The 230,686-nt window shown below is 43.3% G+C and carries 229 protein-coding genes, 3 tRNA genes, 5 pseudogenes and 2 riboswitches (1 of these 239 cut by a window edge); of the genes and pseudogenes, 50 read left to right on the top strand and 187 right to left on the bottom strand.

Going from position 1 to position 230,686, the window contains the following annotated elements; all coding sequences use genetic code 11:
- From K1I94_RS01175 to yycF, 4 genes are all read right to left on the bottom strand, one after another.
- On the bottom strand, window positions 1-165 hold the 5' portion of the coding sequence (locus K1I94_RS01175) for a YbaN family protein (RefSeq protein ID WP_002906095.1). Its footprint begins 195 nt before the window's first position; the window shows 165 of its 360 coding nt (coding positions 1-165); it begins with the start codon at window positions 163-165; its stop codon lies off the left edge, out of view.
- A gap of 91 nt (window positions 166-256) precedes the next feature.
- Window positions 257-1,057, bottom strand: coding sequence for an MBL fold metallo-hydrolase (locus K1I94_RS01170; protein WP_223314161.1), 801 nt, complete (start codon window positions 1,055-1,057; stop codon window positions 257-259).
- 9 nt (window positions 1,058-1,066) lie between these two features.
- A complete protein-coding gene (gene vicK / locus K1I94_RS01165; RefSeq protein WP_223314160.1) occupies window positions 1,067-2,416 on the bottom strand; it encodes a cell wall metabolism sensor histidine kinase VicK in 1,350 nt (449 codons plus the stop codon).
- A complete protein-coding gene (yycF, locus tag K1I94_RS01160; RefSeq protein WP_002894937.1) occupies window positions 2,409-3,110 on the bottom strand; it encodes a response regulator YycF in 702 nt (233 codons plus the stop codon). The genes vicK and yycF overlap by 8 nt, the downstream gene beginning before the upstream one ends.
- Window positions 3,111-3,452: 342 nt before the next feature.
- Between yycF and K1I94_RS01155 the strand changes: the two genes are divergently transcribed.
- From K1I94_RS01155 to K1I94_RS01135, 5 genes are all read left to right on the top strand, one after another.
- Window positions 3,453-4,214 carry an amino acid ABC transporter ATP-binding protein gene (locus tag K1I94_RS01155; RefSeq protein WP_002913381.1) on the top strand — a complete coding sequence of 254 codons (762 nt, stop codon included), beginning with the start codon at window positions 3,453-3,455 and terminating at the stop codon, window positions 4,212-4,214.
- A 14-nt stretch (window positions 4,215-4,228) separates the two neighbouring features.
- Window positions 4,229-5,041, top strand: a complete 813-nt coding sequence (locus tag K1I94_RS01150) for a transporter substrate-binding domain-containing protein (RefSeq protein ID WP_049547962.1) — start codon at window positions 4,229-4,231, stop codon at window positions 5,039-5,041.
- 12 nt (window positions 5,042-5,053) lie between these two features.
- Complete coding sequence (locus tag K1I94_RS01145) at window positions 5,054-5,734, top strand: amino acid ABC transporter permease (protein ID WP_060975756.1); 681 nt, start codon at window positions 5,054-5,056, stop codon at window positions 5,732-5,734.
- A gap of 10 nt (window positions 5,735-5,744) precedes the next feature.
- Entirely contained in the window at window positions 5,745-6,404 is a 660-nt protein-coding gene (locus K1I94_RS01140; RefSeq protein ID WP_002899933.1) for an amino acid ABC transporter permease, read from the top strand.
- Between the two features lie 108 nt (window positions 6,405-6,512).
- Window positions 6,513-6,911 (top strand): hypothetical protein, encoded by a 399-nt coding sequence (locus K1I94_RS01135; protein WP_002899932.1) that lies wholly within the window; start codon window positions 6,513-6,515, stop codon window positions 6,909-6,911.
- 103 nt (window positions 6,912-7,014) lie between these two features.
- Here K1I94_RS01135 and thrS read toward each other — a convergent pair whose 3' ends face one another.
- From thrS to ccpA, 6 genes are all read right to left on the bottom strand, one after another.
- Window positions 7,015-8,958, bottom strand: a complete 1,944-nt coding sequence (gene thrS, locus K1I94_RS01130; RefSeq protein ID WP_223314159.1) for a threonine--tRNA ligase — start codon at window positions 8,956-8,958, stop codon at window positions 7,015-7,017.
- Between the two features lie 10 nt (window positions 8,959-8,968).
- Window positions 8,969-9,592 (bottom strand): adenylate kinase family protein, encoded by a 624-nt coding sequence (locus K1I94_RS01125; protein ID WP_223314158.1) that lies wholly within the window; start codon window positions 9,590-9,592, stop codon window positions 8,969-8,971.
- 266 nt (window positions 9,593-9,858) lie between these two features.
- Window positions 9,859-10,341, bottom strand: coding sequence for a hypothetical protein (locus K1I94_RS01120; RefSeq protein WP_223314157.1), 483 nt, complete (start codon window positions 10,339-10,341; stop codon window positions 9,859-9,861).
- A gap of 71 nt (window positions 10,342-10,412) precedes the next feature.
- On the bottom strand, window positions 10,413-11,735 hold the full coding sequence (locus K1I94_RS01115; protein WP_002894916.1) for a glycosyltransferase family 4 protein: 1,323 nt from the start codon (window positions 11,733-11,735) through the stop codon (window positions 10,413-10,415).
- 1 nt (window position 11,736) lies between these two features.
- A complete protein-coding gene (locus tag K1I94_RS01110) occupies window positions 11,737-12,735 on the bottom strand; it encodes a glycosyltransferase family 4 protein (RefSeq protein ID WP_032915825.1) in 999 nt (332 codons plus the stop codon).
- A 245-nt stretch (window positions 12,736-12,980) separates the two neighbouring features.
- A complete protein-coding gene (gene ccpA, locus K1I94_RS01105; RefSeq protein WP_002894913.1) occupies window positions 12,981-13,985 on the bottom strand; it encodes a catabolite control protein A in 1,005 nt (334 codons plus the stop codon).
- Window positions 13,986-14,147: 162 nt separating this feature from the next.
- On the opposite strand from ccpA, the gene K1I94_RS01100 reads away from it, so the two are divergent.
- The 5 genes from K1I94_RS01100 (at window position 14,148) to K1I94_RS01080 (ending at window position 19,217) form a co-directional block, all read left to right on the top strand.
- Window positions 14,148-15,230 carry a M24 family metallopeptidase gene (locus tag K1I94_RS01100; protein WP_223314156.1) on the top strand — a complete coding sequence of 361 codons (1,083 nt, stop codon included), beginning with the start codon at window positions 14,148-14,150 and terminating at the stop codon, window positions 15,228-15,230.
- A gap of 426 nt (window positions 15,231-15,656) precedes the next feature.
- A complete protein-coding gene (locus K1I94_RS01095) occupies window positions 15,657-16,703 on the top strand; it encodes a FecCD family ABC transporter permease (RefSeq protein ID WP_223314155.1) in 1,047 nt (348 codons plus the stop codon).
- Between the two features lies 1 nt (window position 16,704).
- Entirely contained in the window at window positions 16,705-17,460 is a 756-nt protein-coding gene (locus tag K1I94_RS01090) for an ABC transporter ATP-binding protein (RefSeq protein WP_223314154.1), read from the top strand.
- A 55-nt stretch (window positions 17,461-17,515) separates the two neighbouring features.
- Window positions 17,516-18,544 carry an ABC transporter substrate-binding protein gene (locus tag K1I94_RS01085; protein ID WP_223314153.1) on the top strand — a complete coding sequence of 343 codons (1,029 nt, stop codon included), beginning with the start codon at window positions 17,516-17,518 and terminating at the stop codon, window positions 18,542-18,544.
- Window positions 18,525-19,217, top strand: coding sequence for an alpha/beta hydrolase-fold protein (locus K1I94_RS01080; RefSeq protein ID WP_223314152.1), 693 nt, complete (start codon window positions 18,525-18,527; stop codon window positions 19,215-19,217). The genes K1I94_RS01085 and K1I94_RS01080 overlap by 20 nt, the downstream gene beginning before the upstream one ends.
- Before the next feature lie 109 nt (window positions 19,218-19,326).
- On the opposite strand, the gene K1I94_RS01075 is transcribed toward K1I94_RS01080, so the two are convergent.
- The 6 genes from K1I94_RS01075 to K1I94_RS01050 form a co-directional block, all read right to left on the bottom strand.
- Window positions 19,327-19,830 carry a methylated-DNA--[protein]-cysteine S-methyltransferase gene (locus K1I94_RS01075; protein WP_223314151.1) on the bottom strand — a complete coding sequence of 168 codons (504 nt, stop codon included), beginning with the start codon at window positions 19,828-19,830 and terminating at the stop codon, window positions 19,327-19,329.
- A gap of 35 nt (window positions 19,831-19,865) precedes the next feature.
- Window positions 19,866-20,723, bottom strand: coding sequence for a VOC family protein (locus K1I94_RS01070; RefSeq protein ID WP_223314150.1), 858 nt, complete (start codon window positions 20,721-20,723; stop codon window positions 19,866-19,868).
- 227 nt (window positions 20,724-20,950) lie between these two features.
- The gene (locus tag K1I94_RS01065; RefSeq protein ID WP_223311693.1) at window positions 20,951-21,400 is read right to left on the bottom strand and encodes an Rrf2 family transcriptional regulator; all 450 of its coding nucleotides are present in this window, start codon (window positions 21,398-21,400) and stop codon (window positions 20,951-20,953) included.
- A gap of 55 nt (window positions 21,401-21,455) precedes the next feature.
- Window positions 21,456-22,304, bottom strand: coding sequence for a metallophosphoesterase family protein (locus K1I94_RS01060; RefSeq protein WP_002897180.1), 849 nt, complete (start codon window positions 22,302-22,304; stop codon window positions 21,456-21,458).
- A 93-nt stretch (window positions 22,305-22,397) separates the two neighbouring features.
- Window positions 22,398-25,121: an FtsX-like permease family protein gene (locus K1I94_RS01055; RefSeq protein WP_223314149.1), complete on the bottom strand. Its 2,724-nt coding sequence runs from the start codon at window positions 25,119-25,121 to the stop codon at window positions 22,398-22,400.
- A 1-nt stretch (window position 25,122) separates the two neighbouring features.
- Window positions 25,123-25,824 carry an ABC transporter ATP-binding protein gene (locus tag K1I94_RS01050; RefSeq protein ID WP_125340958.1) on the bottom strand — a complete coding sequence of 234 codons (702 nt, stop codon included), beginning with the start codon at window positions 25,822-25,824 and terminating at the stop codon, window positions 25,123-25,125.
- A 142-nt stretch (window positions 25,825-25,966) separates the two neighbouring features.
- Between K1I94_RS01050 and K1I94_RS01045 the strand changes: the two genes are divergently transcribed.
- Window positions 25,967-26,527 carry a TetR/AcrR family transcriptional regulator gene (locus K1I94_RS01045; RefSeq protein WP_223314148.1) on the top strand — a complete coding sequence of 187 codons (561 nt, stop codon included), beginning with the start codon at window positions 25,967-25,969 and terminating at the stop codon, window positions 26,525-26,527.
- A gap of 90 nt (window positions 26,528-26,617) precedes the next feature.
- Here the strand turns inward: K1I94_RS01045 and K1I94_RS01040 are convergent, their stop codons facing one another.
- The 21 genes from K1I94_RS01040 to K1I94_RS00940 form a co-directional block, all read right to left on the bottom strand.
- Complete coding sequence (locus tag K1I94_RS01040; RefSeq protein ID WP_223314147.1) at window positions 26,618-28,669, bottom strand: C69 family dipeptidase; 2,052 nt, start codon at window positions 28,667-28,669, stop codon at window positions 26,618-26,620.
- Between the two features lie 320 nt (window positions 28,670-28,989).
- On the bottom strand, window positions 28,990-31,005 hold the full coding sequence (locus K1I94_RS01035; protein ID WP_223314146.1) for a M13-type metalloendopeptidase: 2,016 nt from the start codon (window positions 31,003-31,005) through the stop codon (window positions 28,990-28,992).
- A gap of 480 nt (window positions 31,006-31,485) precedes the next feature.
- Complete coding sequence (gene tehB / locus K1I94_RS01030; RefSeq protein WP_049541418.1) at window positions 31,486-32,349, bottom strand: SAM-dependent methyltransferase TehB; 864 nt, start codon at window positions 32,347-32,349, stop codon at window positions 31,486-31,488.
- A 249-nt stretch (window positions 32,350-32,598) separates the two neighbouring features.
- Window positions 32,599-33,435 carry an alpha/beta fold hydrolase gene (locus K1I94_RS01025; RefSeq protein ID WP_223314145.1) on the bottom strand — a complete coding sequence of 279 codons (837 nt, stop codon included), beginning with the start codon at window positions 33,433-33,435 and terminating at the stop codon, window positions 32,599-32,601.
- Between the two features lie 14 nt (window positions 33,436-33,449).
- Window positions 33,450-34,451 (bottom strand): NADP-dependent oxidoreductase, encoded by a 1,002-nt coding sequence (locus tag K1I94_RS01020; RefSeq protein ID WP_223314144.1) that lies wholly within the window; start codon window positions 34,449-34,451, stop codon window positions 33,450-33,452.
- An 81-nt stretch (window positions 34,452-34,532) separates the two neighbouring features.
- Window positions 34,533-34,964, bottom strand: coding sequence for an Rrf2 family transcriptional regulator (locus K1I94_RS01015; protein WP_223314143.1), 432 nt, complete (start codon window positions 34,962-34,964; stop codon window positions 34,533-34,535).
- 175 nt (window positions 34,965-35,139) lie between these two features.
- Window positions 35,140-35,607 (bottom strand): SsrA-binding protein SmpB, encoded by a 468-nt coding sequence (gene smpB, locus K1I94_RS01010; RefSeq protein ID WP_002894882.1) that lies wholly within the window; start codon window positions 35,605-35,607, stop codon window positions 35,140-35,142.
- Window positions 35,570-37,918 (bottom strand): ribonuclease R, encoded by a 2,349-nt coding sequence (gene rnr / locus K1I94_RS01005; RefSeq protein WP_223314142.1) that lies wholly within the window; start codon window positions 37,916-37,918, stop codon window positions 35,570-35,572. Before rnr ends, smpB begins: the two co-directional genes overlap by 38 nt.
- Before the next feature lie 40 nt (window positions 37,919-37,958).
- Window positions 37,959-38,582: a hypothetical protein gene (locus tag K1I94_RS01000; protein WP_223314141.1), complete on the bottom strand. Its 624-nt coding sequence runs from the start codon at window positions 38,580-38,582 to the stop codon at window positions 37,959-37,961.
- Between the two features lie 163 nt (window positions 38,583-38,745).
- Window positions 38,746-38,979 carry a preprotein translocase subunit SecG gene (gene secG / locus K1I94_RS00995; protein WP_002894878.1) on the bottom strand — a complete coding sequence of 78 codons (234 nt, stop codon included), beginning with the start codon at window positions 38,977-38,979 and terminating at the stop codon, window positions 38,746-38,748.
- Window positions 38,980-39,021: 42 nt separating this feature from the next.
- Window positions 39,022-39,171: a 50S ribosomal protein L33 gene (gene rpmG, locus K1I94_RS00990; RefSeq protein WP_072074309.1), complete on the bottom strand. Its 150-nt coding sequence runs from the start codon at window positions 39,169-39,171 to the stop codon at window positions 39,022-39,024.
- A complete protein-coding gene (locus K1I94_RS00985; protein ID WP_317627928.1) occupies window positions 39,171-40,373 on the bottom strand; it encodes a multidrug efflux MFS transporter in 1,203 nt (400 codons plus the stop codon). Before K1I94_RS00985 ends, rpmG begins: the two co-directional genes overlap by 1 nt.
- Before the next feature lie 3 nt (window positions 40,374-40,376).
- Window positions 40,377-40,973 carry a dephospho-CoA kinase gene (coaE, locus tag K1I94_RS00980; RefSeq protein ID WP_223314140.1) on the bottom strand — a complete coding sequence of 199 codons (597 nt, stop codon included), beginning with the start codon at window positions 40,971-40,973 and terminating at the stop codon, window positions 40,377-40,379.
- 5 nt (window positions 40,974-40,978) lie between these two features.
- On the bottom strand, window positions 40,979-41,803 hold the full coding sequence (gene mutM, locus K1I94_RS00975) for a DNA-formamidopyrimidine glycosylase (RefSeq protein WP_223314139.1): 825 nt from the start codon (window positions 41,801-41,803) through the stop codon (window positions 40,979-40,981).
- A gap of 27 nt (window positions 41,804-41,830) precedes the next feature.
- Window positions 41,831-42,301: an NUDIX hydrolase gene (locus tag K1I94_RS00970; protein ID WP_223314138.1), complete on the bottom strand. Its 471-nt coding sequence runs from the start codon at window positions 42,299-42,301 to the stop codon at window positions 41,831-41,833.
- 1 nt (window position 42,302) lies between these two features.
- Window positions 42,303-43,085, bottom strand: coding sequence for an alpha/beta fold hydrolase (locus tag K1I94_RS00965; protein WP_223314137.1), 783 nt, complete (start codon window positions 43,083-43,085; stop codon window positions 42,303-42,305).
- Window positions 43,086-43,111: 26 nt separating this feature from the next.
- Window positions 43,112-44,011: a GTPase Era gene (era, locus tag K1I94_RS00960; RefSeq protein ID WP_002894867.1), complete on the bottom strand. Its 900-nt coding sequence runs from the start codon at window positions 44,009-44,011 to the stop codon at window positions 43,112-43,114.
- Between the two features lie 66 nt (window positions 44,012-44,077).
- The gene (locus K1I94_RS00955; protein WP_124765166.1) at window positions 44,078-44,476 is read right to left on the bottom strand and encodes a diacylglycerol kinase family protein; all 399 of its coding nucleotides are present in this window, start codon (window positions 44,474-44,476) and stop codon (window positions 44,078-44,080) included.
- Window positions 44,457-44,954: an rRNA maturation RNase YbeY gene (gene ybeY, locus K1I94_RS00950; protein WP_002916974.1), complete on the bottom strand. Its 498-nt coding sequence runs from the start codon at window positions 44,952-44,954 to the stop codon at window positions 44,457-44,459. Before ybeY ends, K1I94_RS00955 begins: the two co-directional genes overlap by 20 nt.
- A 224-nt stretch (window positions 44,955-45,178) precedes the next feature.
- Window positions 45,179-45,251 (bottom strand) — tRNA-Thr (locus K1I94_RS00945).
- Window positions 45,252-45,299: 48 nt separating this feature from the next.
- A complete protein-coding gene (locus K1I94_RS00940) occupies window positions 45,300-45,869 on the bottom strand; it encodes a GNAT family N-acetyltransferase (RefSeq protein ID WP_223314136.1) in 570 nt (189 codons plus the stop codon).
- Between the two features lie 130 nt (window positions 45,870-45,999).
- On the opposite strand from K1I94_RS00940, the gene ald reads away from it, so the two are divergent.
- Window positions 46,000-47,112, top strand: a complete 1,113-nt coding sequence (gene ald, locus K1I94_RS00935) for an alanine dehydrogenase (RefSeq protein WP_223314135.1) — start codon at window positions 46,000-46,002, stop codon at window positions 47,110-47,112.
- 67 nt (window positions 47,113-47,179) lie between these two features.
- On the opposite strand, the gene K1I94_RS00930 is transcribed toward ald, so the two are convergent.
- The 8 genes from K1I94_RS00930 to rplK form a co-directional block, all read right to left on the bottom strand.
- Window positions 47,180-48,169, bottom strand: coding sequence for a PhoH family protein (locus tag K1I94_RS00930; RefSeq protein WP_223314134.1), 990 nt, complete (start codon window positions 48,167-48,169; stop codon window positions 47,180-47,182).
- A gap of 90 nt (window positions 48,170-48,259) precedes the next feature.
- On the bottom strand, window positions 48,260-48,475 hold the full coding sequence (locus tag K1I94_RS00925; RefSeq protein WP_002906027.1) for a YozE family protein: 216 nt from the start codon (window positions 48,473-48,475) through the stop codon (window positions 48,260-48,262).
- Window positions 48,476-48,543: 68 nt separating this feature from the next.
- Window positions 48,544-49,398, bottom strand: a complete 855-nt coding sequence (cvfB, locus tag K1I94_RS00920) for an RNA-binding virulence regulatory protein CvfB (RefSeq protein WP_223314133.1) — start codon at window positions 49,396-49,398, stop codon at window positions 48,544-48,546.
- A 104-nt stretch (window positions 49,399-49,502) separates the two neighbouring features.
- The gene (gene frr / locus K1I94_RS00915; RefSeq protein WP_223314132.1) at window positions 49,503-50,060 is read right to left on the bottom strand and encodes a ribosome recycling factor; all 558 of its coding nucleotides are present in this window, start codon (window positions 50,058-50,060) and stop codon (window positions 49,503-49,505) included.
- Window positions 50,061-50,079: 19 nt separating this feature from the next.
- Window positions 50,080-50,805: a UMP kinase gene (gene pyrH / locus K1I94_RS00910; RefSeq protein WP_002894857.1), complete on the bottom strand. Its 726-nt coding sequence runs from the start codon at window positions 50,803-50,805 to the stop codon at window positions 50,080-50,082.
- A gap of 190 nt (window positions 50,806-50,995) precedes the next feature.
- Window positions 50,996-52,447: an APC family permease gene (locus K1I94_RS00905; protein WP_223314131.1), complete on the bottom strand. Its 1,452-nt coding sequence runs from the start codon at window positions 52,445-52,447 to the stop codon at window positions 50,996-50,998.
- Window positions 52,448-52,576: 129 nt separating this feature from the next.
- Entirely contained in the window at window positions 52,577-53,266 is a 690-nt protein-coding gene (gene rplA, locus K1I94_RS00900) for a 50S ribosomal protein L1 (protein WP_002894855.1), read from the bottom strand.
- Window positions 53,267-53,367: 101 nt separating this feature from the next.
- Window positions 53,368-53,793 carry a 50S ribosomal protein L11 gene (rplK, locus tag K1I94_RS00895; protein ID WP_002894851.1) on the bottom strand — a complete coding sequence of 142 codons (426 nt, stop codon included), beginning with the start codon at window positions 53,791-53,793 and terminating at the stop codon, window positions 53,368-53,370.
- Between the two features lie 151 nt (window positions 53,794-53,944).
- Here rplK and K1I94_RS00890 point away from each other — a divergent pair, with 151 nt between their 5' ends.
- On the top strand, window positions 53,945-54,292 hold the full coding sequence (locus K1I94_RS00890) for a DUF3397 domain-containing protein (protein WP_002897148.1): 348 nt from the start codon (window positions 53,945-53,947) through the stop codon (window positions 54,290-54,292).
- Between the two features lie 110 nt (window positions 54,293-54,402).
- Here the strand turns inward: K1I94_RS00890 and gloA2 are convergent, their stop codons facing one another.
- The 3 genes from gloA2 to K1I94_RS00875 form a co-directional block, all read right to left on the bottom strand.
- Window positions 54,403-54,789, bottom strand: a complete 387-nt coding sequence (gloA2, locus tag K1I94_RS00885; protein ID WP_223314130.1) for an SMU1112c/YaeR family gloxylase I-like metalloprotein — start codon at window positions 54,787-54,789, stop codon at window positions 54,403-54,405.
- Between the two features lie 107 nt (window positions 54,790-54,896).
- Complete coding sequence (locus tag K1I94_RS00880; protein WP_223314129.1) at window positions 54,897-57,203, bottom strand: DNA translocase FtsK; 2,307 nt, start codon at window positions 57,201-57,203, stop codon at window positions 54,897-54,899.
- A gap of 130 nt (window positions 57,204-57,333) precedes the next feature.
- Window positions 57,334-57,516 (bottom strand): PspC domain-containing protein, encoded by a 183-nt coding sequence (locus K1I94_RS00875; RefSeq protein WP_002894843.1) that lies wholly within the window; start codon window positions 57,514-57,516, stop codon window positions 57,334-57,336.
- A 227-nt stretch (window positions 57,517-57,743) separates the two neighbouring features.
- On the opposite strand from K1I94_RS00875, the gene K1I94_RS00870 reads away from it, so the two are divergent.
- The 3 genes from K1I94_RS00870 to K1I94_RS00860 are packed head-to-tail and all read left to right on the top strand — an operon-like array spanning window position 57,744 to window position 59,308.
- On the top strand, window positions 57,744-58,163 hold the full coding sequence (locus K1I94_RS00870) for an NUDIX hydrolase (RefSeq protein WP_223314128.1): 420 nt from the start codon (window positions 57,744-57,746) through the stop codon (window positions 58,161-58,163).
- Window positions 58,164-58,217: 54 nt separating this feature from the next.
- Window positions 58,218-59,036 (top strand): peptidylprolyl isomerase, encoded by an 819-nt coding sequence (locus K1I94_RS00865; protein WP_223314127.1) that lies wholly within the window; start codon window positions 58,218-58,220, stop codon window positions 59,034-59,036.
- A gap of 35 nt (window positions 59,037-59,071) precedes the next feature.
- On the top strand, window positions 59,072-59,308 hold the full coding sequence (locus K1I94_RS00860; RefSeq protein WP_223311718.1) for a zinc-ribbon domain-containing protein: 237 nt from the start codon (window positions 59,072-59,074) through the stop codon (window positions 59,306-59,308).
- Between the two features lie 172 nt (window positions 59,309-59,480).
- On the opposite strand, the gene K1I94_RS00855 is transcribed toward K1I94_RS00860, so the two are convergent.
- The 16 genes and pseudogenes from K1I94_RS00855 to K1I94_RS00785 form a co-directional block, all read right to left on the bottom strand.
- A complete protein-coding gene (locus K1I94_RS00855; RefSeq protein ID WP_223314126.1) occupies window positions 59,481-60,368 on the bottom strand; it encodes a class C sortase in 888 nt (295 codons plus the stop codon).
- Window positions 60,369-60,440: 72 nt separating this feature from the next.
- A complete protein-coding gene (locus K1I94_RS00850; protein ID WP_223314125.1) occupies window positions 60,441-61,883 on the bottom strand; it encodes an isopeptide-forming domain-containing fimbrial protein in 1,443 nt (480 codons plus the stop codon).
- Between the two features lie 60 nt (window positions 61,884-61,943).
- Complete coding sequence (locus K1I94_RS00845) at window positions 61,944-63,410, bottom strand: isopeptide-forming domain-containing fimbrial protein (RefSeq protein ID WP_223314124.1); 1,467 nt, start codon at window positions 63,408-63,410, stop codon at window positions 61,944-61,946.
- A 56-nt stretch (window positions 63,411-63,466) separates the two neighbouring features.
- On the bottom strand, window positions 63,467-64,927 hold the full coding sequence (locus tag K1I94_RS00840) for a SpaA isopeptide-forming pilin-related protein (protein ID WP_223314123.1): 1,461 nt from the start codon (window positions 64,925-64,927) through the stop codon (window positions 63,467-63,469).
- Window positions 64,928-65,016: 89 nt separating this feature from the next.
- Window positions 65,017-67,062 carry an Sgo0707 family adhesin gene (locus tag K1I94_RS00835; RefSeq protein WP_223314122.1) on the bottom strand — a complete coding sequence of 682 codons (2,046 nt, stop codon included), beginning with the start codon at window positions 67,060-67,062 and terminating at the stop codon, window positions 65,017-65,019.
- 166 nt (window positions 67,063-67,228) lie between these two features.
- Window positions 67,229-68,770, bottom strand: a complete 1,542-nt coding sequence (locus tag K1I94_RS00830) for an ABC-F family ATP-binding cassette domain-containing protein (RefSeq protein WP_002894827.1) — start codon at window positions 68,768-68,770, stop codon at window positions 67,229-67,231.
- Window positions 68,771-68,881: 111 nt separating this feature from the next.
- Window positions 68,882-69,190, bottom strand: coding sequence for a DUF898 family protein (locus tag K1I94_RS00825; RefSeq protein WP_002894826.1), 309 nt, complete (start codon window positions 69,188-69,190; stop codon window positions 68,882-68,884).
- Between the two features lie 13 nt (window positions 69,191-69,203).
- Window positions 69,204-69,896: a 5'-methylthioadenosine/adenosylhomocysteine nucleosidase gene (locus tag K1I94_RS00820; protein ID WP_002897135.1), complete on the bottom strand. Its 693-nt coding sequence runs from the start codon at window positions 69,894-69,896 to the stop codon at window positions 69,204-69,206.
- 76 nt (window positions 69,897-69,972) lie between these two features.
- Window positions 69,973-70,395, bottom strand: a complete 423-nt coding sequence (gene macP / locus K1I94_RS00815; RefSeq protein ID WP_002897134.1) for a cell wall synthase accessory phosphoprotein MacP — start codon at window positions 70,393-70,395, stop codon at window positions 69,973-69,975.
- A 12-nt stretch (window positions 70,396-70,407) separates the two neighbouring features.
- Window positions 70,408-70,959 carry an NUDIX hydrolase gene (locus K1I94_RS00810; RefSeq protein WP_002894822.1) on the bottom strand — a complete coding sequence of 184 codons (552 nt, stop codon included), beginning with the start codon at window positions 70,957-70,959 and terminating at the stop codon, window positions 70,408-70,410.
- A gap of 8 nt (window positions 70,960-70,967) precedes the next feature.
- The gene (glmU, locus tag K1I94_RS00805; RefSeq protein ID WP_223314121.1) at window positions 70,968-72,347 is read right to left on the bottom strand and encodes a bifunctional UDP-N-acetylglucosamine diphosphorylase/glucosamine-1-phosphate N-acetyltransferase GlmU; all 1,380 of its coding nucleotides are present in this window, start codon (window positions 72,345-72,347) and stop codon (window positions 70,968-70,970) included.
- A 127-nt stretch (window positions 72,348-72,474) separates the two neighbouring features.
- Complete coding sequence (locus tag K1I94_RS00800; protein WP_223314120.1) at window positions 72,475-73,269, bottom strand: hypothetical protein; 795 nt, start codon at window positions 73,267-73,269, stop codon at window positions 72,475-72,477.
- Window positions 73,270-73,479: 210 nt separating this feature from the next.
- A complete protein-coding gene (locus tag K1I94_RS11390; protein WP_398578208.1) occupies window positions 73,480-73,551 on the bottom strand; it encodes a hypothetical protein in 72 nt (23 codons plus the stop codon).
- 114 nt (window positions 73,552-73,665) lie between these two features.
- A complete protein-coding gene (locus K1I94_RS00795) occupies window positions 73,666-74,292 on the bottom strand; it encodes a PadR family transcriptional regulator (protein ID WP_009659349.1) in 627 nt (208 codons plus the stop codon).
- Window positions 74,293-74,386: 94 nt separating this feature from the next.
- On the bottom strand, window positions 74,387-74,836 hold the full coding sequence (locus K1I94_RS00790; protein ID WP_009659308.1) for an ASCH domain-containing protein: 450 nt from the start codon (window positions 74,834-74,836) through the stop codon (window positions 74,387-74,389).
- 49 nt (window positions 74,837-74,885) lie between these two features.
- A pseudogene (locus K1I94_RS00785) lies at window positions 74,886-75,062 on the bottom strand (DUF7716 domain-containing protein); the annotation flags it as partial.
- Here K1I94_RS00785 and K1I94_RS00780 point away from each other — a divergent pair.
- Window positions 75,062-75,325: pseudogene (locus K1I94_RS00780) on the top strand (transposase); the annotation flags it as partial. The pseudogenes K1I94_RS00785 and K1I94_RS00780 overlap by 1 nt on opposite strands.
- A 186-nt stretch (window positions 75,326-75,511) precedes the next feature.
- Window positions 75,512-76,201: a DUF6796 family protein gene (locus K1I94_RS00775; RefSeq protein WP_009659303.1), complete on the top strand. Its 690-nt coding sequence runs from the start codon at window positions 75,512-75,514 to the stop codon at window positions 76,199-76,201.
- A gap of 81 nt (window positions 76,202-76,282) precedes the next feature.
- Here K1I94_RS00775 and K1I94_RS00770 read toward each other — a convergent pair whose 3' ends face one another.
- The 22 genes from K1I94_RS00770 to K1I94_RS00670 all read right to left on the bottom strand — a co-directional run bounded on the left by K1I94_RS00770 (window position 76,283) and on the right by K1I94_RS00670 (window position 98,493).
- Window positions 76,283-77,026, bottom strand: a complete 744-nt coding sequence (locus K1I94_RS00770) for a GNAT family N-acetyltransferase (protein WP_009659245.1) — start codon at window positions 77,024-77,026, stop codon at window positions 76,283-76,285.
- Window positions 77,023-78,003, bottom strand: a complete 981-nt coding sequence (locus tag K1I94_RS00765) for a glycerophosphodiester phosphodiesterase family protein (protein WP_009659332.1) — start codon at window positions 78,001-78,003, stop codon at window positions 77,023-77,025. Before K1I94_RS00765 ends, K1I94_RS00770 begins: the two co-directional genes overlap by 4 nt.
- A 9-nt stretch (window positions 78,004-78,012) precedes the next feature.
- On the bottom strand, window positions 78,013-78,711 hold the full coding sequence (locus tag K1I94_RS00760) for a 3-oxoacyl-ACP reductase (protein ID WP_223314119.1): 699 nt from the start codon (window positions 78,709-78,711) through the stop codon (window positions 78,013-78,015).
- Window positions 78,704-78,940 carry a DUF2829 domain-containing protein gene (locus K1I94_RS00755; RefSeq protein ID WP_223314118.1) on the bottom strand — a complete coding sequence of 79 codons (237 nt, stop codon included), beginning with the start codon at window positions 78,938-78,940 and terminating at the stop codon, window positions 78,704-78,706. The genes K1I94_RS00760 and K1I94_RS00755 overlap by 8 nt, the downstream gene beginning before the upstream one ends.
- Before the next feature lie 130 nt (window positions 78,941-79,070).
- Window positions 79,071-79,529, bottom strand: a complete 459-nt coding sequence (locus tag K1I94_RS00750) for a GNAT family N-acetyltransferase (RefSeq protein WP_223314117.1) — start codon at window positions 79,527-79,529, stop codon at window positions 79,071-79,073.
- Window positions 79,530-79,544: 15 nt separating this feature from the next.
- The gene (locus K1I94_RS00745) at window positions 79,545-79,970 is read right to left on the bottom strand and encodes a GNAT family N-acetyltransferase (protein ID WP_223314116.1); all 426 of its coding nucleotides are present in this window, start codon (window positions 79,968-79,970) and stop codon (window positions 79,545-79,547) included.
- Window positions 79,971-80,033: 63 nt separating this feature from the next.
- Window positions 80,034-81,044 carry a S41 family peptidase gene (locus K1I94_RS00740; RefSeq protein ID WP_223314115.1) on the bottom strand — a complete coding sequence of 337 codons (1,011 nt, stop codon included), beginning with the start codon at window positions 81,042-81,044 and terminating at the stop codon, window positions 80,034-80,036.
- Between the two features lie 71 nt (window positions 81,045-81,115).
- Window positions 81,116-81,385, bottom strand: a complete 270-nt coding sequence (locus K1I94_RS00735) for a hypothetical protein (protein ID WP_223314114.1) — start codon at window positions 81,383-81,385, stop codon at window positions 81,116-81,118.
- Window positions 81,372-81,578: a hypothetical protein gene (locus tag K1I94_RS00730; RefSeq protein ID WP_223314113.1), complete on the bottom strand. Its 207-nt coding sequence runs from the start codon at window positions 81,576-81,578 to the stop codon at window positions 81,372-81,374. Before K1I94_RS00730 ends, K1I94_RS00735 begins: the two co-directional genes overlap by 14 nt.
- Window positions 81,579-82,085 carry a hypothetical protein gene (locus K1I94_RS00725; RefSeq protein ID WP_223314112.1) on the bottom strand — a complete coding sequence of 169 codons (507 nt, stop codon included), beginning with the start codon at window positions 82,083-82,085 and terminating at the stop codon, window positions 81,579-81,581.
- A gap of 69 nt (window positions 82,086-82,154) precedes the next feature.
- On the bottom strand, window positions 82,155-83,555 hold the full coding sequence (locus K1I94_RS00720) for an amino acid permease (protein ID WP_223314111.1): 1,401 nt from the start codon (window positions 83,553-83,555) through the stop codon (window positions 82,155-82,157).
- Window positions 83,556-83,713: 158 nt separating this feature from the next.
- On the bottom strand, window positions 83,714-85,708 hold the full coding sequence (locus tag K1I94_RS00715; protein WP_223314110.1) for an ABC transporter permease: 1,995 nt from the start codon (window positions 85,706-85,708) through the stop codon (window positions 83,714-83,716).
- Window positions 85,689-86,468, bottom strand: coding sequence for an ABC transporter ATP-binding protein (locus K1I94_RS00710; RefSeq protein ID WP_002899832.1), 780 nt, complete (start codon window positions 86,466-86,468; stop codon window positions 85,689-85,691). Before K1I94_RS00710 ends, K1I94_RS00715 begins: the two co-directional genes overlap by 20 nt.
- 178 nt (window positions 86,469-86,646) lie before the next feature.
- Window positions 86,647-86,778, bottom strand: a complete 132-nt coding sequence (locus tag K1I94_RS11345) for a hypothetical protein (RefSeq protein WP_009659231.1) — start codon at window positions 86,776-86,778, stop codon at window positions 86,647-86,649.
- Window positions 86,779-87,123: 345 nt separating this feature from the next.
- Window positions 87,124-88,311, bottom strand: a complete 1,188-nt coding sequence (locus tag K1I94_RS00705) for an NADH-dependent flavin oxidoreductase (RefSeq protein WP_223314109.1) — start codon at window positions 88,309-88,311, stop codon at window positions 87,124-87,126.
- Window positions 88,312-88,475: 164 nt separating this feature from the next.
- Window positions 88,476-93,353, bottom strand: coding sequence for a SpaA isopeptide-forming pilin-related protein (locus K1I94_RS00700; protein WP_223314108.1), 4,878 nt, complete (start codon window positions 93,351-93,353; stop codon window positions 88,476-88,478).
- A gap of 327 nt (window positions 93,354-93,680) precedes the next feature.
- Window positions 93,681-94,421, bottom strand: coding sequence for a class I SAM-dependent methyltransferase (locus K1I94_RS00695; protein WP_223314107.1), 741 nt, complete (start codon window positions 94,419-94,421; stop codon window positions 93,681-93,683).
- A gap of 184 nt (window positions 94,422-94,605) precedes the next feature.
- Window positions 94,606-96,459 carry a SpaA isopeptide-forming pilin-related protein gene (locus tag K1I94_RS00690; RefSeq protein WP_223314106.1) on the bottom strand — a complete coding sequence of 618 codons (1,854 nt, stop codon included), beginning with the start codon at window positions 96,457-96,459 and terminating at the stop codon, window positions 94,606-94,608.
- 290 nt (window positions 96,460-96,749) lie between these two features.
- Window positions 96,750-96,935 (bottom strand): hypothetical protein, encoded by a 186-nt coding sequence (locus tag K1I94_RS00685; protein ID WP_223314105.1) that lies wholly within the window; start codon window positions 96,933-96,935, stop codon window positions 96,750-96,752.
- A 33-nt stretch (window positions 96,936-96,968) separates the two neighbouring features.
- Complete coding sequence (locus tag K1I94_RS00680; protein ID WP_223314104.1) at window positions 96,969-97,325, bottom strand: class Ib ribonucleoside-diphosphate reductase assembly flavoprotein NrdI; 357 nt, start codon at window positions 97,323-97,325, stop codon at window positions 96,969-96,971.
- Window positions 97,326-97,673 carry a hypothetical protein gene (locus K1I94_RS00675; protein ID WP_223314103.1) on the bottom strand — a complete coding sequence of 116 codons (348 nt, stop codon included), beginning with the start codon at window positions 97,671-97,673 and terminating at the stop codon, window positions 97,326-97,328.
- Between the two features lie 208 nt (window positions 97,674-97,881).
- Complete coding sequence (locus K1I94_RS00670; protein ID WP_223314102.1) at window positions 97,882-98,493, bottom strand: TetR/AcrR family transcriptional regulator; 612 nt, start codon at window positions 98,491-98,493, stop codon at window positions 97,882-97,884.
- A 105-nt stretch (window positions 98,494-98,598) separates the two neighbouring features.
- On the opposite strand from K1I94_RS00670, the gene K1I94_RS00665 reads away from it, so the two are divergent.
- The gene (locus tag K1I94_RS00665) at window positions 98,599-99,552 is read left to right on the top strand and encodes a hypothetical protein (RefSeq protein WP_125338425.1); all 954 of its coding nucleotides are present in this window, start codon (window positions 98,599-98,601) and stop codon (window positions 99,550-99,552) included.
- A 121-nt stretch (window positions 99,553-99,673) separates the two neighbouring features.
- Here the strand turns inward: K1I94_RS00665 and K1I94_RS00660 are convergent, their stop codons facing one another.
- From K1I94_RS00660 to K1I94_RS00615, 10 genes are all read right to left on the bottom strand, one after another.
- On the bottom strand, window positions 99,674-100,090 hold the full coding sequence (locus K1I94_RS00660; RefSeq protein WP_002894774.1) for a DUF3021 domain-containing protein: 417 nt from the start codon (window positions 100,088-100,090) through the stop codon (window positions 99,674-99,676).
- 10 nt (window positions 100,091-100,100) lie between these two features.
- The gene (locus K1I94_RS00655) at window positions 100,101-100,556 is read right to left on the bottom strand and encodes a LytTR family DNA-binding domain-containing protein (RefSeq protein ID WP_223314101.1); all 456 of its coding nucleotides are present in this window, start codon (window positions 100,554-100,556) and stop codon (window positions 100,101-100,103) included.
- 22 nt (window positions 100,557-100,578) lie between these two features.
- A complete protein-coding gene (locus tag K1I94_RS00650; protein ID WP_223314100.1) occupies window positions 100,579-101,424 on the bottom strand; it encodes an ABC transporter permease in 846 nt (281 codons plus the stop codon).
- A 1-nt stretch (window position 101,425) separates the two neighbouring features.
- A complete protein-coding gene (locus K1I94_RS00645; protein WP_223314099.1) occupies window positions 101,426-102,292 on the bottom strand; it encodes an ABC transporter ATP-binding protein in 867 nt (288 codons plus the stop codon).
- Between the two features lie 149 nt (window positions 102,293-102,441).
- On the bottom strand, window positions 102,442-104,442 hold the full coding sequence (locus tag K1I94_RS00640; RefSeq protein ID WP_223314098.1) for an ABC transporter permease: 2,001 nt from the start codon (window positions 104,440-104,442) through the stop codon (window positions 102,442-102,444).
- Entirely contained in the window at window positions 104,423-105,202 is a 780-nt protein-coding gene (locus K1I94_RS00635; RefSeq protein WP_002899832.1) for an ABC transporter ATP-binding protein, read from the bottom strand. The genes K1I94_RS00640 and K1I94_RS00635 overlap by 20 nt, the downstream gene beginning before the upstream one ends.
- Before the next feature lie 169 nt (window positions 105,203-105,371).
- Complete coding sequence (locus K1I94_RS00630) at window positions 105,372-106,127, bottom strand: TraX family protein (protein ID WP_223314097.1); 756 nt, start codon at window positions 106,125-106,127, stop codon at window positions 105,372-105,374.
- A gap of 149 nt (window positions 106,128-106,276) precedes the next feature.
- The gene (locus K1I94_RS00625; RefSeq protein WP_223314096.1) at window positions 106,277-106,657 is read right to left on the bottom strand and encodes a class Ib ribonucleoside-diphosphate reductase assembly flavoprotein NrdI; all 381 of its coding nucleotides are present in this window, start codon (window positions 106,655-106,657) and stop codon (window positions 106,277-106,279) included.
- A gap of 11 nt (window positions 106,658-106,668) precedes the next feature.
- Window positions 106,669-107,649: a sensor histidine kinase gene (locus K1I94_RS00620; RefSeq protein ID WP_223314095.1), complete on the bottom strand. Its 981-nt coding sequence runs from the start codon at window positions 107,647-107,649 to the stop codon at window positions 106,669-106,671.
- Entirely contained in the window at window positions 107,633-108,319 is a 687-nt protein-coding gene (locus tag K1I94_RS00615; protein WP_125434824.1) for a response regulator transcription factor, read from the bottom strand. The genes K1I94_RS00620 and K1I94_RS00615 overlap by 17 nt, the downstream gene beginning before the upstream one ends.
- A gap of 149 nt (window positions 108,320-108,468) precedes the next feature.
- Between K1I94_RS00615 and K1I94_RS00610 the strand changes: the two genes are divergently transcribed.
- Together K1I94_RS00610 and K1I94_RS00605 are read left to right on the top strand one after the other, a co-directional pair.
- Window positions 108,469-109,683, top strand: coding sequence for a DUF2974 domain-containing protein (locus K1I94_RS00610; protein ID WP_223314094.1), 1,215 nt, complete (start codon window positions 108,469-108,471; stop codon window positions 109,681-109,683).
- Between the two features lie 158 nt (window positions 109,684-109,841).
- On the top strand, window positions 109,842-111,038 hold the full coding sequence (locus K1I94_RS00605) for a ferredoxin reductase family protein (RefSeq protein ID WP_223314093.1): 1,197 nt from the start codon (window positions 109,842-109,844) through the stop codon (window positions 111,036-111,038).
- A 109-nt stretch (window positions 111,039-111,147) separates the two neighbouring features.
- On the opposite strand, the gene K1I94_RS00600 is transcribed toward K1I94_RS00605, so the two are convergent.
- Window positions 111,148-111,645, bottom strand: a complete 498-nt coding sequence (locus K1I94_RS00600) for a DUF3592 domain-containing protein (RefSeq protein WP_185773121.1) — start codon at window positions 111,643-111,645, stop codon at window positions 111,148-111,150.
- A gap of 217 nt (window positions 111,646-111,862) precedes the next feature.
- Here K1I94_RS00600 and K1I94_RS00595 point away from each other — a divergent pair, with 217 nt between their 5' ends.
- Window positions 111,863-112,390, top strand: coding sequence for a DUF2975 domain-containing protein (locus K1I94_RS00595; protein WP_125347144.1), 528 nt, complete (start codon window positions 111,863-111,865; stop codon window positions 112,388-112,390).
- 12 nt (window positions 112,391-112,402) lie between these two features.
- Window positions 112,403-112,609, top strand: a complete 207-nt coding sequence (locus K1I94_RS00590) for a helix-turn-helix domain-containing protein (protein ID WP_002897095.1) — start codon at window positions 112,403-112,405, stop codon at window positions 112,607-112,609.
- A 423-nt stretch (window positions 112,610-113,032) separates the two neighbouring features.
- On the opposite strand, the gene K1I94_RS00585 is transcribed toward K1I94_RS00590, so the two are convergent.
- The 4 genes from K1I94_RS00585 to K1I94_RS00570 all read right to left on the bottom strand — a co-directional run bounded on the left by K1I94_RS00585 (window position 113,033) and on the right by K1I94_RS00570 (window position 117,410).
- Complete coding sequence (locus tag K1I94_RS00585; RefSeq protein WP_223314703.1) at window positions 113,033-113,794, bottom strand: EcsC family protein; 762 nt, start codon at window positions 113,792-113,794, stop codon at window positions 113,033-113,035.
- 400 nt (window positions 113,795-114,194) lie between these two features.
- A complete protein-coding gene (metG, locus tag K1I94_RS00580) occupies window positions 114,195-116,198 on the bottom strand; it encodes a methionine--tRNA ligase (RefSeq protein WP_223314092.1) in 2,004 nt (667 codons plus the stop codon).
- A gap of 127 nt (window positions 116,199-116,325) precedes the next feature.
- The gene (locus K1I94_RS00575) at window positions 116,326-116,958 is read right to left on the bottom strand and encodes a DUF421 domain-containing protein (RefSeq protein WP_002909170.1); all 633 of its coding nucleotides are present in this window, start codon (window positions 116,956-116,958) and stop codon (window positions 116,326-116,328) included.
- On the bottom strand, window positions 116,955-117,410 hold the full coding sequence (locus K1I94_RS00570; protein WP_002897090.1) for a DUF3290 family protein: 456 nt from the start codon (window positions 117,408-117,410) through the stop codon (window positions 116,955-116,957). Before K1I94_RS00570 ends, K1I94_RS00575 begins: the two co-directional genes overlap by 4 nt.
- 140 nt (window positions 117,411-117,550) lie before the next feature.
- Between K1I94_RS00570 and K1I94_RS00565 the strand changes: the two genes are divergently transcribed.
- The 3 genes from K1I94_RS00565 to K1I94_RS00555 all read left to right on the top strand — a co-directional run bounded on the left by K1I94_RS00565 (window position 117,551) and on the right by K1I94_RS00555 (window position 119,539).
- Window positions 117,551-118,378 carry an exodeoxyribonuclease III gene (locus K1I94_RS00565; RefSeq protein WP_033179197.1) on the top strand — a complete coding sequence of 276 codons (828 nt, stop codon included), beginning with the start codon at window positions 117,551-117,553 and terminating at the stop codon, window positions 118,376-118,378.
- Between the two features lie 11 nt (window positions 118,379-118,389).
- Window positions 118,390-118,776 (top strand): bleomycin resistance protein, encoded by a 387-nt coding sequence (locus tag K1I94_RS00560; RefSeq protein WP_223314091.1) that lies wholly within the window; start codon window positions 118,390-118,392, stop codon window positions 118,774-118,776.
- A 169-nt stretch (window positions 118,777-118,945) separates the two neighbouring features.
- The gene (locus tag K1I94_RS00555; RefSeq protein WP_223314090.1) at window positions 118,946-119,539 is read left to right on the top strand and encodes a helix-turn-helix domain-containing protein; all 594 of its coding nucleotides are present in this window, start codon (window positions 118,946-118,948) and stop codon (window positions 119,537-119,539) included.
- Between the two features lie 25 nt (window positions 119,540-119,564).
- Here the strand turns inward: K1I94_RS00555 and nth are convergent, their stop codons facing one another.
- The 9 genes from nth to tmk form a co-directional block, all read right to left on the bottom strand.
- Complete coding sequence (gene nth, locus K1I94_RS00550; RefSeq protein WP_223314089.1) at window positions 119,565-120,194, bottom strand: endonuclease III; 630 nt, start codon at window positions 120,192-120,194, stop codon at window positions 119,565-119,567.
- Between the two features lie 94 nt (window positions 120,195-120,288).
- On the bottom strand, window positions 120,289-120,642 hold the full coding sequence (locus K1I94_RS00545) for an arsenate reductase family protein (protein ID WP_125356706.1): 354 nt from the start codon (window positions 120,640-120,642) through the stop codon (window positions 120,289-120,291).
- A gap of 134 nt (window positions 120,643-120,776) precedes the next feature.
- Window positions 120,777-121,952: a 3-phosphoglycerate dehydrogenase family protein gene (locus tag K1I94_RS00540; protein WP_223314088.1), complete on the bottom strand. Its 1,176-nt coding sequence runs from the start codon at window positions 121,950-121,952 to the stop codon at window positions 120,777-120,779.
- Between the two features lie 12 nt (window positions 121,953-121,964).
- Window positions 121,965-123,056, bottom strand: coding sequence for a 3-phosphoserine/phosphohydroxythreonine transaminase (gene serC / locus K1I94_RS00535; protein ID WP_223314087.1), 1,092 nt, complete (start codon window positions 123,054-123,056; stop codon window positions 121,965-121,967).
- Between the two features lie 237 nt (window positions 123,057-123,293).
- Window positions 123,294-124,058: a DpnI domain-containing protein gene (locus K1I94_RS00530; RefSeq protein ID WP_223314086.1), complete on the bottom strand. Its 765-nt coding sequence runs from the start codon at window positions 124,056-124,058 to the stop codon at window positions 123,294-123,296.
- Window positions 124,059-124,143: 85 nt separating this feature from the next.
- Entirely contained in the window at window positions 124,144-125,013 is an 870-nt protein-coding gene (gene rsmI, locus K1I94_RS00525; protein ID WP_223314085.1) for a 16S rRNA (cytidine(1402)-2'-O)-methyltransferase, read from the bottom strand.
- A gap of 2 nt (window positions 125,014-125,015) precedes the next feature.
- Window positions 125,016-125,333, bottom strand: a complete 318-nt coding sequence (gene yabA / locus K1I94_RS00520) for a DNA replication initiation control protein YabA (protein WP_002909165.1) — start codon at window positions 125,331-125,333, stop codon at window positions 125,016-125,018.
- Window positions 125,334-125,357: 24 nt separating this feature from the next.
- Window positions 125,358-126,248, bottom strand: a complete 891-nt coding sequence (locus tag K1I94_RS00515; protein ID WP_223314084.1) for a DNA polymerase III subunit delta' — start codon at window positions 126,246-126,248, stop codon at window positions 125,358-125,360.
- A complete protein-coding gene (gene tmk / locus K1I94_RS00510; protein ID WP_223314083.1) occupies window positions 126,245-126,883 on the bottom strand; it encodes a dTMP kinase in 639 nt (212 codons plus the stop codon). Before tmk ends, K1I94_RS00515 begins: the two co-directional genes overlap by 4 nt.
- Before the next feature lie 311 nt (window positions 126,884-127,194).
- On the opposite strand from tmk, the gene K1I94_RS00505 reads away from it, so the two are divergent.
- Window positions 127,195-128,082 carry a YitT family protein gene (locus K1I94_RS00505; RefSeq protein WP_223314082.1) on the top strand — a complete coding sequence of 296 codons (888 nt, stop codon included), beginning with the start codon at window positions 127,195-127,197 and terminating at the stop codon, window positions 128,080-128,082.
- 33 nt (window positions 128,083-128,115) lie between these two features.
- On the opposite strand, the gene K1I94_RS00500 is transcribed toward K1I94_RS00505, so the two are convergent.
- The 14 genes and pseudogenes from K1I94_RS00500 to K1I94_RS00435 all read right to left on the bottom strand — a co-directional run bounded on the left by K1I94_RS00500 (window position 128,116) and on the right by K1I94_RS00435 (window position 143,722).
- On the bottom strand, window positions 128,116-128,772 hold the full coding sequence (locus tag K1I94_RS00500; protein ID WP_061592002.1) for a CBS domain-containing protein: 657 nt from the start codon (window positions 128,770-128,772) through the stop codon (window positions 128,116-128,118).
- A gap of 438 nt (window positions 128,773-129,210) precedes the next feature.
- Entirely contained in the window at window positions 129,211-129,921 is a 711-nt protein-coding gene (locus K1I94_RS00495; RefSeq protein ID WP_002894681.1) for an ABC transporter ATP-binding protein, read from the bottom strand.
- Window positions 129,921-130,685, bottom strand: a complete 765-nt coding sequence (locus tag K1I94_RS00490) for an ABC transporter ATP-binding protein (protein ID WP_223314081.1) — start codon at window positions 130,683-130,685, stop codon at window positions 129,921-129,923. Before K1I94_RS00490 ends, K1I94_RS00495 begins: the two co-directional genes overlap by 1 nt.
- A complete protein-coding gene (locus K1I94_RS00485; protein ID WP_223314080.1) occupies window positions 130,685-131,638 on the bottom strand; it encodes a branched-chain amino acid ABC transporter permease in 954 nt (317 codons plus the stop codon). The genes K1I94_RS00490 and K1I94_RS00485 overlap by 1 nt, the downstream gene beginning before the upstream one ends.
- Window positions 131,639-131,641: 3 nt before the next feature.
- Complete coding sequence (locus K1I94_RS00480) at window positions 131,642-132,511, bottom strand: branched-chain amino acid ABC transporter permease (RefSeq protein WP_002897070.1); 870 nt, start codon at window positions 132,509-132,511, stop codon at window positions 131,642-131,644.
- A 245-nt stretch (window positions 132,512-132,756) separates the two neighbouring features.
- Entirely contained in the window at window positions 132,757-133,917 is a 1,161-nt protein-coding gene (locus tag K1I94_RS00475; protein WP_223314079.1) for an ABC transporter substrate-binding protein, read from the bottom strand.
- An 88-nt stretch (window positions 133,918-134,005) separates the two neighbouring features.
- Window positions 134,006-134,275 (bottom strand): YlbG family protein, encoded by a 270-nt coding sequence (locus tag K1I94_RS00470; RefSeq protein ID WP_002894676.1) that lies wholly within the window; start codon window positions 134,273-134,275, stop codon window positions 134,006-134,008.
- A 160-nt stretch (window positions 134,276-134,435) separates the two neighbouring features.
- A pseudogene (locus K1I94_RS00465) lies at window positions 134,436-135,035 on the bottom strand (ATP-dependent Clp protease proteolytic subunit); the annotation flags it as partial.
- A gap of 98 nt (window positions 135,036-135,133) precedes the next feature.
- Window positions 135,134-135,763, bottom strand: coding sequence for a uracil phosphoribosyltransferase (gene upp, locus K1I94_RS00460; protein ID WP_002894672.1), 630 nt, complete (start codon window positions 135,761-135,763; stop codon window positions 135,134-135,136).
- A 97-nt stretch (window positions 135,764-135,860) separates the two neighbouring features.
- Window positions 135,861-138,521 (bottom strand): magnesium-translocating P-type ATPase, encoded by a 2,661-nt coding sequence (gene mgtA, locus K1I94_RS00455; protein ID WP_223314078.1) that lies wholly within the window; start codon window positions 138,519-138,521, stop codon window positions 135,861-135,863.
- Window positions 138,522-138,678: 157 nt separating this feature from the next.
- Window positions 138,679-139,290 carry a glutathione S-transferase family protein gene (locus K1I94_RS00450; RefSeq protein WP_032913640.1) on the bottom strand — a complete coding sequence of 204 codons (612 nt, stop codon included), beginning with the start codon at window positions 139,288-139,290 and terminating at the stop codon, window positions 138,679-138,681.
- A gap of 150 nt (window positions 139,291-139,440) precedes the next feature.
- Window positions 139,441-139,597: riboswitch (M-box (ykoK) riboswitch) on the bottom strand.
- A 74-nt stretch (window positions 139,598-139,671) separates the two neighbouring features.
- The gene (locus K1I94_RS00445; protein ID WP_223314077.1) at window positions 139,672-140,838 is read right to left on the bottom strand and encodes a MalY/PatB family protein; all 1,167 of its coding nucleotides are present in this window, start codon (window positions 140,836-140,838) and stop codon (window positions 139,672-139,674) included.
- A gap of 1 nt (window position 140,839) precedes the next feature.
- Complete coding sequence (locus K1I94_RS00440; protein WP_223314076.1) at window positions 140,840-141,997, bottom strand: cystathionine gamma-synthase; 1,158 nt, start codon at window positions 141,995-141,997, stop codon at window positions 140,840-140,842.
- 96 nt (window positions 141,998-142,093) lie between these two features.
- A complete protein-coding gene (locus tag K1I94_RS00435; RefSeq protein ID WP_223314075.1) occupies window positions 142,094-143,722 on the bottom strand; it encodes a putative polysaccharide biosynthesis protein in 1,629 nt (542 codons plus the stop codon).
- An 86-nt stretch (window positions 143,723-143,808) separates the two neighbouring features.
- On the opposite strand from K1I94_RS00435, the gene K1I94_RS00430 reads away from it, so the two are divergent.
- Window positions 143,809-145,254 (top strand): UDP-N-acetylmuramoyl-L-alanyl-D-glutamate--L-lysine ligase, encoded by a 1,446-nt coding sequence (locus K1I94_RS00430; RefSeq protein WP_223314074.1) that lies wholly within the window; start codon window positions 143,809-143,811, stop codon window positions 145,252-145,254.
- Between the two features lie 45 nt (window positions 145,255-145,299).
- Here the strand turns inward: K1I94_RS00430 and K1I94_RS00425 are convergent, their stop codons facing one another.
- Complete coding sequence (locus K1I94_RS00425; protein WP_223314702.1) at window positions 145,300-146,055, bottom strand: CPBP family intramembrane glutamic endopeptidase; 756 nt, start codon at window positions 146,053-146,055, stop codon at window positions 145,300-145,302.
- Between the two features lie 220 nt (window positions 146,056-146,275).
- On the opposite strand from K1I94_RS00425, the gene K1I94_RS00420 reads away from it, so the two are divergent.
- From K1I94_RS00420 to K1I94_RS00405, 4 genes are all read left to right on the top strand, one after another.
- Window positions 146,276-147,061, top strand: coding sequence for an ABC transporter ATP-binding protein (locus tag K1I94_RS00420; protein WP_223314073.1), 786 nt, complete (start codon window positions 146,276-146,278; stop codon window positions 147,059-147,061).
- Between the two features lie 79 nt (window positions 147,062-147,140).
- Window positions 147,141-148,076 carry an iron-hydroxamate ABC transporter substrate-binding protein gene (locus tag K1I94_RS00415; protein WP_223314072.1) on the top strand — a complete coding sequence of 312 codons (936 nt, stop codon included), beginning with the start codon at window positions 147,141-147,143 and terminating at the stop codon, window positions 148,074-148,076.
- Between the two features lie 99 nt (window positions 148,077-148,175).
- On the top strand, window positions 148,176-149,195 hold the full coding sequence (locus K1I94_RS00410) for a FecCD family ABC transporter permease (protein WP_223314071.1): 1,020 nt from the start codon (window positions 148,176-148,178) through the stop codon (window positions 149,193-149,195).
- Window positions 149,185-150,189 (top strand): FecCD family ABC transporter permease, encoded by a 1,005-nt coding sequence (locus K1I94_RS00405; protein WP_223314070.1) that lies wholly within the window; start codon window positions 149,185-149,187, stop codon window positions 150,187-150,189. The genes K1I94_RS00410 and K1I94_RS00405 overlap by 11 nt, the downstream gene beginning before the upstream one ends.
- Before the next feature lie 27 nt (window positions 150,190-150,216).
- On the opposite strand, the gene K1I94_RS00400 is transcribed toward K1I94_RS00405, so the two are convergent.
- From K1I94_RS00400 to treP, 8 genes are all read right to left on the bottom strand, one after another.
- Window positions 150,217-150,411: a CsbD family protein gene (locus tag K1I94_RS00400; RefSeq protein ID WP_002894655.1), complete on the bottom strand. Its 195-nt coding sequence runs from the start codon at window positions 150,409-150,411 to the stop codon at window positions 150,217-150,219.
- 100 nt (window positions 150,412-150,511) lie between these two features.
- The gene (locus tag K1I94_RS00395; RefSeq protein WP_223314069.1) at window positions 150,512-151,165 is read right to left on the bottom strand and encodes a DUF1803 domain-containing protein; all 654 of its coding nucleotides are present in this window, start codon (window positions 151,163-151,165) and stop codon (window positions 150,512-150,514) included.
- The gene (locus K1I94_RS00390) at window positions 151,158-151,670 is read right to left on the bottom strand and encodes a YiiX/YebB-like N1pC/P60 family cysteine hydrolase (RefSeq protein ID WP_002913117.1); all 513 of its coding nucleotides are present in this window, start codon (window positions 151,668-151,670) and stop codon (window positions 151,158-151,160) included. Before K1I94_RS00390 ends, K1I94_RS00395 begins: the two co-directional genes overlap by 8 nt.
- Window positions 151,671-151,762: 92 nt before the next feature.
- Window positions 151,763-152,698, bottom strand: a complete 936-nt coding sequence (locus K1I94_RS00385; RefSeq protein WP_223314068.1) for a manganese-dependent inorganic pyrophosphatase — start codon at window positions 152,696-152,698, stop codon at window positions 151,763-151,765.
- A 139-nt stretch (window positions 152,699-152,837) separates the two neighbouring features.
- Complete coding sequence (gene pflA, locus K1I94_RS00380; protein WP_002899778.1) at window positions 152,838-153,647, bottom strand: pyruvate formate-lyase-activating protein; 810 nt, start codon at window positions 153,645-153,647, stop codon at window positions 152,838-152,840.
- 222 nt (window positions 153,648-153,869) lie between these two features.
- Entirely contained in the window at window positions 153,870-156,119 is a 2,250-nt protein-coding gene (locus tag K1I94_RS00375) for an endonuclease/exonuclease/phosphatase family protein (protein ID WP_002905906.1), read from the bottom strand.
- A gap of 187 nt (window positions 156,120-156,306) precedes the next feature.
- A complete protein-coding gene (gene treC / locus K1I94_RS00370) occupies window positions 156,307-157,938 on the bottom strand; it encodes an alpha,alpha-phosphotrehalase (RefSeq protein WP_223314067.1) in 1,632 nt (543 codons plus the stop codon).
- A gap of 72 nt (window positions 157,939-158,010) precedes the next feature.
- The gene (gene treP, locus K1I94_RS00365) at window positions 158,011-160,056 is read right to left on the bottom strand and encodes a PTS system trehalose-specific EIIBC component (protein WP_223314066.1); all 2,046 of its coding nucleotides are present in this window, start codon (window positions 160,054-160,056) and stop codon (window positions 158,011-158,013) included.
- A 187-nt stretch (window positions 160,057-160,243) separates the two neighbouring features.
- Here treP and treR point away from each other — a divergent pair, with 187 nt between their 5' ends.
- Window positions 160,244-160,957, top strand: a complete 714-nt coding sequence (gene treR / locus K1I94_RS00360; RefSeq protein WP_317627917.1) for a trehalose operon repressor — start codon at window positions 160,244-160,246, stop codon at window positions 160,955-160,957.
- Window positions 160,958-161,321: 364 nt separating this feature from the next.
- Here treR and K1I94_RS00355 read toward each other — a convergent pair whose 3' ends face one another.
- Both K1I94_RS00355 and K1I94_RS00350 read right to left on the bottom strand, forming a co-directional pair.
- The gene (locus K1I94_RS00355; RefSeq protein ID WP_223314064.1) at window positions 161,322-162,662 is read right to left on the bottom strand and encodes a hemolysin family protein; all 1,341 of its coding nucleotides are present in this window, start codon (window positions 162,660-162,662) and stop codon (window positions 161,322-161,324) included.
- 151 nt (window positions 162,663-162,813) lie between these two features.
- Entirely contained in the window at window positions 162,814-163,938 is a 1,125-nt protein-coding gene (locus K1I94_RS00350; protein ID WP_002897049.1) for an AI-2E family transporter, read from the bottom strand.
- 74 nt (window positions 163,939-164,012) lie between these two features.
- Here K1I94_RS00350 and K1I94_RS00345 point away from each other — a divergent pair, with 74 nt between their 5' ends.
- The 5 genes from K1I94_RS00345 (at window position 164,013) to K1I94_RS00325 (ending at window position 168,923) form a co-directional block, all read left to right on the top strand.
- Entirely contained in the window at window positions 164,013-164,807 is a 795-nt protein-coding gene (locus tag K1I94_RS00345) for an ABC transporter ATP-binding protein (RefSeq protein ID WP_125382876.1), read from the top strand.
- Entirely contained in the window at window positions 164,804-166,366 is a 1,563-nt protein-coding gene (locus K1I94_RS00340) for a beta-carotene 15,15'-monooxygenase (RefSeq protein WP_223314063.1), read from the top strand. The genes K1I94_RS00345 and K1I94_RS00340 overlap by 4 nt, the downstream gene beginning before the upstream one ends.
- A gap of 111 nt (window positions 166,367-166,477) precedes the next feature.
- The gene (locus tag K1I94_RS00335) at window positions 166,478-166,852 is read left to right on the top strand and encodes a hypothetical protein (protein WP_002905118.1); all 375 of its coding nucleotides are present in this window, start codon (window positions 166,478-166,480) and stop codon (window positions 166,850-166,852) included.
- Between the two features lie 70 nt (window positions 166,853-166,922).
- Window positions 166,923-167,978 carry a DMT family transporter gene (locus K1I94_RS00330; protein WP_223314062.1) on the top strand — a complete coding sequence of 352 codons (1,056 nt, stop codon included), beginning with the start codon at window positions 166,923-166,925 and terminating at the stop codon, window positions 167,976-167,978.
- 180 nt (window positions 167,979-168,158) lie between these two features.
- On the top strand, window positions 168,159-168,923 hold the full coding sequence (locus tag K1I94_RS00325) for a class I SAM-dependent methyltransferase (RefSeq protein WP_223314061.1): 765 nt from the start codon (window positions 168,159-168,161) through the stop codon (window positions 168,921-168,923).
- Between the two features lie 317 nt (window positions 168,924-169,240).
- Here K1I94_RS00325 and K1I94_RS00320 read toward each other — a convergent pair.
- The 10 genes and pseudogenes from K1I94_RS00320 to K1I94_RS00275 form a co-directional block, all read right to left on the bottom strand.
- A pseudogene (locus K1I94_RS00320) lies at window positions 169,241-169,357 on the bottom strand (IS200/IS605 family transposase); the annotation flags it as partial.
- Between the two features lie 103 nt (window positions 169,358-169,460).
- The gene (locus K1I94_RS00315; RefSeq protein WP_223314060.1) at window positions 169,461-170,237 is read right to left on the bottom strand and encodes an ABC transporter permease; all 777 of its coding nucleotides are present in this window, start codon (window positions 170,235-170,237) and stop codon (window positions 169,461-169,463) included.
- A complete protein-coding gene (locus tag K1I94_RS00310; RefSeq protein WP_223314059.1) occupies window positions 170,224-171,177 on the bottom strand; it encodes an ABC transporter ATP-binding protein in 954 nt (317 codons plus the stop codon). The genes K1I94_RS00315 and K1I94_RS00310 overlap by 14 nt, the downstream gene beginning before the upstream one ends.
- A complete protein-coding gene (locus K1I94_RS00305; RefSeq protein WP_398578205.1) occupies window positions 171,177-171,773 on the bottom strand; it encodes a TetR/AcrR family transcriptional regulator in 597 nt (198 codons plus the stop codon). Before K1I94_RS00305 ends, K1I94_RS00310 begins: the two co-directional genes overlap by 1 nt.
- 237 nt (window positions 171,774-172,010) lie before the next feature.
- Complete coding sequence (locus K1I94_RS00300) at window positions 172,011-172,562, bottom strand: tRNA (mnm(5)s(2)U34)-methyltransferase (RefSeq protein ID WP_223314058.1); 552 nt, start codon at window positions 172,560-172,562, stop codon at window positions 172,011-172,013.
- Complete coding sequence (locus K1I94_RS00295; protein ID WP_223314057.1) at window positions 172,556-173,503, bottom strand: TIGR01212 family radical SAM protein; 948 nt, start codon at window positions 173,501-173,503, stop codon at window positions 172,556-172,558. Before K1I94_RS00295 ends, K1I94_RS00300 begins: the two co-directional genes overlap by 7 nt.
- Window positions 173,504-173,562: 59 nt before the next feature.
- The gene (locus K1I94_RS00290; RefSeq protein WP_223314056.1) at window positions 173,563-173,871 is read right to left on the bottom strand and encodes an MGMT family protein; all 309 of its coding nucleotides are present in this window, start codon (window positions 173,869-173,871) and stop codon (window positions 173,563-173,565) included.
- 95 nt (window positions 173,872-173,966) lie between these two features.
- Window positions 173,967-174,617, bottom strand: a complete 651-nt coding sequence (locus K1I94_RS00285; protein ID WP_223314055.1) for a phosphatase PAP2 family protein — start codon at window positions 174,615-174,617, stop codon at window positions 173,967-173,969.
- The gene (locus K1I94_RS00280; protein ID WP_223314701.1) at window positions 174,607-175,164 is read right to left on the bottom strand and encodes an ECF transporter S component; all 558 of its coding nucleotides are present in this window, start codon (window positions 175,162-175,164) and stop codon (window positions 174,607-174,609) included. Before K1I94_RS00280 ends, K1I94_RS00285 begins: the two co-directional genes overlap by 11 nt.
- Before the next feature lie 132 nt (window positions 175,165-175,296).
- Window positions 175,297-175,446: riboswitch (FMN riboswitch) on the bottom strand.
- A 116-nt stretch (window positions 175,447-175,562) separates the two neighbouring features.
- Window positions 175,563-176,066, bottom strand: coding sequence for a tRNA (cytidine(34)-2'-O)-methyltransferase (locus K1I94_RS00275; RefSeq protein WP_223314054.1), 504 nt, complete (start codon window positions 176,064-176,066; stop codon window positions 175,563-175,565).
- A gap of 341 nt (window positions 176,067-176,407) precedes the next feature.
- Here K1I94_RS00275 and trkA point away from each other — a divergent pair, with 341 nt between their 5' ends.
- Both trkA and K1I94_RS00265 read left to right on the top strand, forming a co-directional pair.
- On the top strand, window positions 176,408-177,757 hold the full coding sequence (gene trkA, locus K1I94_RS00270; protein WP_223314053.1) for a Trk system potassium transporter TrkA: 1,350 nt from the start codon (window positions 176,408-176,410) through the stop codon (window positions 177,755-177,757).
- 4 nt (window positions 177,758-177,761) lie between these two features.
- Window positions 177,762-179,201 carry a TrkH family potassium uptake protein gene (locus tag K1I94_RS00265; protein WP_032908091.1) on the top strand — a complete coding sequence of 480 codons (1,440 nt, stop codon included), beginning with the start codon at window positions 177,762-177,764 and terminating at the stop codon, window positions 179,199-179,201.
- A gap of 47 nt (window positions 179,202-179,248) precedes the next feature.
- Here the strand turns inward: K1I94_RS00265 and yidD are convergent, their stop codons facing one another.
- The 14 genes from yidD to K1I94_RS00195 all read right to left on the bottom strand — a co-directional run bounded on the left by yidD (window position 179,249) and on the right by K1I94_RS00195 (window position 188,715).
- Complete coding sequence (yidD, locus tag K1I94_RS00260; protein WP_223314052.1) at window positions 179,249-179,503, bottom strand: membrane protein insertion efficiency factor YidD; 255 nt, start codon at window positions 179,501-179,503, stop codon at window positions 179,249-179,251.
- Entirely contained in the window at window positions 179,500-180,228 is a 729-nt protein-coding gene (locus K1I94_RS00255; RefSeq protein WP_223314051.1) for a pseudouridine synthase, read from the bottom strand. Before K1I94_RS00255 ends, yidD begins: the two co-directional genes overlap by 4 nt.
- The gene (gene scpB / locus K1I94_RS00250) at window positions 180,215-180,784 is read right to left on the bottom strand and encodes an SMC-Scp complex subunit ScpB (RefSeq protein ID WP_223314050.1); all 570 of its coding nucleotides are present in this window, start codon (window positions 180,782-180,784) and stop codon (window positions 180,215-180,217) included. The genes K1I94_RS00255 and scpB overlap by 14 nt, the downstream gene beginning before the upstream one ends.
- Complete coding sequence (locus tag K1I94_RS00245) at window positions 180,777-181,487, bottom strand: segregation/condensation protein A (protein WP_223314049.1); 711 nt, start codon at window positions 181,485-181,487, stop codon at window positions 180,777-180,779. The genes scpB and K1I94_RS00245 overlap by 8 nt, the downstream gene beginning before the upstream one ends.
- 2 nt (window positions 181,488-181,489) lie before the next feature.
- Window positions 181,490-182,221: a site-specific tyrosine recombinase XerD gene (gene xerD, locus K1I94_RS00240; protein ID WP_223314048.1), complete on the bottom strand. Its 732-nt coding sequence runs from the start codon at window positions 182,219-182,221 to the stop codon at window positions 181,490-181,492.
- Window positions 182,218-182,679, bottom strand: a complete 462-nt coding sequence (gene cbpB, locus K1I94_RS00235; protein WP_002897025.1) for a cyclic-di-AMP-binding protein CbpB — start codon at window positions 182,677-182,679, stop codon at window positions 182,218-182,220. Before cbpB ends, xerD begins: the two co-directional genes overlap by 4 nt.
- Window positions 182,676-183,197 carry a metallophosphoesterase gene (locus K1I94_RS00230; RefSeq protein ID WP_223314047.1) on the bottom strand — a complete coding sequence of 174 codons (522 nt, stop codon included), beginning with the start codon at window positions 183,195-183,197 and terminating at the stop codon, window positions 182,676-182,678. Before K1I94_RS00230 ends, cbpB begins: the two co-directional genes overlap by 4 nt.
- Window positions 183,176-184,180: a nucleoside-triphosphate diphosphatase gene (locus tag K1I94_RS00225; RefSeq protein ID WP_223314046.1), complete on the bottom strand. Its 1,005-nt coding sequence runs from the start codon at window positions 184,178-184,180 to the stop codon at window positions 183,176-183,178. Before K1I94_RS00225 ends, K1I94_RS00230 begins: the two co-directional genes overlap by 22 nt.
- Complete coding sequence (gene racE / locus K1I94_RS00220; RefSeq protein ID WP_002897022.1) at window positions 184,177-184,971, bottom strand: glutamate racemase; 795 nt, start codon at window positions 184,969-184,971, stop codon at window positions 184,177-184,179. The genes K1I94_RS00225 and racE overlap by 4 nt, the downstream gene beginning before the upstream one ends.
- Before the next feature lie 98 nt (window positions 184,972-185,069).
- A complete protein-coding gene (locus K1I94_RS00215) occupies window positions 185,070-185,318 on the bottom strand; it encodes a YneF family protein (RefSeq protein WP_002894600.1) in 249 nt (82 codons plus the stop codon).
- A gap of 56 nt (window positions 185,319-185,374) precedes the next feature.
- Complete coding sequence (locus K1I94_RS00210) at window positions 185,375-186,625, bottom strand: diaminopimelate decarboxylase (protein ID WP_223314045.1); 1,251 nt, start codon at window positions 186,623-186,625, stop codon at window positions 185,375-185,377.
- A gap of 104 nt (window positions 186,626-186,729) precedes the next feature.
- A complete protein-coding gene (locus K1I94_RS00205; protein WP_002913238.1) occupies window positions 186,730-187,413 on the bottom strand; it encodes a Bax inhibitor-1/YccA family protein in 684 nt (227 codons plus the stop codon).
- Between the two features lie 25 nt (window positions 187,414-187,438).
- The gene (locus tag K1I94_RS00200; RefSeq protein WP_125380073.1) at window positions 187,439-187,930 is read right to left on the bottom strand and encodes an HD domain-containing protein; all 492 of its coding nucleotides are present in this window, start codon (window positions 187,928-187,930) and stop codon (window positions 187,439-187,441) included.
- A 44-nt stretch (window positions 187,931-187,974) separates the two neighbouring features.
- A complete protein-coding gene (locus K1I94_RS00195; RefSeq protein WP_223314044.1) occupies window positions 187,975-188,715 on the bottom strand; it encodes a TrmH family RNA methyltransferase in 741 nt (246 codons plus the stop codon).
- Window positions 188,716-188,799: 84 nt separating this feature from the next.
- Here K1I94_RS00195 and K1I94_RS00190 point away from each other — a divergent pair, with 84 nt between their 5' ends.
- Both K1I94_RS00190 and yidC read left to right on the top strand, forming a co-directional pair.
- Window positions 188,800-189,078, top strand: a complete 279-nt coding sequence (locus K1I94_RS00190) for an acylphosphatase (protein ID WP_002897016.1) — start codon at window positions 188,800-188,802, stop codon at window positions 189,076-189,078.
- A gap of 81 nt (window positions 189,079-189,159) precedes the next feature.
- On the top strand, window positions 189,160-190,083 hold the full coding sequence (gene yidC / locus K1I94_RS00185; protein WP_002905872.1) for a membrane protein insertase YidC: 924 nt from the start codon (window positions 189,160-189,162) through the stop codon (window positions 190,081-190,083).
- A gap of 116 nt (window positions 190,084-190,199) precedes the next feature.
- On the opposite strand, the gene K1I94_RS00180 is transcribed toward yidC, so the two are convergent.
- The 25 genes from K1I94_RS00180 to K1I94_RS00060 form a co-directional block, all read right to left on the bottom strand.
- Window positions 190,200-191,435 (bottom strand): sensor histidine kinase, encoded by a 1,236-nt coding sequence (locus tag K1I94_RS00180; RefSeq protein ID WP_002913140.1) that lies wholly within the window; start codon window positions 191,433-191,435, stop codon window positions 190,200-190,202.
- Window positions 191,419-192,120 carry a response regulator transcription factor gene (locus K1I94_RS00175; protein WP_032912578.1) on the bottom strand — a complete coding sequence of 234 codons (702 nt, stop codon included), beginning with the start codon at window positions 192,118-192,120 and terminating at the stop codon, window positions 191,419-191,421. Before K1I94_RS00175 ends, K1I94_RS00180 begins: the two co-directional genes overlap by 17 nt.
- Before the next feature lie 4 nt (window positions 192,121-192,124).
- Window positions 192,125-192,745 (bottom strand): GTP pyrophosphokinase, encoded by a 621-nt coding sequence (locus tag K1I94_RS00170; RefSeq protein ID WP_002913145.1) that lies wholly within the window; start codon window positions 192,743-192,745, stop codon window positions 192,125-192,127.
- A gap of 153 nt (window positions 192,746-192,898) precedes the next feature.
- Window positions 192,899-193,381: a transcription elongation factor GreA gene (greA, locus tag K1I94_RS00165; RefSeq protein ID WP_002894584.1), complete on the bottom strand. Its 483-nt coding sequence runs from the start codon at window positions 193,379-193,381 to the stop codon at window positions 192,899-192,901.
- Between the two features lie 145 nt (window positions 193,382-193,526).
- Window positions 193,527-195,026: an endolytic transglycosylase MltG gene (gene mltG, locus K1I94_RS00160; RefSeq protein ID WP_223314043.1), complete on the bottom strand. Its 1,500-nt coding sequence runs from the start codon at window positions 195,024-195,026 to the stop codon at window positions 193,527-193,529.
- A gap of 50 nt (window positions 195,027-195,076) precedes the next feature.
- The gene (locus K1I94_RS00155) at window positions 195,077-195,592 is read right to left on the bottom strand and encodes a GNAT family N-acetyltransferase (protein WP_011837370.1); all 516 of its coding nucleotides are present in this window, start codon (window positions 195,590-195,592) and stop codon (window positions 195,077-195,079) included.
- The gene (locus K1I94_RS00150; RefSeq protein WP_011837371.1) at window positions 195,592-196,104 is read right to left on the bottom strand and encodes a GNAT family N-acetyltransferase; all 513 of its coding nucleotides are present in this window, start codon (window positions 196,102-196,104) and stop codon (window positions 195,592-195,594) included. Before K1I94_RS00150 ends, K1I94_RS00155 begins: the two co-directional genes overlap by 1 nt.
- Before the next feature lie 11 nt (window positions 196,105-196,115).
- Window positions 196,116-197,450, bottom strand: a complete 1,335-nt coding sequence (gene murC, locus K1I94_RS00145) for a UDP-N-acetylmuramate--L-alanine ligase (RefSeq protein ID WP_223314042.1) — start codon at window positions 197,448-197,450, stop codon at window positions 196,116-196,118.
- Window positions 197,451-197,730: 280 nt separating this feature from the next.
- Window positions 197,731-198,390: a cystathionine gamma-synthase gene (locus K1I94_RS00140; RefSeq protein WP_223314041.1), complete on the bottom strand. Its 660-nt coding sequence runs from the start codon at window positions 198,388-198,390 to the stop codon at window positions 197,731-197,733.
- A 54-nt stretch (window positions 198,391-198,444) separates the two neighbouring features.
- Complete coding sequence (locus K1I94_RS00135; protein WP_002913157.1) at window positions 198,445-201,546, bottom strand: DEAD/DEAH box helicase; 3,102 nt, start codon at window positions 201,544-201,546, stop codon at window positions 198,445-198,447.
- A gap of 127 nt (window positions 201,547-201,673) precedes the next feature.
- Window positions 201,674-202,984, bottom strand: a complete 1,311-nt coding sequence (gene der, locus K1I94_RS00130; RefSeq protein WP_161542796.1) for a ribosome biogenesis GTPase Der — start codon at window positions 202,982-202,984, stop codon at window positions 201,674-201,676.
- A 42-nt stretch (window positions 202,985-203,026) separates the two neighbouring features.
- Entirely contained in the window at window positions 203,027-203,743 is a 717-nt protein-coding gene (locus tag K1I94_RS00125; RefSeq protein WP_223314040.1) for an NADPH-dependent oxidoreductase, read from the bottom strand.
- Complete coding sequence (gene dnaI, locus K1I94_RS00120) at window positions 203,740-204,639, bottom strand: primosomal protein DnaI (protein WP_168955838.1); 900 nt, start codon at window positions 204,637-204,639, stop codon at window positions 203,740-203,742. Before dnaI ends, K1I94_RS00125 begins: the two co-directional genes overlap by 4 nt.
- Window positions 204,640-205,794 (bottom strand): DnaD domain protein, encoded by a 1,155-nt coding sequence (locus K1I94_RS00115; RefSeq protein WP_002913164.1) that lies wholly within the window; start codon window positions 205,792-205,794, stop codon window positions 204,640-204,642.
- A complete protein-coding gene (gene nrdR / locus K1I94_RS00110; protein WP_002894570.1) occupies window positions 205,795-206,268 on the bottom strand; it encodes a transcriptional regulator NrdR in 474 nt (157 codons plus the stop codon). It lies immediately after the preceding gene.
- Between the two features lie 170 nt (window positions 206,269-206,438).
- Window positions 206,439-207,254 carry an endonuclease/exonuclease/phosphatase family protein gene (locus K1I94_RS00105; protein ID WP_223314039.1) on the bottom strand — a complete coding sequence of 272 codons (816 nt, stop codon included), beginning with the start codon at window positions 207,252-207,254 and terminating at the stop codon, window positions 206,439-206,441.
- Between the two features lie 17 nt (window positions 207,255-207,271).
- Window positions 207,272-209,539 (bottom strand): PTS transporter subunit IIBC, encoded by a 2,268-nt coding sequence (locus K1I94_RS00100; protein WP_223314038.1) that lies wholly within the window; start codon window positions 209,537-209,539, stop codon window positions 207,272-207,274.
- Between the two features lie 290 nt (window positions 209,540-209,829).
- The gene (locus tag K1I94_RS00095) at window positions 209,830-210,516 is read right to left on the bottom strand and encodes a response regulator transcription factor (RefSeq protein ID WP_223314037.1); all 687 of its coding nucleotides are present in this window, start codon (window positions 210,514-210,516) and stop codon (window positions 209,830-209,832) included.
- A gap of 9 nt (window positions 210,517-210,525) precedes the next feature.
- A complete protein-coding gene (gene gndA / locus K1I94_RS00090) occupies window positions 210,526-211,950 on the bottom strand; it encodes an NADP-dependent phosphogluconate dehydrogenase (RefSeq protein ID WP_125341047.1) in 1,425 nt (474 codons plus the stop codon).
- A gap of 523 nt (window positions 211,951-212,473) precedes the next feature.
- Window positions 212,474-213,922, bottom strand: a complete 1,449-nt coding sequence (locus tag K1I94_RS00085) for a deoxyguanosinetriphosphate triphosphohydrolase family protein (RefSeq protein ID WP_223314036.1) — start codon at window positions 213,920-213,922, stop codon at window positions 212,474-212,476.
- Window positions 213,923-213,941: 19 nt separating this feature from the next.
- On the bottom strand, window positions 213,942-216,992 hold the full coding sequence (locus tag K1I94_RS00080; protein WP_223314035.1) for a valine--tRNA ligase: 3,051 nt from the start codon (window positions 216,990-216,992) through the stop codon (window positions 213,942-213,944).
- 188 nt (window positions 216,993-217,180) lie between these two features.
- Entirely contained in the window at window positions 217,181-217,750 is a 570-nt protein-coding gene (locus K1I94_RS00075) for a GNAT family N-acetyltransferase (RefSeq protein ID WP_223314034.1), read from the bottom strand.
- 258 nt (window positions 217,751-218,008) lie between these two features.
- The gene (locus tag K1I94_RS00070) at window positions 218,009-218,263 is read right to left on the bottom strand and encodes a DUF1912 family protein (protein WP_061911354.1); all 255 of its coding nucleotides are present in this window, start codon (window positions 218,261-218,263) and stop codon (window positions 218,009-218,011) included.
- 26 nt (window positions 218,264-218,289) lie between these two features.
- Complete coding sequence (locus K1I94_RS00065) at window positions 218,290-219,651, bottom strand: DUF438 domain-containing protein (RefSeq protein ID WP_223314033.1); 1,362 nt, start codon at window positions 219,649-219,651, stop codon at window positions 218,290-218,292.
- 2 nt (window positions 219,652-219,653) lie between these two features.
- A complete protein-coding gene (locus tag K1I94_RS00060; RefSeq protein ID WP_002913176.1) occupies window positions 219,654-219,884 on the bottom strand; it encodes a DUF1858 domain-containing protein in 231 nt (76 codons plus the stop codon).
- Window positions 219,885-220,135: 251 nt separating this feature from the next.
- Here K1I94_RS00060 and K1I94_RS00055 point away from each other — a divergent pair, with 251 nt between their 5' ends.
- From K1I94_RS00055 to K1I94_RS00040, 4 genes are all read left to right on the top strand, one after another.
- On the top strand, window positions 220,136-221,563 hold the full coding sequence (locus tag K1I94_RS00055) for a helix-turn-helix domain-containing protein (protein ID WP_223314032.1): 1,428 nt from the start codon (window positions 220,136-220,138) through the stop codon (window positions 221,561-221,563).
- Between the two features lie 157 nt (window positions 221,564-221,720).
- Window positions 221,721-223,229, top strand: a complete 1,509-nt coding sequence (gene glpK, locus K1I94_RS00050; RefSeq protein WP_223314031.1) for a glycerol kinase GlpK — start codon at window positions 221,721-221,723, stop codon at window positions 223,227-223,229.
- 56 nt (window positions 223,230-223,285) lie between these two features.
- Window positions 223,286-225,112: a type 1 glycerol-3-phosphate oxidase gene (gene glpO, locus K1I94_RS00045; RefSeq protein ID WP_223314030.1), complete on the top strand. Its 1,827-nt coding sequence runs from the start codon at window positions 223,286-223,288 to the stop codon at window positions 225,110-225,112.
- A 67-nt stretch (window positions 225,113-225,179) separates the two neighbouring features.
- Window positions 225,180-225,884, top strand: a complete 705-nt coding sequence (locus K1I94_RS00040; protein WP_002932621.1) for an MIP/aquaporin family protein — start codon at window positions 225,180-225,182, stop codon at window positions 225,882-225,884.
- 197 nt (window positions 225,885-226,081) lie between these two features.
- On the opposite strand, the gene rlmD is transcribed toward K1I94_RS00040, so the two are convergent.
- Window positions 226,082-227,452, bottom strand: coding sequence for a 23S rRNA (uracil(1939)-C(5))-methyltransferase RlmD (rlmD, locus tag K1I94_RS00035; protein ID WP_011837396.1), 1,371 nt, complete (start codon window positions 227,450-227,452; stop codon window positions 226,082-226,084).
- Between the two features lie 55 nt (window positions 227,453-227,507).
- Here rlmD and K1I94_RS00030 point away from each other — a divergent pair.
- The 4 genes and pseudogenes from K1I94_RS00030 to K1I94_RS00015 all read left to right on the top strand — a co-directional run bounded on the left by K1I94_RS00030 (window position 227,508) and on the right by K1I94_RS00015 (window position 230,152).
- A pseudogene (locus tag K1I94_RS00030) lies at window positions 227,508-228,284 on the top strand (aminoglycoside 3'-phosphotransferase).
- Window positions 228,285-228,310: 26 nt separating this feature from the next.
- Window positions 228,311-229,087 carry a recombination regulator RecX gene (gene recX, locus K1I94_RS00025; RefSeq protein ID WP_002896979.1) on the top strand — a complete coding sequence of 259 codons (777 nt, stop codon included), beginning with the start codon at window positions 228,311-228,313 and terminating at the stop codon, window positions 229,085-229,087.
- A gap of 86 nt (window positions 229,088-229,173) precedes the next feature.
- Complete coding sequence (ntdP, locus tag K1I94_RS00020) at window positions 229,174-229,707, top strand: nucleoside tri-diphosphate phosphatase (RefSeq protein WP_002896978.1); 534 nt, start codon at window positions 229,174-229,176, stop codon at window positions 229,705-229,707.
- 127 nt (window positions 229,708-229,834) lie between these two features.
- On the top strand, window positions 229,835-230,152 hold the full coding sequence (locus K1I94_RS00015) for a DUF960 domain-containing protein (protein WP_002905830.1): 318 nt from the start codon (window positions 229,835-229,837) through the stop codon (window positions 230,150-230,152).
- 339 nt (window positions 230,153-230,491) lie between these two features.
- Here the strand turns inward: K1I94_RS00015 and K1I94_RS00010 are convergent.
- Window positions 230,492-230,565, bottom strand: a tRNA-Pro gene (locus K1I94_RS00010).
- A 46-nt stretch (window positions 230,566-230,611) separates the two neighbouring features.
- Window positions 230,612-230,685: transfer RNA gene (locus tag K1I94_RS00005), tRNA-Arg, on the bottom strand.
- Between the last annotated feature and the right edge of the window lies 1 nt (window position 230,686).

Genomic DNA, 230,686 nt, shown 5'->3' with positions numbered 1-230,686 from the left:
ATACATCTTTGTATGATAGAGCCAATTCTCAAAACGCTTTGAACTGCGCGAAAAGCAGGCAATGGACAATAGAAGAAATGGTGTCGTAGGCAGGAGAGGCAGAAAAATCCCCAAAACTCCTAACCCTAAAGATAAGAGACCTACCACAAAGTAAATTGGTCGCATACAAGCTCCTTTGCAAAATAAAACCGTTACTTTTTAAATATATAATGGATACCGCACTAGAGCAAGAAAACCAAACCTTTCGGTCTGGCGTTTAAATACTCGTCAAAGGCGTTGCGGTATCAGGCGAGGTATCATAGACTTGGAAGTCGTGACCGACTGCCATATCAGCTTGAGCCAGTTGATTGACCATGGTCATGTGAGCTAATTCCTTGATATTATTTTCCTTACTGAGATGTCCCAGATAGATTCGCTTGGTGCGATTGCCTAGAGTCCGAATCATGGTCTCCGCACCGTCTTCATTGGACAGGTGACCCATATCCGAAAGAATCCGCTGCTTGAGACTCCAAGGATAGGCGCCGCTGCGGAGAATTTCAATATCATGGTTGCTCTCAATCAGATAGCCGTCGGCATTTTCGATAATCCCAGCCATCCGGTCACTGACATAGCCCGTATCCGTCAGCATGACAAAGCTTTTGTCATCCTTCATGAAGCGGTAAAATTGTGGACAGGCTGCGTCATGACTGACACCAAAGCTCTCCACATCCAAGTCTCCAAAGGTCTTGGTCTTGCCCAATTCAAAGATATGCTTTTGACTAGCATTCAGCTTGCCCAGGTCCTTTTCCATAGCCTTCCAAGTGGCCTCATTAGCATAAATATCCAGATGATACTTGCGAGCCAATACACCAACACCATGAATGTGATCCTTGTGCTCATGGGTCACTAAAATAGCATCCAAATCCTCAGGCTTGCGGTCAATTTCGCCCAGCAAGCTCGTAATTTTCTTGCCTGATAAGCCAGCGTCAACCAGAATCCGCTTTTGGTCTGTTTCCAGATAGAAACAATTACCGCTTGATCCTGACGCCAGAATACTGTATTGAAATCCTTTAGTCATGTTTACTTTCTATATATCATCTTCATTATCCCAGTCGTCATCCCGAACACCATCATTCTCATAAGGCAAGACAATGGTAAAGGTCGAGCCCACACCATACTCACTCTTAGCCCAGATAAAGCCCTGATGCTGCTTGACAATTTCCTTGGCAATAGCCAGTCCTAGACCCGTTCCGCCTTGGGCACGGCTGCGTGCCTTGTCCACTCGATAAAAGCGATCAAAAATCTTAGGCAGGTCCTGCTTGGGAATCCCCAGACCTTCATCCGCAATCGAGAGAATCAACTGCTCATCCGTTGTCTTGATGGAAACAGTAATGGTTCCACCATCCGGCGAATACTTGATAGCATTGTTCATGATATTATCAATCACCTGGGTCAGCTTATCTGTATCAATCTCTACCCAAATCGGTGTTATAGGATAATCACGGATAATCTCATATTTCTTAGTTTCGTCTTGATTTTTTATCTTGTCAAAGCGATTGAGGATAAAGGTGATAAAGGCCGTGAAATTCGTCAGCTCCACTTCCAGATGACTGGTCTCATTGTCAATACGGGACAGACTAAGCAAGTCCGTTACCATCCGCATCATGCGGTTGGTTTCATTGAGCGATACCTTGACAAAGTCTGGCGCTACTGGCTCAGACAAGGCTCCCTCATCCAGGGCTTCCAGATAGGACTTAACACTGGTCAGCGGAGTCCGCAACTCATGGCTGACGTTAGAGACAAAGAGACGACGCTCCCGCTCCTCCTTGTCCTGCTCTGTCGTATCGTGCAAGACAGCTACCAAACCAGAAATGAAGCCCGACTCCCGCCTTACCAAGGCAAAGCGAACCCGTAAGCTCAAATACTCACCATTTTCATCCTGAGAATCTATCGTCAGCTCAGGTACATTGGTAATCAGGTCCCTCAAATCATACTCGTCTGAAATCGAAAGCAGATCCAAAATACTCATATTTTGGACCTCATCTCTCTTAACTCCCAACTGCTTGGTTGCCATATCGTTGATAGTGATAATCTGCCCCCGACGGTTGGTCGCAAGCACGCCATCTGTCATATAGGACAGGATACTGGAAAGGCGTTTGGTTTCTTGCTCAAGGTTTTCATGTGTCAGTCGAATGACCTCTGAAAGATCATTGATACTGTTGGTCATATCTGTGATTTCCGGACTGCCCTGCATGTCCAGCACTTCAGAATAGTCCCCTGCAATCAAATCTTTAACCTTCTGATTAAGCTGTACAAGCTTTTGGTTATCGCGGCGATTTTCCAATAAAAGCAAGGCAACAACTACAATGAAGCCGATAATAATGATTGCAAAGACAAAATCCGCAGAAATCACAAATTGTTTAATTGCTTCAATCATTATTTCTCATATAATAGCCAACTCCGCGGCGAGTCAAGATATACTCAGGTCGGCTTGGCGTATCTTCAATCTTTTCACGCAGGCGGCGGATCGTCACATCCACTGTACGGACATCGCCAAAATAGTCATAGCCCCATACTGTTTCCAGCAAGTGCTCACGTGTCATCACCTGGCCAATATGTGTCGCCAAATGGTGAAGCAACTCAAACTCACGGTGGGTCAGCTCCAGCTCCTTGCCATGCTTCTTAGCAACAAAAGCATCTGGCAAAATCTGCAGTTCTCCAATGGTCAACTCGTTCGGGCCACTTTCTTCTACTTGGTTTTCCACAACAAGGTCTGCCCGACGAAGAAGTGCCTTGACACGCGCCTGCAGCTCACGATTTGAGAAAGGCTTGGTCACATAGTCATCAGCACCAATTTCAAGGCCGATAACCTTGTCAAACTCACTGTCCTTAGCAGACAATACAATAATCGGAACATTGCTGGTCTTGCGAATAGTCCTAGCAACTTCCAGTCCGTCCACTTCTGGCAACATCAAGTCCAGAATCAAGATGTCTGGCTGTTCTGCCTCAAACATTTCCAAGGCTTCCTTACCATCAAAAGCAGTCAAAACCTCATAGCCTTCCTTGGCCATATTAAACTTAATAATATCTGAGATTGGTTTCTCATCATCTACAACTAATATTTTCTTCATATGTTCACCTTAACATAAGATTGGGATTCAATCAACTCCATGATAGAAAAGTTGTGACATAGTCAGCTAAGTCGTCCTGCATCAAAACGTGCAAAAGGCAATCTAGTTTGCCTAGCTAGACTCCCAATCCAATTTTATTTATTTATATAGTCTTATTATACCAAAGTTTTCTTAAAAAACACTAATTCAAGCCATTTTTATTCCACATTTGTAGAAAATGGACAATTCTCATCCCAAAAAAAATTTTTCTCTGAATGAAAATACTCATTTTTATTCAATTTGACAGTTTATTTATTCTATGGTAAAATCTATGTCATATTATCTAACATAAAGGAGAAAGATATGGCTTTAGTTGAATTTAAAAATGTCGAAAAGTATTACGGAGATTACCATGCTCTGCGCAATATCAATCTCAGTTTTGAAAAAGGGCAAGTAGTTGTACTACTGGGACCATCCGGCTCAGGAAAATCTACTCTTATCCGTACAATCAACGCTTTAGAAGGCATTGATCAGGGGAGCTTGATCGTCAATGGCCACGAGGTCGCAAACACTGCTGCCAAAGATCTGGTCAACTTACGCAAAGAAGTCGGAATGGTCTTTCAACACTTTAATCTTTACCCCCACAAAACGGTGTTAGAAAATGTCACTTTGGCGCCTATTAAAGTTCTAGGAATGGATAAACAAGAAGCTAAAAAAATCGCTCAAAAATATCTAGAATTTGTCAACATGTGGGACAAGAAAGACTCTTACCCAGGCATGCTGTCCGGTGGACAAAAGCAAAGGATTGCCATTGCCCGTGGATTAGCCATGCACCCTGAGCTCCTGCTCTTTGATGAACCGACTTCTGCCCTGGACCCTGAAACAATCGGGGATGTTCTGGCTGTTATGCAAAAATTAGCCAAAGACGGCATGAACATGATTGTGGTCACACACGAAATGGGCTTTGCCCGTGAGGTAGCTGACCGCATTATCTTCATGGCAGACGGTGAAGTGCTGGTGGATACTACTGATGTTGATGCTTTCTTTGACAATCCTACCGAACCTCGTGCTAAGCAGTTTCTCAGTAAAATTATCAACCATGAGAGTGATAACGTTCTTTCTTAAAAAGGAGAAGACCTATGAAACTTAAAAAAATACTCATCAGCCTACTCTTACTCCTTCTGACTCTAGGCTTTATTAATGCTGTTCCTGCACAAGCTGATTCCAGTACCAGCCAACAGGTCAAGGCCATCCAAAAACGCGGTGTCCTCAATGTCGGTGTCAAGCAGGATGTACCTAACTTTGGTTACCTCAATCCAGATAGCAATACTTACAGCGGTCTAGAAATCGATATTGCAAAGAAGATTGCTAAGGAACTAGGCGTCAAAATCAACTACGTTCCAGTTACCGCACAAACCCGCGGACCACTTCTGGACAACGGACAAGTTGACATGGTCATTGCGACCTTTACCATCACAGATGAGCGTAAGGAAATCTATAATTTTACAACCCCTTACTACACAGATGCTTCTGGTTTTCTAGTTAATAAATCCAGCAAAATTACAGACGTCAAGGACTTGAATAACAAGACTATCGGCGTCGTCCAAGGCTCTATTACTCAGACCTTGCTGGAAGAAATCGCTCAAGAGAAAAAGCTCAACTTCAAATATGTGGAGTTAGGCTCCTACCCGGAACTTGCTGTTTCCTTGCGGGCTCACCGTATTGATGCCATTTCTGTTGATAAGTCCATCCTGACCGGCTATGTAAGTTCCAAGTCAAACATTCTGGATTACAGCTTCAAAAAAGCCGATTATGGTGTGGTAACAAAAAAATCCAATACTCAATTGAATGACTATGTAGATGGCCTAATCTCTAAATGGAAGGAAGACGGCAGTCTACAGAAAATTTATGACAAATATGATTTAAAACCATCTGCTTCAACAGATGATTAGAAAGGAGACCCCATGAGTTTTAGTATTTCTTCTTGGCAGGCCTACTTTGCGGACTTTGGCAAGTTTTTCCAAGGATTCCTCTTTACCTTAGCTATTTCTATCGGTGCCCTGACCTTGGCTCTTCTACTAGGGATTTTCTTTGGAGCTATCAGCACAGGTAAGCGCAAAGTTCTACGTGGTCTAGCTCGTGTTTTTGTTGAGTTTTATCAGAATACACCACTCTTAGTGCAATTTGTAATTGTCTTTTACGGTCTTCCGCTAGTCAGCAATTACACCATCATGCCCTCAATCTATTGGACTGCTGTCCTTTGTGTAGGACTGTATCACGGTGCTTATATCGCCGAAGTCATCCGCTCAGGTATCCAGTCCATTCCTCGCGGGCAGACCGAAGCTGCACTATCTCAGGGCTTTACCTATGTAGAAACTATGCGATATATCATCCTGCCCCAAGCTTTTCGGATTATCCTGCCACCGTTAATCAATCAGGTCGTCAATCTGATAAAAAACACTTCTACCGTCGCTATTATCTCTGGTATGGATCTGATGTTCGTGACCAAGTCTTGGTCTGCTCTGAACTCCAACTACATCCCAGCATTTGCTGGAGCAGCTCTGCTCTACTTCCTCCTTTGCTTCCCAATCGCTAGCTGGGGACGAAAGGTAGAGGAAGCCAATAAACAAGCTTACAGCATCTAAGGAGGTCTCTATGGAAAATATTTTAAAAGTCTTAACCGCAACCAACCTCCTCTTTATCCTTAAGGGGCTCTGGCTGACGCTGCAAATTTCTTTCATTTCCATTGTCCTATCCACGATTTTTGGAACTATTCTAGCCGTCATGCGAAATGGAAAAAATAAACTGCTCAAACTGATTGCCAGCATTTATATCGAATTTGTCCGTAATGTACCCAATCTGCTCTGGATCTTCACCATCTTTTTAGTCTTTCAGATTAAGTCAACGCCAGCCGGTATCATCAGTTTCACTGTCTTTACTTCTGCTGCTTTGGCAGAAATTATCCGAGGCGGCCTTAATGCCATTGACCCAGGTCAGACTGAAGCTGGCTTATCTCAAGGATTTACCCAGTTTCAGATACTGCGTTATATCATCCTACCTCAGGCTATTCGGAAAATGCTGCCAGCCATCATTTCTCAGTTTGTCACAGTGATTAAGGATACCAGCCTGCTCTATTCTGTTATTGCGCTCCAAGAACTCTTTGGTTCTGCTCAAATTCTAATGGGGCGCTATTTTGAAGCTGAACAGGTCTTCGCGCTCTATCTGTTAGTAGCAGCCATCTATTTCCTGATTAACTTCGCCATTTCCAGCTTCTCGCGCAAGCTATCCCAACGCTGGGCCCAAGCTGCGGAATAGATAGCTCAAATACAGAACTACTTTCTAAAAGTTGAGTTTACCAACTCAGCTTTTTTATTTTTAATATTTGTGGTAGAATAATATCAAAGGATAGACAAGGAGAACGATATGAAAAAACTAACATGGCTTTTCATCACTTTCTTATCACTAATCTTTCTCAGCGCCTGCGGTCAGCACGCTAGCTTTCAAGGAAAATGGAAAGCTCAGAAAGCAAACGGCGAGGACATTGACATTGTCTTTAATGGCAAAACAGGCAAGCTAGGCGATAAAGAATTTCACTATAAGATAGATAAGTCAGGCTATCAAGACAACACCAAATATTACAGTATTACTGTCAGCGATACCTATCACTACACCATCCTTTTCCCAGATGATGATATGAAAATAGCTACTCTTCTAGAACCTGATGACCCGTCTAGCGACCCTCTCTATGGGGAAATGCTCTATGCTATGAACCGAAATGAGTATCCTGATTTTGATGATTATGTGGATAAATACTTGAATTAAGATAAAACTTGCTAACATAATTAGTTAAAGAAGTTTCTACCTACAGATAGAAAACAATTAAACCCGAGCTAATTGCTCGGGTTTAATTGTTTTCTAATGAGTTCTACTTTTCAAGGCGGGATTTGCTGGCAATGTCTGCTAAGATTTGCTCTACAAATTCGTCTACTGGTATTGTATGTGTTTCTTTTTGACCGTAGCGGCGGACATTAACAGTACCATCTTCTACTTCCTTGTCACCAACGATGAGCTGATAAGGAATCTTGCTAGTTTGTGAAGCACGAATCTTGTACTGCATCTTTTCATTGCGCTCATCCACATCAGCACGTACACCCTTGTCGCGCAGCTTTTTAGCCACTTGCCAAGCATAGTCAATATGGGCTTCGTTAGAAACAGGAATCAAAGTCACTTGATGCGGAGCCAGCCAGGTCGGGAAGGCACCCTTGTAATTTTCAATCAAGATGGCTGTGAAGCGCTCCATGGTTGAGATAACTCCACGGTGAATCATAACTGGGCGATGCTCTTCACCGTCAGCTCCGACATACTTGAGGTCAAAACGCTCTGGCAAGAGGAAGTCCAGCTGGATAGTTGACAGAGTTTCTTCATTCCCTAGGGCTGTTTTGACCTGGATATCGAGTTTGGGACCGTAGAAGGCTGCTTCTCCTTCTGCTTCAAAGTAGTCCACACCCATTTCGTCCAAGGCTGATCGCAGCATGGTTTGGGCATTTTCCCACATCTCATCGTTATCAAAATACTTATGCGTATCCTGAGGGTCACGAAGAGAGAGACGGAAACGATATTCTGTCAAGTTGAAGTCAGCGTAAACGTCGATAATCAACTGCAGCGCACGCTGGAATTCTTCTTGAATCTGTTCTGGCGTTACAAACAAGTGGCCATCGTTCAAGGACATTTCACGTACACGTTGAAGACCAGTCAGGGCACCAGATTTTTCGTAGCGGTGCATCATGCCAATCTCAGCAATACGGATTGGAAGCTCACGGTAAGAATGAACGTGGTGTTTGTAGACTTGGATGTGGTGAGGACAGTTCATCGGACGAAGAACAAACTCTTCTCCATCACCCATATCCATGGTTGGGAACATATCCTCCTGGTAGTGCTCCCAGTGACCAGAAGTCTTATAAAGCTCCACAGAGGCCAAAGGCGGAGTGTAGACGTGTTGGTAGCCTGAAGCCAACTCTTTATCAACGATGTAGCGCTCCAACTCGCGACGGACAGTCGCACCGTTTGGCAGCCAGAATGGCAAACCTTGACCCACTTCTTGTGAAATCATGAAGAGATCCAGCTCTTTACCTAACTTACGGTGGTCACGTTCTTTGGCTTCTTCACGCATTTGCAGATATTTCTTCAGGTCTTTCTTGTCAAACCAAGCAGTACCATAGACCCGCTGCATCATAGCATTGTCGCTGTTCCCGCGCCAGTATGCACCGGCCACGTTCAAGAGGTGGAAGATTTGGATCCGACCTGTAGATGGAACGTGAGGCCCACGGCAGAGATCCACATATTCACCCTGACGGTAGATGGTCAAACCGCCCTCATCTTCTGAATGCTCTTCAATCAATTCCAACTTGTATGGGTCATTTTTGAAAATTTCACGCGCCTCATCCTTGGTCACTTCCTCACGGATGGATGGGAAGTTTTCTTTGACAATTTTCTTCATTTCCTCTTCAATACGAGGAAGATCTTCGTTGGAAATTTGCCCTGCTTCATTGTCCGTATCGTAGTAGAAACCATCCTGAATGGCAGGACCAACGCCCAAGTGAATATCTGGGAAAAGACGGCGAGCTGCTTGTGCAAACAGGTGGGCTGCTGAGTGACGCAAGATATCTAAAGCAGCTTCGTGGTCAGGTGTCACGATTTCAATGGCACCATCTTCAGTGATGGCACGAGTCGTATCAATCAATTTGCCGTTGAATTTACCAGCCAAAGCTTTTTTAGCTAAGGAATTGCTGATAGATTGGGCAATTTCAAAAGTTGTAACGCCAGATTCGAATTCACGAACAGCGCCATCTGGGAAAGTAATCTTAATCATGGTTTTCTCCTTAAATATTTATTCTATTTTTGTTGGACAATTTTAAGAGCCGAGCAACTTCTTCCGCAGTCTGATTCTCTGATTGACTACCATCTGTTACGAGGCTAGGATAGCCTAATCTCACCGCTTCCTTCCGAACCATTTGAGCAAAAAGAATGTCTCGTTGCATCCAGTTTTCAAAAGCTTGATCAGGGTTGGTTGTACCCTCTAAGACATAAGGAACCCATTCTCTCTGTATATAATGCTTTTTTTGAAAATCAGCTGTCGGAGTCAAGCATAGATAGGATGATACTTGACATTCAAGCTCCTTTACCAAGTGAGGCAAAAGTCCTGCTCCCTCCACCAAGAGAGGTCTGTTTTGATTTTTTATCAAGTAAGATTTTACATAAGGAAAAATCTCTTCATAAAAGCACCATTCTTCATCTGCCATCTCTTCTGGCTTTCTCATCCAGATTTGTTCCGGATTTCTGTCCTGTCTAAGAAGGCAAATCGGCTGTGAATCTGCACTTGCTTGATTCATCATCTCTTCTACCAAATCATCCAGTTTGATATGAAGTAGTTGATACTGTCTAGCAAGAAGTGAGGCAATTGTTGACTTTCCACTACAAGGCGATCCGCCAATCATATAAAGCATCGTTCTTCCTCCTTCTGACAAAAGAAAAACGACATCCTAAAAGGACGTCGCAACGTGGTTCCACCTTCATTTATGTTCCTCAAAAAAGAGGGACACCTCTGATTGGCTTTAACGTGGCCACCGTTTTATGTTTTCATAAAATCCAGTAGAGTAGTCCCAACTGCATCCTCTACGCGATTTCCAGCTCCACGCGCTCTCTACAAGATTTCCTGCAGGTGATATGTCTCTAGAAAACATTATAGCACGATTGGAAAAATTTGCAAGAGCTATTGACCATCAAAACCAGAAAAACGATTTAGAGCCTCTTGACTCAAAGTCGCAGCTTGACGTTTTTTACGATGTTGCTCTGCCAACAGCATTCCTCCCAAAGAAAGGAATAACAAGACATGAATATCTCTAGCATTATAAAGCGTGGAAGTGATTGGATTATAAATCTTGTCTCCTGAGTAAAAAAGTCCGTCAAAAAAGTTTTTGAATAGGTAATAATAATGAACCCCCGGAATCAAAAGAAGAAAGGGCAGTGAAAAACCTTGCATCCGAGTATTTATATAAACAATCACTGCACCAATCAAAGGAAGCAGCAAAGCATAATAAAATAAATTAAGATTAGAAAGCCAGTTCAAATCGCTTCCCATACTTTCTGTATTGTCTATGAGATATCTCCAAAGCTCTTGCCAAATCCAATCTGAAGCAATGAAAATGCCATAGAACAAAAGCAGCCACGGCAGCTGTTTGAGATATTTTTTCATAAGATTTCTCCTCTATTTCTAAATAAAACCTTGCATAAATAGCTATTGCCGCAATGATGCAAGGCATGTTTCTATTCTAATAATTTAGTAATATTCCTGATTTTTTTCACTTGCTTACTCGAAGCTTTGAGGATACGAACGGAGCCATTGATTGGAAGAGAAATGACTTTTCCAGGCAGATAGGCCACTGTCTTGGCCAGACGCTTGGCAGCACTTTCCTCTGGGCTGAGCTCGTTATGGAAGTCCTTGGAAATAGTCAAATCTAGATAAAACTCATAGACTCTGCGGCCAAAGTTCTCCGCTGAAATCTCGTAGAGCTTGTCTGCTAACTTCTGCTCATCCATATCAGGCGTCGCAATAATTGCCTCTAAAATAGCGCCTGATAAATCCCGCTCTTGGTAATAAAGGGTCCCAAAAATCTTGTCACTGATAACATTATCCAGATAAGGATTACCATGGGCAATAATCGGCGTGCCGCTGGCTAAGCTTTCCAGATAAGTCAGACCTTGGGTCTCACTGGTTGAGGCAGAGATAAAGAAATCCGCAGCTTTATAGTAAAGGGCCGTATCACTAGGAGCAATCATCCCCGTAAATATGACAGCTTCTTCAATCTGAAGCTTAGCAACCAATTCTTTCAAGTCTTCCGCATAGGGGCCGTCGCCGACAATGACTAGCTTGACTTTGTCATTTTCTTCAAGGACGGCAGGCATCGCCTCAACGATAGCCTGGATATTCTTTTCATAAGAAATTCGCGACAGACTGAGCAGCATAATCTCATCTTCAGCCAATCCTAGCTTGAAACGGAGCTTCTTGATATCCTCACGTGAAATTTCCGGCCGTTCAAACTTCGCCAGCTCAATCCCTGTCGGAATCACCCGTTTTTCTGCTTCGATTTTATAATCAACCAAAAGGTCATAAACAATCTCGCTAGGGCAGATAACCCCATCCAAGTCACTCATGAAGCCACGGACGATATATTTGACCATGCTAGGACGGATGACCATCCCCTTGGCAATATAGTGCACATAATCCTCATACTGGGTATGATAGGTATGTACTACCGGAATCCGTAGCTCTTTAGCAATCCAAATCCCCAGCAGCCCTAGTGAAAACTCAGTCTGGGTATGGATAATATCCAGCTGGTACTGACGGGCAATTTCTAAGGCATGAGAAAAGCCTCGGTAAGCCACTCTTCGGTCCTTAAAGGCAAAGAAAGGTACGCTGGGAATCCGAATAATCTGCCAATCCTCATAACGATTGACATCCTTGTCCGTCGTTGTAAAAATAAATACCGTGTGACCTAATTTTTCCAGCTCCGTCTTCAAAGTCCGAATACTGGTAGCAACCCCAGAGACCTGAGGAAAATAGGTATCTGTAAAAAGACCAATACGCATCTTACATCTCCAAAACTGTTTGATAAGCCTTAACTAACTGATCTGCAACATCGTCAATAGAGCGACTTTTAGCCACCTGATAGCCTGCTTCGCACTTGTCCACCTTTTTATCCAAGATATTTCTCAGAGACTGGACAAACTCGTCTACGTTATGACAGAGCTCGGCTGAATGCTCATCTACCCAGCCATGATAGACCGGGATATCACGCAGCACAACATTCTGCTCACTGGCCAAGGCTTCCAGGACAACAATTCCTTCTGTTTCCTCATAGGACGGGAAAAAGAAGGCATCTGCTCCTGACATGGCTCCCTGGAAAACAGCTCCCTTAAAATAGCCAGGGAATTCGACATTATCAGGGTGGTCAAAGAGAACCAAACGGCGAATCTTGCGCGGAATCAACCAGAGATTAATAGAGCCCAGCCAGATAAAGCGTACATCAGGCATCCTGCGGGCAACCTCTACAAAATCCTCAATCCCCTTGCGGCGGAAATAAAGACCAGCACAAACGACCACCTTCTGCCCTTCTTCAATCTTAAAATACTTTTTAAAAACTTCTTCCTTGCGAGCATCTTTCTTATACTTAGGCAGGTCAATACCGTTTGACACAGCCACCATAGGCGTAGTGACCCCATAAGACTGGATCAGCTGCTTGGAATACTCCGAAGGTGTGATAATGAAATCCGCCTTTTTATACATGTGAGTCAGATATTTACCAAAAAGCGGAGCAAAGAGATTGGATCCAATAAAGGAATTTTCAAAGTCCTCCTTGGTCGAATGCCCATGCATAATCACTTTTTTATTGCCCCTCTTGGCAGCATGCAGAAGAAGCAAGCTACGGGGACCATAGGTATTGATGTGGACCACATCATAATCTCCTAAAACGTCCGTTGTATAAGGAATCCCAGCCAAATCCAAGGCGTGCATCTGGTGCTGGAGGGCTCGGCCGATTCCTGATTTCTCCAAAACGGACTTTCCTTCAAGGTACAGTAATACTTTCATACTTCCTATTATACCGAAAATCAAATAAAAAGGAAAACCACAAGGGCAAATGAGGTAAAAAATCCATCCAAAGCCTGATAGCATATAGAAAACGCTCTAGCTGAACGGAAACACAAAAAAGCTGAGGTACTACACCTCAGCCTCGCTTCATAATCATGAAACTCTCTTAAAGCAGTCATTGACTTAGTCTCTTCAGTCGCTTTTCAAGCTCAGAAGACTTGATAATCAAGCTTCTATCTCACCGCTTATTTCCGAGTTGATTTACGCTCGCTAATGCTGTGAGCTAGGAGAACTTCGCGTTCTTCCAATTCTTCCTTATGCATAATCTTAGTCAGCATGCGCATACTGATTGCGCCGATGTCATAGAGAGGCTGACCGATTGTGGAAAGGTTAGGACGAGTGAAACGAGCTACTTGCGAATCATCACTGGTAATGATTTCAAAATCTTCTGGAACCTTGATGCCTTGATCAGACAGACCATTTAAGAGGCCTGCAGCCAGTTCATCTCCTGTGACAAAAGCAGCTGTTGCTTTGGAAGCAATGACACGCTCTGCCAAGTGGTAGCCATCATCATAAGAATATTTAGATTCAAAAACCAAGCCTTCGCTATATGAAAGTTTCTTGTTCTTCAAGCCATCTTTATAGCCTGATAGACGGATTTTCCCGTTGATATCATCTACAAGCGGTCCGCTAACAAAGGCAATTTTCTTATTGCGCTTAGCCAGTAATTCTACAGCATCAACAGTTGCTTGCTTGTAGTCAATATTGACGCTCGGAAGCTGATGCTCCACATCGACAGTACCCGCCAAAACGACCGGTGTGCGCGAACGTGAAAACTCTGAGCGAATTTTCTCTGTCAGATGATAGCCCATGAAAATAATCCCATCCACCTGTTTAGAAAATAGAGTATTGACAACGGAGACTTCCTTATCATCGTCCTCATCACTGTTAGCCAAGACAATATTGTATTTATACATTTCAGCAATATCATCAATCCCTTTTGCCAGAGTTGAGAAATAGCTATTGGTAATATTTGGAATGACAACGCCGACGGTTGTAGTCTTCTTGCTGGCTAGTCCACGTGCTACTGCGTTTGGACGATAGTCAAGACGATCAATGACCTCTAAAACTTTTTTACGTGTGTTTTCTTTGACGTTCTTGTTTCCATTCACTACTCGACTGACTGTCGCCATCGAAACTCCCGCTTCACGGGCGACATCATAAATCGTTACTGTGTCGTCTGTGTTCATATAGTTTCCTTTCTTCTATTGAAAATATCGTTTTCACTTTCCTACATTCACCATTTTATCACTTCTTGTAAACACTTTCAAGTATTTTGATAAGTTTTTGAAAAGTCTTGCTTTTTTTGACATTTTTTGCCAAAATAGAGGCATAGAAAGAAGGTTGTGACCATGACAAAAATTCAACAAATCACCAACTATCTCGAGAATGAGAAGCTAGATGCCGCTGTGCTGTCTGATCCAGTCACTATCAATTATCTGACTGGTTTCTACAGTGACCCGCATGAGCGGCAGATGTTTTTGTTTGTCTATCCTGACCATGAGCCCCTGCTCTTCGTTCCTGCTCTAGAAATTGAGCGGGCTTCAGGAGCTGTTCCCTTTTCAGTCCTTGGCTATATGGACTCTGAAAATCCTTGGCAGAAGATTAAAGCAGCCCTTCCGGCTCACTCCTTCAAGACTGTCGCTCTTGAGTTTGATAACTTGATTTTGACCAAATATCATGGATTGAAAACTGTTTTTGATAGCGCAGAATTTGCCAACCTGACTCCTTACGTCAACCGCTTGCGCCTGATTAAGTCTGCCGATGAAATCCAGAAAATGCTAGTAGCTGGGCAATATGCTGACAAGGCTGTCAATATTGGTTTTGACAATATTTCACTGGAAAATACCGAAACGGATATCATTGCTCAGATTGACTTTGCTATCAAACGCGAAGGCTATGAAATGAGCTTTGAAACTATGGTATTGACGGGAAATAATGCAGCTAATCCGCACGGTATTCCCGGAGCAAATAAGGTCGAAAATAACGCCCTCCTGCTCTTTGACCTTGGCTGCATGGTCAATGGCTATGCCAGCGATATGACGCGGACCGTTGCTGTCGGCCAGCCGGATCAGTTCAAAAAGGATATCTATCATCTGACCTTAGAAGCCCAGCAAGCTGCTCTTGATTTTATCAAGCCAGGCGTCACAGCTCATGAAGTAGACCGCGCAGCACGGCAGATCATCGAAAAAGCTGGCTACGGTGAGTATTTCAATCACCGACTCGGCCATGGTATCGGTATGGATGTTCACGAATTCCCATCTATCATGGAGGGCAACGACATGGTCATCGAAGAAGGCATGTGCTTCTCCGTTGAGCCTGGTATTTACATCCCAGGCAAGGTCGGTGTCCGCATCGAGGACTGCGGCTATGTCACTAAGAATGGTTTTGAACTCTTCACCGAGACTAGCAAGGACTTGTTGTATTTTGAATAGAATTTTATCAGCCTATATTATGTCTTGAATGATTATTGGGTTTGGCAAAGGACTTCTGGTTCTTTGAGCTATCATTGTTAAACATCGTTATAGCTAACTTAGTCCTTAAACATTTATAATTTCAAAAAACGATAGAAAAGTTTCTGTCGTTTTTTCTTGTTTCCTAATAATTATACCAAGTCATTTAGGTTCACCTGCTTTTCCTCCAATGAAGTCGTCTCTCGAGACGTTCCGAAAAACTCAATGGCTCCTCACTAAACAGTTTTTACACTAGCAAGATGATTTCATCATTGAGAAGAGAAAGCGTTACAAATCCTTATCATATCAGAGGTTTTTAGTCCTTCTTGCCCTTCTGATTTAAAAATGTTATAATTTTTTATGAAAAATTGTCTAAAAATTCTAATCTTTGCTGTTAAGGAGGTCTGGATGCTCTTTAAAAAGTCAGAAAATCACGGATTTTCTCGCTATATCTGCCTGCTCTTGCTTCTCATCATTTTTCTGGCTTGTTCTCTCTTTTTAGCTGTCTCCTTGGGATCGGTCACTATTGATATACAAGACACTTACCAGATTATTTTCAGCAAGCTCGGTTTTCCCCTTGGCACAGGCAAACTATCTCCGTCCACAATCGCTATTGTTTGGAACATGCGGGTTCCAAGAGTGCTCTTGGGAATCCTGGCTGGTGCTGGCCTTTCTGTCTGTGGTAGCGTCATGCAATCTACTGTCAATAATCCTATCGCAGAGTCTTATATCCTGGGAATTTCAGCAGGTGCAACCTTCGGAGCCACACTGAGCATTATCTTAGGGCTCAAATCCATTACTGGCGCAGGTGCCTTTATAGGAGCTATTCTGGCATCGGCTGTGGTCCTTTTTATCGCATCCATGCAGGGAAAGATGACGACAAGCAGTCTGATTTTATCAGGAACAGTTGTAAATGCCCTCTTTATCGCCTTTTCCAACTTTATCATTTCCGTCGGTGCCAATGCTGACAGCCTTATGACAATCAAGTTCTGGACTATGGGCTCACTGGCTGGAACTTCTTGGTCTGACCTTACCTTGCCGGTTCTTGTTGTTGGTCTCTCCTTTTTATTTTTCTGTTCCCAGTATCGTATTTTCAATACTATGATGATGGGGGACGAAGCAGCTTTGACACTGGGAGTCCCTCTGCGTTTTTACTGGTTCCTCTATATCACAGTTGTCGCAATAATGACTGCTGTGCTGGTTGCCTGCTGCGGCATTATCGGCTTCGTCGGACTAATCACTCCGCACATTGCTCGCAGATTAGTCGGTACTAACTACAAAAGGCTCTTCCCTATCGCTACTCTGCTCGGCTCTCTCTTTCTTGTCTGGGCAGATGTTTTGGCTCGAATTTTGGTTAAAAACGCCGAACTGCCGATTGGAATCTTCACCGCTTTAGTCGGCGCACCCTTCTTTATCTACATTGTAGCCAAAAGCCGAAAGGAGGTCAGCAGCTGATATGGATCTAACTTGCCAAAATATCCACTATTCTATTGGCCCAAAAGAGATTTTAAAAGGAATTTCGCTCAAGGTCGAGGGAAATCAGTTTCACACCATTTTAGGGCCCAACGGAAGCGGCAAAACTAGTCTGCTCAAAACCATCTACCGCCAAATCAAAGCTGACAGTGGGAACATTTATCTAAATGGAAGGCCACTTGAACAGGTCAGCATAAAAAAAGCAGCCCAGAAAATAGCCGTTGTAACTCAGTTTAACCATCTTCAGTTTGACTGCACCGTCCAAGAAATCGTCATGCTGGGCAGGACGCCGCATCTGTCCCTTTTTCAAAAAGAGAGCGAAAAAGACTATGCCCTCGTTCGTCATGCCTTGAGTCAGGTGGACATGCTAGATAAGGGAGAGCGAACCTATCTATCCCTGTCTGGCGGTGAGAAGCAAAGAGTCCTGCTGGCACGTGCTTTGGCCCAGCAGCCAAGCCTACTGCTCCTAGACGAGCCGACCAATCATCTGGATATCAAATACCAGCTGGATATGCTGCGTATCGTGAAAGACCTGAACATCAATGTTTTAGCTGTTTTACACGATATCCAACTGGCTTGTCGGTATTCAGATTATTTGTACCTCATGAAGGGAGGTGAGATTGCATACCAAGGCGCTCCAAAGGAGGCCATCACCCATGATTCACTGCAAGCCGTTTACGGTATTCAGAGCAAAGTGATCTGGACCAAGGATCGACAGGCCATGATTCAGTATCTATGAGAGTCTGTTTTCAGCTTTATCTATACAAGCTCCAAGCCCAAGAAAGGAAGGCAATATGAAAAAAACACTCAGTATCTTACTCGTCGCAACTGCTGCACTGACAATGGCAGCCTGCAATTCTTCATCTAAGGAAAGTACGAAAGAAAGCTCAACTTCGCAATCTTCCTCCAAAACAGAAAGCGCGAAAAAGAGCACAGCAGAAACAAAATATCCAGTGACAATCAAAACTTACGATGCCGAAGGCAAAGAGATTGATCAGGTCTTTGAAAAGGCACCGGAAAAGGTCATCACCAACAACCTTTCGACGACCGAAGTCCTGATTGAACTAGGATTGAAGGACAAGATCGCTGGTATGCTCAATCCAGACAACGATGTCACAGATAAATACAAGGCTGATATTGCTTCCATTCCGCAAGTCGGCGACAAGAAAACCGTATCACAGGAAACTGTGCTATCCTATGAGCCAGATGCTCTTCTTGGCCGAAACATGATGTTTTCCGAGAAGTCTCTGGGGACAGTCAGTGCCTGGAATGAAAACAAAATCCCTGTCTACACACAGAAGGCTTCCCTGTCCAATACCAAGCAAGACCTAGGCAATATTGTTGAAGATGTCAAGAATATAGGAACCATTTTTAATGTCCAAGACAAGGCCAATCAGTATGCTGACCAGCTGCAAGCAAGAATTGACACTGTCAAGAAAGCCAATAAGGCTAGCCAAGGCGAAAAGAAAAAAGCGCTCATCATGTGTGCCTACAACGATGAGACTTTCGGTGCCTATAAATCTGCCCTGCAGGAGAGCCTGCTCAACCAGCTCGGCTATACCAATGTAGCGACCGGAACCTCTGACTTGACCTTGGAAAATCTGGTCTCTATGGATCCAGAAGTCATCATCTACGTAACCAGCGACCGCAACAAGGCCATGGATGAGCAAGCAGTTGATCTAATGAAAGCCAATCCCGTTCTGGAAGATGTCCCAGCGGTCAAAAATCAGAAGATCATGACCATCTCCTATGATGAGTTCATGGATTATGGTCCCGCTGTAATCGACTCACTCGAGAAAATCAATGACTTTGTCAATAAATAAAACCTTTGTCTGGGAGGGTATCACTGTCAATATTGCCCTGCCTCAGGATTATGACAAATCACGACCTTATCCAGCAATCTTACTAAATGATGGAAAGATAAACTACCTGAGCAGGCTTTCTTCATCGGTAATCTTGATCGGACTGATATCAAACAACAGGCTGGACGATTATACACCCTGGAAAGCCAATGCTCTAAAGCCTGGCAATCCTGATTTTGGCGGCGAAGCGGATAGCTACCATCAGAAACTCTTCAACGGTATATTAACCGAAATCAGACAGCACTACCTACTGGATGACAAGAGAATTGCCTATGGTGGCTACTCTCTCGGTGGACTAGCGTCTGTTTACAGTCTCTATAGCGACTGCAAGATCCCCTGCGTCTTTTCTATCTGCGGTTCCTTTTGGTACCCTGGTTTTACCGACTATTGCCGAACCCAGGACTTGAAAAATAAGGACTGTCTAGTCTATTTGCAGAATGGAAAGACAGAAGGCGCGAATCACTCGAACCGACTTTCCAAAGCTCCTTTTTATGCTGAAGAAATTCATCGCTTGATTCAGAAAGAAATCCTTACCACCTGCTCCATCTTTGACCCTTATGGGCATCATGAAGCCCTCAAAGAGCGCTATGTTGCCTTTGCCGACTGGCTGGCCACACAATGGCATATTGACTAATGAAAAACCCCTTTGTCACTTACAGCAGCTGACAAAGGGGTTTTTTAGTTTATTAATGCAAGCAAAAGACTTTTACCAGTAAAATGGTAAAAGTCTTGAGTGGAAAGATTTATTCTATTTTCTCCCCTGCCTCTAGTTTCAACAAAAAGGCTTTTTTATCAAGGCCGCCAGCATAGCCGGTCAGTTTGCCGTCGCTTCCGACAATCCGGTGACAGGGAATCAGAAGGGAAATCGGATTATGACCGATAGCGCCACCGACTGCTCTAGCCGAGCCAATCTTTCCATACTCAGCCTGCAACTCCCGCAAAATGTCTGAATAGGTAGACGTTTGTCCATAAGGAATCTTCTGCAGCACTGTCAGAACCTTGCTTCTGAATTCAGTTACTTGAGGTGCCAATGGAATTTCATTTATTGCGGGATTTTCTCCCTTAAAATAAGCATCCAGCCAAGCAGAGACGCGTCGGCTGACTTCTGTCTCTTCCTCCTGTGCTTGCTCCAAATCATAGCCTGCCCCAAAATATTTCTGTCCCTCAAGCCAAAGTCCCAACAAGGCATTTGCGTCCGTCAAGATGAGAATCCGGCCAATCGGCGAAGTATAATAAGTCTTGTACATATTTTTTCTTTCTTCGATCCTCTTGATATGCCTTATTATACCACTCTTGTCTTAATCTTTACCACAATCCCATCTGGGTCTGTGACTTCTAGCTCTTGGGAGCTAATCCATCGGACTGGCGCCTGCAAGTCCAGAGCATTTTCAAAAATAGCTACTAAGTCTTCTTTTCCTTCTACTTGCGCCTCAAAATAGGCTAGTCCCATTTGCTTCGGTTGACGATGATTCAAGTGAGAACCACCCCATTCATTAACAGCTAAATGATGATGGTAGTTTCCGGATGCCAGCCAGCTAGCAGAAGGTACAGAAAATTTATCCTCCAAGCCTAGAAGTTTTTGGTAAAAATGACTGGCAGCTCTGCTATTTTTCACAGACAGGTGGACATGACCCATACGAGTGCCTTCAGCAATACTAAACGGCTGGATTTCCTGACCGAGTTCATAGATTTCTTGAGCCGCTAGCGCTTCCGTCACTCCGATAATGCGGCCATCTTCTCGGATATCCCAATCAGCCTGAGGCTTGTCCCGATAAAGTTCAATGCCGTTGCCTTCTGGGTCCTCCAGATAAATGGCTTCACTATAGCCGTGGTCCGCTCCTCCGATCATAGGAACTTTATTTTCTGATAAATGCTTCAGGATATCTGCTAAAGCTTGACGGCTGGGAAGCAAAAGCGCCAGATGATAAAGACCGTAAGCCGACTTGACGGGCTGTCGGTCACTGGTTGCTAAGAGCCTCACCAGCACTTGTTCGTCCCTGCCCAAAGCCACCTGTCCGTCCTGCTCTTCCAAAAGTTCCAAGCCTAAAACACGCTGATAAAAATCCCTTTGTCTTGCTAGGTCAGCCACATAAAGTGCTACCTCTCCTAGATAAATCTTGCTTTGATATTCAAAAGTCATGTTCTTTCTCCTCTCTTTAATTTTAAATGTCAGGAGTGCTCCTGCTCCATCTTTTTTTATTTCTCCAAAACAGAGATAGGTTCCTTGATATGGTTTTCCACATCTCTATTTGCTCCGAAGGATTATTCAGATTGTAATTGTTTTTATTACAACTATTAGTATAGCACAGTCTAATGTAATGTCAACAATTACATCTTAGAAAATTCTTAACAAAAAAAATCTGCTCACTAGGAAACAGATTGTTCTTTAATTTCTTTTTCGGTTGCTGCGACAACTTCGTCAAGGCTGGTCTGAGCCAATTCAGCTTCCATAGCTGCCTGAATAGCTGCCAAGCGGTCATCTAAGACATTGTGAATGTTCTTGCCGATAGGACAGTCTGGATTGGGCTTGTCATGAAAGCTAAAGAGCTGGCCGCTCTTGCCCAGACATTCAACCGCGCTATAGACATCTAAAAGGCTAATGTCTTTCAAATCTTTGGCAATCTCTGCTCCTCCTGTCCCACGAGCAACGGTAATCATCCCGGCATTCTTGAGCTGAGACAGGGTCTTGCGAATAATAACTGGATTGACGCCAACACTGCTGGCAAGGATATCACTTGTCAGTTTTTGTTTTTTTCCCTCCAAAGCCAGAACAATCAGCATATGAGTGGCAATGGTAAAACGGCTAGAAATCTGCATTTTTTCTCCTCCCTCATCATTTCTCTCACTATTATATCTCAAAAATGGTGTAACTTCAAGAGTTACGACTGAACTTTAAGAAAGCTGCAATCTCATCCGCGTAGCCTTCCCGCTCACTGATTTCCCGCAGCAGGTCGTGGTTATGGGTATGGTGGATACCATTGACCAAACTCTCCCGATAAATCTCATAGTAAGGCAAGTGGAGCTCCCGAGCCAATCTCAGCTCCTGCTCCACGTCATAGGCCACGCGTCGCAGGTCAACATCAGCCAGACCAGTCTCATCAATCTCTAAAATGGCATACTGGGCTCGCAAGTCCTGACGCAAAGCCGAATCTAGAAAGAATGGCTGACCAATAGAACCAGGATTGATAATCAGCTGTCCCTTAGTCGCGTAGCGGAGAAACTGCTGGTGAATATGACCATAAACAGCAACAGCACAGTCATTCCCCTCAAAAAGTCGGTCGAAATCGCTCTGCTCGCCAATATGAATCAACTCCCGCCCCCAATTCTTATCTGGCAGATGGTGGCTGACCGCAATCTTCAATCCCTCTACTTCTGTCAAGATTTGCAGAGGAAGTTCTTGCATGTGGTCAATCTCTTTTGGACGGATTTCCTCTAGTACAAAATGACAGAGCCTGGTCAGGTAGAGATGGCTAGGACGATCCAAATCCAGTTTTTGATGCAGGGCATGCCAGAGGCTGTCTTCCCAATTCCCCCTGACCTGGACGCTGATGTTCAGCTGCTCCATCCTGTCTAAAATATTTCTGCGACCGGTTCCTGGCAGGAGCAAGTCTCCCAAAAACCAATAATCTGTCACCTGCTGGCTTTCCGCATCCGCCAGTACTGCTTCCAAGGCTGTGCTATTTCCATGCACATCGGATAATAAGGCAATTTTTCGTGTCATCGTATGTCTTTCTCTTTCTTTACAAGGAATATTATATCAAAGTTCAAAAAAACTTCCACCTCACAAGTGAGGGAAAGTTTTGAAGTATTTTTATTAATCAACAGACTTGAGCGCTTCCAGCATATCCACCCTTCTGAGGCGGTAGTTGACAAAGAAGCCAAGCAAGGTCAGAATAAGAGTCACTGCTGTTAGAGGAAACAGATAGACTGAGGGACTTACTTGAGGGGTTAAGCTGATAATGCTAGGCGCAACCTTCTCAATCAAAAAACGATGCAGGAAGAAACCGCCTAGAAGCCCAACTGCCATGCCAATCACTGAAAGAATAATGGTCTCTCGATAGATATAGAGGGTCACTTCCTTATTATGAAAGCCCAAAACCTTGATGGTGGACAGCTCGCGAATCCGCTCAGCTACATTGATATTGGTCAGATTGTAGAGAATGACGACTGCTAAAAGAATAGAAATCAGGACCAAAATTAGCATTGTATTATTAAGAGAATCAGCTAGAACGTTGAACTGCTTCACCATGCTTGCATTTTGGGAAACACTCTTGACAGACTTGAGACTCATAAATTCATTGGCCTTGTCCACAATATTCTTACTAGAAGAGTCCTTGAGCCGCACTAGATAAGCATTTTTCTCGGGCTTCTTCCCATAAATCTTCTGGTAGTCAGTCGCCTTCATAAAGGCAAAATGCCCAAAATGATTCTCATTGACTGCTGCTAGCTTGACAGACTTGCCACCCAGCCCTATACTGCCACCGGGGCTAACTCCAGCTATGCGGGCCAATTTATCCGAAACAACTACACCGTCTTTGAGACTCAGCTTTTGCTGGTTGTCAGGACTTTCCATAGAAATAAAAGGTTCAAAATTTTCCTTGTCCGTAACCATTAAAGTGACTGATTCTGTCTCTTTTTTTCCTTTGTATTTCTCTGTTAGGGTTTCACTATAGATTTCCTGATAGTCAGCAATCGAGTCATCTGCCAACATCTTTTTCAGCTTGTCTTGTTCCGCTTGATTCTCCCCAGGATTGACAGCGACAATCAAGTCGTATCGCAGAATCTCTTCAAACTGACGTTTTGGAATACCACCAATAGAAGACTGAAGTCCTAGGCCGGCAAAGAGCAGTGCAACAGAACCCGCCACACCAAAGATAGTCATGAACATCCGCTGCTTATAGCGAAAGATATTGCGAGCTGTGACCTTCTGAGTAAAGCTAAGACGTCGCCAGATAAGGGGAAGTCTTTCCAAGAAAATCTTGGAGCCCTTGACTGGTGGCTTGGGCAAAAGCAAGTGAGCTGCTTCTTCCGTCAGCTCCCGTCTTGCCACCAAATAGGCAGGGAGAACGCTGGAAAGAAGGGAAAGCCAAAGGGCCAGTAAACTATAGGAAATATAAAAATATGCATGCGGGGCAGAGAGCACCATCCCTCTGGTAATAATAGAAGAAATCACCCCCGACAAGAAATAATGTCCCAGCAGAATCCCTATGAGGGTACCCAAACTACCCGCCACCAAACCGTAAAGAGCAAACTTGCGAATGATATCTCGGCTATGGTAGCCTAGAGCCTTGAAGACACCTGCATTTGTTCGCTCCTCATCGACAAAGCGAGTCATGGTGGTAAAGGTCACTATAGCTGCCACCAAATAGAGCACCACCGGGAAGATATTACCAATCAACGCAATACTATTCATGGAGTTTTTATACATATGATAGCCATTCCCACCTGGCAGAGACTTGCGGTCATAGCTATGATAGGCCGGCTCTTTCAAACGATTCAGGTCTGCCTTAGCGTCAGCTAGCTTGTTCTTGCTAGCTGATAAGTCTTTCTCTGCCTTTGCGAGGTCTGCTTTTTTCTGATTGAGTTGGGACTCAGCATCCTGAATCTGCTGCTGGCTCTGACTGAGCTGAGCAGGAGGGAGGATAGAAGCGGCTTGAGTTGCTGCTAGCTGGTTTTTTTGCTGGTCCAGCTGACTCTGAGCTTGCTCTAATTGTTTTTTACCTTGGGTCAGTTCGCTCTCAGCCTGAGCAATCTTATCTTCACCCTTCTGAATGGTGCTTTTGGCATCTGCCTCTAATCGCTTAAACCGGGCCACTCCGTTATCTTCCAGGCTCTTGTCTAAAGCTGTCTGGTGCTGCTCCAAACGCTCCTGATAGCTTTCAGAGAAGGGAGCCAGCTTTTCTAAATCATGATAGCGCAGGCGGGCAATACTGTAAACATCTGTATCAAAGGCCTTAGGGCTGACTACAGCATAGGCTGATAAAGCACCGCTTCCACTAGTCGCATTGCCCAGATTTCTATCAGACCATAGCTCCGCCGAGTTGACAAAACCCACAATCTTATAGGTCTTGTTTTTCAGAACTGACCGACTGCCTGCTTTTTCAGTCAGATCAATCTCCTGACCAAGCTTATATTTTTTAGACCAAAAGCTAGCCAGGGCAATTTCTTGCTCTTTCTTAGGAAGACGACCGGAGGTCACTTGAAAGTTTGAAATATCCTTGGTATCTGAGAATACTCGGAGAGCCTCCTCGTTTACGGTGACATCTGTCAGATAGCCAAACTCGACATCAGCTCCCTTGATAGCTTCCAGCTCTTTCTGATCCGCTTTATCCAAACCATAATCCGCCATAACAGCCAAGTCCATAGTTCGCTGCTCTTTCAAATAATCTGTTGCTGTTCTGCGCATATTGGGTGGAGCGACCTTGAGCCCCACGAGAGCTAAAGAGCCTAGCATCATAAGGATTAAAATAGATAGGAAACGTCCTTTAGAGCTAGTGAAGGAGCGCAGAATATCTTTCCAATAAATCTTTCTCTTCATATCAATACTCCAATGTACTTATATCCTGAGGTTCTTCATTGACTGTAACACTCTTGACTCTCGCGTCGTGCATGCGGATAACCCGGTCAGCAATGGGAGCCAAGGCAGCATTGTGGGTTACGATAATCACCGTCGCCCCTTGATTGCGGGACATGTCCTGTAAGATTTGCAGCACTTGCTTGCCAGTATTGTAGTCCAGAGCCCCTGTCGGCTCATCGCAGAGCAAAATCTTGGGATTTTTTGCCACAGCCCTAGCGATAGACACCCGCTGCTGCTCCCCACCTGACAACTGCGCTGGAAAATTATTGAGGCGATTTTCCATACCAACCGCAGTTAGAACGGCCACTGGATCTTGAGCATCCTTGACAATCTCCGAAGCCAATTCGACATTTTCCTTAGCCGTCAGGTTGGGCACTAAATTGTAAAACTGAAAGACGAAGCCCACATCATTGCGACGATAGTCCGTCAGCTGGTGGGAATTGTAGTCAGCAATATTCTGGCCGTCTATCAGGATATCTCCCTCATCATTGGTATCCATACCGCCGAGAATATTAAGCACCGTTGACTTACCAGCTCCAGAAGCACCCAGGATAATGACCAGTTCCCCCTTTTCAATCTCAAAAGAAATATCATGATTGGCGACAATCTCCGTGTCACCTACCTGATAACGTTTAAAGCTATGTTTCATTTCAATGTAAGCCATGTTATCATCTCTCCTTTTCAAAACTCGTTTCCTTAAATCAACAAGGTGTTGATTCTAAATCACAGATATTATATAATGAGCTTAGATAAAAAGCAATAATCAAAAATCAACAAAGTGTTGATTTAAGCAAAGAGGAAGAAAAATGATCCAGAAACGAAAGACTAGTACCAAGGAAGACATCAAAGAAGCCTTGATTCAGCTACTATCAGAGGAAAGATTTGATAATATCTCCATCAGCAAGCTCTGCAAACGGGCTGGGATTAACCGCGGCACCTTCTACCTCCACTACCAAGATAAATATCAGATGGTTGATAGTCTCAAAAACGACATTATCTCCCAACTTTCTAGTTATAGCTTGTTTGAAGCAGAGAACGAATATCCTAAAAAGTTAATGATAGCAAAATTTCATATACTGCGCGCTAATGAACGTCTTATCAATGCCCTGACCAGAAGCCATTATATTGACTTTCGGGAGGCTATTCGGGAGTACATAACCAGTATCATTCTGAGTGATAAGCAAAAGGATGCTACCCAGCGTTTTTTAGAGGAGAACTTTCACATCCCTCAGAAATACGCCTTGGAAATCTTCCTATCCAGTGTTGAGGGGATTATTTCTCTTTGGATAGCCGGCGGAGCTCAAGAAGAACCTGAAGAACTCACTGACATAATTTTGACTACTTATAACTATGATTATTTAAGATAAAGGCTCTAGCTTGAAGGATAGCCTGGACAAGAGTCGTTTTTTCCACTATGAAAGGCCGAACATTTTGCTCGGCCTTCTTTTTATTTTAGATTAGTTTTTCTTTGTTTTCTTCAAAAGGAAGAAGACTCCTGCTAGGATAATCAAGCCTGCAAGCCCCATGATGGTCACTTGCTCACCTGTTGATGGCAGGTCTTTTTTCTTGGCCTTGACGGACTGCTCATTTCGATACTGCACTTGGTAAACAGAGAAATGATTGGTCGTGAAGCTGATAGTCTGGTTTTGATTAACCGTTACATCAAATTTCTCAACTTGTTTGCCATTTTCATCCAGAGCATAGACGGCATCTACTGGCAAGTCTTTGCGAACTGGAATCGTCACAAGTGTTGGACTGACCTGATGCACCGGCTGACCATTCGGATCGGTCAAGCTAATGTCATAGGTATCTGTCGGCTGAATCTTGCTTTCTAGTTTTTTCACTGACAGCTGAAAACCAGCCTTGACCAAATCAGCGTTTTTCAAACGAATGCCAGTTGCTACATCCACCAAGCTGTCATCTTCTACATTGACTTCCGTCCGTGTGTCCGAACTGCTAGAGGTTGCCGAAGAGGAAGAACTTGACGAACTTTGAGATGACGAAGAGCTGCTAGAATCTTTGCTGGAGCTAGAAGGAGTGTTTTTTGCTGCTTCCTTGATTTTAGCTTCCATTTCAGCTTCGAGCTCTTTCATTTCCTTAAAGACTTGCGCTGCTCGAGCTTGTGTTTCCTCAGTAACTTTGGCTGAAGAATCTGGCAGAGCTGCATTGGCTGCATCTAGAGCATTTTGCTCCTCAATAAAGCGGGCTTCCAAGGCCTTCCACTTGTCTTGGACAGAAGTACCAAAGAGGTCCTGATGCTTGGCTGCCATATCATAGATATGAGATGCTACCCAGTACCAAGAGTCTGGACTGTAGCTAGTTGTGTTGACCTTATAGGCATCGTAAGTATCTGTGATATTGCCATTATAAGGCAGGTAAGGTGAGAAGCGCGGGCTGCCTACCGCCAGCCACATAGTGCCTCCTCCCATATTGGCTGGAACACCGTCTTTGAGCTGGAAGATATGAGCTTCCATAACATTTGGATTGCCCAATGGATATTTGTAAACAGGGTCTGTCGTACCGCGTTGTGGCAGCCCCTTACCATCTAGCTCCATTTGATCCAGAGGTTTGAACTGAGTGCCCTCAAAGCGATTGCGCTGCATAGCCATAACATCTGCTACACTGATCTTTCTGTCTGTGGAGTGCATGAGATCAAAGTAAGAGTCGTTATAAGACACGGCCGCATTTGGATCTAGACTGGTGATACCCGCCCAGGCACGTGAACGATCTGCCTCTGCCATCGGTGGATTATAGGACTGAGAAATGTGGAATTTGCCGTCAATTTCTTTATAAGAGTTAGCTTGCTTGGCTACATCCTGAACACCCTTTGAGGCAATAACATTTTCTGTATCGTCAAAATCAACACTGCCTAAGAAGAAAGTATTAGGAAAGACAGCATACTTGTCATCTGGGAATTTAATAGCAACATATTGGTGGCCAGATAGGATTTCCATATACCAGACACCGGTCTTATCAGCGATGGTGATAATATTCCCCTCTGCTGCTCCCTGCTCTCTGACAATCTGCGCCATCAGCTCCACACCCTGACGAGCTGTCTGAACGTGGGGCAGAACGACGGTTGTCAGGATAGACTCTGCCAAACCATTTGCTACATAAGGATCCACTTTTTGGATGGCATCATTAGCCTTGGCAGAAACAGTCGCAGAAATGGAAACACCGTATTCATTGAAGCCAACCTCGTCAAAAATACCTTGGGATGGGGTCACATCTGAGACCGAGGTATACTTGTAGCTTTCTGCCGGCAGGGTCCATTCAAAACCGTTGGTTTCGTCAACCAGCTTGGCACCACTCGCATTGGTCTTTCTCGGATGAACTAGAAAGACCTTATTGTGATTAGGCTCCAAGTCCTCTGTCCGACCATAAAGCGTCGTGCCGTCTGCTGTCAGGTCTTTCCCGACGATAAATCCTGTGCAGGCTTCGACCACTTGGAAAGGAAAGAGGAAAATGGTCGAAAGAGCTAACAAGGAACGAAACAATATTTTTTTCATAAAAATATCTCCTTTGTTTTTTTGTAAAAAATTACAAAATGAAATACTATATTCAGTATAGCCTTTTACTCCAAGTTTTGCAAGCGATTTCATTTTTTTGAAGTGTAAGATTTACTAGATAAATAATTCATTTCAAAATAGAAAAAAGCCAGATAAAATCTGACTTTAAAGACACGTGGCTGCGGAGGCACAACCCGCAGCCGCACAGGTGTCGCAGGAAAGAATGGATAAGAGAAAGAGAACGAACTTCTCTCCTATTACCAAACTGGTTGTGCTTCATAGCTTAGATTATTTTCTCATCTTTTCCTAGACAAGCAATTTTACCATACGCTGACCCGCTTATCTGGAGCCAGATACATGGCATCACCTTCTTTGATTTCTGGATAGGTTTCATAGAAGGCCTCTACATTTTTGAGTTGCTGGTTGACCCGCAGTTCGGACGGAGCATGGACATCTACCTTCAGGAGAAGTTGGTTAAATTGCAGACTGGCCTTGCTTCTCCAGATATTGGCATAGTTTTCAAAGTAATTCTTCAAGTCTGCATCTGGATATTTCTTTTTCACAACTTCGAGAGTAGCTGAAAGTCCTCCAGCATCGGCTACATTTTCTGTTACCGTAAGCTTGCCGTTGACCTTGCCACCGTAGATTTCAATACCATCCCACTGCTTGGTAACAGCTTCAATTTTCTTGTCAAAAGCTTTCTTATCTGCTTCTGTCCACCAATTGTTCAAATTTCCCTCTTCATCAAAGTTTGCACCGTTTGAATCGAAGGCGTGAGTAATCTCGTGACCGATAACCATACCAATACCGCCGTAGTTCTTTTCCATCTCTTGCTTAACATCAAAGAATGGATTCTGTAGGATTGCGGCTGGGAAGTTGATACTGTTATTTTCCTGTGAGTAGTAAGCGTTGATATCATAGGAAGGCATGACCCACTCGTCCTTGTCTACTGGCTCCGAGAAGTGCTCAACATCATATTGATTTTTTGCCTGACTCAAAGCAATTGCATTTTCAAAGAAGGATTTTTTATCATCCACTTTCAAGGACTTAGTCACTTCGCGAACTTTTTCAGGATAGCCGATATAGAGTTTCATGGTATCCAGCTTCTTGACTGCCTTCTGCTTGGTTTCTTCTGACAGCCATTCGTTTTTCAGCATACGTTCTCGATAGACTTCCTTGATATCCTTGACCATTTGGGTCACTTCTTGCTTGGCTTCCTCACCGAAATATTTGCGGCCATAGTAAAGACTAAAGACATCTGAAAAAGTTCCTGTTGTCAGATTGTATGCTGCATCTTCCTTTGAAGTTGCTTCCTTAGTACCTTGCAAGGATTTTTGGTACTCTGCAAAAATCAGCCGATAGTCATCGGTTAGAAAACTAGATGCTGATGCTGCCTGCTTCACAAGCATCCAAGATTTGAGCTTGGCAAAGTTCTTGTCGTTGACTACTTTGGCAAAATTTTCATAATACTTAGGGTTAGGTACATTGACATCACCAGCTTCCTGGCCTAGATAGTCATTGATAATATCGTGAAACTTAAAGGTATCCGAGTAGGCATTGATGTCTTCTGCCGTCTTAGGATGGTGAAGATTTTTAATTTCTGAAGTTTCTTCATTACTTTGGGCATACTTGGCCAATTCTCCATCAAATTCTAAGGCTTCTTTGACAATCTTTTCGCTGTCTTTTTCACTATAGCCCAGCTTTTGCAAGGCTTCTTTGAATGCTTTTTCCAGCGGATCCATCATCCTTTTCTTAGCACCTTCATCTTCATAGTAGCTCTTATCCGGTAGCATAAGACTTGGACTGGACAGATTCACTTGTTTCTGATTGGTATTTTCTAGGTTAGAACTAATTTCAAAAGTAAACGGCAGAGCCAAACCGCGTTTTTCCCAGTCAACAGCCTTGCTAGCTAGGTCCTTTAGATCGGACAAGTCTTCAATTTCCTTGAGATAGGACTTGAGAGGGGCTAGGCCATCCTTTTCCCGCTGCTTGAAGTCCGTCGCTTGCTGATAGTATTTGATAAACTCAGGCATGCCTTCAATCGTTGACTCTTCTTTACCAGAGACTAGATTTTTGACATCCGCCTTCATCTTATCCTTGACCTGCTCGTTCAACTCATAAAACACACCGTTAGACGGCTGGTCGCTAGGGATTTCTGCCTTTTCCAGCCATTTTTTATTGATGGCTTGATAGTAATTGGTCCTCACTGTGGCATTCTTATCGACCGGTGTCTCCTGAGGGACAAAGGTCTTATAAGCCCAATAGCCACCGGCAGCCAAGATTAAGCCGGTCACAGTCAACGTAGAAGTTAGAATGATTTTCGTTCTTTTCTTCATGAGTTCCTCCTTTTATATTAAGTAAAATATAATTGACTTTTTTATTTTACTCATTTACTTTAACATATTCTTTTTTCCTCGTCAACAGAAAACTGAAGGTCTGGAAAAATTTGCCGCAAGAGGAGAGAATAAGGTCTTTCAGTCTGCTTTTAAAAGTGATCTGCTCTAGACTCACACTTAAAGAAAAACTAAAGTTTTCTACCAGCTGTCCTGTTGCTTCCAGCTCTTTTCTCTCCTCCTTGCACTTTCTAGTATAGCGACCAAACTTCAGATATTTCTAAAGAAATTCTAAAATATTTCTAAAGTTTTTTACTAAAATAAAAAAAGACTGAGACAAAAATGCCTCAGTCTAGCTTTATTATGTTCGAAAAATATTGAGGCTGAGACATTTTAAATTGTCTCCCAGACCTTTTAAACCAGAACCTCAAAATAAGTGAGCCAAGCTAAATTTTCAAAAATTTAGTTCTTTCCTACTGTCTCCTACTGAACCTTTTTAGCCAGCATCGTCGCAAATCGCAGCTGAATTCGATTGCCGTTTTCATCACGGCGATGGAGGTGACCAGGATTTTCATTGTACTTAACCAGCTCCCAGTCCTTGTAATACTCGGCAAGCTCGCCTTCCTTAAAAGTAAAAGGAAAGGGAACAGAGCAGGGGAAGTCTTCTGTATCCATAGCACAGACGATGAGATTGTAGCCACCAAGCGCTGTATGCTCTTGCATATTTCGGATAATATGCGGAATCCGCTCCGCCTGCAGAAACATCAGGACAACGGTGGAAACGATCAAATCATAAGTTTGAGTCAGACTAGCTGAGTTGATGTCGTAGGTACCCACTGGCAGATCTAAATCCTCCTGCTCCACAATGCTCTGTAAGATCTCCAGTGCCAGCTCATTCTGATCTACAGCCGTCACTTCAAAGCCCTGCTTGGCTAGAAAGAGAGCATTGCGACCTTGACCACAACCTAGATCTAAAGCCCGCCCTGGCCGGACTGTCTGCATAGCTTCCAAAACCTCTGAGTGCACTGGATTGCTGCCGTATTTCTTAGGGAAGTAATCCTCAGGCCGACAGTAAAACTCCAAATACCACTCCAAATCATCTGTCAGAGCTTCGACCCGATGCCAAGCTTGGGGTTGGGCAAAAGGATTGTCCTGACCAGCTTCAAAGATGTGCTCAGCCAGCTCCTCACCTTCCTCTGACATCTCGACAAACTTAAGACGTCCCTTGAGAACAGTGATTTTGCCCCAAGTTCCCTCTTTGGTATTGTGCTTTCTCTTTACCGCCTCTGGCATGGTCTCAGCCGTCCACAGCGGCATACGTTTATAGGCTAACAATTCTTCTGTCATAAAAAATCCTTTCTCTGAAAGCCAAGCTCCGAATAATTTAACTGTCTTTATCATACTCGAAAAGCACAGACTTGACAAGTGGCAAATTGGTCAGAACTTTTCTGTTTAGTAAATTTGACAATAAACAATTTAAGATAACTACTGTAGATGAGAATCACTAATATAAAACTAAAAAAGACCGGTCGCCCAGTCTTTCATATTGTATTAAAGTTACTATGTCCCTTTTTTAACCCTACCATTTTGACTATTTTATGCTGCCAAAAACCTCAACAATTCCTTTGAGAATTCATCCGCATATTGGAAAATAGAACCATGTCCAGCATTTGGATAGATAAGAAGTTTGCTGCCTTCTACCTTTTCATGCATAGCATAAGAATTTTCTGTTGGGACTTGCATATCCTTATCACCATTCACAATTAAGGTTGGTTGAGTGATATATTTCAGATCGTCTTGGGGAGCTTGGCCCCAAGCCTTGATTGCCTTGAGCTGCGTTAAGAAACCAGAAATTTTCATGTCTTTGTCCTTAAATTGCTCAGTCCGCGCGCCTATACGATCTAAAACCTTCAAAGCTTCTACTTTACCTTGCTCATCATGATTGTAAAAAATATAGCGTTTTGGGTCAATACGCTCAAGGGCAGCCTTAAACATATATTTGAATGTTTTTCCGGTAACCTTATCCATTTCAAATCCACCTCGAGGACCAGTTCCTGCCAAAATAAGACAATTAACCAAATCAGAATCCATACGAACTATTTCTTGAGCAATCATACCGCCCATAGATAGTCCTAAAAGGTTGATACGATTGTAACCTAAATCACTTATAATGGCGATGGTTTGCTCTGCCATGCCAGGGATAGTCGTTGCAACTTTTCCCTGACTTGCCCCAACACCTGGTAGGTCTAAGACAAGGACATGATGCTCTTTCGCAATCAAATCTAAAAGTTTTGGATCCCAATTGTCCAAGGTAGCAGCCAAGTGAACTAACATAACAAGTGGAAAGTCAGACTTACCCTTGCTAAGTTCACGATAGGCAATTTGATTGCCAGCAACAGTAATGTATTGATTTTTTGTTGTAATGTAAGACATAAACTTCTTTCTAATTATTCAAAGCTGAGAACTGTTTTCCCACGTGAACGTCCATTCGCAACCTTGTCGAGAGCAGCATTCACCTCATCAAACGTGTAAACTGTATCAATAGATGGTTTGATTTCAAGTTTACTGAAAATATCTGCTACTTCTTGTAATTGAGCACCGTTACTTTCAACAAAAATAAAATGATAATGAACACCATACTTCTCAGCCATCTTATCAAACTTACGACCAGCAAGTCCTAGCAAGATTTGTTTCCATTTTGGCAAGTTCATGCGTTTAGCAAAAGCATCATTTGGCATCGCTCGAAGAGAAACCAAGTGTCCGCCTTTTTTCATGATAGACATTTGCTTCTCTGTTTCAGCACCACCAAGTGTATCCAAAACATAGTCCACATCGCTGACAGTTTTTGTATAATCCTCCGTCTTGTAATCAATAAAGCGATCTGCCCCCAATTTCAAGACACGCTCAGCGTTAACGGCAGCACCATTCGTGATGACCTTCAAGCCTTTTGCTTTAGCAATAGGAATCGCCATGCCACCTACACCACCTGTACCTCCAGAGATGAAGATTGTTTTACCAGCTTGAGCTCCCATAAGCTCTAGGGCTTGCATAATAGTCAAAGCCGTCAAAGGCACCGCAGCCGCTTCTATGTCTGTCAAATATTCTGGGACTTTTGCCAAGGCTTCACTATCTACGCCAACATATTCCGCAAAAGCTCCGATATGATCAAGTGGGAGGCGAGCAAAAACACGGTCGCCAAGCTTGAAGTTGCTGACACGGCTTCCAAGTTCTTCAATAACTCCAACAACTTCATTTCCAGCTGTTTGCGGCAATTTGTAAGGGACAATCATCTTAACTTCTCCTCGGGAAATCATATTGTCCAAAGGATTGACTCCCGCTGCAGTGACCTTAACCAAAACTTGATTATCTGAAATGATAGGCTTTGCTATTTCTGTTATCGTAAGGTTGATGTTCTTTTTGTCGTATTTTGTATGTAGTGCTGCTTTCATTATAATCTCTTTTCTATCTTTTATCTTCTTTGCATCAAGTGCAAGACTGTATTTTTGTTTTTAAAACTAAGATTTTACAAGTCAGTTTCGAACTTGATTAGCTGTTTTATATAAATTATTGATGACATCATCTAATGTTTGATGGCGCAATGCCTTTTCTAGTTGAGCTTCTGCACTAGCAAAAATCGGCGATACTGCCTCTTGAATATTTTGTCCGACTGGACATTCTTGATTAGCGTTCTGATGCATTTGAAACAAACTAATGTGATTAACTTCTTGGGTAGCATAATAAATCTCAAGTAAACTCATCTTCTTAGGAGTTTTGCCGAGTTGGTAGCCCGATTTACCTTGATGAGAAATAATTAAACCTGCATTTTTCAACAAGGTAATGACTTTTCGGATATAGCTAGAATTAGTTCCTACACTCGTCGCTAAGTTTTGCGAACTCAAAGTCTCCCTACTCTCACTAATCATTGTCAAGATATGCAAAGCCACTGAGAATTTTGTATCCATAGAAACTCCCTTTTGATAAACTTGTATCTGATACAAGAACAAGTATATCATCTGGATGGTTACTTATCAACTATTATGCTCACTTCTTTTTTTAAAATTAGAAAAGTCATCGAAGACAATCGAATAACTGGAAAACTTGCTCCCTAAAATAAAAAAAGACCAGTCGCCCAGTCTTTCATCTTGTATTAAAGTTCTTCATTTGTCTTGCGATGTCGCGGTTTTGCTCGCGGCGTTTGATGGACTCGCGCTTGTCGTAGTCGTGCTTCCCTTTGGCTAAGCCCAGGAGCAGCTTGGCATAGCCGTCCTTGAGATAGACCTTGAGCGGCACCAGCGTCATGCCGGTTCCCTTGGTCTCCTGCTCCAGCTTTTGGATCTGCTTCTTATGCAGCAGCAGCTTTCTGCGACGCTCAGGCTCTTGGTTCCAGATATTGCCCTCTTCATAAGGCGCGATATGGACATTGCTAAGCCAGGCCTCACCGTTCTTGATCTGGGCAAAGCCGTCTTTGAGATTGATGCGGGCGGCACGGACACTCTTAATCTCCGTCCCTGTCAGCACCATGCCAGCCTCGATGGTGTCTACGATGGTGTAGTCGTGTCTGGCCTTTTTATTTTGCGCGACGACCTTTCCTTCTCCCTTTGCCATGCTTGGCTCCTTTCTTGACTAGTTCCTTGTAAAATGCCTTCTGGCTCTTGCCTTTCTTGGACTTCTTATCTTTCTTATCTCTGTAGCCTTTTTCTTTGGAAGAATGGCTGCGCTTGTCATCTTCACGGCGTCTCTTTCTGCCTGACTTGCCTCTGCCACTCTTGCTAGTCTTTTCTACCAGGTCAAATTCACTAGGCAAGTATTCAAAGTCAATCTCGCCTGTAGCCTTATCCGCTCGGACCAGCTTGATACGAATCTGCTGACCGACCTTGAAGACCACGCCGGACTTTTCTCCTTGCAGGGTCATCGTCCGCTCATTGTAGCTGTAAAACTCTGGCAAGTTTGTGACATGGATTAAGCCTTCGACCGTATTAGGCAGTTCGACAAAGAGTCCAAACTTAACCACGCTTGAGACCACGCCGTCAAATTCTTCTCCAACAAAGTCTTCCATGAACTCAGCCTTCTTCATAGCTTCAACTTCACGCTCGGCCTCGATAGCCCGACGCTCTCGGCTGGAGGACTGACTGGCAATCTCTGGAATCACTTGCTCAAAATGCTCTGCTATTTCTTTAGATTTGCCATAATCCTGTACCATCCGATGAACCAGAAGGTCCGGATAGCGGCGAATCGGACTGGTGAAATGCGTATAAAACTCCGCTGCCAGACCATAGTGCCCGTGATTGTGCTCAGAGTAGCGAGCCTGCTGCATGGAGCGCAAAAGCATCATGGACAGGACTTCCTCATAAGGCTGGTCTTTGACCGCCTCCATAATATCCTGCAGAGCCTGCTGACTCATAGAGCTAGCCGTCCCGTATATCCGAATCCCAAAGCTAGAGGCGTAGTCGATAAACTTCTGCACCTTCTCCGCCTTAGGCTCCTCGTGGATCCGATAGATGAAGGGCAGATTTAGCTTAGCAAAATGCTCAGCCACCGTCTCATTCGCCACCAGCATAAAGGACTCAATCATGCGCTCAGCAATTCCCCGCTGACGCAGGACAATATCCACCGGCCGACCTTCTTTGTTGACCATGATTTTGGCTTCATTGGTGTCAAAGTTGAGCGCACCGCGTTTAAAGCGCATGCTTTCCAGAATCTCATGCAGCTGGACCATGCTGTCAATACTGGGCACAATGGCCTTGAACTGCTCAGCTTTTTCCTGATTTCCAGCAATGATGTCGTTGACATCACTGTAAGTCATGCGAAAGGTTGTCTTGATAACAGTCTGAGTGATGGTATGCTTGACCGCGCGCCCCTTGGCATCTATCTCCATGATAGCCGACTGGGTCAGCCGATCCACATTTGGATTGAGGGAGCAGATACCGTTGGACAAGCGCTCTGGCAGCATAGGCACCACGCGGTCAGTCACATAGACAGAGGTTGCTCGATTGAGGGCTTCCTTGTCCAGCTCAGAGCCTTCTTTGACATAGTAGGACACATCTGCGATATGGACACCAAGTTCAAAGTTGCCATTTTTTAGGCGCTTGATATGGACCGCATCGTCCAAGTCCTTGGCATCCGCTCCATCGATAGTAAAGGTAATCTCTTCACGCAGATCCAAACGTCCTGCCAAATCACTCTCAGTCGGTGCATCCGGAACTTGTTCGGCTTCTTCCAAGACCTTTTCTGGAAACTCAGAGACAATATCCATCGACTCCAGCACTTCCAGTACATCAATGCCTGGATCGTTGACATGACCGACCACATCGACCAGACTAGCCACGAAGAAATCGTGCTTCTTGGTCGGATATTTGTCAATAGCGACCTTGAGCACTTCTGTGCCATCCAAAACCATGGCTGGCTTTTTGACATAAATAGGCTGGCTTATTTTCTGATTTTTCGAGCGGATATAACCCGCATACTTGGGCTTTTCCTCATCCAGAACCAGCTGACCAACCGCTGAGGTCAGGCTGTGCTCCAGAATATCGATAATCTTAGCCTCAGCTGATGTTCCCTTGATCCGGTCTGCCACCTTAGTGATGACTACTTCCACCGTATCGCCATCAATGGCATGGTTGACATCATTACGGCCGACAAAGAGGTCATCCTCTTCCTCATTCAGAGTGACAAAGCCAAAACCATTCTTGTGGGCATGAAAAACACCCTTGAGAGTCAGACGCTCCTGCTTTTTCTTCTCATAAAGCTCAATCCGCCCCTCGTTATCAAAGCGAATCTGATGCTTTCTTTCCATCTGGGAAATGGTCTTGACCAAGCTACTAAAATCCTTGGAAGACTCTTTCCCCAAAGCAGCCGCCAGCTCATCTACGCTGATTGACTCCTTATCATTTAAAATTTCTAATATATCTGTTTTCATTGTTTCTTTCTTATCTGTTTAATTAATAGCATTCCACTAATCAATCACCTTTTTTCTGTACTGCATTAAGCCATTCTCGAAATTCCCATCGTAATGGACTGATGCCAGATAGCTTCTCTCTAATAGCCTCTTGATAACACAAATACCAGTCATAATCATCCAAGCGACTCCATGCTTGCTTGGGCCTTGGAATACCAAGAAGATTTTCTACACTGTCAAATATATAATTATCTATCGGAATATGTAAATACTCAAATACCCCATCAAATGATTGTACTTCCAGTATATATAAATACTTTATTGTCATATTGATCCATTTTTGTGCTTGTCCATAAGAAAACTCAATTCCATAACTTTGATAAATCATTTTTATTTCATCACTAAGTTTCCGATGCCAACTATCAAAAACACTTTGACTCCTGATATGACTCGAATCTAGCCAATCTATTTCTTCTTTTAATACCTTATTGACTTTCTCTCTCATCTCCCATCTATCAGACTGAGGTAAATCATAAAATCTAATTGTTCTCATCATATCGTGATAGGCACTTCTACTTGCAGCCTCCAAAGGATTAGACGTATTCCCAAAATAAGCAAATTTCAAAAAAAGGAGAATATCTTGATCAACGTTACTCTTTATTATTTTATCAAAACTTTTAGACACTCTTTACTCCCTTACTTACTGTTCTTTTACACTTATATTCTGAAGCCAATAGCTGTTCAAAATGAACTTAATAAAAAACTAAGTTATCCTGATATTTGGCTCTCCTAATGCATTAATTTCTGGAGTTCCAAAAAAATAGGCCAAGACGAAGTCAGAGCCCATTTTATTTACTAGATAATACTGCTAATACCAATGCAATCAGTAGCCAGAAGAAAATCATGATTCCCGTCATACGCTGCATCACAGCTTCAAAACCGCGTGCCTTAGGACGTTCAAACAAGTCGTTGGCACTGGCATCAAAGACGTTGCTGGACTGATTTTTAGTTGGCTGCATGAAAATTGCAATGACAATAATAGCTGATAAAATGACTAAAATGGTTAATAATAGGTTGTACATAAATAAAAACTCCTTAAAATCCTATCTATTTTATCATAAAATCTACTTGGATTCAAGATGTAAAGTAACTTTTCTTTCCTTAGGACAATACTTTAAGACCTCAATTTTTTCCGGATGCGTTTTAGTATTTTTGCTGGTCAGATAGTTCTGACTGCCGCAGCTGGAACATTTTAAATTTATTTTAACGCGCACTAGATATCCTTCTTTTTAAATAAATTTCGAAAACTAAAGAGATTGGCCAGCATACTGACAGCAACTAGCCCTGCTGTTGCATAAAAGACTGAATGATAGCCATAGGCTGCCGCAATGACCGATCCAGACATAGGGCCGATCACTCCACCCAGATAAAAGAAAATCTGATTATAGCTGAAAATCCTAGAGATTCCAAATTTGGGTGTTATCTTACTTAGCAAAGCATTGACACCTGGTATCAGCGCCCCTGTTCCTAGACCAAATAAAAAGCGATAAAAGCCTAGCTGCATAGGGGAGCCAGCATTGGCACAGAGCAGATAAATCAGGATTGAATAGAACTGAGCCAGCACCAGAAGCCGGTGATTGCCGATACGGTCTCCTAACCGCCCTAAAATACTGGAGCTCATCATGCTGGAAAGTCCCATGCTAGAAACGATGAGACCCGAAACAAAGATCAGATTGTCCTTTTGCCCCAGCTCTCTGACATAGAGGGAAAGGATAGGGCTGATAGATTGAGCTGCAAACTGGATAACAAAGCTGGTCAGAAAGAGATTCATCAGCATCTTAGGATACCTGAGTTGGCGCAGCAATTCCCTAAAGCCTACCTCTTCTTGTCGGGTCACTTGCACAAAATCCTCCCGAATCAAATAAAAGGTCATTAAGGCTGATGCTAGAAAAAAGGCGCCAATCAGAAGAAAGACATTGCGAATACCGAACATCTCCGCAATCAGACCGCCAATAAATGGCCCCATAAGATTACCCGCAACGACACCGGTCGAGAGAGTTCCCAGAGCATAACCCGTTTTTTCCTTGGGAGCCTGACTGGCAATCAGAGCTGTGCTGTTGGGAACATAACCAGCGAAAACACCGTTTAGAAAGCGTAGGAGCAAGAGCCAGAAAATGTTGGGCACAAAAGCAATACCGCCCATAGTGAAAACCATGGCAATAGCCGCACGTATCATCATAGGCTTACGGCCATATCGGTCGGCCAGACTTCCCCAGACAGGAGAGAGCAAGGCCGCTGAGATTGCAGAGAGTGAAATCCCTAGCCCAGCGTAATACTCCACCTCATGACCTCTGGCACCCAGCTGCTCCACGAAAAGGGGCATAAAAGGCGTCACCAGAGAAATGCTGGCACCTGTCAGGAAGTTCCCAAACCAAGCGACTTTCAGGTTATGTTTCCAATTTACTTGTGTCGTGATAAATCAACTTCTTTCTAATTTCTGCAAAGCATCGCGAATCTGCCGTAGAGTTTCCTCAAGCGGGCCATTATTATCAATAAGCACGTCTGCTCTATTTCGTTTTTCTTGAAGAGATAGCTGAGCAGCTATGCGTTTTTCAGCCTCTTCCTGACTAAGAGCATTTCGAGTCATAAGGCGACTGAGCTGAGTTTTCTCCGTCACATCCACCAGCCAGATCTGGTCAAACCAGTCTTCATATTGTAACTCAAACAGCAAGGGAAGATCCATAAAAAAGATGTCTTCCGTCTCTGCCAGCAAATCTCGCCTGCCAGCCAGTTCCTCGCGGATAATCTGATTTTGTATTTGACTGGATTGCGCCAAGAGTTCGGGATTCCCAAAAATCATAGCTCCCAGCTTAGGCCGGTCCAAGCGCCCATCTTCCTGTAAAATAGCTGGGCCAAAAGTAGATAAAAGAGCTTGATAAAGCCGTCCCCCCGGCTCTTGCAGCTCATGCACTACCTGATCCGCATCGATGACCTGATAACCCTGCTGCCTCAAAAACTCTGTCACTGTTGACTTACCCGAGGCAATACCACCAGTAATACCGATAATTCTTACCATGATAGCTACCTCGCTTTCTGGCAATGAGGACAGAGATGTGTACCGCGTCCGCCCAGCTTAATTTTCTCAATCGGGCTGCCGCATCTAGCGCAGGGTTGACCAGTCTTTCCATAGACCTGCAGAAAATCCTGCATCGTGCCATCTTCACCCAAAGCATTGCGGTAGGTCCGAATGGTCGAGCCTCTCTTTTCAATCCCAAGCTGCAAAACTTCTATAATCTGCTCACGCAGCCGCTTCACTTCAGTAGGCTTTAGACTAGCTGCTGGCCTTGCCGGATGAATCCGCGCCCGCCAAAGGGCCTCATCTACATAGATATTGCCCAGACCAACGACCAAGGTCTGCTCTAGCAAATAGGGTTTGATAGGCTTCTTGGAACGACCCAAAGCTGCTGCAAAAGGCGCCAAAAGAAAGTCCGCCGCTGTCGGCTCAGGACCAAGCTTTCTGGCAGCAAAATAAGCCTCCAGCTGGTCCTTTCTCAAGAGCTCCATGGTCCCAAACTTGCGAACGTCCTCATAAACAAGCGTTCCACCATCCGTCATCTCGAAAAAGACATGGGCATGCTTGCGCTCAGGCACCGCATCAGGATAAAAAAGATACTTGCCTTCCATTCGCAGATGGGAAACCAGCACTCCACCCGTCAGGTAAAAGAGCAAATACTTGCCCCGACGGCCAATCTTTTCAATGGTCTGGCCTGGCAAGTCGTGGATAAAACTATCCACTCCCGTGCCAATCATCTTAGCATAGCGAACCCGCACCTGCCCAATCGTCTTGCCAACAACCAGACGCTCCAAACCGCGCCGAACCGTCTCCACTTCAGGTAATTCAGGCATAAAGCTCCTTTCTTATTATTCTTAATATCAAAGCCCCATTGCAAAGCTGTCCGAAAAATACTCATCCAGCATCAGGCGGTGTTTATCTGATACATTTTCCAGCTCTGCTATTTCTTCTTTAGAAAAAAAGCCTAACCGTAGTGTTTCCTCATTGTGAAAATTGGAAATATCAACATTCTCCAGTGCCTTCAATTCATACAGAAAGACAACCGTCTGCACTTTGTCACCATTAGGATAAGATTCATCAAAATTAGTATAAACATTCAGCAAGCGCTTGGCTTCAACAGCAATGCCTGTCTCTTCGTGAAATTCGCGCACGGCTGCTTGCAAAGAAGTCTCCCCGAGCTCCATAGCTCCACCAGGAATCGCCCATGTTTTCTTATCACCTCGCAACTGCAGAAGCACACGACCTTCCTCGTCTGCCAGAAGCCCACCGGCAAAATTCAAGATAACCTTATCATGCCCCACCTTGGAGCGAATATAGGAAATATAGTCCATATCAAAATCCTTTCAATTTCTCTGGGAAGGCAGCGTTTTGAAAGAAATAGCGCAGCAGCTGAATATGCGTATCCACATCACTAAAAAGCCAAGTATGCCCTTTGTCGGGATAATAGGCGCATTCAGACCTAACATTTTTCTGTGCCAACCTGCGGTGGCAGTCATGAATGGTTTCGGCTTCTTTTCCACCTGAGACAAAGAAAGCAGGATTATCAAACTGCAAGTCAAGTCTCAACAGATTTGCCTGTGACATCGCATGGCGAAATGAGCGCTGTTCAGCTCTTTGGAAATCTGCAACAAAGCGCTGAACGTCTTGGACAGGTGCTCCGTCCTCTTGCATCATCTTTGTCAGGAAATTAGCTACAAATTTAGTATTTTTCAAGAAAGACATCAGATAGACAATGGCAATGATCTTGCGATAGCCCTTAATTGGCTGAGGACTTGCCCCATCCACAATGACTTTATCTATAAGACTGGAATGTTTTTTCAACAACTTAAGTATGAGGGAACCGCCTAATGAAAGCCCGACCAAGTGCGGCTTGCCATGTGCTTTGCTGTTAATGACAGCCACAATCATTTCCACGACATCATCAAAGTTTGTCCACTCAATATCACGACTGGCTCCGTGACCAGGTAAATCCACAAGAATGCAATGAAAATCTTGCTCAAGCGCAGCAACATGGTGTCGCCACATCTGACTGCTAGAGCCTGAAGCATGCAAAAAGATAATGCTTTTTGGATTTTGCTGTCCTCTTTCGTCAATGAATAATGATGGCATTTCCATCACCTCACTTACTAGCTTAGAAAACCTCAATACTCCTTCTTATTATAGCCAAAGTCTGCTAGGTCCAGCTTCTTATCCCGCCAATTTTTCTTGACCTTGACCCAGGTTTCTAGGAAGACCTTGTCCCCCAGCATGAGCTCAATATCACGCCGAGCCATAGATCCGATTTTCTTCAGCATGGATCCGCCTTTACCGATGATAATGCCTTTTTGGCTGTCGCGCTCCACCATGATAGTTGCTCGGATATGGACCTTGTCCGTCTCCTCGTCTCGCTTCATGCTGTCAACAACCACCGCGACTGAGTGGGGAATTTCCTCCCGTGTCAGCATCAACACCTTCTCCCGAATCATCTCTGACACCAGAAAGCGCTCCGGATGGTCGGTAATCTGGTCTTCTGGGAAATACTGGAAGCCTTCCTCCAGATTCTCACTGAGAATATCAATAAGATGGGACACATTATTGCCCTGCAGGGCTGAAATCGGCACGATTTCTTTGAAGTCCATCTGCTGACGGAAATCATCAATTTGCGCTAAAAGCTGATCCGGATGAACTTTATCAATCTTATTGACCACCAAAATAACTGGCACTTTAGCCGCTTTCAGGCGCTCGATAATCATATCATCACCCTTGCCACGCGGCTCATCTGCTGGCACCATGAAGAGGACGGTATCCACCTCACGCAGGGTGCTGTAAGCTGCTTCCACCATAAAATCGCCTAGAGCCGTCTTAGGCTTATGGATTCCCGGCGTGTCGATAAAGACAATCTGCTCCTTATCCGTCGTGTAAATTCCCATAATTTTATTGCGAGTAGTCTGAGCCTTATCGCTCATGATGGCAATCTTTTGCCCCATAACATGATTCAAAAAGGTTGATTTCCCAACATTAGGACGTCCTAAAATAGCTACAAAACCTGATTTAAAAGTCATTCTTTCACCTCTATTATTTCCATTAAAACAGCAGAAAATCGGCAGTCTCCCCCGATTTTCAAATCTTTAAAAAATCCAATCCCAAATCTTGGGAACAAAAATAATCAGTCCTGTCACAACAGCAAAGCCAGACACGACCAGAACAGCTCCCGCTGCCATATCCTTGGCATTCTTTGCCCGCATAGAAAAGTGGTAATCACTGGCCAGATCCACGACATTTTCAATGGCAGAATTGACAATCTCAAAGGCAATGACCAGAAAAATACTCAAAAAGAGAAAGAGCCATTCTATCGCGGACAAGTCAAAAACCAGTCCCGCAACTATCACTGCCAAAGCCGAAAGTACATGCTTGCGCAGATTGCGCTCCTCTTTAAAGGCTGTAAAAATACCGGTTAAAGCAAATTCCAGACTCGAGACCACATCTCGGTTTTTCCATTTGCGTTTGTTATTTCCTTGTGAGTCCATAAGCAGTTAAAATTTCTTCCTGTAAACCAAACATTTCTGCTTCTTCTTCCGGCGTATAGTGATCATAGCCGTTGATATGCAGAAAACCATGCACTGCCAAAAAGCCCATCTCCCGCTCAAAGCTGTGGCCGTATTCTTCAGCCTGCTCACGCGCCTTGTCTACTGAAATGAACAGCTCACCGATATAGGCGTCAAAATCTTCCAGCATCTCAGCTAGCTCAGGGTGGTCCAGCAAATCCTCTTCGTCAACAGCAATGTCCAGCTCAGGCTTGTACTCCAAGCTAATCACATCCGTTGGCCGATCCGTATCTCTATATTCCAAGTTGAGTTCATGACTGCGCGCATTGCTGACAAAAGTCACAGCCATTTCCTTATTTTCCTTGCCCGTTTTCTGGGCCGCAAACTCCAAAATTTCCTGGGTCTGTTTAAGAATCTCTTCCGAAACCTGACCCGTTTCATCTACCATTTCGATATACATATCTTACCCGCTTTGCTAGTATTACCTTATTATATCATATTTTGACTCACTTTAGGGAGCCGAGGGCAGGGTTTTGGAAAATAGCAGAGCAGATTTGTCAACCACTCACAGCAAAGACAAAAGCAGCTATTTTTATTATGTTCCTTCCCGAAACTTTGCCTTTCACTATTTGCTATAACTGACAAAAAGAAAAGGCTGGGAAAACCCAACCTTGTATTACAAGATGCTAATTGCCGGGATCGAACCGGCGACCTCATCCTTACCATGGATGCGCTCTGCCAACTGAGCTAAATCAGCGTACCTATCTAATATATCATGTAGATAGGTGCTTGTCAATATCCTTTCTCATTTTTTTGCAAAATAATCTTCGCTAGTCAGATAGTAATGGACCCGCGTCACAATGCGGCCTTGCTCATGCTTGTCTAGTGACGCATAAGGCTCTTCGTGAGAATATTTCATACCCGACTTGACCATAACCCGGCCAGATGCTGGATTATCCACATCATGCAGCGCTACAAGTTTATTCATTCCGATTTGCTCAAAAGCCAGCTTGATGACTGCGCGATTGGCCTCTGTCGTATAACCCTGATTCCAGTATTTTTTATTGATTACATAGCCGATAGCCGCTGTTTTCAAGTCCAGCCTGATCTTATGCAGGTCAATAGTCCCGATGAATTTGCCGCTCTCCTTCACTTCTATTCCCCAGCGCCCCAGAGGATTAGCCAGATAAAAGAGAGCGATATTATTGCGTGTTTCTTCCAGGCTTTTATTTGTCTCAAAGGTATAGCGAGTATTTTCCTCATCCGAAGCATACTCAAACATCGCCGGGGCATCTTCCAAGGTCACCGGGCGCAGAATCAACCGCTCAGTTTCCAGTCTGGTATGACGAGCCAGTTTGACATAGATATTTTCCATCAGGACCTCCTATTTTTTCTTAACAGAATAGCACAATTCACTAATGAAAGCAAACCACTCCGATTTTTTCTTGATTTTTGAAGCGTTTTCATATACAATAAAAACATCTTAAAAAAGGAGCATATTTTTTATGTTAATCGGTATTCCAAAAGAAATCAAAAATAATGAAAATCGTGTCGCTCTGACACCAGCTGGTGTTCATAGCCTCGTTGGTAAAGGCCATGAAGTTCTGATTGAGACAAATGCGGGGCTGGGATCTGGTTTTACAGATGCAGACTACCAAAAACAAGGTGCAAAAATCGTCCCTACTGCTGCAGAAGCTTGGGCAGCTGAGCTAGTGGTCAAGGTCAAAGAACCTCTGGCAGCTGAATATGGATTCCTCCGCGATGACCTCTTACTCTTTACCTACCTGCACATGGCTGCCGCTCCTGAGCTAGCAGATGCTATGACTAGTGCTAAGACAACTGGTCTGGCCTACGAAACTGTCCGCGATCAAGATGGACAACTGCCACTCTTGGTACCTATGAGTGAGGTCGCTGGACGGATGGCAGTCCAAATCGGAGCCCACTTCCTGACTAAGCGTGAAGGCGGATCTGGCGTACTTCTCGGTGGCGTACCGGGTGTTCCGAAAGGGAAAGTCACCATTATCGGTGGCGGTGTCGTAGGTACTCATGCCGCTCGTATCGCTCTAGGACTGGGTGCTCAAGTGACTATTCTGGATATCAGCGCTAAGCGTCTGTCTGTCCTAGAAGATGTCTTTGGCCATCAAATCCAGACCCTCATGTCTAATCCTTTCAATATCGAAGCTAGCGTTCGAGAGGCAGATGTCGTGATCGGTGCCGTCCTCATCCCTGGTGCGAAGGCTCCAAAACTGGTGACAGACGATATGGTTAAGCAAATGCGTCCAGGCTCAGTCATTGTTGACGTAGCCGTTGACCAAGGCGGTGTTATTGAAACAGCCGACCGTGTAACGACTCACACCGAGCCTGTTTACGAAAAACATGGTGTCCTCCACTATGCAGTTGCTAATATCCCAGGTGCCGTAGCCCGTACTTCTACTATCGCCTTGACCAATGTCACCCTTCCTTATATTGAAGCCTTGGCAGGAAAAGGCTTCAAACAAGCCATTACAGATGACCAAGGACTGCGCCAAGGTGTAACGACTTTCCAAGGTCATATCACCAGCCTGCCAGTTGCAGAAGGCCTTAACAAAGACTACACATCTATTGATGAACTCGTTTAGTTGATCATTTCGACTTTAAAATCAATCTCACAAAAAAGAGCAGAAATAAATCTGCTCTTTTCGTATGCTATTCTGTTTCTTCTATATCTGATTCACTAGCTTTAACAGGAGTTGGTTCATAAGCTCGGATAATCTCCGCCACCACTGGATGACGAACGACATCCTTAGCTGAGAAATGCACAAAATCGATCTGGGAGATGTTCTTCAATTTCTCCTGAGCATCAATGAGTCCTGATTTAACATTGCGAGGCAGGTCAATCTGGCTGATGTCTCCATTGACAATCATCTTGGACTGGAATCCCAGCCGCGTCAGAAACATCTTCATCTGCATAATGGTGGTATTCTGTGCCTCGTCCAGAATCACAAAAGCATCATCCAGCGTCCGCCCCCGCATATAAGCTAAAGGTGCAATTTCAATGATTTCTCGCTCCATAAGGCGCGTTGTCTGGTCCTTGCCCAAAATCTGATACAAGGCATCATAGACCGGACGCAGATAAGGATCCACCTTTTCCTTGAGGTCACCAGGCAAAAAGCCCAAACTCTCACCAGCTTCTACCGCTGGCCGTGTCAGAATGATTCGTTTGACCTGTCCACGCTTGAGAGCTGTCACAGCCAAGGTCACCGCCAGAAAAGTCTTCCCTGTTCCAGCTGGCCCGATACCAAAGACGATATCATGATTTTTAACACTGTCCACATAGATTTTCTGACCAAGTGTCTTGACCCGAATTGGCTTGCCATAACTGTCCTTGATAATCTCTTCTTCGTAGAGTGCTATAAACTTATCAATTTCATCATTTTTAACCATAGTAATGGCTGTCACAACATCGGGAGTACCGATGGTCATGCCACGATTGACCAAGACCAACAGAGCCTGAATGACCTGTCGAGTCTCTTCACAGGCAGCCTTCGTACCTAAAATCTGCACAATCTCGGTTCGGGCATGAATAGTTACCTTCAATTCCTGCTCCATCAGGCGCAGATGGCGTTCATTAGAACCAAAAAGATGAAAGGCATCATCTGGATGGCCCAGTTTCAATTCTACTGAATGTTCCTGCAAACAAAGAACCTCTCTATTTTATTTTTTTGAATGAATTATCTTTATTATATCAAAGCAAGCAGAAAATGACTATCCCTAGCCACTATCCACTTAATGGGCCTGATACTCTTCCCAAATAGCATCAAACTCACCCAAGTTAAAGGAAAAATTTGCGTGCTCCTCCAGAAAACGACTGACCTCGTCAAAATCATCCGTATGCTTGGGAAAGGCAGTATCCTGAAAAGCCAAATCCGCCAAAATAGCCTTGGACTCCTTGCTCTTAGGATTGCGTTCTGTCATCAGCCAGCTGTAAAAAGATTTTCTCATAGGTTCCTTTCATTTCTTTAAGACAGTATCCTTCCAAGCATCAGCTCTAGATACGTGATTCTTTATCCTCACACCAACTCTGTTCCAGTCGAATCCTGCTTGATTTTACCAGCTTTCATCAGCCCACCTAGAGCTTTTTTAAACTGGCCTTTGGAAATGCCAAAGGTAGCCTTGATGTCGTCTGGTGAAGATTTATCGTTCAAGGTCATAAAGCCGCCATTACTCTCCAGATAGGTAAGAATCATCTGGGCATCGTTTTCCAACATTTCAAATGAACGAGGCTTGAGGGAGAGGTTAAGGGTGCGGTCTACTTCACGGAAGCCAATTACCCGTGCGTCCAAGACTTGCCCTAGACGTGGCTCTGCATAACGCTCACTCGGATGAATGAAGCCCAGCATATTATTCTCCGGCAGGTAGACAAAGGTACCAGAAAGCTTGAGCCGATAAACGATGGCTGGCCAATTTTGATTTTGCATGTTATTGTAGGCAGGACGAGCCAGACGCTGGAAATCCTCTTGATAAGCCAGTTGACCCCAGATGCGGTCTTTTTTGTCCACATCCAGACGGATATAAAGGCGGTCGCCCTTCTTAGGCCAGAGTTCCTTGATCTCTGGCAAGATGTCTAGTGACACGACGATTTGCTTATCCGGCAGACCCGTATCGACAAAGACGCCTAGATCCTTGCGGACCTCCGTTACTGTTCCCCAGCCAAACTGGTCTTGGGTCGCTGTAACTTCGAGAGTTGTCAAACGAAGCTTCTGCTTCATATCGCTATAGGCAAAGCCTTTGACAGACTGACCTAGCTCATGCGAACCTTCTTCCTTAGAAAGAGCGTAAACCTGACCATCCTTTTGAACAAAGTAAAAGCGATCATTTTCATCCGTGATGATACCCACGATGAAGCTGGCAAGATTTGTATTCATATAGACCTATTTTCTACCTTGCTTCTTCAAACCAGGCAAGGATTTTTGATGTTAAAACAACTCAGTCAGCCAAAGCCAACTGAGTTTTGATTCTGATAAAAATGTTAAACTTCTAAAAGTTCTTTTTCTTTATTGGCTGTCATCTCATCGATATGTTTGATAGCATCGTCCGTTACTTTTTGAATATCCTTTTCCAAGGTCTTCAATTCGTCTTCAGTGATTTCTTTAGCTTTTTCCTGCTTCTTAGCTTCGTCCATAGCATCGCGGCGGATGTTACGGATAGCAACTTTAGCATTTTCACCGACCTTTTTCACTTCTTTAGCCAAGTCACGGCGAGTTTCCTCTGTCAGAGCTGGAATGACCAGACGAATCACAGAGCCATCGCTGGCTGGCGTAATCCCGAGGTCAGAAGCATTAAGCGCACGCTCAATGTCCTTGATAGAAGACTTGTCAAAAGGTGTCACCAAAAGAACACGCGCTTCCGGAATCGTAATCGAAGCGATTTGATTGAGCGGAGTTTCTACTCCATAGTACTCCACATGGATGCGGTCCAAAAGGCTGGCATTGGCGCGGCCTGCACGGATGCTGCCAAATTCACGAGCCAAACTTTGGTGCGAGTGGGTCATTCTTTCTTTTGCTTTTTCTACAATTGCATTTGCCATGAGTTTCTAATCTCCGTTCTTATAAATTATTTGATACTGTTGTTCCGATTTGCTCACCGATAACAACGCGTTTGATATTGCCCGGCTCATTCATGTTAAAGACAACCAAGTCAATGTCATTGTCCATAGACAGAGTCGAAGCCGTTGAGTCCATAATCCGCAGTCCCTTACTGATGACATCCCGGTGGGTCAGCTCATCAAACTTAACAGCGGTTTTGTCTTTCTTAGGATCGGCATTGTAAACACCGTCCACGCCATTTTTAGCCATGAGAATCGCATCTGCTTCAATCTCAGCTGAGCGCAAGGCAGCGGTTGTATCGGTTGAAAAATAAGGAGAACCAATACCTGCACCGAAAATGACGATACGGCCTTTTTCCAGATGACGAAGGGCCCTACCTCGGATGTAAGGCTCAGCTACCTGCTGCATAGCAATCGCTGTCTGCACGCGCGTATCTACACCGACTTGCTGCAGCGAATCCGCCATTACCAGCGCATTCATGACAGTGCCCAACATACCAGTATAGTCGGCCTGCACGCGGTCCATGCCCGCTTCCGCTGCCGGCTCACCCCGCCAAAGGTTTCCACCTCCGATAACCAGAGCAATCTGAACTCCCAAATCGTGAACTTCTTTGATTTCTTCCGCCATCTTCTGAACAGTTTGAATATCAATACCAACGCCTTTTTCACCGGCAAGAGCTTCACCTGACAACTTAATCAAAATACGCTTATACTTAGGTTCTACCATTTTTTTACTCCTTATTTTATCTGTACTATTTTACCACATTTTGTGATTTTTATATAGTTAAATCACTGAAATTTTTCTTTTTTCCTTTTAGTAAAATAGCAGAGCAGGCAAGCTCATTTCACAGAAAAACCAGCCCCATCATCAGATAGGACTGGGAATGAATATTTCAATCATCTTTTACAAGGTCTACTCACTGCTTGACCGACTGTTTCTTTTCCCGCTTAGCTAAGAGCGGCAGGACGACACCCAGACTGATCAAGACGATTGGCGTCAGGATATTTGTCAAGAGAGAGAATTGCCAGCCAGCTGGATCTTTGGCAAAGTCTACTTTCGGAACCATCCCTAAAATGCAGGCAAAGGCTGTAAAGAGGAAGCACCAAGCTCCGATAGCAAAGCCAACTTTGGGATTTTTGGTAAACTTGTATTCGGCATCCTTGTACTTCTTCCAGGCCTTGTTCAACATCATGTAGGCCAGGAATACCCAGAGATAACGCATGGGCATAACGATAGAGTTGAGGTTGGTCATCCATTTGACCAGGCCGTCAATTTCTTTGATTCCAAAGATAGGCAGAATAATTAGTAAGCTAACTAAAATCCCTGTCAGGATGTAACCGTTAATGAGGACTCCTTTTGATGTTCTCTTGCGCAGCCAACTTGGGACAAACTCTTCATCAGCATTATTGAGCATGATTTGCAGAGGCGCGTCAATAGAGAAAGCCAGTGCAGCAATCTGTCCAACCATGTTGGTCAGGGCATAGATGACTACTAGTACATTGCCTACACCCCAGTAGTTGCCCAGCATTTGAAAAGCTTGGTAAGCACCGTTTCGCATCAGATCCTCAGGAATATTGCTGCCATCAAAAAGCATGCCCATAGCAATAGAGCCTAGGATAGCAGATGCACCAACCATGACAGCCATGACAATCATCCCCTTTGGAAATTCCTTGGCTGGATTGCGTGTTTGGTTAACGTAAGGCGAGATTTTCTCAGCCCCGCCGACCGCAAAGACCAAGAGGGAGATGGTCGTGAAATAAGAGAAGTCAAAGTTGGGAATGTAAGTGCTAAGCTTATCCATATTAGCCGTCGCAAACTGCATATCAGGTTTGATAAAAGGAGCCCCGACCGCTAAGAGGACGAAGAGGAAAGACATAATCAGCATAGCACTTCCTGCCAAGCCCCCAATCACCTTAAGCGTTGACAGTCCCTTGGTTGACAAGTATAGAAAGGCACCAAAAATCAGTAAGCTAAGAATAACAATCCAATGAATATCAAGACTGCTCAAAAAGTCGCCATTTCCCTGAAGAGCCCAGCCCAGCGGAATCAAAACTCCCTGCGGCTTCTGAGCCAGATAGGGAATATGCACCACCCAGTAAGTCCAGGCCGCAAAATACGCCAGCCGCTTGGTAGAGGTCTTTTCCACCCAGTCGCTGACACCGCCTCCGCTCTCCTTAAAAGTCGAGCCTAGCTGCCCCACGATGAGGGCATAGGGAATAAAGTAAATAGCAAGGATAAGAATCCAAGAAACAATTACCGAAATACCCTGCTGGGAGTAGTTATTAACTACATTTCCAAGACCCCAGACCATATTAAAAGCAATCAGAGATACCATCAGCCAGGTTAGCTGGTTCTGATCTTTTTTCATGACACCGTCTCCTTTTATTATAAAATAAATTGATTCGATATTATTATAACATGTTTCTATGAGTTTGTAATCGCTATCATCATTTTTATTTCAAAAAAAGAACTACCCAAAAGCAGTTCAATTTAATTCTTAAAGTGAGTTTACGTCAACCTTGATACCAACACCTTGCGTAGTAGTGATAGTCAGGTTGGTTACATAAGTACCTTTAGCAGTAGCTGGTTTTGCTTTTTGGATTGTGTCGTTGAAAGCTTTGAAGTTTTCAACCAACTTGTCAGCTTCAAATGAAACTTTACCAATGATAGCTTGTACGTTACCTGCACGGTCTGCACGGTAAGTAATCTTACCACCTTTAGACTCTTCAACTGCTTTTGCAACGTCCATTGTTACAGTACCAGTCTTAGGGTTTGGCATCAAGTTACGAGGTCCAAGGACACGTCCAAGGCGACCTACAAGAGCCATCATGTCAGGTGTAGCGATTACTACGTCAAAGTCCAACCAACCGTCGTTGATTTTTGCAACGAGATCATCTTCACCAACGAAGTCTGCACCAGCAGCTTTCGCTTCCTCTGCTTTAGCACCACGTGCGAAAACAAGAACGCGTGAAGTTTTACCAGTTCCGTTTGGCAATACCATTGCGCCACGGATTTGTTGGTCAGCTTTTTTAACGTCGATGTTCAGGTTGTAAGCAACTTCTACAGTTGCATCGAATTTTGCAAAGTTAGTTTCTTTTGCAAGTGCTACAGCTTCTTCTACGCTGTATGCTTTTGTGCTGTCGATTTTTTCAAGAGCAGCACGAAGTTGTTTGCTTTTTTTAGCCATTTTATCTTTCTCCTTGTAAGTGGTTCAATCGATTTTCATCTCCCACGTCACTCGTCAATCTGATCAAGTGTAGTGCGGGCAAATGGGATGAACGTTATTGATTAGTCAACAACAGTGAATCCCATAGAACGAGCAGTACCTTCAATCATACGCATTGCAGACTCGATGTTTGCAGCGTTCAAATCTGGCATCTTAGTTTCAGCAATTTCTTGTACTTGCGCACGAGTAACTGTTGCAACTTTCGTTTTGTTTGGCTCACCAGAACCTTTTTCAACACCTGCAGCTTTCTTCAAAAGAACAGCAGCTGGCGGAGTCTTAGTCACGAAAGTGAATGATTTGTCTTCGTATACTGAGATAACAACTGGAATAATCATACCAGCTTGATCAGCTGTACGAGCGTTGAACTCCTTAGTGAATCCCATGATGTTGATACCGGCTTGACCAAGCGCAGGACCAACTGGTGGAGCTGGAGTAGCTTTACCAGCAGGGATTTGCAATTTTACAAGTTTTTCGACTTTTTTAGCCATTTTTAAATCCTCCTTTGTGGTTTTGGCGGTAAATAAAGATTTTTACCTCCCACAAGTATGCTTTTCGCATACCTTTCTATTATACACTAAACTTTGTTAAATGCAAGGAATTTTATCTTCTTTTTTGAATTTTTTGTGGTAAAATAATCTTATGACACTATTAAAGATTGCTTCGATTTTATTTATCTTTTTAACATTGATTTTAACCACTATTACAGTGCGAGTTTTTCAATTAAGAAAATACGGTTTAAACTTTGCGGACTTGGCTTTTCCGCTTTTTGTTGTGGAATTTTATATTATTTCAGACAAGGCCTACTATCATAGCTTGCTGCCCCAGCTGACTCTAGCTCTATCAGTTCTCGCTATCGCCATCACCATCTATTTTCTCAAGAAAAAACGGAGCTTCTACTACCCTAAGTTCTTTAAGTTCTTCTGGCGAGCAGGTTTTCTTCTGACCTTCTTCATGTACCTAGCCATGGTCATCGGACTCTTTTTGTAATAATGTAAAACAAAACCCATCGGTTATCAGATAGCCGATGGGTTTTTCATATGCGGGATTTACAAGTCCTTCTTTTGCCGTGAAAGAAGGACCTCCCGATTTTCCTAGTCTTATTCGTGAATCTCCAGAGGCAGGCCATCCGGATCAAAGAAGAAAGCCATCTTACGGCCGTCAAAGTCATCATAGCGCAGCTCAGTATGAGGAATCTCCAAACGGTCAAATTCCACTAGCGTTTCTTCGACATTTGTCACTCGGAAGGCCAGGTGCCGTAGACCGGTATGCTCTGGAGCAGGCAGAGCTGGCCGCTTGGGTGCTTCTTCCTTGATAAAAATTTCCAGAGTTAGATTTCCCTTGCGAACGTTAAAGAGAATGTCCTGCTTGTCTGGACGATGGTGTTCATCCAGCTGCTCAAAGCCTAGCTTATCCACATAAAACTCTCTGGTCTTGCCATAATCATGACCAATGATAGCTATATGGTGAATGGTGTCCAGTTTCATACTTCTTTCCTTTCCGTTGAGTGAGTAGAGAAAATCTGCCGACTGATTGCTGGCAGATTTGTTTTTATCAAATGATTATCTTGCTAGCAGACTAGTGAAAATAAAGATCAATTCGTCTGCAAAACTTTTCTCGGCTTGGTTCCTTCGGCTGGTCCGATAACGCCTGCTGCTTCAAGTTCTTCCATGAGACGTGTGGCCCGGTTAAATCCGACTGAGAGTCGCCGCTGAATCATAGAAGCGCTGGCTTTCTGAGTTTCGATGACCAAGGCCTTGGCTTCTTCAAAGAGCGGATCTCCTCCATCATCGCCTCCGCCAGACTCCATATCGCCTTCAGATACTTCACCCGGATCAAAGCTATCGTCATAGTCAGCTTCAGCTTGATTCTTGACAAAGGCTACGATTCGCTCCACATCTTCATCCGAGATAAAGGAGCCCTGCAAACGAACTGGATGGTTTTCATCAATAGGCTTAAAGAGCATATCCCCACGACCCAAGAGCTTTTCTGCTCCATTTTCATCCAGAATGGTCCGACTGTCTGTCCCACTGGATACAGCAAAGGCAATCCGAGAGGGTACATTGGCCTTAATCAGACCCGAGATAACATCTACAGATGGCCGTTGGGTAGCCAGAATCATGTGAATTCCAGCCGCACGTGCCTTTTGTCCCAGACGAATAATGGCATCTTCTACTTCCTTGCTGGCCACCATCATAAGGTCAGCCAACTCGTCCACGATGACGACGATTAAAGGCAGGGGCACTTGCTTGTACTCTGACTGAGCATTGTACTCGACTACTTTAGCATTATAGCCAGCAATGTTACGGGCACCGACCTTGGAGAAGAGTTCATAGCGATTTTCCATCTCGTCTACAACCTTCTGCAGGGCGCGGCTGGCCTTGCGAGGATTGGTTACGACTGGAATAAGCAAGTGGGGAATGTCATTATAAACGGACAGCTCCACCATCTTAGGATCCACCATCATAAACTTGACTTCATCCGGTCTGGCTTTCATGAGAATGCTGGCAATAATACCGTTGACGGCCACAGATTTTCCAGAACCAGTAGAGCCCGCTACCAAGAGATGGGGCATCTTAGCCAAGTCAAAGGAGCGGACAGAGCCGTTGACAGCCTTCCCAAGTGGGATTTCTAGGAGCTTGTTGGCATCCGTTTTCGACTGTTCCCAGAGTTCTCGGAAAGTCACGGTCGCAACTTCAGAGTTGGGTACTTCAATCCCGACTAGGGATTTCCCAGGAATTGGTGCCTCAATCCGTACATCCTTGGCAGCTAGGGCAAGAGCCAAGTCATCAGCCAGATTGGAAATCCGATTGACCCGAACACCAACAGCTGGCTTGACCTCGTACTTAGTGACGGAAGGTCCGATTTCAGCCCGCTCAACAGCAGCCTTGATCCCAAAACTAGCAAAGGTCTCTTCCAAAATCTTAATATTGTCGCGGACAATGCGCTTTTCTTTAGACTGATTCTTAGGCTTGTCGGGCGCAAAGAGATTGATGGTCGGCAGCTTGTAGTCCAGACTTTCCTTGGCGGTAAAGTCCACTTCTACGTCTACGTCCGCCTCTGCCTCTTCCGTCTCTTCTTCGCGACCAAAGTCCAGAGCCTCATGAGGATCATACTCTCCCACTTCCTCATAGTCTGCTTCGTCAAAGTCCACAGCTGTATCTGACAAGTCCTCATCATCTAAAATCTCTCCTGTTTCAGGATCAACTTCGGCTTCTTCTTGCTCTACTTCAATAGCTTGCATAGCTGCCTGTGCCGCTTTTTCTTCCTGCTCCAGGAAACGGAGCTGCCGCTTTTCTTCCTGCTTCTCTCTCCAATTTTGAAAGGCTGCCATAGCCTTTTCTGAAATGTCATAGATAGACCACGGGCTCATAAGCAGACCGCCCAAAAGAATGAGCAGCAGACCGAAGAAATAAGAACCAATATTTGAAAAAAGGAAAGAGATAGGCGCATAAAGGAGAGAGCCCAGCAGGCCGCCACCCGCGAAGGAGGTGACCTTAAAGGCTGTCAGATCAGTCAAAACTCTGCCTAGAGTTGTGGATAAGACAGATGCTCCTTCTAGCTTTAACACGCTGACGAAATAAGCTTGGAAAATTAACTCCAGTCCCAAAAAGAGGCTGATAAATCCTGAAACCGTCCCTTCGTGCTTGTGCAGCCACTTGAAAAAAAAGAGATAGCCAAAGCTGGCCAGAATAGCCAGATAGGCCAAGCTTCCCACCAAGAGGCGAATCATATTATAAATGGTAACCCCAAAGGCGCCCAGCTTTATAGCTGCAAACAAAAGAATAAGAGCCAACACAAAGGTGGCAATCATTCTCTTTATTGCTTTTTGTCTTTCTAATTCTGCTTTTGTTGGCCGACGAGTTGTCCGGCCTTTTTTCGTGTTTTTCTTAGTTGCCATAACCCTTATTATACCATATTTGAGCCTTAGATGAGAAATCTTTTATCTAGATCAGAAACAAAAAAACTTATTTATCCACGCAAAAAGAACTGGGCTAGCCAGTTCTCATTTCACTATCACAAAATTCTTATTAAGCCTCTGGCATAACCGCCCAAGCAATCAAGTAAGCCAAGACACCTGTACCTGCCACACAGACCAAAAGAATCCAAATAACACGAACCAAGGTTGGATCTAAATCAAAGTAGTTTGCGATACCAGCACATACACCAGCGATTTTCTTGTTTTTGACATCTCTTGTCAGTCTTTTCTCCATGGAAAACACTCCTTATTATTTTTACACTGTTTATTTTACCATAACATTTCTCTATGCACAAGTTCGCCTGCTATTAAGCTCTCTCTTCAGATAAAATTTAATTACATCAAGATGAATTTGTTCACTCTACCATACTTTTAACAAGTCTCAGCAAAACTCTTGTTCTTGTGGTAGAATAGAGGGACATTTTAATTAGCTCACAGTAAAAATACATGAGGAGGAAGATAATGCGAGCCGGAGTCATTCTTTTCAATCCCCAAACCAAGCAAATACTGCTCATCCACCGCTGGAAAAATGGAGAAGAGTATTTTGTGATACCGGGAGGCGGGGCTGAGTCAGGTGAGACTGCAGTCCAAGCAGCTCAGCGAGAAATTCAGGAAGAGCTGGGTTGGAGCTTATCTGAAGAGCAGCTGCAGCCAGCCTTTACTTTCAGAAATGGCCACCGCTTAGAAATCTATTTTCGCGCCACTATCAGCCATACATCAACGCCAATGATTCAGGGCGAGGAATCCCTTCGCAGTCATACCCAGAATATCTATCAACCTGAATGGTTAGACATAGAAGCAATTTGCGGCCTAAACTTACGGCCATCAGGACTTAAAAATCTGCTTCTGGATTGTCTGACACAGGAGGGTTTGAAAAACTAGCTTAATTGTAGTAAAATATCAGTAGTTTACAATCTAATGCGAGAAAGGTTTTATATGAAAAAAATTCTTCTTATCAGCCTCTTATCAGGACTTGTCTTGGCTGGCTGCTCTGGCAAAGGCAAGGAAAAGGAGACTGCTAACTCCTCCGACCCATCCAGCAGTTCCTCTCTAGTGAGCTCTAGCTCTGACCCAGAGGAAACCAGCAAACTCCGTGAGCAATTCAAGGATGCCATGACCAACGAAAATGCCAACTTCCCGCAGCTATCTACAGAAGTTGCTGAAGATGAGGCAGAAGTCAAGTTGGTAACGACTGAAGGCGATATCCGCATCAAGCTCTTTCCAAAACAAGCCCCACTGGCTGTCGAAAACTTCCTGACCCATGCCAAGGAAGGCTACTATGATGGCGTCTTATTCCACCGTGTTATCAATGAATTTATGATTCAGACCGGAGATCCTAAGGGCAACGGCACTGGAGGCGAGTCTATCTGGAAGGGAAAAGACAAGTCTAAAGACTCTGGAAACGGCTTTAAAAATGAGTATTCTCCATATCTCTATAATATTCGTGGTGCCCTATCTATGGCCAATGCAGGCCCTGATACCAATGGCAGTCAGTTCTTTATCAACCAAAGCAAGAAAGATTTGACTAGCCAAATGTCTACGGATTCTTTCCCAGCTAAAATCATCGAAGCCTATAAAAACGGTGGAAATCCTACTTTAGATGGCGGTGCTTATACCGTATTCGGCCAAGTGTTGGAAGGTATGGATGTGGTGGACAAAATCGCTGCCGCAGAAACAGACGATAATGACAAGCCTAAAAAAGATATCAAGATTGAAAAAATCGAGATTATCAAGGACTATGACTTCAGCAAATAAGCTGACCGCCCAACCAATAAAGGAGGGAAATCAATATGATTATCTGGGGATATAAAGGTTATCAGAAAAACTTAGGACAGACCCAAAGCAATATCGAGTGTGCCAACTGCCATAACATCGCACCTTGGGACATTATTGAAACCGGCCGAAAGTTTACACTTTATTGGATTCCTACCTTTCCTTACGGTAGAAAACATTACCTCACCTGCCCAGTCTGCCAGCACGGCAAACAGATTGAAAAGCAGGAAATCGAGCAGTTTTTGAATTATTAGTATTAAAAAGCGACTGAGACAAATCTTGTATCAGTCGTTTTTTGTAAGAGTAAAATATGAAGACTAGTTATCTTATCGTATGAGGATTTTTAAGAATAAAGTACTGTTACCTTGATAAAAAAGAAATTATCTTCTTCATTAATTCTCACATAACTGTTCCTATTTCCATAAATCATTTAGCATGACGCCCCTTTTTGCACTGTTTGCGATAAACGGCTGATCTCAAACCTGTTTTACGACGTAGCTCAGCTCTTTTTTTCTTTCTTCTGACATAAAGGAGAAACAAAATAAAGATTAGCACAAGAAGAATAATAGCTATACAAATCCAAGGAATCACATCTGTCCTCTTCTTACTTGATTTAGAAATGTTCTTCTCATTTGGAACTCGGTGACCTCTAACTAACAAGCGGTGACTATTTATCCCATAAGGGGTACAGGTAACCAGTGTGCAATAATCCTGATCTGGGTCAATGGCCAAAGAAGAAATATCTTCAGGCTCAACCGTCAAGGTCTGATCCACTTGATAAGTGATAGTCTTTCCCAAGACATGGATCATAAACCGATCTCCATTTTTTAATTTGTCAATATCTGTAAACAGCTTAGCTGAAGGCAAACCTCGGTGACCTGATATAACTGAGTGGGTCCCTTGACCGCCAACTGGCAGTGAACTTCCTGGAATATGCCCAATTGCTACTTGCAAAATAGCATCATCTGTCCCATGGTAAATGGGCAGGTTGGTTCCTAGCTTAGGAATTTCCACATAAGCCATAATGCCAGTCCCTGTAACATCTAATAGGCTATTGTAGTTGTTTTTTTCTTCCTCTGAAAGACGATAGTTAGGAACAACTCCTTTTTCGAGGGTTTGATTATAGACCTCTGCAGCCGCTCTCATCTCATCTGCTTTACTCGTGTCTAGCTTTTCTACTTTATTTTCATAATTTGAAATAGCTTGCGACTGATGATAAGAGTTCCAAAGTTCACTTACAGTAGGGTAGAGTAACAATCCTATCCCACTAACTAAAAATAAAATTAGCAAAAAATTAATAAGATGTTTTTTCATAATATTTATTCAGTCGCATAAGAAAGGAAAAGAGATAGTATACTTCATCTACCTCTTCCTTTCTCCCTAAGATTACCTAGAGTCAGCGCGTTTCTTGATAATAAATAGAACTCCAGCACCAAGAACTAGGCTTGTTCCGATTAGGTAAAGAATGGTTGTTCCAATTCCACCTGTGTTTGGCAGAAGAGCACCTCGCTTATTGACCACTTTCAGGGTGATTACACCAGTATTGACATTAGAATCAAATGTCGCGGTCGCTGAAGTTGCTGTCAGATTTGTCAAAGCTCCTGTGGAGTCGATTGTACCTGAAATGGTAAACTCGACATCTTTCATAGCATTGTAGCCCACTGGAACTGTACTTTCCACAAGCTTGTAGTCACCCGAATCCAGCCCCATAAAATCAAATCTGCTGTTTGATCCAGCTTCAAACTTTTTAATCTCAGTGTATTGGTTATTAATCTTCTTATAAAGAGTAAATCCTGCACCAGCAAGAGCTGCTTGGTTTTCTTTGACCTTATTCACTGTCAGCTGGTAGGTATAGACATTTGCCTTGGTTTCAGGAGTTTCAGTAGTTGAAGAATTATTTCCATTTGGATCATTTGAATAGGTCAGGCTAGCTATATTAGGATTTCCTACCCCACCCATTATAGGATAATTGTTTAAACTTGCAGTGTAGCGAACGACAATCTTACTAGATGCTGTAACTTCTTGATTGCCTTTAAGATCACCAGCAGTTATCGTAATGACATTGCCTGTATAGGAAATTGGGAAAAATGTTGAAATGTCTTTTTCAGTTCCACCTTCTTTTAGATAAACTCGAGCATCATTATTATAGGTCATTCCAGCAGGAATCGTATCCTTGATTGTAAATACATATTGCGGAAATTCAGCATAGTTGCTTGGAAGAGTTGCCGTAATTTGGAAAGGAATATTTTGTCCAATTCTATATTCCGTCGCTGCAGTATAATTTTGAGAGCCATTAGCTTGAACTTGTTTTGTAAGAGTTGGAACATCTGCTTTCACGGCTACAGTTGTATCCTTGGCCACTTGCAGCATAAATCTAGTATAGGCTTGACCACTTCTATTATCCAATGATCCCCGACTATCCTTAATAAGATAGTAACCAGATTTTAGTCCTGAAATGGTTGTCGTACCTTGCTGGGATTTAACGGTTGTTACACCTGAACCTGATAAATATTGATTCAATTCTTGGGCAAAGGCTTTAGCCTCCGCAGAGTCATTTTGTTTACCGCTTAAAGAAGCTGCTTTATCAGAAGCATCTCCAAAATGAGTTCTACCTGCTCCAGTAACCCCAGGTCCCCACTCGATATTGGTCAAGGTGTTGCTAGCATCTAAAGTCCCTGAAAAAATATGATAGACTTCGTAAGTGTGACCAGTTGTCGTTCCGGTCAGTTGGATGGTGTAGGTCGTTGTATCAGCCGATACGACCGGTAGCCCTGCAAAAGTCATGATAAAGACCAAGACGGTCATTAATAGTTGTTTTAATTTTTTCATTTTAATCTCCTTTGGGGAGGGAGATGAATTAAACGTTCATCACTTCCTCTAGTTCTCCTTTTATTTTGTTGAAACACGTTTTTTGACTACAAAGAGCACGCCTGCTCCAAGCACAAGACTTGTGCCGACTAGGTAGAGAATGGTTGTTCCAATTCCACCTGTGTTTGGCAGAAGGGCTCCTTGCTTATTGACCACTTTCAGGGTGATAATACCAGTATTGACATCGGTCTCAAATGTCGCGTTTGCTGAAGTTGCTGTCAGGTTTGTCAAAGCTCCTGTGGAGTCGATTGTTCCTGAAATAGTAAACTCGATATCTTTCATAGCATTGTATCCTGCAGGAACTGTACTTTCAACCAGCTTGTAGTCACCAGAATCAAGCCCCTTAAAATCAAAAGTGGTCTCAGAGCCAGCTTCAAACTTCTTGATTTCAGTGTATTGATTATTGACTTTCTTATAAAGAGTAAATCCTGCACCAGCTAGAGGGTCTTGATTTTCTTTGACCTTATTTACTTTTAGCTGGTAAGTGTAAACCTTGGCTTTACTATCAGGTGTTTTTGCTGTAGAATTAGAATTTTTTTCGTTTGGCTCGTTTAAGTAAGTCAAGCTCACTGTGTTTTCATTACCAGCTACCCCAGTGATAGCTTTATCTCCAAGCGTCGTACTGTAACGAATGATAAACTTACTTGAAGCTGTTATTGTTACATCGCTCAATCGATCTAGATAGTAATTAACAATATTTAATCTAATGCCTTCACCTGCCTGATAGATGTAAGTGTTAAATTTACTTGTAACATCCGTCTCTATATTACCGTTTTTTAGAATAACCTGAGCATCGTAATTATAAGTCAACCCTGGCGGCATGATATCATCGATGACCAATTGATAGGAAGAATAGTCAGCATAGTTGCTCGGAAGAGTTGCTGTTAGCTCAAAGTAAACCTTGTCACCAATCGCATAGTCTGCCGCTGAAGAGTATGTATTGGAGTCACTTGCCTTAACCTTTTTAGTAATGGTTGGTGAACTTGATTTTATTGCTACATTAGTATCCTTTGAAACGAGTAGCATAAAACGAGTATAGCTTTCTCCTTCTTTACCAGCCAACGAATTATATCTGTCTCTAATCAAGTAGTAACCCGGCTCTAAGCCAGAAATAGTTGTTGTTCCGTCTTCACTAGAAACTACCTTAGTAGGTCCGTACGTTAAGTATTGAATGATGTCTTTTGCAAAGGTCTTTGCTTCTTCAGAGTCATTAGCTTTACCACTGAGACTGGCAGCTTTCGCACTTGCTGTCCCCATGTAGAATTCAATATTCGCCTGATTAACTGCCGAGCCCCACTCGATATTGGTTAAGGTGTTGCTAGCATCTAAAGACCCTGAAAAAATCTGATAGACATCGTAAGTATGACCAGCTGTCGTTCCAGTCAGTTGGATGGTGTAGGTCGTTGTATCAGCTGATGCGGCCGGTAAACCTGCAAAAGTCAGGACAAAGACCAATATAGTCATCAATAGTTGTTTTAATTTTTTCATTATAATCTCCTTTTGAGGAAGAGACTGATTTCCCGTTCAGTTCTTCTGATTTTATCCTATTTTTTATTCACTCTTTTCTTTAACATCCATAAGATTCCTGCACCTAGCACAAGCCCTGTACCACTCAGGTAAAGGATCGTCGTTCCGATTCCACCAGTGTTTGGCAGAAGAGCTCCTTTTTTATTGACAATTTTCGTAGTAAAAATTCCATTTGTCAATTCATAAGTAAAAGTTGCTCTGTCTGAAGTTGCTTGAATAGCGGTTCGAGTAATTGGCAATGTCGGATCGTAGGTTGCTCGTAGGCTAAACTCAATATCCTTCATGGTGTTGTAGCCTTTTGGAGTGATTGTTTCTACTAGTTTATAATCTCCAGATCCCAGTCCTTTAAAGGCTGAGAAATTACTTCTTTTGTATTCTTGTGTAGTTCCAACCTTTACATACTGATCGTTTACTTTTTTATAAAGAGTAAACTCTGCTCCTGGAAGAGCTCCTCCCCTTTCATCCACCTTATAGACATTAAGTTGGTAGGTATGGATCTGAACTTTGCTTTGGGGCGTTGTCCCGATTGATTTTGCCAAAGCCGTATTAGGGTTATTTGAAAAGCTTAGACTAGCCACATTCATATTAGTATTGGCACTGGCATGTGTTGTTGCGTATTGATTCAGTTGAGCAGTGTAGCGAACCACAATCTTACTAGAAGCATCTACATTTGGCACCTGCCTCAAATTACTAGTTGCTATGGTTAAATTACGAGACGATTCTACAGAAATATTAAAATGGTCAGTTATCAAGCTTTCTTCATCACCGCGTTTTAGATAAACTTGCACATCATTATTATAAGTCAAACCAGGCATTAAACTATCATTAAAAGATAGCTCATACTCAGAATAATCATCCAAGTTCCTTGGAAGTGTTGCCGTCAGTTGGAATGGAACCATGTCACCGATGGAATAATCCGTTATAGTCGTTTCCTCTCCCGTCGTACTTGACTTGGTGACCTTAGTAAGACTAGGAACATCAGACTTGATTGCTACTGTCGTATCTCTTGCCACCTGCAGCATAAAACGAGTGTATGTCTCATTTTTTTTGTATAAAGTATTATTTACTTCCTTAATCAAATAGTAGCCTGGAGCCAAGCCAGAAATAGTCGTTGTCCCATTTTGGCCTGATACTGTTTTTCGTCCACCGCCGGATAAGTATTTTGAAATTTCCTGAGCAAATTCTCTTGCTTCTTGCGAATCATCCCCTTTAGCACTTAAAGAGGCTGCTTTATCAGCCGCGTCTCCAAATCTTCTTTTACCTGAATCCCAAATTCCCGGAGCCCATCTAATATTGGTAAGAGTATTCGTGGCTGGATTGAGGTCTCCAAGAAAAATCGGATGAGCTTCGTAAGTATGGCCTGTTGATGTCCCAGTCAGCTGAATGGTATAGGTCGTGTCTGCTGATACGACCGGAAGGTTGGAAAAAGCCAAGACAAAGACCAAGACCGCCATGACCAGCTGTTTTATCTTTTTCATTATAATCTCCTAATTTTTTCTTCACTCAAGCTTGATCTTCGAGATATCCCATTCCTCTTCAAAACTTTCGTGATTTCCTATCTTTTTCTTTATTGAAATTTCCTATATAGTTTATTTCGGACAATCAGCCAAAGAGCTAAGCCCAATGTGATGACAGAGCCACCCCAGAGGTATAAGATGGTTCCATTCCCACCTGTTTCTGGAAGGACATATTTTTTTATAGCTGTCGGATTGCTCGTCCTATTTGTTTCTAATGTAAACAGATCTGTCGATACTTGAGCTGAGCTTTGAAGAATGTGCCCATCTACATCCTGATCCACTCGGACTTTAAAGGACACTTCTACTGTCTCCTCTGGTGCCACCCTTCTTCTCCAAGTTAATCTTCTATTAGAAAAGTCATCATATACGGTTGAACCATTGACATAGTCCGTATGTTCAGGTAGTTCATCGGTAATGGTGACATCCAACTCCCTGTCACTGGTATTCTTGTAGGTGATTTTATAGGTTAGAACATCATTGGCTTTGACTTCCTGGTTATCAATATTTTCATTATTTTTATTGAAGACTTCTTTTCTTGGCTTTTCGTATTCTTGAAAATTCCATATTCCAGTGAAAAGTACATCTTGATTTTGAATCGTGTCAGATTCTTTATCATAGTTTTGGAAAACCCAATTTCCTTCTGAAGTACTGACAAGTCTTTTATTCCCTTTGGGGGAATCCGGTGTAACCGTCGAACCATTTTCCAGGTTATGTTGATCTTGCGGTAGCACATTCAAAACTTCTTGAGGAAGTGATTTATCCTGAGTTCCACTTTCAAATTGGTAACTTTTCTTGTAGAGAACATTAGTTGTAACGATTTCTGATGAAACAGGGATATTATCAATTTCTTGTGCGACCCTATTTTCAATAGGCGCTCTATTTTGTAAAATGTTATCGTTTGTTTTTGTCTTGTATATAATAGTAAATTCTTTTCCAGAATTGCTACTGGTCAGGTGCTTGGCATTGATTGCCACCGTTACCTTTTGTCCATCTCTGGCCAGTGTATAGTCAGCATCTTGGGTCAACGTCCGACCGTCCAATTGAAGAGTCAAGCTCTGAAAATCCAAACGATTGTCCAAAGTTTCAATCATCTGCATTGAAGATAGAGAGCCAATGACTTCCTTACCAGGGGTTGGCATAGTAAATTTGGCTGTATAATTGAGAGATTCTCCGGCAAGGGCAGGAAGCTTATCCTTTGAAGCCTGCTTCACTGGTGCCTTTGGAGCCTCTGTATAAAAGCCAAACAAACCGCCACTACCTGCCGTCGTTGTAAATTCAAATCGAACGGCGTTGGTTTCAGAACGAACCGCAAATCCTGAAACATTGTGTTCATCACTATCTCCCTGCGTACTTCTTGTAGGGTGCCATGTCGTTTTATTGCCCACTAAAGTTTCATTAAGGGCATAGGAAGTGTTTTTTACGATTTTATTTAATGCTATATCTTTATCATAGATTGAAAAATTTTCTTCTCGACCAAGTGCATTATAGACCACATCAATATCAGACGGCAACATAACCATTTTTAGATCTGTGGGCGTTCCGTCCTGATATCTCAATTCTGCAGTGACATCCGTATCCAGAGCAAAGCCTCCATGCATATCATGAGTAAGAGTTGGATGCGATGGCCAAATATAGTCCATAATCTGGATGGATTTGCCTCCCCAGTTTTCATCCACTGTCAGAAAGGGGACAAGCGTCTTATTTGGATCCTGGTAATCTGCATTTCTCTGAACCAGATAAGTGTCTATACTGTGGAAGGTCACATAAACATCAACAGCCTTGCCATTAACAATACCTGCATTGTTAAACCGCAATTGAATGGGGCTATTAAAGGTTTGCTGAGTTTGGTTTTTATCTACTCTTAGCGAGAAGACCGTACTTTCTTTCCAGTTTCCATTAGCTGGGATAAAATCCCTTTCGACCGAGGCGCCTTGACTTAGGACCTCCATATTATCCTGAGTCAAGGTAAACTGATAAATATCAAGCGTTGATAGATTCGTGCTTTCAGTAAGCTCCGTAACAGCATAGACTGCTGAAGAAAAGAGCACAAAAATAAAAGTCAACCCAAAAAGAAATGACTTAACATATTTTTTCATAAGGTATTTCATAATAATTTCCATTTAGTCTTCAAAAAAAGAACTGCTTATGGATATACTAGCAGTTCTTTACATATTTGTCAAGGTGTCTAAATAAAATTGAGCACCTTTTAGACTTGAAATTTCTCTTGATTGTCAACTTTCAATTTGATTAAAATCAATGCTCTTAAGTCAACTGGTTAAAATCCCAGATCTGGTCCATCCAGCCTTCATAGAAATCAGGCTCGTGACAGACCATGAGGATGCTGCCCTTGTATTCTTTCAGAGCTCGTTTGAGCTCTTCCTTGGCATCTACATCCAGGTGATTGGTCGGCTCGTCCAGCACCAGAACATTATTTTCTCGATTCATGAGGAGGCAAAGGCGAACCTTAGCTTGCTCCCCACCTGAAAGAACCTGAATCTGGCTCTCGATGTGCTTAGAAGTCAAGCCACATCTAGCTAGAGCCGCTCGGACTTCTGCCTGATTAAGTGCCGGAAAGGCGTTCCAGACTGCTTCCAGCGGTGTCTGACGATTGCCACCTTCGACTTCCTGCTCGAAATAACCCAGCTCCAGATAGTCCCCACGCTCGACCTGACCTGAAATAGGCGGGATAATCCCCAACAAACTCTTGAGCAGGGTTGTTTTTCCAATCCCATTCGCTCCGATGATTGCTACCTTCTGATTGCGCTCAAAGGTCAGGTTAAGGGGCTGGGTTAGCGGTCGGTCGTAGCCAATCTGCAAATCCTTGGCTTGGAAAATAAAGCGGCCAGGTGTCCGGGCAGGTTTGAAGTCAAATGAAGGCTTAGGCTTCTCACTCTGCAGCTCAATAATATCCATCTTATCCAGCTTTTTCTGGCGGGACATAGCCATATTACGGGTCGCCACGCGGGCTTTGTTGCGAGCTACAAAATCCTTGAGGTCAGCAATTTCTTTCTGCTGGCGCTCATAGGCTGCTTCCAGCTGAGATTTTTTCATCTCATAGACTTCTAAGAATTGATAATAATCCCCAGAATATCGGGTCAAGTGCTGATTTTCTACATGGTAGACGATATTGATGACGTCATTCAGGAAAGGAATATCATGCGAGATCAGAACAAAGGCATTTTCATAGTTCTGTAGATAACGCTTGAGCCAGTCAATGTGCTCAGCATCCAGATAGTTGGTTGGCTCGTCCAAAAGCAGGATATCCGGTTTTTCCAGAAGCAGCTTAGCCAAGAGAACCTTGGTCCGCTGCCCACCAGACAGCTCTGTCACATCACTCTCCATACCGTAGTCCATAACACCTAGTGCCCGTGCGACCTCGTCAATTTTGGCATCTAGCGTATAGAAATCCCGGCTCTCCAAGCGGTCCTGCAGTTCGCCCACTTCTTCCATCAGAGCATCAACGTCCGCTCCTTCCTCAGCCATGCTCATATAGATTTCATTGATACGAGCCTCGGTCTTGAAAAGCTCATCAAAGGCCGTGCGCAAAACATCGCGGACAGACTGGCCTTGCTCCAAAACAGCATGCTGGTCCAGATAGCCAGCCGTCACATACTTGGACCACTCGACCTTACCTTCGTCTGGCAGCATTTTACCCGTCACAATACTCATAAAGGTTGACTTTCCCTCACCATTGGCACCGACCAGGCCGATATGCTCACCCTTGAGCAGGCGGAAGGATACATCCTCAAAAATAGCCCGGTCTCCGAAACCGTGGCTGAGATTTTTTACTTCTAAGATACTCATTTTTTCTCCTCTATCATTGATTGCAGTTCCTTGATTATACCATCAAAAGGGATTTTTTGGCAAGACTGAAGAAAGGGAAAAGCGAGCCACTTAGGTCTCGCTTGCTTGTTCTCAATTCACATGATGCGTATGCTTGGTAATCCACTGGGTCAGTTTGATTTTCAGCCAAAAGCCATAAATACCAAAGGTAACAATGGTCAGGAGCCACCACTTGATCCAATTCCCAAAAAGCTGCATGGCAGTACCATCAAAGTAAAGACGGTGCCCGTCAATAACTGTATGTTTTATCTTCCAATTATACAGAATACACATGCCCCAAGGTGCACAAATTCCCAGCGTAAATACTGTAATCAAGGTAGCTAAAATCACATGACCGATGTAAGAAAAGAGACCACCATCAAAATAAGACTCTTTGTACATACTATCTCCCCCTTTAAACCAACTCTTTCAGAAATTGAATCAGGGTCTCTGCAGAGCGTTTACCAGCTTCAAGAATGAATTCGTCAAAAGTGACATTGGCATCATGGCTAGCTGTGTCGCTCATGGCCCGAATAACCATAAAAGGCAGGCCAATCGAGTGAGTAGCCTGGGCAATAGCTGCCCCTTCCATCTCAACAGCCAAGACATCTGGAAAATGCTCCTTGATGCGGTCAATCTTGTCTTGACCAGCAACAAAGCTGTCACCTGTCGCAATCAAACCTACTCTAGCCTTCTGATGAGTCTTGTCTAAAATTTTCTTCATTTCAGCAACCAGATAGCGACTCGCTTCAAAATAGAGTGGCTGTCGTGCCATCTGACCGTAGTCATAGCCAAAGGCCGTCACATCCACATCATGGTAGACCAGACGATCTGCGACCACCACATCGCCGATAGCCAAACCTTCTGCCACTGCTCCAGCTGAGCCTGTATTAATCACAGCTGTAACCTTGAAATCATTGACCAGAACAGTCACACTCATAGCGGACATAACCTTGCCAATCCCGCTTTCGACTAACACCACTTCATGGTAGCCGATGGAGCCCGTATGATAGACATGGCCCAAACGTAGGTGCTTCTGCGGGTTTTCTAAATGCTCCAGCAGAATCTTCAACTCTTCGGGCATTGCTGCGATAATTCCAATTTTCATATAATACCTCAAATCATCTGATGAAAAAGAAGCTTAGACAGGCTAGGCTTCCTTTTAAGTGCAATAGAGCAGGTTTTTAAGGCCACCAAATAATAGCAGCAATCAAACCAATCAGCAGGATAACTACCCAAAGGAGAATCTTATTGAGTTTGGCTTGAAAGAGGCTCCGCTTTTGGTTTTCAATCCGACGGCTCTTAGTCACGGTCGGATCTACCTCAATGTGGAGAGTCTCATCCGTAAACTCCTCTTGGTTTTGAGCAGTCTGATATCCAAAACGACTCTGATTCTGTTGAGACCGAGCTTCTTCATAACCAAAGCGGTTTTGAGGGCTTTGATAACCAAACTGAGTATCCTGTCGTCTAGACTGCTGCGAGCTAAAGGAGCTTCCGCCAGTTGAAAGAATCTTGGTTTCCTCGTCATCCATGAGAGGCGGCCCCGAAATATCCTCACCGCGGTTGGCCCGCTCAATGATTTCATCTGTTAATAAAGCTTTTCCCATTGATCTACGTTCCTATTTATTCAGATTTTTTTGTTCCCAGTACTGAAGGGCCATGATGGTCTTGGCATCGCAGATGTCACCGTTTTGCAGCAACTGATGCGCCTCCTCCAGACTGACTTCAAAAAGTTCCAATGTTTCATCCTCGTCTTGGGGACGAGGGTTTTCGACCTTTGTTAAATGGCTGGCGCTGTAGAGCTTGATTTTTTCATTACAAAAACCGATGGCAGAGTAGAAATCATAGACCAACTCCAACTGTCCTGTGTAGCCGGTCTCTTCTTCTAATTCTCGGAGGGCCGCCGCTTGAGGATCTGCATTCTCTCCTACCTCCAGCTTGCCAGCTGGAATCTCGTAAGAAGTCGCTTCAATTGCCTTGCGGTACTGCTTGACTAAAATCATCTTATTTTCCGGAGTGATAGCAATCACAGCCACCGCACCATTATGAAAAATCAAATCCCGTTGGGCTTGACCCTTGCCCTCTGGCAGCTCTACCTGGTCCTGAACCACTTTAAAAATCGGTCCCTGATAAATCTCCGTCCGTTGGACGGTTTTTTCTTCAAATTCCATGATTAAACCTACTTATTTTGAGGGTGATGAGGAAGTCGCTTAGCATAATCTTCCTTGTTAATCTGACGGCCACGTCCCAGAGCAATGGCATCTGCTGGTACATCCTTCGTGATGGTAGAACCCGCACCGACCAGTGAGTTATCACCCAGCTCAACTGGGGCAATAATGGTTGAGTTGGAACCAACAAAGACATTGTCGCCAATGACAGTCTTGTACTTCTTCTGACCATCATAATTGACTGTAATCGTACCTGCACCAAAATTGACATTAGCGCCAACTTCAGAGTTTCCAATGTAGGTCAAATGACCAGCCTTGGTATTTTCGCCAATTGACGATCCTTTAACTTCAACAAAGTTGCCGACATGGACATCCTTGGCCAGACTAGAACCTGGACGAATATGAGCGTAAGGTCCGACCGTCACTCCATCCGCAACACTTGACTCCTCAATCATGGAGTTGGTAATGACAGTCCGTTCTCCAATGACAGAGTCCACAATATAAGTACCATTGGTCAGGATTGTCTCTGCCCCAATCTTGGTCTGACCCTTCAGGGTCACATTTGCTTCAACCTGAACTTCAGGCGCAATCTCTACATCCACATCGATATAGGTCGCATGAGGATTGACAAAGCTGACACCGTTGACCATATGCTGCTGGTTAATCCGGCGGCGCATTACACTCTCAGCTGTAGCCAAAGCTACACGGTCATTAACCCCCAGACTTTCATCAAAGTCTTTCAGCGTATAAGCACCGACTTTCTCACCATTCTCGCGGAAAATACCAATCACATCTGTGATATAGTATTCACCTTGAGCATTATTGGTATTGATATTTTTGAGGGCTTCAAAGAGGCGAGCATTGTCAAAGACGTAAGTCCCCGTATTGATTTCCTTGATTTGCTGCTCAAAATCAGAAGCATCCTTCTGCTCAACAATTTTCAAAACTTCGTCGTGCTGGTTGCGAACAATACGGCCATAGCCGAAAGGATTATCTGCTTCTGCTGTCAGGATAGTCGCAACATTCTTGTGGTTGATATGGAAGTCAATCAGATTTTTCAGGCTTTCTCCTGTAATCAGAGGAGTATCGCCAGCAATGACCAGCGTCTGACCTGTCAGATTTTCCAAAACAGGCTCTGCCATCATAACGGCATGACCCGTTCCCAACTGCTCAGTCTGACGGACAAAGTCTGTCTGACCTGTCAAGACTTGCTCGACTAGCTCTGCCTTGTGCCCAACAACTGTCACGGTCTTTTCTGGATTAATGGCATTGACACTGCGGAACACATGTTCCAGCATGGAAATTCCTGCAACCTTGTGCAGTACCTTTGGTAAATCTGACTTCATGCGAGTACCTTTACCCGCAGCCAAAATAATCGCGTAATTTGTCATCAATTATCTCTTTTCTGTAGGATATCACCTTTATTATATCACTAAAAGGTAATTTTTAAAAATTTAAAATCAAGCCATTCCCTTAAAAATCTGCAACGAAAAAATTTTTGCACAAAAAAATCAGCCTTTAAACAGCTGATTTTGCTTCTTTTTCTTTGATTTTCTTTGGAAGATGGACTTTTGCTTTGCCATAGTCCTTGAAAACAGCCCGCTGCTTGAAGTAAATCAATTCTCCATCTAAGGCTGTATCTTCATCCAAATCCATGGTCATATCAATAGAGCGAATGGTCCGAGTCTTAGGGTCAACCACAAAGGCAACCTGACACTTCTCAATATCGATGGTCGTATCATAATGTTCATCATTATAAGCATAGTAAAAGGCATCGATAAGGTCATAGGCCAAATCACCTTCTGCTGTCACCGAAAACTCATAGCCCCCGTCCACTTTTTTCTTAGTCAGTTCTGACTCATTATCTACCATGACCTGCAGCAAAGCCTTAAAAGAGGACATGCCCGAATAGCCATCAATATGTTTCCGTGACTCAGTGTCATCAATGGTCTCAAATCCATCCTTTTCTTCCAAGTACATCCGATCTTCGCTGAAATAATGGGTCAGTTCTTGATCATCATAGGTTTCGTAAAGCTTAGCTAAATAAGGTGAATCTGAAACAGTCAGCTGTTTAACCGTCTTGGCTTTTCTTTTTTTGTAGCCTTCTAGATAGGTCGACTCAGACAGCCGATCCATGTAAAAACTATCATGATCGAATTTTTTCAAAGATGCATCCACTACAGCCGATAGCTTAAAGCGGGATTCAAGAGCTTCTGCGATTCCTCCAGGCTTAAAGTAAGTATAGAGAAAGGTTCCGCCAATCAGTATAAAGCAGACACAGCCGTAAATGATAAAAAAATGAACCTTCTTCAAAATCAATCCTCCTAGAAGCCTTCTGTCATTTTATAGCTTATATTATAAGCTTTTTTAGAGCTATTTTCAATCATTTTCAGAAACGGTCTTTGAAGACTGTTAAAAAATTAGTTTCTTTGGCCTTATGGATTTATATAGATTGCAGGCTTTAATCACTTTCTGTCTTCCCATTAAGATTTTCTTCTTTATTGGCCAGTCGCTCCATCCAAATCAGTTCTTTAAATCCTTTTTCAGAAGCTGACCGGCAATCCCTTGGTCCCGATAAGCCGCATCTACTAACAGATATTCAATATATCCTGTAGCGGAAGAAATGCTAATTGGTTTTTCAAACTCTCAAAGCCATTGCCATATGTATCAACAAGGCAAGTATCCACTACTTTTCGAATACTTAGTATCTCAGTCCTCTTTCTCATTTTCAGCCAACTGCTGGCGAAGCTTGCTAAACCAATCCAACTGAAAGCGGGCCGAATCCAGCCCAAATTCGAGCGTCTTCATTTCAAAATAGCCAATCTGGGAAATACTTTCAGCTAAATCAGCCGCCTGACTGGTCTCTATCAGCTCTGTAGCCAGATGGCTGTTCTGCTCTAGATAGGCCTTTACTTTTTCCTGCTCCTCCGTAAAACGAATCGCGTCTTTGACAGCTTCAAACTCTTGGACTTCAACTTCCAGTCCCTCAATAGTCAAATCCAGCATCTGGAGCTGCTCTTTCTTAGGTAGATAACCCATAAAGAGGAATTTCCCCAAGTCCATATTTTTGTTCTTGCTCATGTCGATAGGTGTTTTAAGCCACTCCAAAAACAAGATTCGTCCAGAAGCAGTAATGGCATATTCCTTTTTCATTTTTCCTTTTTCTACGTACTCCGAATAAGTCACTGCTCCTTGCTGGGACAGTTTTTTTAAGGCTGCTTGGATACTTCCCAGACTATCGCTGCACATGGAGCTGAAATTTTGCCGCATCACCTGACGAATTTCATAAACTGTAAAATGTTTTATCATGAGTAAGCCTAAAATTAATTTATCCATTTCTCCTCCAAATCACGATTTCTTTATATACCTAATAGTAACATTTTTGTTTCGATTTATCAAGGACAAACAAAAAGCCTATTCAAAAATAGACTTAAGCTTGATCCAGCGGATAGACCTTGCGAAATTCTTCTAGGACGACACCCGTTTCTTGGGAAAATTCCAAATCGGCTTCCACCAGACACTCCGTAAAAAATTCCTCATGGACTTGCTGCCAGTAGGCCAAGGATTTGTCTCCTTCTCCTTCCTTAAAAGCGTGTTCGGCTGAAATCTCATTAAAAGGCAGCACAGAGACTTTGGTGATTTCGATGATACAGACGGCTCTATTCCGGCTGTCTAGTATGATATCGAAAGTTCCTACTTGAGGTAGAGGCTCATTTTCAAACTTATAGAGCTCATAGACCGAAGCCGTCGCTGTCTTTTCACCACGAAGCACCAAATCAGCCAGTTGGTCTGCTTGGACACCGAAGGCCCAGGCATCAATCTCGTCACCAATCGCCGGATTGATTTTCTTGTATGCCTGCCACATTTCTTTTGGGGTCATCATTTCTCCTGTCTTTCTAAAATGATAATTATTGTTTATAAACATCTTCCTACAAAACTGTATCTTTATCAAAATCCATAAAGTCATCATGCTCATAATAGTAAAGCAGAGCCTGTAAACACTCTTGATCAGTTGCTTCTGCTTTCTGCTCCATAACTGACAAGAGAACATCCGCAAAATCTTCACCGTAATAAATCAACTCCAGCTCCTGCTCCCTTACTTGTCTTTGGACTCATTGAAGATACTATTTCTTATGTAAATCCTATTTTTCAAACTGTTTTTAAGACCTTCTTGAAAAACAAGGATAAGATCCTGAACGCACTGGAACTGCCCTACTCAAACATAAAACTAGAAGCTACTAACAACCTCATCAAAGTCATCAAGCGAAACGCTTTCGGATTTCGGAACTTTGACAATTTTAAAACTAGAATCCTCATCGCTTTGAACATCAAAAAGGAGAGGACTGATTTAGTCCTCTCCAGATTATAACTTCTCATCAACCCACTACAGTTGACAAAGAGCCCAAAAATCAAACATTTCCCACACTTTCTGAAATCATTTCATCCCCTTACATAGAAAGCAGACACCATTTTATAGCCTCTAGGCATTTCGAGACTTGCTTCCGTAACAAACCTTTGGTAAAATGTTAGCAACACAAGTCTAAAGGAGGCGCTTATGACTCAAAAAACGATCCGTCGCTGGGCTCCCTGGTCTATTTTAGGAAGCTGGCTGATTTATGTTGCAGATATATTGATTGCTATCTCTGACGGTTTTGGAAAGGGATTTTGGCAGCACATGCCTGATTTAGCAGCTTGGAAAGTTGATTTTGCAGGCTATGCCTTACTTCTTTTCCCGCTTTTAGGAATGGGCGTCTATATCCTCTCTATCGGGCTGAGACAAAAATGGCTAGGAATAATAGGAGCTTGGATTCTCATGACTGTCTGTGTTTTCCTCCACACCAGCTATTTCTATTTTGCCGCCACTTCGCGGCTGTATGCCCATAATCCCTCTGCCGATATTGCAAAATTACTAGAAAGCTTTTCAATAGTGAAAAATAACTTTCTGCTTATTTATTTCGTACTTATGGCTGTACTTCTCCTATTTATTGTTATCCTCGTTTTGAGTAAGAAAACGGCTTACCCGCGCTGGTTTGCCCTAACAACTCCCTTAACAGGAATTCTCCTTAGTCGGCTACTCAGCGCTATTGCACCAGCCCTTCGCGAAATGCTTTCTCCTATTCTCATTCCCGCCTTTTGGTTTGCTTTAATGATAACAATAGCCATGATTTTTGCCCTAAAGGACAAAAACTTTACCAACAAGGAAGCAAGTAGCTGTCCTGAAAATTCAGTTCTCCATTTTCCTTAGCATACAAACAGAAATCATCATCTAGCTCTTCCGATTTTACAGCCTCAATGATGTCTTTTAAGAAATAGGTTTGGTTTTTCTTCATTGGTCAAAAGTCCCTTTCCATTCATAAGCCGGATAAACTCCTAGACACTGATAGCCCAAGCTTTCTGCAACTTTTTTGGAGGCTTCATTGTGCGCATCCCAGAGAGGAAAGAGTGAGCGTTTTTGAGCTTCTAAAATCATCTGGGCACCCAAGATTTTGGCCAAGCCCTGCCTTTGATAGGCTGGCTTGGTAGCAATTTCAATCTCAAGAGCTCCATGATAGACCAATCCTGTCGATACGCCAGCGATGATTTCCTCTCCTGAATAGAGTAAAAAACCAAAGCCACCCGCCGCTTGAAAATGGTCAAAATCGGAAAAGTCACCCTGCAAATCCTGAGACCAGACTTCCTCAGCCAAACGCTCATAACCCTCCTCATCAATCGGACAGAGGTAGTAGTTTGCAGGTAGACTGATTTGCCATTTCTCCAAAGTCTCTGTGTCAAACTCAGCACTGTCCGCAAAAGCATAGCGAGTGAATCGGTGCAGCTCACTCTGACTATCCAGAAACTCTTGCCAACTGCGCTTCTCGGAGATAATGACCTTGTCAGCTAAACTATATTTTTTGCTAAATTCCTGCCACAAATCCGGATCCACCTGACCAGCCGGAAAGATGAAATTTCCTAGTTGGTAAAGGCAGGATGTCTCAGGCGCGTTCATAAAGAACTGCCCTAGACCAGCATCCAAGCCATAAATCACCATATTTTTGGTCCAGTATTGGAAAAAAATATTTTTCACCTTCATTTTTTGTCTTCTTTCAGATGCAGTTCATTGATTTTATTCGTCCAGATATAGCCGTCAAAGCCTTCGGGAATATCTTTTAGACTATGGATATGATCGAAACCTTCTGATAAATCGCTGCCACCAGCTGTTAGCTCAACCCGTGTATTGACTGCTTCCATTCTTTCCATAAATTTATTTGGCCAACCCCATAAGAATCTGGCATATTTCAAAGGAATACGCAGCTCTGCATTTTTCATTTCCTCAGGGATATAGCCCGTAAAGCCCAATAGTTCATATTGGATAAGAGCCTTAAGCATGCGCTTCTTCGACAAGAGCTTGAGGCTGCTGCTTTGACTGCGCAACCAATGAACGCCTTCCTCGCTTGCCCCGCAGACACTGAGTTTATTTAGCCTTTCGGGCGAAAGCATTTTTAGTTTCTCCCACAAGACTTTATAGGTTTCTAATTTCCCGTCTTTGACCTCAATCACAAACTCCTTGTCGGGAAAAGACTCAAAAACCTCATCTATTGTGGGCATCTGACCGACTCCTTTTCCTCTAAAAGGATAGGTTTTTCCGCCATCAGCCGTATAACCGTAACCGATATCCATCTTTTTGAGCTCAGCCATCGTGTAGTCCTGAATTTCTCCCTCAATGCCAGTTTTGAATTCGAGAGTTGCATCATGAAAGACTGCCAGTTGCTTGTCTTTGGACAATTTCACATCAAACTCCACTGCATCCGCTCCTAGGTCAAAAGCCGCCTGCATCGAAGAAATGGTGTTCTCCAGATAGGGATGCGTAGGCGGGTCAATCATGGCTGCCGTATTGCTGTCCCAGTCCGCTTTAGATTCATCGAAAGTCTGCGCAAGTCCTCGATGGGCTAGGATTTTATATTCCTGTCTCTCTTTATTAGAAAAGAGGCTTGTATTGTTTAACCAGATAAGAAATAGCAGAGCTAGACAAAGCAGATAAACTCTCTTGCGTTTTTCCCATTTAAACATTCTATTTCCTTACTTCAAACTCCAGCCGCCGTCGATTTTGATAATCTCGCCCTGCATAGCAGATGCCTTACCACTGGCTAGAAAGAGGCTGATGTCTGCCACTTCCTGAGGATCCAGCCAGCGCTTGATCGGCGTTTCCTCAGCAACCCAGTCTGCTAGTCCGCCTGGCTCAAAATCTGTGGCAGTCATGGCTGTCTTGACTGCGCCTGGTGCTAAGCCAAACACTTGGATATTTTTATCCGCATAGTCTAAGGCTATCTGCTTGGTCAGGCCAGCCAGAGCATGCTTAGAGGCTGTATAGGCAACACCGCCTCCGCCAGCCAGAAAGCTAGCAATTGAGCACATGTTAATGATGATACCAGACTTTTTCTCCAGCATTTTCTGCAGGTAAAAGCGGGTGATTTTCATGGTAGCGGTCAGATTGAGCGCAAAAATCTGCTCCCAGTCCTCGTCTCTGGTCTCGTGCAGGGGACGATAATCGTCTAAAATACCTGCTGTATTACAGAGAATGTCCACCTCAGGCAAGCTGGTGAAGAGTGGTGTCAAATCCCCTATCAAATCCATCTTGACAAAACGAAGCTCATTTAGAAAGCCAGGATTTTCATCCTTGTCCACCCCATAAACCCGGTAGCCATTTTCCAAAAAGGTCAGAGCCTGAGCTCGGCCGATGCCAGAGCTAGCTCCCGTCACCAGTACCGTCTTAGTCATCTACTTCCACCCAATCTGTCGCGAGGACATCACAAGGAGTCGGACTCCACATGGAGAAGCCCTCCCCCTCGCCTGAAACATTGATGAGGAAATAAGGTGTCACCTCAAGAGCCACCCCATTCTGCTCAATCGTGTCAAAGAGCTGGACGTAGTTCTCTGCCACACCCCAACCTGTACGCACATATTTTTTCTTGGCCTTAAGGCCAGGTAAAATTTCTTCAAATGTCATGGTTTTCTCCTTTTGCTTATTGATATTCATATACAAATTAGCTGATAATCGTCCGCAGTCATAAGTATATTGGACGACTTTTTCTTGACTGTCAATAATTTTATCTGACGCTTTGCAACAAAGTCTAAAATTAGACATTCTTCTCCATCTCCACAAAGAGATGAATATCGCCATTGCTTTCCTGCGGAATACGCCTCACCACTTCAAAACCCATGTTGAGATAAAGCTGTTGGGCTCGGTGATTGAAATCAGCCACGGATAGGCTTATGACTCGGGGCGCAAAATTTTCCATGATAAAGTCCAGAATTTCCTGCAGAAATCCAGCGCCCTGACCTTTTCCGCAGTGCTCCGGCTTCATCCCCAAACCAAGCTCCAAAGTTCGCTCTCCTTTCTGCTCCAAGCAGAAAAATCCATAGAGTTTCCCTTCTCTCAGGACTTGATAATAACGGTCCCCACGCGCTTCAGGGGAGACCATTTCTTCATAATCCTCCAAGTCATTTTTCATGTCATAAAAGTCATAAGGCACCTCATAATGCCAGTCCTTAGCAATTTCTAAAGCATGCTGCTGGGTTAGTGGTTCAATCATCATCTACTCCTCCTTTTTCTAAAATCCCCAATAAAATCGTTTCTGGTCTGCTTTTTCGCTGCAGCCGAGGCTGCGATAAAATTCATGGGCTGTGGAGCGGGAAATGCCTGAATTAATCCGAATCCCTGTATAGCCTGCGGCTTTTGCCTCCTCACGCAAGGCTTGCATCAGCGCTCTGCCATATCCCCGCCCTTGAAAATCCTGAGCGACGGCCAAAGCCAAGAGATTGAGCAAGGACGGGAAATAGAGACAGTCGTATCTAGCCGCATGAGCGTAACCTATGACCTGACCATCTTCTTCAACTACCAAAATCAAATGCTGGTCATTCTCTAGCAGCCTCTTCAGTTGAGCCTCCGTCGCTTTCCTATCGAAGTCATAGCCCAGACACTCAGCATTAAGTCGCTGAATGACTGCGGCGTCACTTAGTTTTACTTTACGAATCATTTGTCACCTCTTTCTTCTCTTTATTATAGCAGAAAAGCAGTCTCTTTGACTGCTTTCAATGAACTATTCTCCTATCTGTCCCTTCAACCAAGACTCCGCCTCTTCTAAAGACTGGTCTGTTAGGACATCGGGCTGAATTGCCTCATTCTCATAAAGCCTGCCCGTGCGATCTAGGATACTCGAGGTAGTCAAGAGCAAAACCGCTCCATCATATAGTTGATAATAATTATTTCCCGTAGTATAGCTTGCCGTTGGCTGACCATATATTTTAACGTTTTTCAGTCCCTTAAAAGCTAAAACAGTCATCTCTCCTGAGCTGCCTGTCTTCCCATTGATAAGGACAGCTATGGGCACTTTCTTTGCTTTCTCATCAGTCTGCTCCAGACCAAGCTGCTTAAGGACATCTGATCGCGAAACCGCGCTCTTGCTTCCATTTTTATAAACGAATCGGAAGAGGTCTTCATCAGGCAAAAGAGAGGACAGTCCAGCAATCATCGGATACATATTCCCGCCGGTATTATCTCTCAGATCCACAAGAACCGCCTGATAGGTATCCTTTTTAAGAGCTGCTGACAGTTTATTGGCATAAGTCTTCGCCGCTTGTGCGTTACCAGTGAAAGCAGGAACTTTTACATAGAGAATACCCTCCCGATTCTGCACTTCAGGCTGATTTTTGCTTTCTGGACTATTTTCGGGATTATCCTGTGGACTTAAAAAATAAGAATGCTTTCCGCCAACCTCTTTGGTTAATTCTTCCAAGACGGGATAGGTATCTTGATAAGTCTTGGCTGATTCAAGCTTCTCCAAGGCTTTGTTTTTCTCATTTTCCCAATCTTTGTCCGTATAAAGACCGAAATCAAGCTTTTTCACAACTGAGCGAGCATAGTCCTGCGGACTTGGTGGAAAAAGAAAAATTCCATAGTCTGGACCACAGTAGGCCAGAAAACCTATTAAAAGAGCAAGCAAAATCAGCACCGTTCCCAAGCAACCTAAAAGGACTTTTTTCATAATCGCGCAACCTTTCTTGTTAGGATTCCTGAGCTGATTATAGCAAAATAGAGACACGTTTTCCATGTCTCTACCTTACATTTATTATCGTTAATCTTACATTTTTGTAAGATGATTTTATTTAAATCTACAGAAGCCTATTTCCATCTCTCACTCTTGGAACATGCAATCATCAAACCAGACCCAGCTAGAACTGCTAGAATAACAAGACAGATATTTTTCAGTGGATAGAGCCAGTCTTTATTTTCCTCATACCAAGTTGTCTTCCAAAGTCCGACATAATCAGCTTGCATATCTTCAGGCTGGTTCAGTTGGATATTGATCACAATCGCCAGTAAGATCAGGGCAAGCAAAGCAAGGACAAAGAGCCAGATTTTCTTCTTTTGGATTAGATTAAGTTTCTTCATACTTTTCTACTTCTATTAGTTCAAATTCTATCTCTTTGTCACCACTAACTTCTATACCTCTGAAAAACAAGACTATTCCAATAAAAATAGGTATTAATAAAAAGAATCTGGGCTGAGTAAAAAACATAACAAATAATACTACACTCGATAAAGTACCTATTACCAATAATTGACGAATACTAAATCGCTTCATTTACCACACCTCTATTCCGTTGGGCAATTTTTTAATAGGCTCTTTTGTTCTTACTTTTCCAATCAAGCTAAGTTTGCAACCTTTTTTATTTAGAAAAAATTCAAGCCGTTTCTTTCTATAATACTTTACAAGAAACATAGCAAGAACCATCGATCCTATTGCCACACCAATATTTACAAGACCAGTTCCGATATTCATTGGTCGATTTATTGGCCCAAAGAAAAAATTTAGCGGAATTATTTTTCTCAGCATTCTAGCCAAGATAAGACCTATGGAAGTTCCTGCAATAGCAGGTAGATTATTTGATTTGTTTAAAAATGCAGTATGCGGTTCGAAAGAATAGTCTGTTTGATAAACCTTTCTAAAACAGCCACAAGACATTGTTCCATTTCTCTCCACGAGATATTCCTGTCCATTATCAGAAATTATTAAGAACCATCCGAGAAAAGTTTTCTTACCATTCAAAGAGATATTATAGCATCGGCCTTTTATATAATTTTTCTTCATAAAACTCTTTCTGCTTTGTTTATAGTTACCAAGTTTCTACATTTCAGCTTCTCAACCAATCTCTTCACCCTACTTCTCTTTTACAGCGATTTCAGAGTTTCGATAGCCATAGAAGGCATAGATGAGGGTTCCCAGCGCTAGGGCAATTCCAAAGGCTTGCCAGGTTTCCTTGGTATACTGGGTCATGAAGGACAGGCAGATAATAATGGATAAAATCGGTGTCAGAGGTACTAGAGGTGTTTTGAATTCTCCAGCTTTGGGCATTCCATGATCTTTCCGCAATTTCAAGACAGCGAGTGCCAATAAAATCAGATAGGCCAAGGTACAGATATTGAGAAAAGAGGCGATGCTAGCCAAGGGGAAGATACCGGCACAGACAGCTGAGGCAATCCCTACTAAAATCGTTGCATTCTTTGGCACCCGACTGGTCTCTGTCAATTTTTTAAAAGAGCGAGGCAAGAGACCATCACGCGCAATGCTGTAAATCATCCGCGACAGGGCATAGGTCATGGAAATGCAGACCGTAATCAGAGTCAAAATAGCGACGACAGAGATATAGTTAGCTGCCCAGCCAAGTCCGACGCTGCGCAGGGCAAAGGCCACCGCATCTGAGACATCCAGCTTGCTATAGTGGACTATCCCAGTCAAGACCAAGGTCACCAAAATATAGAGAATGGTCACGATGCTCAAAGATAAAACAATCCCACGCGGAACGTTCTTTTGGGGCTCTTTGATTTCATCGACCGCCATGGAAATGGACTCAAAGCCAAGAAAGGCAAAGAACATGAGTGAAGCTCCAGCCATGATGCCGACCTTCCCACCATAAATTTCCCCAAAGCCAAATGGTGCAAAGTTAGACCAATTTTCTGGTTTGATGAAGAAAAATCCTGCAATGATAAAGAGGGCCAAGGCTGAGAATTTCAAGACTACCAAGGCTGAGTTGAAGCGCAGGGCCGCCTTGGAGTTCAAAAGGACAACTCCCGTAACAAAGGCCAAGACCAGAATGGGCAGTAAGTCCACATAAGTACCTGCTTTGGGATTGAAGGTACCATTCAGGGCTGCCGGTAGCTGGATACCAAAGCCACTCAGCAAGCCCTTCAGATAAGAGCCCCAACCAGAGGCAACACCTGAAATAGCAGTCATGAACTCCATGATGGTCAACCAGCCAGCCAGCCAAGCGGGAAATTCTCCCAGAACCGCATAAATATAACTATAGGCTCCGCCATTGGCCGGAATCCGTGAGGCAAACTCAGCGTAAAAAAGGGCCGAAATACTCACACAAAGGGCTGAAATGACAATCGAGATGGTCAGAGCAGGCCCAGCATATTTGGCCGCTCCAGTCCCTGTGATGGTGAAAATCCCAGTTCCTACCATGGCTCCAATACCAAGCAAAATCAGATCAGGAATTTTCAAATGACGGCGCATACCCGTTCTGTCCTTACTGGCATCTTTTTTTCTAAAAATATTCATCTATTTTTACTCTCCTAATTGCATTAACGTCCTATTTTATCATATTTCCACGCTTTTAGGAATCTTTCTCAGAAATTTTCCGAGAAAAGAAAGGCTGAGAGAAATCTCAGCCTAAGTCTTTAAAATAGATAAAAGATATATAGAGCCTGCCTCTGCTATCACATAGCCACAATTTTGCGATAGCTGCGAGAAGTGATGAGAAAGACACCGACATATACTGCAACAAACAGAGCGCAAACACCGAGAGTCACTACTAACATAAGACTTGCGTTGAGCACGCCCAACATCTGTAAAATGAGACTAAGCATGTGATAGGCAAAAGCCAAATGAAGGAAAGCAAAGATTAGAGGCAAGAAGAAGACAGTCTGCACTTGTTTACGAATGGTCTTTCTAGTCTGCTGCTCGTCTAAGCCGACTTTCTGCAGGATGATGAAGCGATCACGGTCTTCGTAACCTTCGGAAATTTGCTTGTAGTAGATAACCAGTACTGTTCCCATCATGAAGACAATAGAGAGGAAAATCCCTATAAAGAAGACACCACCCAGCATACCCTTAATTTCAAGTATGCCAATCACACCAGTTTGACCGTGGACACCTCCGGCACCTTCTGGCAGGGACTGGTTGTAGTCCGTCATTTTCTTTTGATAGATTGTATCCAGCTTAGCCTTTTCATCTTCTGATGCTTCAATATCCAGACTACCATAGAGTACAGGATTAATAGCTTGCTGCTCCATCTGCGGAGCCAAGAGTTGACTAGGATCCTTGGCTACTAGATACAGCCCTTTAGGAATGATAATATTATACTCATCTGGAATCTTGTGAAAGATAAAATCTTCAGACAGGACTTTCTTGATCGTCAAGTTTTGGCCAGCCAGCTGCAGAGGCTGCTTATAATCCAGATCCACTCCCTTGTTAAAGACAGCAATCTCATTTTCCTGCAAAGACAGATCCTTTCCTGTCAACTTTTCGTAATCCTCGCTGGAAAACATCAAGATATAGGTATTGGGTGACACAGTCCATTGTCCCTTAGGATAAATATCTAGGCTGTTACCCTCTTTTTTCTTGACCCCCATTGAATAAAACTGATAGGTCTCCTGTTGCTTGACCTTCAGCTGATTCTCTGCTACAAACTCTGTCAAGACCTGATCCAGCTGTTCTTTTTTTGCATTCACACCGCCATTGATAGAGAAATCATGCGGAAACATAAGTTTTTGCATATATTCCGCGCCAGAATAGATGTTCATACCGGCAGAAAAGGTCACTAGAACCATTGTCGATAGGATGGAAATAGTAGCCAGCCCCACTGCATTTTTCTTCATCCGATAAATAAGATTTGAGACGGAAATCATATTATTTGGCTGGTAGTAATACTTTTTGTTCTTTTGCAGAAGCTGCAGAAAGACTGTAATACCAGCGTTAAAGAGCAGGTAGGTTCCTAAAATGACCAAGAGGACTGCTCCAAAAAAGATGAAGATTGCTTCCATAGGATTCCGCACGGTCTGGGCCAGATAGTAGCCGTAGAGCAGAGCTGCCAGACCAATAAAGGTCTGTGTCAGTAAAAACCGGCTCTTCTTCTCTCCGCTAGCCTTTTCCTTAGCCATCTTCAGAGAATCAAAACGCAGAATTCGCCAACCATTAACAAAGACCAAGCCTGCAAAAATAAAGCCATAGAAAATAAAAACAAGAATCAAGACCGGTAGCTGGAATGTCGAAACCAGCACTACCTTGGTCCCCATGAGCTTGAGCAAAAAAGCATAAATCAGCTGGTCAAAGAGAACACCAATAGTCAGCCCCAAGCTTACAGCCACTAGCCCGAAAATCAGAAGCTCAATAAAGGTCATAACAAAGAGATGGCGTTTATTGAGACCTAGCATACCATAAAGCCCCAGCTCCTTGGAGCGATTCTTCATAACAAATTGATTGGCATAAAAGACAATAATTCCAGCTGTGATGTTCACAATAACAACCCCTAGGACCAAAACAAGGACAACAGAGCTGGCACCTGTCATTTTAGATAGATTGGGGTTAAAAGCCAAGGAGTTGAAAATATAAGAAATGGCTACAGCCACACAGGTAGCCAGTGCAAACGGATAATAGAGACGGCGGTTCTTAATCAGATTGGACAAAGCCAGTTTACTCGTTAGTTTGAACATAATTGCCCACCTCACTTGCCATAACTGTCAGAGTATCGGAAATCTCTTGGAACATCTGTCGTTCGGTCTTGTCCCCACGGAAGATTTGGTTGTAGAGAATCCCATCCTTGATAAAGAGCACCCGCTTGGCGCGGCTAGCCGCTGCTGTTGAGTGGGTCACCATGAGAATGGTCTGACCTCGTGCATTAATGTCGTCAAAGACATCTAACAGGGCTGCCGAAGATTTGGAATCCAAGGCTCCCGTTGGCTCGTCCGCCAGCAGAATCTCAGGGTCTGTGATGATGGCCCGAGCCACTGCTACCCGCTGCTTTTGACCACCAGAAATCTCATAAGGAAACTTCTCTTGTAGCTTGTTAATCCCTAGCTCATTGCAAGTCGTAACCAGCTTTTGCATCATCTCGGTAATGGGACGGCGAGAGAGGACTAGCGGCAGAAGAATATTATCCTTGACTGATAGGGTGTCCAGCAGGTTGAAATCCTGAAAGACAAAGCCTAATTTCTCCCGGCGGAAGCTGGAAGCCTGGCTGTTTTTGATGGTTGCTGTGTCTGTTCCATTGAGAAAGACGCGGCCCTCAGTTGGCTTGTCCAGCATGGCTAGGATGTTGAGCAGGGTGGATTTCCCAGAGCCTGACTCACCCATGATGGCGACATATTCGCCTTTTTCTACCGTAAAGTGAATGTCTTTCAAGGCCTCTACTTGGCTGCCCTGAAAGCGGGTTTTATAAATCTTTTTCACGTGCTGTACGTCTAATAATGTCATACTCGAACCTCTTCTTTATTTAACTTGATACTACTATCATACCGGAAAGACAGACAAGTTTCCATAACCTAATCTTTCATTTTGCCTGCCAATCTTACATTTTTGTCATCTTGTGCTCCAAGTCAGATAAAGAGAAAAGTCAACTGACCTTTCTCTTACCCTTGAATAACGGAATCTCTCAGTGACTGTACTGCAGCCAGAAATAATATTGACTGGAAGCACAGCCTAGGCGAGTCTTCTCGATTTCTTCCTTGGAAATCTTTTGAGCTTTAGGTTTACTTTGGCGATGGTTAAAAAGATTGATTTTCATAGCGGGCCTCCTTCTTGAAATCTGATTTTTAGTTTGGAAGATTGTTATCTTCTTTTTCTTTACACTTATAGGATACCGAATTCCCAGGCTAGCTGCCATAATATAACCTTTCATTTTAGCCTTTAAACTTACATTTTTGTCACTTAGAAAAAATGGTTTTCGATTGCCCTTAAACTGCGTCAATAGGCCTAAATTCAACGATGTATATTGGCTTCTTTCGTCAAGAATAAAAAACCGGAATTTGTTTCCGGTTTTCATGATATATTTCCTAAAGTTCTAGATATAGAAGTTTTCTTACCAGAGGGTTTTCAAATTTCTGTCAATATTATCTTGAATAGGCTATTCTTACTGCCCCTCATCCCCAAATTTACCAGTATGAAGGTGGGTAATACTGTCATGACCAGGTAGAGGAGGCAGCCCACCAGAGTCCTTACGGCTGAACACTTCAAGCAAGCCCGGTGTCAATTGAGAATTTTTCAACTGCTCAGGGCTAATCTCATGGACAATTTCTGCTCCTTGTCCCGTCTGTATTTTATAGCCAAACAGCGGGTCAATCAAGGTACCACGGCCGATTGCAACCAAATCCGCAGCCGTATCCTCAATAGCAGCTTCTGCATCTTCCTGACTAAAGACACCACCGATTGTAATCAGTTTAGTTTGCTCATCCATCACTTCCTTAAAATGACCTGCATAGCTCTTGTCTGATCCTGCAGGTTTTGAAGCATAGCCGCCCAAAAGCGACAAATGGATGTAGTCTAGTTCGTGCTTGACTATCTCCTTGACCAAAAGTTTGGCTTCTTCATAAGTATAGCCTACTTGATCTTCATGGATTTCATCTGGGCTAATCCGATAGCCAATAATAAAATCTTCTGGCGCATACATGGCCGCAGCACGCTTCACTTCCTCGACTACCGCCAAAGGAAAGGCCATACGTTTTTCCAAAGTTCCGCCCCATCTGTCCTGACGAACATTGGATGTGCTAGAAAAGAATTGCTGCAGCAGATAGTGGTTGGCACCATGGATTTCCACTCCTGAAAAACCAGCTTGAACTGCACGTTTGACTGCTCGACCAAAATCCTTGATAATTTCAAGGATTTCTTCATCGGTCAATTCTCTCACCGGATAAGGCAGAAAAGAAAAATCTAAAGCACTTGGAGCCAATACTTCCTCACCCTTCAAAGCACGGCCGGAAGCTGCTATCCCACCATGATGAAGCTGCAAAATTGCTTTATTGCCATCTTTTTGAAGGGCAGCAGCTAATTTTCTCTCCCCTTCAATGTGGTCATCAGAGTAAATACCTAATTGAACTGGGTAACCAGTCTGGTAACAAGGCCCTCCTGATGGACTGACATAATGAAATTCAGTAATCAAAAGACTGGCTGCCTGAGAGCGTGCTCCGTAGTATCGCAAAGTATCATCAGACACAAATCCTCCTTCTAAGCCACTGAAAGTATACATAGGGGACAGCACCAAACGGTTGGTTAATTTGGCACCGTGACGCAATTGAATCGGGTCTATAATTTGTTTAGACATAGTAAAAATATCCTTTCTTCTTTGACAACTATTATAGAAGATTCAGAGGCAAAAACAAGGGCTTTTCAGTAAGTGGTATTAACCATCAGGTATCCGGTAAGAAAACGATGGTCAGTTGCATAAAAAAAACAAGCGTCAATGTTCATTGACACTTGTTTTCTGTTTTATTTTTTTAAACGAATCCCAAAATAAACCCCACAACCAACTATTAGAATCAGACCGAAAGCAAGTAGCGTAAAGCTGATTTCTGTACCTGTGAAAGGCAGAATTTTCTTCGTCTTCCCCTTATCTCCAGGTTTATCTTGGTCTTTTTCTATTGGTTTATCTTGATTTGATTTTTTCGGATCTGGTTCATCTGTTTTTTTAGACGGATCCTTGTCTGGGCCAGTCGGTTTCGTTTGGTCAGTTACGACTAACGTCCCATCCTTGTATTCTACTGTATTTCCATCAGCATTTACAACTGTTACTGTGCCATCGAGATTCACTTGGAACACAATGTCGGTAACAGCTAGGTAACCGGTTGGGGCTGCAGCTTCATGGAAGGTATATACTCCAGGAGCTAATCCAAGCTCATGCGATGTATTTGCTTCTGAAGTCCATTTTGCTACAGGATTGCCAGTTGCCTCTTTGCCTTGGAAAATTTGAATCTCTGCACCAGCAATTTCTGTACCGCCGAGGTTGACCTTACTGAAGGTTACCTTACGTGGAAGATTATCGTCCTTATCCGTTACTGTAACAGTTGAGCCGTTGGTTACGACCTTGTTCTCTTCACCCTTAGAGTCTTTCTCGCCGACATTGGTTACTTCTACTGTTCCGTCAGTTTTTACTTGGAAAGTAATGTCTGTCACTTTGAGGTAGCCGGTTGGTGCGGCTTCCTCATGGAAAGTATAAGTACCAGGAGTCAAGTTCAATTCTTTAGACTTACCAGCTTCAGATGTCCAGCTTTCTACGGCTGTGCCTTCTGCCTTGTCGCCCTTGTAGATCTTGATTTGAGCTCCTGCGATTTCAGTTCCACCAAGGTTAACTTTACTGAAAGTAATAGCTTTTGGACTATCATCGTCTTTATCCGTTACTGTAACAGTTGAGCCGTTGGTTACGACCTTGTTGTCTTCACCCTTAGCGTCTTTCTCGCCGACATTGGTCACTTTCACTTTGCCATCATGCTTGACTTGGAATGTGATGTCGGTCACTTTGAGGTAGCCGGTTGGTGCGGCTTCCTCATGGAAGGTGTAAGTGCCAGGTGCCAAGTTGATGTCCTTAGACTGATTAGCTTCAGATGTCCAGCTTTCAACGGCTGTACCTTCAGCTTTCTCGCCCTTGTAAATCTTGATTTCAGCACCGGCAATCTCAGTACCGCCTAGATTGACTTTACTGAAGGTTACCTTACGTGGAAGATCATCGTCCTTATCGGTTACTGTAACAGTCGAACCATTAGTCGCGACCGTATTTGCTTCACCCTTAGCGTCTTTCTCTCCGACATTGGTCACTTTCACTGTACCATCATGCTTGACTTGGAAAGTGATGTCAGTCACTTTGAGGTAACCGGTTGGAGCCGCTTCCTCATGGAAAGTATAAGTACCAGGTGCTAAGTTGATGTTCTTAGACTTACCAGCTTCAGATGTCCAGCTTTCTACTGGATTGCCTTCTGCCTTATCGCCCTTGTAGATCTTAATTTGAGCTCCTGCGATTTCTGTACCACCGAGGTTGACCTTACTGAAAGTAATGGCTTTGGGACTATCGTCGTCTTTATCCGTTACTGTAACAGTTGAGCCGTTGGTTACGACCTTGTTCTCTTCACCCTTAGAATCTTTTTCTCCTACGCTAGTCACTTCCACTGTTCCATCATGCTTGACTTGGAAAGTGATATCGGTTACTTTGAGGTAACCGGTTGGGGCTGCTTCCTCATGGAAAGTATAGGTACCAGGTGCTAAGTTGATGTCCTTAGACTTACCAGCTTCGGATGTCCAGCTTTCGACTGCATTTCCTTCAGCTTTATCGCCTTTGTAAATCTTGATTTCTGCACCGGCGATTTCAGTTCCACCAAGGTTAACTTTACTGAAAGTAATAGCTTTTGGACTATCATCGTCTTTATCCGTTACTGTAACAGTTGAGCCGTTGGTTACGACCTTGTTCTCTTCACCCTTAGCGTCTTTCTCGCCAACGTTTGTCACTTCCACTGTCCCGTCAGTTTTCACTTGGAAAGTGATGTTGGTTACTTTGAGATAGCCCGTTGGAGCGGCTTCCTCATGGAAGGTATAAATACCTGGTGTCAGGTTGAGGTCCTTAGACTGATTAGCCTCGGATGTCCAGCTTTCTACTGCTTGGCCTTCTGCCTTATCACCCTTGTAAATCTTAATCTCTGCACCGGCAATCTCAGTACCGCCAAGGTTGACCTTACTGAAGGTCACCTTACGTGGGAGGTCATCGTCCTTATCGGTAATAGTTATTGTTGAACCATTAGTCGCAACGATATTTTCTGCACCCTTAGCGTCTTTCTCGCCGACATTGGTCACTTCCACTGTTCCGTCATGTTTGACTTGGAAAGTGATGTCGGTTACTTTGAGGTAACCAGTTGGAGCTGCTTCCTCATGAAAAGTATAAGTACCAGGTGCCAAATTGATTTCCTTAGACTGATTAGCTTCAGAAGTCCAGCTTTCTACTGCTGTACCTTCAGCTTTCTCGCCCTTGTAGATCTTAATCTCAGCACCAGCAATTTCTGTACCGCCGAGGTTGACCTTACTGAAAGTAATGGCTTTAAGACTATTGTCCTCTTTATCGGTTACAGTAAGAACCAAGCCATTTGCTTCAACAGAATCTGTTGCTCCTTTAGCATCAACTGTAATGGTGCCATCAGAATGAACTGTGAATTTAATATCTTCTACAGCTACAAATCCAGCAGGAGCAAGGCTCTCTTTCAGAGAATAAGTTCCTGGAGCTAACTTAACCACCTTAGATGCGTTAGCTTCGGATGTCCACTCTGCAAGAGGTTTAGCTTCAGGACGAATCCGACTGCCTTTGTAGAGTTTCAATTTCGCCCCTGGGATTTCCTTCCCGTTTGGATCTACTTTCTTGATCGTCACATCACGTTCTGAGTCGTCATCCTTGTCTGTTACCTTCAAGGTTGCTCTGTCAGTCACAACCTTATTGTTTTCACCTTTGGAGTCTTTCTCTCCGACATTGGTCACTTCCACTGTACCATCATGGTTGACTTGGAAAGTGATGTCAGTTACTTTCAGGTAACCAGTTGGAGCTGCTTCCTCATGGAAGGTGTATGTACCAGGCTCCAAATTGATTTCTTTAGACTGATTAGCTTCGGAAGTCCAACTTTCAACAGCTTGACCCTGCGCTTTGTTGCCCTTGAAAATCTTAATTTGAGCGCCAGCAATCTCAGTACCGCCCAGGTTGACCTTACTGAAGGTAATGGCTTTAGGACTATTGTCCTCCTTGTCGGTAATCGTCAGAATTGATCCCGCTGCCTGAACGGTATCTTCTGCTCCTTTTTTCACAAGAGCAACAGTACCATTGGCACCTACTGTAAATGTAATATCTTCTACATATTGATAACCAGCAGGAGCGTTAGCTTCAGTCAGTGTATAGGTTCCTGGAGACAATTTTATTACTTTAGAAGTGTCAGCCTCAGAAGTCCAGTCTGCAACGGGAGCTTCTTCCTGATCAACATGATCACCTTTATAGATTTTCAGTTGCGCACCAGGAATTTCTTTCCCGTTTGGATCTACTTTTTTGAAAGTTACATCCTGCTCGGTTACCGTCTTCTTATTGACGATCTCACGCGATACAGATTTGTCTGTTCCAAAATCCTGGGAACCAATCTTAATTTCCTCAGTTAATTTATCATATCCTGTAGGAGGAGTCACTTCACGAATGGTATAATCATCGCGCAACAAGTCACCCAAGTTGGCATTCCCGTTAGAATCTGTGGTTAATTTTCCGACAACTGCACCGCTCCGCTCACGAACAACTTCAAATTCTGCACCTTGCAGATTCTCACCATTTTCATTAACCTTATGGAGCTTAATGGTGAAAACATAGCCTTCTCCAACACCGCCTGCAATCTGATAAGAACGATTTTCAGATGATGTCGTTGTTTGACCACCATTATAGGTCATGGTAGCACTGTTGGAAACGCGCTCACCATCAACTAGATCGTAATCTGCTTTTGTCTTATAGTCCAGCAAATACCCGAAACCATCCATGTCGCCAAGGTCAATCGTGAATCCATCACCAGCAGCATTTTCCGTGATTTTTGATTGGAAATTAGCTGTCACGTCTTCTGTTGAATCCCGCACCCAATCTCCATTATTCCAGCGCCAAGCAATTTTATAGACCCGAATTGAGTCCCTCATGATTTTAAAATTAGGCGAGGCAATCTTGTCAGTTATCGTTACTCCGGTATAATTCTCCATATTGCGGTTAATCGCAATATTGTAATGAACTTCATTCTTACCGTCTTCTGCTGCCTGATAAGAGCTCTTCTCAATTTTTGAGTCATATCTTTTGGGCGGTCCATTATAATGGACGATTCCCGGATACAACATCCGACCTCCTACGGTAAATCCACCATTCAAGTCACCTTCTTGTCTCACTACATCATGGTCAACTCGTGCATAGAAGAAGAATTCTCCTTGGACACCAGACTTTTGCTCAACATAATTTGTATAGGTCAAAGTAATGGTCTTGTTGGTTGAATCCAAAAATCCATTTGCAACTACGTTATCCGAGCTGTCTTTAAGCTCAATAGCTGAAGAGTTCCCAAAAGCATACTCAGAAGGCAAGGTGATTTTTGTTGTATCTCCTTGATGTACTTGGTTATCCGGCAAGACAAACTTTGCGTAAACTCGAAAAGTTTCCCAAATATCAATTCCCTGCGTCAAATCACCACCTGAAGAATTCTTCAGGCTCATCTCAGTGATAACATCACCAAACTCAGCTGCTTGCACCTGAGTAAGAGGAGCAACTGATGGCAAAATGACTCCTAAACAAAGAATAATAAGGTGGAGCAATGCTCTAATCCTTTTGTTCATGCAATTTTCCTTTCTCACAATATTCAGTTTTAAATGTACAATGTAATTGTATACTAACTGAGCTTCCCCATCTTGTCAGTGCCCACTTGCTAAAAAGCGAACATTTATAGATACATTACATCTACATTTTATCATACTATAAGAAAAATGGCTATACACAAAAGGAAATTTTTTTAACATTTGTTTACCTTTTTGTCATTTAGAAAAGGTGGACGATTTGTATGGTTCATTTGCAAATCAGACCACTATTGCTAGGGCCAATTGCGTCTGACAATCAATGTCCTCAATAACATAGAAAAACCGAAAACAAAGTCCGGTTCTTCTGATTTATTTCCTAAACGTCAGGGCATAAAATTTTCCATCCCAGAGGAGTTTCAACTCCTTTTCTTTGACTCCGGCCGGTATAGCAGCCTCAATTTCTCCCAAATCAACGGTAGCGTCCTTAAAATAGTTCTTGCTGAAGTGGTTCTTCTTATATTGCTGGTCCACATAGTCTGCCGTCTCGTCTGAAATCATAATCTTAGTTCCTGGCTTAGCCACCCGCAGCATTTCCTGCATGGCCTTGGCCTTATCACTAAAGAAATTAATTCCACCGATATGATAGACGATGTCAAAGCTATCATCTGCAAAAGGCAGGTCCTCTGCACAAGCATGAAAGAGTTGCAGATTTGTCTTCTTGGCACAGGATTTCTGACATTTTTTCAGCATGCCTATGGAAATATCTGCCCCAACAAAGTCTAGGCTTTTCAGGTCAATATTCTCAGGAATGTAGCGCAGGTCGTGGCCAGTCCCGATAGAGACATAAAGAACTGACAAATGATCCTTCCATTCTATTTCTGCCATCAGATCCCTTCTCAACTTGTCGACTGTCTTGCCATAGAGAAGGCCGCCCAGCCATTTCTCACTCATATCATACCATCGAGCAAAACGATTGTACATGGTCATGTACTTGGCATTGTCTCCTGAGACATAGTCCGGATTCAGCGCCAGATAGATGTCTCCATCTTTTTGAAAATCCGCTAACTTCAAACCTGGCTTCAGCTTCTCTTGTATTTTTGTATCTGTCATATCTTCTGTCTCCTTTTTCTATTTGCCATTTATTATAGAGGATTCTGAGCCAAAAACAAGAGTTTTTCCGTAAGTGGCTGCCCTGCATAAGTAACTGGAAGAAATTGCTCAGTAAGTTGCAAAATAGCTAGACAAAATAAGCAAACAAAAGAAGATAAAGCATTCTGCCTTATCCTCTCTTTGTTTATTTACTCAGTCGAGTCTTACGGTAAAGTCCTAAAAGAGCCAGGACTACCAGACCAGCAAGAACTAGTCCAAGGCTTTCAGCAGAGCCAGTCGCAGGAAGAACTTTTTTAGATTTTCCTTGACCGTCTGCTGCTTTATCAGAATCAGATGATTGATTTGGCTTAATGCCACCTTGAACTGCTTTATCAGGCGTACCAGGTGCAGCTGGTGCCGCTTGGTCAGTAATGAACAACTTACCATCTGTATACTCTACTGCATTGCTATTAGCGTCTAGAACTGTTACAGTGCCATCTTCATTGACTTGGAAGACAATATCAGTCACAGCCAGATAACCTGTCGGAGCCGCTTCCTCATGGAAGGTGTAAATACCTGGCTCTAGGTTAATTTCCTTAGATTGGTCAGCTTCTGAAGTCCAAGATGCGACAGGACTGCCCTTGCTTTCCCGTCCCTTGAAAATCTGAATCTGAGCACCGGCAATTTCCTCACCAGCTAGATTGACCTTACTGAAAGTAACCTGTTTATCTGTTGGAGTTTGAGTTTTCTTATTGACCACATTGACTGCAACCAATCTGCTGTCTCCAGAATCTCCAGATTCCGGACTGCCGACGTTCAAAGTCTTACCAAAATCTGTTGGACTGATGGTAATATCCTCTGTCAGGCGATCGTAACCAGCTGGAGCAGTCGTTTCACGCAGGATATAAGTGTCACGCAGAAGATTACCAACTTCCGCGTTCCCATCTGCATCTGTCGTGATTGTGCCAACCACCTTATTGGTCGCTTTCCGCACCACTTCAAAGACTGCACCGCTCAGAGAAGCATTAGACTCATCTGTCTTGTGGACCTTAACCTTGAAGTTATAGCCTTCGGACTTTCCGCCAGCAATCTGATAAGAGTACTCGTTGGTGACAGACACTGTCTCGGTATTGTTGTAGTTCATGGTAGCCTTATTTCCTACAACCTCTCCATCAGCCAAATCATAGTCGGCCAGCGTCTTGTACTCAACTAGGTAGCCGAAGCCTTCTACATCTCCGAAGTTGATTGTCAAGCTATCGCCTTCAGCGCCAAAGGTCATCTTAGACTGGAAGTCTGCTGTTACATCTTCAGTCGAATCACGCGCCCAATCTCCATTATTCCAGCGCCAAGAAACCTTATAAACCCGTACAGAGTCTTGAACAATCTTAGCGTTTGTATCACCCAACTTGTCCGTCACAGAGACATTTTTGTAATTGCCCATGTTGCGGTTAATGGCTACATTGTAGCGGATTTCATTCTTAGCATCAGCATCCCACTGAAAAGCACTCTTTTCTAGCAGAGACTCATACTTTTTCGGCGGCCCATTATAGTGAATGCTGCCGGCTGGAATTCTATTATTGCCTACAGTGAAAGTAGCTGGAATATCTCTTTCCTCTGTGACGACCTCGTGGTCAATCCGCGAATAGAAGAAAAACTCGCCTCTGACACTGGACTTCTGCTCCACATAATCTGTGTATGTCAGTGTGATAGTATTGGCATCGCTATCCAGGACTCCATTAGCCACCAGGGCTCCGTTTTCATCCTTGAGCTCAATAGCTGAGGAATTCCCAAAGGCAAATTCATTCGGCAAATGAATCACTGTCGTATCACCCGCATGGGCCTGGTTGTCTGGCAGGGCAAACTTAGCATAGACACGGAAGGTCTGCCAGATATCTACACCATTGGTCAGCTGCTCACCAGAGTTAGTGGTGAGATGCATTTCAGTGATGACATCATTGAGTTCCGCCGCCTGAGCCTTAAGGGTTCCGGCTAGGAAAGGCAGGAACACACCTAGACAGAGAATGATGAGCTGAAACCATACTCTCAGTTTTTTATTCATGCAATCTTCCTTTCTCACAAGTAAAATTTGTTTAAAAGTACAGCGTATTGGCCAGCCAGTCGAACACGTTCTTTTCATGTTTTTCTGCCTTTTTGACAAACACTGGAAAGACAATACTAATTCATTGTACCATATTGACTATTAAAAAACTATAGGAATGCTCACAGGGGTTTATCATAAAAAGGAGAAAGAAGACGCTAAGCCTTCTCTCTCCTATTGATACGAAAACAGGTCAAAAGATGACCTAAAAATCATTGACCAAACTCCGCTCTTCTATTTTGACAAAAAAGTCAATCTTTATGTGACGCACTGGAAGTTGCGTCTACCTGATTCTGTTCTGTTTCTTCTTGTCTGGAAGAATTTCTTTCCGTCTTATCTGAAGTGTCGGGCTCTTTCTGTATATGCCCGCAGGCCGTTAGGATAAAGGCAGAAATCAGAGCCAGAAACAAGTTCCCAATTTTCTTGAACCTAGGCATACGAGTCCTCCATTTATGCGAAACTTGATGAGACTAGCACTCCGCCAAAAATGCCTGCACAGTCTTGACATCTTCTGGACTACCGCCTCGGTCAATATCGCAGATATGCTGGAGCCCATATTTTTCGGTAATCAAGGCAGTCGCCCCGCAGAAGGTCCGGCCATGTTTAACAGAGTCGCCATTGTTAACAAAACCTTTAATCAGCCCAGGATGCTTCTTGATAAAGCGTTTGGTAGACCAAGGAATTTTCCCAGCACCAGCATTTCGAGTAATGAGAATACAGGGCACTTCCAGTTTCTCCTTGATGCTCTGGGTCGGATAGCCCAGTGATTCTGCAAATCGTTTTCCAATACCAGTATTTGAATCATAAACTACAATCATCTTCATCACCTACTTTCTTAAAAAAAGGATAGCAAACCAGGCCGCAAAGCCTAAAACCACGACATCTGAGATGAGCATAAGCATGAACTCCAAATCTGGCATCATGTGAATATACATCAGCAATGACAAAGTTGTCAAAGCCAGTGCCGCCAGCTTAGCAACTGCTGGCAAGCCCGGAATCAAAGCTGCTCCGATTAGGAGAACGATGAGACCTCCGACTAAAAATGACTGAAAATCTACACTAAAACTGAAACCAACCGTTACGCCGCCGTAGCCAATGGTCAAAAGACCAATCGCGACTAGACAGATACCCAAAATAGCCAATCCACTCATAGCAAATCCTCCTTGCTTATTCATTCTTTTTCTCACTTTCTATTTTTGAATGAACAGTTCCTAATATTCATTCAAAACTTTCTAAAAAAAAATTCACTTTATACTTATCCAATCACGTTTCTTGAATACCTTCCAATTCCTATTCGCACTACATAAGACATCACCTCCTCTGTTGATGAATGAATGCTTTTTAACATTCATTCATTTCAGCTTCTAAGTAAAGGAATTTCCTCTATTTGGAAAAAATTCCCTTAACAAAATATTTAACTAAAGTCTCAAGACTATCGAAGTAGCCTGAAAATTCCTGCTCTGTGACATGCATGTCTATGTAGTAAATCAAGTCATAAACCTTCATAATCTCAGCTATTTTCTCCTTCGAAAAGCCCTCTTCCTGCAAGCGCTGGCTGAAAGTCTGAATCAGAAACTGATGAAAGGCATTGGACGCTCGGCCGGAATCTTGATTATAGTAATCGTGTAGAATCTGAGAAATACCCGGCTTGTTCCACTCAGTTAGAATTTTATTGGGCGAAATCAACTCAAAAGTGACTGCAAAAAGCTGTTCAATGATTGTCTCGGGCTCGCCCTGCCAGTCTACGCGTTGCATGATTTCCTCACGTACACGGCTATTTTCAGCTACATAAACCTCCAAGAAGATAGCTTCCTTAGACTCATAATACTTGTAAAAGGATCCAACAGCCATCTGACTTCTCTTAGCAATATCAGAAATTCCAGCTGCCTTATAGCCTTTTTCTGCAAAGACTTCTCTAGCCGCAGCCAGGAGCTCATTTTTTTTATCCATTTCCACGCCTCTTTTGTGAATGAATTTATTTTTATGTTCATTCATATTTTAACACAATATTGCCACTTGTCAAGCATTTATGTTATACTATACAAAAAAGATAGTTTGCTAATCAAATTATTTTTTAGATTATATTTTGGAGGTTGAGCTATGCTCAAGGAAAGACGAAACCAGGGTACCATCGCCCTACTGGTAATTTCTCTTATTTTTCTAGTTGTTGCTGCAGTGATGGGCTTTATCCAATACCAAAAAGTCAACACCAAGACTGCCTATGACCGAAATAGCGAGTCGGGAGCAGATTCAGCAGTCTATGCTGAAGTGTCATATATTTTCCCAGAGGCCCTGATTGAAGTAGAAGATAATACTCAAGTTTGGCTGGTTGCCTACCAAGACGGATATGTTGGTCTGCAGGCTAAAAAAGGAGACAAGCAGATTGCCCAGCTCTTGGAAAAAGAGAAAAAGGGCGAGCTGGAAAAAAATCCTATCCGAATCGTTGGCTCCTACGTTAATGCTAACTCCCCTAAAAAAAATCAGGGATATATCTCTAATTATGGCAGCCTCGTTCGCGGTCTCCTAGCAGACAATTCCGAAGTCATCACAGTAATGTCAAGCAGCTCCTATATCTCTATCACTGAATTTGAATCTGACAATCTTGCATTCATGTTCTACATTCTGTTTTTGATTGGACTCTGTGTTTTCTTTGTCACTATGGGAATTATCGGCCGCAAGAAAAATATTGCTGCCTACGAAGAAATCTATGCAGCCTATCCAGAGGCCAAGGACAATCTCAATATCCTGCTTGAGCAAGCGTCTTTCCACGATGATGTGCTGAAAATTGCTGTTTATAAAGACCATCTCATTACCTACTATCGAGGTTTCAAAGCAATTGATCTCAAACAGGTCGTCCATCTTTACCACCATATTCTCACCATGCATCGCGGCTTCGTTGCTTCAAACAGAAACTCAACCTTAGTTGCTGTTCGAAACAATCAAAAGAAATACCAAATGCCCATTAAGAACATTGGTAAAACAACAGATACCAAACTCCAGTCAACCTTTGACTATCTCTACAACCACTTCCCTCATATCAGATTGGGAGTGTAATAGCACATAAAACTCAAGCTAGAAAATCTAGCTTGAGTTTTTTAGATAAAAAAACAGGAGCAGGATATAGTCCAGCTCCATTTGTTTTTATGATATGCTTGTCAGAACGTTTTTCAACAAGTTACTTGCCTTCTTTTTCCTTTCTGCGCTTAGCTAGGGCGCTGTTAATCTTCTTGGTCTTAAGATTTGTATCCAAGTAACGAAAGAGCCATACAAAGAGATAAATCAGAATAAAATTAAACCAGAAATGCCAGCTGGCAATTAAAAATCCCCAGTTATTGTAGACCATGAAGCAGCATACTAGGACTGCGACCGCAACAAAATGCAGTAACATCGAGACTGAAAAAGAGAATCGGTCTTCAAGAGTTTTTAACATTGAACTGATAATCCCAATCAAACCGCTCATCACCATGACACTGACGATATTACTTGTTGTGGGCGGATTTTTTTGAATAGAGAGAGCAAGGACAATCAGATAGACTGCACTCCCTGTCTGGATGCCCATCAATATAGCGTGTAGACATTTTTTTATACTCATCACTTACCTCCTAGATTCCCAGATATTCCATTAAGAGTTTGACATAACGACGGCTGACTTCGGTTTTGATTTGATTGGTCAGCTTGGCCGTCATATTGCCAGAAAAGCTGTCAGACAAGGACTCCAAATGGTCAATATTGATGACAGCATGCCGGGAAACCTGGATAAAGTTCGAGCTGCTAATCCGCTGCTGAAAGCGAGTCAAGGTCTCTGTCGTCTTGTAAATGCCTTCTCTACTGTAAATCATCAGAGTTGTCTGGTTGATGTCTGCTAGGATAATATCTTCTGTCCTCAACATGACCAGTTTATCGTCCGACTTGATAGGCAGGACGCCACTTGGCCCTGCCTTGTACTGTTCTAAATAATCTAAGATGGCCTTGGCTTCTGCCCCTAGCTGGTCTGCCTTGACCACAACCAGCGGATCCTTGGATGAAATGGTTGGATCTGTTTCAAATTTTGCTTGCAAGAGGAAGCTCCCTATTCACATTCTATTGTAGTTTCAGCCGGCGGATGACAATCATATTTTGCACCATCCAAATAAGCGCTATTGCAACTAAAACTACTCCAACTATATAGAAAGTTTCTGTCCTTGTCAAGAGCTCCTGCCATTCAATGCGGATTCCCATTGTTTTTTCAAAAGCTGCTTGTGACTGGCTGCTATTGGCAAAAGTATCTGCTAGACTTTCTTTCATGAGAACCTGTCTGAAAAGAGATGCCATGTAGTTAGAAGGCGTAAGCTTCATCAGGTTTTGAGCCATATTCGGCAAGGTTCCAATGGGGATATAGGTACCCACTAGAAAACCAGAAGTTGCTCCAACTACTGTCGCCAATTTCCCTAAACTATCCACTGATTTAAAGCATTGAACAATCAGAGCATTTATCAGTGTGCCCAAGAGGCTGTTTAAGAGCATCAGAAGAACCAGGTAAGGAAGGATTCCCCACTCAAAGGAAATGTTATCCGCTAGCGTAAAATAGCTGAGCATAAAGGCAAACATAATAACCTGCATCAAAAAGCCGATAATAACAGAGCTGACAAGATAACTAAGCTGCAAGCCCCATGGTCCCAAGTCTGTGATAAAGAGGTCGTCTGTCACATTCCGCTCCCGGTCTTCGACCTGCCGGGAGAAAGCTGCCAATGTGGTCGTTAATCCTGTAACTGCCAACACGCCGCCAATCAGCCACAAGTCCATCAGCTGGCTGGAATAGTCTTTGTAATTATTTTTCAAAAAAACGATATAAAGCACAAAGGGAATAATCGCTCCGAAGAGGGACAAAATTACCCCACTGCGGTTGCGGAAATAAAGTAAAAAATTACGTTTTATCAAAGCGAGCATATTAGCGTACCTCTCTTCCTGTCAGTGCCATAAAGGCATCGTCCATGGTTCCGGGTTGGAATTCAAATTGTTCAATATAGGGACCCGCCTGAGCCAATAAGGTCAGAACTTCTTGAGTCGTTTTAGGGTGGAGAATAAATTCCCCTTCCTTGACTTGCTCCCAAGCGCAGCCTCTTGGCAAGCTTTTCTCTAAACTTGCTAAATCTTGACTCAAAATCCGTAAGACATTGCGGGCATAGTTTCCCTTAATCTGGTCTGCAGAGCCTTGGGCAATGACCTGACCATGATCTACGATATAGATCTTATCTGCATCATCAGCTTCATTGAGATAGTGGGTTGTCAAGACAATGGTCATCTGCTCTTCTTTCTGAATTTGCTTGAGCAGGCTCCAAATACTCTCCCGAGTCTGGATATCCAAGCCTGTCGTCGGCTCATCCAGAAAGAGCAGGTCGGGACTGTTGAGCAAAGCTCGAGCAATATCCACCCGACGCTTTTGTCCGCCAGAAAGCGTTCCATAAGGCTGCTTGACAAAGGCTGACAAGCCCAGCTGAGAGATCAAGTGCTCAATTCTACCTGCCGGCATCTCCTTGTACTGCTTGGCTCTGATGGTCAGATTTTCCAAAACTGTCAGCCGGGCGTCCAACACACTGTTTTGGAAAACCACACCCAGCCTAAGCTTTTCAGCATAGCAAATCTGCCCTGATGTCGGCCGCAAGAGACCTATCAGCATCTGAATGGTCGTGGATTTCCCTGCACCATTAGGGCCTAGAATAGCTGTAAAACTGCCTCTCTCAATCTGAATATTCAGATCATTAACTGCCACCTTATCGCCATAAACCTTGCTAAGATTTTTCGTTTCTACTAACATGATCTTTTCTCCTTTTCTTTACTTCTGAGACTATGATAGCAAGTCTTTTTTGAAAAATCTCAGCTTTTTGGACAAGCGGTAAAATGAGGGAGATGAGAGGTAAAATTCCAGACATTAAAAAATCCCCGACCAGAGGTCAGGGATTGCTCTTAGCGGGCAACAATCTTGCGGTAACTGCGTGAAGTCAGTAAGAAAACTAAAATATAGGTCAGGAGGAAGACTCCGCAAGTTGCAAGTGTTGTCTGAATCAAAAGAGGAAGATTGGTCACACCTAGTAGGGCAACTATCAAGCGCAACATGTGAAAGACCGCTGCTACATGTAGAAAAGCAAAGATGAGAGGTAGGAAGAAAACAGTCAAAATCTGCTTGCGAATGGTACTTCTAGTCTGCTTTTCATCTAAACCAACTTTTTGCAAGATGATAAAGCCATCTCGGTCTTCATAGCCTTCAGAGATTTGCTTATAGTAAATCACGAGAACAGCTCCTAGAAGGAAGATAACGGAGAGGAAGACACCAATGAAGAGCAAGGTTCCAGTAAGTTCTTGATAACTCTTTTCTGAACTATAACGGTCACTAGCCATTGCGAAGCTACTATCTTGAGCTTGTTCCTGATCCAAAGTGTCCCTCAACCCCAGTTGGACTTGCTCGACAAACTTTTTACTGCCCTTAGTCTCTGAAGCAACTCCAATGTAGTAGTAATGATCCACATCGAGATTAACCTCTTTGCTATCATTGACCACCATATAGAGCCCCTGTTCCATGGTCACATCGTTTGGATTAGGGATTTCCCCATGCGTGAAATTCGACGATAAAACCTGCTTAATCTTCCAGTCCTTACCATTCACTCGGAGTGGCTTGTCCTTGTTTAAGGAAATATTTTTCCCGTAAACTAGGGTTTCATCGTCTGCCAAGTCTATCTTTTCCCCTGCCATTTTTTCATAATCCTGACGATTGATAACTGTAATCGTGCCGGCAGACTTGGTCAAGATACTTGTATCCGACTCCAGCTCTCTTTGCATTGGAACTGTCACATCATTACCAGCCAGTTTCGTAATGAAGGCTGATTGGTAGAGATAGGTAGTATAGCTTGGCTTCTTCAGACCTGAGTCCTGAGCCACTTGCTGAACCTTGTCCAACAGAGCCTCCTTCTGATCGGTCGATTTCGGCAAGACGACGCTGACATTGTAATCCTTTGGATGCAAGGTAGTAATATAATCCTGACCTCCAACATAGATATTGATTGTACCAACCAGAGTCACTAAGAGCATGGTAGATAGAATGGAGATAGTTGCCAATCCTGCTGCATTTTTACGCATCCGCGAGATGAGATTGGAAACAGAAATGAAATTCTGCGTTTTATAGTAGTAGCCTTCGCGCTTTTTGAGAAATTTCAATAGTGTAATTGATCCTGCATTAAAAAGCAGATAGGTTGCTAGGATAACCATGATCACAGCTATAAAGAAATTGCCGATAGCAGCGACAGGCTTGGTAACGGTCAAAGCCATATAATAAGCCACACCCATGAGCAGGAGACCCAGCAAGGTTTGCAGAAAAAGGAAGCGTCCCTTCTTCTCGCCAGCTTTCTTTTCTTTCATTAGGTTAAGAGAGCTATAGCGTAGAAGTCGGGTAGAGTTGAGCAACAAAATTACCGCAAAAGCAATACCCAGACTGGCTAGAGTCATCCAAACATTCTGCCATTGGAAGGTCGAGGCAAGAACTGCCGGCATTCCCATCAATTTCAAAAGGACTGCGTAGAGCATCTTGTCTAAAGCTAGGCCAGACAAGATACCCAGACCGACTGTAACCAGATAAAAGACACAGAGTTCAAAGAAGGTCATGACTAGCAGATGTTTTTTCTCCATGCCCAGCAGACTATAGACTCCCAACTCTCGGGAACGGTTTTTCATGACGAAGCTATTGGCATAGGTGATGAGGATAAGGACGGCAATCTGAATGACATGGATACCAAACTGCAAGGTCATGCGAGCAGCTGCACCGCCATAAGAGGCCTCCATATTGGGGCTATGAGCTAGTGAGACAAAACTATACAAAATCGCTGTTGCCAGTACCGTCGCCAAAGCAAATGGATAATACAAACTGCGATTTTTAACTAGATTGGACAAAGCTAGTTTACTCGTTAGTTTGAACATAATTGCCCACCTCACTTGCCATAACTGTCAGAGTATCGGAAATCTCTTGGAACATCTGCCGCTCGGTCTTGTCACCACGGAAGATTTGGTTGTAGAGAATTCCATCCTTGATAAAGAGCACCCGCTTGGCGCGGCTAGCCGCTGCCGTCGAGTGGGTTACCATGAGAATAGTTTGGCCGCGGGCATTGATATCGTCAAAGACATCCAACAGGGCTGCCGAAGATTTGGAATCCAAGGCTCCCGTCGGCTCGTCCGCCAGCAGAATCTCAGGATCTGTGATAATGGCCCGAGCTACTGCAACCCGCTGCTTCTGGCCACCGGAAATCTCATAAGGAAACTTCTCTTGCAGCTTGTTAATCCCCAGTTCGTTGCAGGTGGTGACCAGCTTTTGCATCATCTCGGTAATGGGACGGCGAGAGAGCACCAGTGGCAGGAGAATGTTATCCTTGACCGACAGGGTGTCCAACAGATTGAAGTCCTGAAAGACAAAGCCTAATTTCTCCCGGCGGAAGCTGGAAGCCTGGCTGTTTTTGATGGTTGCCGTGTCAGTTCCATTGAGAAAGACACGCCCCTCAGTCGGTTTGTCCAGCATGGCTAGGATGTTGAGCAGGGTGGATTTCCCGGAGCCTGACTCCCCCATGATGGCGACATATTCACCTTTTTCTACCGTAAAGTGAATGTCTTTCAAGGCCTCTACTTGGCTGCCCTGAAAGCGGGTTTTATAAATCTTTTTCACATGCTGTACGTCTAATAATGTCATCTTGCTTCCTTTCTGTTTAGCAGGTACCTATCAAAGCCCTGCTTTTAGCAGTATTTGTGAACTGCCTCCTAATTGATAAGTCTATTTTATCTCAATACCAACCGCCCTGCCATAACCTAAGCTTACATTTTAAAGTGCTATCTTACACTTTTGTAAGATGAGATGGGCTTTATTTTACCCAAAAGGCAATCAAAGCAATTAGCCAAAGGTGGGCTGGATAGAAAATATAGAAGAAATATTTGCTCCACTTGCTGCTGGATCCTCGCTCACCATTATAGAAGTGCAAGAGAGGAAGAACACTGATAAAGAGCCAGTCTGAATTATAGAGCAACATAGACAGAGTGTCCTGTAAGGTTGGATAAATTTGAATACTCATGGCAAAGAGAACTCCCGCCCAGACTACATAGGACAAGTTTCTGAAAAAGACTTGATTTCTAAAAAGGTAGGTCAAGAGCATGAAAGGAAGCAGAGCCATGCCGCCTTCGCTAAAGAGAAGCCCCGCCAGCAAGACTAATACTCCTGCCGCTATCCGCAAACCATGCTTCCTATCCTTAGCAGCTCCGCCATTTTCAGAAAAACCAAAGAAAAGACTCAGCGTGAGGACCCCGCAGGCCAAGGTCAGGAAGATATTGTGAGTGAGATAGATGCCCTTTTCCTGAAAGAGGAGCGTCAGGATACAGTTTCCTGTCTGCATCAGGGCTGCCCAAAAGAAGAGCCTCATATTGTAAGCCAGGCGGTTGCGAGTGTGGAGAAAACCTTCCACTGCCATGAAGGCAAATGCTACTCCGACACAGCGGGTTAGGGCATGCAAGACACCATCCCAGCCGTCTGGCACCAGCCCCGGTATCTGACTGATATGGTCAAAAACCATAAGAAATGCCATGAAGAGCTTCAACTGAAAAGCATTCAAACCTTTTGATTTCATTTTTCTGTCTCCTTCTTATTTCTTGCCTTTATGATAATAAAAAAGAAAGGCCGGTACCATAACCTAACCTTTCATTTGCTAGTTTTATTCTTACAATTTTGTCACTTTTAAAAATCTTGCAGGAGCACCCATCAAAAATAGTACAAAACCTAGTGACTTTTATGAGAACTTTCATCTGTCTGCAACTGTTCTAAAAAGTATTTGACCGCTTGTCGGTCTGCTTCCGTTCCAGAGCCCTCTATGTTACGAATATGACGTAGACCATATTGCTCCACTATCTTATCCGTTGCCCCACAAAAGGTCCGCGGATAACGCTTCTGATTGCCATTGATGACAAAGCCTTTGATTAGATGTCTGTACTTTCTGATGAAGCGCTTGGTCGTCCACGGAATCTGCCCTGCTCCGCTATTTCTGCTGACCAAAATACAGGGTCCCTCCAGCTTTTTCCAGACTGACTGGCTAGGCAACCCCAGACTTTTAGCAAACTTCTTGCCCAAACCAGTCAGACTATCATAAACCACTACTAGCAACTTTCTTCCTCCTATTCAAAGATCAATTTCTTCTCAGGAAAGGCGATGGAAACCGTCGTTCCCTGACCAACTTGAGAGTCTATAGCAATCTTATGTCCCAGCTGATCAGCAATTTTCTTGGACAGATAAAGACCTAAGCCTGAGGACTGCTGGGTCAGACGACCATTGTAACCTGAGAAACCGCGCTCAAAAACCCGCAGCAAATCAGCATTTTGAATCCCCAAACCTGTGTCCTTGATGTAGAGGCTGCCCTCATGAAAATAAATCTCTATACTGCCTTCTTTGGTGTATTTAAGACTATTGGACAGGACCTGCTCCAAAATCACTAGAAACCACTTTTTATCAGTGACAATCGTGTGGTCTAGGTCATGAAGATTGAGGCTGAGTCCTTGCTGAATAAAGAAAAGAGCGTATTTCTTGACTACTTCTCTGACCAAATCAGCCAGATTTTCCTGCTTCAGAACTAGATCATCATGGAAGCTTTCCAGACGGAGGTACTGAAGCACCAGATGAACGTAGGACTCGATTTTAAAGAGCTCCTGCTCCAACTGAGACTTGGTTTCCTTATCCTTCAAGTCTCCAATCAAGAGCGAGCTGGCTGCAATAGGTGTCTTGACTTGATGAACCCACAGAGTGTAGTAGTCCAGCAAATCATTGTATTTTTCCTGCTCAACCAAGAGCTGATTTTTCTGTTCGTACTCCAGCTCCTCCACTCGTTCCTGCAAGAGCTTTTCTAGAGGAGTCTGAGCCTGAGCAGAGGCCAGCAGCTTCTGGTTGCGATAACCCTTATAGACCGTCCAAGCATCTGCTCCGATAAACAAGAAAGACAGAAAAGCCAGCAAGAGCGCGACATATTCCAGCAGACTGCGGTAAGTATCAAAGACAAAGGCAAAGAGCAGAATAAAGCCTAGCAGCAAAATCAACAGAGCTAGAAAAAATCGCCGTGAAAAAAGGTATGACTTAAGAAAGAAAAATTTATCCTGTGTGTCCATTGATGAGACCGTATCCTATTCCTTTTTTGGTTTCGATGAAATTCTTAAGTCCGTGCTCTTCAAGCTTCTTACGCAGGCGAGCCACATTGACCGATAGGGTATTGTCGTCGATGAAAAAGTCACTATTCCAGAGTTCCTTCATCAGATCATCACGCGCTACGATACCATCTGCGTGCTCAAAGAGGACCCGCAAAATCTGAAATTCGTTCTTGGTCAAGGTCACCACTTTCCCATCAAAGACCAGATCAGTCGACTTGAGATTGAGAATGACACCCTGGTGCTCCAAGAGACTCTGGTCGTTTCCAAACTCATAGGAACGGCGCAGCAAGCCCTGAACCTTAGCCAGAAAGACATTATTGTCAAAAGGCTTGGTAATATAGTCGTCCGCCCCCATATTGATAGCCATGACAATGTCCATGGACTGATCGCGAGAAGACAGAAACATGATAGGCACCGTTGAAATCTTGCGGATTTCCTGACACCAATGATAGCCGTTAAACAAGGGCAGGCCGATATCCATCAGCACCAGATGCGGCTCCTCTCGGACAAAGACAGTCAGCACATCCATAAAGTCCTCAACTGCCACTACCTGAAAGCCCCATTGTTCCAGCATTTTCTTAATCATCTGACGAATGACTGGATCATCTTCTACTAGTAAAATCTTGTGCATCTTTCCCTCCCGATTGCTTGCTAGTAACATTATACCAAAAAATGCGCTTGCTTGTTTATCATCCTCAGTCTAAGGTAGGATTTTTCTGGAAAAGAGAAATTCTATCAGAAAAATATGCTATACTAACTAGTAGAAATTGGAGATAAAACATGAGCAATATTCTTACTTACCTTGAAGAAGTCCAGCATGACAGCATTTATGATAAACCTTTCAATGAACTGGATCTGCTAATTCTGACAGAGCTAACCTACTTGCCTTTTGACCAACTAGTGCATGAAGACATGTACCCCTACTGCGACTGCCGACTGCTGGATTTGGCCGACCAAGTACCGCGCGACCTCTCCATGATGGTTAGCAAAAACCGACTAAAACTGCTAGATTTGGCCGCAGCCTCTACCCGCTTTAAAAATCTAAAACTGATGGGCTATGTCAATGACGTTGACCAAGATATCCAGAAGCAATTCGCTGCCTTGATTTTCAAAATCAAGCCCGATACCTATGTCCTGGTCTTTCGCGGCACAGACGACTCCATTGTCGGCTGGAAGGAAGACTTCCACATGACCTATATGGCTCAAATCCCTGCTCAGAAAATGGCCGCCCGCTACCTGCAGAAAGCCTTAGAAAATCTGCCCGGTAACTTTATCCTAACCGGCCATTCCAAAGGAGGAAACCTGGCTTCCTATGCAGCCAGTCAGATGGAAACGTCGCTTCAAGACCGTATTGAAGCCATCTACAGCTATGACTCTCCTGGCCTCAATCACTCTGTCACCAAAAGTAATGGCTATCAGGCCATGGTTGAAAGGATGAAACGCTACCTGCCTCAGAACTCCATCGTCGGCATGATGCTGGAAACACCTAAGGAAGCTAGGATTGTCAAAAGCAGTGCCATTGGCGGCTTTGCCCAGCACGATACCTTTTCGTGGAAAATCAAGGGAGACTCTTTCCTATTGCTGGATACACTAGATGCAGAGAGCCTGCAGATTGACAAAACGTTTAAAAATTGGGTGAGCTCCGTTTCAGATGAAGAACTTAAAGACTTTTTCGACCTCTTTTTCGGACTGATTTTGGATGCTGGTATCCAGTCTGTCGATGAACTGTCCAATGTTGAAAACTTTAACAAAGTCCTCGATATCCTGAAAAATGCTCAATCTCTAACAGACCAAGAACGTGACATGCTGCTGCGCTTGTCCAAGCTCCTGCTGAATATGCGTGTTCAAAGCTGGAAGGATGACATTAGCATACCTAATCTTTCTGAAATTGGCAAAGATATCCGAGAAAACCTATCGCGTTGGAGTAAGCAGTTACCTTTTGGCCAGTCTAAGACTGATAAAGAGGAAGACACTACTGCAGAGGTTCAAGAGTAAAATCGCAAAAGTCCTCTTTATCTTATCCAACAGAAGACTTGGCCTATCCATCCCAAAAACAAAACAAGCTCTTATCTTGACAGCTTGTTTTTTCTTTGTTAGAATGTAACAAAAACATTTACAACTAAGTAGTGAGAAAAATCAGAAAGGAAACCATCATGAAATCTATCAAAGGAATCGCCCTTATCGCTGTCAGCATAATCCTGACTATCTATGCTTGGGCTTCAGCTGGGATGACCAACTTTATCGTACCTGGTCTAGCCTTGACTACCCTCTCGCTGACCTTTTTACTTGCGACTCGGAACGCCCTATTGGAAAAATGGTTCCATGGCATCGAAAAGATGTACGCCTATCATAAGTTTACAGCTATCTTTTCCGTCGTCCTGCTCGCTCTCCACAATGTTGCCATGGGCGGCAGTCTATGGGGATCTCATCTGGCAGCCCAGCTTGGGAATGTCGGCATCTATCTCTTTGTCAGCATTGTTCTGGTGGCCTATCTCGGCAAGCACATCAAATATGAGGCTTGGCGCTGGATTCACCGCTTTGTGTATCTGGCCTATATCTTTGGCCTCTTTCACGCTTATATGCTGATGGGGGGGCGACTCCTGACACCGACCTTGCTAGGCTTCGTAGTCGGATTCTATGCTATCATCGGTTTAGCTTCTGGCTTTTACATCATCTTGCTCTATCAAAGTTTGGCCTTTCGCCATCTGGGGAAAATTCTGCAGGTCAAGCGACTGAACCACGATACCGTGGAGTTGAAGATCCAGCTTAGTCAAAAGCTAGACTACCAGTATGGGCAGTTTGCCTTTGTCAAGATTTTCCAAGAAGGATTTGAAAAAGCGCCGCACCCTTTCTCTATCTCTGGTGGCCATGACAATATCGTCTACTTTACCATCAAGAATTCTGGTGACCACACTAAGAAACTGTATAACAAAATCCAAGAGGGAACCAAGGTCACCATTGACCGAGCTTATGGCCACATGATTCTTGACCAGGGGCAGGAAAAGCAAATCTGGATTGCTGGTGGGATTGGCATTACGCCCTTCATCTCCTATATCCGTGAAAATCCTAAGCTGAATCGTCCAGTCAGCTTCTACTATGCTTACACTGAAGCTGAAAATGCAGTCTACCTAGACCTACTCAAAGACTACGCAGCCAAGAATCCGCAGTTTGACCTTCATTTGGTCGATAGCAAGGTCTCCGGCTATTTGGACTTCAAGAATTATCCTCTGGACAACCAAACCACCGTCTTCATGTGCGGCCCTGTCAAGATGATGGATAAACTAGCCAACGAATTTAAAAAGACCAATCCTAAAGCAGATCTGGTCTATGAAGGCTTTAAATTTAAATAAAGAAAGCAAAAAGAGGAGTTCAATCCTCTTTTTTACTCTATTTGAATTCAACTGATTTTGAAAAAGATAAAATTTCTATCACTCAATATCCAAAAATAGACTTTTCAAACTACAAAAATATACGGAAAAGATTAATTCCAATCAGAATGAGAAAGAAAATAGATAATCCGATAAACAAATATTTAAAATACTTTTCATTGCTGATGCAGCGCTCAACATATGCCTCTTCTGGATTCTTAGGATTATAGTAGACCGTCATACCTGAGCCGACGGGAAATATTTTTTTCAAGTCTAGACTCCTATCCGAGCCGTAAACATAATCACTTGAAAAGATATCTTTTTGGATTTTTCCTGAAGAGACAGGGATAAAATGTTTATACTCAAGTCTTTTTCGATATTGTTTTCCACGGACAGTATATTCTACAAGAGGCAAGGCTACCTGAGGTGGCTTACCATGGCGACTATAGATAGTACTGTTATATCCTACTACTTTGCCTGATGTTAAAGATGTAGATTTACTTCTAATAGAAATTTCTTTTCGATAGTGAAGATAGAGTGGAAAAACAATAATTAGCCAGAGAAGCCCAAGCACCTCAATCGTAATCATAGGATTTATTACTATCTCCTTCGTTACTTTAATATTCAATACATATTGTATCAAAATTTTCATCGATACCAAAGTATCTATAGGATATCTTTTTGCTTTTATAAAAATTATCGTTTTTCGATATATTTTTCTTGAAATACAATAAAAAATAGATTATAATAAGAATAAAAGGAAAAGAAAATCTACTGCCGGCTGATTTTCGATAGAGGTAAGCATCATGAAAAAGATTGAATTAAAAAATAACTCTTTGCTCAAAGATATTGTTACTCTATTAAACCTTATCATAGTGGGTTATGCTGCTATTCTGGTGTTTCTTACTATCCTAAGTGTGATTTCTTACACCGGCCTTTCTGACAGGTTGGGAATAAAGCTCAATGTTCAATTTCTGCCCTCAGTTGATTTTTCAAATTGGTGGAGTATTATAGCCTTTGTTATAAATCTTCTCACAGCTTCTTTGACTATTTATCTCATCTATCTTGCTCGTAATTTCATCAAAAATTTGATTGGTGGAAAGATTTTTGATTCATCAAACACGCAACTAGCTGATAAGGCATGGAAAGTCTTTTTGGCTCTGACCTTTCTTTCCGTTAAGGTTGCTGCATCAGGCAATCCCATCACCCTCCCCTTCTCTTTTAACGCCAGTGTGAGCTTTACACCTCTCTTGGGTGCTCTGATTATTTGGCTGATGATGAAAATTCTGGAAAAGGGGATTGATATAGCTGAAGAGAATGAATTTACCATCTAGGAGGCTGCTATCATGATTATCGTTAATCTTGATGTCCAGCTGGCCAAGAAAAAGATGAAACTAGGTGAACTGGCCGATATCATCGGTATTACCAACGCCAACCTTTCCATTCTCAAAACGGGCAAGGCCAAGGCTATCCGCTTTAGCACCCTCAATGCTATCTGTCAAGCCCTTGATTGCCAGCCCGGAGACATCTTAGAATTTACAGATGATGAATAGTCATAACCACCCGTGAAAACGGGTGGCTATGACTATTTGTTTGTTTTAAATAAAATTGAAGGTTTGTGACATAATATAAGACATTAGAAAAACCTCAAGATGATCATCTTGAGGCTTATTTCTATTCTGAATAATCACTATGCAATTTACTAAGGCTGATTTTGGAAAGAAAGTTTATATTGCCTAAGCAGCCAATTAAAATTGAAAGCAAGAGAGAAGACTTGATTAAATTTTAATTATCCTTATCATTCGTCTTTAGTATCCAATTAAACAATCCAATCATTTTTGGGAAGGTAAATGAATAGAACAGAGCCTTTCCAACAGACATTTCCTTAGGTTTATTCAAATCTTTAGATATTTTGTTCATACCTTTAGCCCATACTTGTAGAGCAAAGACTTTCATAATAAATTTTGACAATTGAATTATTCCTCATCTTCAATTACTTCAGCTTCTTTACGGATTGATTTAACATCTTTTTCATATTGTTCTTCATTGTAATCAATCATTTTAGAAAGTTCTTTTTGCAAGTTTTCCCCCATTGGTTTCATAGTAGCAAAAGTGATACCTCCTGAAATAACCCCTGAAACAACAGGAAGAACCTTGGAAACTCCTTTAGCAAATGTTCCCTTTGTAAGACTGATACCGAAAACCTTTAATACTTTTTTCAAAATTGGATAATACAAGGTTTTCGTTAAAGCTTTTTGTGGAATTGATTTGAGTGCCTGTTTTCCAATCGCCATGCCTCCTGCTCTCAGTAACGCACCTGTTCCAGAGACACCTAACATAACACCCAGATACAATAGCAATGTATTTTGGGCTTCTTCTGTTAATTTATCCTTTTCAGACCACAGATATTGGAAGCCGTAGATATAACCTAGTTCTTGAGCTAATTTTAAAGCCATGGCATAATATTGAGCAACATCTGCTGGTATGGTCACAGCCATAGCAATTCCTCCTGGTAAACCAGCAAGAACAGAAGCTCCACTTGATAATAGGACATTATCCATAATACAAGCCTTTGCAGCTTTGTCCAATTTATCCTTGGAAACAATATTTACAGGACCATCAGCTAATAATTTCCCTACTTCTTCTTGACTTAGACCCTTGCCAAATTTATCCATTAAAAATTGATTTCTATCAACTTTAACTACTGGTAGCTTGGAGACTTGCTCTAAGACTTGCATGGCCACTTCTTCTGGCTTCGCATCAAATTTACCCTTAGCCCCATTAACCACCTTATCAATCTCTTTACCAGCGCTCCCTGCAACATCTCCGACAGCTTTAGTAGTAGCATTAAAACCATTGCCTACTGCTTTAACAGTCCCATTGGCTAAGTCACCAGCTCCTTTAACAACATCATCCCAAAAAGCCATAAATAATTCTCCTAAAATAATTTAATAGATAAAAGTAAATCTACAAGCCAATTATCCTACAACTTGTCAACTTTGTCAATGTACTGACAGTTATTTAAATGTTTTTGACTAACAAATTTTTTCTGAATCACAAACCATACCTTTTTAATTTCCAAATTCAAAAATCCCCCAACAGACTCCTGCTGGGGGATCGTTATTAGATCAAAAATTGTTATCCAATCAAACTTCCATTTGGGACATTTTCGTCCACAGTAAGGAGAGTAAGTTGGTCGCCGTGCTCGGCTGATAGAATCATACCTTGGCTAACATATTTTTTCATCATCTTACGTGGTTTGAGATTAGCTACGATTTGGACTTTCTTACCGACCAGTTCTTGCTCGTTTGGATAGTATTTAGCAATACCAGAGAGGATTTGGCGGTCTTCACCGTCTCCTGCATCCAAGCGTAACTGAAGAAGCTTATCAGATCCTTCAACTTTAGAAACCTCTTTGACTTCTGCGACACGGATTTCTACCTTATCAAAGTCGTCAAACTTGATTTCCTTGCGGTTAAGTTTGAGCTCGACTTCTTCTGGATTCCATTCTTTTTCAACCGCAGGTTTGTTGCCTTCCATTTGTCCCTTGATATAGGCAATTTCTTCTTCCATATCCAGACGAGGGAAGATTGGTGTCCCTTTCTCTACAACTATCAAGCCTCCTGGGAGCTGGTCAATTGCTAGATTTTCCAGAGACGCAGCTTGAGGCAAGCCTAGTTGAGTGAGGACAGCCTTACTCGTTTCCATCATGAAAGGCTCAATCATGTGTGCCACAACACGAAGGCTCGCTGTCAAGTGGCTCATAACTGCTGCCAACTCTTTTACCTTAGCTTCATCTTTTGCCAGAACCCAAGGAGCTGTTTCATCGATATATTTATTGGTGCGGGAGATGAGCGTCCAGACTGCTTCCAGAGCACGTGGGTAGTCAACTACGTCCATGTGTTTGTAGTAGTCAGCGATTGATTCAGATGCTACCTGAGCCAGAGGTCCGTCAAAGTCTGTCACATTTTCTTCATAGGCTGGCACCTGACCGTCAAAGTACTTGTTAATCATAGAAACCGTACGGTTGAGCAAGTTGCCTAGGTCATTAGCTAACTCATAGTTGATACGACCCACATAGTCCTCAGGTGTGAATGTTCCATCAGATCCCACCGGAAGACTGCGCATGAGGTAATAACGCAGAGCATCCAAACCATAACGCTCTACCAGCATTTCCGGATAGACCACATTACCCTTAGACTTGGACATCTTGCCATCCTTCATGACAAACCAGCCGTGGGCAATCAAGCGGTCGGGTAGTTTAATATCCAGCATCATGAGCAGGATTGGCCAGTAGATAGAATGGAAACGCAGAATGTCCTTAGCTACCATATGATAAACTGTTCCATTATTCCAAAATTTATCGTAGTTAGCATGATCATCCTGACCATATCCAAGGGCTGTCACATAGTTGAGCAGGGCATCAATCCAGACATAGATAACGTGTTTAGGATTAGATGGCACAGGCACGCCCCAAGTAAAGGTCGTCCGAGATACAGCCAAGTCTTCCAGACCTGGCTCAATGAAGTTTTTCAACATTTCATTGAGACGTCCATTCGGTGTGATAAAGTCTGGATGAGATTTGAAAAATTCTACCAAGCGGTCTTGGTACTTGCTGAGGCGAAGGAAGTAAGACTCTTCCGATACCCACTCCACTTCGTGTCCAGATGGTGCGATTCCGCCGGTTACCTTTCCATTTTCATCACGGAAGACTTCAGCTAGCTGGCTTTCTGTGAAGAATTCCTCATCTGATACAGAATACCAGCCTGAATATTCACCCAAGTAGATATCATCTTGGGCCAAGAGACGTTCAAAGACATCGGCTACAACCTTTTCATGGTAGTCATCGGTCGTCCGGATAAACTTATCATAAGAAATATCCAGCAGTTTCCAGAGTTCCTTGACCCCAACTGCCATACCATCGACATAAGCTTGAGGGCTGATACCAGCCTCCTCAGCTTTAGCCTGAATCTTCTGTCCATGCTCATCAAGACCAGTCAGATAGAAAACATCGTAGCCCATGAGACGCTTGTAGCGAGCCAAAACGTCGCAGGCAATAGTTGTAGTAGCATTACCGATATGGAGCTTGCCGCTCGGATAATAGATAGGGGTTGTAATATAAAACGATTGTTTTTCAGTCATTTTTAATCCTTTCAAGGCTAATGAAACCTTTTTTAGTAGCACTTCATTATATCATATTTTGTTAAGTTTGCGAAAAGACATTCATTAACATTCAAATCAATTAAAAAACCTAGAAAATATTCTAGGTTTAATAGGTCACAACATTCAAGTTGCCACTTTCATACTCAGCGATGAAGATATTCGAAATATCGGTGTATCCGTCTTTAGCCAGTCTCTCCACCAGCCACTCTTCTGTTTTATCAATAGACTCCAGAATATCAATTTGGACAACACCATCTGTAATAAGTGGATATTTAGGATTCTCTTCACCAGCCTGTACAATAATCAGCTGGCCGTTTTGCTCTATAACTGCCCGTTTGACCTGCTTGAGCTGGAAAATACCTTGGCTGCGCAACTTCAAAGCTACATCTGCTGCTGAAAGACCAACAGAACGGCAGGCTTCGGGACTTAATTTCCCATGCTGAATCAACGTTGTCGGCTTGCCATCAATCAAATGCTTAACTGCACGGACATTGTTATTGAGCCACTTTAGGGTCAAGACCAAGATGGTCCACATAATAAGAATGACTGCATACTGAAGAATGTTAATGGAGCTATTATAAATCACCCCACCGATAATGCCACCAAGGACATAGTTTTGAATCTGATCGATCGCTGAATTGGGCGCCAGATTGCCTTTTCCGGTCACATTGATAACAAAAACCAGTGAGAAAAGTCCCAGTGCTAGCTTAATTAGGATTTCAAGAAAATTCAATGTCATTTTTCAACCTCCACTATTTCGATATCTGTCGTCTTATGTAAGTCAATTTTTTCAAGCAGATATTTATCTGGCTCACTACCGCTCATAGCCCGATAAAAGTTCTTTCCGACCTTCAAAATCGCTCCATCAGTTGCGGCTGAAGTATTGACATAGACCTCCGACTTATCCACGCCCAAGTCTTCTGAAATAACCTCAATAAAATGCAGAGAGGTTTGAAACTGGTTATTAGAGTCTTGGTCAGTCTGAAAATTGCTAATGCCAATCAAGACCATAGCCACCAAGGCCAAAACAGAGATGATGGCTAGTTCCCGAAATTTTGAATCGCGCTTATTGCGGTAGGCCTTAAAAGCAAAAAATCCTGTCACAAGCAAAAGCAAGACAGAAAGCGCAACTGTCACCCAGTTTTGCTGGCTAATCTGACTCAAAACATAATCATAAGAATAGAATTTCATGGTTTCTTCCCTCTATTTTCTAGGATAATTATAGAAAAATTTTCATTATTTTTCAAGCTTTCTTACAATCACTTTACTATAAATCATTCCTAAATTTTGTTATAATAAACTCAGTAAATTTTACTAGAAAAGGAATTTTTATGAAACTCATCTCTTGGAACATTGACTCTCTCAACGCTGCATTAACCAGTGATTCTGCCCGCGCTCAGCTCTCTCAAGCCGTCCTTCAAACCTTGCAAGCTGAAAACGCAGATATTATCGCCATTCAGGAAACAAAACTCTCTGCGACAGGTCCGACAAAAAAACACTTGGAAATTTTGACAAATCTTTTCCCAGAATATGAAAACACTTGGCGCTCCTCCCAAGAGCCAGCACGTAAGGGCTATGCAGGAACCATGTTCCTCTACAAAAAAGAACTGACGCCAACCGTAACCTTCCCTGAAATCGGCGCTCCGTCAACCATGGATGTCGAAGGTCGCATCATTACGCTTGAATTTGACGGTTTCTTTGTCACACAGGTCTATACGCCTAATGCTGGCGATGGCCTCAAACGTTTGGATGACCGTCAAGTCTGGGATGCCAAATACGCTGAATACTTAGCAACACTAGATGAACAAAAACCAGTACTTGCAACTGGTGACTATAATGTGGCCCACAAGGAAATCGACTTGGCCAATCCAGCCAGCAACCGCCGTTCACCAGGCTTTACCGACGAAGAGCGCGCTGGCTTTACCAACCTGCTGGCTAAAGGCTTTACCGATACCTTCCGCCACTTGCACGGCGATATTCCTAACCAATACACTTGGTGGGCGCAGCGCAGCAAGACTTCTAAAATCAACAATACAGGCTGGAGAATCGACTACTGGCTGACCAGTAACCGTGTAGCTGACAAGGTAACCAAGTCTGATATGATTGACTCCGGTGCGCGCCAAGACCACACACCCATTGTCATGGAGATTGAACTCTAAGGAGAAAACGAATGGACTATCAAGCTATCATTCCCGAATTCGTGGTATCTGACCTCGAAAAGTCGCGCCACTTCTACTGCAACTTGCTGGGATTCTCTGTCGAATACGAGCGTCCAGAGGAGAAATTTCTCTTCCTCTCGCTTGAAGACTGCCAACTCATGTTAGAAGAAGGCAGCGCAGAAGAATTAGCCCAGCTGACCTATCCTTTCGGGCGCGGTGTCAATATTTCCTTTGGCATCGAAGATGTCCCTCAGCTTCACCAAAAACTGATGGAAGCTGACTATCCCATCCATCGTCCGCTGACAAAAAGAGAGTTTCGAGTGGGAGATAGCTTTATTTATCCCCATGAATTTGCGATTTTAGATCCAGATGGTTATTTTTTAAGATTTAGTGAATAAGAAAAGGAGGCTGCTAGCCTCTTTTTCAGTAGGTAAACATGAATTGACAGACCTGTAAATCCAGTGGCAAAAACCTTTGCTAAATCCCATGAAATCAACATGTCAAAGAATTTTGATAGTCATTTTTTGTATAATTGAGTAGAATAAAATCAGAAAGCGAGGAAATCTTATGCAAGTCGGAAAACAAATCCAGCACTATCGTAAAGAGAAAAATTTATCTCAAGATGATTTGGCTGAAATAATCTTTGTCAGCCGTCAATCCATTTCCAACTGGGAACGCGGCGCAACCTATCCTGATATTCAAAACCTGCTCTTACTGAGCAAGGTCTTTGAAGTGTCATTGGACAAACTAGTCAAAGGAGATTTGGAAACCATGAAACAAATTATTCACGACCAAGAATTTACTCGCTATCAAAAAGATGGAGTGGTTTTTACCATTTTACTAATTGGAAGTCCTATAATAATGATTCCTCTAATTCTTTATTTGGATTGGTACGGCATCGCTATTAGTTGCTTGATTTTTGCTATCGCGATGTTCTACGCCCTACGCATTGAGAAATTCAAGAAAAAGCATAATCTTCGTACCTATCGCCAGATTGTCGCCTATGATCAAGGACGCAGCCTGAGCGAGATTGAAGAAGCCGAAGAAAGAGGTAAAGCTCCCTACCAAAGAATCATCCTTCCTGTTCTATTTGGCCTTGGAATTGGCGCTATTGCTCTGCTATTTTACTGGATCTTACTTACTTTCTTCCCTATCAAATAAAAGCGAAGTCATCAGACCTCGCTTTTTATATGTCCTTAAAGTTATAGAGTTGCGGATAGTGATCGCACTCGGGATTTTTAGGATGGCAGATAGCCCGTCCAAAGTAAATCATGGCCTGATGGGCTGGCAGCCAACGTTCCGGTGGAAGGACATCCATAACTCGCTTTTCTACTTCCAATGGCGTTGCCGACTTTTTAACGATATCATGGTGCTTGCAGATGCGCTCCACATGGGTATCGACAGCAAAGGCCGGAATGCCAAAGCCCACACTCATGACTACATTGGCCGTCTTGCGACCAACACCAGCTAGACTTTCCAATTCCGCCCGCTTTTGTGGTACTTGGCCATCAAAGTCGTCTAAAAGCTGCTGGGCGCATTTCTTCAAAAACTTGGCTTTGTTGCGATAAAGACCTAGGCGGGAGATATATTTAGCAATGTCTGCTTCACCAGCCTTAGCCATATCCTGTGGAGTCGGATAAGCCTCAAATAGGGCGGGGGTTGCCTTATTGACCGCAGCATCTGTCGTCTGAGCCGACAGCATGACCGCTACCAAAAGCTCAAAGTGATTGCGAAAATCCAGACTGGGCTTGGCGTCAGGGAAAAGAGCAATAATCTCTTCAATCACATGACGAGCCCGTTTTTTTGATAAAACCATGATTCTTCTTTCTAAGATTGAGATAGATTTATTATATCATGAAAGGAAGAAGCATCCAAAAAACTTGATTGATAAAGTAGCTGGTCTTAATACTTTACAAACCTAACTCTCCATACGCCTTCCGGTAGCCAATCTGCAAGATTTGGTTATCTCGAACCAAGAGCGGTCGTTTAATCAGCATGCCGTCTGTCGATAATAAATCTGCAGCTTCCTGAGCTGTTAAATGTGGCACCTTTTCTTTGAGCCCTAGCTCACGATATTTGAGACCGCTGGTATTGAAAAAGGCCTTGATCTCAAAATCAGAATTCTGAATCCAGTCTAGAAGTTGGTCTCGGCTAGGTGTATTTTGGACAATATCTACCGCTTCAAAGTCCACTCCTAATTGATTGAGCTCAGCCTTGGCCTTGCGGCAGGTAGAGCATTTTGGGTATTCGATAAATTGTAACATTGTTTTTCCTCCGTCCCTATAATAGCCCAGCTAGCTTCTTCTTGTCAAGCTGAGACTCATTAGAAAAAGCCGACAAGAGAAAGGCTCATCGGCTGGTATAGGCGCATTCCATGAAGAAACACCTCTATTTTCGGTTATTTTTTAATCAAACGCACGCGCACAATATTGTCGCTATTCTTAAATTTATCAACCAGCTCCTGAATCTTGCTTTCGTCCGACTCATCCAGATCCAGCAAAGTATAAGCATAATCGCCCTTGGAACGATTGATGATATTGTCGATATTGATATTCAAATCACTGACCGCTGTTGAAATCCGAGCCACAATATTCGGTACATTTTTGTTAATCAGGGTAATCCGATAAGGCGCTGAGAGAGCCTGACGGACATTAGGGAAATTCACTGAGTTGATAATCTCGCCCGTTTCCATGAAGCGTCGGATGGTTTTCCCAGCCATAATGGCACAGTTGAGCTCAGCTTCTTTGGTCGAGCCACCCAAATGCGGAAAGACTGTAATCTGCGGATGACGGAGCAGCTCTTCTACACCAAAGTCTGTGATATAGCGCTTGATAACACCTGCTTCCAAGGCTTCAAAGAGGGCAGCGTTATCCACCAGCTCGCCACGGGCAAAGTTGATGAGGGTTGTTCCCTTTTGCATAAGACCAAAAGCAGCCTGATCAAAAGTAGCGCGTGTATCCTCAGTCAGGGGCACGTGGATAGTGATATAATCACTCTTCTCAAAGATTTCCTTAATATCCGCTACCCGTTTGACATGGCTAGAGATATTCCAAGCTGTTTCAATGGATACATAAGGGTCATAACCAAGGACATTCATTCCCAGACGATAGGCATCGTTAGCAATACGACCGCCGATAGCTCCTAACCCAATGACTCCCAAAGTCTTCTCTGCAATCTCTGTCCCAGCAAACTGCTTCTTACCAGCTTCCACTTGCTTGGGAACATCATCTCCAGAAAGGCCGTTAGCCCAACTGTTAGCTGCGATATAGTCACGGGCAGACAGGAGAATGGAAGCCAAGACCGATTCTTTCACCGCATTGGCATTAGCTCCTGGCGTATTGAAGACTACAATTCCCTGAGCCGTTGCCTGTTCGACCGGAATATTATTGGTTCCTGCGCCTGCCCGCGCAATAGCTTTGAGCTTGCTTGGAAATTCCTGTCCATGCAGGTTTTGACTACGTAGGATATAAGCATCCGGATTGTCAGACTTGTCTCCGTCAATCTGAAAAGCATTACCTAGCTCCTTAAGACCGATTTGATTGATGTTGTTAAAGGTTTTGACACTAAAGACCATAGTTTCCCTCTCTTAAGAATTTTCTTCTTCAAATTTCTGCATAAAGGCAATCAAGTCCTTGACACCTTGGAGCGGAAAGGCATTGTAGAGACTAGCTCTCATGCCGCCTACGCTGCGGTGCCCCTTGATATTCTTGAATCCCGCTGCTGCAGCCTCTTTGTTAAATTTGGCGTCCAGCTCTTGGCTAGGAGACACAAAGGGAATATTGGCTACTGAGCGCTGCTCCTTGTAACGGACTGGACTGCGGTAAAAGTCAGACTGCTCAATGAAGTCGTACAAAAGGCCAGATTTTTCACGATTGCGCTTTTCCATTTCTGCTACACCACCCAGCTCCTTGACCCACTCAAAAACCAGCTTGGCCATATAGATGGCGAAAGTAGGTGGTGTATTGTAAAGAGAGCCATTGTCCGCCTGAATGCGGTAATCCAACATACTAGATAGAACTGGACCATCATTCAACAAGTCTTCTCGGATGATGACAACAGTCACGCCAGCAGGTCCGATATTCTTCTGAGCCCCAGCATAAATCAAACCAAAATCCTCTACTCGGTACTGAGCAGCCAGGATATTAGAAGACATGTCCGCCACAATCGGCACGCCATTAGTCGCAGGAAGGTCATAAACAGCCGTTCCTTCGATAGTATTATTGGTTGTCAGATGCACATAAGGCGCCTGCGGATCAATCTCCTTTTCATCAAAAGAAGGAATTTCCGTGTAATTTAAATCCTCTGATGAAGCCAAAAGAATAGGCTCAAATGGAATGAACTTAGACAGCTTGACTGCTTCGGTGTAAGCTTTCTTTCCCCAAGATCCAGCCACTAGGTAATAGGCCTTGCCGCCTTGAGCTAGATTAAGGGGAATCATGCTAAACTGGGTAGAAGCCCCGCCCTGCAGGAAGAGCACGCGGTAATTATCCGGAATATCCATGAGCTCACGCAGCAAGCTCTCAGCTTCTTTGATAATATCGTCAAATTCCTTGGATCGGTGGGACAACTCCATCACACTCATGCCACTTTGGGCATAGTCTAAAAACTCAGCCTGAGTTTTTTTCAAGACTTCCTTGGGCAATACTGCCGGTCCAGCAGAAAAATTGTAAATCGTCATATCCTACCTCCAAAATTTATTTTGTATATCATATCACAAAGTTTAGAAAATATCTATTTTATTTCAGAAATCAAGCACTTTTTTAGCCAATTCCCGAACATTGTTGAAATATAGATAAGCAAAACAAACTGTCTAATCCAAGTAACAAAAAAATCCTGAGTTTAGGTCAGGATTACTAAGTCTGAAGACGTAGAAAAATTACAGATTTAATTTTTATAGAAAGTGTCTAATCAATTTTCATAACTTCCTATATCTTCCTCTTCCAATAAATTCTATCATCCCTTTATCTCTTAGCAGTTGCAATTGTTGGCGAATTTTGTCCTTAATATGATGGTTGTTAGGGAAAATGAGTTTTAAGCTCTCCTCAAAAGAATACATATCTTCAAGCGTAAACTCTCTCTCCTTGATTTTATCCAAGCATTTGAGAATTTCCAGCAACCATCCCCTAGTAGCAAAAGATTGCTTTCTAAGAAATAAGGTCTCTCTAAATTCTTTATGCACTAGTTCAGGCTCTCTAATCTGACCATTTTTAACTAGAAATATTCTTCCCTTTGACGGCACTTGTGACAAATCGATATTGCAGCCTACCCATCCCGCTCGTCTTGCCGTCGGACCAAGTGGCTTCCTCTTAATTATAGTGTCAACTGTTATAAATTGCTTGGGAAGGACTATAAAATTTTGAACTTCATAAGTTTCCGAATAGGTCAAAAAGAAAAAGTTTGGATTATTATCTGCTTGTACTCTCTCAACCATAGTTGCATAAGCACCGTCATTAATAATAGAAGAAAGATTTCCCTTTTTACTTTTTAGTTCAAATTCTTCTGAACACCTCTGGCAAAAGAAGTCTGCAACAGGGCGATTATTTTCATAGTGTTTCAAAGGACTTTTACCACAATTTGGGCAATAGCTATGACGAGCAACCCAATCTTCTGTCAAAACACGAGCCTTTTGACTGTTGCTTTTATAATTTTTAATTAAAGCTAAGTTAAACTGTAATTGCATAAGAACCTCGAAGTACGATAAACATCAACAACCTACTATAAAAATTTGACAGCAGAGACCATGATTAAACACATTTTTAAAGTCTTCAACTTCCTCTTAGTTCATGATAAACCGCATAGAGCTCGCTCTTGTTCCTGCCGTATTTCTTGGCCACTTCCTTGATGGCCTGATTTTTTTTGCTCCCAGCTTCAACTAAAAGATCAATCTCAGCGAGTAACTGGTCCTGAGACATTTCCTGTTTGGCATCTTCTGCTGCCCCAGCTACAATCAAGAGACACTCTCCTTTAGGCAGATGTTCTGCTGTATAGGCCAACAAGTCTGAAATCAGCCCTCGCTGATACTCCTCGTGAATCTTAGTCAACTCGCGCACCAGGACGACTTTGCGATCACCATAAACTGCCAGCATGTTTTCCAACGTAGCCCGAACCCGATGAGGGGATTCGTAGAAAATCTGGGTCTCAGGATAGGATTTTTTGCTAGTGAAAAATTCCTTCTGCTGGCCAGCCTTTCTAGGCAGAAAACCATAGAAAATATGCGGTTGGGGAGCCAACCCGCTGGCAATCAAGGCTGTTATTCCAGCACTAGGCCCAGGAATCGGTACTACAGTAATTCCAGCTTCTAGCGCTGCCTGAACCAAATCATGTCCAGGATCAGAAATACTGGGCAGACCAGCATCCGAAACCTGGGCTATATCATTTCCGCTTTGAAGCATGTCCAAGAGGATTGGAATTCTTTCCTTGGCATTGTGCTCATGAAAGCTGATCTGTTTAGTCTCAATCCCAAAATACTTGAGCAGCAGGCCTGTATTTCTCGTATCTTCAGCCGCAATCCTGTCAACCTCTTTCAGGGTATTGACCATACGGATGCTCATATCATCCAGATTGCCGATAGGAGTCGCGACCAGATAGAGTTTGCCGTAGGCAGTTTCGCCCTTAAAACTTTTTTGAACCTGCATCACTACTCCCTAAATAACAATTCATCGCAGAACATGCACTCTGCGTCATTCTCCCGGCGCTGACCGTAGAAATCCGTACAGACATGAAAGCCGTCATAGTAAAGCTTACGTAGATTATCTCGGTTTTTCTTGGTCTTGGTCGGAGTTTCCTTCTCCACTTCTCCCAAGCGCTCCCTCAGCTTGTCATTTTCCAGATGCAGAGCAATATTTTCCTCTACCACACTCTTGAGATTTTTCTTGACAGCCTCCACCTCAGCAAGGGTCACTAAAAGCGTCTGTGAAAAATCATCCAAGGCGTCAAATAAGTCTTTTTTATCCATTTTATACTCCTGTGCTGCCTCTTTTTACTTTCCCTTCAAAGTCATATATTCTAAAGCGTTTTGAAAAGATACGTTGGCCCGCCACATCTTCCGAGCCAGCAAAAGCTGCTCCAAGGCCTGTCGACCGCTCTCTGTTGCTATCTCTTTATAAAATAACACTTCCAAGAGCTTGAAGACCTGTTCCTGCTTCTCCTTATCATCAGCCAGCTTTGCCAGACGCGAAACCTGCAGAAATGCCTGACTTGGACGAGTTTGAAAATCCTTGACAAAGCGCTCGCATTCGCTGACTAATTCAAAAAAGACGTTATTATGAGCCAAGCATTTCGCTTCTAACTGGGTCTGACTATAAGCAGCTAGTAGCTCCGCTCGACTTTTAATCAAGCCATCCTGTTCCAAACTGTGCTGTAGAGCAGCTGTATTTTTCAAGAAATGATAAACCTGAGTCCGACTTCGAATCGTCGGCAGAATCAGCTGTTCATCAGCAGTCAGGAGAAAAATATAAATCTCGCTCTGCGGTTCCTCAATGACTTTGAGCAAGGAATTCGCTGCATTGACGTGCATCCGATCCGCATCGCAGATAATGAAAACCTGCCGACTGCCTTCTAAGCCACTTTGAGAGAAGTTTCGAACCAGCTCCCGAACTCGGTCTGTTTTAATAATGTTATTAACCGGTCGCACTACCGTTACATCAGAAAAATCTTCTGCTGCAATCAAATGGCAGGTACGACAGGACTGACAAGGCCAGACGCCTTGCTTATTCTCGCAAAAGAGACTTTGGGACAGGATTTGGGCCATTTCAAAACTGCCAAAAGCTCCGGTAAACAAGTAGGCATGACTAAGCCGCCCCTGTTCCAAAATATGCTGAAACTGCTCAAACAAGCTAGGCTGGCTTTGCTGTAAATCTTTTATCTTCATGACGGATTCCCAAATCGTTCCTGAATGATGGCCAAACTATCAGCCACTACCTTATCCAGAGGTTGACTGGCATCCACCTTGACAAAGCGCTCGGGCTCCTTGTCAAGAATCGCCAAATAGCCCTGCCGAACTCGCTGGTGCAAGTCCAAACCTTCCAGATCAAGCCGATTCACCTCTCGGCTTTCACTCTTAGCAATCCGCGCCAGCCCTTCTTCCACATCAATATCAAAATAGAGGGTCAAATCAGGCTTGAGTCCATCTGTCGCAAACCGATTGAGCCATTCAATGTCTGCTACATCCAGACCCCGTCCGTATCCCTGATAGGCCACTGAACTATCAATAAAACGATCCATCAAGACAAGCTTTCCTTGCGTTAAAGCTGGCAAAACCCGTTCAGCCAAGTGCTGACGGCGGCTGGCAATGTACAGCAAGAGCTCAGTCTTAGCATCCATCGCAGTATGACTAGGTTCCAAAATCACTTCGCGAATGGTCTCCGCAATCTGGACGCCACCCGGCTCCCGCGTCGTAATCAGGCCAGTACCATAATTTTTCAAAAAAGGAAGCAAGGCTTCCAACACACTCGACTTTCCAGCCCCTTCCGGACCTTCCAGCGAAATCAAATTACCATTTTTCATCTTTACCTTGAATCTCTAACTTCTATTTTTTGTTCTTTATAAGAAAATGCACATAAGACTTGCCCTAAAGCTTGATATAAGCCACTGTTGAAGCATGTCCAAACGGCTGAGCAGCCTGATAAGAGCCGACTCCGTCAACTCATTATTTTCATCCCACTCTTTTTTATCTATTGTTTATTTTACCAAAAAAAAAGCTAAAAGCCCATCATAAGAAAAGACTTTAAAAATTTTTTCAAAGTGTTTCACAAAGGCTAAATTTTTGGTAAAATATATTCAGAATAAATTTCTGGAAATAGATTTAGGAGGATCTTATGTTTAAATTAAAAAACGTACTGGCCATCATTTTTGGGGCTGGAATTTTTTCTTTTGGGATTCATTATTTGGTCATTCCTTTTCATTTATATGAAGGTGGTGCGACGGGTCTGACCTTGATTGCCTACTATCTGTTCAAAATCCCTGTCTCGACGACCAACCTGATTATTAACATTCCTCTCTTTATTATTGCTTGGAAGCTACTGGGCTCGCGAACCCTCTACCTCAGCATTCTGGGAACCTTCTCCGTGTCTGCTTGGCTCAAGATTTTTGAAATCCTACCTGCCTCCAAACACCTGCAAAACTATTTTTTCTCAGCTCTGGACGGGGATGTCTTACTGGCCTGTCTTGGAACAGGGATTGTTTTGGGGATTGGACTGGGCATCATCTTCAATGCTGGCGGAACGACGGGCGGTACTGACATTGTAGCCCGCATCTTTAATAAATACACTAGCATTTCCATGGGCAAACTCATGCTGACTGTTGATTTTGTGGTCATCACCTTGGTTCTCCTTGTTTTCAAAGACCTACGCATGGTATCTTATACCCTGATGTTTGTCTTTATCACCTCGCGCGTCATTGACCTGATTGCAGAAGGAGGCTTTGCCGGCAAGGGATTCCTTATCGTTACCAGCAAACCGGCAGAATTGGCTGAAGCTATCAATAACAAGCTGGATCGTGGAGTGACCTTCCTCAAGGGCCAAGGCTTCTATAGCAAGCAGGACTTGCAGATTGTCTACTGTGTTGTTTCCCGTAACGAAATGCAGCAAATGAAGAAACTCATTAACCAAGTCGATCCATTTGCCTTTACAACTATTACCGAAGCCCATGAGATTTTGGGCGAAGGCTTCACTTTAGACGCCAACAAACAACCTATTGTACGTTAAAAACCTCATCTAACGATGAGGCTTTTTTATCGCTTATAAAGCTTTTGCAGCAGTATGTGTAATCTCAGCCAGCTCAATAGCATGCTCCTCAAATTTTTTCTTGAGAAGCGCTGTATCTATATTACCGGCTAATTGTACTTCAATGACGACTTTGCCATCCTTGCGTGGGATATTGACGGTATTGGAGATGTTGAGATTTTCTTCCACCAGAAGACGGATAATCTGCTCAAGAACCCCCACCTTATTCTCAGTGACAAAGCGCAGACGGACTCCCTCTTCACCATAGCCAGATACTTCTAAGAAAGCCTTGAAAATATCACGATCAGTGATAACCCCGTAAAGTTGCTCATTGTCTACGACAGGCAAGATACCAATCTTATTTTTCAGCATCAGATAGGTCGCATCTTCCAGACTGGCAAACTGAGAAATCGTGACCACATCACGAATCATAACATCACCAACCTTGGTTTTGTTGAGAAGATAGTTCATCTCATAAATGGACAGACTCGTTGCCTTAGATGGACTAGCTTCTGCAATCGTTCCTTCTGTCACCAGTCCCACTAGTTGGTCATTCTCAATCACCGGCAGACGGTGGAGTTTCTGCTCACGCATCATATCTGCTACATGAGCAATCGTAGTATTTGGGCTGATATAAACCACCTTACGCGTCATAAAATCTTTAACTGCCATAAAAGTTCCCTCTACTTCCTATCCATAATTCTTATACTTATTATACTTTATTTTGCAGCTGATTTCAAACGCTTCCAAGGTCTTTGCCTAAGTTTTCAAAATTTAGAAAAATCCCGCGATTGGAAAAATTGAAGATAGGAAATGGCTAACTAAACTATTTTAAGCATCTAAGATAAGAAAAAGGTCCATTGGACCTTTTCTAAATGTTAAGTTACTACCGTAACTTTCTATCAACAACCTAAAAATGTCTCCCGGACATTTTAAAGAAAACTCGCTACCGCGAGTTCCTATTTGCAACCTGAAACAATCCACCGGGCATCTTGACGAAAACCTTGTTTTCTTTATCTGCAACTTAAAAAGGTCCATTGGACCTTTTCTAAATGTTAAGTTACTACCGTAACTTTCTATCAACAACCTAAAAATGTCTCTCGGACATTTTTAGCCACCTAGATATGCTTTGCGGACTTCGTCAGAAGCGAGGAGCTCTTGACCGGTTCCGGACAGAACGATTTTGCCTGTTTCAAGGACATAACCACGGTCAGCGATAGAGAGAGCCTTATTTGCATTTTGCTCAATCAAAAGAACTGTTGTGCCTTGCCGCTGGATATCTTGGATAATATCAAAGATTTCCTGGATAAAGATTGGCGCCAAGCCCATAGAGGGCTCATCCAGAAGCAAAAGCTTAGGCGTAGACATCAAAGCACGTCCCATAGCCAGCATCTGCTGCTCACCACCTGAAAGGGTTGCAGCATCTTGGTTTTTACGCTCTTCCAAGCGTGGGAAACGAGAGAAGACCTTTTTGAGATTGGCTTGATTTTCTTCGCGGTTTGTTTTGAGAAAGGCACCCATTTCCAAATTCTCCAAAACGGTCAAACCTGGAAAGACATGACGTCCTTCTGGTACTTGCGAAAGTCCAGCTGCTACGATTTTTTGAGCAGGAACTTTTTGAATTTCATTGCCGACAAATTCAATTTTACCAGCACTTGGACGAACCAAGCCTGAAATCGTGCGGAGAATGGTCGTTTTTCCAGCGCCATTGGCACCAATCAGGGAAACGACTTCTCCTTCATTGACTTCAAAGCTGACATCACGGACAGCCTGAATCATGCCATAATGGACAGAGAGATTCTCAACTTTAAGCATGGACATTAGGCTTCACCTCCTAGATAAGCTTCAATAACGCGTTTGTCATTCTTGATTTCATAAGGTGTTCCGTGCGCAATCAAGCGGCCGTACTCCAGCACATAGATGCGCTCAGTGACTTCCATTACCAGACTCATGTCATGCTCAATCAGCATGATGGTAATGTTAAATTCGTTTTTAATCCGTCGAATCAATGCAGTCAGCTCTGCTGTCTCCTGAGGGTTCATCCCTGCAGCAGGCTCATCCAAGAAAAGGATCTTTGGCTCCGTTGCCAAAGCCCGAACAATCTCCAAGCGGCGCTGCTGACCATAAGCTAAGTTCTTAGCCAAGGTTTCTGCTTCCTTGTCCAAGTCAAAAATTTTCAGCAACTCCAAAGCCTTAGCTTTGAGTTCTTCTTCGTTTTTGTAGTAAGCTGGCAGGCGGAGGAAAGAAGCTAACACATGAGCCTTATGATGATTACCAAAGGCAATCAAAACATTATCCAAAACACTAAGGTCCTTAAAGAGCCGGATGTTCTGGAAAGTCCGCCCTAGACCTAAAGAAGCAATCTTGTAAGGTACCTTACCATTGAGCAAATGACCATCTAGTGTCACTGTTCCTTCACTAGGCTCATAAACACCAGTCAAGAGGTTAAAAAGGGTCGTTTTTCCTGCACCATTAGGGCCAATCAGACCAACCAGCTCGCCCTCGTTGAGTTCCAAGGTCACATCGCTGACAGCAGTCAAACCACCAAAGTTTTTAGTTAGATTTTTCACATCAAGAAGTGCCATTATTCTTTGACCTCCTTATTCTTTTTGAAGAGCTTAGACAGGCTGAGCTCCCAAGTTCCTAAAAGTCCGCCTGGACGGAAAATCATGACCAAGATCAGGGCCAAAGAATAGACAATCATCCGAATGCTGGATACATCCTGCAGCAACATATTGAGAATTCCCAATACCACTGCAGCCACAATGGTTCCAGTCATAGAGCCTAGGCCACCAAAAACGACAATAATCAAGATATTGATAGTGTTGGTAAAGGAATAGTCCTTAGGAACAACTGAACCAACGAAGCCAGCTTGAAGAGAGCCAGCAATAGAAGCCGTGATAGCTCCCAAGACAAAGGCTGTCACTTTGATTCTAGTAGTATTAACCCCAACAGACTCGGCAGCAATCTCATCCTCACGAACAGACAGAGTGCTGCGACCGATAGGACTGCGCAGGAAATTCAAGGTCAAAATAGTTGTGATAACAACAAAGATATAGACCATCTGCCAAGAGGTAAAGGGCGGAATGGATAGGATACCAGCTGCCCCATTCGTCAAAGTACCGCCATTAATAATCAGAATACGGATAATCTCTGAGACACCAAGAGTCGCAATCGCGAGATAGTCTCCTTTAAGACGAAGCGTTGGCAAACCGACTGCCAAAGCCACAATACCAGCAATGATAGCTCCAGCCAGCATGGCAATGAAGAAGGCTCCATAAGTTGGCGATTGAGAGCCAATAATCGCTACAGCGTAGGCACCGATAGCCATAAAGCCAGCATGCCCAAGAGAAAATTGACCTGAGAATCCGACGATGAGATTAAGCCCCACAGCCAGAATAATATTAATCCCGATCTGCTCTAAGATTTGAATATAAAAAGCATTGAGAACACCGGCACTAACCAATACTGTCATCAGCAGGTAGCCGATTAAGACAAGGCCAAGCCAAAAAATATTTATCTTTAAATTCTTTTTCATACCTTACACCTTCTCTTTCACATTTTTACCGAGGATACCAGCTGGACGGATCAGAAGAATGACAATCAAAATCGCATAGACAATGGCATCACGGAAATCAGATAGTCCAAGCGCTGTCGCAAAAGTTTCCAAAAGACCGATAACAAAGCCACCAAGCGCAGCACCAGGAATAATTCCAATACCACCTAGAACGGCCGCTACAAAGGACTTGATCCCTGGAGTCATCCCCATCAAAGGCTCCAATGAATTATAGTAAAGGGCAATTAGAACACCAGCAGCTCCTGCAAGAGCTGACCCCAAAGCAAAGGTGAAGCTGATTGTTCGATTGACATTGATTCCCATCAGCTGAGCAGCATCACTGTCTACGGACACAGCACGCATAGCCTTACCCATCTTTGTCTTCTGCACGATGAACTGCAAAGCCACCATGAGGAAAATCGAAATTCCCAAAATCAGCAACTGAATATTTGAAATAGAAATCGGCCCTAAGTTAAAGCGTACTGTTTTAATAACCTGTGGGAAGGAACGAGTATTGGCACCGACAAAGAAAATCATGCCATACTCGAGGAGAAAGGAGACCCCAATGGCTGTAATCAAAGCCGCAATCCGAGTCGAATTACGCAGAGGACGATAGGCTAAAAACTCAATAACCACACCGAGAATCGCTGTCCCAATCATCGCTAAAATGAGAGAAAGGAAGAAATTAAACTTCAAGATATTAATCAAGTAATAACCCATAAAGGCACCAATCATATAGATATCGCCATGAGCAAAGTTAATCAGCTTAATAATCCCATAAACCATGGTATAACCCAAAGCCAGAAGCGCATAAACACTACCCAGGATTAGACCGTTGACTAATTGTTGGAGCATTAGACACCACTCTTTCTATAATAAAATAAGGAATGGGAGAAAAATCAGCAGACTAGGTCGTGATTTTATCATCCCACTCCCAAAATACGAATAATAGTTGATTGAGAAACGAAGAAGAATAGATTATAAAACAATACTCTTTCAAATCCGCAGATTCATGAAGAAAGAAATCATCTACTAATTCGCTCAAGCAACTAGAAATAGAAAACAAGTCAAAGACTGGGATAGCCCCAGCCTCGTAACTATTATTCCGCTTTAACTGTTTCTACAGTATCTACTTGACCGTCTTTCAAGCCAATCATCAAAGCTGTTTTCACTGGATTGTGATCTTTATCAATAGTGATTGAACCAGTTACTCCATCGAAATCTTTAAGCTTAGCCAAGTTGTCTTTGATATCTACTGAAGTTTTAGCACCTTTAGCTGCTTCTGCTGCCATATAAACAGAGTCATATGCCAGAGCTGCAAACATAGAAGGCTCTTCTTTGTACTTATCTTTGTATGCTTCAATAAACTTCTTAGCTTTTTCTGACATTTCACCAGAAGTTGTAAAGCCAGATACATAGTAAACATTTGTAGCTGCAGCAGGAGTTGCTTGCTCAACGAACTTAGCATCACCAAAGCCATCAGGACCAACGATTGTTTGGTCAATACCCAAACCACGCGCTTGATTGACAATTTTACCAGCTTCAGTATAGTAACCTGGAACAACCAGAGCGTCAAATTCTTTACCCTTAATCTTTGTCAAAGCAGCTTGGAAGTCTGTATCCTTAGATTGGAACGTTTCTGTTGCTACAATCTCACCCTTGAATTCCTTCTTGAAGGCATCCGCCATTCCTTTAGCGTAGTCACTGGATTGATCATAGTAAAGAACGACTTTCTTAGCTTTCAAGTTGTCAGTGACATACTTAGAAATGATTTTACCTTGGTAGCTATCAATGAAGGTTGCACGGTAAAGATAATCTTGCTTGTTGGTCAGGTCATCCTGTGTCGCACTTGGTGTAATGATTGGTACACCTGCTTTAGCAGCATTTGCAGTAGCTGAAGCTGTCGCTCCAGAAGTCGCAGGGCCAATGATTGCATTTACCTTACTTTGGGTAACCAAGCTAGTAGTGATGGTAGATGCTTCAGCAGTTTCTGATTTGTTATCCTTATCAGTAACTTCAATCTTTTTGCCATCTACGCCACCAGCAGCGTTGATTTCATCAACGGCCAACTGAGCACCATGTTGTTCAGCTGTACCGTAGGCTGCTACTTCACCTGATTCTTCAAAGTTAAAACCAAATTTAATCGTATCGCCAATTTCTGTACCAGTTGCTGTTGAGTTGTTATTGGATACTTCTCCACAAGCTGCGAGAAGAGCCGCACTAGCAAAAGCTACTAAAGATAGTGCAAATTTTTTCTTCATTAGGAAATCTCCTTAAGTAATTTGATTGATGATATAGTAAGAATATATCGAATTATCTGACAATTGTCAACCCCTTATAGAAACTTTATTAAATGATAACGTTTTCTTGCTCTCTATACAGGCTTCCAACAAAGTTTTGATCCAGTTCTTTTATGTGAGAAATCCGAACTTGCTTAACGTAGCGCTCCTTGGGCAGATTCTCCTGTAAGTTCTGGGCGTCCTCTTGATTGACATAGAGATGCAGATAGCGATGCTTCTTAGAATGATAAATAATATCACCGAAGTTCGCCAGCTTTTTGGCATCTCGATTATAGTAAAGATAGACAATCAAGCCCACTCTTTCTTCTCTTTCTATCATAAAGCTCCTTTCCAGTCCATGTAGTTCTTAGATGATTATAGCAAAGATAGGGCAAAAAAACTAGCCCTCAAAAGCTTTATCAATAGCTTAAAACACCTGAACTTGGTAACTTGTCAGACTCAAAGCAACAAAAAAAGGAGCGCTTTTGGCTCCTCCTATGTTAGTTCAGATTGCTATTTTCCATGATTTCGTCAATAAAACCGTATTCCAAGGTTTCTTGAGCGCTCATCCAGTAATCGCGTTCTGCATCTTTGTGGATTTGCTCAACGGACTTGCCAGAGTTTTCAGCTAAGATTTTTTCCAAGGTATTACGAGTTCTAAGCAAGTGTTCAGCTACAATGGCCATATCCGTTTGCTGAGTGCCGCTTCCAGCTCCGCCCATCGGCTGGTGAATCAGATATTCTGCATTTGGAAGCATGAAGCGTTTGCCCTTAGCACCACTGGAAGCAATGATTGTTCCCATGCTGGCAGCTACACCCATAACAATGGTCTGAACATCAGACTTGATGAAGTTCATAGTATCCACAATAGCCAGACCTGCTGAAACGGATCCCCCCGGCGTATTTACATAGAGATAAATATCTTTAGTATTGTCCTGTGCATCCAAGAAAAGGAGCTGGGCAATGACTGAATTAGCCATATTATCCTCTACTGGGCCAGTCAGCATGATAATGCGGTCTTTTAATAGCCGGGAGTAAATATCATAGGAGCGTTCTCCTCGGCTGGTTTGTTCAATAACTACAGGAATCATAGTTTTCTCTCTTTCTCTTTTTAAATTTTTCTATCAAACTAGGGAATAGAATTTCAAATTACGGAACTATTATATCCTTTTGGTCAAAAAAGGTCAAATAGAAACTTTTACTTAGTACCGAAAAGACGATCTCCTGCATCTCCCAGTCCTGGTACGATATATCCATGGTCATTGAGATGGTCATCCAGGGCAGCTGTGAAAATATCAACATCTGGATGAGCTTCCTGCAAGGCTTTTACTCCTTCAGGCGCTGAAACCAAGCAGACAAATGTAATATGGCTAGCACCACGTTTCTTCAGAGAATCCACAGCCAAGATAGCAGAACCACCCGTAGCCAACATTGGATCTACAACGAAAATCTGACGTTGGTCAATATCTTCTGGCAGCTTGACCAGATACTCAACCGGCTTCAAAGTTTCTTCATCACGGTACATTCCGATATGCCCAACTTTAGCTGCTGGAACCAAGCTCAGAAGTCCATCCACCATGCCAATACCAGCCCGCAGGATGGGTACAATAGCTAATTTTTTTCCTGCAATCTGCTTTTGGACTGTTTTCGTAATCGGTGTTTCAATTTCTACATCTTCAAGTGGTAAATCGCGCAAGACTTCATATCCCATAAGCATTGCGATTTCATCAACTAATTCACGAAAAGCCTTGGTAGAGGTATCTGTACGACGCAAGATAGACAATTTATGCTGAATTAGTGGATGAGCGATAACTTCAAGTTTTCCCATGATTGGATTTCCTTCTTTCAATTTATTCTTCTTATTATATCAAAAAAAGAGTGAAAAGGCTTGCCATAAGCAAGCCTTTTCAAAGATTTTCTTCACCTTACAGCCATTCTCTATAGCGCTTGATATAAAGGTGTTTAACAAGGGTTACACTAACCATATAAAGCGCAATAATCAAGAAAAGGAAAAGGAAATAAGTGCCATTCAGCGGAGCCGTCTTCAGAACTGACGCAAAGAGGCTGTATGGCAAGGAAGTAACAAAGAGAGCTGCTGTCATGGTCGTCACAATAACGGATAAAGCAGGACGGCTCTGCACAAATGGCAGCTTAGGTGAGCGCAGCATGTAGATGACCATGGTCTGGGTCCACATAGACTCAATGAACCAGCCTGTTTGAAAAAGAGTGATAAAGGTCTCTGCCTGTCCACTACCTGCTTGATAGCTACCTCCTGTTATCATAGGCACGATAATAAAGTAGAGCAACAAATAGGTCAAAACATCAAAAACGGATGAAATCGGTCCAATCCAAGCCATAAAACGGGTAATGGAGCTGGCTGACCAGATATGAGGTTTCTTGAGAAATTCACTGTCAACGTTATCGAAAGGCAAAGCTATACAGGACAGATCATAAACCAGATTAAGAACAATCAGATGAACTGGTGCCATAGGAAGAAATGGCAAAAAGATACTGGCAAAGAGGAGAGAAAAGATATTCCCAAAATTGGAACTGACTGTCATCTTAATGTACTTGGTCATGTTGGCATAGACCTTGCGCCCTTCTACCAGCCCTTTCTCCAGAACCATAAGGTCCTTGTCCAGCAGAATGACATCTGCTGTTTCCTTAGCAATATCGACAGCTGTATCAACAGAAATACCCACATCTGCTACCTTCATAGAAGGTGCATCATTGATGCCATCGCCCATGTAGCCAACCTTGTTGCCATTGGCCTTGAGCTGGAGAATAATCCGAGCTTTTTGGTCAGGTGAGAGCTTGGCAAAAACCGTTGTATGCTCTACTGCTTGGCTCAATTCCTCATCTGATAAAGCATCCACCTCTACACCCAGCAAGATATTGTCCACATCTAACCCAACCTTTTCACAAACTGCCTGGGTTACCTTATCATTATCACCGGTCAAAATCTTAGTAGCAACGCCGTACTCAGCCAAGGTTTCAATAGCTGGAGCCGCAGATGACTTGGGTGGATCTAGGAAAGCCAGATAGCCCGTTAAAATCATGTCGGACTCATCCTTCACTTCATAGTCGTAATCTTCTTTTAAATCTGACTTGTAGCTAACACCAAGCACACGCAGCCCTTGCTCATTGAGTTGAGACACTTCCGAAAGGATTTCCTGACGAATCTCCTCAGTCAATTCCGTAATGCGTTTCTTGTATTCTACATGGCTAGAGATAGCCAGCATTTCCTCCAAGGCCCCCTTGGTCACCATGCTGATGACATCCTCATCATCCTTAACAATGACACTCATACGACGACGCTCGAAATCAAAGGGCAGTTCATCAATTTTCTTAAAGGTTTGGTCTAGATTACGGACAATCTCATGCTTTTCTGCTTCTTTCTCCGTCCGATTGATAATAGCTCGATCCATGAGATTTTTGAGACCAGTTTGATAGTAGGAATTGAGAAAGGCACGACGGAGCACTGCTAAGTCCAAATCTCCATGAATATCCAGCGGGTATTCTAACACAATCTCGTCTTGGGTCAGTGTGCCCGTCTTATCCGTACAAAGGATATCAATAGCTCCTAGGTCTTGGATGGCATTCAGCTTCTTAATCACGACCTTTTCCTGAGCCATGATAATAGAACCTTTAGCCAGGCTCGCTGTGATAATCATGGGCAGCATTTCTGGAGTCAGGCCGACCCCAACACTGAGGGCAAAGACACCTGCTTCCAGCCAGTCGCCATCTGTCAGACCGTTGATGAAGAACACGACCGGAACCATGACGAGCATCAGACGAATCAAGAGCCAGGAAATGCTATTCATCTCGCGCTCAAAAGAGGTCGGCTCGTCGTAAGTATTCAGCGTCTGCTCAATGGCTCCCATCATGGTCTCATCGCCAACCACCAGCACCAGAGCTGTAGCTCTTCCGGAAATAACGTTGGTTCCCATAAAGGCCAGCGACTCTGTTTCTAAAAGGCTATCTAGATTTTGCCCATCCGACTTGGCTAGACTGACCTTTTCTACTGCATCGCTTTCGCCTGTCAGGCCGGACTGCTGAACAAAGAAATCACGCGAATCCAGCAGCAGTACATCTGCAGGAATCATGTCTCCGGCACTAAGTTTGATGATGTCTCCTACAACAAGCTCATCAATCGGCAGTTCCTGCTCTGCTCCTTCACGGATAACCGTAGCCGTGTTGACAATCAGCCGAGACAAATTACTAGCAGCGCGGTCGCTCCGCAATTCCTGAACAAAACGAATGCCTCCAGAAATCAAGACCAGAACGACAATAATGATAGAAGTTGTCGGATCTTCCTCACCAGGCTTAGCCAGCCAAACATTGGTCACTAAAGACACGAGAGCAATCACCAATAGGATGACTGTAAAGGGGTTAATGATAGACTCGTAAATTTTCTTTAGAATAGAGTCTTCCTGACCCTTTGTGATGATATTTTCACCATAGAGGTCACGATTTTCTTCGACCTGCTCTTCTGTCAGGCCGCGAAAAGAACTCTTGTAAAAAGCCAGAGTTTCTTTTACAGGAAGCTGCAGAGCAGCAACTAATCTTTCTTTTACTGTTTTCATTGGTTTCTCCTTGATGTATGATTGATAAATTTCATACACAGGGACCAATCACTTTATAAGGACAGAACGACACAAATCAGCGATTGGCTGTGTATGTGCGGTTCCGGATAATCGTCAATTTGCATCGCGTGTCTCCTTTCTTAATTTATAAAAACAATTAAAAGTCCCAAGATGCCTGCAAGACATCAAAGGTGGCATTCATCTTCTGTGTCCAATCTTGTAATTCTGGAAAATTTTCTTTTAAAGAAAATCCAATAACTTCTTCACGTAAATTCCACCAATCTACAAGAGCAACTACTTGGATTGTTGCAATATTTAAAGAGAGCCCTTGCTCAGTAGCCAGTTTCTCTAACAAAGACAAACTCCGTATATTTCTCTCTTCAATTTGCTGATGTCTGTCTTTCCACCAATGTTCTTTTTCATGGAAAAATTTTTCCGCAACAATCGGCATTGTATTTTCCAAAATTCCTTCAGCAATGGACAGTATATTTAAAACATGCCATTTATCCATTCCATTGGGGAAAAGTGAGACTTCCTGACCTAGTTCGTCTAAATATTGAGAAATTAAATCACTACCATATAACCATTCTCCACTGGAAGCTTGAAAAGCAGGAATTCTACCTAAAGGATTATCTTGATTGTGCGGTGAATTTCTATCAAAAGCCACCTGAACTTTCTGAATATCCACTTGCTCCTCTAAATGATGATGTAAAATTGTAACATATACTTTACGCGCAAAAGGACTGGTACTAGAATACCACAACTTCATCACTATTCCTCCTTCTTTTTTCTTAAGAGGCAGGCCAATCAACTATTTACTCTCTTGAAATATTTTCAACAAAAAAGAATACCCTGCCAATTTCTCAGCAGGGTTGTTTGCATGTCAGGTTATTTGCTTCATTGTTTTAAGCACAGATAAAGCAAGCATTCACCGTTCAAGCTTTAACTCCATAAGGCGATGAAATGAGCTTAGTCTTGACCTTGGCGATCAGGACTGTTGACCAACGAGTAGTGTCTCCACTGCTTTGCGGTAGTCATCCGTATCCTTATGGTAGCCTCACCTACCGATTTTCCACTATTACTATACTCCTCTTTCAAAGGATTGTCAATCATTTTTCTCACTTGAAACAAATTTCAAAAAATTTTTGATTTATTTTGGCAGTACCTCTGCAATACGGGAGCAGATTTCTTCAACCATGGTCTCTGGAGCAGCAACATTTAGGCGGGCATGGCCTTTGCCTTCTTGACCAAAATCACTTCCTCTATTCAGGACGACCTTTGCCTCTTCTCGTAGCAGCTGAAAGAGCTGGTCATCTGTCAGGCCATAATCTGAAAAGTCCAGCCAAATCAGATAAGTCCCTTGAGGCTTCATGACCCGCAGGCGCGGTGCTTCCTTGGCAAAATAATCAACCACAAAATTCACATTTTTCTCAAGAACTTCCTTGAGCTCCATCAACCAAGACCAACCGTAACGATAAGCTGCTTCTGTCGTTAAAAAACCAAGACCAGGAATTTCATGCTGATTGTTGGCCAGCTGGCGTTTTTTAAACTGATGTCTCAAGCTAGGATTCTCAATCACTGCATAGGAATTTTTAGTCCCAGCAATATTAAAGGTCTTAGTCGCACTGGCTAAAATCAGGCTAAAGTCCTTAAAGTCAGGCGAGACAGTATTGAAAGACTGATGTTCATGGCCAAACAGCGTCAAGTCTTGATGGATTTCGTCTGAGACCAAGAGAACGCCGTACTTTTGGCAGAGGCGGCCAATTTTCTCTAACACTTCCCGTTCCCAAACTCGACCTCCGGGATTGTGCGGGTTGCAAAGAACATAAATCTTGACTTCATTATCTGCAATGTCACGCTCTAGCTGCTCAAAGTCAATCTGAAAGAGACCGTCCTGCTCTATCAGAGAATTGGTAATAAGCTGACGATTATTGAGCTTGACACTGCGGGCAAAAGGAGGGTATACAGGAGTGTTGATTAGAACGGCATCGCCTTCCTTGGTAAAGGCTTGGATAGCCGTTGAAATAGCAGGAACAACCCCCTCGATAAATACCAAAGCTTCCCGATCAAAGGTATAGTCGTGCTCATCTCGCTCCCAATCTAGCACGGCATTAATCAGCTCTTCACTGGCATAGGTATAGCCATAAACTAGCTGATTAGCATAGTCATGAACAGCTTGCTGGATTTCAGGCAGGACTTCAAAATCCATATCTGCAATCCAGGCTGGCAGAACTTCTTTGTCCTTCTCCGCTTCTTTCCATTTATAAGTATGATGCCCTACACGACAGGGGGCTTTTTCAAAATTATATCTTCCCATATTATTCATTCTCCAAGGCTGCACGTAAATCGTCTACCAAATCTCGACTATCCTCAATTCCAATCGACAGGCGCAGCAAATCATCAGTCAAGCCATAAGAATGACGCACTTCCACCGGAATGTCTGCGTGAGTCTGGGTCGTCGGATAGGTAATCAAGCTCTCCACTCCTCCTAAACTTTCCGCAAAGGTAAAGACTTTCAGGCTATTTAAGAGATGAGGAATCTTCCCTTCATCCACAACTTTAAAGGAAATCATACCACCCTTACCTGGATAGAGAACCTCTTTTACCGCAGGAGATTTCTTCAAAAAATCAACCACTTCTTGCGCATTCTGAGTAGAGCGCTCCATACGGAGAGCCAGTGTCTTGAGACCGCGCAAAAGCAGATAGCTGTCAAAAGGAGACAAGACTGGTCCAGTTGTATTGAGATTATAGAAAAGTTTGTCATAGATACCAGCGTCATTGGTCATGATAGCTCCAGCCAAGACATCATTGTGCCCGCCCAGATACTTGGTCGCAGAGTGTAGAACAATATCTGCTCCATCCTCCAGCGGTCTTTGGTAAATAGGACTGTAGAAGGTATTGTCCACAATGACAGCTGCTCCTCGCTCATGAGCTGCTTGGGAAATGCGGGCAATGTCAAACTCTACCATAAGAGGATTGGTCGGTGTCTCGATATAGACAATATCTATATCCTCTGTCAGATTGTTCAGTAGTTCTTCTTCTGTATTGGCATAGGTAAAGGCAAAGCGCCCTTCTGCTTCAGCCTGAGCAAACCAGCGGAAAGAGCCGCCATAGAGATCCCGAACAGCTAAAACCTTACTGCCGACTGGAAAGGCACTAAAGGCCAGCACAATAGCCGACATACCAGAGCTAGTCGCTAGGGCATAATTTGCGCTTTCGATAGCAGCCAGAGTCTCTTCCAAGCTAACCCGCGTTGGATTCTTGGTCCGAGTATAGTCATAACCTGTTGACTGGCCAAACTCAGGGTGCTGGTAGGTCGTTGAAAAATGCAGGGGTGTTGTTAAAGCACCAGTTGTTTCATCTTTTTTTACCCCAGCCTGAGCCAGTAGTGTATTTAATTTTACGTCCTTACTCATATTAACCTTCCAATCCTTCGCTAATATTTCACCCTCTATTGTAACATCTTTTGAAAACATTTTTCTTTTTTCTTTTCAAGAGCTAGCTATAGTTTGAAACTATAATGTTAAAGTTTTAGAAAAACAAATCTAAAAATTAAAAAGCCCTGCGGCTTTTTAATAGATATGAAAGCGTCGGCGCAGACTAGCCGCTTTTGAACCGATAAAGCGATCCATAAGGCGAACTTTGAGCGCCAGTCCGCCGTAGACAGCGAGGCCAATGCCGCCAATAAGCGCTATATAGACAAAGCTGGAAATCCGACCGCTTGGATGAAGGAAGAGACCGATAAGAAGCTCTGCCACCAAGACAAAGATGGTCATCAGGACTGTCAGAATCACTGACAGGAGGCTCCGCTTAAAGAGATTCTTAGGATTCAGACCTGTTACCTTGCGAATTTTCTGATACATGAGCAGGATTGGGATAATCAAACCAACTGTCGTCGCAAGAAGAGGACCATAAGCTTTAAAAATATAAATCAACGGCACTTGCAGCACCAACTTGACTCCTACTCCATACAGGAAGTAAATAATCGCCTTTCTATTCTGGAAGAGGGCCTGAATCATCGGAGCTAACACCGTATATAGACTGAGGATAATGGTCTGCAGCATAGCAAAGATGAAAAGTCCCAGTGCTAAGCCATCTGGCTTGCCATAGAAGACAGTATACAGAGGCTCCGCAACCAAAACAGCACCAATAGTTGCTGGCAGGATAAAGAAAATCAGCATGCTGAGATTATCCTGCACCAAGCGTGCAGCCGATCGGAAATCACCTTTGACATAGTTCTCAGTCAAGAGAGGAATCCCGACACCGCCGATAGAGGTAGCCACTGCAATTAAAATCATGGTAATTTTATTAGGATTGGCTGAGAAATAGGCAAACTGAACCAAGAGCTCGGACTTGCTGTACTTGCTAATCCAACCCATGACATGGATAAAGGTAGCTTGGTCAATAATCTGAAAAAGCTGAATGGCTGATCCTGTGATAATGAAAGGAATGGCTTCTCGGATGGTATCCCAGAGGAGAGCACGGCCATTGATCTCCCCCGCATTGGCAGGCTTATGAAGGATAGAAGTCAGCATCCCTGTCTTCCAGAGATAGAAGGCTAAGACAGCCATGCTAGCAAGCATACCGATAAAGGCGGCAAAGGTGGACTGGGTAACCGCTTCTACATAGTTGCCAGAGCCGATTTTCATGATGAAAAAGGCTGTCAGCAGCATCCAGATAACCCGAATGACCTGCTCCGCAATCTGACTGATGGCATAAGGCTTGAGATTGTTAAAACCTTGGAAAAAACCTCGGATAACACTCATCGATGGGAATATCAAAACAGCCAAAGACAGACTCTGCATAACCGGAACCAAGTCTGAACCACCGCCAGACATACTGGCAAAAACCGGTGACAGCAAGTACATGATGACAGCAAAGACAGCTCCCAGAAGCAGCATAAACTTGAGAAACTCTCGGATGAGAGTGAAACTGTGCTCTTCCTTGTCAATGGTATTGTACTTAGCTACCTGCTTGGCCACTGCCACTGGCACACCGGCTGTCGAAATCAGTAAAAACCAAGCATATATATTATAACCCATAGTAAAAAGGCCGTTGGCCTCAGCGCCGTGCTTGCCCATCCAAATATACCAAGGAATGATATAGATGGCACCCAGAAGACGGCTGATAAAATTGCTGGCAGTTAACCAGGCAGTTCCCCGCAGCATCTGCTGCTGCTGGCTTGTTGTTTCTTGGCTCATAGAAAACCTCTTCTATTTATTCTTCTTTTATTATAAACTTTTCCTTGCCTCTTGTAAAACCCAGCCATAAGGTTTACAATAGATTTATGATTAAAATTGAAACCGTATTAAATATTTTAAAAGAAGACCATAATTTTCGTGATATTGTCAAAGACGGAGAATACTTTTTCTCCTACAGCGGCTTGACTTTCGATAGTATCAGTTATGACAGCAGGGAAGCGGATGCCTCTACCCTCTTTTTTGTCAAGGGTGAGGCTTTTAAGAAAGAATTTCTAGAAAAAGCCGTCTCAGCTGGCCTACGCTTTTATATCAGCGAGACAGACTTTCAAGTGGGCATTCCGGTCCTCTTGGTCAACGATGTCAAGCAAGCCATGAGTCTCTTAGCCATGGAATTTTACGGCCATCCTGAGAAAAAGCTCAAACTGCTGGCCTTTACTGGCACCAAGGGTAAGACAACTACAGCTTATTTTGCCTATCAAATCCTTTCCCAAAGTCATCACCCTGCCCTGCTCTCAACTATGAACACCACTTTGGATGGCGAGACTTTCTTCAAGTCAACTCTGACTACACCAGAGAGTCTGGATCTTATCAAAATGATGGCCCAAGCCCTTGAAAATGATCGGACTCATCTCATCATGGAAGTTTCCAGTCAGGCGTATCTCAAGAAACGGGTCTATGGTCTAACCTTTGATGTCGGTGTCTTTCTCAATATCAGCCCCGACCATATCGGCCCCATTGAGCATCCTACTTTTGAAGATTACTTCTACAATAAGCGGCTCTTGATGGACCATAGCCGAGCAGTTATCGTAAATAGCGGCATGGACCATTTCCAAATCGTGAAAGAGCAAGTCGCTTCTATGGAACACGATTTCTATGGAGCAGGCTCTAGTAACACTATCACGGATTCTCAGGCCTTCAGCTTTGAAGCTGCTGGCAAGTTAGCTGGCCACTACGATATCCAGCTCATCGGCCGCTTCAATCAGGAAAATGCAATAGCAGCTGGTCTTGCCTGTCTGCGACTGGGCGCTAGCCTAGAAGACATCAAAAAAGGAATTGCTGCAACCCGAGTACCAGGCCGTATGGAAGTTCTGACTCAGAAAAACGGCGCCAAAATCTTCGTTGACTACGCTCACAATGGCGTCAGCCTCAGCAACCTGCTGTCTGTGGTAGAGGAACACCAGAAGGGCAAGATTATCCTCCTCTTGGGTGCTACCGGCAACAAGGGTGAAAGCCGCCGCAAAGACTTCGGTCTCTTACTCAATCAGCATCCTGAGCTAACCGTTATCTTAACCGCGGATGACCCCAACTATGAAGATCCTCTAGCCATTGCGGAGGAAATCGCATCCTACATCTCCTATCCAGTGGAAAAAATAGCCGACCGTGAAGAAGCCATCAAAAAAGCTCTCAGTCTGACTGAGCGAGAGGGAGATGCCGTCATTCTAGCTGGCAAAGGAGCAGATGCTTACCAAATCATAGAAGGAGAAAAAGTAACCTATCCAGGGGACTATACCCTTGCTGAAAAGTATTTATAAGAAAAAAGGCGTGGATATCGCCTTTTTATTGTCGTTTTGTAAAAATTACCGCCATTTAATCAGTACATACATCAAGCTGGAGCCAAACATATCCGCCAAGGCGTGCATGAGAAAGAAAGGTAGGAGGTTCTTGACCTTATACTTGTAAAGGAAATAGTAAAAGAGACCATACACCACTCCGATAACCAAGGCCCACAGCATACCCTGATAGGTGTGGAAAGAAATCCGAATGATAGTAGAGTAAGCCAGAGCCCACCACTTATACTTATCCCTAACAGAGGTCATAAGCCCCAGAAAGAAGAATTCCTCATAGAAGCCATTGAGAAGTCCGTAGAGGATGGCCATAGGTGTCAGTTCAGCAAATTTCCGGAAAATTTCTAGCAGGTCCACATAGGACCAGAGGGTTGGATCAAAGTAATTATACTCGCCGCTCAGTGTCGTTACAATGTCACCAAAGAACCCTACCACTACAAAAATAAGAGGAGTCCAAAGGAGAACCGACCAGCTCATACGAATAGGAAGCTGCTTAAAGTCAAAGCGCCGAAACAATAGGTAAAGAATGGTCAAGACCAGCATCAGCAGCTGAAAATTGAAATTGCTAGAAAAAGCTGCTCCCTCGCTGGCTGTATTGGTCACCGTTTCAGTCGCTCCTGTGCTGGAAGCTGGCGCAAAGCTAGCTAAATAAAGCTCCGTTGAGCGATAAATAAACTGCCCAAACATGAGCAGGGTAATCACTGCAATATCAAACCACCTCAGCTCTTTCAAAGGCTTAGAGGGGCGTAGGTTTGTCAATAATTTCATCATATTTCCTTTCACCACCTGTAAATTTATATCATCATTTCAGGTTCTTTTTTATATTTCTATCTTAGCATGAAAAGCTTAAATTTTTATTATTTACAAATTTATAAAACTTTTTTATTTTATTTTTATTAAATTGTCAGAAAACTCTTTTTTTAGAAAAATTTTTATGGTATAATAAAAGATGTAATTCTGATAGAAGAATCAGCCAGAAAGGAAGTCTATGTCCATTATCTCTGCAGCAAGTATCCAGGTCGCCTACGATCAAAAGGTTATTATTGACGGACTGGACTGCCAACTCGCCGAGGGAAAGATTACAACTATTATCGGTAGCAATGGCTGCGGTAAATCCACGCTTCTCAAGGCTTTTACCCGTATTTTGCCGACAAAAGCTGGCAGCATAACTCTGGATGGACAGTCCATCGCCCTACTGCCGACCAAGGAGGTGGCGCAAAAGATTGCCTTGCTGCCCCAAACCATGGAGGCGACCGATGGCATCACTGTTTATGATCTGGTCTCTTATGGCCGCTTTCCGCATCAAACTGGCTTGGGGCGGCTCAGTACAGAAGACCGGGAAAAAATCTGCTGGGCCATGGAAGCAACTCAGGTCAGCGAATTTTCGGACTGGCAGGTGGATGATTTGTCTGGAGGTCAGCGCCAGCGCGTCTGGATTGCTATGGCTTTAGCTCAAGATACAGAGACTATTTTTCTGGACGAGCCGACCACCTATCTGGATATGAATCACCAGCTGGAAATCTTGGAGTTGCTGAATGACCTCAACCAACTCAGCGGAAAAACCATTATCATGGTTCTGCATGACATCAACCTAGCTGCCCGCTTTTCCCATCAGTTGATTGCTATGAAAAATGGGCGTATCCGGTATCAAGGAAGTGTTGAGCAGGTCATGACATCGGATATTCTGAGAGACATTTTTCAGATTGAAGCCCAGATTATTCGGGATCCTATTCAGGATAAGCCGCTCTGCCTCAGCTATCAGCTCGTTAAATAAGTCATGTATTCATAGATAAGTTTCCCATATCTTCTTCATGGATACAGCTTCTAAACTTTTTATAGAATTGGAGGAAAAAATGAAAAAGTTTTTATCATTTGCCACCCTTACTGTTACCATCTTCCTTTTAGTTGCCTGCGGCAGCTCATCTAAATCTGAAAACTCTGCCTCTTCAGACAAGGTCGAGCTATCCAGCAAGCCAAAAATTGATGGATTTCACTACTACGGCGATATTCCTAAAAATCCAAAACGGATTGCCAGCCTCTCCTCAACCTACACCGGCTATTTGCTGCAACTAGGTTTCGACCCTGTCACTGTAACATCCTATGATGCTAAAAATCCTGTCCTAAAGGAAAAAGTCAAAAACGCCAAGGTCCTGATGCCGGAAGATTTGGAGTCTATCGCCAAGCAAAAGCCAGACCTTATCGTGGTAGATGCCAGTGACAAAAATATCGATGAACTAAAGAAAATCGTTCCAACTATTGCCATTGATTATGGAAAAAATGACTATTTAGAAATCCTGAATCGCTTTGGCCAAATCTTTGGCAAGGAAAAAGAAGCTGATCAATGGATTGCCGATTGGAAGAGCAAAACAGCTGATATCGGCAAGCAGTTAAAAGAAAAGCTGGGGCAAGATGTCACTTTCACGGTTATCGGGCTATATGAAAAGGAAATCTACCTCTTCGGTAACAACTGGGGACGAGGTGGAGAAGTCATCTACAAATCTCTGGGATTTGATGCCCCACAAAAGGTGAAGGATGAAGTATTCCCGAGTGGCTACTTGCAAGTCAGCCAAGAAACGGTGAGTGAGTATATTGGCGATTATGTCCTGGTTGCAGCTGAAGATGATAAAACAGGCAGCGCTCTTTACGAAAGCGATGTTTGGAAATCCATTCCCGCTGTCCAACAGAACCATATCTTAAAAGTGGATGCCAACGCCTTTTATTTCAACGATCCATTGACACTTGAATACGAACTCAAAACCATTCAAGATGGCCTTGAAAAAATGAACTAGGCCATTCCTTGCAGAAATTCAGACTAGTGAAAAAACATTGCTAGTAAGCGATATATATCATGACAGCTATTTGATTTTCGACTATATAAAGGATTCCAGATGACGCTTCATACACTCTTTACTCAAAAAAATAGGCCAAACATCTTTTGGCTTGTTTTTTTCTCCCTCATTCTCCTGCTGATTGGCGGACTCTATCTCTACCTGCGCTTTGGCATTCCCAGCTACTCCCATCGGCAACTGATAGAAACGCTGAGCCATCCTTTCAAGGAAAGTCCAGCCCAGAACATCATCATAGATCTGCGCTTACCTAGAGGAATAGCAGCTCTGCTAGTCGGAGCTAGCTTGGCCGTGTCAGGTGCCATCATGCAGGGGATTACCCGCAATGCTATTGCTGATCCGGGACTTTTGGGCATCAACTCTGGAGCTGGTCTAGCGCTCATCTGCGGTTATGCCTTTTCTAAGAGTATACACTACAGTAGCATCCTCCTGCTCTCACTTGCAGGAGCCTGTCTAGCCAGTATTCTGGTTTTCAGTCTCTCCTACCATCCTAGAAAAGGTTTTGAGCAACTACGACTCGTCTTATCCGGTGCCATGGTAACAACACTCCTGACTGCTATCGGACAAGGCTTGACCATTTACCTCAACCTGACCAATGCTGTCATCGGTTGGCAAGCTGGAGGGCTTCTAGGAACCAATTGGAAAATGCTGCAAATCATTGCTCCCTTTATCTTATTAGGCCACTTACTGGCTCAACTATTTTCTCACCAACTAACCATTCTCAGCCTCAATGAAACAGTAGCCAAGGGCTTAGGCCAGCGAACGACTCAGATAACCCTGTTCTTTCTGAGTATTGTTCTACTGTTATCAGCGACAGCCGTTGCCCTAGTAGGAAGCCTAGCCCTCGTCGGACTGATTATTCCACACTTTGTCAAAACCATCAGTGGCAAGAACTACCAAAAAATCCTGCCACTGACGATGCTAACAGGAGCGCTCTTTCTACTAATTTGTGATTTTGCTGCGAGTCATATGGTAGGTCTGCCTCTTAGCTCTATTATCAGTCTCGTTACGCTGCCAGTCTTCCTGTGGCTGATGAGAAAGGGGGCCTTCTATGAGAGATAAAAAACGGATTCTTTTGGTTCTAGTAAGCCTCAGCCTCCTGACTTTCCTAATTTTCCTACTATCTCTATCATCAGGCGATCAGGAATTTAACGTCGGAGAAGCTTTTCGATATCTGCTGGGGCAAGGAGATGATGGCAGCGCCTTTATCATGGAGCAGATCCGCCTGCCTCGAATTCTGGTCTGCCTTCTAGCAGGAGCTTCGCTAGGGATGAGCGGTGTACTACTGCAGACCTTTACTCGAAACCCACTTGCCGATTCAGGAACCTTGGGAATCAATGCAGGAGCTGGTGTTATCATTACTCTTGCTATCAGCAAGCTAGAAGTGACCGATCCTTTCTATATCCGCTATCTTCCCTTCATCGCGACCTTTGGCGGTATGCTGACAGTAGCCCTCATTTACCTGATTTCACATCAAAAAGGCCAAGCTATCAGTCCCGTCAAGCTCATTATTGCTGGCGTAACCTTGTCAACCATCCTGTCTTCCAGTATGATTGCCATCACCGGCCGTGTCAATCAGAACAAACTGACCTATGTAGTTAGCTGGCTAGCTGGTAAGATTACGGGCAATAACTGGGAAAGTCTAGCTATTTCTGGCCCCTTCTTGCTTTTATTCTGGCTGCTGACCTATCTGCGCTCCCACAAGCTCAATATCCTCAGCCTAAATGATGAAACAGCTCTAGGCCTGGGGCTTCATCTAAAAAGAGAGCGGCAGATAACCCTGTTATTAGCCAGTGCTCTCGTCGCCTTTAGTCTATCCCTAGCTGGAAATATAGTCTTCATCGGTATGTTGGCTAGCCATATCAGCAAACGATTCCTACCTAGCGATCATCGCTTGCTCTTTCCAGCCGCTATGCTACTAGGTGCCCTTATCATGACAGGGGCAGATACGATCACAAGAACCTTCCTCATCGGAAGCTCCGTCCCAACAGGCATTTTGATTTCCATTATTGGAGCCCCCTATTTCCTCTACCTTATGTATCAGCAAAAAAAATAATCAGCCGAATAATCGACTGATTGTTTTTTATTTATCCAAGCTGTTTTTGATTCCTTCTACAGCACCTTCTACAGCTTCTTTAGCATCTTCAGCAACTTCTTTGGCTTTAGCAACTGTTTTTTCTACAAAGCCTTCTGCTTCTGTCTTATTATCTCCTGTAACTTTGCCCACGCCTTCTTTAACAGCGCCTTTAGCTTGATCGAATTTATTTTCTAGTGACATATGATTGCCTCCGTTCTTTTTTACAGTATTTGATACCGTTTACAGTAGTATAAGTTTTTTCTTTTCAAAGGTCAAATATTCTGCTCATTCTACAGGAACATCAGTCCAGCTGTAAAGTCAATCTCTCCTTATCAAAGCTGGCCTTCAACTCATACTTACCTGCTTCGTTTTGCCGAATATAGCCCAAAATCACTAGGCTATCGACAAAAATGTCCCGCCGCTTCTGCATGAGCTCATCCTTGCGGACATACTTGAGGAGAAAGGTTGTCATATACTTGAGTGCATATTCGGGATTGACATCGCCCAAGACAGCATAGAGGGGCTTTTGTGCCTCAGACAGGGGATATTGGCGCTGCATCTTGTAAAAATAATTAGCCAAAGTCAGCTTATCCCGCTGAAAATCTGTCTCTTCCAGCAAAACAGCCGCATTGGTCTGATTGGAAAGCCGGGTCTCAAAGCTCAGCCCCAATAATTCCTGATAGAGCGGACTATCATCACGGATAAAGATTTCCTGATCCAAACGCACATCCTCCAAACTTTCCAAAAGAGGCAGGGTCAGGTAATATCGCTTGTTCTCCCGCCGGATGTAGCCAGCCTTGATAAACTCCTCTATTGAGCGGTCAATATTAGCCACGCCCTCAAACTCTCTCTTAATCTCCCGCAGAATCACTGCCTCATGCTGATCCAAATAATCAATCAGCTCCTGAAAAAAAGGCTGGCGCGTCAAACGGCTGGGATTGATGATTTTAATCATGTAGTTCTCCTTTGTAGATGAGTTTTCTTGACTGAGCCAACTGGCTAGGATTCGTCCCAGGCTGACCTAGAGGAACCACTAAGCCCAAGTCCCGATAATATTCCTGCCAAAAATCAGAAATCAGATTTTCCTCATCGCCAAACTGCATGGGAATCGTATCAAAAATCGGCAAAATCTCTGCAATATACTCCGAACAGTAAAAACCATCGGACTGCGGATAGAAGCTGAAATTGTATGGCTTTCCTAGATGCAATTTGGCCTTTTTAAAGACAACATCTGCATCAATAGCTGGATAGCGATATACGTCATAAACATCCTCATCCTGCAAAAAATCAGACAAATCTTGATTGACAACCCCCTTCTCATGGGTTGCATGATAAATCTCACCATTAAAAAAGATGGCCACATGACTGTATGAACCAGTTGCTGCTCGGATTGCAGCAGCAATTTCTGAAGATCCGACTGTAAAAATCAAATCTCCGTCTTGTAAATCTTGAATCTTCATTTCTCTCGCCTATCAAAAAAGGAGCCGAAACTCCTTTTTAGTATGAGGGGAATGGTCCCTCATCTAGTAACTTATTTAACCAAATAAGCTCTTTAAGCACTAAAGCTTTCTGTCAGTTGAGGCACCACTTGCTTCTTACGAGAAACAGCGCCTGCTAGGAAAGCATGGTTGTTTTCAAGAACAAAGTTGAAGGCTGCTTCGACCTTGTCCATATTGCTTCCGATAGCCAAAATTTCTGAGTTTGAGTTGATAATATCTGTAATCATCAAGACAAAGTCAGAGTAGCCATTATCAGCGATTGCTTTTTCAATAGCAGCTTCGATTTCTGCTTGACGCTCCAAAACTTCAGCAATATCAACTGTGTTAACTTGTGCTACACGGACCTTATTTCCGCTCAATTCAAAGGTTTTAGCATCGATGTCAATCAACTCTTCTGCAGACTTGCTAGCCAAGTTTGTACCTGCCTTAAGCATTGCCAAACCATACTCTTCCAAGTTGACACCAGCCAGCTCAGCCAATTCTGGTGCAATGACCTTGTCAGTCGGATGAGTTGTTGGTGACTTAAGCAAGAGAGTATCAGAGATCAAACCAGACAGCATCAATCCTGCAATTTCTTTTGGAACTGCTACACCGTGCTCCTTGAACATGCGGTAAACAATAGAGGAAGCAGATCCCACTGGCTCCAAGCGCATGTAAAGTGGACTAGCTGTTTCAAAGTTAGCAACACGGTGGTGGTCCACCACGCCATAAACTTCAACTTCTGCAATATCTGCCACAGACTGCTGGAATTCATTGTGGTCTGTCAGGATAACTTGTTCAGCTCCTTCTGCCTTGGCAGATGTAATCACGCGCGGTGCCGCCACGCCAAAGTAATCTAAAACAAAGGCTGTTTCTTCATTAGGCTCACCCAGAGCAACAGCTTCTGTATCCAAGCCATAAGCTTCGCGAGCCAAGTAAGCAAAAGCGTAAGATGAACCGATAGCATCTGAATCAGGATTTTGGTGACCGAAAACTAAAATTTTAGACATGATAAACCTCTTCTTTTATATAATGTTTATTGCATTTATTTTACCACAATTACAGGCATTTCACAAAAACAGAAGGGCATTTTCTTAAGAAAAATGGACTGGTCAACCCACCAGCCCATTAATTCATACTCATAATAGATTAGCTATTATGCACCCGATTCATATACTCTGTATAAGATTCAGTCTGCATGAGTTCCTTGGCATTCTTGATCCGATCAGCTGTCGGAGGCTTAACCCCTTCCAGCTTGTAAGGGATGCCCAGCTCCCGCCATTTGAATTCTCCCATGGTATGGTAAGGTAGAATTTCAAACTTATCTACATTCTTCAGCGTCTTTACAAATTTACCTAGCTCAATCAGGTCATCATCACGGTCGGTCAATCCTGGCACCAAGACATGGCGAATCCAGACTGGCTTTCCAATGTCAGATAGGTACTTGGCACAGGCCAAGATATTCTTGTTGGTCTGGCTGGTCACTATTTTGTGTTGTTCTTCATTAATTTCCTTGATATCTAGCAGGACAAGGTCGGTGACTGCCATAAGCTTGTCAAATTTTTTCAGGTAGCGGGGCGTATTTCTAAAAGGTAGGGCACAGGTATCCAATGTACAGTGAATGCCCAGCTCCTTAGCCTTGGTAAAGAAGGCGATCAGAAAATCAATCTGCAGCAAGGCTTCTCCTCCGCTGACGGTGATGCCGCCTTTATTGCCCCAGAAGCCCTTATAACGGAGAGCTTCTTGCAAGACATCGTCCACGGTCCGCAGCTGAGATTTGTTGGTCTCCATCTCCCAAGTATCCGGATTATGGCAGTACTGGCAGCGCATGTGGCATCCCTGCAAAAAAACAATAAAACGGATACCCGGTCCATCAACAGCTCCAAAACTTTCGGTGGAGTGGACCATGCCCGTTACCTTTCCATAATCAACTGCTTCTTCAATTTTCTCTTCAACCATCGCGCAACCTCTTAACTCTGAAAACGTTTTATAACTAACTACATTATAACATGATTAAAGCAAAAATAAACTTAATTTGCCTATTTTTTAGAAAACAAACTGTTTTTCAGTTTCATTTTCAGTGTTTTACAACAGATAAAAATTTTGAGCGAAAGCAGTAGGCAAAAAAATCAGGGCAAAATCTTTATTCCACCCTGATTTCACTTTTTAAATTGATTTTAGTTAATTTCTGCTTCTCTTTTTGAGAGTAAAAGCAAACATTAGCAAGGCCAATCCCAAAACTGCCCAGCCACTGTTATTTTGACCGGTCTGCGGGAGCCCCTTCTTCTTGCTGCTAGCTGTCTGACCTTGTCCAGTTTGATTGGACGATGGAGGATTGGTCTGAGAAGGAACTCCTTGCTCTGCTGCTACAGAAGATTGTCCAGTTGACTGAGACGGCTGGGAACTGTCAGATGTTGAAGCTGCTACATCCTTAGAAAAGTCCAGCTGCACCACTACTGGATCATGGTCTGAAGCTCTGCCATGTTCCTCCATGAAAGAGGCATTGATATGGACAGGTGCAAAGACCGCCTTGCCTGCCAGGTTCTTCGAAATGAAAATATTGTCCAAGCTTTGGTTGCTGCCGCGGTAGAAGTAGGAATAACGGTCAGCCGCATCATGCTCCTGCATGAGATTAATCAGTTCATTGCCCGCCAGTGCTTTAGCTGTTTCGGAAAATTCAAAATCATTGAAATCTCCAGTCAGTACAAACTTAAGGTTAGGATTTTGTCTCAGCCCTTCTTGAACAAAGCTATTTAAAATTTTAGCCTGCTCTATCCGAGCAGCCTGCGTATGCTGAACTGCTGGCTGAGCGGAGCCATAAACGGCATCATCCCCAATCTTGGACTTCAAATGATTGGCGATAACAACGATATGCTGTCCCTTGAATTCAAACTCAGCTGCCAAGGATTTACGAACCTTAGTAAAGGCTGGATTTGTTGGAGCAATCCGGGCAGGATTCTTAACCAAATGGCCACCAGAGAAGCTAGCTGCTTCGTCACTCGTACCAGCTTCTTTTTCGACTAACTTCACCCGATTTGGATCGTAGAGAAAGGCCACGCGGATATTAGAGCCAGGCTTGCCTCCATCTTGACCGTCAAGTGGGGCAACTTCGGTGTACTTATAAGTTTTTCCGCCCAGTTCTTTGATGCGGGCCGCTAGTTTTTCACCACTTTTGACACCGCTGGTCGTTCCGTCATTGACACTGCCATTCTCATCTTGAACCTCAATGAGCGTAATGATATCTGGACTATGGATTTCATTGATAAAGGAATTAGCGATTCTAGTCACTTTTTCCTCAGGCGTTTCACCTTTTTTAGCATTAGCAGAAAAATTCTCGATATTGTAGGAAGCAATAGTCAGCTTGTCCTCGCTTGGATAGATAGGAGAGACCTGTCTCTGCAAGCCACCGTCCACCAAATCAGGCAGCTGAGTCGGCTCCAACTTGTAAATCTTCCCACGATAGGTCACAACACCGACCACATCACCATTGAAATAATCCTTGGCCTTGGCAATAAATTTATTGCCAACATAGACTGGAATGGTTGCGGTATTTTGGGCGTTTGGACGAAGATTGAGACCTCCGATATTGTTTAATGGCAAGGCTTGGTAGCCTTCAGGTAAGAGATAAATGTCTCCACGGTACTGCGGGCCTAAAACGCGGGGCATCTTCACCGTCGTCAACATTCCTTCCAAACTTTCCCAGTAGTCCAACGCTTCACTTTGAGGCTGATAGTTATTAATATCGTTATCGACCGTATCCTGAGGCATATTAGCCACGATGTCTACTGGAGCAGGTAAGTCAGCTTTCCCTTCCTTGATCACCTTGGAAGCGACAAGCATGGTGACTGTCAAGCTATCACTGGGCTTGTTGAAAGTTTGCCCCTGACGAACGCTGAGCTCTTCCATATAGCCTTCTTTGACACGACCTTCAAGACTAAGTTTGTCTCCAACATCGACTTTTTCTTTAGAAACAACATAAAGGGCATCAGAAGTCCTGCTATTTCCATCAGGAGTCACGTCTTGAACATAAAAACCATAGCGGTCTGTTTTCGTCACAACTACATTGGAAACTTGAACTTCTTTGTCCTCATAGGGAGAGGCTTGTGATTCTCCCTGAATGGTTCCCACATTGGGCACAGCTTCTGGTCCGCTAGCCGCAGCTTGTGCTGCAGCAGGGGCTTGGTCTGCCTTTTCCACTGTCTCTGTAGAAGCTGGCCTTGACTCTCCCGATTCTACAGATGGACCCTCCGCTTGACTGGCAACCGACTCATCGCTTATAGTTGGATTCTCTGTAAGAGCTGCCGCATCTGAAGTCGACGAACTTACTGCTTCTTCTGCTCCGACCGGTTGGACAGAAAAAAGCAGGAATAAAAAAGCAACTAGCAAGACCACTGTGGGAAAGAGCTGCTTGTACGAAACTTGTTTTTTCATGAACTTCTCCTTTTCTGTATAAATGTATATTATCCTATTTAATTTTTATTATAAAGAAAAGAATCAAATTTTGCAAAGGCTTTCTTAAAATTCTGTATTATTTTCTCTCGCTTCAGACAAATACTTGTCTAGGCTGGCCCAACAAATAAAAAAGAATCTGGAATTTTTTCCAGATTCTTTCGAGACTTTAGTTTTCACCTATTAAGATTGCCAAGGTTTCGTATGGCTGCAGGGTCAGCACATGGTCAACCTGATTCTTGCCGTAGTTGGATAGGAGAACCTGACCATTTTGATAATCCGGCAGGATGTCCACGGTAATTGGGTCAGCATAGAAGTTGTTAAGGACTAAAAGCTTTTGTCCTTGCCACTCCCGCTCAAAGGCATAGACCTGAGGACTGTCCTCATAAGCTGGCTGATAGCTGCCCTCTGCGATGATAGGTAGTCCCTTACGCAGGGCAATCAATTTCTGATAAAAGGTAAAGATTGGTCCCTTGATTTCATTTTCTACATTGATAAGAGGATAGGATTTGCACGCCTTAAGCCATGGAGTTCCTGTTGTAAAACCTGCATTGGCTGAATCATCCCACTGCATAGGCGTTCGAGAATTATCACGAGATTTAGCCTTGATGATCCTGAAGGCTGCTTCTGGCGATTGACCTTCAGCAAGCAGACTCTGGTAAGCATTGAGAGACTCGACATCCACATAATCTTCCATGGAGTCATAGTCAGGATCCACCATGCCAATCTCCTCACCCATGTAGATATAAGGCGTCCCGCGAGACAGATGAATACTGGCTGCCAACATGGTCGCTCCTTCATTGCGGAAATTCTCTACATCGACGAAGCGGTTGAGAGCTCGCGGCTGATCATGGTTGTTCCAAAAGAGAGCTGACCAGCCATCATGATTGCTCATTTCCTTCCCCCAAGTGTGGAAGAGGCGTTTTAACTCTTCAAAGTCAAAAGCCTTAAGCGTCCATTTCTGTCCAGCTTCATAGTCCACCTTGAGATGATGGAAATTAAAAGCCATGGATAGCTCCTGCCGGTCTGGAGCGGTGTAAAGGATACAGTTTTCAATCGTCGTAGCACTCATTTCACCAACCGTCATAAAGGAATCGTCCTGCCCAAAGGTTGCTTCGTTCATCATACGCAGATAGTCATGGACGATTGGCTTATCAGTATAGGCAGGCTTGCCCTCCTGCTCTGGACAGTCCGTCAGCACTTCATCTTTACCGATCACATTGATGACATCAAAGCGGAAGCCTTTGACGCCCTTGTCCCGCCAAAAATTCACCACCTTGAAGAGTTCTTGACGAACATTGGGATTGCGCCAGTTAAGATCAGCTTGAGTGACATCATAGAGATGCAGATAATATTTGCCCGTATCGCCAAATGGCGCCCAGGCACTTCCACCAAACTTGGACAGCCAGTCCGTCGGCTCATCCCGCAGGATAAAGAAGTCCTGATAGTAGGAATCCCCCGCCAGCGCCTTTTGAAACCACTCATGCTCAATTGAGCAGTGGTTAAGAACCATATCCAGCATAAAGTCAATACCATGCTGCTGGCCAACCTTGACCATCTCTTCAAAATCCGCCATATCTCCAAAGATAGGATCAACCGCAGTATAGTCAGAAATATCATAACCGTTGTCCCTCTGTGGACTCGGATAGAATGGATTGAGCCAGATCATATCCACTCCCAGCTCTTTCAGGTAAGGAAGTTTTTCAATAATCCCGCGAAAATCTCCCAAACCATTGCCAGTCGTGTCTTTAAAAGATTTTGGATAAATTTGGTAGACAACCTTTGTTTTATCAAGTGTCATATTTTCTCCTTTTTTGAGAAAAGGGACAGATTTTAAAGCACCGTCCCTTTCTATAAGTCATTTCATTTTTCTTTAAAGTGGATTAGCTGCCATCAACTGACTTCCTCGCTCAACTGCCTGAGGAAGTTGTTCAAGCACCTCCACCTCGTACTTGTCTGAGTTCGTAATGATGACTGGTGTTTCTGTTACATAGCCTGCTTTCTTGATCATGTCTATATCAAAGGAAATGAGTTTGTCGCCAACCTTGACCTTATCTCCTTGAGATACATAACCTTCAAAGCCTTTGCCCTCCAGATTGACAGTGTCCATTCCGATATGCATCAGGATTTCAACACCTTCATCTGACAAGATGCCGATGGCATGCTTGGTTGGGAAGAAGACTGTTACTCTACCATTGACTGGTGAAACCAACTCACCTTGGCTAGGAACAATGACAACTCCACGCCCCATCAAACCTTGTGCAAAGACAGGATCTGTTGCTTGACTCAATTCTTTGACTTCTCCTGCCAGCGGACTAGTAATCGTTACAGGAGCTGATGAATCAGCTGCTTTCACCTCTGGAGATGACTCGGCTTTGGATGGCCCGGCAAATTCAGCCTCTTCCTGAGTTGCAAACTCTGCCTGCAATTCTGGATCTTCCTCTGTCTTCGTCAAGAAGCCTGTCTTGTGGAAAAAGAAAGTCAGGAACATTGGTACAAGGATTGCTACAAGCATAACTAGAAGGAAAGGAAGCCAATAGTTTGCTTGAATAGAAAGGATAGCTGGTAAGCCTCCGACACCAATACCAGTTGCTGTAACATTAAAGCTAAGGGACAAGACTCCAGCAATAGACGAACCAATCATTCCCGCCACAAATGGATAAACGTACTTGACATTGACCCCGAAGAGAGCTGGCTCAGTAACTCCAAGGTAAGCAGAAATGGTTGCTGGAAGCGAAATTTGTGCTTCTCTTTCATCACGACGATGCATGAGGTAGTAGGCAAATACAGCCGAACCTTGAGCAATATTAGACAGAGCAATCATGGGCCAAAGAGCTGTTCCGCCATAATCATTGGCTAACTGTGTATCAATGGCATTGGTCATATGGTGAAGACCTGTAATCACAAACGGAGCATAAAGGGCACCAAATACTGCACCAAACAACCATTTGAATGAACCTGTCAAACCAATAAATACAAACTTAGACATGCCTTGTCCAACCCACCAGCCAAAAGGTCCTAAAACCGTGTGGGCCAAAATCAGAGCTGGAAGCAGAGAAAGCAAAGGAACAAAAATCATAGAAATCACTTCTGGAATCCGTTTACGCCAGAAAATTTCTAAGTAAGAGAGAGACAGACCAGACAAGAGAGCCGGAATGACCTGACCTTGGTAACCATATTTGTGAAACTCAAGTATCCCAAAATACCAAGTGTAGTCTTTAGCAATCACAGCTTTAGAGGTATTGGCTACATCATAAGCATTCAGCAAATGTGGAGAAACCAAACAAATCCCTAAGACAATCCCAAGAATCTGACTGGTTCCCATCTTACGGGAGATAGACCAAGTAATACCCACTGGTAAGAAGTGGAAGACTGCTTGTGCCGGCAACCAAAGAAAGTCGTTGACATTGCTCCAAAATTTAGATACATCAACAATTGTATTATAAACCGGCTGTCCATTTTTTACTTGTGCAACTCCGTCAACAATCTTTCTACCCAAAGCTTCAATATGCACGCCCTCAAGGACATTTCGGAAGCCAAGGATTAACCCTCCGACAATCAAGGCTGGAATCAAGGGTGTAAAAATTTCCGCCAGAGTGGCCATAACCCGCTGAAGGGGATTTTGCTTGCTCTTGGCAGCAGACTTGGCTGCTTCTTTTGATACTCCCTCAATACCTGATACAGCAGTGAAGTCATTGTAAAAGATTGGCACATCATTTCCAATGATGACTTGGAATTGCCCAGCATTTGTAAAAGTTCCCTTGACCACTGGGATTGCCTCAATGGCCTTGACATTGGCCTTTTTATCATCGCCAAGTACAAATCGCATCCGCGTTGCGCAATGGCTAACTGCTGTGACATTCTCTTTGCCGCCGATTGCATCTAGCAGATCTTTGGCTTCCTTCTCAAATTTTCCCATTTGACTACTGGCTGAATGAGAATCCAGCACTCTCCTTATATTTTTTACGAGTTAGTTTTTCAACACATCTCTACAAATAATTGTAATCGATTTCAAAGATGTAGGCAAGTTGTTTGTTGAAAAAAGCCCTCATTTTTGATAAAATTTTCTAGGTTGTATGCGAAAAAGAAAACAAGTGGAGTTTATAATGAAGAAATATAAACAATTGTTCAAACAGATTGAGAAAGATATTTTAGACGAGCGTTATGCTGTCGGAGATTTCTTGCCTAGCGAACATCAGCTAACAGACGACTACCAGGTTAGCCGCGACACAGTCCGCAAGGCTCTGGCCATGTTGCAGGAAGAAGGATTGATTGAAAAAGTCCGAGGACAAGGTTCCAAAGTCATCAAGCATGAACAGTTTGACTTTCCGGTGTCTAAGCTGACCAGCTATCAAGAAGTAGTCAAACAGAATAATATGCAGTCCAAAACCAATGTTGTCAGCTTGGAAAAGATTACCGTAGATCAGAAACTATCCGACATCACTGGATTCCCTCCCTACCGACTGGTTTGGCGAATCGTCCGTCAGCGCGTTGTAGACCAAGTCGCCTCTGTCTTAGATATTGACTATTTAGACAAGGGCATCGTCCCTGACTTGACAAGGGAAATCGCTGAGCAGTCCATTTATGCCTATTTGGAAAATGACTTGATGCTCAACATCGCCTATGCCAAGAAAGAATTTACCATTGATCACGCCAATGACCGAGACAAAATTCTCATGGACCTAGGCAAGGACCAGCAAGTCGTCTCTGTCAAGTCTCAGGTCTATCTGGCAGACGGCCGCCAGTTTCAATATACTGAGAGCCGGCACAAGCTAGACAAATTTCGCTTTGTGGATTTCGCTAAGCGTCAGAAAGAGTAGCCTTCTTCTTTCCATATCACAAAACCACCTCTGCCTTCCAGCTGGCAGAGGTGATTTCTTTTATGAGTAGTCTAAGGCTGCTTTGTTTTGGAGCGACAAAGAGCCTCAAAATTTCTTTTTACTTGTTTTAGGAGATTTATATGAAAAAATTAGTTAAGGGCTTCTGCTGCTTTTTAAACGTTACTGATTCTTATTACTTCCTTTCTTACTTTTGCGCCTGTGAGAATGTCAATACTTGCTTATCATATAGGGTAACTTTAGATGTCATTGGACTGTCCTCATTTCTATTTTGATGCTATTAGTATAATCCCAGAAACTTAAGACAGACTTATAAAAAACTTGAAGGAAACTTAAAAGGCTGAGTTTATTTCTCAGCCTTTTCTGCTTCTTCAACAATTTCTGAAATTTCAACCTTAACCTTCGTAACACGGCCATTTTTAACCTTGTCATTGGTCAAAATGAGTAGCTTATTCTGACTTTCGACTTCGTAACTAATGCGTTCTTTCGGGTCTGGAATAGTCCCCACACAAGTCAAGTAATAACCAGCTATCGTATCCACATCATCGCTTTCGATTTCGACTTCAAAGTATTCATTAAAGTCATTGAGGGTCATAGTTCCTAAGACAATGTAGGTGTTCTCACCGATTTCATGGACCTCGATTTCAGCCTTGTCTGTCTCATCGTCGATCTCACCGACAATCTCCTCCAAGAGGTCTTCCAGTGTAACCAGACCAGCCATTCCGCCATACTCATCCAAGAGAATCGCCATTTGATTTTGCGTATTGCGCAGCTCCTTGAGCAAATCATCAACAAACATGGTTTCAGGTACAAAGAGTGGCTCCTGCAAAATCTTGCGCAGAACGATATTATCAAAACCATTGACGAATCCTTCATTAAGCAATCGCTTGGTATGAATCAGACCAATGACATTGTCCTTATCTCCATCATAAACGGGAATCCGCGAGAAGCTCTGTTTGAGAATGCTTTCGATGATTTCCTTGGTGTCATCCTGAATGTCTACCATAAAGGCATCCGTCCGCGGCACCATCAGTTCACGCGCCATCAGCTCATCCAGAGAGAAAATCCCTTGCAGCATCTCAATCTCATCTGCATCCAAGGTCTCCTCGCTATTGGTCAGCATATATTCAATCTCATCCCGAGTCATCTTTTCGTCTGCATCATCAAACTTCATCGGGGTTATCCGACTCAGCAGATTGGTAGACGCTGACAGCAACCAAACGAAGGGGCTGACAATCTTGCCAAGAAAGATAATGACTGGTGCAGCCCGCACAGCTAGATTGTCTTTCAGGTTCATGGCAATGCGCTTAGGATAAAGCTCACCTAAAACAATAGAAATATAGGTCAATAAGACCAAAGCCAAGAAAGTTCCGATAGCACGTGCGGTTTCGGAATTTCCCATCCAAGAAGAGAACAGTTTTCCCAGATTATCCGCAAAGCTGGCCCCAGACAGGATATTGATAACTGTAATCCCAACCTGAATGGTTGATAAGAAATTATTAGGGCTTTCTAAGACCGCCAAGAGACGACTATATTTGAGGTCGCCCTCTTCAGCCTTTTGCTCCACACGCGCCCGATTGAGCGATACCATTGCCATCTCAGCAGCTGAGAAAAAGGCATTTAACAAAGTCAATATAAACAGTAGTAAGGCTTGCCATAACATATTCTGACTGCCAGGGTCTTCCATTGATTCTTTCTCCTCGAAAAGTATAGGTAAATCTGATTATATCATATTTTTAAATTTAGTGCACAGGAAATGAAAATAAGACGGAAAGCCTTCCTTCCGTCTTATTTTCTGATATCGAGACTCTGGGATTAATCGATTCCCAAACTCATCCTTATTTATTAATAATCCCAAACTCTTCGTTCTTCTTCTGCTGCTGGGCTTCCTTGTGATTGTCATAGAGATTTGCTAGGAACTTAGCAATTTCTTTGAGAATAGAATAGGTCGGGATTGCCACAATCATCCCCAGCACACCATAGATATTGCTGGATAAGAGCAGGAGCACCATGATGGTAATAGGATGAACCTTCATCACACCACCAACGATACGGGGATAGAGGATATTGCCATCTACCTGCTGGATAATCAGCATGTAAATCAAGGCTGCCACCATCTTCTGAGGATCCGTAAATGCATAAGTGATGACCATGGGAATCAAGCCGATACTCGGTCCCACATAGGGAATCAGATTAGCCAGACTAGAGAAAATAGCAAAGACCAAAGCGTACTTGAGCCCAATCACGCTATAGCCAATATAGGCCAGAGCACCTATAATCAGGGCATCGATTGAAATCCCGCTGATATAGCGGGCAACAGTAGCATTGAGATTGGTCAGCAAGCTGGAGATATTGAGCTTATCTCGCTTGAGGACTGTCCGCTCCAGCATGGGCAAAAGCTTATGGCCGTCCATGAGGAAGTAAACCAAGAAAATCGGCGTCATAATCAAAATCATCAGCGTGTTGACAACTGCTGACAGAACGCTGCCCAGACTGTTGGTTACACTGTTGAGAATATTCTGCAGAATATCCACATAAGACAGATTGAGCTGCTGAATGGTGGACTGGATATTCAGATTACGAAAGAGCGGATTTTTAGATAATTGATTAACAAAACTTTGAATTTCCCAATAAAGACCTTGCGTTGAATTAATCAAGCTGCTCAACTGATTAATCAAAATCGGCAAGAGGTAAATAACGCCCAAAGCAATCAAGCCAAACAAAAGGCTGAGCGTAATCAGAATCCCAATCATTCGGTTGATTTTGAGCTTTTCCTGGAGAAATTTCACCAGCGGATTCGTAATATAGTAAAGAAATCCTCCTACAAGAAAGGGAATCAAGATTGTATTCACAACGCTAACAATCGGGGTTATCATATCCCCCATTTGGCGCCAGATAAAGAAAATAATCGTTAGCAAAAGGACCTCACTGGTCCAAAACATCAGCTTACTTTTATGAAACATTTGACTCCTCCTATCAGTTATTTTACCATAAATTTTGTTATAATAAAGGGGATTTAACGAAAGAAAGAGTAAAAATGGAAAAGATTATCGAACTGGAAAATGTAAGCTTGGCTAAACAAGGACGAACCATCTTAAAAGATCTCAACTGGCAAGTGAAAAAGGGAGAACATTGGGCCATCCTCGGTCTCAACGGTTCTGGAAAGTCTACTCTTCTGCGCTTGCTCATGGCTGAGCATTGGAAGACTCAGGGCAAGGTAACGGTTCTGGGTACGGAATTTGGCGCCGGCGACATTCCTCAGCTGCGAACTAGGATTGGAGTAGTTGGCTCCTTCATTGCTGAGCGTCTGCCCAGCCGCCTCACATCTGAAGAAATCGTCCTGACAGGCAAGTATAAAAGCAGTATTCTCTACGCTCCTTACGGGCAAACTGAGCTAAACCAAGCTAGGGAAATGCTGGCTTCCATTGGCGGGCAAGAATTGATTGGCCGAAGCTACATCAGTCTGTCTCAAGGGGAAAAGCAGCTCTTGTTGATTGCCCGCAGTCTCATGGAAAAGCCGGAATTGCTTATCTTAGACGAAGCGACCAGCGGTCTGGATCTCTTTGCCCGCGAGCGCCTGCTGGATCAGATTGGTAAGATTACGCAGATGGACCAGGCTCCAACTATCCTCTATGTCACCCACCATGTAGAGGAAATCACTGCTGCTATGGATCATGTCCTGCTCCTAAAAGAAGGTGAAATCATAGCCCAAGGTCCTAAAGAAGACATTTTTCAAAAAGAGGTCATGGATCGATTTTATCCCCAGCCAGTCGAGCTGATTGAGCTGGGAGAAGATCGCTATTTCGTCAAGGTGGAGGTCAGGTCCTCATGAAGCAATTTTCTAATACCATCTTCAACCTGGGCTACTTCCTGATTCTGACCATGACTGCGATTGCCTTGCTTTTCCTGTCTGGGCAGATTCTGCTGTCCCACACTTACATCCCTTTGAGGATTGCTGAGGGGGTCCAATTCGTCAGTAATCCTTGGTATTTCTACCCTATACTCTTACTCTTTCTCCTCAGCCTCTTTTTAATCCGGCCCCTGTTGGAAAAGGTTCAGACCAAGCATCTTTTTTGGATTTTGTCCCTCATCTTTATAGTAGCAGCGATTTTTCTGATAACGGCCTACGATGGCCGCATCCGAGCTGACGCCAAGCATGTTTTCAATGCAGCGTTGGCCTTTAATCGAGGAGATTACAGCTCGCTGACAACCATCGGAAGCTACATGTACCGCAATCCTCATCAGCTAGGACTGATGACTCTGGAGCGACTTTATGCTTTTATTTCTCCAACGACTCAGTTTGCCTTTAGCATGAATGTCGTCTGGACTTTACTCAGTCATTTCTTGATTTACAAGATTACTGCCCTGCTCAATGCCAGAGAAATGATTCAGAAATACACGATTGTGCTGACCTTTCTCTTTCTACCACAACTCTTTTTCATCCTCTTTGTCTACGGTACCATTCCCGGGCTCTTCTTCTGTCTGCTCAGTCTCTATGCTTTTATCAAGCTGGATCAGAAAGGAAACCTGCTCTATGCCTTGCTGGGAGCCGCTAGCATCAGTCTGGCCTGTCTCCTGCGCAACAACTACATCATCTTTGCCATCATGCTGATTGGAGTCTGCTTCCTGTCCATCTTTTATAAATGGTCTTGGAAGAAACCCTTAGCCATCATCCTGATTTTAGCCGGTATCGTCCTTTCAAACAAGGGTCTGACGGCCTACTATGAGCAGCTGATTGGGGGCAAGATTGGTGTCGGTACCCCAAAAATCGCCTACATCACTATGGGCCTGCGGGATGATCCCAATCGGCAGAGTCTGGGAGGCTGGTACGATGCCTACAATACCAAGATTCTCAAGCGTAACAAGTACGATGAAAAATTGGCTACAGAAATGGCTACTCGGGATTTGAAGGATATTTTGATTCACTTCAGCAAGCATCCTGCTTATGCGCTGAAATTCTTCTACGAAAAGGTCAAGTCGACCTGGACTGAGCCAACTTTTCAGTCTATTTGGACTGGACCTCAGATTGAGCGCCAGCAATACATGAAACCAACTATCCTACGCAGCATTTATGAGGAAAGAAAAGGTTATCAGATTGTTAATTTCCTGCTCTTAACCCTGCTAGCCAGCATCTATCTGCTCTCCTGTTTCTTTATCCTGCATAAATTTTTCGTTGCCGAGGAAAAGCTGACGCCTTTTGACCTCTATCCCTTCATCTTTCTATTGGGGGGCGGCCTCTTCCACTTCTTCTGGGAAACCAAGAGCCAGTATGTCTATATCTATGTCCTCCTTCTCATCCCTTCCGCCGCTCAATCCTTAGTCGACCTGAGCGATTGGTGGAAGAACAAAGGAAAAGGGAAATCAACAGACCAGCTTGAGAAAAACCTATAAAACTTGAACACTTGACAAGAATTCCTTATAATTTTATAGGATTGTTAAGTGACACAAAGTTGAATTTGTAATTAAAATTTTTTGTATTTTACGAAGGGAGAATAGTGATTTATGTTTTCAATATTAGGTGCAGTATTATTTGGAATTATAGCAATTATGACAGTTCTTGTTGCTTGCGGTCTGCCTTTGGGCGAATTTACAATGGGTGGACAACATAAAATCTTACCTAAGAAATTTAGACTTGCAGCAGTCATTTCGGTGGCTATCCAAATTTTTGCCATGATCATTATTTTGCAAGCCGGAGGTTTTATTCCCCTGTGGCTGTCTTTCAAGGTTACTAAATATATTTGTTTCTTCTTTGCCGCTTACCTATCCTTGAATACGATTATGAACATGATTTCAAAAAGTAAGAAAGAAAAATATGTTATGACTCCGATTTCACTTATAGCCGGAATATGTTTTTGGATAACAGCATTTCAGATGTAGTATGTGAAATGAGGATCATCTACAATGCGTTAAATTGAGAATTTATCTAAAAGGAGTTGATTTATTAAATATGGATAAAAGCAGAAAATTTATAGCGGTAATTTTAGCATTGCTTGCGGCTATTTTTTATGCAATAAATACACCATTTTCTAAAGTGCTTTTAAATAAGATTCCACCAACATTGATGGCATCTTTTCTATATTTGGGAGCTGGAACAGGTGTAGGTATTATGTACTTGTTTCATAGGAAAGTCGAAGAAAAGTATGAAAAGTTAAATAAGGCAGATTTACCTTATACTGTTGGAATGATTGTCCTTGATATTGCGGCACCTATATCCCTTATGATTGGCATAAATATTGGTTCAGCCTCAAATGCTTCACTGCTAGGTAACTTTGAAATTGTAGCAACAACAATTATTGCTCTTTTGATATTTAAGGAGAAAGTAACATCAAAGTTGTGGATTGCTATTGGATTTATCACAATATCAAGTATAGTTCTTTCATTTGAAGGGGCTGAAAGTTTCAAGTTTTCATTAGGTTCATTGTTTGTTATACTGGCAACTTGCTGTTGGGGACTTGAAAATAACTGCACTAGAAAAATTTCAGATAAAAGTACTTATGAGATTGTTTTACTAAAAGGTTTTTTCTCAGGTAGCGGTGCATTTATAGTCGCCCTTATTTTGGGAGAAAGAATTCCTGAAATGAAATATATAATAGCTGCTTTGCTACTTGGATTTGTGGCATATGGGCTCAGTATTTTTATGTATATCAGAGCACAAAGAGATTTAGGTGCTACAAAAACTAGTGCATATTATGCTGTAGCTCCGTTTGTAGGAACTTTTTTAGCATTTATAGTAAATGGAGAAAAACTTACTTTGGTATATTTCATTGGTCTTGTTTTTATGATAATCGGCTGCGTAATTGTTGTATATGATACAATGGTTAAACGTCACAGTCATAGTCATTCTCACATAATTGTTCACACGCATGATGGGAAAACACATACTCATATTATCACGCATGAACATGAGCATAGTCATTTTATATTAGAGGAAAAGCATAATCATAAACATAAAGATTATATGAACAGCAAAGAACATAAATTGATACATGAAAAGAGATTGTAAATTTATAAAAGTGCTGTATTTGAAACATAACAAATTAAAGTTTCAAATAAAATAAAAATTAAAAATTAAAGCAAGATTAAAATAGTTCAAGAAATAAGAAATTTGTAGAGGTGAGAAAAATGTAATGGCAACACATTCAACTTAAATCGAAATAGTATAAAATTACGAGGAGATTATAAGATGAACAATTATATAAAATTAAATGAAGATAGATGGAATAATGTAAAAAATGACTATACTGAGCCATTGACACATGAAGAATTAGAAGAAGTTAGGAAACATCCAATTTCTGTTGCATTAACTGTTGGGAAAAAAGTTCCAAAAGAATGGTTTGAAAAAGCAAACGGAAAAAAGATATTAGGTTTAGCTTGTGGTGGTGGACAGCAGGGGCCAGTTTTTGCTATAAAAGGTTATGATGTAACCATAATGGATTTTTCTAAATCACAATTAGAAAGAGATGAGTTGGTTGCTAAAAGAGAAGGATTAAAAATCAACACAATTCAAGGCGATATGACAAAATCATTTCCATTTGAAAATGAAACCTTTGATATTATTTTTAATCCAGTTTCAAATGTATATATAGAGGATTTAGAAAATATGTATAAAGAAGCCTCCCGAGTATTGAAAAAGGGAGGACTGTTAATGGTTGGATTTATGAGCCCTTGGATATACATGTATGATGCTGACATTGTATGGGATAAACCTGATGAGGAATTACTTTTAAAGTTTTCAATACCTTTTAATTCAAAAGAGCTTGAAGAGGAAGGCAAGATAACCATAAATCCAGAATATGGATATGAATTTAGCCATACCTTAGAAACTCAGATTAGAGGACAACTTAAAAATGGTCTCGCTATGATAGATTTTTATGAATCGTGTGACAAAAGAAATAGATTATCACGTTATGGAAATGATTATATAGCTACACTTTGCATTAAACTATAATGTTATAGAACATACTTCGGGAGAATAGCCCGTTTTATTTTCCGTGAGGGTTAAAATCTAAAAATCCCAGTTTGTCTAATTGAATAAAAGAATTTTTAAAACAGTAAATCACAAAGGTTTACTGTTTTTTTGCTCATTTTGAGAAGTCATAACCACCCGTGAAAACAAGTGACTTGTACACCGGCTATAAGCAATTTCCCTCCAGCGACGTCTAAAGACGTTCGCTGAACTTCGTTCGGAGCAATGCTATGTTCGTTTTGCCCGTAACAACGGGATTTCACTTTATTCTAAAACTACCATCTGAGAACTCTTTGACCTTAACATATCAAAGGCAATGTCATTTTTTCCCAATCGCCTATATATTTAGAAACTACCTTTTCATTTAGACCAACGGTACTTACATAATATCCTCTCATCTAAAACTTTCGATTGCCACAATATAACCCCTCTTGTTTTTCAATCTGAACAGGAGGGGGTATTTTGAATAGAAATGAATAAGACTTAGTTTTGTGTTATTATCATTTTCATCTCTTCATTTTAATCGTAATCAGCATACCTCCACCAAGCTATTGTTGCGATAAGACCTAGAATACTTACCCCAAATAAACTGACAATGCTCCCAAAATTCAATAGTGCTTTTCCTGCAATACCACTTGCAAGTGCAGGAATCGCCCATGGAATGTATTTTCCAAAGTTAAGAGCAGAACCAAGCTGAGAAAAAATAATAGTAAAAATGATAAATGCCAATGGTGACAAATATCCCCGGCCTAAACAAGCAAAAAAAGCTACTGGCGTAGAGAGTACGATCGTAAGAGTAGTACAATAACCAAAAGTAAGTACACCTTTGAGAATTACTGTTAAGCTCCCGCCCTCAAGTCCAATCAGATTGCCAGCTAATAATCCCAATAAAAGTGCAAAAATTGATAGAATATAGCTCCACAAAGCGATAACGATAAACTTGGATAATACGATTGTATCTCTTTTTATCGGGAGCGCTAATAAGTCTATCATCGTTTTATCAGAATATTCTCTACCAAAAACCCAAGATGCTGTAAATCCAAAAATGAGCAATCCCCCAACAGAAATGACTTGTGATACGGTCATTAAGTACGACGACCAGTCTGTTATCCTCATCATTTCCATTTTTGCAGAAATCAAACCAAGATTTTTGAAATTCTCTGGATATTTCATCATAGTTGCAAACAACCCAACAATAAAAGGAACTAAACAGATAGAACAAGCAGTTACGATGGAAAGTTTTGATTTTATTAACTTTCTCCATTCAATTAAAATACAGGAACTAAGCTTTTTCATTTGAAATTCCTCCGTGATAGTCATTCAGTATTCTTAAGAAATAATGCTCTAAATCTTCTTTCTCAACAGCCAACGATTTGGGTGGATAACCTGCATGAACCAGCAATGTGGCAATATCTTCCGGGTATTCCACAGATTTTCTATCAGTTAATTCTAAAAAATTGATATTATTTTCTGTATCTGATTGAATGTTTACCTGATAGCCATGGTTAGACAATACTTCTTTCATGGCCTTATTATTAGAGCCACTTACTAATAACTTCTTTTCTAAGTACTGTTCTAATTCATTGCTTTCAACTTCTCTTATAAGTCTGCCCTCATGTATAATGACTATCCTAGTAGCAATTTTAGATATTTCCTCTAGATTATGACTTGAAATAAGAACAGTTGTACCTAGATGATTCGCCAATTCCTTTAATAGTTCTCTCACTTCAATAACTCCAAAAGGATCTAATCCATTTGTCGGCTCATCAAGAATTAGAATTTTAGGTTTATGAATAATCGCTTTTGCAATTCCTAAACGCGCAACATTTCCTAAAGAAAGATGCTTCTCCTGTTTATGTTCATATTGCTTTAGTTTTAATTTTTCAATCACCCAGTCAATATTATCTTTATTAACCCCTCTTAATTTACTAACGATTTCTAAATTTTCTCTCACAGTTAAGTCTGGATAAGAATAAGGCGTCTCAATAATATAACCTATTTCGTTTCGAAGTTCTAAATTATTCAGATCTAACTTCTTTCCTTGAATATAACACTCTCCTGATGTAGATTTTATCAATCCTAGCATCATTCTCATCGTCGTTGTTTTCCCAGCACCATTTAGTCCTAAAAAACCTACTATTTCACCAGGTTTTATCGATATATTCAAGTTGTTGACAACATTTTTTGTTCCATATTTTTTAGAAAGGTTTGCGGTTCTAATTGCTTCTTTCACCATTACCTATCCTCCTTAGTAATTTGCTCAACAATTCCTTGTATGACTAACTTCAATGTGATATCAAATTCTTCTTCACCTATTTCCTCAATGTGTAGAATAGTCATAGCAATCGTTCTAAATAAAGCAGAGACGATTTCTACCGATACATTTTCTCTAATGTTGATTCGGGACACAATTTTTTTAACCATCCTATCATCTATCAGATGATGATTTGTTATCACCTCTTTTGGCAATTTTCTTATGAGTAATTCCATTTCATTATTTTTAAATATGGTATACATAAATGAGTATCGAAAATCTTGATAAAAATCATAAAGTAACTGTACCAGACGATTTGTATCTATCTTGGCTTCCATACCTAATTGTTCTGTCAGACGATTCATAACATCTATTTGATATTCTTCTAAGACCGTAAAAAATAACATTTCTTTTGAGGAATAAAAATTATAAAAAGAACCTTTGGAAATATCTACCATTGCTGCCATTTGGTCAACTGTGGTTTTCTTAACCCCATATCTTTGAAGGCATTCCTTTGCAACTTTATGTAATTTCTTTCTAATAACTTCTTTTTCTTCGCTAGTAAAAGCAGTAGCCATAACTTCCTCCTAAAAACTCTGTGACGTTTTTTGATTTTACAGTCATAGCTTATCATATAAACTAAAAAATGTCAAAAGTCTTATATCTTCTTTGTAAGAAAATATAAGACTTTAAATTTACACACATCATAATTCTCTTCTTTTAGACCTAATTATTTTATTTCACGATAAAAAAACAAGGATACAGTACTGAAAGCTCCTATTATCTGGCTTTTCTCTCTGTATCCTTATTGTATCTCAAGTTCCTTCTCTCAATTTCTCAATCATGACTAAGAAAGGCGGGTTGTTAATCTGATTGATAGTCTTATAGAGGGCAACGGTAAAGTCCTGCTGAGGCAGCTGACTGACGAAGTCTAGCACCGCATCTTTTTCAACTTCGCCACCTTCATGCCCGTAATAAATCATGATCGCTGCACGGCCGCCTTTTTCCAAGCCTCGACAGACCTTTTCCAGAGCTTCCAGCGTCGTATCAGGTCGAGTAATGACTGACTTGTCCGCCGAAGGCAGGTAGCCAAGATTAAAAATAGCAGCCTTGAAATGGTCTGTGTATTGGTCTAAAGTCTCATGGCCAGCCAAGATTAGCTGGGCATTGTCCAAATCCGCTTCTGCAAAGCGCTGGCGAGTCTTTTCCACAGCCTGCTCCTGAATGTCAAAAGCATAGACTTGCTTGGCCAACTTAGCCAGAAAGAGGGTGTCATGTCCGTTGCCCATAGTAGCATCCACCACGATATCTTCCTTGGTCACGACTTCAGCCAAAAAGGCATGAGCCATCTGTAAGGGTCTTAACATACGAATCTCTGCTCCTTTGCTTTACAGCCTTGCTTGCTGCCACGACGACGCATTTCTGCCTCGATGGCATTGAGAACTTCCCATTTATTGAGGCTCCACATAGGGCCAATCAACATATCTCGCGGAGCATCGCCTGTGATTCGGTGGATGATGATATGCTCGGGGATAATCTCTAGTTGGTCACATATGATGGAGACATATTCCTCCTGACTGAGCAGCTGCAGCCGCCCTTCGTGATAATCCCGCTGCATACGGGTATTGGTCATCAAGTGAAGCAAGTGAAGTTTAATTCCCTGAATGTCATTGTCCGTCACACAGCGACGGACATTCTCCAGCATCATCTCATGTGTTTCCCCCGGCAGACCATTGATCAAGTGAGAGACAATCTCCGCCTTGGGAGCCAGCTTTCGAACTCGCTGGACCGTCTCCACATAGAGCTCATAAGAATGGGCACGATTAATGAGGTCCGAGGTCTCCTCATAGGTAGTCTGAAGCCCCAGCTCCACGGTCACATGCATACGCTCGGACAGGTCAGCCAAGTAGGCGATGGTCTCATCAGGCAAACAGTCCGGCCGAGTTCCGATGTTAAGTCCAACGACACCTGGCTCGTTAATGGCTTGCTCATAGCGCTCACGAATCACTTCAAGCTTCTCATGGGTATTGGTGAAGTTCTGGAAATAGACCAGATACTTGCGAACATCAGGCCACTTGCGGTGCATGAAGTCAATTTCCTTATAGAACTGCTCGCGAATGGGCGCATCCGGCGCCACAATGGCATCACCTGAACCCGAAACGGTACAGAAGGTACAGCCTCCATGCGCTACCGTACCATCCCGATTGGGACAGTCAAAGCCCGCATCAATGGGCACCTTAAAAGTCTTCTCTCCAAAAAGTTTGCGATAATAATCATTCAAAGAATTGTAAGATTTCATACCTTTCATTCTACCACAAAAAAGAGTTTAGAAACAAAAATTCCCTCTTTCACAAAGAAAGAAGGAATTCACCGTTCCCACAAATAGACTTTCAAATCCACACAGCCATTGACCTTCAAGTCCACTCCTTCCGCCCAGAGCAAGTGTCTCTGGTCTTCCCAGCCTGGTGCGAGACGCCCTGCTGCATTGACCACCCGATGGCAAGGATGCTTGCTACCATAAAGTTCCGACTGACTGAGAATCTTCCCCACCAAGCGAGCGTTTTTAGGCCGACCAATCAAACGAGCAATCTGACCATAGGTCGCCACGCGCCCAGAGGGAATGCTATCTACTAATGCCAAAACAGCATCGATGAATTCTTGATTTGAATTGGACATACTAGCCTCCTAATCTAGTTTGCTCCTATCTTAAAGAAAGAGACGTTCTTTGTCAAGACAAAAAGGCTGGCAAAGCCAACCTTTCTCATCTCTATTTATTTCTGCTTTCCCTTGAAACGCCACTGAAAGCGCAGCTTGTCATAAAAAGGAAATTCGATATTGAGGATGGCAAAGCCCATCAAGGCTCCTCCGACTACATCTGTCGGATAGTGCACGCCAAGATAGACTCTGGATGCCATAATGGTGAAGACAAAGAGCAAGAGCAAACCTTGTACCAAGCGCTTTATTTTTTGGTTTTGAATTCGTTGCTGAGCGATAATAATCAAAGTCCCAAGAACAAGGGCTGTCGCCATGGAATGTCCGCTCGGGAAAGAGTAACCGCCCTCTTCGACCAAATGCGAAAGACTGGGCCGGCTTCTGTGGTAAACGAGTTTAATCAGCTTAATCAAAATCCCATGTAAGACTAGGTTTCCCGCTAGCAAAGCAGCTTCCAGCTTCCATTTTTTATAAAGGAAAAACAGAGCAAGAGCTGAAACCCAGATGATAATCCCCATCGGATCAATCACACTGGTTACAAGTTTGAAAAAAGTCGTCAAAGCTGCAGGCAAGTCTCCCCGTAGCCAGGTCTGAATCGGAGTGTCAAAGCTGGTCAGCTGTTCAGGATAAAACTTGACCATATAGCCTAGCATGACGAAAAGTAAAAGGGCAAAAGAGCCCTTTGTTAGATAAGATTGTTTATTTTTCATAGCGTTTTAGGACGGGCTGTAAGAGTTTGTAAATCAGCCAAAAGACGACAGCCCAGATCACTCCTTCTAATAGGTTAAAAGGGACAATCATGGTCAGCAGATACTTGGAAAGACCAAATGCCTTATTAATATCAAAACCAGCAAACCTCGCATAGAGAGGCACAGCATAAATGACATTTAGAATGATCATAGTAATCGTTAGACCAAGTGTTGCTGCCAAGGAAGCCTTTACATAGTCAAACAAGCTCTTCCTTTTTTCCCACAAGAGGGAAAAAGCACAAACAAAGACTGCTACCGCTAGTATATTCATGGGTAGACCGATTAGAGTACCTACACCATTATTATTCAAAGCTAGCTTTAAGACAGAGCGAATCAAGAGCACTGCCAGAGAGCTTTTTAAATCCAAGACTACCAAAGCCAGTAAAATCGGAATAATTGAAAAATCCAACTTTAGAAACTCAGTTATCAAGGGAATCTCATAAAGCATGAGTAGAAATGATAGAGCAGATAAAACTGCTACAATCGCCAACTTACGAGTATTTGTCATCACAGGTTCCTCCAATTTATAAAAATTAGAGAAGCCGGAAAGGCCACTGAAAAAAGGCTTGTCAGCTAATGATTATTTAGTATAAGGCTCAGCCCTTAAATAAAGATTAAACGGCAAGAATGCTTCACTGCCTCTCGTCTTCTCCCATCCAGACTATACTGTCGGTTGTGGAATCTCACCACATCAGCTTGCGCTCGCGGACTTGATTTGGCATTAAGGAAAAACATTTCCAAGCCAAAAGTTACCGCCGGTCGGGAATCTCACCCTGCCCTGAAGACATCATTATCATAACAAAAAAAGCCTGCCAGAGCAAGCAATTTGATTGATGTAATTAAAAATGTTTCAACAATAGTGTTCTATCTATTAGGAAAATTAACTGCTTAGATACATTCATTCCGCTACTTCAGCTTGTCCGCTTCATACTCGTGTACCAAATCTAAGCCAGCAAAATTCTGCTGACGCAGGGCTTCATAGACAATCATGCAAACTGTATTTGAAACATTGAGGCTGCGGACATGCTGGTCATTCATGGGAATACGTAGGGCCTTTTCTGGATGACGACGCATAAATTCCTCTGGCAACCCCTTGTCCTCACGACCAAACATAAAATAGTGCGAACCTTCTGCTGCAAAATTTTCCTCAGAATAGACCTTCTCCGCAAACTTAGAAATCAGATAAAGGTGGCTATCCATCTGCTCCATAAAATCTTCTAAACTCTCATAATAGGTGATGTCCAGCTTATCCCAATAGTCCAGCCCCGCCCGTTTCATCTTGCGGTCATCAATGGGAAAACCCATGGGCTTGATGATGTGAAGCGGCGAATTAGTCGCGGCGCAAGTACGGGCAATATTGCCGGTATTCTGCGGAATCTGAGGCTCAAAAAGAACGATATGATTTTTCATAATAAGAATATTTTTCCTAGTATTTCTCTTTATATAAAAAAATAGCCACACTGCCCGGAGTCAAGCTCAGCAAACAGCGTGGTTAAGGCTTCATTAACTTACATCACAACAGGTTTGAGGTAAACCAATGAAAGTACTCATTTAGTATAACACTTTCAGCCTACAAGTCAATAAAAAATGCTCAAAAAGTTGTACTTTTTTTAAAAATATCACAGGAAGATACCATTTTGGTAAAAAAATATTCGGAATTCTATAAATAAGCAAGCTATTCTGTATTTTATAGATGAAATTTAAATGAAAAAAGAGTATGATAGATACATACTTTGGAGGAATCTAAACTTATGAAAATTATTGTTGTCGGCGGCGGGAAGGTCGGAACGGCCCTCTGTCGCTCCTTAGTGGCTGAAAATCATGATGTTATACTGATTGAGCAGGATGAGGCTGTTCTCAACCAGATTACCAAGCGCTATGATATTATTGGTATTGCTGGCAATGGAGCCAACTTCAAAATCTTAGAACAAGCGGATGTTAGTCACTGCGACATCTTCATCTCTATGACTGAGCATGATGAGGTCAATATGGTCTCAGCTGTTCTGGCCAAACGGATGGGCGCTAAGGAAACCGTCGTTCGGGTGCGTAATCCTGAGTATTCCAACCCTTACTTTAAGGAGAAGAACATCCTAGGCTTCTCGCTGGTGGTCAATCCTGAACTCTTAACTGCTCGCTATATCGCTAATATCATTGACTTCCCTAATGCCCTGTCAGTAGAACACTTTGCCAATGGTCGGGTGGCACTGATGGAGTTCAAACTCAAGGAAGACAGTAATCTCTGCCAGATGAGTATTTCCCAGTTCCGCAAGAAATTTGGAAATATCATTGTCTGTGCCATTGAGAGAAAAGGGCACTTGGAAATCCCTGACGGTGACTTCACTCTGGATGCCGGCGACAAGATCTATGTCACAGGTAACCGCCTGGACATTGTTCAATTCCACAATATGGTACGTCCTAGAGTGGTTAAGAGCCTGATGATTATCGGGGCAGGCAAGATTGCTTATTACCTGCTCAATATTCTCAAGAATAGCAAAATCGAGCTCAAAGTCATTGAATCTAACCATGAACGGGCAAACTTTTTCAGTCAGGAATTTCCTGATCTATATGTCGTCCATGGAGACGGTACTGCCAAGGATATCCTACTGGAGGAACGCGCCAATAACTTTGATGCCATTGCTACCCTGACTGGTGTAGATGAAGAAAATATCATTACTTCTATGTTCCTTAATAATCTGGGTGTACAGAAAAACATCACTAAGGTCAACCGGACTAGTTTGTTGGAAATCATTGATAACCAAGACTTTGCTAGCATCGTGACACCTAAAGGCATTGCTGTTGATACGGTTATGCACTTTATCCGAGGTCGCTACAATGCTCAGTTCTCTAACCTAGAAGCTCTGCACCATGTAGCCAACGGCCAAATCGAGACCCTGCAGTTCCAAATCAAGGAAGAAAACAAGATGACTGGTATCCCTCTGTCTCAGCTTCATCTAAAGAAAGATGTCCTGATTGCGGCCATTATCCGCCAAGGTAAAGCTATCTTCCCTACAGGCGATGACAATCTGCAAGTTGGAGATAAAATTGTCGTAACCACTCTGCTGCAAAATATCACGCAGATTTACGATCTGTTAGCGAGGTAAACCCATGAATAGATCTATGATTCGCTACCTGCTGGCAAAATTACTGCTGATTGAGGCGGCACTGCTGATTGTACCCATTATCGTCGCTCTAATCTACGGTGAGCCTTTAAAAGTCTTTCTCTCTATCGGGGCGACCATGGCTATCCTGCTAGTTTTAGGTGGAATAGGCTCTTATTTCAAGCCCAAGGACCTGCATATCTATGCCAAGGAAGGTGTACTGATTGTAGCCCTTTGCTGGATTCTCTGGTCCTTCTTCGGAGCCCTGCCCTTTGTCTTCTCTGGTCAGATACCGGACATCATCGATGCTTTCTTTGAGGTCAGCTCCGGCTTTACCACCACGGGAGCGACTATTCTCAACGATGTCGGCGTTCTCTCTCATTCACTGCTCTTCTGGCGCAGTTTTACTCACTTAATCGGAGGAATGGGAGTGCTGGTCTTTGCCCTAGCTATTATGGACAATGCTAAAAATGGTCACTTGGAGGTCATGAAAGCGGAAGTTCCGGGACCAGTCTTTGGCAAGGTTGTGTCCAAGCTCAAGAGTACGGCCCAGATCCTTTATATCATTTATCTAGCTCTCTTTGCTATCTTTGCACTGCTTTATTTCCTAGCGGGTATGCCGCTCTTTGACAGCCTTGTGATTGCCATGGGAACAGCTGGTACAGGAGGATTCACCGTTTACAATGACGGTATTGCCCATTACAACAGCTCACTGATTACTTATCTGGTCAGCTTTGGGGTCTTGGCTTTCGGGGTCAACTTTAATCTCTACTATTACTTGCTGATTCGCAAGTTTAAGGCCTGCTTTGGTGATGAAGAGCTTAGAGGCTATCTCTGGATTGTCTTTCTTTCTACTGCCTTGATTGCCTTTAATGTCTTCCACCTCTATCAAGGCTTTGCCAAGAGCGTGGAGATTTCCTTCTTCCAGGTTTCCAATATCATCACAACGACTGGATTCGGCTATGGTGATACGGTCAAGTGGCCTCTCTTTTCTCAGGTCATCCTGCTCCTGCTCATGTGTATCGGGGGTTCGGCCGGATCAACCGCTGGGGGATTCAAGGTCATTCGGGGGATTATTATTTCCCGCATTGCCAAAAATCAAATCCTCTCTACCTTATCACCCAATCGGGTCCTAACCATGCATGTTAATGGTGCTGTCTTAGATAAGGATACCCAGCACAAGGTCCTCAAATATTTAGCAACCTATGTTTTGATTGTGCTGGCACTGATTTTCATTGTTAGCCTGGATAACAACAATCTCATGACAGTTGTCAGTGGTGTTCTATCCTGCTTTAACAATATCGGTCCTATGATTGGGACGACGGATACCTTTTCTATCTTCAGTCCTTTTTCTAAGCTATTGCTATCCTTTGCCATGATTGGCGGACGTTTGGAAATCTACCCAATTCTCCTGCTCTTCTTGCCTAAGACTTGGTCTAGAAGGTAGGAAACACTCTGAAATTATAGATAAAAAAAGTCACACTAGCTAAATAGCTAGTGTGACTTTTTGCTTGTAGCGTTTCTTTTCAGGCTGAAATGGTCAGGTACAGGATCCTCTCCTGGCTGAGACCAGGGATTGCAGCGGAGAATTCGCGCCACGCCCATCAAAACTCCCTTGGCACCATGCTTCTGGATAGCCTCTATCATATAGTTAGAGCAGGTGGGTCGAAAGCGGCAAGATGGAGGAAAAGCAGGGGAGATGAAGCGCTGATAAAAGCGGACAGGAGCAATAAGCAGTTTCTTTATCATTTCTTGGTCTTGGTTACAGCCAGTGTATGCAGCTGGCTGACTTCTTTTTTACTGAGCTTACGATACTCACCAGGTTTGAGGCCCGTCAGGTCCAAACGACCAAAGCGAGTCCGTGACAGCTTATCCACTTGCAGTCCGACTGCTTGGAACATCTTCTTGACCTGATGGTTACGCCCTTCGTGGATGGTCAGCTGAACGACCGAGCGATTTTTCGCCGGATCAACCTTAATAATCTCATAAACTGCTGGCTTGGTTTTGCGCCCCTCGATTTCAATACCTCGAGTCAGAGGACGAAGAACTTCTTTATTAGCCAATCCTTTGACACGCGCCACATAGACCTTGTCAATCTCATTGCGGGGATGAATCATCTCGTCGGTAAAGTCCCCGTCATTGGTGAGAATGAGGATACCAGAAGTATCCCAGTCCAAACGACCGACCGGATAAATCCGCTCCTTGACCTGAGGCAAAAGATCCACAACCGTCTTACGTCCTTTATCATCACTGACAGAGGAAATGACCCCGCGCGGCTTATTGAGGAGGTAATAAACCTTCTCCTCATTGTAGATAGGTTGGCCTTCTACTTCCACACGGTCGCCAGACTTAACGTTTGTCGCCAGCTCACGTACCACTTGGCCGTTTATACTGACCTTCCCCTGCCTGATTAGCTCTTCTGCCTTACGGCGGCTGGCAATCCCAGCATGAGCGATGTATTTATTGATTCTCATCGATATCTGTCCTTTCAATAAAGAGCTGGCTTTCTTCAGCAACTAGCTCTGTTTCTTCGACAATCGGTAGCTCATCTAGGTGATTGATCCCCATATAGTCTAAGAAATAATCCGTTGTCACATAGAGATTTGGCCGGCCAATGACTTCCTTTTTGCCATCCTCTCGAACCAGTTCAAAAGCCAAGAGCTTAGCCAAAGCTCCGCTGGAATTAACCCCGCGAATGTCATCTATTTCTACTCTTGTAATCGGCTGCTTATAGGCAATGATAGACAAGGTCTCCAGTGCTGCCCGCGACAAACTTTGATTGATTGGCGCCCGTGAATAGGCCCGCAGAATCTCAGCAAACTCTGGTTTAGTGACCAGCTTGTATGTCTTTGAGGTTTCCAGTAGGGTCAGACTGGAGTCTGGATTGGCTTCATATTGCTCAGATAACTTCTCCAAACTCTGAATAACCCCGGTCGGCGGCAAAGAAAGGATTTCTGCCAATTGGTGAACCTTGAGTCCATCTTCTCCCGCCACAAAAAGCAGGGCTTCAATCTCTGCTAACTTACTCATTTCCTCTTCCTACTAAATAAATATTTCCAAAATTTTCTTCCTGAATGACTTGCACTTCCTGCACCTTGACCAATTCCAATGTCGCCAGAAAGAGAGTAATAACTTCATTCATGTCCTTGGTCTCTGCAAAAATCTCCTGCAAAGCCAGACGACTCCTATCAGCACAGCGCTGGCGCACCACTTCCATCATGTCCTCGATCTTGTACTCATCTCGCACAATGGTTGTATGATTCTTAGAAAACTCCTCTTGCTTTTTGGCAATAACCTTGGAAAAAGCTAAGAAAAGATCAATCGTTGACTTGTCATGCAGGAGCTCAGCATCTTCATAAACCAGCTCTAGCTTGGGCTTAGAATAATAAAGCGCCCGGTCCTCGTGCTGGAGCGACATTTTCTCACCCAAGAGCTTGAACCTGCGGTATTCCTCGATCTGGCTCAAGAGGTCTTGCTCCAAATCATCTTCCAGCTCAGCATTATCCGCCACCTTAGGCAGGAGCTTGCGGCTCTTAATCAGCATAAGCTGGCTGGCCATGACCATGTACTCGCCCGTCACTTCCAGCTTCATGGCCTGCAAAGTAGCCACATAAGCCAGATACTGCTCGATAACCTCCGTAATGGGCACATCATAAATATCCACCTGGTACTTAGATACGAGGTGGAGCAGCAGGTCCAACGGGCCTTCAAAATCTTTTAGTTTGATATCCATTTTTATCTGTATTTTTCTAATGTAATCATGGTTTTCAAGCCCAAATCCTGGGCAATATCATAGAGGCCAATCCCCTTCTCCCGCTGGCGCAAAATAAACTGCTCACGCAGGCTTTGGGCAGATAGACTGGCTTGTCCCTGCTCAATCAAGAAGGCCTCTAGCTGACGGAAACCCCACTGACGAGAATAGGATTTGCCGTTTTTCTCAAATAAATACGTCCCCGTCAGATAGTCTTCTAACTCACCCGTCAAGCTCTCAGGAATCTTGATGACCCGTTTCTGACCGGCCTTTTCAATCTTCAAAACCTGAAAGTCAAGATTGACATCTGCCACTCTGACCTGCAGAATCTCGCTGGGCAACAAGCCCATTTCCAAGATAAGAAGAGCCATCAGCCGCCCCCTGGGAACGCTTGATTCCTGCCAAAAAGCAGACAGATCCAGCAGTTCATTTTCCTGCTCCTTCGATATGGAGACCTTGGGCAGGACCAAGCGGTGAAACTCCTCAATAAGCTGCTGCTGATAAAGAAAGTAGAGAAATTGATTGACTGCTGAGAGCTTCCGCTTCTGAACAGCTGCCTTAAAATCCTTGATAGAGGCCTGATAAATCCGCAGATTGGTCTCGGTAATCCGGCCATGTACTTCCTCGACAAACTGCTCCAAATCATAAGAATAGGCGATTTTAGAATTTTCTGAGATGTTTTTTTGATTTAAAAACGGTCTAATGTATTCTTTCATTTTTTGCGAATTTCGTACTTTTTGCTAAAGCCGTGCAACAAAGAATTGACAGCTTTCAAAATGGACTTTCTAGTAATAATTCCGTAAAAATGCTGATCCTCGCCCACAACCGGCAGGAATGACTCGTCGACCAGCTTATGAAGCACATCTGATACAGTATAATCTGGCCCAACTGTCAAGTCGTCCATTTTGGTCATGTGGACGATGTCTGTCATCATGAATTCCTCTTCTGGCAAATCATGGCGCATGCGATAGGACATGATGTCGGTCAGGGAAATCGTGCCAACAAACTTTTTATCTGCTGTCACGACTGGTACACGTGAGTATGTCATCTGACTCAGCAATAGGATAGCATGATCCACATTATGGGTGTCAATCATAACCGCCAGATTTTCCCCAGGCGTCAAAAAAGTTTCTTCATGTTGCAGCAGATAGTCTTCAAATTCCTTAGCAATCATCGGCTAAACTCCTTGGACAAGCTTGGATAAAGTTCATGATTTCGCGTATAGTAATCAACTTTAAAGCGGTCATCATCGATCTCTACCTTAGCGTAGAGGCGTTCGTTGATTAGGCCTCGCGGCTGGCTGATGGAGCCCGGATTCAGAAAGAGCGTTTTGCCTTCCATTCGAGCATCTGGGATATGCAGGTGACCATAGAGGCAGATGTCTGCATTAACCTCTTGCGCCCACAAATCCAGCTTTTGAAAAGAAAAGTTGATATGGAAGAGATGTCCGTGAGTCTGGGCAATAATGGTTCCCGCCAAATCCGTCACCAAGCGTTCTGGATAGCCGTCGTAAAAGTCCATATTGCCTGCCACAACCTGAATCCCTTGCCAGACTTCATCATCAAAAGGAAGCTCAGAGTCTCCGTTATGGAAAATCGCATCTACCTTTCCAATATAATGATTCCTAATTTCTTCTACAATAGCACGGTCGCCATGAGAATCACTCATGACTATAATGGTTTGCTTTGCCATGCTGGAAATACCTCCACTAATTTCTTAACTGCCTGAGCCCGATGGGATTGCGCATTTTTTTCTTCCATCGTCAGCTCGGCAGACGTTTTTCCTGTTTCTCCCACTAAGAACAATGGATCATAGCCAAAGCCATTTTCCCCTTTTGGCTCATGGGCGATGTAGCCCGGCCAATCCGCTTCAACTACCAGTGACTCCCTATCAGGACTAGCCACCACTAGGGTCGTATGAAAATGGGCAGAACGATCCTTGACATCAAAAACCATAGCCAATTCATGCAGGAGCTTGATGTTGTTTTCATCATCTGTCGCGCCTATTCCAGCGAAGCGAGCCGACCAGACCCCAGGCAAGCCGCCTAAAACATCGACCTGCAGACCTGAGTCGTCAGCTAGCACCATTTTACCGGTCAGCTTACTGATTGTCTCCGCCTTGAGCCGTGCATTTTCCTCAAAGGTGGTTCCAGTCTCTTCCACTTCTGGCAAATCAGGATAATCATTGAGATTTTCAACCTTGTAGCCCAGCTTATCAAAGAGTTTGCGAAACTCTGCTGTCTTACCTTCGTTGCGAGTCGCAATCAAGATGGTATCTCCGACAGCCATCTCGGTCTCCTGCCCCTGACCAAAAAAGTCGGTCATTTTAACTCCATCCTTAGACAGGAAGAAGACCTTGCGCAGCAAGTCCTTTTCTGTAATCAGAATAGCCCCCTTATGACTGGTCGCCTTAAAATCCCGCTTCTGGCGGTCGTTAATCATATTGAGGACAAACTGGATATAGGACATGGGCGAGCCGTATTTGACCACAACTGTGGTAAAGGCGTTGTATTCTTCATCCAAATCCCGCTCAACTAGCTCACTCAACTCTGCATCTATATGCTCCAAGAGCCTGTATGGGATGTCGTTGAAATGGTAGCCAGCCTTGCGAAAGCGGGTCCATTCTCCAATATACCAATTGTTCTCGTCAATGTATTCATAAATTTTATTTGTCATAAGCTTACATGCTCCACATTCACTTTCAGGCCCAGCCAGCTTTCTGCAATCTCCGAAAAGCTTTTGGCATTGGCAGTTGTGTAAAATTGGTGATTGAGCTCCTGTTTTTCCCGACTGCGGTTGATTTCAAAGTAATTGAGCAGGACAGAAATATCCCGTACGCACTCTGCCCCGCTGTCAATCAGCTTCACATCCGGTCCCATCCTATTTTGAATAATAGGGCGGAGCAAGGGATAGTGGGTGCAGCCCAAGACCAGGGTATCTACTCGGCCAGCCAGAGGTTGCAGGGTTTCATAGACAACTTTTTTGGTAAGACTGGAATGAAGTTCATTGGACTCTACCAAAGGTACAAACTTAGGGCAGGCCAAACTTTCCACCTGCATCTCCGGCGAAAGCGCTTCAATCTTCTGCCTATAGATATCAGAGGAAACAGTCATTGGCGTTCCAATAACACCGATGCGGCCGCTGGCAGTTGACTTAATAGCCGCGCTAGCCCCCGGCAGAATCACGCCCAGTACGGGAATATCCAGCTTTTCCTTCACTTCTTCCCAGACAACAGCAGTCGCTGTATTGCAGGCAATGACAATCATCTTAACATCCTTGGTCAGGAGGAAGTTGACCAATTGCCAGGTATAAGCGCGAATCTGCTCAGCAGGCCTTGGACCGTAAGGAGCCCGCGCCGAATCTCCGATATAAATGACCTCTTCGTGGGGGAGCTGCCGCATGAGCTCACGGACTACAGTCAAACCGCCCACTCCTGAGTCTAAAAAACCGATTGGTCGATTATCCATAAGGTCTTCTTTCTAAAACAAGGGACTGGAAGCCGATTCCAAATCCCCATTTTTTTATTGATTTTCTCTACTGGTATTAAAAGCCAGTCACTAGAAAATTATTTTTTCTTTTTGCTCTTAGCAAGCGCAGCTTTCTGCTGGCTGATAATTTGACGATAGACTTGCTGTACTTTCGCTTCATTTGGCCGTTGGCCGCTAGCGCTAAGCAAGGTCCGAACTGCTTCTACATTCAAACGCGGATTTTCTGCAAATTCCTTCTCAACTTGCCGACGAAGCAGATACATACCCAAGATCACGCCTCCAGCAAATGCTGCCATAATCAAGAAAATTGCTAAAACTAAATTCATATCGAGAACTCCTCTATTTCCATTTTTACATTGCTCTTCATTATATCAAATTTTCTCTATTTTTCAAAATCAAAGCCATACAGTGTTGCAAAATAATCTTCTGGTTTTTCTGCCCGACGAATCATGCGAACATTGCCATCTTGTTCCAAGAGAATTTCGCTGGAACGAAGCTTGGCATTGTATTGATACCCCATAGAGAAACCATGAGCACCCGTATCGTGAATCACCAGTGTATCGCCAATTTGGCTGACGGGCAGCGGGCGATTTATGGCGAATTTATCGTTATTCTCACAGAGGCTACCGACAACATCCACAATCTCTGTCTCACCCATAGGTCGATCCATATTAGTAATGTGGTGATAAGAACCGTACATGGCAGGACGTAGCAGATTGACCGCAGAGGCGTCCACCCCCAGATAGGTTCGGTAGGTCTGCTTCTTATGGGTAACCTTGGTGACCAGCAGGCCATAAGGCGCCAGCATGAAGCGACCCAGCTCCGTATAAATCTTGACCTGTCCTAGGCCAGCTGGAGTTAGAATAGCTTCATAGGCCTGACGAACTCCTTGACCTATGACCGCAATGTCATTTTCCTCACCTTCAGGCTGATAATTAATGCCGACACCGCCAGATAGATTGATAAAGTCCAACTCAACTCCTGTCTCAGCCACCACTTCTACAGCCAGCTCAAAAAGCTGACGGGCCAGTTCAGGATAGTAGTCATTGCTGACAGTATTTGAGGCCAAGAAGGCATGAATCCCAAATTTCTCAGCTCCCAACTCCTTGAGCTCTTTGAAAGCCTGAATCAGCTGGTCCTTGGTCATACCAAACTTGGCTTCTTCTGGATTATCCATAATGCTGGTTCCCAGCTCAAAGACACCGCCAGGGTTGTAACGGCAGGAAATAATCTTTGGAATACCCGCTGACTCCTTCAAAAAAGCAACATCTTCATAGGCATCCAGATTGATAGTCGCTCCAAGGTCACGCGCAAACTGAAATTCCTCAGCTGGTGTGTTATTGGACGAAAACATAATATCCTGTCCAGCAAAGCCAAGCTTTTGGCTCATGAGCAGCTCAACATAGCTGGCACAATCCACCCCACAGCCTTCTTCTTTGAGGATTTTTAAAATAGCAGGATTGGGAGTGGCCTTGACGGCAAAATATTCTTTAAAACCTGGATTCCAAGAAAAGGCCTCATGCAGGGCACGCGCTCTTTCCCGAATTCCTTTCTCATCATAAAGATGAAAAGGGGTTGGAAACTGATCCGTAATCTCAGCTAGCTTTTCACGACTGACAAAAGGAGTTTTCATACTATTCTCGCTTTCTATTTACTGGGTTTATTATACCATAAATCCATAGGAGAAACAAAAAGCACTGGAGCAAACGTCCAGTGTTTTAGTCTTATTTAGCTTAGTTATTTGTTTCTTCCAAAAATACGCAGCAAGCTGAGGAAGAGATTAATGAAGTCCAGATACAGATGCAGAGCCAGCGAAATTGCCCAGCCATTCCCTGGATTGCCATTGGTCTGCTCATAAACATAGCGGATCTTCTGATTGTCCCAAGCGATGAGTCCTGAGAAAATAAGGACACCAACGATACTGATGATAAAGTCCAAGCCACTGCTTCTCAAGAAGATATTAAGGAAGCTAGCAGCGATAATACCAATCAAACCGGCCATACAAGCTCTCCCCATTCCAGAAAGATCCTTTTTAGTCACCTTGCCGATGAACCCCATGGCAAAGAACATAACGGTCGTTGTCAGAAAGGCTAAGAGAACAGTTGACTGAAGATACAGCGCCATGATAATACTTAAGGTAAAACCATTGATGGCTGAATAAGCTAAAAACATAGGCAACGCCGCTGGGCTATTGCTCCGAGCAGTTCCAGATGCTACCAACACAAGGATAAACTCAACTGCAATAGCTGCATAGAAAATCCAAGTGGAGCCTGTCAGAACAGAGATAATAATGTCCTGAAAGAAGTTCAGCATCAAGAGGGATACGATTGCTGAGATTCCGATACCGACACCAACGATAGAATAAATCTTGGCATAGAAAGAATTAATATCTGATTGATCTTGAATAATAGAATGGTTCATAGTTACTCCTTTTATAATAAAACATTTACGGTTTCAGCATCTTTCGATGAAAGAGCTTGCGATTACCGCCCTTGCGTCTCCAAGGTGCCGTCGCTTCTTTGACGGCCCAATACTTGTCCACCATCGTCACAACGAATGATTCTTTGTAGCGAGGCGGTGCCAAAGTCAGGCCCCACATATGCTTGACGATAATGTCCTCTTCGACTTTATTAAGCTTGGTAATCTTACGAGCATTGCGAACTGCCAGCCTCGGATGAACCCAAGCATGACTCTTCTTAAACTTGGTCACACGCCAGTCATAGTAGAATAAGTCATGAAGTAAGGCACCGCGTGCCGTGCTGCGGGCATTCCAGCCAAATTTTTTGGCAATTCTGTAACTAGTATAACTCACATTGATGGAATGTTCAAGTCTATTGGAATGAATATGATGGGGAATTTCTTTCAGGCGCTGCACACTAGGCATTTCAATCAGGTGCCCAACATAGGCCATAAATTCCTCGTCCTTTTTGTAAGGCATAGAATCACCTCCCTTGCCAACTATTATATCTCTTTTTCTGATTTTTAGCTTAAATGAAAGATTAAAATACCAGCAGCGACAGCAACATTGAGACTTTCTGCCTGCCCCTTCATGGAAATATGGAGCAGAACATCGGCTGCTGCTGTCATTTCTGGACTAATCCCCTGCCCTTCATTGCCCATAACTAGAGCAAAGCTCTCTTTGCTACCCACCTCTCTATAGTCAATAGACGCAGACGACAAGGTCGACGCTAGAATTGGCAGACCGGAAGACTGAGCCAGTATAATAAAATCAGCCGTATCCATCCGATAAACGGGCAGGTGAAAATGACTCCCCTGCATAGAGCGCAGCGTTTTTAGGTTATAGATATCTGCTGACGAGCTGGAGATGAAGACTCCATCAAAGCCAGCTGCATCTGCTGTCCGAATGATGGTACCGACATTACCTGGATCCTGAACATCCTCCAAGAAAAGATAGTGTCCACTTAACTCCTCCGGTATTTTTTCCCTTTCAAAAGCCACTTCCGCGACAATCCCCTGCGGCGTCTTACTATCAGCCAAATCTGCTAAAATCTCTGGACTGACAAAAATCATTTGAGAAAAATCAGCTAATCGCTCTGCGTATTCCGCTAAAGCAAAAATCCGAATCAGCTCTGCCCCGCTGCTGACAGCTTCCTCAAATAAATGCCAGCCCTCAATCAAATAAGAATCCTTGCGGTATTTTTTGTGATGAAGTTTTTTAGCTTTTTTTACCACATTATTGGCTTTTGAGGTTATAATATTCATAAGAACATTATACCACAATTTAGCAGACTTGCACTCATACTGAGGGCTTAAATCCCCTCGGTCCGCTCACTAAAGGAGGACGCCATGCAGAAAGTAAAAATGATAGCTCAAGGACGAGTACAAGGGGTTGGATTCCGCTGGGGAGTTTATTCTCTAGCGCTGGAAATCGGAGGTATTACCGGCCGGGTCTGGAACAACGACGACGGTACTGTTGGCATTCTGGCTCAGGCTGATGACCCAGCTCTGATGGCCAAATTTATCCAAGAAATCCGCAAGGGACCGACACCTTTTTCTAAGGTCAGTTATTTGGATGTAACCATGGCTAATTTCGACTCCTATCCCGACTTTAAAATTTCAAATTAGGTCTGCAGAACTATTGTATATTTTGCAAAAAAACAGTAGAATAGATAGGTATTATTTTTTAGAAACAAAGGATATGAACTCGTGAAACATTTCAAACGCTTTTTATTCTCCGGTATGGGACTGGCTGCGCTTCTTTTCCTGTCTGGCTGTGTAGGCCGCGACAAGGCCGGTAATCCTTCTGGTCTGATCTGGGACGTGATTGGTCAGCCTATGGCGGATGGTATCCAATTCTTTGCCAAGAATTCAGGTCTGGGTTATGGTCTGGCGATTATCATCGTTACGCTCATCGTGCGGATTATCATTCTGCCGCTGGGAATCTATCAGTCTTGGAAGGCAACGCTTCAGTCTGAAAAGATGAACTACTTCAAGCCGATTTTCGCCCCAATCCAAGAGCGAATCAAAAATGCCGAAACTCAGGAAGAAAAAATGCAGGCTCAGCAAGAACTGATGGCTGCTCAAAAAGAGAATGGACTCAGCATGTTTGGCGGTATAGGCTGTCTGCCTCTGCTCATCCAAATGCCTTTCTTCTCAGCCCTCTTCTTTGCAGCCCAGTATACTCAAGGAGTTGCAGGCAGTTCCTTCCTCTGGATTAAAGACCTGGCCAAAAGCGACTTGGCTTTGACTGCCATTGTCGGTATTCTCTACTATATCCAGTCAGTGCTCTCTCTGCATGGTATTGAAGATGAAACTCAAAGAAACAGCATGAAACAGGCTTCTTATATGAGCCCTATCATGATTGTTGGTTTCTCATTCCTCTCCCCTGCCGCAGTTACTCTCTACTGGGTAGTCGGTGGATTTATCCAAATCATCCAGCAATTTATCATCAACTACATCATTCGACCTCGCTTGAGAAAACAGGTAGCAGAGGAATTTGAAAAAAATCCTCCTAAAGGCTTGAAAAAAGCGAGTCGGGCTAAAGATGTTACTCCAAAAACTCAGCCGGCTATTGAGCAAAAGAACAAAAAGAAAAAGAACCGCAATGCTGGTAAGCAACGGTCAAGATAAAGAAAAATTCTTCTAGTATTAGCTAGAAGAATTTTTTTAATCTCGAGTAAGAATCAGCGTAACCGATACAAAAAGCTCAGCAAACAAAGCAATAACTGATGAACGAGGTGACTCTATCACAATAAAACGGTAAAGCCAATCAAGCCTTTCTTATATGAAACCCAAATCCTGCCCTTGAAAATCCGCACCAGACTTTCTGCCATGGATAGGCCAATCCCGTAGCCAGGCTGCTTCTGATTGTGCGATTCGTCTTCGCGATAAAAACGGTCAAAGAAACGACTGTAATCGACATTTTTGCCGTCCGCGTAACTATTGGCTACCGTCAAACGGGCTCGTTTCCCGCGCTTGGCCTTGGTCAAGGTGACAAAAATTTGCCCATCTTCGTCACAATACTTGCAGGCATTGTCAATCAGGATACTAACCAATTCATAAAGTTCATCTTCAGTTGCCTTGACATGGATGTCTTCCTGCAGCTTGATCTCGTACTTCTTGCCTGCCTTCTCGATGACAGACTTGAAGTTTCCAGCCACTTTTTTGACAACTTCTGAGAAATTCACATCTACCAAGGTAACATCTGGCTGCTCTTCCAGACGGGCCAGAACGACCATTTGATTGATTAGGTTGCTGAGCCGCTTGACCTGGTCCTTGGTGCTTTCTGTCCATTCATTTTCGCCAGTCATCAGCTCTTGCAGCTCCGTATTGGCTGAAATGATTGCCAATGGCGTCTTCAGTTCATGTCCAGCATTAGTGATAAAACGCTTCTGATTTTCATAGTTTTTGATATAGGGGCGGATGGCAAAGTTGGAAAATCCAGACACGACCAAGACAAAGAAAATAAAGCTATAGAAGCACAACTGGATAGACAGCCAGAAAAAGTCATTGCGGCTTTCGAGATAATTGGTCGAATCTAAGACCACCAGTAAATAGCGCTTGGTCTTGGAATCCTGCGTTATCTGGTAGGAATAAAATTGACTACCTACCTTAAAAACTCCACTGCTACGACTGTCCTTAATCACTTTGTTAGCGTAGCTAAGCGCCTGCTCCTTAGATAGATTGGAAAGATGGTCTAAGTTGGTGGAGTAAAGTGTTTTGTCTTCCTTGTAGACCACGCTGAAATAGCGGTATTGATAGATGGTATCAATGGTGATACGGTCGTTTTGCAAGCTCTCTGCCGTTTCTTCTACACTGGGAAAATCTCCATTATTGGCAGAAAGAATATTGAGAACGGCTTGGATTTCTCCGTTGGTCTGCAGAAAGCGAACGGAGTTTAAGACAGCAATCATGGTCAGCAAAATACAGACAATAGCCGCCGAAGCCAGCAGAATGAACCGAATTTTAAGCTTCCGAAACATGGCCATCTCCTTCCAGCGGCACCAGAGTGAAACTACCGCCTTCCTCACCCAAGATAGCAAGATCAGCATGGATGGCCTTCAGCTTCTGACGCAAATAGGATATATAAATCCAGACGAAGCCCTCATCTAAATCCTCATCCTCGTCATTAGCCCAAACATGACGAAAGATTTCCTGAGTAGAAAGACTCTTCTGGGCATTAAGCATAAGAAATTCCATCATTTTAGATTCCTTGCCGGCTAAGCGAATAGAATTGGAGCTAATGAGCTCATGCTCTCCGACATTGAGGCTCGTTTGGCCAATCTGCAGCAAATTGGGAGTGAACGTCGCTACCCGTCTGGACATGGACCGCAGGCGAGCCAGAAGCTCTTTCAGAGAGAAGGGCTTGGTCAGATAATCATCTGCACCGGCATCCAGCCCTGTGACCTTGTCATCCACCTCCGACATAGCTGTCAGCATGATGACGTGGGTCGTATTGCCGGTTTGGCGGATTTCTTTCAATGCTTCAATGCCTGTCTTGACCGGCATCATGATATCCAGAATCATCAAATCATAGGCATTTTCCTTGGCCAAGTCCACAGCTTCTTGCCCATCAAAGGCTGTATCAACCTGATAGCCTTCATGGGTCATCGCTGTTTCCAAGACGCGGGACAGCTGCTGCTCATCTTCAGCTAATAAAATCTTCATCATCTCACTCACTTTCTCGAATCAAATTGCGGATGGTCTGCATGGTCACATCACAAGAAGCCAGCTCATCTGCACAGCGTTTCAGCTCGCGGACAATCCGCTTGCTGTCTTTAATCTCATGCTTGTACTTCATCTGATGCTCTAAGCTGGCCCAAGAATCCATAGCAATGGTTCGAAGCTGGATTTCTACAAAATAGCGGCCGGGATTTTGACCATGACAGTCCTCGTAAGGAGTCTCCACCTCTAATATCAAGTGGTAGGAGCGATACCCATTAGGCTTGGCAGCTCGGATATAGTCCTTTTCCAGAACTATCTCACAGTCCTCTAGCTGACGAATCACCTCAATAGTCTGATAGATGTCCTCAATAAAACCGCAAACAATCCGAATCCCAATCGCATCACGAATTTCTTTCAGGGCAGACTCTGGCACCCTAGGCAGATTCTTGCGTTGACATTTCTCTTCCATACTGGCTGCCTGCTTGATCCGTGCATTAAAATGCTCAAAAAGCTTCTGCCCTGTTTCCTGCTTGACTCGATCATTAGCTTCTTGAATACGTTGGCTAAGATCATCTAAAATCTTGGGCAGGTAGACGCCGTATTTCCCATAAATATCTTGCTCTTGCATACAGTTCTCCTACTTTTCTAGCTTATTCTCATTATAGCATAACCATCTGTCTTTTCTCTATTTTTCCCCTGCTCTTCTTATCTATCCTATACTCTCTGTCTTAAAAGAAACGAAAAAAGAACCAGTCTTCTAGCCAGTTCCTTTTGGTATTTATTAAACGGTTTTTTCAACCTTGAGAATTTTAACGTCGTAGCTGCCAACTGGTGTTTCGACTGTTGCAGTATCACCTGTCTTTTTGCCAATCAAAGCTTGACCAATCGGGCTTTCATTGGATACCTTGCCTGCAAAAGCATCTGCACCAGCAGAACCAACGATAATGTAGACTTCCTCTTCGCTTTCGCCTACTTCTTGGATGGTAACTGTTTTTCCGATAGCTACTTCATCCTTGGCTACAGCGTCACTGTTTACAATCTCAGCATAACGGATCTTGGTTTCCAGACTAGAAATCTGTCCCTCCACAAAAGCCTGTTCGTCCTTTGCAGCTTCGTATTCACTGTTTTCTGACAAATCGCCGTATGAGCGGGCAATCTTAATACGTTCTACCACTTCTGGACGACGCACCAATTTCAATTCTTCTAATTCTTTTTCTAGTTTTTCCTTTTCCTCTAGGGTCATAGGATAAGTTTTTTCAGCCATTTTTTCTCTTTTCTTTTATTTTCTTTTATTTAAAAACTAAAACAAGAGGCTGAGACAAGTCTGTATCAGTCCCTTTTTTATATAGCAGGACTGAGAAAGCTAGAACTAAATGCACTAGCTTTCTCTTATCTGCAATGATAGCAGTCTAATTAGAACTGCTGCTGGATTGAGTGAGCTTGCTGTTGACATGCTCCTCAACATTTTTAGCGTGTTCCTCATAAGTATTGGCGAAGTAAACAGCGCCTGTTTCAACATTTGCCACAAAGTAGAGGTAGTCCGTCTTACTTGGGTTAATGGTAGCTTCCAGAGCTGACAGGCTCGGACTATCAACTGGTCCAGGCATAAGCCCTTCTTTTTTATAGACATTGAAAGGCGAGTCAATATTGGTATCAATTTCAGCGTCCTCTTTCAGAGTCGTTTTCTTTCCTAGCTTGCCTTGAGCATAAAGGATAGCGATATTACTCTGAAGCGGCATCGCTTGATTGAGACGATTGTAAAAGACGCTGGCAATATCTTTACGGTCCTGGTCTGTCGAACCTTCTTTTTCCACCAGAGAAGCAAGAGTCAGAACTTCATTAACCGTCAAGTTCTTTGATTCAATAGTAGAGTAGTAAGAAGACAGATTGGTATTCATAGCGCCCAACATCTGGTCAATCAAGCTTTCCAGATCCGCATCCTCACCATAGTTATAAGTGGCAGGGAAGAGGTAACCTTCTAAGCGGTACTTGACTCCACTGTCCTTGCTTGGCAATGTGCCCAGCAGCTGTGGATATTTAGCCGCCATCTTGGAAATGAAAGCTTCATCCTGCACCTTAGCTAGGAAATCTTCCTTACTAAAAGGTGTCTTACTAGTCTTCTTAGAAGTTGCAGCTGCATTAACCGTCACAGCCTCTGCAATCTGCTCCAGTGTATAGCCTTCAGGAATAGTAACCTTACCAACAACTGGTGGTTGCGGTGTATCTGTTCCACCTTCCTGAAGCTGCCGAGCAATGGTATCTAGGTCCATACTCTTCTGGAGATTGTAATAGCCAGACTGGTAATTGTTAAAGCTTTTAATCTTAGAATAGAGACTAAAAACTTGGGCATTTTTAATCAGCCCCTTTTTCTCGAGGATTTCCCCAATCTGCTTAGAGCTTGAACCTTCTGGTACTTCAACCGTCACATACTCTGTTGCGTTTGCATCAACAGGTTTAAGAGCTGAAGATACATAAGTATAGCCGACAACTCCTGTGACCACAAGTCCCAGCAGGACAATCAGCAGAACCGTTGTCATAATCCTGCGGGCTAAGGTGTTTTGACGTTTTTTCTTGACCGTGTTGTTGGCCCGATTAGCCCGAGATAGGACCTCATTGGGCTTCTTATCTTCCTCATCCACTCGGCCATAGACCTGAGGGTGAGCCTTTTCATTCTCTGCAACCTTGTAGGAAACATCTACCGAAGCCGGTCTAGCTTCAAAGTCCTCCGCAGCTGCTGTTTCTTTTGCAGAAGCAGCGTCCGCTTCTGATTGGCTAGTTGAAGAGGGAGTTTGTTCTTCCTTTTCTCCAGCTAAGTCTTTCAAAATCTGCTCTTTAAAGCTCAGATTCTTCTCTTTGTCTTGTGATTTTTCAGTCAAAAATTTGACCTCCTTCATCATAATCCCTAACATTATATCTTAAAAGTCAGATAAATGCAATAAGAGTAGGATTTTCTAGCTTATTATTGGTTTTTTTGCAGTTTGAGACTAGGATTTTCCCAGACCATATCAAACCAAGAAGCACCTGCGTAAGTTGATTTTGACAAGCCTTCATTTACAAAGGCATGCTTCTCGTAGTAAGCGGTGAGGTAGTCGTGGCAGGTCAGATTGATGCCGTGGCGTTCATCTGCTATAGCAATTTCTTTCATAGCTTCCAGTAGCTTGCGACCGACTCCCATCCCCTGAGCCTCCTTCAAGATAGAAAGGCTGGTCAGTGAGATAAAGCCACCCTCCAGATGACCATAATCTTCAATCTCCTCTGTAAAGGAAATATCCTTTAAATAACGTTCTGGACGGACAGGTCCCTCCAGATATCCCAAAATCTTACCGTCCTTTTCTGCCACCAAAAAAGTCGAAGATAGGGTTTGGATATGTGCTGCTAGACTTTCGCGGCTAACAGCCTCCTCTGGACTGAAATTTTCCAATTCGATAGCATAAATGGCATCTAAGTCAGCCATTTGAGCTTGACGGATAATCATCACTTCTCCTTAAAATTGGGATTTTCCCACACCATATCAGACCAGACAGCTCCACCATGAGTTGAGTCAGAAATCCCTTCATGTACGAAACCATTCATCTCATAATAAGGTATCAGCTCATCATGACAAGTTAGGCTAATGCCCTGTCGATTTTGCTGAACAGCTATCTCCTTGAGAGCTGCAAGCAACAAGGTTCCGACTCCCTGCCTCTGAAAATCAGGATGGACGGACAGACTTTGGACGGCAATGAAGCCACCTTCTGGAGAATTAGCACCCACCTTGCTAAAGAGATCATCTGTCAGATATCGCGCCTGAATAGCTGGTCCAACAATATAGCCCGCTAGCTGACCATGCAGCTCTGCTAGCAAAAAAGTATCTGGAATCTGCTCAATCCGCTCTTTGAGAACTTCTGAACTGGCTGCTTCTACTGCTGGAAAATTCAGCTGCTCAATTGCAAGAATTTCTTCCCAGTCGCTCAAGTCGGCCTGCCTGATTCGAATCGGTGCTTCCATCAAGTCTCCTCCTACTGAACGTTGCTGGTCAGATTGGACAAGAGACGTTCAAAGGAATATTCATAGGTCTGGATGTCACCAGCTCCCATAAAGACATAAACGGCATTATCGTGGTCAAGAAGTGGGGAAACATTATCCACATCAATGACCTTGGCCCGTTTCACAATCTTTTCAGCCAGATCTTCTACCTTAACATCACCCTTGTCCACCTCACGCGCAGAACCGTAAATCTGAGCTAAATAGACTGAGTCAGCCTGATTGAGGGCTTCCGCAAATTCGTCCAAGAGAGCAATAGTCCGAGTAAAGGTATGCGGCTGGAAAATTGCCACGATTTCCTTGCTTGGATATTTCTGACGGGCTGCATCCAGAGTCGCGATAATTTCCGTCGGATGGTGAGCAAAGTCATCAATGATAACTGTTTCGTTGACAATTTTCTCTGTAAAGCGGCGCTTAACTCCGCCAAAAGTCTTGAGGTGTTCCCGAACTAGATTCAAATCAAGACCTGCAGTATACAAGAGGCCGATGACTGCTGTCGCATTCATAATGTTGTGACGGCCAAAGCTTGGAATTTGGAACTCACCCAGTTCCTGACCGCGGAAAGAAACTTTAAATCCTGAACCGCTGGTAGAACGCAAGAGGTCGTGAGCAACAAAGTCATTACCCTCTTCCTTGAAGCCATAGTAGTAAATCGGGGCATTGGACGTAATCCGGCGCAATTGCTCATCTTCTCCATAAATGAAGAGTCCTTTGGTAATCTGCTTGGCATAGTCATTGAAAGCATTAAAGACATCTTCCAGACTCGTGAAATAATCCGGATGGTCAAAGTCGATATTAGTAATAATCGAATATTCTGGATGATAGGGCATGAAATGACGCTCGTATTCGTCTGACTCAAAGACGAAGTACTTGGCATTGGCAGAACCGCGGCCTGTACCATCCCCAATCAGATAGCTAGTATCCGTGATATTGGACAGAACATGGGAGAGAATACCCGTTGTAGATGTCTTCCCATGTGCACCAGCCACTCCCAAACTAACAAAGTCACGCATGAAGCTGCCTAAAAACTCATGGTAGCGTTTATAGCTGATACCGTTTGCGTCTGCATAGGCAATTTCTACATTATTATCTGGACGAAAGGCATTGCCGGCAATGATTTCGAAATCTGGTTGGATATTCTTTTCATTAAAAGGCAGGATGGAAATGCCAGCCTGCTCCAGACCGCGCTGAGTGAAATAATATTTATCAACATCACTGCCCTGAACCTTATGGCCCATCTGATGCAGCATCAAAGCCAAAGCGCTCATACCAGAGCCCTTAATCCCGATAAAATGATAGGTTTTCGTCATGATTACTCCTTAAGATACAAGGCCATAAAAGCAAGTCCAAAGAGGAAAATCTCCGCAGATCTTCATCAGCCCGCAGGGATTTTCTTTCTTTACAAGCTTTTAGGCACCACCAAAACACCAAAGAAGCCGGACCAACCAGTAAGTCTCAGCTTCTAGCATCGGTCTTCTTCAACCGATGACGGATGTTATATGCAGATAGATTTTGCATTTACATAATCAAACAGCAATTTCCTTTATACACCAGAAAATTGCAGGCAGAAAAGGATCAAGCAAGCCAGCTTTATTCGCTGTCCAAGCCTGTCAAATTCAGCTCTTGAGCCTTGGAATGCTTCAACTGCTCCTCCTTAGCCCTATCCTGATTATAGATCTGACTGGTTTTTAAAAAATCATAATTGTTCTTCTTAGGCTTTTCTTCCGGCTCCTGCGGCTGAGGGCTATACTCAGGCTGAATATCCGCCAAAATATAGTTATCCTGCTGAAGCCTGTCGCCAAACTTCGTAAATTCGCCCGATGTATTCTTTTGAAAAGGGGCAGTTGGCTTCGGTCTTTCCGCATTAGAAGCTGTCGAAAGCTTTCTACTGCGGACCTTAGTCGGAAGGTCGCTGGTCAGATAAGGCGCTGAACGCTTCTTTTTCAAATCTGCCCGAGCCTCCTCGCGTGCTTGCTCAGCATAACGGATAGCTGGATCTTTCTTATCAATCGGCTTTTTAAAATCCTTGAAAGCAGACTGCTTTTGCAGCGGTCTTCTGATAGCCTGACTGGCAGCGATGGGAGCATGCCTGCTGGAGTCCACAATCGGCATCCATTCTAAATAATTACGGTCTGTATAGTCTCCGGTAATGTTGCTAATGAGATCCAGTTCATCATAAAGATTCATATGCGGCATTTCCGTCAGCATGATTTCATCATCTGACACCAGAGGAAATTGTTTATCAGTCATATCTTTTTCCTTTCAACCCTTCATTATTATAAACTATTCAGGCTATTTTTCAAGCTATTCTGCCGAAATTCCCAGAATTTCTCGAATTTCCTCCACAGAGAGACTGGATTTGGCTTCTGCTCCGTCGAGAATAGTCGAAACCAGATTGCGCTTGCTCTCCTGCAACTCCTGTATCTTCTCCTCAATCGTACCCCGCGTAATCATTCGATAGACTTCGACATTGCGCTCCTGACCGATACGGTGGGCACGGCCGATAGCCTGGGCCTCAACCGCTGGATTCCACCAGAGGTCGACCAAGATAACTGTGTCTGCACCAGTCAGATTGAGACCGACACCTCCAGCCTTAAGGGAGATCAGAAAGGCTGAACGCTGACCGTCATTGAAAGCTGTTGTCATGTCCTGACGCTCCTTGGCTGGAGTAGAGCCTGTAATCTTAAAGGACTCCATGCCTAGCTTATCCAGCTCACTCTCGATAATATCCAGCATACCACGAAATTGTGAAAATATGAGGACACGACGATTACCATCTTGTATCTGTTCAAGTAATTCCCGCAAACTTTCTAGCTTACCGCTCTCGCCCTCGTAATCTTCCATAAACAGCTTCGGAGTATCACAGATCTGACGGAGACGCATAAGACCTGACAGAATCTCTATCTTGCTGCGGTTGATTTCATCTTCTGTCGCATGGATGATTCTGTCCTGCATCTGCTTGAGCAGAGCCAGATAAATGGTCTTCTGACTATCTGCCAATTCATTGCGATAGGCAACTTCAATCAAATCAGGCAATTCCTGCAGCACATCTTCTTTCTTGCGCCGCATGACAAATGGTTTGATATAGCGAGCGACTTTCTCAGCCGGCAGTTTTAAAAATTCCTTTTTGCCTGGCAAAAGTCCTGGCATGACAATCTGGAAAATAGACCAAAGTTCTCCCAGATTATTCTCAATCGGCGTCCCAGAAAGAGCATAGGTATGCTCCACTTCAAAATCCCGCAAATACTGGGCAATCTTAGTCTGGTCATTCTTCATCACCTGAGCCTCATCCAAAATCAGATACTGGAAGTGGTTATCCTTGTATTCTTCCACATCCTGCCTGAAAGAAGCATAGCTGGTAATGGTAATCTGATGCTTCTCCGCAATCAGCTCATCACGAACATTTTTCAGACCATACACCACCGCCACATCCAAATGTGGAGCAAATTTAGCAAACTCATCGCTCCAGTTATAAATCAAGCTGGATGGCGCCAAGATTAAGACTTTCTTAGAGTCATCTATACGCGAACTCAGAAAAGAAATCGTCTGCAGGGTCTTTCCTAGCCCCATATCGTCAGCCAAGATGCCACCAAAGCCATATTTATCCAGCATGGATAACCACTTGACACCCGTCTCTTGGTAATCCCGAAGGTCAGCCTTGACTTGCAGCTCAGGAAGAGGAAATTCCTCAGGGTGAGTCAGGTCAAAGGCCAGCTGCTGCACATCTTTTGAAAACTGTACCCTATCCTTGCCCTTGAAAAACTCTGCCAATTGATAAGCTGCCAGACTGCTGGTCTGAATGAAACCATTTTTAGTCCGCTTACTCCGCAGCTGCTGTAAAGTCCGACTCATCTCCTTGGTCTCTTCATCAAAAATCAAGACTTGCCCAGACTTACTGATAAAGAAGTCCTGCTCCTTAAAGAGCGAATCAAGAACTGCGTCAATCTCTGACTGCGCAATGCCAGCAAAATCGAAACCAACATCTAAGAGGCCGCCCTTCATCTTGACAGAGATCCTTGGACTTTCTGTCTGTGCCAGTGCCTCTAACTCTTCTGTCATACTGACATGGCCCAAAGCCTCAAAATTGGGAATCACTTCCGAGAAGAAATGATAAATTTCTTCCGGTTTCAGAGGCGGTCGCTGACTGTAAAAATCTGCCACAAAACCTGCCTGCAGCATTTGCTTAAAGACTTGCTGCTCATGCTCAAAATTACCCGCAAAAGGCAGACGTTCCAAATCTTTACGAGTCGTCACCTTCCTGTCTCCATAGTCAAAGACAGTGTCCAAAATCAGACGCTTGTCAGGACCGATGTCAAAGTCAAACTTGGCTGTAAAGTCATGAATCATCATACTTTCAGGTGCTTCTATCCGACCAACCTTTTTAAACTCAGACAGACTGGAAGCCAGCTTCGTTCTCTCTGACAAGTCGAATTGCAGGCGCTTCAACCGATCATGCTCTATAGGCAACTCCCGTAAAGCCTTAATTAGTCTTATCTGCTGAGGATTTAGCTGATAGAAGGTATCTCCATAAAAGATAAACTGCCCATCATAAAGCATCTTATAATTCTTCTCAGCAATGACTAGCTCAAAATGCTCTTCATACTCTTCCACTTGGAAAGTATAAACTTCTGCCTCTTCATGTAAATCTTGGAAAAAGACTTCACTGTAGTCATAAAGGCTGTACTCTAAGCGGAAAGAAGACAGATTCATCAGGAAGATAACCCCCTCTTCAAAGATACTAGCCGGGAAGAAAAGATTGCGCCCAGCATTTGGGAAAATCAAAGAAGAATCTTGCCCCTGATAGTCAGACACTAGTCCTTGCAGGAAAACGAGCAAATCTTGACTGGCTTCATCAAAATCCTCCAAATGAATAGCCTCATAGTAACTCTTACCAATCTGATAATGTCCGCCCTTTTCCAAGGTTCGAAGGAAGGAAAGAACGTCTCGGACAACATAAGAGCGCTCGTCCGGCAAGCGACTGATTCGGAGACTCCAGAGAAACTGTCCAGTATAAGAGTCCTCTTGACCAGTAGCCGAGAGCTCGTAACGAACCTGTTGATTAGATTTATCCGGCAAGACCTTATCCAAGAACAAGCTTCCAAAAGAAACCAGCTCTTGGGTTTCCTGACTGGTCAACTCCTCTTCTTTCATACTCTTTAGCACATCTTTTCCAGATGGAGCATTTTTCAGATAATACTCCAAGGCCGCCAGATGGGCACAATATTTTTTCTTCTGGAAAAAGTCGCAATAACAAAAGATGACATCATCATCCAAGCTATAGCGCAGATTACACTCGTCCACACGAGCATATAAAAGAGAATCACTGACCTCAAGGATTACTACCTTATTGTTTTCAACCAGGGCAATTCCTTCTGTCCGAATCTTACCAGGAATTAATTTTGCCATAATTACCACCTTACATTTATCTCACCATTATACCATACTTTCGACATAAAAAAAGAAAAGCAAGCTCTTATGCTTACTTTCATTTTTACATATAAACGTATGTTTGTCAAATTGCTGTTTTCAAACTCTACTTCCGCTTCCTTGCAATCAAGTGAATCGGGGTCCCTTCAAAGACAAAAGCCTTGCGGATTTGATTTTCCAAGAAACGCAGATAAGAGAAATGCATGAGTTCTTCTTCGTTGACAAAGATGACAAAGGTTGGCGGTTTGGTAGCTACCTGAGTCGCATAAAAAATCTTGAGACGTTTGCCCTTGTCAGTTGGTGTCGGATTAATCGCGATAGCATCCATGATAACGTCATTAAGCACTGCTGACGGAATACGCGTGTTTTGGCTTTGACTAATCTGCTTAATCATATCCGGCAGCTTATGGAGACGCTGCTTGGTTAGGGCAGAGACAAAGATAATTGGCGCATAAGACAAATACTGGAACTGGTCTCGGATATCTTCTTCCCAGTCTTTCATGGTATGGTTGTCTTTTTCCAGTGTGTCCCACTTATTAACAACGATAACAATACCTTTTCCTGCTTCATGGGCAAAGCCGGCGATTCGCTTGTCGTACTCACGAATTCCTTCTTCGGCATTCAGCACCATCAGAACGACATCTGAGCGATCAATGGCCCGCATAGCCCGCATGACAGAGTATTTCTCCGTATTTTCATAGACCTTGCCTGACTTGCGCATACCAGCCGTGTCGATCATGGTAAATTCCTGACCTTCACTGTCCGTAAAGACCGTATCAATAGCGTCACGCGTTGTACCAGCCACTGGACTAGCAATGACTCGGTCTTCCCCCAAGATGGCATTGATCAAGCTAGACTTACCGACATTAGGACGGCCAATCAAGCTAAACTTAATCATATCAGGATTTTCAGCCACTTCTTCATTTGGCAGATTTTCAACGATCGCATCAAGAACATCCCCTGTACCAATCCCATGGACTGAGGAAACTGGGAATGGATCACCTAAGCCCAGCGCATAGAAATCAAAAATCTCATTGCGCATTTCGGGATTGTCCACCTTATTGACCGCTAAAATAATCGGCTTATGGGTCTTGTAGAGCATGCGAGCCACATACTCATCCGCATCTGTAATACCTTCCTTGCCAGACACGACAAAAACGATAACATCTGCTTCGTCCATGGCGATCTCAGCCTGGTGTTTGATTTGCTCCATAAAAGGTGCGTCAACATCATCAATTCCGCCCGTATCAATAATACTGAACTTACGGTTGAGCCAGTTTGCCGTCGCATAAATTCGGTCGCGTGTCACCCCTTCGACATCTTCCACAATGGAAATCCGCTCACCGGCAATCCGATTGAAGAGCGTTGATTTGCCGACATTGGGACGGCCGACAATGGCAATAGTTGGTAAGGCCATGTTTTTCCTCTTTCATTCTTTAGGACAGAGCCAAACTCCGCCTTATTTTTCTAATTTCTTTTCTTTAAACAATTGGTCAATAGCCTGATTTGGCTCCTGACCAAATTGGGCAGCTATGCGTTGACTCCAAGTTTCCTTAGCTCGCTCACCTGCATATTCAGTCTGTACGCGGTCATAGGCTTGGATAGTTGAACGATCCTGTTCACGATATTCTTCCTCAAAGACCACTGCTTCATAAGGCAAACGTGGCTTAACTGCATGGTTCTGGTTGGGAGTTCCCAGAGCAATCCCAAAGACCGGATAAGTGTAGTCTGGTAGTTTGAAAAGCTCTGCTATTTGACTGGCGGCATAACGAACCAGTCCAATGATTACTCCACCATAACCCAAACTTTCAGCCGCTAAGAGAGTATTTTGCCCCGCCAGAGCGGCATCTACTGATCTAATCAGGAGATTCTCCGTTCCCTCAGGATAAAAGTCTTCCGTATGCAATTGAACGCCCTTTTGGGCACGATTGAGGTCGCCAACAAAAAGCAGGAAGGCTGAAGACTGCCGAATGGCTTCTTGGGGGACCAGGTCAAAGAGTGCTTCTTTTTTCTCTTTGCTTCGAATCACAATGATAGAATAGGACTGGAAATTCTTCCAGCTGGACGCAGCCCGCCCAGCATCAATGATGGCACGTAATTCCTTATCTGAAATCTGCTCCTCCGTAAAGCGGCGAACAGACGTATGAGAGTTCATTAAGTTAATTGTTTCATTCATCGGCGGTTCTCTCCTTCTAGGCGTACCTCCTGAGCCAAAAACTTAATTCGCTCCATAACCCGCTTGGCCTGCCAAGTCTCATCGCCATTCTTAGAGCTGGCAAAGTGACGCTCTAAATCAGCAAAACTAAAGTTAGAAGTAAAGAAAGTTGGCAAATTTTCCTGCATGCGGTGCTGGAGAATGACCTGCAAAATCTCATCGCGCATCCAGGGGCTAGACTGCTCTGCACCAATATCATCCAAAATCAGCACTTGAGCTGTCTTGACCTGGTCAATCTTTTCCTTGACCAAGCCAGAACTGATCGCATTCTTAACATCCAAAACAAAGCTTGGGTAATGTAGCAGAGTCGTTGAAACACTGCGTTTTTCTGACAAATCATGCGCCAGAGCAGCCATCATGTAGCTCTTACCGACCCCAAAATCGCCGTAGAGATAAACAGCCTTCTGGTAATGTGGAAACTCAGCAACGAAGTTGGTCAACAGTTCAAAAGCCTTGTAGCGGCCAACATCGTCCAGATCCACCTGAGCCAGACTAGCCTCCTTGAGACTGGCTGGTAGGCTGATAAGATTAAGACGGCTTCTAATAGCCTCCTGTCTCTCCTGCTCAATCAACTCAGGCGTCTCCTCATAGGCAACATCCGCATAGCCTTCATTTTTCACCAAGATTGGCTTATAGCCCTTGGCAATATAGGTCTCGTCCCCCAGCAAAAAGCGGTTACGCTCCGTAATATACTGGTTAAACTTGGAGACGCTGCGCTGAATCTCAGCTTGGGTCAGCTTTTCCTGCTGGATAAAGGCTACCACATCTGGATCGGCCATAATCTGCTTAACCAGCTCCTGATAGTCAAACTGCCGCACCCTATTCATATGAGGCATATTCTGTCCTATTTTCTCCATTTATTCGCCTCCTCCTTCAAGTTTGGCTAAGAGCCGACGTTTCTGTTCTTCTAGCTCGGCCTGCTTCTCTGCACTCGTTTCATTTTTATAATCCGGCTGACTCCAGTCAGGTACATTGCTCTTGGTAGAGCCTTGTCCAGATTTAGCTGGACGGTTCTGGGGCTGCTGGTTGCGCTCACGGATTTTCAAGACTGCTTCCTCAGCTGTCGTCACCTTTTGATAAGAAAAATCATTAGCTACCTTGAGGGCATACTTTTCATTGAGATTGGCTGAATCCACCTTATTAAAGGTCAAGAGCAAGATTACGTTGATAACTTCGTCCAAAAGACCTAATTCAGCTAAATCCAGCAAAAGCTTTCTCTCCGTCCGCGTAATAGCAGCATGACGGGTCTTTTTGATTTCTGCCAGGAAGACCATTGGCGATGTTCGTTTCGCTTCTTGGATAATAGACTGCTCCTGCTTAGAAAACTGACCTTCTGCTGGCTTTTGAGCTAGCTTTTGCTTCATACGCTTGGTAGAAATAACCTGAGAAACAGCAGTTTCTCTAGCCAAAACGTAGGTCTCATACCAAGTCCACTTTTTCTGCTCAGCAATTGCAAACAATTCTAACACATCTTCCTTTTCATTGGCAAAGCGAAGATTGTCCTGAGCCATCCGTTGCTTGAAATACTCCAAGTCAAAATCATTGGCCTTTCGCACTGTCCTTGCTTGCTCAGCTTCCATACCAAACACCTGCATAAAAGGCTTGATCAATTTATCTCCGCTAGGATTTTCTGGTCGCAGGGCTTCTGCAGCAGCTTCGCCGATTTTCTTTTCCAAGAGCCGGCTGTACACATTATGGCCGAAAAATTCCTCCGCCGTTAAGGTCGAATGGAGTTGAATCAGATAATGGTCATCTGTTTGATAAAGGTCTACTAGCTTAATCGCCGCTAAACGCTCAAAACTTTCTTCTAAAATATTAAGTCCAAAATCTAAATGATTGAGAATCTGACTGAAGAGGTGCTGCTTTTGCCCATTATCCACAAAAGACAGCAGATAAAGATAAAGTGTTACTGCTTCTCTCCCCAAAATCGGCAGATAGAGCTTGGTCAAAATAGCAATATCTGAGCTGACTGCATTATTGCGCAAGAAAGAAAACTGATGGTTCGGTTTCATTTATTTGTCCTTTTTCTTCTTGGACCCCTTGGTAATCTGCTTGAGCAGGCTTTCTAGCTCTCCCACATCCTTGAAACTCCGGTAAACACTGGCGAAACGAACGTAGGTGATTTCATCCAGCTCTGCCAGTTCATCCATGACTAAGGATCCAATATACTCACTATTGATTTCATTGTCGCTCTGACTGCGGACCTTTTGCTCGATTCGGTTGACAATCTCCTCAATTTCGTCACTAGATACTGGTCGCTTTTGTGCAGAGCGAATAATACCGTTAAAAATCTTATCCCGAGAAAATTGCTCACGCGTCCCGTCCTTTTTGACAACAACTAGGGTTCTCTCTTCGACGCGCTCGTATGTCGTAAAGCGGTGTTGACATTCCTCACACTCACGGCGGCGACGGATTGTATTCCCATCTTCTGCCTGTCTGCTATCAACCACACTTGATTTATTCCCACCACATTTCGGACAACGCATACCATTTCCTCCTAGAATCCTAATACTTCATTATAACACGTTTTCAAGAATAACAAAAGACAGCCGTTTGGGGTGTAAAATTTCACCATTTTGCCCTAAAAATGTGTTTATCAAAAATAAAAAGCGAGACAAATCTGTTGCATTCTCAGTCTTGCCTCATCTTTTTACTATTATAATGCCACTTGCACTTCTAAACCAAAGTGGTCACTGACAACAGGGGTTTCTTTCCCGTCAAAAACAACAGCGGAGCGCTCAACATCCATCCCTTGACTAGTGAAAACATAGTCTATCTTCAGAGCATGCTTATTATCATCCCAGCCTGCAATAGTACCTTCTACTGTCGCCTCTCCGATAGCTTCTCTCGCAACGGCATGACTATCCTGCAGCTTCAGCGGACTGGCTAAGATGGTTTGGTAGCCTTGTTGGCCGACTGGATTGTTGAAATCGCCCATAAGGACCAGAGAACTTTCTGCTTTTAGCAGCTCTGCTTCAAGCTTAGCCCATTCCCCCTGGAAGCCTTTGTCCCACCAAGACAGATGGCAGGAGGCAATTGTTAGCAATTGACCTTCCACCTCAGTCTCGGCTAGCAAGACCTTGCGGGTATGGTAATCCCTAGGATCATTAACCTCTGATACCAGAACTTCTCTAGGAGTCAGCGGCTTTCTGGACAGAATTGCCACTCCTTCGTTATAAATATCAAACCCAATATGATTATAGGCCCAGGACCAATGATAGTCCAGTCCTGCATCAGCCAATTTTTCTACCAAACAAAGGGCAAAGTGGTCTTGATGAATCTCAATTGCGCCCTCAACCGCCTGATAGAAAGGAGCCTGAACAACCTGTTCAGACTCCGTTAATTGATTGACTTCCTGCAGGCAAATGACATCATATTTTTCTTGAAGAATGCGTTCTGCAAGCTGATTAAGCTTGGTTTCTTGCTCTTCTTCCATCCAACTATGAGTATTTAATGTCAGGAATTTTGCCATGATTTCTCTTTTCTATATTACAATTCAACCTTAGCAACAACTGTCTTAGCAGATGCTTGACCAAGTTTTTCTACTGTTACAGACTTGATAGCTGCTGCATTTGTGAAGACTACGATTGTTGAAGTTTCACGTCCTGCTTCCTTGATTGCTTCCAAGTCAGCTGTGACTAGAAGATCTCCAGCTGCAACTTTTTGTCCTTCTGAAACATGAACCTCGAATGGTTTACCTTCAAGGCTAACAGTTTCCAAACCAATGTGTACCAAGACTTCCAGGCCGTTATCTGTCACAAGACCAATAGCGTGCTTGCTAGGGAAAACGCTAGTTACTGTACCAGAAACTGGTGAATAAATCTTACCATTTTCTGGCTCAACTGCAAATCCATCACCCATCATTTTTTGTGAGAATACTGGATCTTTAACATCTGCCAAGTCAATGACTTGACCGTCTGCAACAGTTTCAACTTCCTCAGTCACACCTTTGTAAGTAACTTCAGCAGCTGCTGATTCTGCTTTTTGGCTAGGAAGTGTTTCAGGAATCACTTCACCAGAATCCAACAAGTCTTGAATATCAGATTTGAGAACGTCAGCTTTTGGTCCGTAGATAGCTTGAACACCTTGGCCTTTCATAACCAAGCCCATAGCGCCTTCAGCTTTCCACTGCTCTTCTGTTCCAACTTTTTCAGCATCTTTGACAGTCACACGCAGACGAGTCATACATGCATCTACATCTACGATATTAGCGCGACCGCCCAGAAGATTGATAACATTTACTGCTTGAGATGCTTCAGCAACTTTACCGCCAGTTGACTCTGATGAAGAAGCTTCATCTGAACCATCTGCTGTTTCATAGTTACCGTTACGTCCTGGAGTTGCATAGTTGAACTTCTTGATCATGAAGTTAGAAATGAGGTACATCACAACACCAAATAGGATAGTTACCCAAATGAAGTTGATGATATCCATTCCCAAGCCAGCACTAACAGACATAGGGGTACGAGTTAAGAACTCAATTGAACCAAAAGAGTGAACACGCAAATCAACAATATCAGCCATAGCAAACGCAGCACCTTGTACAAATGCATAAATGATATACAGCGGTGTGGCAACGAACATGAACATGTACTCGATTGGCTCAGTAACCCCTGTTAAGAAGGTCGCCAAAGCAGTCGCAATCATCATACCTTTGTATTTGTGCTTCTTGTCAGCATCCACATTGCGATAGATAGCTGCTGCTACCCCCATAAGGATACCAAATGAACCAATCATCTGACCAACTTTAAAGCGAGCTGGAGTAACGCTATTTAACAAATCTTTATAAGCAGAGGCGTTTGAACCTTTTAAGTTTACTAAGTCTTGTACCCAAGCTAGCCATAATGGGTCTTGGCCAAATACTTCTGTTCCTTTCGCAGCACCAGTTAAAATCTCATAAGTTCCTCCAAGTGCAGTATAATTCATTGGAATGGTCAACATGTGGTGCAAACCAAATGGAAGCAAGAGACGCTCTAAGGTTCCATACAAGAATGGCGCTAAAATTGGTGCTGTATCTTGTGAGTTAGCAATCCAAACACCAAAGGAATTGATACCAGCCTGAACATATGGCCAGAAAATACCTAATATAACGGCTACCAGAGTAGATCTCAGAATAACCACGAATGGTACAAAACGTTTACCATTAAAGAAAGACAAGGCATCTGGGAGTTTGCGATAATTATAGTATTTGTTATAAGCTGTTGCTCCGACAAAACCAGCGATGATTCCGACGAAGACTCCCATATTAAGAGCTGGAGATTCTAAAACACTTGTAAAATAATCAGAAACTTTCAGCTGGATGTCCCAACCAATTTGTAAACCAAATAATTTGAAATTTAAGGTATGAACAATAGCTTTAGGATCCTTAAGCATATCTGCAGTCACACCAAACAATACACCAGTGATTCGGTTCATAAGAATAAAGGAAAGACCTGCTGCGAAGGCACCGCCAGCGCGTTCTTTAGCCCAACTTCCTCCGATAGCTAAAGCAAAGAGAATATGCAGGTTACCGATAACCCCCCAGCCAATTTGCTCCATAACACTACCAATTGTGACTACTAGTGTATACAGTAACGTGCCTAAGTCCTTCCCAAATATAGTAAAGATTACCCAATTAGGATCTGCCATGGGAAGCATCTTACCGATACTAATCATCAGTCCTGCTGCCGGCATAACAGCAACGACCACCATCAAAGCTTTACCGAATTTTTGCCAAAATTCAAAGCTAAAAATGTTCTTGAATGAATCTTTCATCATTCAGACCTCCTTATATTTTTTACAAACAAGTCCGTTTTTGTGAAATCGTTTGCATATCGATACATCTATTATAGCACGATTTTTTATTTTGTAAAGGCTTTTATAAAAATTTTTTCTCTTTTTTGCACCTAAAATACTGCATTTTCTCTTCGATAGTTATATTTTTGCTATATTTCAACGAAAACGATTGCATAAAATAGTTAGAAAAATCCTATTAGTTCTCCTATCTATACTATAACAAGAGCAAAAAAACTCCGTCTCTCAAGGAGAACAGAGTTTTGATTTTTTTATTATTGCATGGCATAACCAACACCGCGAACGGTTTTGATATAGCTTGGCTGCCCTTCCACATCAATTTTACTGCGCAGATAACGAATATAAACATCTACAACGTTGGTCTCCGTTGCACTCTCGTACTTCCAGACACGCTCCAGTAGTTGCTCACGGCTCATGACCTTATTGCTGCCCATCAGGGTTACCAGCAGATCGTACTCCCGCCGCGTCAGCGCAATAACTTCCTCGCCACGGTAAACTGTGTGATTTTTAATATCCACTCGCAGATTCCTGTAAGAGGTCGGAATTTTCAAGAGGCTGCAGTGCTGATCGATAAAGTCACGCCCGCGGAAAATGATAGAGACACGCTCCACTAAATCACTGATAATGAAAGGCTTGACTACGTAGGAAACGGCAAAATGCTGGATTGCTTCCTGCTGATCTGCAATCTCTTCGCGACTAGCCAGAACGATAATGACGGACGCTGGCTTAATCAAGCTCAGCTGCTGAGCAAAATCGCTGGCAGTCATATCTTGAAGATCATAGTTGAGCAAGAGCAAGTCATAATCCACATCTTTAGCCAAAGCCAGTCCCTCTTGACCAGTCTCAGCCAAATCTACAAGAAAGCTTTCCTTTTGCAGTTCCAAACTCACAAATCGGGCAAGATTTTTTTCATTTTCTACTAGTAAAATTCGCTTTGCCATAGGCCTATCCTATTTTTCGTCGTACCAAGAATAGTGGTAGGTACCTTCTTTGTCTTTACGGTTGTATGTATGAGCACCAAAGTAATCACGCTGTGCCTGAATCAGATTAGCTGGCAGATTTTCTGCACGGTAGCTATCAAAGTAAGCAATGGCACTGGAGAAGGTTGGTACTGGTACACCTGCTTGCACAGCCAAGCTGACAACATCACGGACTGCCTGTTGGTACTTAGCTGTAATATCCATGAAGTATTCATCTAAGAGCAGGTTTGCAAGGTCAGCATCACGGCTGTAAGCATCTGTAATTTTCTGAAGGAAGCGGGCACGGATGATACAGCCAGCACGCCAGATAGAAGCAATCTCACCAAACGGAAGATTCCAGTTATTTTCTTTAGAAGCTACACGCAATTGAGCAAATCCTTGAGCATAAGACATGATTTTTGAGAAGTAAAGAGCCTGACGGATCTTTTCAATCAACTCTGCCTTGTCTCCCTCAAAGGTGAATGCAGCTGGTTTTGGCAATACCTTGCTGGCAGCCACACGCTCATCTTTGTAGGTAGAAATGTAACGCGCAAAGACTGACTCTGTAATCAATGGCAGTGGCACACCTAAATCCAGAGAAGATTGACTGGTCCACTTACCAGTTCCCTTATTGCCAGCCGCATCCAGAATGTAATCAACGATTGGGCCTGCTTGACCTTCATCGTCCTTGCGTGTCAAGATATCCGCTGTAATCTCAATCAGATAGCTGTCCAGCTCGCCTTTGTTCCACTCCGTGAAGATGTCCGCCATTTCACTAGCTGAAAGTCCCAGCAAGTGCTGCATAAGGTCATAACTCTCAGCGATAAGCTGCATATCTCCATATTCAATCCCGTTATGGACCATTTTTACATAGTGACCAGCGCCATCAGGACCGATATAAGTCACACATGGTGCACCGTCTTCAGGAGCTTTAGCAGAGATTTCTTCCAAGACATCCGCTACTAACTCATAAGCTTCTTTTTGACCACCTGGCATGATAGATGGTCCTTCCAATGCGCCCTTTTCACCACCGGAAACCCCTGTACCGATGAAGTTGATACCAGAGTTAGCCAACTCTTCATTGCGGCGAATGGTATCCTTGTAGAAAGTATTCCCACCGTCAATCAGGATATCGCCCTTATCCAAGTGAGGAAGTAAGGCCTGAATAGTCGCATCTGTACCAGGACCAGCTTGAACCATCAACATAATCCGACGCGGTTTTTCAATAGAGTTTACAAAAGACTCCACATCATAGCTAGGCACAAAATTTTTCTCAGGATGAGAGGCAATGACGTCCTCTGTCTTGTTTGCTGAGCGGTTATAGATGGCAACTGTATAGCCACGAGATTCGATATTTAGGGCAAGGTTACGGCCCATAACAGCCATACCAACAACACCAAAATTTGCTTTAGTCATTATGTTCTCCTATAGTTTGTTTGTCTTATTTTATCATTTTTAAGGCTTAAAAGAAAGTATTAAGTTGGTGACGTATGAAGGGGGAGGGATAGAAAAACCAAGCTCAGATGTAACTGAACTTGGTTGTGGGAGTTTACAGTAAAATAGAGACTTTCATAGTAATCTCTAAATGCCTAGCTAGGATACCCTCTGGCTTAACGGCTTGAATATCACAATAATCCAGCTGAGTGTATGGATGATCTAATTGATATATCCGGACATACTAATAAACTAATTAGCCTACATCAGTCGGAATTCTCGGTCTGTTCAAATCCTAACTCAATTCCCCAACACCTAAGAAGAAGTCTGCAATGTTGTACTTCTCAGGCCGGTTCGAACTTGCAGGATTTGTCAAGTAGTAACCTATTTTCTACGTTGGTAACTCTGATAATAGATCATAATATTACCAATAATTTTAATAACCAAGAACATATAAATAATTAACATGCTTACATTAATAAGTTAATTGATTGATTAATTGAATCTATTTCTTTTTCTTTATGTAAGAAAAAATAGAATCTTTTAATCCGGAGAATATATTACTTTGTTCTTGTTTAGATACTTTAAATATTTCTCTATCATATTTTACATTAAATGGATCTTCTCCAAAATGCTTCATGTAAACTTCTATAGCATATGTGTCCATCATTCCAGATATATAGTCTAAAACTTTTCTAGTTTTATTTACTGCACTTTCTTTACTTTTCCATCTATACTCAACGGGCATCAGCATGCCTTCTTTATTATACTCATCATTCATAAATAATTCGAAAAGACTCGTTAAAACCTTCGTTCCAACTTTTTCATAGAGCATAATATTATCTGAACTAGTCACACAATTGAATATAGTTTTTTTCAGTGCTTCTGCCAATTTAGCATATCTAACAAAGCGTAACTCTTCTTCATTTATTGTTCCAGTTTGGTCTTTAAATTTACAACCTACCTCGACAATGCCAATATCCTCTATGAGTTGATTTACTATTATAGAAATTAACTCTCTTCGAAAATAAAAATCATAATCTTCTGTTTGAAGCCCGTTATCTCCCTTTTTTTCAGCGAAAGATTTTGCTTTTTTAACCCACGTTTTGAAAGCGTTTTTAGAATTTACATCTAGTTCATCATCTTTTAAATATTCTAATCTAAAAATAAATTCATCAATTGTAAAATAATTGCTAGCTAGTGCATCTTCTAAATCGTGAGCACAGTAGGCAATCTCATCGGCAAGATCAACTATTTGGACATCAATTGTTCTAAATGGTAAGCTATCTTTATCTAAAACATTTTTTATATTCTCAGATAAGTCATTGTAATCATCTTTATATAAAAATTTTTTCTTATCCTTATCATATGAAACAAAGTACTTGATGATTGCTGCTAAAGTACGATAAGTCAAATTAAGACCATTATATTGAGGAGACTTCTTCTCAATTTTTCTTAGAACACGAATGCCTTGTGCATTTCCCTCAAATCCAATATCAGAAGCAAGTTTATTTAAAACCCTTTCCCCATGATGACCAAAAGGAGGATTTCCAACATCGTGAATTAAGGAACCTGTTTCAACCACTACGCTCATTTTTGAGAAATTTTCCTCTATATTTTTCTCATATTGAATATATTCTTTTGTATTGGTGTCCTCAGATTTAGTTTCAATTTCTTTCTTAACCTTTTCCTTGAGTTCATCGACAATTCCATGAGATATTTGGGAAACCTCAAAACTGTGGGTTAATCTATTTCTATGAAAAGCTTTACTATTTACTTCAAATAGTTGCATTTTCCCTTGTTGACGTCTAAATGAAGTTGAATAGATAACCCTTGCGTAATCTCTTTTTAAGGGATTACGTTCTCGGATGTTTTCATCTTCCTTATGTTCTCGAACTTCTAACTTTGTAACTGATTTCCAGTGTTTTTCTAGAAATGTAATTAATTCTGTCATAATATCACCTGTATTTTTTCTAAACCAATTTCCTCATCTCATCAATCCGCGCTACTGTCGCGTCATACTTAGCTTGGTAGTCGGCTTGTTTGTCGCGTTCTTTTTGGACGACTTCTGGTTTGGCATTGGCTACGAAGCGCTCGTTAGAGAGTTTCTTGCCGACCATATCCAGTTCTTTCTGCCACTTGGCTAGTTCTTTTTCGAGACGAGCTAGCTCTTCCTCAATATTGAGGAGGTCTGCCAGCGGCAGGTAGATTTCTGCTCCTGTAATGATGCTAGACATGACCAGCTCTGGTACGGCAAGGTCTGCTGCGATTTCCAGATGCTCAGGATTGGTGAAGCGCTTGATGTAGTTGACATTATCCTTGAAGAAAGCTTCCAGCGCACTGTCTGTCGTCTTAATCAAGATAGTGATTGGCTTGCTTGGCGCCACATTGACCTCAGCTCTGCTATTGCGCACCGAACGAATCAGGTCCTTAAGGGCTTCCACGCCAGCTGCTGCCTCGGCATTTGCAAACTCTGGACGAACCACTGGGTAAGCCGCTGTCACAATGGTGCCTTCTGAGATTTGTCCAAAGATTTCCTCGGTCACGAAAGGCATGATTGGGTGAAGCAGGCGCAGGATTTGGTCCAGCGTGTAAAGGAGAACAGAGCGAGTAATGACTTTCTCGTCTTCATTGTCGCTGTAAAGCACTTCCTTGGTCAGCTCCACATACCAGTCGGCAAATTCATCCCAAATGAAGTTGTAGAGGATGTGACCAGCCACACCAAACTCAAACTTATCGAAGTTCTCAGTGACCTTGCCAATGGTTTCATTGAGGTTGTGGAGAATCCAGCAGTCAGTGACATTGCCTGCCTGACCAGCCGCCACCTGAGCGACATTCTCACGCGCCGCATCCAGCGTTAATCCTTCATTGTTCATGAGGATATAGCGGGAAATGTTCCAGATTTTGTTAATGAAGTTCCATGAAGCATCCATTTTTTCATAGCTGAAGCGGACGTCTTGGCCAGGGGCAGAGCCGTTTGACAGGAACCAACGCAGGCTATCTGTTCCGTACTTATCAATAACATCCATTGGATCAATCCCATTTCCCAGTGACTTGGACATCTTACGTCCTTCCTCATCACGAATGAGACCATGAATCAAGGCATTTTTGAATGGCGACTTGCCAGTAAATTCCAAACCTTGGAAAATCATCCGAGATACCCAGAACGGGATAATATCATAACCAGTTACCAAGGTTGAGGTTGGGTAATAGCGCTTGAAGTCTTCTGAGTCGACATCAGGCCAGCCCATGGTTGAGAAGGGCCAAAGGGCTGAGCTGAACCAAGTATCCAAGACGTCTTCGTCCTGAGTCCAACCATCGCCTTCCGGCGCTTCTTCGCCCACATAGATTTCGCCGTCTGCATTGTACCAGGCTGGGATTTGATGACCCCACCAGAGCTGACGGGAAATTACCCAGTCGTGGACATTTTCCATCCATTGCAGGAAAGTATCGTTGAAACGAGGTGGGTAAAATTCAACCTTGTCATCTGTAGCTTGGTTGGCGATGGCATTCTTAGCCAATTGATCCATCTTGACGAACCACTGAGTAGACAGACGCGGCTCAACCATAACGCCAGTCCGCTCTGAGTGACCAACACTGTGGACACGTTTTTCGATTTTAACCAGAGCACCAATTTCTTCCAGTTTCTTGACAACCGCTTTGCGGGCTTCAAAACGGTCCATGCCTGCAAATTCGAAGGCCAAGTCATTCATGGTTCCGTCGTCGTTCATAACGTTAACTTGTGGCAAGTTATGGCGTTGACCAACCAAGAAGTCATTTGGATCGTGGGCAGGCGTGATTTTCACGACACCTGTCCCAAACTCAGGATCTGCATGTTCATCAGCCACGATTGGAATCAGTTTATTAGCGATTGGCAGGATAACGTTTTGACCAATCAAGTCCTTGTAGCGTGGGTCTTTTGGATTGACCGCAACCGCAACATCCCCAAACATGGTCTCAGGCCGAGTGGTCGCAACTTCAAGGGCGCGTGAGCCATCTTCCAGCATGTAGTTCATGTGGTAGAAAGCACCTTCAACGTCCTTATGGATAACCTCGATATCAGACAGGGCTGTGCGAGCAGCTGGGTCCCAGTTGATGATAAACTCACCACGGTAGATCCAGCCTTTCTTGTAAAGTTCGACAAAAACCTTGCGAACAGCTTTTGACAGACCTTCATCAAGGGTGAAACGCTCACGAGAATAGTCCACAGAGAGGCCCATCTTGCCCCATTGCTCCTTGATGGTCGCAGCGTATTCATCCTTCCATTCCCAGACCTTATCGAGAAATTTCTCACGACCGAGGTCATAGCGGGAAATGCCTTGCTCCCGCAAGCGCTCCTCGACTTTAGCCTGAGTGGCAATCCCAGCGTGGTCCATTCCGGGAAGCCAAAGGGTATCAAAGCCTTGCATGCGCTTCTGACGGATGATAATATCCTGCAAGGTCGTATCCCAAGCGTGACCAAGGTGAAGTTTACCAGTCACGTTTGGCGGTGGAATCACGATCGAATAAGGCTTAGCCTTTTGATCTCCAGAAGGCTTGAAAACATCAGCATCAAGCCATTTTTGATAACGCCCAGCCTCCGTTTCCTTTGCATCAAATTTGGGTTCTAGTCCTCTAAACTGCTTTTCTTGAATATATCTCTTACCACCCAAACTTAGAAATTGTTTTTGAAGAGTATGAACATCTTTGGCAAGCTTCTTTGTTTCATCCTTATTTATAGCTTCTGAAATAACTTCATAGCTCCAATTTTTAAAAATTAACTCATCGTTCCCATTAATTGCCTCAATATCACTATTATTGCCAATATAATTTTCAATAGCGTGTTTTAAGGCTATATAATATCCTAAAAGATCACCATAATGGGCAGAATACTTTTCACCATTTAGAATATAATGACCGTCATCATATTTGAAAACACCATATTCTTTTAACAAATTTAGATCTTTCTCTATAGGCTCATCATTATTATCTGTAACTTTAATTTTTACTTGCTCTTCAACTTTACTTACTGTAAATTTTAACATTGTGTCTCCTTTAAATTTTCATATTGTTTATTTGTAATAAGTTCTAATAATGAAGTCTTTCAAATTTTTAGTTGCCTAGATGCGAAGCTGACTTAATTGGCTATAATTTACCCGAACAATTAAACATATGAAAGCATCCATATTATTGCGCTCTAATTCAACTAAACTGTTCGAAATTTCCGAATGATTCAACCAACAGTTTCCACCTCCCACTCACTCCTAAGCAAGCCATATCTCAAATCGTCACAGCGATTGCCTTGGGCATCTTTGCGGTCTCGGATGCGAGCTTCGAGGATGAAGCCAAGCTTCTCAGCGACTCGTTGACTTTGAAGATTATAGCCAAAGCAAGACAATTCAATTTTATGTAGATTCAATTCTTTAAAAGCTAGGTCAATCAAGGCACGCGCTGCTTCTGGAACATAGCCTCGCCCCCAGTAGTCTGGGTGCAAGATATAGCCAATCTCAAGCACATCGTCTTCGTGCCGATGGTTGAAATCAACGGAACCAATGACTTTATCCGTCCCTTTGACAACAATTCCATGGCCTGCTGGGAGATTTTGCTTTTGATTGCGCTCGGGCAGAATATGCTCTAGATAATAAATCTCATCTTCCAAGGTCTTGACGGGCGGAAAGCCTGCTGGATAGGAAACTTCTGGCCGACTGGCATAGTCAAAGATATCCACTGCATCAGCCACGGTGCGGACTCGTAAGACTAGACGTTCTGTTTCTAATCGATCTGGTAATCGTGCTTGCTCCATCTTCCTCCCTCGCTTTCTACAAAAAATCGCCCCTGTCATAACTATGACAGGGACGAATCAATATCCGCGGTACCACCCAATTTCGGGCAGATGCCCGCAACTTTAGTCTTTAAAATAAAAAGACAATAATATTTCATTTTCATTCATCAGCAACCAGCTTTGACACACTTGTGGACTTCTCAGCACCGCCACTTTCTGTAAAATGCTTGACTCAAAACACCTCTGATGAACCTATTCTATCACCTTTCAAGCGAAAAATCAATAATTTCTCTCACCCAAAAGTCCGTCAGGCAGGTCGTGGAATCCTTTGCCCGCCTGATAGTTGGCGAATTTCCCCAAAAGAAACTGGTAGGCATCGAGACGACTTTCATAGCGAATGGCCGCTTCCTTGGCCCTCTCGTCCTGGTCTGCCTCGTAGACTGCCTGACTCTCCTTGAGGGCCATCTCGTTAATCATGACCTGGGTCTTGACCCAAGCTTCAAAGTCCTGTAAAAATTCTTGTTCGTAACTCATTTTTCTCACTTTCTAACTGCAAATATTTAGTCCAAATCTCGGTAAAAATCACTGTCAATGTCACGGAAGGGCTGAATGTCCTGTACATACTCCAGCACCCCCTGAAATTCACCAGATTCATCCCGCACCGCTGCATAGGTCACATGAACAAACTTGCCCCTTGATTCCGACTTGAACCACATCTCAAACTTGTCCCGCTCTCCCTTGCGCAGAGCCTTGAAAATTCGCCGCACCTTATCCAAAAACTTGGGCGGGTGACAAAGCTCGACATTGCGCCCTATCTGGGACGGTGTCCGCTTGAAAATCATCTCGTCCGCTGGCACGCTGTCATTATAATACTGGAAAATATCATCCTTATTGACAAAGGTAATCTCCATGGGCAGATGGTCCAAAATCAGATTGGCCTCCGCCACAGACAGATATCCATGACCAAAAGGCTGCTGGGACTCCCGATTAAAGGCTTGCTCCTTCTTTTCCTTAGGCTTAAAGGAAATAGTGACCTGACCATCCGGCGTATCAATGACCTGCTCAAATCTGCCATCACTAGTTTGTTCTCTACTGGCTGCCGCTTCGCTTCCTTCATCAGCAGCATCCCTAACTTCCTCCTCCGAGAATGAGTGCCGCGCAGGAATCCATTTCTCTGTCGGCTTGATGATAGCATAGCCATAAGCATCACTCTCCTCAGCAATCTTGAGCCAGTCATCCTGATGGAAGGACTCGAGGAGAATCATGAGAAGGATAGACTCTTCCTTGAAAATCATAGCTTCAAACTCAGCCGCAAAAGCCTCAAACTTTTCCTTGACTTCTTGAATCGAAGTGTCCGGCAGCTGCTCTGCAACAGACTTAGCCTCTTGGAAAAGGTCCCGAATCTGGTCATCTACACCCCACATGACCTTGGGCGGCGAATCGTGGCCGTAGCTCTCCATGATAGGAAACATAAGCTCTTCCTTACGCTGATAGTGGATATCAAACTGCCCCACCAAACTCAGCTGGCGCTGGAGTCCCTTGCGGATTTCTGGAAGAAGCTCCTCATCTTCTGTCGTTTCATAGGTAGATAGGAGCCTGCGAACCCGCATAAGGGCAGCCCGCAGCGCTAGATTTTCCTGCTTAAAAATCTGAACAGGATGGCCTGGATGGTCGGTATCAGCCACCTCCACATCCTGAATGGCACCTTTAAAGAGATTGGCATGGACATTGCAGATAGACATGACATCTTCAAAGGTCACTCCCGTATCCGAGTTCATCAGCTCATGCTCCATCAGGCTGATTTCGATAGCGGACACACCTGCAAAATGCTCATTGAAAAGGTCCTGCACAGACTCTGCAGAAGCTCCGTTATGTAAATCCAGCAAGATTGATTTGAGGACTTCAATGCGTTCAGTAGCCATGCCTAAATCCCCACCACTTCATAGCCGTTTAATTCCAGAGTTTGCTTGATTTTATTCAGGTCAATGCCATTCATGCTGGCTCCTTTTTTGATAGAAACCACGCGCCCGACTGTATTGCGCATAACGGGATTGGCCAGAGGCGTAAAGCCCAACTCGACCAAAACATCCAAAACCTCGGGCTGCTTCTCAATCACTTCTGCCACTGGGATAGACAAATCAATCACATTATCCATAGCTGCTCCCTCATCGTCATTTTTCTACAATTATACCATAAAAAAGCGATCAAACTCAAAGCAAAGAAGAATTGGGTTCTACTCCTCTTACACTGTTCAAACAAAATGGAATAGCAAATTAAGATAGATAAGATGATAGACTTATGCTTCCATTATTACCTCGAGCAACAATAAGAAAATATAAAGCACATTGCTTCGTCTTTTTTCCCTTTTGTGATAAGCTAAGATTAGTGAATTGAGAGGGTTTTCGTATGTATCTTGCAGACTTAATGGAAAAGAGTGAAGCGGGGCAGTTTATTGTCCTGTCTTATTTACAGCAGCATTCTACATCCAGTTTGAAGGACGTTATGTCTGAAACCGGCTTCTCGAAAGCAACCTTGACCAAGTACATTAGCTTGATTAACGACAAGGCAGCGGACCATCATGCAGCCCTATCCATCCAGCTTCAGGACGAAACACTCAGCCTGTCCATCGGACCGGATACCAAGGGACGGGATATTCGTAGACTCTTCTTAGACAATTCTATCAAATACCAGATTTTAAATTACCTGCTCTATCATCAGCAGTTTTTAGCCCATCAATTAGCCCAAGAGCTGATGATCAGTGAAGCAACACTCGGCCGTCATATATCCGGTTTAAATCAGATTTTATCAGAGTTTGAGCTATCTATCCAAAATGGCCGCTTGAAAGGGCCTGAGCACCAGATTCGCTATTTTTATTTCTGCCTCTTTCGTAAGGTCTGGTCCAGCCAAGATTGGGAAAAAGAACTTCAAAAATCAGAAAGAAGGCAGGAAGTTGCCGTCTTAGAAGAACTCTGTGGAGCCCAACTCTCTCAAGGACAGCGATTGGACTTGGCTCTTTGGGCACATATTACCCAACAGCGCCTAAGAGTCAATGCCTGTCAATTCCAAAACATTGAGCAGAAAATGCAGGGCTATTTTGAAAACATCTTCTATCAACGCTTGCATCGCCGAACAAATGATTTCTTTGCCGGACAGCACATCACTCTGAGTCAGGAAGACGGGGAAATGATGATTTTCTTTTCATTTCTGCTTTCCCATCGGATTCTGCCCCTGCACACCATGGAGTATATACTGGGCTTTGGCGGTGAAATTGCCAGTCTGATTACGCAACTCATTCAAGAGATGAAGGGACAGGACTTGCTTGGTGACTACATCGAAGATCAAGTGACCTACGAACTCAGTCAGCTCTGCGCCCATGTCTTTCTTTTCAAAGGCTGTCTCTTGCAAGACAAATACAAGCATGATTTGGAATTGCGCCATCCTTACTTATGGAGCGAAGACGATTATCGACAAGTGGCAGACACTATTTTTAGCAAACTGCCTATTTTCCAGCAGGGAACATCTCTGGATAAAAAGGTGTTGTGGGAATGGCTCCAGCTGATGGAGTACATTGCTGAAAATGACGGTCAAGTCATCAAGATAGGCATGGACTTAACAGATAGCTTTATCGTTGTTTCTAGGATGACAGCCATTTTAAGGCGGTACTTAGAGTACAATCGCTTTATTACGATTGAATCCTACGACCTTACTAGAAATTATGACCTCATCATCACCAACAATCCCATCCATCAGAACCAGCAAGTTCCCGTCTATTATTTAAAAAATGACTTGGATTTGGAAGATTTGGCTCAAATCCGTCACATGATATTTCATTAAGAAACTTGGAGAAATCCAGGTTTCTTTGTGATTTTCGCACAATATCCTCATATTTTTTTAAAAATTAAAAAAAGTTGATGAAAAAGAAAGCGTTTTATTTTATATACTAGTTACTGTAGAGGAAACATCCTCAAGATTTTTACTAGGAGGACAGTTCATGTCACAAGAAAAATACATCATGGCCATCGACCAAGGAACTACTAGTTCCCGCGCCATCATCTTTAACAAAAAAGGAGAAAAAGTTAGCTCCAGTCAAAAAGAATTTACTCAGATTTTCCCTCAAGCTGGATGGGTTGAGCACAATGCCAATGAAATTTGGAACTCTGTGCAGTCCGTTATCGCCGGCGCCTTCATCGAAAGTGGAGTCAAACCTAACCAAATCGAAGCCATCGGGATCACCAACCAGCGTGAAACAACGGTCGTCTGGGATAAGAATACTGGTCTTCCTATCTACAATGCTATCGTTTGGCAATCTCGCCAGACTGCTCCTCTGGCTGAACAGCTGAAAAGCCAAGGCTATGTGGAAAAATTCCACGAAAAGACTGGTTTGATTATTGACGCTTACTTCTCTGCTACCAAGGTTCGCTGGATTTTGGACCATGTTGAGGGAGCACAAGAAAGAGCTGAAAAGGGCGAATTGCTCTTTGGGACTATCGATACCTGGCTGGTTTGGAAATTGACTGACGGCGCAGCTCACGTGACCGACTACTCAAATGCAGCCCGTACCATGCTCTATAACATCAAGGAACTCAAGTGGGACGATGAGATTTTGGAAATTCTCAACATTCCAAAGGCCATGCTTCCAGAAGTTCGTTCTAACTCAGAAATCTATGGTAAGACTGCTCCATTCCATTTCTACGGCGGAGAAGTTCCAATCTCTGGCATGGCTGGTGACCAGCAGGCAGCTCTCTTTGGACAGTTAGCTTTTGAGCCTGGCATGGTCAAGAATACTTACGGAACTGGTTCTTTCATCATCATGAACACTGGTGAAGAGATGCAGCTGTCTGAAAACAATCTCTTGACAACCATTGGCTATGGAATTAACGGCAAAGTTTACTATGCCTTAGAAGGTTCTATCTTCATTGCCGGAAGTGCTATTCAATGGCTGCGCGACGGTCTTCGGATGGTTGAAAATTCACCAGAATCTGAAAAATATGCCCTCGACTCTCACAACAATGATGAAGTCTATGTCGTACCTGCCTTTACAGGTCTGGGCGCTCCCTACTGGGATCAAAATGCACGTGGTTCTGTCTTTGGTTTGACCCGCGGAACCAGCAAAGAAGACTTTATCAAGGCTACTCTGCAATCCATCGCTTACCAAGTACGAGACATCATTGATACTATGCAGGTGGATGCCAAGACTGCTATTCAAGTCCTCAAAGTTGATGGCGGTGCTGCTATGAACAATTTCCTCATGCAGTTCCAGGCTGACATTTTGGGAATCGATATTGCCCGTGCTAAAAACTTAGAAACAACTGCTCTCGGTGCAGCCTTCTTGGCAGGACTGTCAGTAGGCTACTGGAAAGACTTGAACGAACTCCGCACTCTCAATGAAACTGGAGAACTCTTTGAACCGTCTATGAATGAATCCCGTAAGGAACAACTCTACAAAGGATGGAAAAAAGCCGTTAAGGCAACTCAAGTCTTTGCAGAAATCGACGACTGATTTTGATAATCAAGTCAGTAGAAGCGTGAAACGACTAAGTTAGAAAGTGTGTAATTATGGAATTTTCAAAGAAAACACGTGAATTATCGATTAAAAAAATGCAGGAACGCACCTTAGACCTCCTGATTATTGGCGGAGGGATTACTGGTGCTGGGGTAGCCTTGCAAGCCGCTGCTAGTGGCCTGGAGACCGGTCTGATTGAAATGCAGGATTTTGCAGAAGGGACTTCTAGCCGTTCTACCAAATTGGTCCATGGTGGCCTTCGTTACCTCAAGCAATTCGACGTAGAAGTGGTCTCAGATACAGTTTCTGAGCGTGCTGTAGTTCAGCAAATTGCCCCCCATATTCCAAAACCAGATCCTATGCTCCTTCCTGTCTATGAAGAAGAGGGTGCTACTTTCAGTCTCTTCCGTCTCAAAGTGGCTATGGACCTCTACGACCTCTTAGCCGGTGTCAACAACACTCCTGCTGCCAACAAGGTCTTGAGCAAGGAAGAAGTCCTAGAACGGGAACCCGAACTTAAGAAGGAAGGCTTAGTCGGCGGTGGTGTCTATCTTGACTTCCGCAACAACGACGCTCGCCTCGTGATTGAAAATATCAAACGCGCCAACCAAGACGGCGCACTGATTGCCAACCATGTCAAAGCAGAAGGCTTCCTCTTTGACGAATCTGGAAAGATTACAGGCGTTGTTGCGCGTGACCTCTTGACAGATGAAGTCTTTGAAATCAAGGCTCGCTTGGTCATCAACACAACTGGACCTTGGAGCGATAAGGTGCGCAATCTGTCAAATGACGGTGAGCAATACTCACAAATGCGTCCCACCAAGGGTGTTCACTTAGTGGTTGACTCTAGCAAGATCAAGGTGTCTCAGCCAGTCTACTTTGATACAGGCTTGGGAGACGGGCGGATGGTCTTTGTTCTTCCACGTGAAAATAAAACCTACTTTGGTACGACTGATACTGACTACACTGGCGACCTAGAGCATCCAAAAGTAACACAAGAAGATGTGGATTATCTCTTGGGCATTGTCAACAATCGCTTCCCAGAAGCAAACATCACGATTGACGACATCGAAAGCAGTTGGGCAGGTCTGCGTCCTCTGATTGCAGGAAACAGTGCTTCTGACTACAACGGCGGAAACAACGGTACCATCAGCGATGAAAGCTTCAATGCACTGATTGCGACCGTTGAAAGCTATTTGGCTAAAGAAAAGTCCCGCGAGGATGTTGAGGCAGCTGTTACGCAACTCGAAAGCAGCACGTCTGAAAAACACTTAGATCCATCTGCTGTATCTCGCGGTTCCAGCCTGGAACGTGATAACAATGGCCTCTTGACCCTTGCTGGCGGTAAAATCACAGACTATCGTAAGATGGCGGAAGGCGCTATGGAGCGCGTGGTTGAAATCTTAAAAGCAGAATTTGACCGCAGCTTCAAACTCATCAATTCGAAGACCTACCCTGTTTCAGGCGGAGAGCTCAATCCAGCAAATGTGGATTCCGAAATCGAAGCTTTTGCTCAACTTGGTGTCTCACGCGGCTTAGACAGCAAAGAAGCCTTCTATCTTGCAAACCTTTACGGTTCCAATGCTCCTAAAGTCTTTGCCCTCGCTCACAGCATTGAACAAGCACCAGGTCTCAGCCTAGCGGATACCTTGTCACTGCATTATGCTATGCGTAATGAATTAGCACTCAGCCCAGTCGACTTCCTGCTTCGCCGGACAAATCACATGCTCTTTATGCGGGATGGTTTAGATGCTATTGTAGAGCCTGTTCTGGATGAAATGGGACGATTCTACGACTGGACAGAAGAAGAAAAAGCAGCTTATCGAAACGACGTACAAGCTGCCCTTGCAAATAACGATTTAGAAGAATTAAAAAAATAGAAAATATGAGAAGAGGCGGTAGACCAAGAACTGTCTGCCACCCCTTCTTTTAAATGGAGTAATATAGATGATGAAAGAAATATTTGGCGAATTTTTAGGAACACTGCTCTTGCTCCTTCTGGGAAATGGCGTCGTTGCAGGTGTGGTTCTTCCCAAAACCAAGAGTCACAATTCAGGCTGGATTGTGATTACCATGGGATGGGGGATTGCTGTTGCCATCGCTGCTTTTGTATCTGGCAACCTTGGCCCAGCCCATCTGAATCCTGCCCTAACTATCGGAGTAGCTCTGAAAGGTGATTTGCCTTGGGCATCTGTTCTTCCTTACGTCCTTGCTCAGTTTGCAGGTGCTATGGTCGGACAGTTCCTCGTCTTCCTACAGTTCAAACCTCACTATCTCGCTGAAGAAAATCCGGCTAACGTCCTGGGGACATTCAGCACAGGCCCAGCTATCAAAGATACCTTCTCTAACCTGATTAGCGAAATCCTTGGAACTTTTGTCCTTGTGCTGACTATCTTCGCTCTTGGACTTTATAAGCTGCAAGCGGGCATTGGCACTTTTGCAGTCGGAACATTGATTGTCGGGATTGGTCTCTCACTTGGTGGAACAACTGGCTATGCCCTCAACCCAGCTCGTGACTTAGGACCTCGTCTCATGCACAGTCTCCTTCCGATTCCAAACAAAGGAAATGGTGATTGGAGCTATGCTTGGATTCCAGTTGTCGGACCAATTATTGGTGCCGTCCTTGCAGTCCTAGTCTTCGGTTTATTCTAATATAACTGATTGCCATTGGAGAACACTTAACGAGTGTTCTCTTTTTTACTAAGTGATTAGACGGAGACTAACCTTCCGAACTTACTCTTCCGATAAAAACCATTGTAATTTTGACAAAAGAAAAGACTTAGCCCTGTATTACAAGAAAACTAAGTCCTTTTTAGAATGATTTATCAACTTTAGCGAGCTGTTTCTAATTAACTCAAACGAGTGCTATTTCTCTTAGACAATTTCACTACTGCCTCGGTCCGAGCAGTATGCGGAAACATATCAACCGACTGGATGTAGTGGACATCGTAGACCTGACAAAGCTTGACCAGATCCCGAGCCAGAGTTGAGACATTGCAGGAAACGTAGACCATCTTTTCAGGTGCATAACGGACAATCGTCTCCAGCAGTTTATCGTCCAGACCAGTTCGCGGTGGGTCAACAATCAAGGCATCCGCCCGATAACCTTCAGCGTACCAACGAGGAATAATCTCCTCTGCCGTTCCAGCTTCGTAGAGTGTATTGTCAAAGCCCATCTTTTTTGCATTGCGCTTGGCGTCTTCAATGGCCTCAGGGATGATGTCCATGCCACGCAGAGACTTAACCCTTTTAGCAAAGGCAAATCCGATGGTCCCCACTCCGCAATAGGCATCAATCAAATGATCTTCTTTCGTCACATCCAGCGCCTTAACCGCCTCCCCGTAGAGCACCTCTGTCTGCTCAGGATTGAGCTGATAGAAAGCTCGAGGCGATAGGGAGAACTCATAGTCCAGCACTCCTTCTTGGATGGCCTTCTCGCCCCAGATAATCTCTGTCTTATCCCCGTAAATCTCACTGGACTTGCTCGTATGATAATTGACCGCCACTGTCTCCAACTCTGGAAATTCAGCCACCAGGTCTCGAACGACTGGAGAAAAGTCCAGCTTACGCCCCGTCACAAAAATCATCTGCACCTGACCTGTCTTTCTGGCCCTGCGAATCATAACGGTGCGCACTCCAGCAGTCTTTCTCTCATCATAGATGGGCAGCCTATACTTGCCTAAAAGCCGAGCCACCTTATTTATGATCTGTTGCGTCACCTTGTCCTGAACCAGACAGTTTTTCAGCGAGACCAGATAGTGGGAATTCTGGGCATAGAGCCCAGCCTTGACCTCATCCTTGAACTTCCGAGTCTGAAACTGCAGCTTAGCCCGATAATAGAGCGGCTCCTGCATACCAATGGTCGGACGAATCTCATAGTTCTCATAGCCAGCTGGCGCAAATTTTTTCAAGGCCTGACGCAGCAAATCTTCCTTAAACTCCAACTGCTTGTCATAATGGAGGTGCATGATTTGACAGCCCCCACAGCTATCATAAATCTCACAAGGTGCTTCCACCCGAAATTTTGACCGCTTGTTGATGGTCAAGAGCTTGGCCTCGATGAAATTACGCTGAACCCTGGTCACCTGACAGTAGACTTCTTCACCCTTCAAAGCCCCTGGCACAAAGACCAGCGTTTTCTTATAAAATCCAATCCCTTCACCATTAATCCCCATTTTCTTAATTTTCAAAGGGATTCTTTGCTTCACTTTCACATTCATGCTTCTATTATACCACGCTGCCTCGCATTAGTTGAGAATATGTTACAATAAAAGTATGAAAGCAGAAAAAATATCCTTTCCACTAGCCCATTTCCCTGAGCAAATACGAACTTATCTAGAGGGGGCCAACTTTTACGACAGCTCCTCACATTCTGCAGCCAGTGTTTTCTATGCTGATACGGGCTATTATTTGAAAATCGACCAAAAAGGCCAGTTAGCTCAAGAAGCCACACTTGCCAAATGGTTTGAAGAGCAAGGGCTTGGTGTGCCTGTCGTTCACTACTTGACAGCAGATAAAGACTACTTGCTGACTAAAGAAGCCGAGGGCAAAGACTCCCTCGCCTTTCTCCAATAGCCAGAAGAACTTTGCCAAACGATGGCTGCCGCGCTCAGAAAACTTCACAGCCTCCAACCCCAGCATTTCCCAATCCAGCATCGCCTCCAACACTATAAAGAGCAAGCAGAGGAAAATTATCAGAAAGGCTGCTTTTATCAAAAAGCCTTGCTGCCTCAATTTCACATCTCAAGTCGAGAAGAAGCATACCAGCTTATCCAAGAGCAGGGAGGTCTACTGACGGCGGACGCCTTGATCCACGGAGATGCCTGCTTGCCTAATTTCATTCTGAAAGACGCAGCAACCTTCTCCTGCTTTATTGACGTTGGTCTCGCTGGCCTTAGCGATCACCACCTTGACCTTTACTGGGCAATCTGGTCTCTTACTTATAATTTATCTGATCCTCAATATGCAGAGCACTTTCTTGACTACTATGGCAGGAAGGAGGTTGATACAGACAAACTACGCTTGATAGCTGCCTTTGAAGCATTTAGCTAGAAGAAAGGATTCTACCAAAATCTCTTATGAAAATCACAAAAATCGAAAAGAAAAAAAGACTCTACCTCTTGGAGTTGGACGGCAGTGAAAAGCTCTATATTACAGAAGACACCATCGTCCGCTTCATGCTGTCCAAAGGAATGGAAATCACAGAGCAGGAGCTATCAGAAATTCAAGACTATGCCCAATTTTCTTACGGAAAAAATCTAGCTCTTTACCATCTCTCCTTCAAGCAAAGAACTGCTAAGGAAGTTAAAGACTACTTAACGCAGCACGACATCCAACCAGAAACCATCAGCCAGGTCTTGGACAATCTAAAAAAGGATAATTGGATTAATGATAAAAGATATGCTAATTCTTTTATCCAATCTAACTTTCTCACCGGTGACAAAGGCGCTTTTGTTCTCAAGCAAAAACTCAGTCAAAAAGGGATTTCTAGCACTATCATAGAAGACGAATTGAGCCAGTTTGATTTTACTGAACTAACAGACAAGGTTGCCGAAAAGCTGCTCAAAAAACACCAAGGAAAACTGCCCAGCAAGGCTTTACAAGATAAAATACTTCAATCCTTGATAAACAAAGGTTTTTCATACAGCCAAGCCAAAAACGCCTATCAGCATTTGGAAATCGAAGAAGACCAAGAAAACCAGCAAGAACTGCTCTATAAAGAGCTAGACAAGCAATACCGCAAGTACTCAAAAAAATACGACGGCTATGACTTAAAACAGCGTCTGACCCAAGCTCTAGCTCGCAAAGGCTATGATTTCTCCGACATCGCTAGCGCTCTGAGAGAATATCTTTAAGATTTTCTATGAAAACTTATGCATTTCTATGAAAATATGTTACAATAAAGAAGATAAACTTATAAATTGTAGAAAGTTGGTAAGTTATGAAACTTCCAAAAGAAGGCGACTTTATTACAATTCAAAGTTATAAGCATGATGGGAATCTTCACCGCACCTGGCGAGATACCATGGTACTAAAGACAACAGAAAACGCCATTATTGGTGTTAATGACCACACATTGGTAACAGAAAGTGACGGCCGACGTTGGGTAACACGTGAACCAGCCATTGTCTATTTTCATAAAAAATACTGGTTTAATATCATTGCCATGATTCGAGACAATGGAACTTCATACTACTGCAACCTAGCCAGCCCTTACTATCTGGATAATGAAGCTCTAAAATACATTGACTATGATTTAGACGTCAAAGTCTTTGCTGATGGTGAAAAACGCCTGTTGGATGTAGAAGAATATGAACGCCACAAAAAACAGATGCACTATTCTGATGATTTGGATTTCATTCTCAAAGAAAATGTCAAAATCCTAGTTGATTGGATTAACAACGGAAGAGGTCCATTTTCAGATGCTTATGTCAATATTTGGTACAAACGTTATGTTGAACTAAAGAATCGATAAAGTTGTCAAAGAGCGTAAGCTCTTTTTCTTTTGTCTAATTCAGACCTGCCAGAGGTCAAATTCTTGCAATCTCAAGCATTTTCGGGTATCATATAAGAAAATCCAGACTGTAAGAAAGGAGTCTCCCATGGCATTTACAAATACTCTCGGACGATATGCCAGCTTTGGCATCATGACGAGCCTCCCTGAAGAAATTATAGACTCATTCTGGTACGTTATTGATAACAATCTCAAAGGAGTCTTTGAACTTCGCCCAGTCCTCAAGTTCGAAATCATCAATAGCCAAGGAAGAGTATCTCTTCGCTTCTCACAAAAAAACTTCAACACCATTATTTCATTTGACTTAAACTATCAATTTGACCCTTTCTTTCCTAGAAAAGTCTACATCGTTGATAACAAGGGCAAAGAAACCATTATGCTATCTGACGAATACTCTTTGATGTAGTAAATCAAACTCAGCACATATAAAAAACCTCTGAAAGCAACAAATACTGCTATCAGAGGTTTTTATCTTTAATATCACTAATATCAAATGAAAAGTACATTTCAGCAGCTTGATACAAACTAAACTTCTGGAACACTAGACTTTAAAATCAAACTAAACCTAGTTGAATAATCAAATCCCTTGCTTTCAAATAGGATTATATAAAGAGACAAAACCAGAAGTTCTAAAAGATTCTATCGCTAATTAAATCCTATGTAAGCTAAGTCATAAATACTGTAAATACAGTTTTCTTAAAAACAAAAAAGATAGATTAGTACATCTATCATCTATGTTATCTAGTCGGGAAGACAGGATTCGAACCTGCGACACCTTGGTCCCAAACCAAGTACTCTACCAAGCTGAGCTACTTCCCGATGTTTAAACAATCTAAAAACGGAGCCCTAAGACTTCGCTTCCAAATGCACCCTAGAGGAGTCGAACCTCTAACCGCCTGATTCGTAGTCAGGTACTCTATCCAGTTGAGCTAAGGGTGCT

The sequence above is a fragment of the Streptococcus sanguinis genome, from assembly GCF_019929145.1.
In the GTDB taxonomy this organism is placed as follows: domain Bacteria; phylum Bacillota; class Bacilli; order Lactobacillales; family Streptococcaceae; genus Streptococcus; species Streptococcus sanguinis_U.
Note: the sequence above shows the minus strand (reverse complement) of the source record. Positions and strands in the feature narration are given on the sequence as shown.

Excerpts from the sequence above, each read along its gene's own strand:
- K1I94_RS01080 (WP_223314152.1), top strand. The coding sequence starts at position 18,525 with ATGACTTTGTCAATAAATAAAACCTTTGTCTGGGAGGGTATCACTGTC.
- K1I94_RS00305 (WP_398578205.1), bottom strand. The coding sequence starts at position 171,773 with ATGGCTACTGCTTTTACTAGCGAAGAAAAAGAAGTTATTAGAAAGAAA.
- K1I94_RS00810 (WP_002894822.1), bottom strand. The coding sequence starts at position 70,959 with ATGGAATTTGAAGAAAAAACCGTCCAACGGACGGAGATTTATCAGGGA.
- K1I94_RS00225 (WP_223314046.1), bottom strand. The coding sequence starts at position 184,180 with ATGACAAATAAAATTTATGAATACATTGACGAGAACAATTGGTATATT.
- K1I94_RS00670 (WP_223314102.1), bottom strand. The coding sequence starts at position 98,493 with ATGAATGAACATAAAAATAAATTCATTCACAAAAGAGGCGTGGAAATG.
- K1I94_RS00695 (WP_223314107.1), bottom strand. The coding sequence starts at position 94,421 with ATGACAGATACAAAAATACAAGAGAAGCTGAAGCCAGGTTTGAAGTTA.
- K1I94_RS00390 (WP_002913117.1), bottom strand. The coding sequence starts at position 151,670 with ATGAAGATTCAAGATTTACAAGACGGAGATTTGATTTTTACAGTCGGA.
- K1I94_RS00200 (WP_125380073.1), bottom strand. The coding sequence starts at position 187,930 with ATGCCTTACAAAAAGGACGAGGAATTTATGGCCTATGTTGGGCACCTG.
- K1I94_RS00245 (WP_223314049.1), bottom strand. The coding sequence starts at position 181,487 with ATGGATATCAAACTAAAAGATTTTGAAGGCCCGTTGGACCTGCTGCTC.
- K1I94_RS00530 (WP_223314086.1), bottom strand. The coding sequence starts at position 124,058 with ATGCAATTACAGTTTAACTTAGCTTTAATTAAAAATTATAAAAGCAAC.
- K1I94_RS01040 (WP_223314147.1), bottom strand. The coding sequence starts at position 28,669 with ATGAAAAAAATATTGTTTCGTTCCTTGTTAGCTCTTTCGACCATTTTC.
- K1I94_RS00375 (WP_002905906.1), bottom strand. The coding sequence starts at position 156,119 with ATGAAAAAACAAGTTTCGTACAAGCAGCTCTTTCCCACAGTGGTCTTG.
- K1I94_RS00420 (WP_223314073.1), top strand. The coding sequence starts at position 146,276 with ATGTCCATTATCTCTGCAGCAAGTATCCAGGTCGCCTACGATCAAAAG.
- K1I94_RS00435 (WP_223314075.1), bottom strand. The coding sequence starts at position 143,722 with ATGAGCCAAGAAACAACAAGCCAGCAGCAGCAGATGCTGCGGGGAACT.
- K1I94_RS00690 (WP_223314106.1), bottom strand. The coding sequence starts at position 96,459 with ATGAATAAAAAACTGAGAGTATGGTTTCAGCTCATCATTCTCTGTCTA.
- K1I94_RS00605 (WP_223314093.1), top strand. The coding sequence starts at position 109,842 with ATGAAATCTATCAAAGGAATCGCCCTTATCGCTGTCAGCATAATCCTG.
- glpK (WP_223314031.1), top strand. The coding sequence starts at position 221,721 with ATGTCACAAGAAAAATACATCATGGCCATCGACCAAGGAACTACTAGT.
- K1I94_RS00125 (WP_223314040.1), bottom strand. The coding sequence starts at position 203,743 with ATGAATGAAACAATTAACTTAATGAACTCTCATACGTCTGTTCGCCGC.
- K1I94_RS00285 (WP_223314055.1), bottom strand. The coding sequence starts at position 174,617 with ATGAAAAATAAACAATCTTATCTAACAAAGGGCTCTTTTGCCCTTTTA.
- greA (WP_002894584.1), bottom strand. The coding sequence starts at position 193,381 with ATGGCTGAAAAAACTTATCCTATGACCCTAGAGGAAAAGGAAAAACTA.
- K1I94_RS01140 (WP_002899933.1), top strand. The coding sequence starts at position 5,745 with ATGGAAAATATTTTAAAAGTCTTAACCGCAACCAACCTCCTCTTTATC.
- K1I94_RS01095 (WP_223314155.1), top strand. The coding sequence starts at position 15,657 with ATGCTCTTTAAAAAGTCAGAAAATCACGGATTTTCTCGCTATATCTGC.
- K1I94_RS00835 (WP_223314122.1), bottom strand. The coding sequence starts at position 67,062 with ATGAAAAAATATGTTAAGTCATTTCTTTTTGGGTTGACTTTTATTTTT.
- K1I94_RS00280 (WP_223314701.1), bottom strand. The coding sequence starts at position 175,164 with ATGACAAATACTCGTAAGTTGGCGATTGTAGCAGTTTTATCTGCTCTA.
- K1I94_RS01070 (WP_223314150.1), bottom strand. The coding sequence starts at position 20,723 with ATGACTTTTGAATATCAAAGCAAGATTTATCTAGGAGAGGTAGCACTT.
- nrdR (WP_002894570.1), bottom strand. The coding sequence starts at position 206,268 with ATGCGTTGTCCGAAATGTGGTGGGAATAAATCAAGTGTGGTTGATAGC.
- K1I94_RS00685 (WP_223314105.1), bottom strand. The coding sequence starts at position 96,935 with ATGCCTAGGTTCAAGAAAATTGGGAACTTGTTTCTGGCTCTGATTTCT.
- K1I94_RS00060 (WP_002913176.1), bottom strand. The coding sequence starts at position 219,884 with ATGGATAATGTGATTGATTTGTCTATCCCAGTGGCAGAAGTGATTGAG.
- K1I94_RS11345 (WP_009659231.1), bottom strand. The coding sequence starts at position 86,778 with ATGAAAATCAATCTTTTTAACCATCGCCAAAGTAAACCTAAAGCTCAA.
- K1I94_RS01170 (WP_223314161.1), bottom strand. The coding sequence starts at position 1,057 with ATGACTAAAGGATTTCAATACAGTATTCTGGCGTCAGGATCAAGCGGT.
- K1I94_RS00595 (WP_125347144.1), top strand. The coding sequence starts at position 111,863 with ATGAAAAAGATTGAATTAAAAAATAACTCTTTGCTCAAAGATATTGTT.
- K1I94_RS00355 (WP_223314064.1), bottom strand. The coding sequence starts at position 162,662 with ATGGAAGACCCTGGCAGTCAGAATATGTTATGGCAAGCCTTACTACTG.
- gndA (WP_125341047.1), bottom strand. The coding sequence starts at position 211,950 with ATGACTAAAGCAAATTTTGGTGTTGTTGGTATGGCTGTTATGGGCCGT.
- K1I94_RS00630 (WP_223314097.1), bottom strand. The coding sequence starts at position 106,127 with ATGAAATCAAAAGGTTTGAATGCTTTTCAGTTGAAGCTCTTCATGGCA.
- gloA2 (WP_223314130.1), bottom strand. The coding sequence starts at position 54,789 with ATGAAACTGGACACCATTCACCATATAGCTATCATTGGTCATGATTAT.
- recX (WP_002896979.1), top strand. The coding sequence starts at position 228,311 with ATGAAAATCACAAAAATCGAAAAGAAAAAAAGACTCTACCTCTTGGAG.
- cvfB (WP_223314133.1), bottom strand. The coding sequence starts at position 49,398 with ATGAATACAAATCTTGCCAGCTTCATCGTGGGTATCATCACGGATGAA.
- K1I94_RS00470 (WP_002894676.1), bottom strand. The coding sequence starts at position 134,275 with ATGATAGAAAGAGAAGAAAGAGTGGGCTTGATTGTCTATCTTTACTAT.
- yidD (WP_223314052.1), bottom strand. The coding sequence starts at position 179,503 with ATGATAAAGAAACTGCTTATTGCTCCTGTCCGCTTTTATCAGCGCTTC.
- K1I94_RS00880 (WP_223314129.1), bottom strand. The coding sequence starts at position 57,203 with ATGGCAACTAAGAAAAACACGAAAAAAGGCCGGACAACTCGTCGGCCA.
- treC (WP_223314067.1), bottom strand. The coding sequence starts at position 157,938 with ATGACACTTGATAAAACAAAGGTTGTCTACCAAATTTATCCAAAATCT.
- K1I94_RS00560 (WP_223314091.1), top strand. The coding sequence starts at position 118,390 with ATGGACTATCAAGCTATCATTCCCGAATTCGTGGTATCTGACCTCGAA.
- K1I94_RS00875 (WP_002894843.1), bottom strand. The coding sequence starts at position 57,516 with ATGGAGAAAAGACTGACAAGAGATGTCAAAAACAAGAAAATCGCTGGT.
- K1I94_RS00180 (WP_002913140.1), bottom strand. The coding sequence starts at position 191,435 with ATGTTTCGGAAGCTTAAAATTCGGTTCATTCTGCTGGCTTCGGCGGCT.
- K1I94_RS00335 (WP_002905118.1), top strand. The coding sequence starts at position 166,478 with ATGTTTTCAATATTAGGTGCAGTATTATTTGGAATTATAGCAATTATG.
- K1I94_RS00790 (WP_009659308.1), bottom strand. The coding sequence starts at position 74,836 with ATGACCCCAAAAGAAATGTGGCAGGCATACAAGAAAATCAATCCGGCG.
- K1I94_RS01135 (WP_002899932.1), top strand. The coding sequence starts at position 6,513 with ATGAAAAAACTAACATGGCTTTTCATCACTTTCTTATCACTAATCTTT.
- K1I94_RS00890 (WP_002897148.1), top strand. The coding sequence starts at position 53,945 with ATGACACTATTAAAGATTGCTTCGATTTTATTTATCTTTTTAACATTG.
- K1I94_RS01155 (WP_002913381.1), top strand. The coding sequence starts at position 3,453 with ATGGCTTTAGTTGAATTTAAAAATGTCGAAAAGTATTACGGAGATTAC.
- K1I94_RS00490 (WP_223314081.1), bottom strand. The coding sequence starts at position 130,685 with ATGGCACTTCTTGATGTGAAAAATCTAACTAAAAACTTTGGTGGTTTG.
- K1I94_RS00325 (WP_223314061.1), top strand. The coding sequence starts at position 168,159 with ATGAACAATTATATAAAATTAAATGAAGATAGATGGAATAATGTAAAA.
- K1I94_RS00570 (WP_002897090.1), bottom strand. The coding sequence starts at position 117,410 with ATGAAATTCTATTCTTATGATTATGTTTTGAGTCAGATTAGCCAGCAA.
- K1I94_RS00565 (WP_033179197.1), top strand. The coding sequence starts at position 117,551 with ATGAAACTCATCTCTTGGAACATTGACTCTCTCAACGCTGCATTAACC.
- der (WP_161542796.1), bottom strand. The coding sequence starts at position 202,984 with ATGGCCTTACCAACTATTGCCATTGTCGGCCGTCCCAATGTCGGCAAA.
- K1I94_RS00350 (WP_002897049.1), bottom strand. The coding sequence starts at position 163,938 with ATGTTTCATAAAAGTAAGCTGATGTTTTGGACCAGTGAGGTCCTTTTG.
- K1I94_RS00700 (WP_223314108.1), bottom strand. The coding sequence starts at position 93,353 with ATGAACAAAAGGATTAGAGCATTGCTCCACCTTATTATTCTTTGTTTA.
- K1I94_RS01090 (WP_223314154.1), top strand. The coding sequence starts at position 16,705 with ATGGATCTAACTTGCCAAAATATCCACTATTCTATTGGCCCAAAAGAG.
- K1I94_RS01020 (WP_223314144.1), bottom strand. The coding sequence starts at position 34,451 with ATGAAAGCAGCACTACATACAAAATACGACAAAAAGAACATCAACCTT.
- pflA (WP_002899778.1), bottom strand. The coding sequence starts at position 153,647 with ATGGTTGAAGAGAAAATTGAAGAAGCAGTTGATTATGGAAAGGTAACG.
- K1I94_RS00215 (WP_002894600.1), bottom strand. The coding sequence starts at position 185,318 with ATGAATTTAGTTTTAGCAATTTTCTTGATTATGGCAGCATTTGCTGGA.
- K1I94_RS00740 (WP_223314115.1), bottom strand. The coding sequence starts at position 81,044 with ATGGAAAACGTGTCTCTATTTTGCTATAATCAGCTCAGGAATCCTAAC.
- K1I94_RS00640 (WP_223314098.1), bottom strand. The coding sequence starts at position 104,442 with ATGTTCAAACTAACGAGTAAACTAGCTTTGTCCAATCTAGTTAAAAAT.
- yycF (WP_002894937.1), bottom strand. The coding sequence starts at position 3,110 with ATGAAGAAAATATTAGTTGTAGATGATGAGAAACCAATCTCAGATATT.
- glpO (WP_223314030.1), top strand. The coding sequence starts at position 223,286 with ATGGAATTTTCAAAGAAAACACGTGAATTATCGATTAAAAAAATGCAG.
- K1I94_RS00405 (WP_223314070.1), top strand. The coding sequence starts at position 149,185 with ATGAGAGATAAAAAACGGATTCTTTTGGTTCTAGTAAGCCTCAGCCTC.
- K1I94_RS00300 (WP_223314058.1), bottom strand. The coding sequence starts at position 172,562 with ATGTTAAGACCCTTACAGATGGCTCATGCCTTTTTGGCTGAAGTCGTG.
- K1I94_RS00015 (WP_002905830.1), top strand. The coding sequence starts at position 229,835 with ATGGCATTTACAAATACTCTCGGACGATATGCCAGCTTTGGCATCATG.
- K1I94_RS01120 (WP_223314157.1), bottom strand. The coding sequence starts at position 10,341 with ATGAAAAAATATCTCAAACAGCTGCCGTGGCTGCTTTTGTTCTATGGC.
- K1I94_RS00385 (WP_223314068.1), bottom strand. The coding sequence starts at position 152,698 with ATGTCTAAAATTTTAGTTTTCGGTCACCAAAATCCTGATTCAGATGCT.
- K1I94_RS01110 (WP_032915825.1), bottom strand. The coding sequence starts at position 12,735 with ATGAAAGTATTACTGTACCTTGAAGGAAAGTCCGTTTTGGAGAAATCA.
- K1I94_RS00495 (WP_002894681.1), bottom strand. The coding sequence starts at position 129,921 with ATGTCCATGCTTAAAGTTGAGAATCTCTCTGTCCATTATGGCATGATT.
- thrS (WP_223314159.1), bottom strand. The coding sequence starts at position 8,958 with ATGATTAAGATTACTTTCCCAGATGGCGCTGTTCGTGAATTCGAATCT.
- K1I94_RS00410 (WP_223314071.1), top strand. The coding sequence starts at position 148,176 with ATGACGCTTCATACACTCTTTACTCAAAAAAATAGGCCAAACATCTTT.
- K1I94_RS00255 (WP_223314051.1), bottom strand. The coding sequence starts at position 180,228 with ATGAGAATCAATAAATACATCGCTCATGCTGGGATTGCCAGCCGCCGT.
- K1I94_RS00730 (WP_223314113.1), bottom strand. The coding sequence starts at position 81,578 with ATGAAGCGATTTAGTATTCGTCAATTATTGGTAATAGGTACTTTATCG.
- K1I94_RS00710 (WP_002899832.1), bottom strand. The coding sequence starts at position 86,468 with ATGACATTATTAGACGTACAGCACGTGAAAAAGATTTATAAAACCCGC.
- K1I94_RS01145 (WP_060975756.1), top strand. The coding sequence starts at position 5,054 with ATGAGTTTTAGTATTTCTTCTTGGCAGGCCTACTTTGCGGACTTTGGC.
- cbpB (WP_002897025.1), bottom strand. The coding sequence starts at position 182,679 with ATGATTGCTAAGGAATTTGAAGACTATCTGCTGCAACATGAAGAAACT.
- K1I94_RS00175 (WP_032912578.1), bottom strand. The coding sequence starts at position 192,120 with ATGAAGATTTTATTAGCTGAAGATGAGCAGCAGCTGTCCCGCGTCTTG.
- pyrH (WP_002894857.1), bottom strand. The coding sequence starts at position 50,805 with ATGGTAGAACCTAAGTATAAGCGTATTTTGATTAAGTTGTCAGGTGAA.
- K1I94_RS00955 (WP_124765166.1), bottom strand. The coding sequence starts at position 44,476 with ATGGACTCACAAGGAAATAACAAACGCAAATGGAAAAACCGAGATGTG.
- K1I94_RS00865 (WP_223314127.1), top strand. The coding sequence starts at position 58,218 with ATGAAAAAAATTCTTCTTATCAGCCTCTTATCAGGACTTGTCTTGGCT.
- K1I94_RS00400 (WP_002894655.1), bottom strand. The coding sequence starts at position 150,411 with ATGTCACTAGAAAATAAATTCGATCAAGCTAAAGGCGCTGTTAAAGAA.
- K1I94_RS00660 (WP_002894774.1), bottom strand. The coding sequence starts at position 100,090 with ATGAGTATAAAAAAATGTCTACACGCTATATTGATGGGCATCCAGACA.
- K1I94_RS00205 (WP_002913238.1), bottom strand. The coding sequence starts at position 187,413 with ATGAACCATTCTATTATTCAAGATCAATCAGATATTAATTCTTTCTAT.
- era (WP_002894867.1), bottom strand. The coding sequence starts at position 44,011 with ATGACTTTTAAATCAGGTTTTGTAGCTATTTTAGGACGTCCTAATGTT.
- K1I94_RS00965 (WP_223314137.1), bottom strand. The coding sequence starts at position 43,085 with ATGGAAATGCCATCATTATTCATTGACGAAAGAGGACAGCAAAATCCA.
- rlmD (WP_011837396.1), bottom strand. The coding sequence starts at position 227,452 with ATGAATGTGAAAGTGAAGCAAAGAATCCCTTTGAAAATTAAGAAAATG.
- rplK (WP_002894851.1), bottom strand. The coding sequence starts at position 53,793 with ATGGCTAAAAAAGTCGAAAAACTTGTAAAATTGCAAATCCCTGCTGGT.
- K1I94_RS00635 (WP_002899832.1), bottom strand. The coding sequence starts at position 105,202 with ATGACATTATTAGACGTACAGCATGTGAAAAAGATTTATAAAACCCGC.
- rsmI (WP_223314085.1), bottom strand. The coding sequence starts at position 125,013 with ATGCAGGTTCAAAAAAGTTTTAAGGGCGAAACTGCCTACGGCAAACTC.
- K1I94_RS00615 (WP_125434824.1), bottom strand. The coding sequence starts at position 108,319 with ATGCACAAGATTTTACTAGTAGAAGATGATCCAGTCATTCGTCAGATG.
- K1I94_RS00085 (WP_223314036.1), bottom strand. The coding sequence starts at position 213,922 with ATGACAGAATTAATTACATTTCTAGAAAAACACTGGAAATCAGTTACA.
- K1I94_RS01085 (WP_223314153.1), top strand. The coding sequence starts at position 17,516 with ATGAAAAAAACACTCAGTATCTTACTCGTCGCAACTGCTGCACTGACA.
- K1I94_RS00105 (WP_223314039.1), bottom strand. The coding sequence starts at position 207,254 with ATGGCAAAATTCCTGACATTAAATACTCATAGTTGGATGGAAGAAGAG.
- treR (WP_317627917.1), top strand. The coding sequence starts at position 160,244 with ATGAAGAAATATAAACAATTGTTCAAACAGATTGAGAAAGATATTTTA.
- frr (WP_223314132.1), bottom strand. The coding sequence starts at position 50,060 with ATGGCAAATGCAATTGTAGAAAAAGCAAAAGAAAGAATGACCCACTCG.
- K1I94_RS00230 (WP_223314047.1), bottom strand. The coding sequence starts at position 183,197 with ATGGCAAAGCAAACCATTATAGTCATGAGTGATTCTCATGGCGACCGT.
- K1I94_RS00430 (WP_223314074.1), top strand. The coding sequence starts at position 143,809 with ATGATTAAAATTGAAACCGTATTAAATATTTTAAAAGAAGACCATAAT.
- K1I94_RS00055 (WP_223314032.1), top strand. The coding sequence starts at position 220,136 with ATGTATCTTGCAGACTTAATGGAAAAGAGTGAAGCGGGGCAGTTTATT.
- K1I94_RS00755 (WP_223314118.1), bottom strand. The coding sequence starts at position 78,940 with ATGACATTTGAAGAAATTTTACCTGGCCTTAAGGCCAAGAAAAAATAT.
- K1I94_RS01075 (WP_223314151.1), bottom strand. The coding sequence starts at position 19,830 with ATGTACAAGACTTATTATACTTCGCCGATTGGCCGGATTCTCATCTTG.
- K1I94_RS00210 (WP_223314045.1), bottom strand. The coding sequence starts at position 186,625 with ATGAAAACTCCTTTTGTCAGTCGTGAAAAGCTAGCTGAGATTACGGAT.
- treP (WP_223314066.1), bottom strand. The coding sequence starts at position 160,056 with ATGGGAAAATTTGAGAAGGAAGCCAAAGATCTGCTAGATGCAATCGGC.
- tmk (WP_223314083.1), bottom strand. The coding sequence starts at position 126,883 with ATGAAAAATGGTAATTTGATTTCGCTGGAAGGTCCGGAAGGGGCTGGA.
- K1I94_RS00295 (WP_223314057.1), bottom strand. The coding sequence starts at position 173,503 with ATGAAAGGTATGAAATCTTACAATTCTTTGAATGATTATTATCGCAAA.
- K1I94_RS01150 (WP_049547962.1), top strand. The coding sequence starts at position 4,229 with ATGAAACTTAAAAAAATACTCATCAGCCTACTCTTACTCCTTCTGACT.
- K1I94_RS00540 (WP_223314088.1), bottom strand. The coding sequence starts at position 121,952 with ATGGTCTTTAGTGTCAAAACCTTTAACAACATCAATCAAATCGGTCTT.
- K1I94_RS00440 (WP_223314076.1), bottom strand. The coding sequence starts at position 141,997 with ATGTTTTCAAAAGATGTTACAATAGAGGGTGAAATATTAGCGAAGGAT.
- K1I94_RS00870 (WP_223314128.1), top strand. The coding sequence starts at position 57,744 with ATGCGAGCCGGAGTCATTCTTTTCAATCCCCAAACCAAGCAAATACTG.
- nth (WP_223314089.1), bottom strand. The coding sequence starts at position 120,194 with ATGGTTTTATCAAAAAAACGGGCTCGTCATGTGATTGAAGAGATTATT.
- K1I94_RS00840 (WP_223314123.1), bottom strand. The coding sequence starts at position 64,927 with ATGAAAAAGATAAAACAGCTGGTCATGGCGGTCTTGGTCTTTGTCTTG.
- K1I94_RS00760 (WP_223314119.1), bottom strand. The coding sequence starts at position 78,711 with ATGACTAAGACGGTACTGGTGACGGGAGCTAGCTCTGGCATCGGCCGA.
- K1I94_RS00340 (WP_223314063.1), top strand. The coding sequence starts at position 164,804 with ATGAAGCAATTTTCTAATACCATCTTCAACCTGGGCTACTTCCTGATT.
- K1I94_RS01100 (WP_223314156.1), top strand. The coding sequence starts at position 14,148 with ATGACAAAAATTCAACAAATCACCAACTATCTCGAGAATGAGAAGCTA.
- ccpA (WP_002894913.1), bottom strand. The coding sequence starts at position 13,985 with ATGAACACAGACGACACAGTAACGATTTATGATGTCGCCCGTGAAGCG.
- K1I94_RS00820 (WP_002897135.1), bottom strand. The coding sequence starts at position 69,896 with ATGAAAATTGGAATTATCGCAGCAATGCCCGAAGAGTTGAAGATTCTG.
- K1I94_RS00715 (WP_223314110.1), bottom strand. The coding sequence starts at position 85,708 with ATGTTCAAACTAACGAGTAAACTGGCTTTGTCCAATCTGATTAAGAAC.
- rplA (WP_002894855.1), bottom strand. The coding sequence starts at position 53,266 with ATGGCTAAAAAAAGCAAACAACTTCGTGCTGCTCTTGAAAAAATCGAC.
- K1I94_RS00310 (WP_223314059.1), bottom strand. The coding sequence starts at position 171,177 with ATGGTGAAAGAAGCAATTAGAACCGCAAACCTTTCTAAAAAATATGGA.
- K1I94_RS00720 (WP_223314111.1), bottom strand. The coding sequence starts at position 83,555 with ATGAATATTTTTAGAAAAAAAGATGCCAGTAAGGACAGAACGGGTATG.
- K1I94_RS01050 (WP_125340958.1), bottom strand. The coding sequence starts at position 25,824 with ATGGCTTACATTGAAATGAAACATAGCTTTAAACGTTATCAGGTAGGT.
- K1I94_RS00925 (WP_002906027.1), bottom strand. The coding sequence starts at position 48,475 with ATGAGAAAATCTTTTTACAGCTGGCTGATGACAGAACGCAATCCTAAG.
- K1I94_RS00645 (WP_223314099.1), bottom strand. The coding sequence starts at position 102,292 with ATGTTAGTAGAAACGAAAAATCTTAGCAAGGTTTATGGCGATAAGGTG.
- serC (WP_223314087.1), bottom strand. The coding sequence starts at position 123,056 with ATGACGATTTACAATTTTTCTGCTGGACCGGCAGTATTGCCCAAGGAA.
- K1I94_RS00675 (WP_223314103.1), bottom strand. The coding sequence starts at position 97,673 with ATGAATAAGCAAGGAGGATTTGCTATGAGTGGATTGGCTATTTTGGGT.
- upp (WP_002894672.1), bottom strand. The coding sequence starts at position 135,763 with ATGGGAAAACTTGAAGTTATCGCTCATCCACTAATTCAGCATAAATTG.
- K1I94_RS00140 (WP_223314041.1), bottom strand. The coding sequence starts at position 198,390 with ATGACTGATAAACAATTTCCTCTGGTGTCAGATGATGAAATCATGCTG.
- K1I94_RS00170 (WP_002913145.1), bottom strand. The coding sequence starts at position 192,745 with ATGCAAGAGCAAGATATTTATGGGAAATACGGCGTCTACCTGCCCAAG.
- K1I94_RS01060 (WP_002897180.1), bottom strand. The coding sequence starts at position 22,304 with ATGACACGAAAAATTGCCTTATTATCCGATGTGCATGGAAATAGCACA.
- K1I94_RS00155 (WP_011837370.1), bottom strand. The coding sequence starts at position 195,592 with ATGATTATCCGTCAAGCTCAAATGGCTGACTTAGATGCCATTTATGCT.
- glmU (WP_223314121.1), bottom strand. The coding sequence starts at position 72,347 with ATGACAAATTACGCGATTATTTTGGCTGCGGGTAAAGGTACTCGCATG.
- K1I94_RS00450 (WP_032913640.1), bottom strand. The coding sequence starts at position 139,290 with ATGAAGTTGTGGTATTCTAGTACCAGTCCTTTTGCGCGTAAAGTATAT.
- mutM (WP_223314139.1), bottom strand. The coding sequence starts at position 41,803 with ATGCCTGAATTACCTGAAGTGGAGACGGTTCGGCGCGGTTTGGAGCGT.
- K1I94_RS01035 (WP_223314146.1), bottom strand. The coding sequence starts at position 31,005 with ATGAAGAAAAGAACGAAAATCATTCTAACTTCTACGTTGACTGTGACC.
- K1I94_RS00345 (WP_125382876.1), top strand. The coding sequence starts at position 164,013 with ATGGAAAAGATTATCGAACTGGAAAATGTAAGCTTGGCTAAACAAGGA.
- K1I94_RS00095 (WP_223314037.1), bottom strand. The coding sequence starts at position 210,516 with ATGGCAAAGCGAATTTTACTAGTAGAAAATGAAAAAAATCTTGCCCGA.
- K1I94_RS00765 (WP_009659332.1), bottom strand. The coding sequence starts at position 78,003 with ATGTTTAAATGGGAAAAACGCAAGAGAGTTTATCTGCTTTGTCTAGCT.
- K1I94_RS01065 (WP_223311693.1), bottom strand. The coding sequence starts at position 21,400 with ATGCAGATTTCTAGCCGTTTTACCATTGCCACTCATATGCTGATTGTT.
- racE (WP_002897022.1), bottom strand. The coding sequence starts at position 184,971 with ATGGATAATCGACCAATCGGTTTTTTAGACTCAGGAGTGGGCGGTTTG.
- K1I94_RS00830 (WP_002894827.1), bottom strand. The coding sequence starts at position 68,770 with ATGAGTATCTTAGAAGTAAAAAATCTCAGCCACGGTTTCGGAGACCGG.
- K1I94_RS00475 (WP_223314079.1), bottom strand. The coding sequence starts at position 133,917 with ATGAAGAAAAAATTTGCACTATCTTTAGTAGCTTTTGCTAGTGCGGCT.
- K1I94_RS00745 (WP_223314116.1), bottom strand. The coding sequence starts at position 79,970 with ATGATTCGTAAAGTAAAACTAAGTGACGCCGCAGTCATTCAGCGACTT.
- K1I94_RS00585 (WP_223314703.1), bottom strand. The coding sequence starts at position 113,794 with ATGCAAGTCTTAGAGCAAGTCTCCAAGCTACCAGTAGTTAAAGTTGAT.
- K1I94_RS00575 (WP_002909170.1), bottom strand. The coding sequence starts at position 116,958 with ATGACATTGAATTTTCTTGAAATCCTAATTAAGCTAGCACTGGGACTT.
- xerD (WP_223314048.1), bottom strand. The coding sequence starts at position 182,221 with ATGAAAGAATACATTAGACCGTTTTTAAATCAAAAAAACATCTCAGAA.
- K1I94_RS00770 (WP_009659245.1), bottom strand. The coding sequence starts at position 77,026 with ATGAAGGTGAAAAATATTTTTTTCCAATACTGGACCAAAAATATGGTG.
- K1I94_RS00330 (WP_223314062.1), top strand. The coding sequence starts at position 166,923 with ATGGATAAAAGCAGAAAATTTATAGCGGTAATTTTAGCATTGCTTGCG.
- K1I94_RS00315 (WP_223314060.1), bottom strand. The coding sequence starts at position 170,237 with ATGAAAAAGCTTAGTTCCTGTATTTTAATTGAATGGAGAAAGTTAATA.
- K1I94_RS00725 (WP_223314112.1), bottom strand. The coding sequence starts at position 82,085 with ATGAAGAAAAATTATATAAAAGGCCGATGCTATAATATCTCTTTGAAT.
- K1I94_RS00600 (WP_185773121.1), bottom strand. The coding sequence starts at position 111,645 with ATGATTACGATTGAGGTGCTTGGGCTTCTCTGGCTAATTATTGTTTTT.
- K1I94_RS00825 (WP_002894826.1), bottom strand. The coding sequence starts at position 69,190 with ATGTACAAAGAGTCTTATTTTGATGGTGGTCTCTTTTCTTACATCGGT.
- vicK (WP_223314160.1), bottom strand. The coding sequence starts at position 2,416 with ATGATTGAAGCAATTAAACAATTTGTGATTTCTGCGGATTTTGTCTTT.
- K1I94_RS00425 (WP_223314702.1), bottom strand. The coding sequence starts at position 146,055 with ATGAAATTATTGACAAACCTACGCCCCTCTAAGCCTTTGAAAGAGCTG.
- K1I94_RS00275 (WP_223314054.1), bottom strand. The coding sequence starts at position 176,066 with ATGAAAAATCATATCGTTCTTTTTGAGCCTCAGATTCCGCAGAATACC.
- rnr (WP_223314142.1), bottom strand. The coding sequence starts at position 37,918 with ATGAAAACAGATATATTAGAAATTTTAAATGATAAGGAGTCAATCAGC.
- K1I94_RS00515 (WP_223314084.1), bottom strand. The coding sequence starts at position 126,248 with ATGAAGATAAAAGATTTACAGCAAAGCCAGCCTAGCTTGTTTGAGCAG.
- dnaI (WP_168955838.1), bottom strand. The coding sequence starts at position 204,639 with ATGGAGAAAATAGGACAGAATATGCCTCATATGAATAGGGTGCGGCAG.
- K1I94_RS00545 (WP_125356706.1), bottom strand. The coding sequence starts at position 120,642 with ATGTTACAATTTATCGAATACCCAAAATGCTCTACCTGCCGCAAGGCC.
- K1I94_RS00970 (WP_223314138.1), bottom strand. The coding sequence starts at position 42,301 with ATGGACTATATTTCCTATATTCGCTCCAAGGTGGGGCATGATAAGGTT.
- K1I94_RS01045 (WP_223314148.1), top strand. The coding sequence starts at position 25,967 with ATGATCCAGAAACGAAAGACTAGTACCAAGGAAGACATCAAAGAAGCC.
- K1I94_RS00080 (WP_223314035.1), bottom strand. The coding sequence starts at position 216,992 with ATGTTAAAATTTACAGTAAGTAAAGTTGAAGAGCAAGTAAAAATTAAA.
- coaE (WP_223314140.1), bottom strand. The coding sequence starts at position 40,973 with ATGGTAAGAATTATCGGTATTACTGGTGGTATTGCCTCGGGTAAGTCA.
- K1I94_RS00195 (WP_223314044.1), bottom strand. The coding sequence starts at position 188,715 with ATGAATATTATAACCTCAAAAGCCAATAATGTGGTAAAAAAAGCTAAA.
- K1I94_RS00415 (WP_223314072.1), top strand. The coding sequence starts at position 147,141 with ATGAAAAAGTTTTTATCATTTGCCACCCTTACTGTTACCATCTTCCTT.
- ybeY (WP_002916974.1), bottom strand. The coding sequence starts at position 44,954 with ATGTATATCGAAATGGTAGATGAAACGGGTCAGGTTTCGGAAGAGATT.
- K1I94_RS00100 (WP_223314038.1), bottom strand. The coding sequence starts at position 209,539 with ATGATGAAAGATTCATTCAAGAACATTTTTAGCTTTGAATTTTGGCAA.
- mltG (WP_223314043.1), bottom strand. The coding sequence starts at position 195,026 with ATGTTAGGGATTATGATGAAGGAGGTCAAATTTTTGACTGAAAAATCA.
- K1I94_RS00395 (WP_223314069.1), bottom strand. The coding sequence starts at position 151,165 with ATGATTAAAATCATCAATCCCAGCCGTTTGACGCGCCAGCCTTTTTTT.
- K1I94_RS00265 (WP_032908091.1), top strand. The coding sequence starts at position 177,762 with ATGAATAGATCTATGATTCGCTACCTGCTGGCAAAATTACTGCTGATT.
- K1I94_RS00650 (WP_223314100.1), bottom strand. The coding sequence starts at position 101,424 with ATGCTCGCTTTGATAAAACGTAATTTTTTACTTTATTTCCGCAACCGC.
- K1I94_RS00505 (WP_223314082.1), top strand. The coding sequence starts at position 127,195 with ATGTTTAAATTAAAAAACGTACTGGCCATCATTTTTGGGGCTGGAATT.
- ntdP (WP_002896978.1), top strand. The coding sequence starts at position 229,174 with ATGAAACTTCCAAAAGAAGGCGACTTTATTACAATTCAAAGTTATAAG.
- K1I94_RS00290 (WP_223314056.1), bottom strand. The coding sequence starts at position 173,871 with ATGTCCAATTCAAATCAAGAATTCATCGATGCTGTTTTGGCATTAGTA.
- K1I94_RS01125 (WP_223314158.1), bottom strand. The coding sequence starts at position 9,592 with ATGCTTTATATGATTGGCGGATCGCCTTGTAGTGGAAAGTCAACAATT.
- K1I94_RS00795 (WP_009659349.1), bottom strand. The coding sequence starts at position 74,292 with ATGGATAAATTAATTTTAGGCTTACTCATGATAAAACATTTTACAGTT.
- K1I94_RS00485 (WP_223314080.1), bottom strand. The coding sequence starts at position 131,638 with ATGAAAAAGAATTTAAAGATAAATATTTTTTGGCTTGGCCTTGTCTTA.
- K1I94_RS00115 (WP_002913164.1), bottom strand. The coding sequence starts at position 205,794 with ATGAAACCGAACCATCAGTTTTCTTTCTTGCGCAATAATGCAGTCAGC.
- K1I94_RS00040 (WP_002932621.1), top strand. The coding sequence starts at position 225,180 with ATGATGAAAGAAATATTTGGCGAATTTTTAGGAACACTGCTCTTGCTC.
- K1I94_RS00555 (WP_223314090.1), top strand. The coding sequence starts at position 118,946 with ATGCAAGTCGGAAAACAAATCCAGCACTATCGTAAAGAGAAAAATTTA.
- K1I94_RS00775 (WP_009659303.1), top strand. The coding sequence starts at position 75,512 with ATGACTCAAAAAACGATCCGTCGCTGGGCTCCCTGGTCTATTTTAGGA.
- tehB (WP_049541418.1), bottom strand. The coding sequence starts at position 32,349 with ATGACAGAAGAATTGTTAGCCTATAAACGTATGCCGCTGTGGACGGCT.
- yabA (WP_002909165.1), bottom strand. The coding sequence starts at position 125,333 with ATGGATAAAAAAGACTTATTTGACGCCTTGGATGATTTTTCACAGACG.
- K1I94_RS00860 (WP_223311718.1), top strand. The coding sequence starts at position 59,072 with ATGATTATCTGGGGATATAAAGGTTATCAGAAAAACTTAGGACAGACC.
- K1I94_RS00500 (WP_061592002.1), bottom strand. The coding sequence starts at position 128,772 with ATGGCAGTTAAAGATTTTATGACGCGTAAGGTGGTTTATATCAGCCCA.
- secG (WP_002894878.1), bottom strand. The coding sequence starts at position 38,979 with ATGTACAACCTATTATTAACCATTTTAGTCATTTTATCAGCTATTATT.
- K1I94_RS00480 (WP_002897070.1), bottom strand. The coding sequence starts at position 132,511 with ATGCTCCAACAATTAGTCAACGGTCTAATCCTGGGTAGTGTTTATGCG.
- K1I94_RS01015 (WP_223314143.1), bottom strand. The coding sequence starts at position 34,964 with ATGGATACAAAATTCTCAGTGGCTTTGCATATCTTGACAATGATTAGT.
- K1I94_RS00075 (WP_223314034.1), bottom strand. The coding sequence starts at position 217,750 with ATGGAGCAAGCACGATTACCAGATCGATTAGAAACAGAACGTCTAGTC.
- K1I94_RS00705 (WP_223314109.1), bottom strand. The coding sequence starts at position 88,311 with ATGTCTAAACAAATTATAGACCCGATTCAATTGCGTCACGGTGCCAAA.
- K1I94_RS00855 (WP_223314126.1), bottom strand. The coding sequence starts at position 60,368 with ATGAAAAAACATCTTATTAATTTTTTGCTAATTTTATTTTTAGTTAGT.
- K1I94_RS00065 (WP_223314033.1), bottom strand. The coding sequence starts at position 219,651 with ATGGCTACTGAACGCATTGAAGTCCTCAAATCAATCTTGCTGGATTTA.
- ald (WP_223314135.1), top strand. The coding sequence starts at position 46,000 with ATGTTAATCGGTATTCCAAAAGAAATCAAAAATAATGAAAATCGTGTC.
- K1I94_RS01115 (WP_002894916.1), bottom strand. The coding sequence starts at position 11,735 with ATGCGTATTGGTCTTTTTACAGATACCTATTTTCCTCAGGTCTCTGGG.
- K1I94_RS00620 (WP_223314095.1), bottom strand. The coding sequence starts at position 107,649 with ATGGACACACAGGATAAATTTTTCTTTCTTAAGTCATACCTTTTTTCA.
- mgtA (WP_223314078.1), bottom strand. The coding sequence starts at position 138,521 with ATGAAAACAGTAAAAGAAAGATTAGTTGCTGCTCTGCAGCTTCCTGTA.
- K1I94_RS00135 (WP_002913157.1), bottom strand. The coding sequence starts at position 201,546 with ATGGCAAAATTAATTCCTGGTAAGATTCGGACAGAAGGAATTGCCCTG.
- scpB (WP_223314050.1), bottom strand. The coding sequence starts at position 180,784 with ATGAGTAAGTTAGCAGAGATTGAAGCCCTGCTTTTTGTGGCGGGAGAA.
- K1I94_RS00665 (WP_125338425.1), top strand. The coding sequence starts at position 98,599 with ATGCTCAAGGAAAGACGAAACCAGGGTACCATCGCCCTACTGGTAATT.
- K1I94_RS00150 (WP_011837371.1), bottom strand. The coding sequence starts at position 196,104 with ATGGAAGCACCGATTCGAATCAGGCAGGCCGACTTGAGCGACTGGGAA.
- K1I94_RS00610 (WP_223314094.1), top strand. The coding sequence starts at position 108,469 with ATGAGCAATATTCTTACTTACCTTGAAGAAGTCCAGCATGACAGCATT.
- smpB (WP_002894882.1), bottom strand. The coding sequence starts at position 35,607 with ATGGCAAAGGGAGAAGGAAAGGTCGTCGCGCAAAATAAAAAGGCCAGA.
- K1I94_RS00845 (WP_223314124.1), bottom strand. The coding sequence starts at position 63,410 with ATGAAAAAATTAAAACAACTATTGATGACTATATTGGTCTTTGTCCTG.
- K1I94_RS00735 (WP_223314114.1), bottom strand. The coding sequence starts at position 81,385 with ATGAAGAAACTTAATCTAATCCAAAAGAAGAAAATCTGGCTCTTTGTC.
- K1I94_RS00445 (WP_223314077.1), bottom strand. The coding sequence starts at position 140,838 with ATGGGAAGATATAATTTTGAAAAAGCCCCCTGTCGTGTAGGGCATCAT.
- murC (WP_223314042.1), bottom strand. The coding sequence starts at position 197,450 with ATGACGAAAACCTATCATTTTATCGGGATTAAGGGCTCTGGTATGAGC.
- K1I94_RS00190 (WP_002897016.1), top strand. The coding sequence starts at position 188,800 with ATGCAGAAAGTAAAAATGATAGCTCAAGGACGAGTACAAGGGGTTGGA.
- K1I94_RS00750 (WP_223314117.1), bottom strand. The coding sequence starts at position 79,529 with ATGATGATTGAACCACTAACCCAGCAGCATGCTTTAGAAATTGCTAAG.
- K1I94_RS01055 (WP_223314149.1), bottom strand. The coding sequence starts at position 25,121 with ATGAAGAGAAAGATTTATTGGAAAGATATTCTGCGCTCCTTCACTAGC.
- metG (WP_223314092.1), bottom strand. The coding sequence starts at position 116,198 with ATGACTGAAAAACAATCGTTTTATATTACAACCCCTATCTATTATCCG.
- K1I94_RS00070 (WP_061911354.1), bottom strand. The coding sequence starts at position 218,263 with ATGAGTTACGAACAAGAATTTTTACAGGACTTTGAAGCTTGGGTCAAG.
- macP (WP_002897134.1), bottom strand. The coding sequence starts at position 70,395 with ATGGGAAAAGCTTTATTAACAGATGAAATCATTGAGCGGGCCAACCGC.
- K1I94_RS00905 (WP_223314131.1), bottom strand. The coding sequence starts at position 52,447 with ATGAAAAAAGATCAGAACCAGCTAACCTGGCTGATGGTATCTCTGATT.
- K1I94_RS00940 (WP_223314136.1), bottom strand. The coding sequence starts at position 45,869 with ATGGAAAATATCTATGTCAAACTGGCTCGTCATACCAGACTGGAAACT.
- K1I94_RS01025 (WP_223314145.1), bottom strand. The coding sequence starts at position 33,435 with ATGTCTTACATTACAACAAAAAATCAATACATTACTGTTGCTGGCAAT.
- K1I94_RS00850 (WP_223314125.1), bottom strand. The coding sequence starts at position 61,883 with ATGAAAAAATTAAAACAACTATTAATGACCGTCTTGGTCTTTATCATG.
- K1I94_RS00590 (WP_002897095.1), top strand. The coding sequence starts at position 112,403 with ATGATTATCGTTAATCTTGATGTCCAGCTGGCCAAGAAAAAGATGAAA.
- trkA (WP_223314053.1), top strand. The coding sequence starts at position 176,408 with ATGAAAATTATTGTTGTCGGCGGCGGGAAGGTCGGAACGGCCCTCTGT.